We start from the raw sequence: 230,686 nt of genomic DNA, 5'->3' as shown, positions 1-230,686 counted from the left end.
TGATGGCCGCGGTCGGCCGGCCGGCCACCATCGCGCACCTGGAGGACTCCGAGGTGCTGGCCCGGCTGCGGGTGGTCCGCGGTCTCGGCATGTCCGACTCGGACCGGCCCGGCCTCGCCGTCGAGGCGTTGGCCGCGGTGCTCCCCTCCTGGCTGCGGGCGCTCGGCGCGGCCGCCGTGCTGCTGGCGTTCCACCCGGCGCTGGGTCTGCTGTGGTTGGTGGTCTGGCCGATCGTCGTCTACGTCATGCAACGCGAGTACCTCCGGGTGGGACAGGTCGGGTTCGGGCAGAGCGACGCCCTGCGCCGCGCCGAGTACCTGCGGGACCTCGCCATCACCGCACCGGCCGCGAAGGAGATCCGGATCTGGGGGATGCTGGACTGGCTGCTCGGGCGGTACCGGTCCACCTGGCGTGCGGCGATCGAGCCGATCTGGCGCCAGCGGCGGCCCCGGCGCGGCGCGGTCTTCGGCACCACCGGCACGATCGTCGCGGTCAACGCCCTCTCCTACGGCCTGCTGGTCTGGGCCGCGATCCGGGGGGATCTGGGCCTGGCCGCCCTCGCCGTCTACACCCAGGCGCTGGCCATGGCCAACAGCTACACCGCGTTCGACGACCACAACGCGATCCTGTCGTTCGCCGCGATCACCGTGCCGAAGGTGCTCGACCTGGACGACCGCCTCACCCCCGCGCCCGCCGCCGACCCGGATCCGGTGCGGACCGTGCCGGCGGAGTTCCCCGCCCGCGAGATCCGCGCGAGCGGCGTCCGGTTCCGCTACCCGGGCGCGACCGAGGAGGCGGTACGCGACCTCGACCTCACCATCGACGTGGGCCGGTCGCTCGCCATCGTCGGTGAGAACGGGGCCGGCAAGACCTCGTTGGTGAAGCTCCTCTGCGGGCTCTACCGGCCCACCGCGGGCACGATCAGCGCCGACGGTCACGACCTGGCCGACCTCGCCCCGGCGGCGTGGCGCAGCCGGGTCTCCGTCCTCTTCCAGGACTTCACCCGGTATCACCTCAGCGCCGCCGACAACATCGGCATGGGCGCACCCGAGCTGGCCGCCGACCGCGCCCGGCTGCGCGCGGCCGCCGAGCGGGCGGGCGCGCTGCCGCTGATCGAGGGACTTCCGCAGGGCTGGGACACCATCCTGTCGCCGGAGTACTCCGGCGGCGTCGACCTGTCCGGCGGGCAGTGGCAGCGGATCGCGATGGCCCGGGCGTTCTTCGCGGTCGAGGCCGGCGCCCGGGTGCTGATCCTGGACGAGCCGACGGCCGCGCTGGACGTGCGGGCCGAGGCCGAACTCTACGAGCGCTTCCTCGAACTCACCGCCGGGCTGACCACGATCCTGGTCTCGCACCGGTTCTCCACCGTGCGCCGGGCGGACCGCATCATCGTGCTCGACCGGGGCACGGTCGTCGAGGACGGCACGCATTCCGACCTGCTGGCCCTGGACGGGCGGTACGCGACCATGTTCCGGCTGCAGGCAGCCCGGTTCGTCGACGACCCGGCGCCGGGCCGGCCGGACGAGCGGTCGGCCGCGCTCAGTACAGCGGGACCGAAGATGAGTGACACCGGAGCGGGGAGCGGACATGCGTGAGACGATTCGGGCCTACGCGTCCCTGATGGGCATCGGGTTCCGAGCTGCCCCCTGGCACGCCACCGGGCAGCTCCTCACCGGCGTGGTGTTCGCGGTCGCGGTGCCGGTCGCCGCCTGGAGCGTCAAGCTGATCGTGGACGCTGCGATCGCCCGCGACCTGGAGCGCGGCCTGATCGCGGCCGGGCTGCTGGCGCTGATCTCCGGCGGCGCCCTGACCTGCGTCTTCTACTACGTGGACTGCCTGTTCACGGTGATGGAACGCGCCGGCGCGCTGGCCAGCCAGCGGCTGATGACGCTGATGGGCGGCACCGACGGGCTGGCGCACCACGAGCGTCCCGAGTACCTGGACCAGGCCCACCGGGTCCGCGAGGAGCAGGGCCGGCTGGCCGGGATGGTGAACGCGACGGCCGGCCTGCTGCGGGTCGGCGCGGCTCTCACCGTCAGCGCCGCGCTGCTCCTGACCATCCATCCGCTGCTCCTGCTGCTGCCGGTGCTCTCGGTGCTCTCGTTCTGGCTGGGCAAGGTGAGCCGCGACCTCAAGGTGGCTGCCCAGGAGGCCACCAGCGAACCGGAACGCCTCCGCCGACACCTGTTCGAGCTGGGTACCTCCGCCGCGACCGGCAAGGAGCTGCGGGTATTCGACCTGGTCGAGGTCGTCCGCACCCGCCACCACCGCAGCGCGGCGGCCGTGTTGCGGCAACGCAACCGCGCGGACTGGCGCGGCGCCGGCCTGCAGACCGTCGACGGCGTGGTCACCGCCCTGGGGTACCTGGGAGCGATCGGGCTGGTGCTGTTCCTCGCGACCAGCGGGCGCGCCACGCCCGGCGATGTGGCGCTGGTGGTCGGCCTGGCCGCGCAGCTGTCCGGCACGGTCGGGTTGGCGGTGCAGTACGGCACGGAGTTCCTCTTCGTCCTGGCGGTGGCCCGCCGGTTCCGGTGGCTGGAGGCGGAGGCGGTCCGGGCGCGGCGTCCGATCAGCTCGCCCGCCCCGGTGCCGGCAGCCGTGCGGGACGCCATCGAGCTGCGCGGGGTCAGCTTCGCGTACCCCCGGGCCGAGGGGGGCCGCGAGGTACTCTCCGACATCTCGCTGCGGCTGCCCGCCGGCACGGTCGTCGCGCTCGTCGGCGACAACGGCGCCGGCAAGACCACCCTGGTCAAGCTCCTGTGCGGCTTCTACTCGCCGACCCGCGGCGAGATCGCCGTCGACGACGTCGATGTCGCCCGCTTCCCCGGCGACCAGTGGCGGGCCCGGGTGTCGGCCGCGTTCCAGGACTTCGCGTCGTTCGAGTTTCTGGCCGCCGAGACGGTCGGGGTCGGCGACCTGTCCAGGCTGGCGGATCCGGCCGCCGTCCGGGCGGCGGTGGAGCGCGGCGGGGCGACGGGTGTCATCACCGCGCTCCCCGCCGAGCTGGAGACCCAGCTGGGCGCCCGGTGGCCGGACGGCGTCGATCTGTCCGGCGGGCAGTGGCAGAAGCTGGCGCTGGCCCGCGGCCTGATGGACACCGATCCGCTGCTCGTCGTCTTCGACGAGCCCACCGCGGCGCTCGACGCGCACACCGAGCACGCCCTGTTCGAGCGGTTCGCCGAGACCGCCCGCGCCGGGCGGGACTCGGGAGCGGTCACCGTGCTCGTGTCGCACCGGTTCTCCACCGTCCGGATGGCGGACCTGATCGTGGTGCTGGACAAGGGACGAATCCGCGAGCAGGGCAGCCACGAGGAGCTCATCGCCGCCGGCGGACTCTATGCCGAGCTGTACGGACTCCAGTCCCGCGCCTACCGGTGAACCAGCCGGACCGGTCCGGACCGGGCGGTGTGCAACCGTCCGGTCCGGACGGTTGCCCGGGCGGCGTCAGATGTCGATCTGGTCCAGTCGCGACGGAAGCGTCCCGTCGGCGGCGGCCCGCAGCAACCGCAGGTAACCGTCGGCCAGCCGGCGGGCGGTGTCGGCGGTGAACAACGAGGTGTTGTACTTGAGTTTCAGCTCGGCCCGGCCGATCGGGGCGTGCCGGAGCACCTGCAACGTCAGGTCGAACTGACCCAGCTGCTGCGGCACGTCGAACTGCGACACGGTCAGACCGGCCCGCTCGACGCGGTGGCCCGGCACCACGATGCCGAAGAACGGATCCGCCGGATCGTCCGCTCCCATCACGAACAACGTCGAGATCAGCCCGGCCCGGCTGGGGTCGCGTCGCACCTCGACCAGGCGTGGCATCAGGGCGAACGGGTAGTCGCGGTGGATCAGTCCGGGCCACAGCCGCTCCTTCGTGCGGCGCAGCAGCGCGCCGAACGACCCCTGCGGCTCCACCCGGGCGGGCATCGGCAGCGTGTTGACGAAGTAGCCGACGGCCTCCCGGAACCGCCGGCCCGGCCGGACCGACACGTTGTAACCGACCACGAAGTCGGTCTCCCCACTGACCGTGTGGAGCAGCAGCTGGAACACCGACAGCAGGTAGGCGAAGGGGGTGACGTTCCGGGCCGCGCAGGCTGCCTCCACGCGCGCCAGCAGGTCCGCCGGGAACGCGCCCCCGATCTCGGCGCCGACGAAGCGGTACACCGCGGGCCTCGGCAGGTCGACCGGGACACCGATGCCCCGCCCCACACCGGTCAGTTCGCGGCGCCAGTGGGCGCTGGCCGCGGCCGCCCGCGCCGAGCCGAGAAACTCCCGCTCCCGCCGCACGAACAGGTCGAAGTCCGCGCCGGTGTCCACGACGGGGCGGTCGGTTCCCGCGACCCGGGCCGCGTACTGGTCGAGGATCTCGCGCATGATCAACAGCTGGGAGGCGTTGTCCATCGCGATGTGGTGGCCGGCCATCAGCAACAGGTCGGGGGTGGCGCCGTCGCGGCGCAGCAGCGCGACCCGGATCGGTGGTTGCCGGTCGAGCTGGAACGGCCGCTGCGCCCAGGACCGGGCGAAGTCCCGCACCGCGCCGTCGTCGCCGGGCAGCTCATGGACCTGCAGCGTGGTCCCGGCACCGCCGGGGCAGCGGCGCGGGTCCCCGGCGACGGTCCGGATCACGGAGTTCAACAGGCTGTTTCCGGCCACCGTGCGGGACACCGCCGCGCTGAGCGCGGCCAGGTCGACCGGAAAATGCAGATTCGCCGCCGCTGACACGTTGTAGGCGCTGCTCTCCGGTGCCAGCTGGTAGAGGAACCACAGCGCCTCCTGCCCGACGCTGAGCTCGCGGCCGTCCACTGCCGAAACGGCGGCTGCCGCCGATGAAGGACGCATGATTCCGTCTCACACCCTCCCGTCGGCTACAGATCCGCATCCAGTAGGGCACGTCGGAGCGCCGCGTACCAGGTTGTCCGGGCGGCAATTCCGCTGCCGGTCAATTGCCGGTTCGTGGAGTTCGCGGCAACCGGCGAAGCTGCCGCCTTCTTGCCTGTCGCGGCTCGCCGGCCCCGCCTATGCTTGCCTACATTGATCACGGAACGAAGATCGCCGGTTGGAATCACTGGCGGGGATCGCCATGAGTCGTGCGGCCTTGAATCGACATTTATCGGGGTTGACATCGGTGATATATGAGCATGCGTACGAGATAATCCTGGACGATGTCTTCCTGCATCTCACCGGAGTGGCGGAGCACCTCGACCTGTATCTCAAGGTCGAGGGCCTGAACCCGGCCGGGTCGATAAAACTGAAGACGGCCCTGAACATGGTGACCGACGCCGAGCAGCGGGGAATTCTGCGGCCCGGTGGCCGGCTGGTGGAATCGTCCTCCGGCAGCCTGGGCGTGGCGCTGGCCCAGGTGTCGGCCGAGAAGGGGTACCGGTTCCTCTGCGTCACCGACCCGAACACGTCCGCGCAGTGCGTGGCGGTGATGCGCGCCCTGGGCGCCGACGTCGTCGGGGTGGACCGGCTGGACGCGAGTGGCGGCTACCTCGGCAGTCGCATCTCCTACATCGAGCAACTGCTCACCGAGGACCCGGACCTGGTGTGGCTCAACCAGTACGCCAACCCCGCGAACTGGTTCGTGCACGACCAGTGCACGGCAGCCGCGATCACGGCCCAGTTCCCCGACCTCGACTTCCTCTTCGTCGGCGCCGGCACCTCCGGCACGCTGATGGGCTGCGTCAGCCACTTCCGCACCGCCTCGCCGGGCACCCGGATCGTCGCGGTGGACGCGGTCGGTTCGGTCAACTTCGGATTCCCGGCGGGTCCGCGGTACATCCCGGGGATCGGTGCCAGCCGCCGGCCGGAGATCTTCCGCCCGGAGGTGGTGGACGATCTGGTACTGGTGTCCGAGCCGGACACCGTCCGGACCTGCCGCTGGCTCGCGCGCCAGCACGGACTCTTCGTCGGCGGCTCGACGGGTTCGGTCGTCTCGGCGATCCTGCAACGTGCACCCGACCTGCCGGCGGGCTCGCGCGTGGTGGGCATCTCCCCCGACCTCGGCGACCGGTACGTACGCACGATCTACGACGACGCCTGGGTGACCGAGCGGTTCGGCGAGGCCTGCCTGGTGCCGGTCACCGACGACCAGCCGGCGTTGTCGCCGCTGAGGAGCTGACCGCCGTGTTCCCCTTCCACCTGATGGGCGGCGCCCACATCCGCGCCGTCGTCGAGGAGTCCCGACCGCAGATCGTCGACCGGGTACGTGAGACGTACCTGGCGCATCACCGGGGCGAGACGGTCAATCCGAACAGCTACTTCCTGCGGTTCCCGGAGAAGCCGAACGCCCGGATCATCGCCCTGCCCGCGTTTCTACGCGGCGAACCCGGCGTGGCGGGCATCAAGTGGATCGCCAGCTTCCCCGACAACGTCGCCCGCAACGTCCCGCGCGCCTCGGCCGTGTTGGTCCTCAACGACTTCGCGACCGGCTACCCCTTCGCCTGTCTCGAGGCGGCGCAGATCAGCGCCGCCCGGACGGCGGCCTCGGCCGCCCTGGCCGCGGAGCGGATCCACGGCTCCCGCACGGCGGCCCGGGTCGCCGTGATCGGCGCCGGGATCATCGCCCGCAACATCCTGGAGTTCCTGGCTGCGCTGCACTGGTCGATCGGGCACGTCGTGGTCCACGACACCGTCGCGGCCTACGCCCGGCGGTACGCCGACCACGCCGAGTCCCTGGGCTACCCGGCGACGGTGGCCGAGCCGTTGGCCGACGCGGTGACGGCCGCCGACATCGTCCTGCTGGCCACCACCGCGACCGAGCCGTACCTGCTCGACGCGGGACTCTTCGGCGCGGGACAGACGGTCCTCAACATCTCCCTGCGCGACCTCGGCCCCGACGTCGTCGCCGCCGCGCACAACGTCGTCGACGACGTGGACCACTGCCTGACCGCCGGCACCTCGCCGCACCTGGCGGAGCAGCAGCTCGGCCACCGCGACTTCATCGACGCGACGCTGGCCCAGCTCCTGCTCGACGAGGTGACGCTGGGGCGCGACAAACCCCGCGTCTTCTCGCCGTTCGGGCTCGGCGTACTCGATCTCGCGGTGGGCCTGGAGATCTTCACCACCGGTCGCGACCGCGGCCAGGTCACGGCGGTGCCGGACTTCTTCGGGGAGGTCGAGCGATGGTAGGACGCACCTGGTCAGCCGGTTCGGAAGGCGGTGAGCCCGATGGCGAACGGCGGTGACCGGCGGCACCTGATCTCTCTGGACGACCTGACCGACGGGGCGCTGCGGGACATCGTCGCGCGGGGCGCCGAGATCGCCCGGCGGTCCGGCGATCCGGCGGGCACCGCGGGCGCCACCCTCGCCGGTGCGGTCGTGGGCATCTACTTCCGCCGGACCTCGACGCGTACCCGAACCGCCTTCACCTCCGGGGCGCTCCGGCTCGGCGCCGGGGTGATCTCGTACGGGCCGGGCGACCTCCAGCTCAACACCGGCGAGAGCAGCGAGGACACCGGACGGGTCCTCGCCGGGATGCTGGACGTGCTGGTGGCCCGGACCGCCGACGATCCGGCCGAGATGCGAACCTGGGCCACGCAGCACCGGATGGCGGTGGTCAACGCGATGAGCGCCGACGAACACCCGACCCAGGCACTCGCCGACCTGACCACCCTCACCCTGCGGTTCGGCTCCGTCGACGGTCTGCGCGTGCTGTACCTCGGCGAGGGCAACAACACGGCGGCGGCGCTCGCCCGCGGGCTCAGCCGCTACCCGGGGGTGCGGCTGGAGCTGCGCACCCCGCCGGGGTACGGCCTCACCCCCGAGGTCCACCACCGCGCGGCCACCACGGCGGCCCGGGGTGCCGTCGTGCACGAACGCCACGACCTGGCCGAACTGCCACGCGACGTCGACGTGGTCTACACCACCCGTTGGCAGACGACCGGCACCAGCAAACCCGACGCCGACTGGCGCGCGGTGTTCGCGCCGTTCCAGGTCACCTCGGAGCTGATGGCGGTCGCCCCGAAGGCGGTGTTCATGCATGACCTGCCGGCCCACCGGGGCGAGGAGGTGACCGCCGAGGTCCTCGACGGCCCGGCCGCCATCGCCTTCGACCAGGCCGAGAACAAGATGTACAGCGCGATGGCGGTCCTGGAGTGGTGCCGTGGCAGTTACTGACGCGGCCGGACTGCACCTGCGCACCGTGGTGCCGTACGTCTCCGGCGAAAGCATCGCCGTCACCGACCTCGGCGACCGGATCGGGCTCAGCCGGGGCGAAGTCGTCCTGCTCACCCGGTTCCTGGGACTCGACCGGGTAGCCACCGCCGGCCAGCTGACCACGCCGGACATGCTGCTCGACTGCGGCGAACGGGCGCTGGCCGGAGTGGACCGGTCCCGGGTCCGCTACCTCATCCACGGGCACACCATGAGCCATGTCGTGCCGGCCGGGCTACGCCCGGTCGACCAGCTGCGCCGCAAGCTTGGCCTGGATCAGGCCCGCGCGTTCACCATGTCCCACCTGGACTGTGTGACCGGCCTGTTCGCGCTGCGGGTGGTGGAACGCCTGCTGCGGGCCGAGCCGGCGGACGCCACGGCACTCATCCTGCTCGGCGAGAAGGTGCTGACCGGGTCGTTTCAGCACCTGCCCGGGACCACCCTGCTCGGCGACGCCGCTGCGGCCGCCCTGGTCGGACTGGGCGGCCCCGGCGACGCGTTGGTGGGGCTGGCCCGGCGCACCCTGGGCGGGTATCACCAGGGCTCCGACATGCCGGCCGAGCTGCGCCACCGCTACCACCGGAGCTACGTACCCACCCTGGCCGCGGTGATGCGCGACGCCCTCGACGACGCGGGCCTGCGCCTCGACGACGTCTCCCTCGTGCTGCCGCACAACGTCAACCGGTTCTCCTGGCACACCACCGCGAAGGACCTCGGATTGCCCACCGACCGCATCTTCCTGGCGAACGTGCCGAAGCTGGCGCACTGCTTCGGCGCCGATCCGTTCCTGAACCTGGCCACCGCCCGCGCCGCCGGCGCGGTCCGTCCCGGTGACACCCTGCTGCTGGTCTCCGCCGGTCAGAGCGGCATGTTCTGCGCGGTCGTCGTCCGCGCCGGAGAGGACGGCTGACGTGGCCGCGGACACCTTCACCACCAGGCTCAAGACGGCGCTGGTCGGCGATGCCGGCGCCCGCTTCGTCTACCTGAACAACTTCGAGGTGGAACGGGCCTGGGCGCGGGGCGAGCCACGGCTGCCCGGCACCGGCCTCTCCTTCGCGCTGGCCACGGTGAACCGGATGGAGGAGGTGGGCGTCCTGCTCGCCGAGGACGTCGACGCCGTCGTACTCAAGGCCCCGGTGGACCCGGGGTACGCGGCGTACCTGGAATCGCTCGGGCTGGCGGCGGGGGCCCGGCTGGTGGCCGACCAGCCCGATCCGGACCGGTGCGTGACGGCCGACGCGTTGGCCTCGCCCCGGTTGCTGGCGCAGCTGCGCGCGCTGGCCGACGGGCGCACCTACCTGCTGCCGCTGGGGGTCTCCCCCGACGAGGAGCGGCTGGCCGAGGCGGTGGGCCTCCCACTGGCCGCGCCGAGCGCGGCCGTCTGCAAGCGGGTCAACGGAAAGATCTTCAGTCGGGAACTCGTCGACGCGGCGGGCCTGACCCCGGTGCCCGGCGCGGTGTGCCGCACCCTGGACGAGTTGGCGGCCGCCCTCGACACGCACCTCACCCGGGGGAACCGGGTCGTGGTCAAGGAGTCGCTCGGCGTCTCCGGCCGCGGCATGGTGGTGCTGGACGACCCCGGCCGGGGCGAGCGGTTGCTGCGCATGCTGACTCGACGCGGTGGCACCGGCGCCGTCTCGGTGGTGGTGGAACGGTGGCTGGAGAAGGAGGCCGACCTCAACTACCAGTTCATCCTCGACCGGAGCGGGCAGGTGCGGTTCGAGACCGTGAAGACCGCCCTCACCGCCAACGGCGTGCACCGCGGCCACCTCTTCCCCCCACCGCTGCGTCCCGACCAGATCACCCGACTGGCGGAGGCGGCCGAGGTGATCGGCAAGGCGCTGGCCGGCGAGGGGTATTTCGGGCTGGTCGGCGTCGACGCGATCCTGGCCGTCGACGGCACGCTCTACCCCTGCCTGGAGATCAACGCCAGATTCAACATGGCGACCTACCAGAACCGGGTCGCCGAGCGCTACGTCACCGCCGGCCGGTACGCGCTCGCCACCGCCTTCGAGCTGCGGCCCGGCCGCGCCCACAGCTTCGACGAGGTGCGCACCGCCCTCGGCGGCCTGCTGTACGAGTCCGGCCCGGCCGCCCGCGGTACCGGCGTACTCATCAACAACTTCGCGACGCTGAACGCCGCGCTGCTGGCCGGCCGGGAGCCGTACGGGCGGATCTACGCGATCTGCATCGGTGCCGACGCCGAGGACGTGCAACGGTTGCGCACGGCGGCGGAGTCGGCGTTGCAGAGGATGGTGGCCCAGCCGTGACGCCGCAGATCGACTGGACCGACCTCGCCGAACGGTACGGCACTCCGACATACGTCTACGACGGTGACCAACTCGCGGCGCGAGTGGCCACGCTGCGTACGGTGCTGCACCCCCGGCTGGAGGTCTTCTACTCGCTCAAGTCGAACCCGAACCGGGGGGTCTACGACGTCCTGCACACCGCCGGCGCCCGCGCCGAGGTCTCCTCCCTCGCCGAGCTGCGGACCGTCCTCGCGGCCGGCACCGACCCCGCGGACGTCATCTTCCTCGGACCGGGCAAGAGCCCGGCGGAGATCACCGCGTGCGTCGAGGCCGGCGTGTACGCGGTGGTCTGCGAGTCGCTTGCCGAACTCGCGGAGCTCGACCGGACCGCGGCGCGGCTGGGCGTCCGGCAACGTGTGCTGATCCGGGTCAATCCGGCGTTCTCGGTCGCCGGGTCGCGGTTGACAATGGGCGGCAAACCGCGCCAGTTCGGCATCGACGAGGCCACGGTGCTCGCGGCCGGCGCGGAGCTGACCCGCTGGCGGCACGCCGACGTGGCGGGCATCCACGTGTACCTCGGCACCCGCATCCTCGACCCGCAGGTGGTGGTCAGCAACACCGCCTACGTCCTGGACCTCGCCGAGCGCGTCGCGCGGGCGACCGGGATCCGCCTCGACGCGGTGGACATCGGCGGCGGCCTCGGCGTCGCCTACTTCGACGGCGAGGACGACCTGGACGACGCCGCGCTCGCCAAGGAACTCAACCCGATGCTGGACCGGTTCGCGGCGGCACATCCGCAGACCCGGCTCATCCTGGAGTCCGGGCGCTATCTGACCGCCCACAGTGGCACGTACCTGATGCGCGTCCGCTACGTCAAAGAGTCGATGGGCGAGCGGTTCGCGGTCACCGACGGCGGTACGCACCACCACATGGCGGCGGTCGGGATCGGCTCGTTCGTCAAACGCAACTTCCCCATCGAGCTGCTGTCCCGACCCGGCACCGGGGCCGAGGGAGGCGAGCCGGCCGGCCGCTGGACCATCGCCGGGCCGCTCTGCACCCCGAACGACACCGTCGCTAAGGCCGTCCTGCTGCCGGACCTGGCACCGGGGGACCTGCTCGGCGTACGCCGCTCCGGGGCGTACGGGCCGTCGGCCTCGCCGGGGCTGTTCCTCAGCCACGGCTACCCGGCCGAGGTGCTGCTGCTGCGCGGCCGCTCCTACCTGGTCCGCGGCCGCGACACCGTCGACGACGTGCTGGCCAAGCAGTCGACCCATCCCGACCTGAGCCGTCCCCTGTCGCCTGAGCCGCCGGCCGGGGCTCCGGGCGGGTCCGCGTAGTCACGAAGGAGTTCCCACCATGTCCGACGCCGACGAAGCCGAGATCCGTACCGCGCTGAGGACGGCCCTCGGCGATGTCCTGGACCGCGACCTTCCCGAGTTCACCGACGACACCAGGCTCTTCGGCGACCTCGGCCTCGACTCCACGAGCGTCATCGAGTTGTTGATGGCGCTGGAGGACTCGGTGGGCGTGCAGCTCGACCCGGACGAGTTGACCGCGGAGGTGTTCGACACGGTCGGCTCGCTGACCAGCTACCTGAGCGCCTGCCGGGCGACGCCCGAGCCGGCGAACTGACGATGCCGACGTCGACGCTGGCGGGCGCGCTGCGTACGCCCGGCACCGACGCGCAGCGGGCTCCGGGGGTCGATGGCCCGCTGCGGCTGGGCCGCCCGGCGGTGCGCACCTTCGGGCGCCGCCGGCGGCCGGAGCCGACCGCGAAGGAGCTGGTGTTCCTCTCCGATCTCCTGGCCGAGTTCGGCATGGAGGTCGACCTGGAGCGGTACGCCCGCGGCGGCGGGAACACGTTCATCGACATGTGCGCGGAGCTGCTGGACGGCCTCGACCGGGCGCTGCCGCCGCTGGAGACCGTGCTGCTCGCCTTCCACCTACCCGACCTGAGTGTCGTCGAGGTCGCCGGGAGCTACCTCGCCGGCCGCTGCTCCGGCGACCCCGCGGTCTTCTCGGTCGCCGGGCAGGGGGCCGGCGCGCCCTTCACCGCGCTGCGGATCCTCGACTGCATGCGGCCGGCGGGCGACGCGGCCGGGGCGGTGCTGACGCTGGACCAGTCGACGGTGCCGTACCGGGATCCCGACCCGGAGTGCGACCCGGTCCAGGACTGCGCGGTCCTGCTCTGCACGGACCCGGCGGGCGGGCCGGACGCGGTGACGCTCGACGTCCTGGACGAGCGGCGGGTGGCGGATCCGGCCGACCTCGCCGACGCGCTCGCGATCCGGACCGCGCCCGCCCGGCTCGTGGTCGGTCCGGCACTCGCCCGCCGGCTCGATCCCGCCACCCGCGCCCGGTACGACGTCGTCGCGGGTCCACCCGGGCAGCTCTGCACCAGCGCCTGGGCGGCGTTGGCCACGCACTGGCCACCCGACCGGTACACTGTCGTCGCCGACTACGACCCGCACGCCGAGCGCCTCTTCCAGGCCGGCCTCCGCCCCGGGGCTGTCAGCGGGCGCAGCGCAGCGGAGCCCGCGATCAAACAGCCCCGCCAAACCAACACAGGCGCTGTCAGCGGGCGCAGCGCAGCGGAGCCCGCGCGGTGACCGGCGGGCTGGCCGGTTACCGGGACCTCGGCCGTGATCACGGGCTGGCCGCGGGGCTGGCCGCCGTACTCGATGGGCTTGATCCGGTGGTGGTTGCGCCGCAGCGGGTCGCGGTGCTCCCGGCGGACGAGCTGCCCGCCGGCGCCCAGGTGTTGCCTCATCCGCTCGCGGCCCGCGACGGTCTGGCCCTGGTCCGGTTCCCGGCGGCCGCCGGCCGCGACCGGACGTCCGGGACGGGGTTGCGCGGCCGGCCCGCCCTCGCGCTCGCCGCGGTGCGGATCGGCGTGCTCAGCGGACTGCTGCACCTGGCGGTGCAGCGGCTGGCCGGACGCGCCTTCCGCGGGGTGCCCCTGATCGACCAGCAGCTGGTCGTCGGTGCGGTCGCCGACGTGGTGGCCGAGCTGGAGTTCTCCGCCGCGGCCCTCGACGACAGCGCTGGCCCGAGCGCCGGCGAAGGTGGTGACCCGCGACCGTCGGTGGAGGTCGCGGCCGGTTGGCACGAACGCCTGACCGAGGCGGGCTGGAACGTGTCCCGGCTCCTCGGTGCCGAGGGGTACCTCGCCACCCATCCGGCCCGGAGCCTGTTCGTCTCCGCGCTGGTCGCGGATGTCTGGCTGCCCCGGCCGACGGTGGCCGGCGGATGACCGGCTTCGAGCTTGACGATCGGCTCCGCGCGCTGCGCGGCGCCGGCGCCGACCTGGCCGGGCAACTGCGCGCGCACGCGATGGCGGTCGATGCGGACCCGTACCGGATGGCGCCGTACCTGGATCTCGCCGCCTACCGGATGATGCGCCGGTCGGTGACGCCGCTGCGGTACACCGACGGTCCGCTGCGGGTGGGCCGCTTCCGCTACCCGCCCGGATCCTGCCTGGACCAGGCGGTGTGGGGGGTTGAGCTCGGGTACGGCGATGCCGGCATGGTGCTGGCCTGCCCAGGGCCGAGCCTCGCCGGCGTCCTGGTCGACGAGCTGGCCGACGACGCTCAGCGGGACCGCTTCTACGAGGCGTTGGCCGACGGGACGACCTGGTCCTTCTTCGCCCTGACCGAGCCGGCGCACGGCAGCGACGCCGGGGCGCTGGAGACCGCACTGCGCCGCGATTCCCCGGAGCACTACCGGATGTACGGCACGAAACGCTACATCGGCAACGGTTCGCGGGGCCGCGTCGGCGTGGTCTTCGCGCGGACCGGCGACGGTCCGTTGGCCATCCGGGCCGCGCTCGTCACCGCTGGTCCACCGGGCTTTCGCGCGACCGCCCTCGACATGGTCGGCCTGCGGGGCGCCGCCCTGGGCGAGATCCGGCTCGACGGGGTGCCGGTGGCGGCCGAGTCTCTGCTCGGCCGGCACCTCTCCCCCACCCGGCAGGGCCTCTGGGGCGCGGTGCGGGTCTTCAACATGATGCGGGTGCAGGTGGCCGCCCTCGCGGTCGGCACCGGACTGGCGCTTGTCGACCTGGTGCGCGCCGATCGCCCGGCCGCGCCGGGCGCCCAGACGATGGCGGCCCGGCTGGCGGCCTGCCGGCGGATGGTCTACGCCGCAGCGGCGGAGGTGGACCGCGACCGCGGCGCCGGTCAGCCGTCGAGTCTGGCGAAGCTCACCGCCACCCGGCTCGCCCGCGAGGCCGCCCGCTGGGCGGTCGGGTCGCTCGGTCCGGCGGCGCTGGTCGAGCGCCCACTGCTGGAGAAGTGGAGCCGGGACGTCTGCGCCTTCGAGTTCATGGAGGGTACGAGCGACATCCAACGCCAACACGTCGTCAGGTCCTACCTGAAGGGCCTGGTCCGACGCGGGGCCACCGCCGGACCGCAGGAGGCGTCCTGACCGGCCGGTTCCGCGGGACGGAGGGGGTGGCCAACCTCAGAACAGCACGGCGCCGTTGCCGGTGCGGCGGCTTCGGGTGCGGCGGTTGTCCAGATGCACGAAGACCCGGTGCAGCCACCGGTCGTTGCCGTCGTAGCGGGGCCGGAACGCGACCCGCCCGTGCACGACCAGCCGGTTGTCCAGGAAGACCATGTCACCGGGGCGGAGCACCAGGTCGCAGCGGACCTCGGTGAGCGCCGCGCGGAGCGCGGCCAGGGCCTGGTCGGCCTTGTCGTCGAGCGCCGAGGTGGCGTGGAAGTCGACGCAGATGTCCGGGTCGTCCTCGCCGCCGAGCAGCACCGGATGCGGCTCGGACTCGCTCGCCGACCGGAACGACGGCGGCGTGGCGGTAACGAACCGCGCCTCGCGGAGCACCGTCCGGCTTCCCTCGTCGAGCAGTGGGTAGGCCCGCCGTACGGAGGCGACCTGGGTCCCGACCCGGTCCTCGTGGGCGGGGCGCAGGCAGAGCAGCCCGACATAGTGCGGGCGGTCGGGGTGGAAGGCGTTCTCGGTGTGGAACTCCAGCTGCACCGAGCCGCCGTTGCTCTGCGAGGTCGCCAACGACGGCACCGGAACCACGTTCTGCACCATCGCCCCGTGCTTCTCCTCGCGGTACGCGATGACCTCGCCGAGCTGCAGCCCGACGAGCATCGCGAGCGTCGCGGGGGTGGTGGCCGTCCGTTCGACCGACTCCGGCACGGTCGGGGTGGGCGGCAGCGTCTCGGCCCCGATGGGCAGGTTGGTGATGGTCAGCCGTCCGTCGACACCGGCGTCGTGCCGGAAGGCGCGGATCGCCTCCTGCAGCCGGGTCGGCAGGTGGCAGCTGCGCAGGCGGGCACTCGCCTGCCAGGCCGCGTCGTCGACGGCGGCCGACGCGGTACGCGCCAGACCAGCCACCACCTCCGACAGCGCGGACCGCTCGTCCTCGGTGAGCGCCAGATCGCGCAGCTCGGCGAATTCATCTGTCCTGGAAGTCAATGTGATTCTCCATTCCCTCGGACCGGCGAGGGCGCACCTCAGGGAGGGGTCGCGGAAGAAGCAGGGAAATCACGCCGCCGCGACAGCACGACAATTCTGGCAACCGCCGACCGGCTCCTTCCAGGCATCCGACCGGCAATTCGCTGGCCGGAACTTGCCGGCCGGATGCCTGGTACCGCCGCGGCGCGCGGACCAGTCTTCCCCTGTGGGCCGAGGTGAACAATCAACCGAGTTGATTCCCGAGTCCTTTCTGGAACAGGTCCGGCAGCGTCCGCTGGCGCCCGCCGTCCGCCAGGACGGCACCGTGGTCACGTACCAGGAACTGGCCGGCGCGGCGTGGGGGGTCGCCCGCGGGCTCGCGGCCCGGGGGGTGCGGGCCGAGTCGCCGGTCGGGGTGCTGGTCTCCCCCGGTCCGCACCTGGTCGCCGCGTTGTTGGGGATCTGGCTGGCCGGTGGTGCCTACGTGCCGCTGGATCCGCTCGCGCCGGCCCGGCGCCGGCGCGAGGTGCTCGCCCAGGCCGGTGCCCGGATCGTCCTCACCGACGGATCCGACGAGCCCGATGAACCCCCCGCTACCGAGGCGGCGCAGTTCCCGCCGGGCACCCGCAGCTGTGGCGTCGGGCGCCTGATCGGCGCGGGCGATGGCATCGAGCTGCCGGGGCGGGTGACCGGGCCCCGCCAGGCCGCGTACCTGATTTTCACCTCGGGTTCGACGGGCACGCCCAAGGGCGTCGTCGTCGAGCACGCGGCGATCGCCAACCGGGTGCACTGGGGCATCCGGGCCCTGAAACTCTCCCCGGACGACCGGGTGCTGCAGAAGACCCCGCTGACCTTCGACGCGGCCGGCTGGGAGATCTTCGCGCCGCTGCTCTGCGGCGCCGCGGTGACGTTCGGCCGGCCCGAGGCCGGCCGGGACGCCCGGGAGCTGGTCCGGTCCGTCCGGGAGCAGCGGGCCACCGTCCTGCAGGTCGTGCCCTCCCTGCTGAGGCTACTCGCGGTCGAACCGGACCTGGGCCGCTGCGACAGCCTGCGGCTGGTCTGCTGCGCCGGGGAGGCCCTGCACGCGGAGCTGTGCCAGCGGGTCCGGGACCGGATCGACGTCGAGATCGTCAACACCTACGGACCCACCGAGTGCGCCATCGACGCCCTGGCCGGCCCCTTCGACCCCGCCCAGGAACACGGACCGGTGCCGATCGGGCGCCCGATCGACAACCTGCGCCAGCTGCTGCTGCCGCCCCCGGCCGGGACCGGTGCCGACGAGTCGGTACGGGAGCTCTACCTCTGCGGCGCCGGCGTCGGCCGCGGCTATCACGGCGACGCCGCGCAGACCGCGGAGCGGTTCCTGCCGGATCCCGACGGTCCGCCCGGGTCGCGGATGTACCGGACCGGAGACCTGGTGCGGGTACGCCCGGACGGCGCCCTCGAATTCGTCGGCCGGATCGACGCCCAGGTGAAGATCAACGGCGTACGGATCGAGCCGGGCGAGGTCGAGGCGGTCCTCGAAACGCACCCCGACGTGATCGAGGCCGCGGTCCGCGCGGTCACCGACCCGCACGGCACCCGCCGGCTGGCCGCCTGGGTGGTCACCTCCCACGAGGTCGCGGTCGACGGGCTCCTCGACCAGCTGCGCGACCGGCTGCCGCCCAGCGCGGTACCGGCGTACCTGAGCCGGCTCGCCACCCTGCCCCGCACGGCGAGCGGCAAGACGGACCGGTCCCGACTGCCCGATCCGGACTGGGCGGGCCCGGCGCCACGGTCGGCGGACCCGCCGAAGCCCGACGGCGCGGCGGAGCAGATCGTCGTCGCGGCGTGGCGACGCCTGCTCGACGTGGACGAGGTCGGCCCGGCCGACGACTTCTACCGCCTCGGCGGACATTCGCTGCTGATGACCCGGCTGCTGGCGACGCTGCGTGACCTCTCCGGGCTGGACCTGGACTTCCGGGAGCTGAACCTCGCCACCACCGTGCGGGAGCAGGCGGACCTGCTGCGCCGGGCGCAGCGGGCGCAGCCCATCGAGCGGCTGCCGGCGAACGCGCGCCTACCGCTGTCGTACGCACAGGAGCGCTTCTGGGTGCTCGACCGGATGCACCCCGGCAGCCCGGAGTACCTGCATCCGATGCTGGTCCGGCTGGCCGGCGACACCGGCCCGGCGGTGGTGCGGGCGGCGCTGGCCCACCTGATGGCCCGCCACGACGTGCTGCGCACCGGCTACCGGATGGACGCCGACGGGCTGCGGGCGGTCATCGAACCCGCGCCGGAGGTGCCGCTGCGGACCGTCCAGACCACCCCCGCCGAGATCGGTGCGGTCGTCGCCACGGAACTGGGCACCGGCTTCGACCTGACGACGGCGCCGCTGTTCCGGGCGACCCTGGTCCGCGACGGCGGGACGCAGCAGCTGCTCCTGCTGGTCTACCACCACATCGTCTGCGACGGCTGGTCGACCCGGATCCTCGCCGACGAGCTGCGCGAGACGATCGCCGCGCTCGGGCAGGGGCGGCCCGCGGACCTGCCCGAGCTGCCGATCCGCTACTGCGACGCCGTTGGCTGGCTCCGGTCGCGGCTGACCGAGGAGACGCTCGCCGAGCAGATCGGATACTGGCGGCGGACGCTCGCCGGCCTGCCCCCGCTCGACCTGCCCATCAGCGGCGAGCGCCCCCGGCAGCGCAGCATCTCCGGCGGCGCGGTGCGCCTCGAGATCCCGGCCACCGACGTCCGCGCGTTGCTGGAGATCGGCCGGCAGGCCGGGGCCACCCCGTACGTCGTCTGCCTGACCCTGTGGATCGTCCTGCTCGGCAACGCCGGCGGCGGATGGGATTTCGGCGTGGGCGCCCCGCACTCCGGACGGACCCGACCGGAGCTGCACGACCTGGTCGGGTTGTTCATCGATGTGGTGGTGATCCGCGCCCGGCTGACCCCCGAGCTGAGCTTCGTCGAGGCGCTGACCCGGGTCGAGCGGACCTGCCGGGAAGGGCTGGCCCACCAGGCGGCACCGTTCGAGGCCGTCGCCGACGCCCTGGTCCAGCCTCGGGATCCGGGGCGTACACCACTGTTCCAGACCATGGTCTCCATGGCCGGGGACGGCCTGGTGGGGCAGCGCTGGCAGCCGGCGGATCTCGACCTGCTGGCGCAGGCGTGGACGGTTGCCCGCACCGATCTGGCGCTCACCGTCTGGCCCCAGCCCGACGGGCGCTACCTGGGCGCCATCGAGTACGCCTCGGCGCTCTACGACCGGGCGACGGCCGCCACGCTGGCCGACCGGCTGGGCGAGCTCGCCGGCCGGTTCGCCGCCGACCCGGCGCTCCCGGTGGGTGCGGCGGGCCCCGTCGCGGCGGCGCCGGCGGCGTCCGCCGGCCACCCTGACCGGGCCGCCGTCGCGGCCCCGGCACCGCCGCTGGCGCCGCACCAGGAGAAGATCCTCGGGTTCATCCGGGAACTACTCGGACGCGACGACATCGGCGCCGACGACGACATCCTGCGGCACGGCGGCAACTCCCTGCTGGCCGCCCGGCTGCTCTGGAACATTCAGAGCGTCTTCGGGGTCGAGCTGCCCATGCGGGCGTTCTTCGACCGGCCGACGGCCGCCGGTCTCGGCGCCGAGGTCGAACGCCTGATCCACGCCGAATTCGACAGCACCGGGTACGACAGCGAGGGCTGAATATCACACTTCCGAAGTCGAGTGCCGCATCGACCGACTGACAACGTACGACATTATCGTCTTTTCTGGATGTACGGGCGGTCCGGTACGTCGCATTTTCCCTGTGCCCTTTAGCTGAATGGCTTCTCAGCTGCCCGCGGCATGCTTGTCGGTCCACAACACACCTTCTAGTCTCCAAGCTGGATGCCTCCGGGCGGGCGGCACCGGACATCTGGGAGACGTGAATGACCATGGGCGCCGCGGATGAGCTGCTGCGCCAGTACTGTCAGGACCTGCACACGCTCTGGCGACAGGCGGGCGGGCCGAGCCTGCGGACCCTGGGTGGATCGGTCCGGCTGAGCAAGAGCCAGGTCGGCGCCATCCTCAGCGGCCAGATCCGTCGCCCACCCGACTGGGACGTGGTGAAGTCCCTGGTCAGCGCATTCCACCAGTACGCCATGGAGCACGACCGGCTGCGGCACGTCTCGCTGCGGATGGGGGTCGAGGAGTTCTGGCGACCCCGGCACGCCATCATCGAGCAGGCGTTTCGACATCGCCGACCGGCGGTTCCGGCGGTGGCCACCGTCGACGTGGGCGGTCCGCGGCCGGAACGGTCGGCCGTTGCCGGGTCGACCGCGACCGCGGTGCCGACCGCGGTCCCGGCGCCGACCGCAGCCCGGCGGCAGGTGCCGCGGCAGCTGCCGCCGGCGGTTCGCTACTTCACCGGCCGGGAGACCGAGTTGCGCGCCCTGGCCGGGCTGCTGGAGCAGCCCGCCGACGACGTCAACGCCGTGGTGATCACGTCCATCAGCGGCACGGCCGGCGTCGGCAAGACCGCTCTCGCGGTGCACTGGGCACACCAGGTCGCCGACCGGTTCCCGGACGGACAGCTCTACGTGAACCTGCGCGGGTACCATCCCGAGCAGCCGATGGACGCCGACGAGGCGTTGACCGGCTTCCTGACGGCGCTGGGGGTGCCCGACCAGGAACTGCCCCGGGACCTCGAAGGGCGTTCCGCCCGCTTCCGGACCGAGCTCGCCGGGCGGCGGACGCTCATCGTGCTGGACAACGCCTCCTCGGTCGAGCAGGTTCGCCCGCTGCTTCCCGGCACCGGCCAGTGCCTGGTCGTGATCACCAGCCGGGACAGCCTGGGCGGTCTGGTGGCCGTGGACGGGGCGCAGCGCCTCGACCTCGCGACCCTCCCGCTCACCGACGCGGCCGCGCTGTTGCGCCGCCTGATCGGCCGGCGGGCCGAGGTCGAGATCGACGCGGTGCAGGCCCTCGCCCGGCGCTGCGCGCACCTGCCGCTGGCGTTGCGGGTCGCCGCCGAACTGGCCGGCCGCCGGGCAGAGGCGCCGCTGGCCGAGCTGGTCGCGGAGCTCGCCGACGGGCAGCGGCGGCTCGACCTGCTGGCCGCCGGAGGCGACCCGCACGCCGCCGTCACGGCCGTCTTCTCCTGGTCGATGCAGCACCTGCCGACCGCGGCGGCCCGCACCTTCCGCCTGCTCGGCCTGCACCCCGGTGCCGACGTCGACAGCTACGCGGTCGCCGCACTCACCGGCACCGGCCTGACCGCCGCCCGGGACGCGCTCGACCTGCTCGCCCGTGCCCATCTGGTGCACCACACCGGGACCGGGCGGTACGGACTGCACGACCTGCTGCGCGCGTACGCGGCCAGTCTGACGACCGCGTTGGACGACGACCGCGACCAGCGGGCGGCCCGGGACCGATTGTTCGACTACTACCTCGCGGCCACCGCCGAGGCCGTCGCTGGCCTGTATCCGGCTGAGGTCACCGCCCGGCCCAGCGTGGCCCCGGCCACGACGCCCAGCCCGGAGCTCGCCGAGCCGCACGCGGCCAAACAGTGGCTGAACACCGAGCGGTCCACCCTGGCCGCGGTCGCCCGGTACACCGCGTCGCACGGCTGGCCCAACCACACGATCCGGCTCTCGGTGCTGCTCTACCGGTACCTCGACTGCGGGCACTACATCGACGGGCTGGTCGTCCACCAGCACGCGCTGCGCGCCGCCCGGCAGGCCGGTGACCTCGTCGGGCAGGCCCACGCGTTGGCCGGGATCGGCAACACCGAGCAACGGGTGGGCCGGCACGAGTCGGCCACCGAGCACCTGCGGCAGGCGATCGAGCTGTTCCGCCGCTCAGGGGACGTGGCCGGCGAAGCCAACGCCCAGAACAGCCTCGGCTTCCTCCACTTCGAGCTCGCCCGGTACGACGCCGCCGAGGACTGCTTCGCGCGGGCGCTGAACCTGTTCCGACAGACCGCCAACCTGACCGGGGAAGCCCTGGTCCGCAACAATTTCGGCCTCCTGTACCGGCGGTTGGGTCGGCACGAGGCCGCCGCCGATGACCACCGGCGGGCCCTGGAGCTGGCCCGACGGACCGAGGACTGGACCGCGGAGGCCCTGGCGCTGGACTGTCTCGGCCTCGTCGAACAGCAGTTGGACCGGCACCGCGCCGCCGCCGACCACCACCACCAGGCGCTGGTCCTGACCCGGCGGTACGGCAGCCGGCGCGGTGAGGCACACGTACTCGACAATCTCGGCACCGCCCACATCGGACTCGGCGACCCGGGGCTGGCCCAGCGGTACTTTGAGCAGTCCCTCGCGATCTTCACCGAGATCGGCGAGCACGGTGGCCGGGCCTCGGCGCTCAACGGCCTCGGCGAGGCCGCGCACGCCGCCGGCCGCACCACCACCGCCCTGGCCCACTTCGCCGCCGCCCTCAACGCCGCCACCGTCGCCGGTGCCCGCTACCAGCAGGCCCGCGCGCACACCGGACTCGGGCACGCCCACCACACCCGCGGCGAACCCGGCCGGGCCCGGTACCACTACGAGTACGTCGTCACCCACGCCACCGACCTCGACCTCGCCGAGGCGGAGCGCATCCGCTCCCACGTCGCCGCGCTCGCCGACCACGGACCGGTCAACCGGACGGCCTGACGCTCGACCGGCGGCCCGGTCTCACCGGCTCGGGAGCAGGCCACGCCTGACCAGATGGGCCCGCAACGTCTCGACATCGTCGGCGGACATCAACCGGCGAGGGATGACGGTCGCCGGCATCCGGCCGACGTACACGATCCAGAACTCGGGGGTGTCGCGTACCTGGGAGACCCCGTCCCAGGCGATGCCGCTGGACTCCGTGCCGCTGCGCATCATGATGTTGTCATCGGTGATCTCGTAGGCGCCGTCGACGGCGAACCGGCCGGAGCGGCGCCGGGCGCGCAACCGCACCCACGGCCCGAACAGCATCGACAGCACACCAGCGGTGACCATCGACATCCACACCGGCGCCAGCTGTTCGCCCCACCCGGACCCTCGCGAGGCGACGTAACCGATCACCCCGGTCCCCGCCAGCACCGCCCCGACATAGCCGAATCCACGCAGCCGCTCGCGGCTGAGCGCGGCCGCGACCCGGCCCGGGTAGGCCGGATCGGCGGGGACGTCGAAACGGATGCGCACGCCGAAACGATAGTCGGCCCCGTGAGGACCGACGGCCGCGGCGGCTCCGTTTCCCGGGCCGGGTCAGCTCAGCGCGGGCGACCACTCCCCTTGGCCCGGGAAATCAGCCGCCGGAGCTTCTCCTGGTTGCCCGGCTTCGCCAGCTCCCGCCGGCCCCGGTCGACGACCTGGCGGCCCTGCGGGCTGTTCAGGAAGGACTTGATTCGCTGCACGAGGGATGCCATCTGCACAGCCTACGCCGGGTAGCGGCGACCGGCCCGGAATCGTCCGGATGTGCGCCGGTCCCGGCCACCCGGTCCGCGACCTGACGCCGGCGGTCGGCTACCCCGGCCCCAACGCCCGGAGACCGGCGGCGAGCAGCGCCGGGACGGCCTGCTCGGCGCGGGTCGCGGTCGGGTCGGCCGCGGCGCCCTGCCGGGCCCGGTAGCTGATCCCCTGGGCGATGACGGCCAGCTTGAAGTTGGCGAGCGCCAGGTAGAAGGGCCAGTGGTCGAGGTCCACGCCGCGCCGCCGGGCGTACGCCTCGGCGATGGCGTCGCCGTCCGGCAGCCGGTCACTCGCCCACGCCGCGTCGAGCCCGAGGATGGGGTCCAGCTGCGGCTGACGGTAGACGCACATCAGCGCGACGTCGGTGAACACGTCGCCGACCGTGGCCAGCTCCCAGTCGACCACGGCGAGCACCTTGCTGATGTCGGCGCTGTCGAGAAGCGTGTTGTCGATCCGGTAGTCACCGTGCACCACACCGATCTGCGCCGAGCCCGTCGGCAGGGTGGCGACCAGGCGCAGGTGCAGATCCGTCGCGTCGGCGAGGTCGTGCGTCTTGACCTCGTTCCACTGCCGCCACCAGAGCCGGACCTGGCGCTCCAGGAACCCGTCCGGCCGGCCCAGGCCGCTCAGGCCGACCTCGCGGACGTCGACGGTGTGCAGGTCGGCCAGCACCCGGACCAGCTCCCCGACGCAGGACTCCAGCTCCCGTGCGGAGTAGCCGTCGAGCTGCGCGCGGGTGCGGACCACCTGGCCGGCGATGAAGGCGGTCACCGCGAACGGTGCGCCGATGACGGCCGGGTCCTCGCAGAGGGCCACGGCTGGCGGTACGGGTACCGCGCTGAACTGGAGGGCCTGGATGACCCGCCATTCCCGCGCCACGTCGTGCGCGGACGGGGTGAGGCCGGACAGCGGTGGGCGCCGCACCACCCAGCGGTGGGTGCCGTCGGTGACGACGTACGTGAGGTTGGACTTTCCGCCGCTCACCAGTTCGCTGGTGAGCGGCCCGGTCACCGGGACGCGGCGGCTTTCGAGGAAGGTCCGCACCCCCCGCACGTCGAGCACCGGTGGAACGGCCGTCATGCCTGATATCCCCTGGTCCCGGCGCGGCTGATCACGATCTCGTTGATCACGCTGCGCGGTGACATGTCGACGAGTGCGGTCACCGCCGTGACGACGTCGTCGATCGGGATCATCGTCTCCGGCGGTACCGCGTCGCGGACCCACGCGGTCATGTCGGTGTCGACATACCCGGGAGCGATCGCCGTCGCGGTCACACCCTCCGCCGATTCCTCGGCGTTGAGCCCCCGGCACAGGGCCAGCAGCGCGGCCTTGGTGGCACCGTAGACGGCGAGGGACGGCTCGGTGTAGACCCCGACGATCGAGGCCAGGGCGATCACCCGCGCTCCCCGGGACGGGCGCCGCCGGGCCGCGGCCCGCAGCAGCGGCAGGGCCTGGCTGACAAGTACGAACGGGGCGCGGGTGTTGATCGCGAACAGCTTGTCGTACCGCGCGGTCGGGTAGCCGTGCAGCGACCCGGCCGAGCCCACCCCCGCCGCCAGGACGAGGGCGTCCATGCCGTCGTGTCCGGCGGCGTGTGCCGCGACGGCGGCGGCCGGCGCGTCGGGCGCGGCCAGGTCGACCGCGACCGTCTCGACCTGCGCCGCCCCGGCCGCCGACAGCTCGGCCGCCGCGGCGGCCAGCCGGGCCGGGTCGCGGGCCACCAGGGTCAGGCGCCAGCCCCGCTCGGCCAGTGCGAGCGCGATACCGCGCCCGATGCCGCGGGACGCGCCGGTGACCAGGGCGGACCGGGTCGGCTCGTGGTCGCTCGCCGGCGACCGCCCGGCCCGGCTGGCGGGCTCCGTGGTCATCGCGGCGTTCCAGGGGTGGTCTGGTCGCTGATGCCGACGATCGAACGCGCGATGGTCAGGTAGCGGTCGAGGAGGGCGTCGACCGGGAGCGTTCCGTCCGGCCGGTACCACGACGCGACCCCCACGCAGAGCGAGGCGATGGCCCGGCTCGCGTCCTTCGGGTAGGCCGTGGTGAAGACCCCGTCCCGTACGCCGTCGAGGATCACCCGGTCGAGCATGCGCTGCTGCTCGTCGCGTTTGGCCACGTAGCGTTCCCGGTTGCCGGTCTCCAGGCTGCGCAGCTCCGCCGTCGACACCATGGCGCCGGTGCGCCGGTACATGTGGAACCGCAGCAGCGATTCGACCAACGCGTCGAACTGCGAGCGGGGATCGGGGGGTGCGGTCGCCAGCGCCTGCCGGCTGCGGATCAGCAGCTCATCGATGATGGACGTCATCAGGTCGAAGAGGATGTCCTGCTTGGACGGGTAGTAGTGGTAGACGCCGGGCACGGAGAAGCCGGACCGGCGGGCCAGGTCGCGGGTCGTCGTGCCGTGGTATCCGTGCTCGTAGAAGGCGTGCAGGGCGGCGTCGAGGATGCGGGAGAATTCGAGCGGCCCGTACTCCCGCCAGTCGGACTCGGCAGACATCGGCTGGGTCGTCACCTCTCTCGTCGTGGGCCCGGCGGGGTGGCGCGGGGTTGGTCGGCTCACGGCGCACCCCGCCTGGTGCGGACCGCCAGGATCAGCGCGTCGAGGGCCGCCGGGTCGTCGATGGCTCCCCGGTCGATCACCCGGCCGGGATCGGCGCCCTGCAGGATGCGTTTGACCGGGACCTCGAGCCGCTTGCCGGTCTTCGTGTGGGGCAGCCGAGCAACGACTATCACGTCGTCCGGCACGTGTCGGGGCGACGTCCGCTCGGCGATGCGCCGCCGGACCAGGGCGCCCAGGTCAGCCGGTCTCCCGGCCCCGTTCGGGACCACGAACAGCGGCAGCCAGTATCCGCCGTCCGGCTCCTCGACGCCGACCACGAGGGCGTCCGCCACCTGTGGCAGGTCGCTGAGGGCCGCGTAGATCTCCGCGGAGCCCAGCCGGACACCGTGCCGGTTGATTGTCGCGTCCGAACGCCCGAGGATCACGAGGGTGCCACGCTCCGTCATCATGGTCAGATCCCCGTGTCGCCACACGCCGGGAAACATATCGAAGTAGGTCTCCCGAAGTTTCCGGCTGTCGGGGTCGTCCCAGAAGCGCAGCGGCATCGACGGCATCGGCTCGGTGATCACCATCTCCCCCGGCACGCCGACCGGCGCCGCCGACCCGTCAGCGTTCCAGACCCCGACCGCCGCGCCCAACGCGGGGGCGCTGATCTCACCGTCGTACACCGGGGTGGTGGGGGCGCTGCCGACGAAGATCCCGACGATGTCGGTACCCCCGCTCATCGAGCCGAGTTGGACCCGGGCGCTGACCCGCTCCCGGAACCATTCGTTCGTGCTGGCCGGCAGCACCGATCCGGTCACGCCGACCAGCCGCAGCGCCGACAGGTCCAGGTCCCGGCCCGGTTCCAGGCCGGCCCGCTGGGAGGCTTCGAGATACCCCGGGCTGGTGCCGAACACCCCGACCCCGAGTTCGGCGACCAGCCGCCACAGCGCGTCGGTCCCCGGCGATGTCGGCCGGCCGTCGTAGAGGACGATGGTCGCGCCGTGCAGCAGCCCGCAGACCTGGGCGTTCCACATCATCCAGTTCGGGGTGGTGAACCAGAAGAAAACCTCCCCGGTACGCAGGTCCAGATGCAGGCCCGGGGAGACCAACTGCTCCAGCAGCGCTCCCCCGTGCCCGTGGACGATGCCCTTGGGCTTGCCCGTCGTACCGGAGGTGAACAGCACCCAGAGCGGGTGGTCGAAGCTCACGGCGGCACCGTCCGGGTGGGGTTCGGCGGCGAGCGCGTCCGCCCAGGTGCTGGTGTCCGGTCCGGTCGCCGGATTGGCCAGCCCCGCGGTCTCGACGGTGATGGTGTGACGCAGCCCGGGCAGCAGGTCGCGCAGCTCCCGCGCCGCGGCCCGGCGGTCGTGCACCTTCCCGCCGAACCGGTAGCCCGAACCGGCGATCAGCACCCGGGGTGACAGCTGCGCCATCCGGTCCGCGGCCGAGGGCGCCGCGTAGTCGAGGCCGGTCTGCGCCCACACCGCGCCGACCAGGGCGGTCGCCGCGAAGGCCACCACCCCTTCGACGCAGTTGGGCAGATAGGCGGCGACCCGGTCACCGGGTTCGACCCCGAGTGCCCGCAGTCGCCCGGCGACGGCGGCAGCCCGGGCACGCAGCGCGGCGTAGCTGAGCGACGACCGTTCGCCCGTCTCCGCGACCAGGATCACCGCGTCCTGGTCGTCGTCGCCGGCGCGCAGCAGGTGCCGGCCGAAGTTGAGGGTGCCGCCCGGGAACCAGACCGCGCCGGGCATCCGGCGTTCGGGGAGCGCGCCGCGCGGCGGGGTGTCCCAGTCCACCTCGAAGAAGTCGGCGACCGCGGCCCAGAATTCCCCGGGCGACGCCACGGACCAGGCGTGCAGGGCGCGGTAGTCGGTCACGTCGTCGAGCCGCGCCCGGCCCTGCGCGACGAGCCACGCCGCGAACCGGACGATCCGGCTCTGCCGGACGTGGGCCGGATCCGGCCGCCAGCTCGGCTCGACGGTGGTCATCGCCGCCCCGGCAGGAGGGAGCCGCGGGTGAGGACCACGTCGACGGCGACGGCGATGATGAGTACCGCCCCGGTAGCGAAGAACTGCACCTCCGTCGAGAGCCCCAGCAGCTGCACGCCGTTGCTGATCGAGCCAATGACCAGTGCGCCGAGCAACGCCGACCAGATCGAACCGCGGCCGCCGAAGAGGCTGGTGCCGCCGACGACGGCCGCCGCGATCGCGTTCAACATCAGCGGACCGGAGCCGGAGGTGACCGAGACGCCGAGTTGGCGGGAGGCGTCGACCATGCCCGCGACCGCCGCGCACGCGCCGAGGATGAGGAAGGAGTAGAGCACCATCCGCCGGACCGGGATGCCGGCCCGCTGGGCCGCCTCGCGATCGCCGCCGACCGCGTACAGGTGGATGCCGTAGCGGGTCTGGGTGGTGACGTACCAGGCGACCAGCAGCATGACCGCGAGGATCAGCACCGGCATCGGCAGGCCCCGCTGCCGGGTCAGCGTGTAGACCCCGCCGAACAGCACGACGGCGACCAGCCCGGCGGGTACGGCGACCGTGGCCAGCGAGGTGAGCGAGCCCGTCGACAGCCGCTCCCGGTGCTGGAACAGCCGGTACGCCGCGAACGCCAGGGTCGCCACCGCCGCCAGCGCGTAGCTCGTGCCCGCCGGGACCGCCGTGCTCGCGATCTTCGCGAACGGGGTGCCCGCCACGCTGATCGTGAACTCCGGCGGGAGCACGACGAGGATAAGGCCCTGGAGGATCACCATGCCGCCCAGCGTGACGATCAGCGAGGGTACGCCGAACATGATCACCTGGGCCTCGACGAACGTCACGGCCATCCCCGCCACCACCGCCGCCGCGATGCCGACGGGCAGCGGCAGACCGCTGTTGACGGTCAGCCCGGCGGCCACCGCCGCGCAGACCCCGGACAGCACGGCCGAGGAGAGGTCGATCTCGCCGACCAGCAGCACGAAGACCACCCCCAGGGCGAGGATCGCCGTCGTCACGATCTGCAGCGTGAGATTCGTGATGTTCTGGAAGCTGAGGTACGCCGAGCTCTGGCTGTAGAAGAAGGTCCAGATGACCGCCAGCACGACCAGCACGGGGATGCTCCGGTGTCCCCGCGCCGCCGTCTCGATCGCCCGGCTGGCCCGGGTACGGTGCACGGTCGGCGCGCCGGCCGGCGGTGATGTCGAGATGCTCACAGCTCTTCCGTCCTCAATCGTCGCCGGACTCGTGCGCACCGGTCATCGCGCTGACCAGGTCCGACGGCGTGTAGCCGCCGCGGTGGAACTCGGCGACCCTGGTGCCGAGCCGCAGCACCACGACCCGGTCGGCGATCTGCCGCACGTCCCGCATGTCGTGTGAGATCACCACCACGCCCCGCCCCTGCTCGCGGAGCCGGCGGATCAGGTCCAGTACCTCGCCGCGCTGGGAGACGCCGAGGGCCGCGGTCGGTTCGTCGAGGATCACCACCGCCGGGTCGCTGATCAGCGCGCGGCAGATCGCGATGCCCTGCCGCTGGCCGCCGGAGAGGGTGACCACCGGAGCGGTGAGCGAGCGGAGCTTCACCGACAGCGAATCCAGCACCCGGCGGGCCTGCTCCTCCATCAGGTGGCGGCGAACCCGGCGGCCGGACCAGGCCGAGCCGCACCGCTCCTGCCCCAGGAAGAGGTTCTGCACGGCGTCGAGGTTGTCGCAGAGTGACAGGTCCTGGAAGACGGTCCGGATACCCGCCTCGGCGGCGGCCCGCGGTGAGTCCAGCCGGGCGGCCGTGCCGCGTACCCGGATCTCGCCGGTGTCCGGCGACTCCACCCCGGACACGATCTTGACAAGGGTGGACTTGCCCGCGCCGTTGTCGCCGATGAGCGCGACCACCTCACCCTGGTCCACCGAGAGGTCGACCTCGTGCAACGCCCGCACCCCGCCGAAGTGCTTCGAGATGCTCGTGAGCGCGAGCAGGGGGGTGGGTCCCGGCCCGCCGGGCGGATCGGGAAGCTGCGGTTCACTGTCCACGGTCATGGCGTCCTCCGCGCGGGCGGTCGGCGACTGCCGACCGCCCGCCGCCGTTGGGTCGGGTCACTTGTTCCTGGTCTGGCAGGGTTACTTGTTCCTGGTCTGGCAGGTTTCGGTGTCCGCTGCCGGACCCGTGCAGATCTGCGCCCAGGTGAACATGCCGAGGTCGACGGCCTGCTGGACCGCGTCGCCGGGGTCCTTGCCTTCTTCGAGGTGGATGAGCGTCGCGTCGAGCTTGGCCGTGGGCACCTGCATCGCCCCGTTGTCGATCGTGTCCTTGACCAGGTCGGCCGGGGGCTGCTGGCCGCCGATCGCGGCGACCGCGATCTTCGCCGCCGCCTCCGCCTGCACCGAGAACGCCTTGAGCACGTTGTCCTGCTGGTCACCGGTGAGCATGTACTGCAGGCCGGTCAGCTCGGGGTTCTGGCCGCCGTACACCGGGATGTCAAGGTTCTTGCCCTTGAGCGCCGCAATGATGCCCGCCGTGATGCCGTCGTAGAACCCGAGGAACCCGGCGACGCCGTTCTGCGTCCTGGTGAGACACTGCTCGGTTGCTCTGGTCGCGTTGTCCGGTGCCCAGTCCTTGATGTAGTCCTCACAGACCACCTCGATGTCGCCGCTGCGGATGAGCGGGTCGAGCACCTTGTTCTGCCCGGCGAGCATCTGGGTGGTGTAGACGTCGCCCTTGTTGCCGTACTGCCGGGCGATCTTGACCGGCTTGGCGCCGAGCGCCCCGCTGGCCACCTGCTCGGCGAAGTAGGTGGCCTGTTGGGTACCGACCTTCTCCGGATCGAAGATCACCTGAGCGTAGAGGGTGCCCTGCACCGGCGGGTTCTCGTACCCGATCACGGGAACCTCCGCCTGCTCGGCGGCCTGGAGCAGACCCGCGCTGGTGTTCGGATCGGCCGCGACCACGACAAGCGCGTCGGCACCGGCGGCGATCGCGGCGTTGGCCTGCGCGAGCTGCTGGTTGGAGTCGCCGCCGGCGTTGACGAACTTGACCTCGACGCTCGGGTCCAGCGCCTTGATCGCCTTCTCGAACGCCGGGCCGTCCTGCTGGATGTACCGGGTGGGGGTCGTGTTGGGGGCCATGAAGTAGACGAGCTTCGCATCGGCACCGGTACCGGCGTCCGGGTCGTCGCCGCCACAGGCCGAGATCAGAAGAACACTGGCGGAGGCGCCGGCGACGAGCGCGCGACGGACGGCGCCATGGGGATGACGTTTCACTTGGAGACTCCTCTGCTGGACTTTCCACGCCTGACGGGGGAAGGAGGCGCTACTCCGGCGCCGCACCCGGCCGGGGCAGCGCGATGCCCGCCTGCTTCGCGGTGATCTGTAGGGCCAGGTGCTTGGAGTAGATGCGGACCCACGCCAGCGGCCCGCCCATGTACCAGAACGCCGGATGCCCGGTACGCCGGTACAGTCCACCGAGTTCGCCGTCCTCGCCGACGCCGAGGACGAGCGGAAGCCGGTCGGCGACCACGTCGCCGAAGAGCCGGCGAGCCGTCTCGCGCATGTTCCGGTATCCGGTCGCGAGCACGACGAGGTCGGCCGCCAGGGTCCGGCCGTCCTCCAGACGGATGCCGTCGGGGGTGAACTCCGCCAGCCCGGATCCCTGGGCGAGCTTGATCTTCCCGTCGGCGATGAGCCGCGAACAGCCCACGTCGATGTAGTAGCCGCCGCCGTACGCCAACGCGTAGCCCATCAGTCCCGTACCGTCGGGGCCGTCGTTGCGCTTGAACCCGACCGCGTCGAGCGCGGCGAGCAGGTCGGCGTCCTTCCTGGCGGTCTCCCGCACGCCCTCCTTGGCCAGCTCGAGCACCAGCGGCCACGGCGTACCGCTGGCCAGCAGGTCGGCGTAGCTGGTCGGCGGGCCGCCCTCGACGAAGTTGCTGCCGAAGATGGCCGGGATGCCGTGCTCCTGGCTGATGATGTGCGTCGACGAGCGTTGGACGAGCGTGACGTCCGCGCCCGCCTCGTAGAGGTCCTGGGCGATGTCGTGGCCGCTGTTGCAGGCGCCGACCACGACGGCCTTCCGGCCGGCCCAGCGGGTGGCCGAGCCGTGCTGGCTGGAGTGGTAGCTGGTGCCGGTGAAGCGCTCGCGCCCCGGCACGGCCGGAATGTTCGGCTCCCCGGCGGCGCCGGTGGCGAGGATGACGTCGCGCGGACGCAGTTCCCGCTCGCCGTCGGGCGTGCGCACCCGCAGGGTCCACCGCCCGCTCGCCTCGTCGTAGTCGCTGGCGGTCAGCTCCGCCGACGTCCAGACGTTGAGCTCCATCGCCGAGGCGTACGACTCGAACCAGTCGGCGATCTTGTCCTTCGGGCAGTAGACCGGCCACGACTCGGGGTAGGGCAGGTACGGAAGGTGATCGGCCCAGACCGGGTCGTGCAGGACCAGTGAGTGGTAGCGCTTGCGCCACCCGTCGCCGACCCGCTCGCTCTTCTCCAGGATCAGCGTGTCGACGCCCATCAGGCCGAGATTGGCGGCGACCGACAGACCGCCCTGCCCGGCGCCGATGACGACCACGTCCGGATCGGTGTCGGCGTACCGCAGCTTCTCCTGCCGCTCGTCCCGCCAGTTGCGGCCGCCGGCGGCCGGGGTGTGCCGGGGCCCCTTCGACCGGTGGGGTCCGATCGCCCGCTCGTGCCCGCGCAGGTCGTCGAGTTCGGTGAGCACGGTCCAGGCGACCCAGTCGCCGTCCTGCCGGCGGAGCCGGACGGCGCCCCGCCCGTATCCGGTCGGGGTCTGGAAGGTGACGAAGCCTTCGATCAGCTCGTCGGCGTCGCCCTGGAACCGCGGCCCGAACTCGGTGACCATCCGGATGCCGGTGCAGGATCCGGGCGCCAGGTGCTCGCCCAGCATCGCCGCGACCCGGTCCCGGCCGTGGTAGGTGCCGAGGTCCCCGGTGAGCGCGAGCAGGTCGCGCCACCAGCAGTCGGTGGCCAGCAGCGCGGCGGTTGCCGCCGCGTCGGCGGCCTCGATCGCCGGCGCGAGCCGATCCAGCCAGGCGGCGAAGGTGGCCGCCGCCGTGGCCTCGGCCGCGATGGCCTGATGCGTCTGGGTCGCCATTGACGCGCCCTCCCGTCCGTACCATCCTGTGACAGTCCGAGCGCTCGCTCGGTAGCCAAGAGTGTGGACCTCGAACCGGGTGACGAGCAACACTCCCGCGAAACTTTTTCGCAACGAGATCGTCACAAGCTCGCCGACCCGATTCGCCGGAAGCGAGGGGCCATGACCAGCCAGATCGACGACCTGGTGGCGCGTACGCGCGCCTTCATCGAGACACATGTGAACCCGGTCGAGGACGAGTTCGACGGGGACGTCGCCGCCGCCGGCGGCGAGCGGCTGCGCATCGACCTCCAGGAGAAGGCGCGCGCGGCGGGCGTCTTCGCGCCGCACGCGCCACCCGGGTACGGCGGCCTCGGCCTCGGCATGGAGCAGCGCGCCCCGGTCTTCGAGGCGGCCGGACGTTCCCTGTTCGGCCCGCTGGCGCTCAACATCAACGCACCCGACGAGGGCAACCTCCATCTGCTCGACCGGGTGGCATCCGAACGGCAGCGGGAGCGCTACCTCGCGCCCCTGGCCCGCGGGGACCAGCGCTCGGCCTTCGCGATGACCGAGCCGCCACCCGGCGCCGGCTCGGATCCCGGCGCACTGCGCACGACCGCCCGCCGCGACGGCGACGGGTGGTTGGTCAACGGTCGCAAGAAGTTCATCACCGGCGCCGACGGCGCCGGCTTCCTCATCGTGATGGCCCGGACCAGCGGCGAGCCGGACTCCACCGGCGGCGCCACCATGTTCCTGGTGCCGGCGGACCGGCCCGGGATCCGGGTGGTCCGACATGTGGCCACAATGGACAGGTCAATGCTGGGCGGTCACTGTGAACTCGACCTTGTCGACGTCAGGGTCGGGCCGGACGACGTACTCGGTGCCGTCGACAGGGGATTCCAGCACGCCCAGGTCCGGCTCGGGCCGGCCCGCCTGACCCACGTGATGCGGTGGCTCGGCGCGGCCCAGCGGGCCCACGAGACCGCGGTGCTCTACGCCAGCGAGCGGTCCATCTTCGGCGGACCGCTCGCCCGGCAGGGGATGGTCGAGCTCATGATCGCGGACAACGAGATCGACCTCGCCGCGACCCGCTCCCTGCTGCTCACCGCGTGCCGGGTCCTGGACGCCGGCGGTGCCGGTCGCGAGGAGACCTCGCTGGCCAAGGTCTTCGGGGCCGAGGCGCTGCACCGCGTCGCCGACCGCGCCGTCCAGATCTGCGGCGGAGCCGGTGTCTCAGCCGATCTGCCGGTCGCCCGGATCGCCCGCGAGATCAGGCCGTTCCGGATCTATGACGGCCCGTCGGAGGTCCACCGCATGTCACTGGCCCGGCGGGCCGTGCGCCGGTACGGCCGGCCGGACAGGCGGCCGCCGGCATCCGCGCCGGGTTGAGCAGCGGAACTCCCGGCCCGCCTCGGCGAGTGGGCGGGCCCGGCGTCCTGCCGGGCCCGCCCGTTTCGTCCGGTCGGTCTCAGGTGGGTCGGATCTCGCCTGTGGTGCTCGGATCCGTACACCCTCGATCGAGGTTGGGCATCAGCTGCGCATGATCATCGTGCGGCGAGGTTGAATCGCTGATTGGTCTGTCCATGGCAGTCGTAGAGCTGGACCTGCGCCCCGTTGGAGGTGCTCCAGACATCCAGGCAGCGCCCGGACTGCACGTTGCTGATCGTGCCGTTGGAGTTGACGTTCCACTGCTGGTTGGTCTGGCCGTGACAGCTGTAGATCTGGACTGCCGCGCCGTTGCCCGAACCGGCCGCGTCCAGACACATGTTGCCGTACACCTGCAGTTGTCTGTTCGAGGTATACGTCCAGGACTGGTTGGTCTGCCCGTGGCAGTCGTAGAGCTGCACCCGGGTGCCGTTGTTGCGCGACGAGTTGGGCACGTCGATGCACCGGTTCGACTGCGTGTGGACGATCTGACCGGCCGAGCCCGGAGGACTCGTCGGCGGAGGTGTCGTCGGCGGCGGCGTGGTGGGCGGGGTCGTCGGAGTGGCCGTGGGCGTCGGCGTCGGCGGGGTGGGCGGTGTGGTTGGGGTGGTGCGGTCGAGGCCGAAGAACCCGATGGCGGCGCGGGCCATGCCGGTGGAGGGCAGGCTGTGTCCGGCGCCTTGGATGGCGTATGCCTCGACCTGGGTGCCGAAGCGGCGGCGGTTCCAGTTGGCCTGGGGTGTGTCGGTGGAGGTGGGGGTCTGGCTCAGGCCGTGGACGTTGGTCCACTGCTCGACGGATTCCTGCAGCAGGGAGTACGGGACGAGGGTGTCGTTGGTGCCGTGCCAGAGTTGGATGGGTGGCCGGCGGCCGGTGTAGCCGGGGTAGGCCTGGCGGACGAGGTCGCCCCACTGCTGGGGGGTGCGGTTCATGCTGCCGTTGGTGCAGGAGCCGCCGGGTGGGTAGTCGGCGGCGCTGGCGAAGCAGTTGAACGGCACGCCCATGAAGGAGGCGCCGGCCTGGAACAGGTCGGGGTAGACGGCGAGCATGTGTTGGGTCATCATGCCGCCGGATGAGCTGCCGGTGGCGTAGACGCGGTTGATGTCGCCGTTGTGTTGCTGCCGCGCGTAGTTGATCATGGATTCGATCGAGACCGGGTCACTACCCCCACCCCGACGCTTCGACGCGGCCGACCAGGTGTCGAAGCACCTGCCGAAACCGGCCTCCTGCATCGCGGACGGGTAGATGACGATGAACCCGTACTGGTTGGACAGCGACGCGAACTCACTACCGGAGTAGAAACCGGGACCCGAACCGCCGCAGCCGTGCATCGCCACCACGATCGCCGGGCTGGCGGGGCGGTTGTCCGGCACGTAGATGTGCATCCGCATGCCGCCCGGATTGTTACCGAAGTTCGTCACCTCGACCAGCGACGCCGCCGACGCCGGCGACGACAGGGCAATGCCGCCGACCGCGAGGAACAGGGCACTGACCAACCCGGCCAGCACCGCTCTGGTTCTTCTCACGAGCACCCTCCATCGATAGTTGTTTATTTTTACACTAGACACTCCCCTGACGACCGTCAATCCGATGTCGAATGTTCGCGCGCCGCGAGAAGCGGCTCAGGCAGGACGAGCCCGGTCCGGCTCGGGGCTGCCGAGCCGGACCGGGCGGAGCCTCATCGCGCGACGAGGTTGAACCGTTGGTTGGGCTGACCGTGGCAGTCGTAGAGCTGGACCTGCGCCCCGTTCGACGTGCTCCAGACATCCAGGCAGCGCCCGGACTGCACACCACTGATCGTCCCGTTGGAGTTCAGGTTCCACTGCTGGTTGGTCTGGCTGTGGCAGCTGTAGATCTGCACCGCCGCGCCGTTACCCGAACCCGCCGCGTCCAGACACATGTTGCCGTACACCTGCAGTTGCCTGTTCGCGGTGTACGTCCAGGACTGGTTCGCCTGCCCGTGGCAGTCATACAGCTGCACCCGGGTCCCGTTGCTACTGGACGAGTTCGGCACGTCGACGCACCGGTTCGACTGCGCGTTCACGAGCTGACCAGCCGAACCGGGCGGACTCGTCGGCGGCGGAGTCGTCGGCGGTGGGGTCGTCGGCGGTGGGGTGGTCGGCGGCGTGGTCGGAGTGGCGGTGGGGCCGGGCGTCGTGGTCGGCGGCGTGGTGGGCAGCAGGGGGCAGGTGCTGCGGTAGGTGACCACGCCGGAGTTGTCGAGCAGGGGGCAGAGGAACTGGCTGTAGCGGGTGTCGTTGTCGATGAACATCTTGACGAACGGGAGCATGGTGCGGATCAGGACGGGGTTGGAGCGGCCGACCATGAAGCCGTGGTCGCCACCGGCTACTTCGAGGTAGGCGCTTTCGGTGGTGGCCGGGAGGCTGTTGTAGAGGTTGAGGGCGTAGGAGGGGGTGACGACGGTGTCGGCCTGCCCGGAGATGATCATGGTGGGTACGCGGTCGTTGGCGAGGTTCTGCGACGGGGAGTAGGGGGTGATGCCGACGGCCGCCTTGAGGGAGGTGCGGCGGATGGCGGCGCTGAGTGCGCCGCCGCCGCCCATGGAGTGGCCGGAGACGGCCAGGCGGGTGGGGTCGACGCGGTCGCGGACGGGGCTCTGTTGGGTGAGGTAGTCCAGGGCGGCGAGGAGTTGGGTGCCGCGGGCGGTGTCGAAGTCGTTGCGGCTGTTGGTTTCGATGCCGATGACGACGAAGCCGTGGGAGGCCAGCCAGGGTCCCATCCAGGCCAGTTCGGCGGAGAACAGGGCGGTGTAGCCGGGTGAGATGGCGATGGCGCCGAAGGTGCCCTGGCTGGTGTCGGTGGGGTAGTAGATCCGGCCGCCGTTGAAGCCGTACCCGGTCGGGACGCTGACCGAGGTGTTGGCGAACGGGCCCCGTTCGGCGGCGACGCTGGTCCGGGTGGGGTCCGGACCCCGCTGGTACGGGTTGTCCGCGGCCGATGCCGACCCGGTGGTGGTGACCACCAGGGCGAACAGCCCGACGGCGGTCGCCATCCCGGCCGCGGCGAGCTTGATCAGCCGTCCCCGAGCGCCCGCGGGCGCTCGGTCGGCAGGGGCACCCCCCGAGGGTGGTGGTTGGTGTGGGTGTTCTCGCACTGTCGGTACCTCCTGGTGGTGGTGGTGGCGTGTGAGGAGCGGACGGGCTCCCGCGTTGTGCCGACCCGGCCCGTCCCGGCCTTGGTCGATCGTCAGTGCCGATGAGCAGCCCCACCCGTGACCCGTCCGCCACGAGATCGTGTTACCGCTCACACTCATCGATGGATCTCAGGCTACAGAAACCTGCCGGTATGGCAAGCGGTAGTTTCGGTGAATGACCGATAGTTTCGGTCTCGGCGGCCGAGAGCGTTTCGGGTACAGGTTCGGCGGGTGGATGTGGCCGCCGCCTGCCGGGCCTTCCTCGCCGTCAGCGGCCACGGCAGCTTCACCTCCGGGGCGGCCGCGGCGGGCATCCCCGAGTCGGTGGCCCGTCGCCGGGTCGCCGGCAGGACGCCCGGGAGCAACTGCGCATCGCGTACGATCCGGTGACCGGCATGGGTGCCGATGCCTTCGCCGCGCGGGCCGCCCGAGAGCTGCGCGCCACCGGCGAGCACCCGTGCAGCCGGACCGCGCAACCGACCGATGCGCTCACCGCCCAGGAACTCCCCATCGCGCGCCTGACTGGCCGTCCCGCCCCGGGGGACCAGATGGCCCGAAAGGCTGGCCCGAGACCTCGGGCCAGCCTTTCGATCTGCGGCTCTGCCGGCTGGACCGCTCGATCAGCCGGCGACGATGATGGCGTACCTCTTGGTCGTCATGCTCTTGCCCACCGCTGGTTGGCGGCGCCGTGACAGCTCCACACGATCACGGCGGAACCGTTGGCGGTGCCGGCACCGTTGACGTCCAGGCACAAGCCGGTCTGGGCGTTGCTGATCGTGCCGTTGCCGTTGAAGACCCATTGCTGGTTCGCGCCGCCACTGCAGTCCCAGATCTGCAGCTGGGTACCCGCGGCGGCATTGGGGGGAGCGTCCAGGCACTTGCCCAGCACCTGCAGCGCCCGTCCGTTCTGGACGAACTGCTGGTTGGCGTTGCTGTGGCAGTCCCAGATGATCATCTGTCCGCCATTTGTTGAGCTGGCACCATTGACGTCCAGGCACCGGCCGGACCCCTCGTTGCGCAGCCGGTTCCCGGTCGGGCTCGGGGTCGACCCGCCGTTGAGGGCGTTGAGGGTGGTGTCGTAGGCGGGTTTCTTGTTGCCGTTGCAGTCGAAGAGCAGGGCGTTGTCGGAGCCGCGCCAGGAGTCGCAGTCGCGTACGCCCCAGACGGTGATGCCGGTGCAGCGGGTGACGTTCATGCAGGCGCGGGTGACGGCGGCGTAGATGTTGGCCTGGTTGCCGCCCTGCATGACGTCGAGTTCGGTGATCTGGACGTCGACGCCGAGGTCGGCGAAGCGTTGCAGGTTGGCCTGGTAGTCGCTGGCCAGGGTGGTGCCGAGGTGGGACTGGAAGCCGACGCAGTCGATCGGCACGCCGCGGGCTTTGAAGTCGCGGACCATGTTGTAGATGCCGGTGGACTTGGCGTTGATGCCGTCGGTGTTGTAGTCGTTGTAACACAGTTTGGCGGCGGGGTCGGCGGTGCGGGCGGCGCGGAACGCGGCTTCGATCCAGTCGTTGCCGGTGCGTTGCAGGTTGGAGTCGCGTCGGCCGCCGCTGCCGCCGTCGGCGAAGGCTTCGTTGACCACGTCCCAGGAGTGGATCTGGCCGCGGAAGTGGGTGGCGACCTGGGTGACGTGGTTGATGGCGGCGTTGCGTAGGTCGGTGCCGGACAGTCCTTCGGCCCAGCGGGGTTGTTGGGCGTGCCAGAGCAGGGCGTGGCCGCGGACGGTCATGCCGTTGGCGCGGGCGTGGTTGACGATGCGGTCACCGCCGCTGTAGTTGAACACCCCGCGTTGGGGTTCGGTCGCGTCCCATTTCATCTCGTTCTCGGCCACGAGACTGTTGAACTCGCGGTTCAGGATGGTCAGGTAGGTGCTGTTGGAGAACTTCCCGGTCGCCACCGCCGCACCGAAGTAACGACCCTTCTCCGCCGCGGCCGCCCGCAGGGTCGTACCCGCACTGGCCGTACCGGGGAACGCCAGCGACGTGGCGACCACCAGCATTCCGGCAACGACCACGGTCCGCATTGCTCTGGTCCGCGGCCACCCCCGGGAAGAACCGCTCAATTGGGTGAAGACTTTCATGGATGCACACCTCTCGAAGTCGAGCCGACTCGCTGCGTTAGCGCTAACATCACCAGCCGCATGGGATGTCCGCCCGCACGAGCCCGGGACGGAGAACGCTGAACATTGACCCACATGACATTGCCATATCGTTACCGCGTTCTCAAGCGAGAAACATCGATACCGAGCCCGGCCGCCGCATGATCTCTGGCCCGCATGACTATCAATGCCCGCACTTCTCCATCGCATTCCCGGCAGCTGACCAGAAACGCGGAAGAGGCCCGACAGATTCTATTGTCGACCATGACCAGGCACCGTGTTAAACCACCACCTCCATCATTTTCGGCGCAAGCGTTGCCAACGGGATCGGAGTTCGACACGGAGAGCGGGCCATACCGCGGGGTATCGGACGCCACCCGCGGTTCGGACTCCGCCGGTGCGGGGCGCCGGGCGATCGGCGCACCAACCGAGGTTGAACCGGAGCCCATCCCCCTCGACTCGGAGGCGTCAGTACATATGACGTATCATGTCTATCTGAGGAACTCTAGAGCGAGTTCGGTCTTCCCGTCAAGCGAGGATCGTCGATCTATGCTGGTTCGACTCACAGCTCGATCGCATGCTCACGCCGATGACGACGCCCGTCTCGGACGACGGGGACGCGCAGACAGAGGACCTGGAGCAGGTCGACACTCCGGCGGGCCCGCGGACGAGGACACCACCGGTCAGACGCTCATCGACGCCGTGGCTCCACCTACACCTTCGCGCGGATCGACGTGCTCACCCCGGCCCGCAGGCACTGAGACGGACTTCGACGCAGGCCCTAACCCGCATAATCAAGGCGCGAGCTGCGCAGGGCGTCCGTGATGACGCCGGCAACCTCCGCGCGGCAATCGTCGATGAAGAAGTGTCCGCCGGGGAACACCCTCAGCGTGAACCCACCGGTGGTGAACGCCGCCCACTCCTGTGCCTCCGACACGGTCACCTTGGGGTCGTCCTTCCCGGTGAGCACCGTCATCGGGCAGGTCAGCGGCGGCCCGGCGGTGATGGAGTAGGTCTCCACGGCGCGGTAGTCACTGCGCACGGCGGACAGCATCAGGGTGAGCAGGTCAGGATCCTCGATCAGGCGCCGGTCGGTGCCGCCGACGGTGAGCATCTCCCGCACCAGCCCGGCGTCGTCCTCCAGGTGAATCCACTCGTCCCGGTGTGTGGACGGGGCGCGACGGCCGGACACGCACACCCAGGACGGCCGCGCGTTGCCATCCGACTCGCAGCGCCGCGCGACCTCGAAGGCAAGCAACCCTCCCATGCTGTGGCCGAACAGGGCGAAGGGACGGTCCAGGAGGGGCAACAGCGCCTCGTGAATGCGATCGGCGAGCAGCGGGATGCTCTCGATACACGGTTCGCGGTACCGGTCCTGCCGACCCGGATACTGAACCCCGAGCACCCCGATCTCGGACGGCAGGATTCGGGCCAGGGGGAAGAAGCAGCTCGCCCCGGCTCCGGCGTGCGGGAAGCAGACGAGCCGGACGGCATCCCGCTCGCCGCGTGGGTCCTCCTGCCGGTAGCGTCGCACCCAGCCGCCGAAGTCCATCGGGCCCCTCACACGCGTCTCCCTTCCATCCCTACCCTCAGCCAGCCTGAAACAGATTGATCTGGTCGAGCTTGCGGGCCCTCAGCTCGTGGTCGCGCACGCCCATCCCGGTCTGACCGGCGAGGCACAGCACGCCGACCTTGCCGTGGTGCAGATTGCGGGACACGTCGTGGGTGGCATCGCCGGTGGCGTCGAGGGGATAGGTCCGTGAGAGCACAGGGTGGACGTTGCCGCGTACGACCAGATCATTGGCGGCCCATGCCTCCCGGTAGTTCGCCATGTGCGACCCGATGATGCGCTTGACATGCATCCACAGGAAGCGGTTGTCGTAGGTGTGCTCGTAACCGGTGGTGGAGGCACAGGTGACAACGCGTCCGCCGCGGGCGACCACCATGACGCTGACGCCGAAGGTGTCCCGGCCGGGGTGCTCGATGACAATGTCCGGGTCGTCCCCGACCAGGTTGCGGATGGCGCTGCGGAAGCGACCCCATTCGCCGAGGCGCGGACGGTTCTGGTCGTCCCAGAAGGTGTAGTTGTCCGCGGAGCGGTCGATGACGAACTCCGCCCCCATCCGCCGGCACAGCTCGGCCTTGGCCGCGGATGACACGACGCAGATGGGAATCGCCCCGCCGTTGACCGCCAGCTGGGTCACGAACGCTCCCAGGCCACCGGCGGCGCCCCAGATCAGGACACGCTCACCCTGCTTCATGTTCGCACCGTGGTGCGACACCAACTGACGGTACGCGGTGGACAGGCACACTCCCAGGCAGGCCGCCTCCTCCCAGGTGAGGTGGGCCGGTTTCGGCATCAGCTGATTCGCCTTGACCAGCGATATCTCGGCCAGGCCGCCGAAGTTCGTCTCATACCCCCACACCCGCTGGCCGGGGTCGAGCAGGGTGTCGTCATGTCCGCCCGGGGTCTGCAGGTCCGGCTGCAGGCAGTGCACGACCACCTCGTCACCGGGCTTCCACTCCCGTACGCCCGGTCCGGTGCGCAGCACCACTCCGGACAGGTCGGAGCCGAGCACATGGTACGGCAGGTCGTGCCGCGCCCCTTCCGGCGAGAGCCGGCCGAGCGTACGCAGGAACCGAAACGTGGGGACGGGCTCGAACAGCGCCGACCACACGGTGTTGTAGTTGATCGAGCTGGCCATTACCGCGATGAGGACTTCGCCGTGCTCCAGCGCCGGCGTCGGCACCTCCTGCACGTGCACCGTCTTGCGGGGGTCACGCTGGTCGACCGGCGTGCCGGCCAGGGCCCGCTGTTCCTCCGCGAGGGTGACCGCGGCGCGGAAGGTCTCCGGAACCTCGCACCCGGCGATGGCCTTCGGGTCGTCGGTGGTCGCGGCGTCGCGCAGTTGGCTCATCGGCTGTTCCTTGTCGTCGGATGACCCTTGGCGGTGGGAGAGAGCGTGATGACCGGTCCTGCCTCGTCGGATTTCGGACCCACCACGGCGTGGTCACCTCCGGCGTACACCGCACGGAGCACGGCGAGGACGCCGTCGGCACCGAGGAAGGTCATCCCCTGCAGGCCGCTTCCGATCGGGGAGGTGTGCGGCGGGTGGGGCGTGGTGGACCAGGTCGAGGTGAGGCGGGCCAGGGGGTCGAGACCGTGTGCCAGCGCCACGGACTCCCGGCTCAGCGCCATCAGGAAGGCGCCCTCCGCGACTCGCTCCGGGTCGACGCCGATCAGGCTGGCGAAATCAGGTCTGCTCGTGGGGCTGACGCCGAGCACCAGCGCCATGTCCAGCTCCTGCCACGCCAGTAACCGCACAGCGGTGTGCACGGCGGTGAGTCCGCTGGTGCTGCCGGTGTCCGTCAGCATCGTGCCGCCACCCAGGTCGTGCCGATTGGCGATCCGGGCCGCGATGATGTTCGGCAGCAGTCCGGGCAGCGTGTCCTTGGTGGTCGGCGGGGTGGTGGACCGCAACTCGTTGAGGAATTCGTCGAACGCCGTGCGGTCGGCGCCGTCGAGCAGGTCGGCGACCTCGGCGGCGTAGCACCGTACGAGGTTGTCCGCTCCGGACACCGGCGGCCCGGAGGTGGCGGCGACGACTCCGGTCGAGGCACGCATTGAGGACCACAGCTCGCCGTGCTCGGCGATGAAGAGCGCCATCGTGCGCAGTGCCATCAACTGCGCCGGGTCGGTGGCGCGCACCGTGGGCGGGGGAAGCCGCATGTCCTCGAACGGCGGGGCGGGATAACTTGCGCCGAAAGTACGTGGGCCCGGAACCGGACCACCGCGGACGAACCGTGCCAGTTCCTCGGTGTCCGGGTCTCCGGGCAGATGAGCGGTCCAGGCGAGGAGCACCACCGGGTCGCTGTCCCCGATCACGGCAGACCGGGCGGAGCCGGCCGGGGCCCGGTCGCCAATCAACAGGTGGGCGTTGGTTCCACCGAAGCCGAACGCGGAAACACCCCCTATCCTGGACCGCCGGTCGTCGCGGGGCCAGGGGGTTTCGACCACGGGCACGCACACGCCCCTGCCGGACTCCGCGGCGGGGGCGGGCTCGGCGAAACGGTGCTGCGCGGGGATTTTCTCCTGCCGGAGCGCCATCAGCAGCTCGATCACCGACACGGCTCCCGAACTCCACGCGCTGTGGCCGAACAGGGATTTGTGGGAGCTGCACCGGAGAGTCACCGGCCGCGACGCGTCCGCGAGCGTCCGCAACTCCACCGCATCGCCGACCGTGGTGCCCGTCCCGTGCGCGACCACCCAGTCGATGTCGTCCGCGGTCACACCGGCGTCCCGCCAGGCGAGGTCGAGACAGCGACGCTGGCCGTTCGGATTGGGGGCGTAGATCGCGGTGCCCCGTCCGTCCGCCGAGCCGCCGAAGCCCAGCAGGACGCCGAGCACCGGGTCCGCGTCAGCGAGGGCCCGGTCCAGACGCTTGAGCGCCACAACGGCGGCTCCGTCGGAGAACAGGGTCCCGTCCGCGTCCCGGTCGAAAACACGGACGTCGCCGCTGCGGGTCAGCCCGCGCAGCTTGGCGAAGGTGATGTTGTAGCGCGGCGAGACGCCCGACACCCCGCCGCAGTAGGCGATGTCGCAGTCGCCGGCGAGAAGGCTCCTGGCGCCGAGCGCGATCGTGTACAGCGAGGAGGAGCAGGCCGCGTCGACGACGGCGAACTCGCAGTCGTCGGGCAGGAGCCCGGTCGCCGCGGTACGGGCGACGCGGTGCGGCAGGGTGTCCATCGGGGTCGCGCCGCCGTGCCCGTAGTGCCGTTGCAGCAGACCGCGCAGCCTCTCCCGGTCCGTCCCGTTCTGGCCGGCGGGGCCGACGCCAGGCCGGTGCTCGGCGGTATGCAGGGCGACGGACTCGATCAGGGCCGCCTCGTCGGTGCGTTGTCCGGCAAGGGTGCTGCTGCCCACGTAGTACGCGTACCGGTCGGTCCCCCGGGCGGTGCAGGTGTCACCCGCCTGCAAGAGGCAGTGGCGCAGCCAGACGGGGTTCTGCTCCCCGGTGTCGAAGGTGCCGGCAGCGATCTCCCGCGCCAGCCGCGGATGCGGCCGGAAGTTGTGCAGGAACCCCGAGACCCGGCTGTAGCTGCGGTCCTGGGCATCCGCATCGGCCGACCAGAAATTCTCCAGCGCATAACGTTGTCGCGGTTCGTCGAACACCGGACTGCCGCCGCACACCAGCTTCCAGAACTCTTCCGGGTCGCTCGCCCCCGGCACGGCGATGCCCATTCCGACCACGGCCACGCCGTCACCGTGTGCTGGGATGGCTGCCGGACCCGGAGAACTCATGCCGGAGTCACCGTTGTCCCGCCGTGGTGGCGACGCGCTCCCGGACCAGACCAGCGACGAACGCGGCGAGTTCGGCGACCGTGGAGTATCCTGCCGGATCGCCCTCGTGGAATCGGTCCTCCAGGCCGTACCGTTGAAGCGAACGTTCGAGCAACTCGCTCAGGGTCAGGGAGTCGGCGCCGAGGTCGGCAGTGAAGTCCGCGGTGTCGGTGATCACCTCCACCGGATACTCGAGGAGTTCGGCGCAGACGGTCCGTACCGTTTCGAGGATCTCCGCATCGGTGTGGGTTACGGACCTCGTGTCGGCCTTCTCCTGGGCGGGGCCGGCGTCGCCGGCGGCCTGCGGCAGCAGGGGCCCGAGCAGGGAGGTCAGCTCGGCCGCGGTCAGCACCTGGCGCAGCGGTGCCACGGTGATCGCTGTCGGCAGGATCACGGGCACGATTCTGTTCAGAATATCCAGCGGACCGCACTCCACGAACGTCGTCACGCCGTCGTCGTGCAGAGCACGCACGGCCTCGTGGAAGCGCACCGGCCGGATCATGTCCCGCACCATGAGGTCGACGATGTCGTCCGCCGCGGTCAGGTAACGGCCCAGACCGTGTGAGAAGAAGACGCGCTCGCGGGGTGCGGACCTCGGTATGGTGCGTAGTGCCGCAGCATACAATTCGCTCGCGTCGGTCAATTGCGGGACGTGGAAGGAACTCGCGACGCGCAGCCGGGATCTGCGAATACCCGCCTTTTCCGCCGCGTTCTGCACCTTTGCCAGGTCAATTTCGTCGCCGCTGACCACCGTCTGTTCCGGCGAGTTGTGTGCCGAGACGGCAACTGCCCGTGCACCCGCGGAGGCGATCAGTTCCTTGGCCTGCACGGGACCGACGTTGACGGCCAACATGCCACCCGGCGGCGGCGGCGCCTTGCGCAGTGCGGCGTGGCGCTCGCAGACAGCCCTGGTCGCGGCGGCCGGCGTGAGGACTCCGGCGACGGCGAGTGCCGCGAACTCGCCGAGGCTGTGTCCCATGACGTGGTCGGGCCGGATCTCCCACTTCTCCTCGAGAAGCTGCGCGAAGGCGATCGAGGTCGCGAGCGTCGCCACGTCGAGGCGCTCGTGGTCGGAGCGCAACAGCGACCCCAGCGCGGGCGCGTCAGACGAGAAGAGCAGGGGTTCGACGGGCTTGTACCCGAAGTCTTCGGCGGCGGCGTCTATCTCGGCCACACAGTTCATGATCCGTCCGGAGTCCACCCCCAGGCGAGCGAAGACCCCCGGCAGATATGCCCCTTGGCCGGGGAAAAGGAACACCACCCGATCGCTCATGTCATCGCCCTTTCACTGGGATGCCAGGCCGTTCTACCACAAAGCGATTCGAGTCTATGAGCGCGGCACTCATCGCGTCAGCCCCTAGCAAATGGGCGCGCGCCCCTAATCGCCGGCGTGTTGATTTAGGGGGCGGCTCAGCCGTTGTCGATGATGGCGAATATCTCCTCGTCCGATGCCGATTCGATCGCTGGAGCTGCGGAGGCCGCCTCGGGCCGCGCCACTTCCACCGGCTCGGGCGGGGACATCGTCTTGCCGCCGGCCAGCCGCCCCCTGAGGTAGCGGGACAGGGCGAGCGGGGTCGGATGGTCGAAGATGATGGTCGTGGTGAGATGCAGGCCGGTGGCGGTGCTCAGCCGGTTCTTGAGTTCGAGCCCGGCGACGGATTCGAGCCCCGCCTCGCGGAAGGACCGGTCCGGGTCGACGGCTCCGTCGTCGGCGTGGCGGAGCACAGCGGCCACCTCGGCGCGTACCAGTTCGAGAAGCGCCGCCTCCTGGCGCGGCGCAGGTAGCTCCGCGAGCCGTCGAAGCAGCTCCGGTCGTCGGTCGGCGGACTCGTCCGGGTCGTCACCCGGGATCGCCGGCCGCGCCACCTCACTGATCAGCGGCCGCGGCCGGGCTGCAACGTAGACCTCCCCGAACCGGGCCCAGTCCATGTCAGCAACCACGGTAACGGTCTCGTCCCGGTCGATCGTGCGCTGCATTGCGGCGACAGCCTGCCCTGGCTCCATCAGTCGCATTCCGCTGCCGCCCAGCCAGGCGATGCCCTCCTCGTCGTCGAGCATCCCGCCACCTCCCCATGCGCCCCAGGCGATCGACGTGGCGGGCAGGGAACGCGCCCGGCGGTGCTGGGCGAGCGCGTCGAGGTAGGCGTTGGCCGCCGCGTAGGCGGCCTGCCCGGCGCTGCCCCACACCCCGGCAGCGGAGGAGAACAGCAGGAACATTTCGATCGGCCGGTGCTCGATGATCTCATGCAGATGCCGCGCACCGCTCGCCTTGGCCGCCATGACCCTGGCGAGCCGCGGCAGCGGGTCTGTCGCGGTCTCCATCGGCACGCCGTCGTCGAGGACGCCTGCCGTGTGTACGACGGTGGTCAGTGGCTGGTCGGCCGGGATCCGGTCGATCACGGCGGCCAGCGCGTCGCGGTCGGTGACGTCACAGGCGGCGAAGACGACCTCGGCCCCCGTCCCCTCCAGTTCGGCACGCAGTTCATCGGCATTCGCCGCCTCGGGGCCCTGGCGGGACAGCAGGACGAGCCGGGAGACGCCGTTGCCGGCGAGCCAACGTGCCGTGTGCGCCGCCAGGGCGCCGCTGCCGCCGGTGATCAGCGCGGTGCCCGACGGTTCCCATTTCCGGCTCGGGGCGCCGGACACCCGAGGGATACGCACCAGCCTGGGAACCATGACGCCGGCCGAACGGACCGCGAACTGGGTCTCGCCGCCGGGGCTCGCGATCGCAGCGGCGAGCCGGGCGCGGTCGCGGGAGGAGAGCGACTCGGGGATGTCGACGTGGTACAGCGGACGGGCCCGCTCCAGGTCGACGACGCGCAGGAGGCCGGCGAGCGCGCCCTGATGAGGGCTGGTCAGGATGTCGCCCGGCCCGGTGTCGACCGCGCCCGAGGTGACGCACCACACGGGGGCCTCCGCCTCGGCCGCGTGCAAGGCTTGCAGAAGCAGCACCGTAGCGGCGACTCCGGCGGTGAGTTCCGGGTGATCAGGCTGTGGCATCTCGTCGAGCGCCAGCAGCGACACGATTCCGGCCACGTTCCGGATCTGCGCGCCGAGCTGTTCGGCCATCCCCTGGACGTCAGGGACAGTGGTGTTGACGGACAGGACCCGGACGTTCGCGCCGACCTTGCTGAGGGCCGGCTCCAGGTCGGCGGCGGTGGATCCGGTGTGGCCCGCCGGAACCAGGAGGAGCCAGGTGCCCGCGAGTACGGGAGCGTCGCCGATCGTGGCCCTGGTCCAGGAGACCCGGTAGCGCCAGTCGTCGACCATGTTCTGACGGCGTCGCCGGTCCCGCCACGCGCGGAGGGCGGGCAGCATCGAGATCATGGACTCCTTGTCGTCTGTGTCCCGCAACTCCAGACGAACGGCGAGTTCGTCTGGGTCTCCGCGCTCCACGACGCTCCAGAAGTCGGCGTCCTCGGTGTCGTGCGGACCGTCGCTTCCGGGATGCGGGGTGAACCAGTAGCGCTTGTGGTCGAAGGCGTAGGTGGGCAGCTCCGCGGCCGGAGTCTCGTCGCCGTGCACGGCGGTCCAGTCGACGGCCGTGCCGTGGGTCCACGCCTCGGCGACAGAGGTGTGGAAGCGGTGGAGGTCACCCTGGTCGCGATGCAGGGTCGGTACGGTGTAAGCGCGCACACCGCTGGTCTGGATCCGGTCCTCGACAGCCGGGGTCAACACGGGATGCCCGCTGATCTCGACGAACGTCTGGAACCCCTCATCCAGGAGCCCGGAGATGGCCTCGTCGAACCGGACCGGGCTGCGCAGATTCGTGTACCAGTACTCGGCGTCCATCAACCGCCCATCCGCCAACTGAGACCCGGTCACGGTCGACCACAACGGCACCCGACCCCCACCAGGACGCAACCCCACCAACCGATCCAGAATCGACTCCCGAACCTCCTCCACATGCGGCGAATGAGACGCATAATCCACATCAATACGCCGCGCCCGCACACCACGCCCCACACAAAACTCCACCAACCGCCCCACCACATCCGGATCCCCCGCCACCACCGTCGCCAACGGCCCATTCACCGCCGCCACCCACAACCGACCCTCACCCACCTCCTGCAACCAACCCTCAACATCCCCCACCCCCGCACCCACCGACGCCATCGCCCCCCGACCCGCCAACGCCGAAATCGCCGCCGACCGACCCACCACCACCCGCACCGCATCCTCCAACGACAACACCCCCGCCACACACGCCGCCGCGATCTCACCCTGCGAATGACCCACCACCGCCGCCGGCGACACCCCCACCGACTCCCACAACCGCGCCAACCCCACCATCACCGCAAAACACACCGGCTGCACCACATCCACCCGCTCCCATCCCGGAGCACCCACCACCCCACCCAACACATCAACAACCGACCACCCCGCCTCCCGCTCCACCAACCCCGACACCTCACCCACCACCCCCGCGAACACCGCCGACTGCCCAAGCAACTCCCGCCCCATCCCCACCCAATGCCAACCCTGACCCGGAAACACCCACACCACACCACCACCGGCACCAACCGACCCCCGCACCACCTCAGCCATCGGCCGACCCACCGAAAACGCCTCCAGACCGGTCAGCAGCTCCTCCCGACCAGCACCCACCACCGCCAACCGATGCCGCAACCCCGCACGCCCCGCCAAACCCCGCGCCACCCCCACCACATCCACATCCACCCCACCCACCAACCACGACCGCAACCGCTCCACCTGACCCCGCAAACCCCCCACCGACTCACCCGACACCACCCACACCACCGGACCACCCGACACCGACACCGAACCCGCAACCCCCACCCCATCACCCTCCTCCAACACCACATGCGCATTCGTCCCACTCACCCCGAACGACGACACCCCCGCCCGCCGCACCCGACCCTCCACCCGAGGCCACTCCACCGCCTCCGTCAACAACCGCACCCGACCCGCCGACCAATCCACCAACCCCGACGGCCGATCCACATGCAACGTCCGCGGCAACACACCCCCACCCAACGCCAACACCATCTTGATCACACCAGCCACCCCCGCAGCCGCCTGCGCATGACCAATATTCGACTTCACCGACCCCAACCACACCGGCCGCTCACGACCCTGCCCATACGTCGCCAACAACGCCTGCGCCTCAATCGGATCCCCCAACCGCGTCCCCGTCCCATGCGCCTCCACCACATCCACATCACCCGCCACCAAACCCGCACCCGCCAACGCCGCCTGAATCACCCGCTGCTGCGAAGGCCCATTCGGCGCCGTCAAACCAGAACTCGCCCCATCCTGATTAACCGCCGAACCCCGCAACACCGCCAACACCCGACGACCACTCCGCCGCGCATCCGACAACCGCTCCAACAACACCAAACCCACACCCTCAGCAATACCGAAACCATCCGCCGCATCAGAAAACGCCTTGCACCGACCATCCGCCGACAGAGCCCGCTGCCGGGCGAACTCCAACAGGCCCGCGGGGTTGGTGACCACCTGCACGCCGCCGGCCAGGGCCAGCGAGCACTCCCCCTGCCGCAACGCCTGCGCCGCCAGATGCAACGCCACCAACGAGGACGAACACGCGGTGTCGATGGTGACCGTCGGGCCCTCCAGGCCGAAGGTGTAAGCCAGACGGCCGGACAGGACACTGCTGAGGTTGCCGGTCATGGCAAATCCGCTGAGTTCCTCCGGAGTCCGGGCGAGATCCGGTACGTAGCCCGACACCCCGCCGCCGACGAAAACGCCGGTCGCACTGCCCCGCAACGACCGCGGATCACCCACCCCCCGCTCCAACAACTCCCACGACGTCTCCAACAACAACCGCTGCTGCGGATCCATCGCCAACGCCTCACGCGGCGAAATCCCAAACAACTCAGCATCAAATCCCGCCACATCATCCAGAAACCCACCACCCCGCACATACGTCTTCCCCGACCGGTCCGGATCCGGATCATAAAGATCCTCCTCCCACCCCCGATCCGTCGGAAAACCCGAAACCGCATCCCCCTCCGCCAACACCAAATCCCACAAATCCTCCGGACACGACACACCACCCGGATAACGACACGCCATCGCCACGATCGCGACGGGCTCGCGCGCCGCGGCGAGCAGTTCCCGGTTCTGCCGCTTCAGCCTCGCGTTATCCTTGAGTGCGGTACGCAGGGCGGCGACGACATCCTCATTGTGCGTGGTCATTTCGTCCTGCTCCCGGCCTCGTGGGGTCATGATTCCTCGTCCTGCACCAGCTGGAGCAGTTCGGCGACGTCCATGTCGTCGATCGCCTGCTCCTCGGTCTGCTCAACCTTCCCGTTCGCGGGTTCCGGGCCGAGCCCGGCAAGTTCCAGCAGCCGGTCCATGAGACCGGCGTTCCGCAACCTGGGCAACGGAATCGCCGCCAGGGCGCGGCGCACCTCGTCCTCCGGCAGGTCACTCGCGGAGCTCGTGCCGCCGCCGATCTTCGTGGCGAGTTGCTGCCTGAGGTTTTCGGCGAGTCGGTGCGGAGTGGGGTGGTCGAAGATGGTGGTAGGTGCCAGCTGGAGGCCCACCGCCGTGGAGAGACGATTGCGGAGTTCGACGGCGGTCAGGGAGTCCACGCCCATGTCGGTGAACCCGCGGTGGGGTCCGATGTCCTGAGGGCTGGTCGCCAGCACGGTGGCAGCCTGCGAACGGACGAGTTGCAGCAGTGTGCGGTGCCGCTCGTCGTCGCCCTGCGACGTCAGAGCACGGATGAGTGACGACTCACTGGGTACGTCGGCAACGGTGCGGCGCCGGAACCCGATCAGCTGGGTCCAGATGGGCATCGGCGGAAGCGCCTGGGTGTCGAGCCCGCTCGCCAGCACCAGCGAATCGGGCGTGGCGACAGCGGTGTCCAGCAGACGCAGGGCGTCCGACGTCGCCAAAGGCAGGAGGCCGCCGCGGTTGCGCTGACTCTCACGCAGGTGACCGGTCATGCCGCTCGCTTCGGCCCACAGGCCCCAGGCGATGCTGGTTGCGGGCCCGGCGGTGGACCGGCGGTACGCCGCCAGGGCGTCCAGGAAGGTGTTTGCCGCCGCGTAGTTGGCCTGACCGGGTCCGCCCAGCAGGCCGCTGGCCGAGGAGAACAACACGAAGGCGCCGAGTTCCAGCTCGCGGGTCAGGTCGTACAGGTGGGCGGCACTGTCCACCTTGGTGTGCAGCACCCGGTGCAGTTGGTCCGGGGTGAGCGTGGTCAACGTGGCATCGTCGAGGGCTCCCGTCGCGTGCACGACGGCGGTGAGCCGATGCTCGTCGGGGATTCCGGCGAGCGCGGCGGCCAACGCGGCGCGGTCGGCGACGTCGCAGGCCTCGATGGTGACGCGGGCACCCAGCTGCTCAAGGTCGACCCGCAACTCTTCGGCGCCTGCCGCTTCCGGCCCGGACCGGGAGAGCAGGAGCAGGTGCTTCAGCCCGTGGGCCGACGTCAGGTGCCGGGCCACCTGCCCGCCGAGGGTGCCCGTGCCACCGGTGATGAGCACCGTGCCCTCGGTGTCCACCGGGGGCGGAATGCGCAGCACGTTCTTGCCGATGTGGCGGGCCTGGCTCATGTGCCGCAGCGCCTGGCCGATGTCGGCCAAGTCCCAGTCCGTACGCGGCGGCGGCCGCAGTCGCCCGTCGGCGAACAGGTCCATCAGTTCGGCGAAGATCTGCTCCACACGCTCTGCCGTCGCTTCGCCGACGTCGAATGCCCGGTATCGCACACCCGGATGCGCGGCAGCCACCTTTCCGGCGTCGCGTACGTCGGTCTTGCCCATCTCCAGGTACCGGCCGCCGCGCGGCAACAGCCCGAGGGTCGCGTCGACGATGTCGCCAGCGAGTGAGCCGAGCGTCACGTCCATACCCGCGCCCTCCGTCACGGCCAGGAACTTCGTGGCGAAGTCGGTGGAGCGTGAGGAGGCGACGTGCGAGGCGTCGATGCCCCAGTCGCGGAGCACCTGCTGCTTGGCCGGTGAAGCGGTCGCGAAGACCTCCGCTCCCAGTAGGCGGGCCAGTTGGACAGCGGCCAGGCCGACGCCACCGGTGGCGGCGTGGATCAGCACCCGGTCTCCCGGCGCTACTTCCGCGAGGTCGACCAGCGCGTAATAGGCCGTCAGGAACACCGCGGGCACCGTAGCGGCCTCTTCGAACGACCAGTCGTCGGGGATTCGGACGAGCTGCCGGTGATCGGCGACCGCGGTGGGTCCGAAGGCACCCATGATCGAGCCGGCCACGCGGTCGCCGGACCGCAGCCCGGTCACCCCGGCGCCGACCTCCAGGACGACGCCGGCGCCCTCCGTACCGAAGCCGTCGTTGTCAATCATGCCGAGCGCCACCACGACGTCGTGGAAGTTGAGCCCGGCGGCCCGCACCCGCACCCGCACCTGGCCCGGTTCGAGGGCGTCGAGCGCCTCGGGGCAGGCGACGACTCCGATGTCGTCCAACGACCCGTTGCCGAGCGGGTTCATCCGCCATGCGGCGCCCCCGCTCCAGCCGCCCAGGCGCTGCGGGGTGCCACGTTTGGCGTCGGCACGGCGCAGTCGTGCCGCAAGCAGCTGGCTGTCCCGGACCACCAGCTGTGGTTCGACGCCCGCGGTGGCCAGCAGGGTCGGCCAGTCATGGTCCGACGGTCTGTCGCCGGTGGCGGGATCGAGGTCGAGCAGGGTGAACCGACCCGGGTTTTCCGACTGGGCGCTACGGACCATCCCCCACAGCACCGACGCCGGCAGGTCCGTGACGGGGCCCGCCGTCGCCGCGCCCCGGGTCGTCACGATGAGTCGGGTGCCGGCGAGCCGTTCGTCCGCGAGCCATCCCTGAAGGGTGAGCAGCAGATCCTCGGCCATCCGGTGGGCGGCTGCGGCCGGGTCCGGCGCCGCGTCGTCCGGAGTACGGCACAGCAGCATCGCCACCGACGGCGGTTCCTCGGGTCGGTCCAGCGCGGCGCGGAACTCCGCGACGTCGGCATAGCGGCGAGCGTCGACGCCGGCCGACGTCAGCGCGTCGGCGAGGACGGCACCGCTGGACCCGATCACGGCGGTCCCAGCCCGCCCGCGCTCCGGCTCAGCGGCCGGCGCGGGCACCCATTCCAGGCGGTAGAGGCCCTCGAGATCACTGCTTCCGGGGGGTGCGATCAGGGCGGCCAGGCTGTCCGGGGTGAGTTCGCGCATGACGAGTGCGTCGATCGCCGCCACGGGCTCACCTGCGGCATCGGCCACCAGGACACTGACCGCGTCGGAACCGGTCCAGCCGATACGGACCCGCAGCCGGCTAGCACCGGTCGCGTAAACGGACACCCCTCGCCACACGAACGGCAGCCAGATCCCGTCGGTGGAGAAGAAGTCCCCCAGACCGATGGCGTGCGCGGCGGCGTCCAGCAGCGCCGGATGCAGGGTGAAGCGCTGGGCGCCTTCCTTCACCGGCTCGGGCAGCTCAACCTCGGCGAAGACCTCACCGCCACGTCGCCAGGCCGCCACGAGACCACGGAAGGCAGGACCGTACTCGTAGCCACGCGCCGCCAGTTCCTCGTACCGTCCCTCGAGTGGCACGGACCGGCCGCCGGTCGGGGGCCAGGCGGTCAGTCCGACCTCCTGGGCGGGACCACCGGAGGCAACGACCGCCTCGGCATGCCGGGTCCAGCCACTCGTGGCGTCCTGCGGGCGGGCGTGGACCACGATCGTACGGCGACCCACCTCGTCCGGAGCTCCGGCCCGGACCTGGATCTCCACGCCGCCGCGGTCGGGCACCACCAGCGGGGCGTGCACCAGCAGTTCCTCGACGCGACGGCAGCCCACCTCGTCGCTGAGCCGTGTCACAAGTTCGAGAAACGCCGTTCCCGGCAGCAGTACCCGGCCGCCCACCCGGTGGTCCGCAAGCCACCCGTGCGAGGCGAGGGACAACCGGCCGGTCAGCACGCGGCCATCATCGTCGCCGAGTTCGATCGACGCCCCCAGAAATCCGTGTTCCACCGACTCCAGACCGACACTGGACAGGTCGCCGCCGTCCGACTCAGAGCTGAGCCAGTAGCGCTTGTGGTCGAAGGCGTAGGTGGGCAGCGAAACCGGAGTGGCGGGTTCCTGGTCGTGCAGTTGGAGCCAGTCGACGGCCGTGCCGTGGGTCCACGCCTCGGCGACAGAGGTGTGGAAGCGGTGGAGGTCACCCTGGTCGCGATGCAGGGTCGGTACGGTGTAAGCGCGCACACCGCTGGTCTGGATCCGGTCCTCGACAGCCGGGGTCAACACGGGATGCCCGCTGATCTCGACGAACGTCTGGAACCCCTCATCCAGGAGCCCGGAGATGGCCTCGTCGAACCGGACCGGGCTGCGCAGATTCGTGTACCAGTACTCGGCGTCCATCAACCGCCCATCCGCCAACTGAGACCCGGTCACGGTCGACCACAACGGCACCCGACCCCCACCAGGACGCAACCCCACCAACCGATCCAGAATCGACTCCCGAACCTCCTCCACATGCGGCGAATGAGACGCATAATCCACATCAATACGCCGCGCCCGCACACCACGCCCCACACAAAACTCCACCAACCGCCCCACCACATCCGGATCCCCCGCCACCACCGTCGCCAACGGCCCATTCACCGCCGCCACCCACAACCGACCCTCACCCACCTCCTGCAACCAACCCTCAACATCCCCCACCCCCGCACCCACCGACGCCATCGCCCCCCGACCCGCCAACGCCGAAATCGCCGCCGACCGACCCACCACCACCCGCACCGCATCCTCCAACGACAACACCCCCGCCACACACGCCGCCGCGATCTCACCCTGCGAATGACCCACCACCGCCGCCGGCGACACCCCCACCGACTCCCACAACCGCGCCAACCCCACCATCACCGCAAAACACACCGGCTGCACCACATCCACCCGCTCCCATCCCGGAGCACCCACCACCCCACCCAACACATCAACAACCGACCACCCCGCCTCCCGCTCCACCAACCCCGACACCTCACCCACCACCCCCGCGAACACCGCCGACTGCCCAAGCAACTCCCGCCCCATCCCCACCCAATGCCAACCCTGACCCGGAAACACCCACACCACACCACCACCGGAGTCCACGACGCCGCTCACCACGTTCGGCGGTGTAGCGGTCGTGGTGTCGGATGCGAGGAACGAGGTCAGCCCCGCCAGTAGGTCGGCGTGCTCGGATGCCGTTGCCACCATCCGGTGACGCAGGGTCGCGCGGTGGCTCAACGCGCGCGCCACTGCGACCGTATGCTCCATCGACGACGGGCCATCAGCCACGGAACCCAGCAGACGCTCGACCTGCCGCCGCAGTCCGTGCTCCGTCGCGGCGGAAACCACCCAGGACACCGCACGTCCGGTCTCCGGTCTGTCCGCCGGGACGACCTCAGCCGGCTCCGTCTCGGCCGGGACGATGTCCGCAGGCTCCTCGATGATGACGTGTGCGTTGGTCCCACTCACCCCGAACGACGACACCCCCGCCCGCCGCACCCGACCCTCCACCCGAGGCCACTCCACCGCCTCCGTCAACAACCGCACCCGACCCGCCGACCAATCCACCAACCCCGACGGCCGATCCACATGCAACGTCCGCGGCAACACACCCCCACCCAACGCCAGCACCATCTTGATCACACCAGCCACCCCCGCAGCCGCCTGCGCATGACCAATATTCGACTTCACCGACCCCAACCACACCGGCCGCTCACGACCCTGCCCATACGTCGCCAACAACGCCTGCGCCTCAATCGGATCCCCCAACCGCGTCCCCGTCCCATGCGCCTCCACCACATCCACATCACCCGCCACCAAACCCGCACCCGCCAACGCCGCCTGAATCACCCGCTGCTGCGAAGGCCCATTCGGCGCCGTCAAACCAGAACTCGCCCCATCCTGATTAACCGCCGAACCCCGCAACACCGCCAACACCCGACGACCACTCCGCCGCGCATCCGACAACCGCTCCAACAACACCAAACCCACACCCTCAGCAATACCGAAACCATCCGCCGCATCAGAAAACGCCTTGCACCGACCATCCGCCGACAGAGCCCGCTGCCGGGCGAAGGCGAGGAAGGGGGCGGGTTTGGAGATGGTGTACACGCCGCCGGCCAGGGCCAGCGAGCACTCCCCCTGCCGCAACGCCTGCGCCGCCAGATGCAACGCCACCAACGAGGACGAACACGCGGTGTCCACACTCACCGCCGGACCCTCCAGACCGAAGGTGTAGGAAACCCGGCCCGATATGACGCTCAGTCCGTTACCGATGTAGGCGTGGCCCTCGGCCTGGGTGCCGGAGCGACCGAGGTCGACGTACTGCGAGGGGAGGGATCCGACGAAAACGCCGGTCGCACTGCCCCGCAACGACCGCGGATCACCCACCCCCCGCTCCAACAACTCCCACGACGTCTCCAACAACAACCGCTGCTGCGGATCCATCGCCAACGCCTCACGCGGCGAAATCCCAAACAACTCAGCATCAAACCCCGCCACATCATCCAGAAACCCACCACCCCGCACATACGTCTTCCCCGACCGGTCCGGATCCGGATCATAAAGATCCTCCTCCCACCCCCGATCCGTCGGAAAACCCGAAACCGCATCCCCCTCCGCCAACACCAAATCCCACAACTCCTCCGGACACGACACACCACCCGGATAACGACACGCCATCGCCACGATCGCGACGGGATCGTCGTCGGTTGCCGAAACGACCGGCCCGGCCGGGGCATTGACGACTGCCCGACCGGAGAATTCGGCAGCCAGGTGCCGGGCGAGCTCGCTAGGCGTCGGATAGTCGAAGATGATCGTCGAGGGAAGCCTTAGTCCGGTCGCGGCGGCGAGACGGTTGCGCAGTTGGACGCCGGTCAGCGAGGTCAGACCCAGATCGACGAGCCCTCGTTCCAGATCGACGACCTCGGAGTTGCGGTGGCCGAGCACGGCGGCGACGTGCTCGCGCACGAGGTTGGTCACTGCCTGGAACCGCTCGCCGGCTGTCAGGCCCGTCAGGCGCCGTGCGAGGTCGGAACCGGGATCGGCCCCGGTGGCGGTCCGGCGTGTCGCCGACACCGGGACGAGCTTCCACCACATCGACGGCAGCGCCTCTCCGGACGCGGCGCGCGAGTGCAGGGCGGGCAGGTCGACCTGGACGTTGAGCACGGCGGGCAGGTCGGCTCCGCAGATGGCGTCGACCAGTTGGTCGCCGTCCTCTCGGCCGGAGCCCCAGGCGAGAGAGACGGCGGGGCTGCCCTGGCCCCGGCGACGATGCGCCAGAGCGTCGAGGACGCCGGCGGTCGCTGAACGGCGCGCCGACTCGCTCCCGCCACCGCCCAGCAGGTCCGGTGCGCGGGAGACGGTGACGAAGGCCGCCAGGCTGTGCTGGGCGGTGAGTTCGTGCAGGTTGGCGGCGGCCGCCAGGTGGTACCGCGCCGCGGCGGCGGCGTCGCTGCCGCTCGTACCCCCGGCCAGGGCCGGATCCAGGTGCACGATGGCGGTCAGCCGGCCCTGGGTCGCGACACGAGCGAGCGCATCGGTGAGAGCTGCCCGGTCGACGGCGTCGCAGGCGAAGACGGCGAGTTCGGTGTCAAGATCCATCAAGGCCGCGCGGAGTGCGGCCACGTCCGCCGCTTCCGGTCCCCGTGGGCTGAGGATCGTCACGCGTCGGGTGCCGTGTGCCTGGGCGAGCCGCCGGGCCACCATTACCGCGGCCGCGCCGCCACCGTCATTGATCAGAACGCTGTCCCAGGTGCCGGGGGCGCTGTCGTCCCGCCCGCCAGGAGACGCCGGCGCCTGCTCGAGACGGGCAACGAGCAGCTCCCCGGTACGCACCGCGAGCTGTGACTCGCCCATCGCAGCGACGGCCAGCGTCGCCTGCAGGTCCACGGCGGCGCTGACCGGATCGGCTGCCGGGTCGAGGTCCAGCAGCACGATCCGCCCCGGACGCTCCTGTTGGAGTGCCCGGACCGCGCCCCACACCCCGGCGCCCGGCAGGCTGACGCCGGCACTTCCGGCGGGTTCGGTGCCGGTTACCACCGCGCCACAGGTGACCAAGACCAGGGTGGAGGAGGCAAGGCGTTCATCGGCGAGCCACTGCCGAACCATCGTCAGCACGTGGTCCACGCGCTCATCCGCCGCCGTGAACGGATCGCCCTGGTCCACGCGGTACGGGGCGAGAGCGAAGCCGGGAGCCGACGCGCCGCCGTCGAGGGCGGCGGTGAGCGCCGACAGGTCCTCGTACCTCCGGTTGGCGGCCACATCCGGCTCGACGGTCAGGGGGTCGGGGCCGAGCAGCACGAGGTCCGGGATGTCCCCGGCGGGCGGGTGCCACGCGTCGCTGGTCCCAGGTGCGGGCATCCAGGCCAGGTGGAACAGGTTCCCGGCGCCACGGACGGCCAACTGCTCCTGGCTCACCGGGCGGAAGAGGATCGATCCGACGGCCGCGACCGGTTCTCCGGCGGCGTCGGCCACCAGCACCTCGACGGTGTCCCGACCGGTGACCTGGACGTGCACGCGGGCGTGCGTCACCCCGGTGGCGAACAGCGAGACGTTGCTCCAGGTGTACGGCAGCCAGATACCCTCGCCGGCGAAGACCTCGGCCACCGCCATCACCTGGACGGCGGCGTCCAGCAGTGCCGGATGAATGCCGTAGCGGGAGGTGTCCTCTTGCGCCGTCTGCGGTAGTTCGATGTCGGCGTAGACATCGCTGCCGCGTCGCCAGACCGCGGTCACGCCCTGGAAGGTGGGCCCGTAGTGGTGCCCGCGCTCGGCCAGATCCGCATACCAGCCCTCAAGCGACACCGGTTGCACGCCGGTCGGCGGCCACGTCCGGGCCCATCCGTCGGGCGGCGCGGGCGCGGGCGACCGGGTGATCGTGGCCTGGGCGTGGCGGGTCCAACTCGTCGCATGGCGGGTGCGGGCGTAGACGGTGACGCCGCGGCGTTCCTCCGTGTCCGGGCCGTCGACAACGATCTGGATGTCGGCTGGGTCGCGGTCACGGACGGCCAGCGGGGCCTGGACGATCAGCTCCTCGATCTGGCTGTATCCGACCTCGTCAGCGGCACGTGTCACCAGTTCCACGTAGGCGGTGCCGGGCAGGATGACGGTGCCGGCGACACGATGGTCGCTGAGCCACTCCTGGGCATCCAGGGAAAGGCGGCCGGTGAGCAGCGTGGGGGCGCCGCCAGCGAGGTGCAGCGACGCGGTGAGCAGTCCGTGGGACAGCGCGATCGCCCCGCTGGACGGCTGGTGGCGGTCGCGGCCGGGTTCGCGCAGCCAGTAGGCGCGGTGGTCGAAGGCGTAGGTGGGCAGATCGGCGGGGACACCGGGCGGAAGGATCTGCTGCCATTCCACCGGAACGCCCTGCGCCCACAGCAGACCGGCGGTGGTCAGGGCGGAGGACACCTCGGGGCGGTCCTTTTGCAGGATGCCGACCTGCAGTACGTCGCGCCCATCGTCGTCGTGCCGGGGCTCGGCCACGTCGAGGCACTCGGCCACGGCCGGCGTCAGCGGGCTGGTCGGACCCACCTCGAGGAACGTGTTGATGCCCACGTCCACCAGGTGACGGACCCCGGCCAGGAACTGCACGGGCCGACGGATGTGTCGGACCCAGTATTCGGGTGAGGACGCCTCATCAACGGAGAGTGGTTCCCCGGTCACGTTGGAGATGATCGGAATACGCGGTGGGTGGAAGGTGACATCCGCCGCGACGGCCCGGAACTCGTCAAGCATCGGATCCATGAGCGGGGAATGGAAGGCGTGTGAGACCTTGAGCCACCTGACCGAGCGCCTCTCCGCCGTCCAGTGCTCGGCCAGCGCGGCGACGGCATCCCGCTGCCCGGAGATCACCGTGGAGGCCGGGCCGTTCACCGCGGCTATGTCGACGAGCCCTTCGTACGGCCCCAGCGATGACGCGATCTCCTCCCGTGAGGCGCGCACCGACACCATTGCTCCGCCCGGGGGCAACGCCTGCATCAGCCGTCCCCGTGCGGCCACCAGCCGGCAGGCGTCCGGCAGGCTGAGCACTCCGGACAGGTGGGCGGCCGCAAGCTCGCCGACCGAGTGACCCAGCAGGGCCTCCGGGACGACTCCCCAGGACTGCATCAACTCACTCAGCGCCACCTCGAACGCGAACAACGCCGGCTGCGCGTAGCCGGTCCGGTCCAGCGTGCGCTCCGGGGTTCCGCCGTCCTCCGGTCCGGCGGCTTCGTCGTCCGACGCGAACATCAGCTCGCGTAGCGACCGGCCCACCTCCCGGTCCAGGTGCTCGCACACGGCGTCGAGGGCCTGCGCGAACACCGGGAAGGTCGCGTAAAGTTCCCGCCCCATCCCCGGACGCTGCGCTCCCTGGCCGGAGAGCAGGAACGCGACCTTCGACCGCGGCCGTACGTTCCCCACCGCCGCGCCCGACCACTCGTCACCTGTGGTCACGCCGGTCGCGTACCGCTGCAGACCGGTCAGCAGCTCCTCCCGACCAGCACCCACCACCGCCAACCGATGCCGCAACCCCGCACGCCCCGCCAAACCCCGCGCCACCCCCACCACATCCACATCCACCCCACCCACCAACCACGACCGCAACCGCTCCACCTGACCCCGCAAACCCCCCACCGACTCACCCGACACCACCCACACCACCGGACCACCCGACACCGACACCGAACCCGCAACCCCCACCCCATCACCCTCCTCCAACACCACATGCGCATTCGTCCCACTCACCCCGAACGACGACACCCCCGCCCGCCGCACCCGACCCTCCACCCGAGGCCACTCCACCGCCTCCGTCAACAACCGCACCCGACCCGCCGACCAATCCACCAACCCCGACGGCCGATCCACATGCAACGTCCGCGGCAACACACCCCCACCCAACGCCAACACCATCTTGATCACACCAGCCACCCCCGCAGCCGCCTGCGCATGACCAATATTCGACTTCACCGACCCCAACCACACCGGCCGCTCACGACCCTGCCCATACGTCGCCAACAACGCCTGCGCCTCAATCGGATCCCCCAACCGCGTCCCCGTCCCATGCGCCTCCACCACATCCACATCACCCGCCACCAAACCCGCACCCGCCAACGCCGCCTGAATCACCCGCTGCTGCGAAGGCCCATTCGGCGCCGTCAAACCAGAACTCGCCCCATCCTGATTAACCGCCGAACCCCGCAACACCGCCAACACCCGACGACCACTCCGCCGCGCATCCGACAACCGCTCCAACAACACCAAACCCACACCCTCAGCCCAGCCGGTGCCGTCAGCCGAGTCAGCGAAGGCCTTGCACCGGCCATCCGGCGCCAACCCCCGTTGGCGGGCGAACTCCACCAGGCCGGAGGGGTCCGCCATCACCGTCACGCCGCCGGCCAGGGCCAGCGAGCACTCCCCCTGCCGCAACGCCTGCGCCGCCAGATGCAACGCCACCAACGAGGACGAACACGCGGTGTCCACACTCACCGCCGGACCCTCCAGACCGAAGGTGTAGGAAACCCGTCCGCTCAGCACACTGGCCTGGTTGCCGGTGAGGGCGTACCCCTCGACCTCCTCGGGTGCCCTGGCCTTGTCGGGCAGGTATCCGGAGTCGGACGATCCGACGAAGACGCCGGTCGCACTGCCCCGCAACGACCGCGGATCACCCACCCCCCGCTCCAACAACTCCCACGACGTCTCCAACAACAACCGCTGCTGCGGATCCATCGCCAACGCCTCACGCGGCGAAATCCCAAACAACTCAGCATCAAACCCCGCCACATCATCCAGAAACCCACCACCCCGGGCGTACGTCTTCCCCGACCGGTCCGGATCCGGGTCGTAGAGATCGTCGTCCCAGCCCCGGTCGGTGGGCAGGGAATCGCTGATGGCGTCGCCCCCGGTGACCAGGAGTTCCCACAGGTCCTCCGGCGACCTGACGTCGCCGGGATAGCGGCATGCCATCGCCACGATCGCGACCGGCTCCTGCCGGCCCGACTCGACGTCGCGCAGGCGCTGACGCGTCCGGTGAAGGTCCGCGGTCACCCGCTTCAGGTAATCGAGGATTTTCTTGTCGTCCGCCATCGAAAGCCTCCGCCATCTGCAACCGTGTGCCACGGCCCGTGAGAGAAAACCGCGTGCGCCCGAGTGCAACGCTCGGGTACGCCCGCACGCCCATCAACCCCTGTGCCACCCCTGGTACCGGGCCGGGTGAGCTAGGGGGCGCGTAGCAGCGGGTCAGCCCCGCCCGGGTTTGCTCAGACCCATCATCGCGGCGATTCGGTTCCGCTGGATGTCGCTCGTTCCGGAATAGATCAGGCCCGCCAAGGCGCCGCGCACGTCGTGTTCGATCCCGGATTCCGTCATGTACCCGTACCCGCCGAACGTCTCGACGGCAGCCGTCGCCGTGGCCAGGTTCCCCTCGCTCGCGAGCAGTTTGGCGATCGCGACGTCCTCGGTGGCATGCTCGTCGCGCATGACCCGTGATGCGGCGTCGTACAGGGCGCGCCGTGCGGTCTCCACCGCGATCCGCATGTTGACGATGCGGTGGGCGACCGCCTGGAACGTGCCGATGTGGCTGCCGAACTGCCGGCGGGTTCTGGCGTATTCCACGACCCGATCGAGGCGGTGCTGCATCTCACCGACGTTGACGATGAAGGAACACAGCACTTCCCACTTCATCACGTGGTCGAAAACCAGGAACCCCGAGCCGAGCCCGCCGATCACGTTCTCGGTCGGAACCCGGCAGTCGTCGAGGAACAACTCGGAGAGCGGGGAGGTGCGCAAGCCCATCTTCGACATCGGCCGCCCCACAGAGAGGCCGGGCCGGTCGCTCTCCACGAGGATGGCGGAGGTGCCGAACGGTCCACCCTCGGGATCGGTTCTGGCATATACGACGATCAGGTCAGCCACTGGTCCGTTCGTGACGAACGCCTTGCTGCCGTTGAGGACCAGGCTGTCACCGTCGATCCGGGCACTGGTGCGCAGCGCCAACATGTCCGAGCCTGCTTCGGGTTCCGTGATCGCGTGCGCGCCGATCAGCTCGCCGGCACAGACCGCCGGCAGAAACCGGCCCTGGAGCTCCGGCGAGCCGAAGTGCTGCAGTGGTATGCCGGTGCTCACCATATGTGTGGTCAAGGAGAAGCTGAGCCCGCCGTCGCGGCAGGTGTACCCGAGGCCCTCCAGAACGTACATTGTGGTCACCAGGTCCCGGCCCAGACCACCCCACTGCTTGTCGAACGGCAGCGCCAGCAGCCCGGACTGCTGGGCCAGCCTCCACCCGTCACGCGCGAACTCGGCCGAGGCATCACGTTCGAGGTGGCCTGCGCTCAGCGATTCACCGAGCCGATGCGCGGCACCGCGGAGTTCCCGCTGGTCATCGTCCCACTCGATCAAGGTCTACCCTTTCCGCCGATCACGACCGGCCGTACGGACTGCCGTGCGCTGAAGGGGACCTCTCAGTACTCCGAGAATCCCGCACCGTCGAGGCTGTGCACCTCGTCGCCCCGCAGCGCCGGGCTGAAGACACTGATCAGGAGCAGGTCCTCCCGATCGTCGGCGATCAGGAAGTGCGCGTCGTGCTGGTCGAGCGCGTACAGCACACCGGGTCTGAGTTCGTACCGCACCGAGCCGTCCGCAGTGGTGACCTGTCCACGACCGCCGATGCAGTAGCAGGCCTCCAGGTGCCGGCGATACTGCAGTCGTGACTTGCTTCCCGCGTGCACCACGGTTTCGGCGACGGTGAATCCCATACCGTCGGCACCGACGAGGAACCGGTAGCTGAGGCCGTTGCCCCATTCCACGGCGGTGATGTTCTCTTTGGTCCGAATGAACAACGCTCTGCTCCTTGTTCTACGAATGGTCGTGGTGAACAGTTCGCGCGTCGGCCGCAGCCCTATTCGCTGGCCCGGGCCAACGCGGCGCGGTCGATTTTCCCGGTCGAGCCTCGGGGCAGTGGATCGTCGGTGATCTGCACCTGCGACGGAATGGCAGCCCTGGTGAGTCTGCTGGCACAGTGCCGACGCAGGGCGATGGTGCCCAACGGGGAGCCGGGGGCGCGCCGCACGACAGCGGACAGCCGGTGTCCGGCCGCCTCGTCGGGCAGTGCGAGCACCGCCGCCTCCCGGACATCGGGATGGGAGAGCAGGACCTGCTCGACTTCCTCGGTGTTGACGCGCGTGCCGCGCACCTTGACCTGGAAGTCGCAACGCCCGACCAGGGTCAGGGTGCCGTCCGGGTGCCGTCGCAGCAGGTCGCCGCTGCGGAAGTAGGTGTGCGGCCCATCGTCGTCGTGACGTGTGACGAAGGCGGGCCGGCCCGGTGCGGCGCCGACGTATCCGGGCGCCTGGAACGGCGTACACACGACAAGTTCGCCGACGCCACAGCCGGTCAGCGGCTGCCCCTCCGGGTCCTCCAGGCGGGCCCGAACGCCGGGAATCGGTTGTCCGATGGGCATCACCGACGCTTCGTCCCAGCCGGCGAGGTCCGTGTCGTGGATGAAGCTGTCGTTGGTTTCGGTGCAGCCGTAGACGTTCGCGAACGTTGCGGCGGGAAACAGCGTCGGCAGTCGTCTGATCAGCGTAGACGGCATGGCGGCGCCGGTGAACAACACGTGCCGTGGGGTCTTCAGTGCCTCGTCGTCCCGTCCGCCGTCGCACAACTGGCGATACATCAGCGGAACGCCCTGCACGAGATGGATTTCGTGCCGGTCGATCAGCTCCCTCAGGTGGGCGCCGTCGGTCGCCCGGTCCGGTGGGACCAGAACCGCGCAACCGCCGCTGCCCAAGGTGGTCCAGACCTCGAGCAGGCTCAGGTCGAAGTTGAGTGGCGCGTAGCTCAGCACGGACCGGCCGGGACCTATGCCGAATCGGTCGGCTGCCCATTTCACGAATGCGTCGACACCTGCCGCCGGCAACGGCACCACCTTGGGCAGGCCGGTGGTGCCGGATGTGGTGAGGAGCAGCCGGACACCGCGTGGCAGCTCGGACGCGTCGGATCGCGGTGTCACGGCGTCAACGGCGACGTCGCCGGTAGCTGCCCGGTTCAGCACGCGATCGGCGCCGACCCGGGCCACGACCTCGTGCAGGGAGTCCACGCCGAGCTCCGGTGGGGCCAGCAGGACCGGCCGCCCCTCCGTCAGACAGGCGAGGATCAGGGCGACCGTCGCTGGCGACCTGCTCGCCTGGACGGCGACGGGGCGATGCCTGCCGGGCGCCATCTCCCGCAGTTGTCCCCGCATGTCCGCGACGTCGGCGCCGAGGCGGCCGTACGGGACGATGTCGTCGTCCCAGACGAGCGCGGCGGCTTCGGGCGACCGCTTCACTTGCTCGTGGAACCCGGTGATCAGTGAGCCGGAGAGCATGTCACCCTTCTCCTTCCGACACCCGAACCGCCACGCGTCAGCCGCTGCGGTACGTCCCCTGTGTGAAGACCAGCGGGCGCGCGTGGTTTAGTACGCCCGCACCGACCACGCGTCCCAGTACCACGTGGTGGTCGCCCGCCTCGATGACCTGGTCCAGCGTGCAGTCGACGTACCCGGCCGCGGTGGCCAGGATCGGCGCGCCCGTGACGGCGGTGCGCAGATCCTGGCCCACGAACCTGTCCACCCCCGAGGCGCAGAAGCGACGAGCGACCTGCTCCTGCTCCTCGGTCAGGAAGCTGACCGCGAACCGCTGAGTCGCCTCGATGGCCGGCCAGCTCCGCGACTCGCGGCCGATGCAGAACAGCACCAGGGGCGGGTTCAGGGACACCGAGGTGAACGAGTTGATCGCGACCCCCACTGGCCCTTGCTGCGAATCGGTGGCCACGACCGTCACGCCCGTGGCGAGTTGGCGCATCACCGTACGCAGCGTCACCGGCTCGACCTTTGCCGCCGGCAGGGCATCACCGCGTAGGACGTCCGAACGTGCCACTGGCCCGCCTCCCGGTCGGATCGTGGTGAACGCTGCGTCAGCGCATCAGCGGCAGGGACTCCTCGACGAACATCCTCAGGCTGCGGGACATCGTCGCGTAGTCCTGGCCACCGAAGTCGAGCTGCCAGAGGATCACGTCAAGCGGCAGCGCGTCCTCGAGCTCGCGGGTCTTGCGCGCCACCGTCGCCGGGGAGCCGTGCATCGTCCCGGCGATCATGCGGTCCTCGTCCATGGTGAGGTAGCGCTCGATCATCTTGGCGTAGCCCGCGTAGTCGGGCGCGTCCACGGACTTCAGCGTCTGGGATGCCTCGCCCCACACCTCGAAGTACCCGCGCTGGTGGCGGCGTGCGGCAGCGTCCGCCTCCGCGTCGGTGGGGGCGACCATGAGCGGCACGCCGGCCGCCACCTGCGGCACCCGACCGGAAGCACCGTGGTGCTCCTGGAAGACGTCCCTGTACATCTCGATCATCTTGCGCACCTGGTCGAATGCCTCGGGCTGCGGCGTCGCAGTGATCATGAGGTTGTGACCGCGTTCGCCGGCGTACCGGAAGCTCGCCTCCGACATCGCCACGCAGATCCACACCGGCGGGTGCGGCCGCTGCACGGTGGGCGGGAAGTTGGTGGCGTCGGCATAGGTGAAGTACGGGGTACGCTCGCTGACCTTGTCCTCCGTCCAGAGCCGCACGACGGCGTCCACGGTCGCCTGGAACCTGGCCCTGCTACCCGTCATGTCGACCTCGAAGGCCTCGAAGTCGTGGGGAAGGAAGGCACGGACGAAGCCGACCTCCAGCCGGCCGTGGCTCATCGCGTCCACCTGCGCGGCGTGGGCGGCGATCTGAATGGGGTGATGGAAGGACGCCTGAATGCCGCCGGTCAGCAGCCGGATGCGCTTGGTGCGAGCGGCGACGGCGGCGAGGTAAGTGAGAGGGCTCGGGCAGTAACCTCCGGCACGGTGCAGGTAGTGCTCCGTCATCTTGACGTAGTGGAGACCGAGTTGCTCACCCAACTCCGCCAGTCGAAGCACGTCCTCGAAATACGTCACGGCCGGACGTGTGTCGGGACTGCAATCGGGCAGCAGAGAAATACCGTACTTCATTTTTCCTCCGGGAGATCGCACGCACGAACATTCCGCCGCCTTCCCGAGCCGGATGCATCCCGGGTGGCCTTTGGTGAGGTTATGGATCGACGTGCTGCCGCGTCAGCCCCTAGAAATGGAAATAGTCGCCCCTCAAGGAAGTAGGGGCCGGTTAGCACGTCGCATCCGCCCGACGGGCGCGAAAGGCCTACGACGCGCCCAGCGCGGAACGGGGGGTCCGCGGGGCGCGCCGTAGGAGATCCCGGCTGGCCGGTTGGCTACTCGATGGAGGACGTACGTTCGCCGGCGCCCGACAGGACGTTCACCGGGGCAGGGGACCCCCTCGTCTCCAGCGGTACACGCTTACCCTCGATGTCGGTGTCCGGCAGGATCCGGTCCAGCCAGCGCGGCAGCCACCACACCTTCCGGCCCAGGAGCGCCATGGCCGCAGGCATGAGGGTCATGCGCACCAGGAAGGCGTCGAACAGCACGGCCGCCGCCAGTGTGAATCCGAACAGCTTCAGCGCCAGGTCCTCGGAGAGGAAGAATCCGAGGAAGACGCTGATCATGATGATCGCGGCTGCGGTCACCACCCGTGCGCTGTGCCGGAAGCCACGCACGATCGCGTCCGTGGGCGCCGCCCCATGGGCGTACTCCTCCCGCATGCGGCTGACGAGGAAGACCTGATAGTCCATGGCCAGGCCGAACGACATGCCGACGAGCAGAATCGGCAGCAGGCTGTAGATCGGTGCCCGGTCATCGATGCCGGTGATGTCGGACAACCAGCCCCATTGGAAGATCGCGACGACCGCACCGAACGTCGCTGCGACCGTGAGGAGGTAGCCGATCGCGGCCTTGATCGGGATGAGCACCGATCGGAAGGCGAGCAGCAGGAGGACGAGCGCCAGTCCGACGATGATCGACAGGTACGGGACCAGGGCGTCGCCCATCCGGTCGGACGAGTCGATGTTCATGGCGGTCTGGCCGGTGATGTGGACCGTGGCGCCGGTGCTCGCCTCGACCGACTCGGTCTGCTCGCGGATGGTCGCGACGAGCGTCTCGGTGGCCTCGCTCGCCGGGCCGCTGCCGGGCACGATCTGCAGCAGCGCCGTGTCCCCGAGCCCGTTGACCGCTGGTGGCGAAACGTCGGCGACGTCGGGTAGCCCGAGAATCACGTTCCTGGCCTGCTCCGCAGCGCGCTGTGTCTCCCCGGTCCCGGCCGCGTCCACCACCGCGATGAGCGGACCGTTGACGCCGGGTCCGAAGTTCTCGGCGATCAGGTCGTAAGCCTTGCGCTGGGTGCTGTGCTCGGCGGCTGTGCTGTCATCGGGGATGCCCAGCCGGAGGTCCGCGGCCGGCACAGCGATCACCCCGAGCATGACCACAGCGAGCAGCAGCATCGCCACGGGTCGACGGGTCACGAGTTCGGCCCACCGCTGTCCGACGGTCCGGGCGGATCCGCCGGCGCTGTCCGGCCCCCGGAAGATGCCGAGCACGCGGCGTCCGCGTCCCAGTACCCGTCGACCGGCGAAGCCGAGGAGCGCGGGCATCAGAGTCAGCGCCACGAGCACGACGACAGCGATGGCGCCCGCCGCTGCGACGCCGTCCTCGGTCAGAAGGGGGATGCCGAGCACCGCCAAACCGGCCAGGGCGATGATCACTGTCAGGCCGGCGAAGACCACCGCCGACCCGGCGGTGCCCGTCGCACGCCCGGCGGCATCCTCCGGCTCACGGCCGGCGACCAGCTCGTTGCGGTAGCGCATGACGATGAAGAGCGCATAGTCGATGGAGACCGCCAGACCCAGCATGAGAGCCAGCACGGCGGCGTCACGGTTCAGGCTGATGAGACCACCGACCGCAGTGATCGTGAGCAGGCTGATCCCGACTCCCACCAGGGCGGTCAGCAGCGGAAGCCCGGCCGCGATCAGCGAGCCCAGCGCGACGATCAGCACGAGGCCGGCGACGACCACCCCGACGATCTCCAGAAGGCCCGCCTCGGGCTGCGGCTCGAGCGCGTCGCCGACGACCTCGACCTGCAATCCGGCAGCCCGGCCCTGGTCCGCCGCCCGGGTAAGGGCGACCCGCGCCTCGTCCGTCACCTTGTCGCCTGAGACGCCGTAGGTGACCTCGGAGTAGGCCACCCGGCCGTCCTGGGACAGCACGCCGGCCTCGACGGGATCAACGACGTTCGCCACCTGCGGCGCCCCGCGCAGGCTCCCGATCACCTGCTGGAGCGCCGTGGCCGGGCCCTCGTCCTGCAAGGTGCTGCCATGCGGGGCGACGAATACCACCCGGGCGCTCGCGCCGTCCACGGGCTGATCGGGGAAGCGCTCCTTGACCAGGTCGAGCGCCTCCTGCGACTCGGTGCCCGGCAGCACGGACGAACCGACCGCGGTGGAGTCCTCGGCCAGGGCGGCGGCAGCCGCGCCCGCCGCGAACAGCAGGACCACCCACAGCGACACGACGAGTCCGCGTCGCCGGAACGACCAGCGGCCCACTCGGTACAGCAGCGTAGCCACAACGACCTCCGATCAGATGTGCCTCTCGAGCGCAGCCGCTCGACGAGCAACAGTCTACTCGCTTTGGTTAGTGGATATCAAATGACAGTCGGGTATCGTTTTTTCGAACCGGACCGAGCGGGCCACCGTCTGGTTCCCGTGGCCCGCTGCCTTCCCGCTTCCGGCTCCCGCGTCAGGACGGCGTGCACAATTGGTTCATGAAAGAGCAGTCCGAGGGTGCTCGACCGGTCACGCCCCTCCGGGAGCGGAAGAAGCTGAAGACCAAGGCGACGATCCGGCGTCAGGCGCTCCGTCTCTTCCGCGAGCAGGGGTTCGACGCCACCAGCGTCGAGCAGGTCGCCGAGGCGGCGGAAGTCTCCGTGAGCACGGTCTTCCGCTACTTCCCCACCAAGGAGGACCTGGTCGTAGCCGACGACTACGACCCGCTGTTCATCGAGGCGTTTCAGGCCCAGCCCGCCGAGCTGAGCCCGCTCAAGGCGCTGCGCACCGCCATCCACACCACCCTGGGCGGCACCAGCCGGGCCGAACTGGACGAGAACCGGACGCGGGAATCCCTGATGCTGACCGTTCCGGCGCTGTGGGCGGCCAGCCTACGGAACATCACGGCCTCACTGAACATGATGGGCGACCTGGTCGCCAAGCGGGTCGGTCGCGAGCCCGACGACCCGGCGGTCCGCTCGTTCACCGGCGCGGTCATGGGCACCGTGCTGGTCGTCTGGCTGGACTGGGCCAACAACCCGGAGATGGACGTCGTCACCGCTTTGGACGACGCGCTGGCACATCTGGACGCCGGGCTGCCACTGTGAGACGCCGTCGGGGTCTGCCGTCGCCGCAAGCGGCTGTGGCAGACCCCGACGGCGCGTCACCCTGACGGGGAGAGGCGGTAGATGTAGGTGCCCACATTGGCCCAGTGGGAGCGAGGGCCGTCGGGAACGTAGGCGTTCGCCATCCAGACGGCGTCGCCGTCGGCCACAGCGGCCGTGTAGTCGCCCCACCGGCTCGTACCCGGGGGGACACCGTTACCGGTGAACGCGGAGTATCCGGTGAAACCGTCCTGTGGCGCGGCGCCCGCGGCGGCGATGTGCACAGGGCCACGAGCGCCGTTCCGGTCGATCCGGACGTACGCGGCGCTCGGGTGATGATCGGGGCCGCTCAGAGTGAACGTCATCCCCCCCTGGCCGTCCGAGCCCACGGCGATCGCCGGATCGAAGACGTGCTGTCCCTCGACGGCGAGGTAACCCTGCCGGACGATCCGCGGCGGGCGTCCGGCGTCCGCGTCCGCCGCGTCGACCACGAAGTAGGCGATGCCCAGCCGGTTCCCGTCCGGTTGACCGTCCGGGGCCGCGACCAGCGTGTTCAGTGCGCCGAACAGAAACCCGTCGTGCTCGGCCACCTGCGTCATCCACGGCGCCTTTCCGTCGAGCTTCGGCAGCGGATCACCGTTGCCGAGTGCGTCCCGCAGCGGCGCCGGACCGTCCTTCTGAGTCACTCCGTACAGGAACGGAGCGCCCAGCGCCTGGGCGACCAGCACCTCGTGGTGGAGCGACAGCTTCGGCTCCGGTTCGTTGAGCGTCTCCGTGCCGGTCAGCGACCAGACCACGATGCGGTTGTCCAGCGGCCGGGGGATGCCCTTCTCGTTCAGCGGGCTCCCGCACAGGAAGAACTGCGTGCCGCTGCGGGGGCGCGGGCACGCCGCCGGCTGCAGCCAGCCCCAGTAGGGGAACTCCGGGTCTGCGGTGGGCACGGTCGCGGTGTTGAAGTAGGCGTACCGCGGTGCGTCACCGTCCTCCGCCTCCGCCAGGGCCTGCCGGCTCAGAACGTACAACTGCGCCCCCTTGTACGGCGGGGCCGGCTCCACGTTCTCGGCGAGGTTCAGACTGAGCACGATGGCGTCCTGGTTGCCGCCGAGCAGCGGGTGGAAGCTGTAGCAGGCATTCTGCGCCAGGTGGGGGGTGCCGTATCTGCCGTCGCTGGTGGTGTCGACGGAGAACACCTTCCAGTCACCGGTCGGGTCCGCAGTGGCGCTGACCGCCAGCAGGACGTAGCAGCGCGCGCTTCGACTGCCGGGCCCGGGCGACTCGATCTTGAGCACGGAGTGGAAGAAGCGCTGCCCGACCGGGTCGAAGTAGCACTTCGGATCGGCCAGCATGTCGCCCGAGGCGTGCGGCCACGCCCGCTCCTCGTCGTCCGGCAGGCTGGCGGGCAGCTGTCGGTAGAACTGGTTGAGGGAGTTGGGGAGCGTCAGCCGGTTGCCGTCGCTGTCGTAGACGGCGAGGGCGCAGTTGATGCTCTCCACGACGTAGCCGTTGCCCACCGCCAGGGCCGGGTCGGCAGGCTCCCAGCGGATCTGCCGGTCGGCGTGGCTGCCGGTGCCGGCCTCATACGAGTCGTGGAACCTCAACCCGTCGAAGCCCACGGCGCCCCCGGGGGTGGCGGAGACGGGCGTGCTCGGCACAGCCGGCACCGCGAGCCCCTCACGAGCCTGGGGCGAGGTCGAGTGCTGGTACACCTTCTTCGTCGACTCGACCTGTTCGAAGGTCTTCTGCTCGGCCCCACCGGGACGGCGGGCGGCGAGGTCCTCCTCCCGCTGCTCCGAGGCGTCCCTCAGCAGCCGTGTCAATCCCAGGAAGACCGCCGTGCCGTACCCGTAAGCGGGTTCCGCCTCCGGCCGCGCGGGTCCGCTGCCAGCCAGTTCCATCGCACTTCCTTCCTCATCGCTCGATTCGTCGGGCTCGCCGGAGACCGTTGTCCTCCGGTTCAGGCAAGTTCGGCGGCGATGGCCGCCAGGAGCCGGCCCGGGTCCTGCCGCGGGAAGAAGTGGTCGCCAGGCAGCATCCGCAGCTCGCACCCCGTGCCGGAATGCTCTGCCCAGGCGGCGAGTTCACCGACGCTGACGCCGTCGTCGGACTCTCCGCCGTACACCGTGACCGGCAGGTCGAGCGCCGGCCCCGGCCGGTGGCGATACGTCCGCAGGACCTCGATGTCCGCCCGCAGGGTGGGAAGGAAGGCGGCGAAGGCCGGAGACTCCCGGATCTGCCGGGGAACGCTACCCGACTGCTCCAGGTAGGACACCAGATCGTCGTCCGACGGGCCCAGGCTCGCGAAGCGCCGCTCCACCAGGTGCGGCGCGGGGTGACAGGCCACGATGAGACGCGATGGCGACATCAGGCCGGCGCTCACGGTCATCCGGCACGCCTCGAACGCCAGGAGCGCGCCCATGCTGTGACCGAACCAGGCATGCGGCGCCGCGAGCCAGGGACCGAGCCCGTCCACGAGTTTGGGTACGACGTCGTCGATGCGGGTCAGTGGCGCCTCGCCGAACCGGGTCTCCCGTCCGGGCAGCCGGACGGCGATCACCTCCACGTCCGGCGCCAAGGCGTCCCCCCAGGACCGGAACATCGCTGCCCCGGTGCCGGCGGGCGGCACACACAGTAGCCGGATCCGGGCGGCGGGTGCGGGTCGCCACCGTACGCCCCACGCGCTCACCGCGGTCGTCGGCTCTCTCCCGTTGCTCCGCACCGGGTTCACCGCCCACCACTGTCCCGCAGCGCACCGGCGAGCGCGGCGACGGTGGGATTCTCGAAGATCCACCGAAGGAGGTCTTCGCTGGCGGCGGTGATGCCGAGCTCGTCACGGATGGCACCAAGGATGAGCACGGCGTTCACGGAGTCCCCGCCGAGTTCGTAGAAGTTGTCCTCGATCCCGAAGTCGTCGCGGCCGAGCGCCCGGCTCCACACGCCGAACAGCCCTCGTTCCAGGTCGTCGCGGGGCGCGAGTCGTTCCCGCCGCACCTCGAACTCGTCCCAGGGTGTCGGAAGCGCCGCGCGGTCGACCTTGCCGTTCGAGCTCTTCGGCAACTGGTCCAGCACCAGATAGTGATGGGGAACCATGTACTCGGGCAACGCCTCCTCCAGGGCGACGCGCAAGGTGGCGGGCTCTGGCGCTGCGCCCGCCGCGGGCACGATGTAGGCGACCAGGTGACGACGGCCGGTCATCGGGTTGGTGTCCACCCCGGCAATCGCCTCGTTCACCTCGGGCCGGCGCAGCAGTACCGCCTCAATCTCGCCCAGTTCGATGCGGTAGCCGTTGATCTTGACCTGAAAGTCGTTGCGCCCGAGGAACTCGATGTCGCCGCCCGGCAGATAGCGACCGAGATCACCGGTGCGGTAGAGGCGCTCGCCTGTGCGCGGATGGATTATGAAGCGCTCCGCCGTCAGCTGCGGGTCACCCCAGTACTCCTTGGCGACACCGATGCCGCCGATGTAGATCTCCCCCACCGTCCACACCGGGCAAGGCTGCAGTTGGTTGTCGTAGACGTGCAGGGTCTGCCGGGCGAGTGGTTTGCCGTAGGGGATCCGTACCCATTCCGGGGGAACCTTGCCGATGGGGTACGCCACCGACCAGATGGACGCTTCGGTGGCCCCGCCCAGACTGATCACCTCGAGGTCGGAAAGCCAGCCACGGACCGCGTCCGGCAGCGTCACCGGGATCCAGTCGCCGCTCAGCATGGCGAGCCGCAGCCGACTTTCGGTGGGCGCGCCCCGGTGTCCGCGGTCGTCGATCCACGTCTGGAGGAGTGCCGGCACCGAGTTCCAGACAGTGACGCCGTGCCGGGCCACCAGGTCGCTCCAGTGCGCGGGATCGTGCACGAGCCGCGGCGACGGTACGACCACGGCGCCGCCTGCGGCCAGCGTGCCGAAGACGTCGTAGACGGACAGGTCGAAGCTGAGCGCGGACAGTGCCAGTACCCGGTCCGAGGGCCCGACCCGGAACCGGGCGTTGATGTCCTGCACCGTGTTGGCCGCGCCACGGTGATCGATCACGACGCCCTTCGGCTGCCCGGTCGAACCGGATGTGAAGATCACGTACGCGAGGTCCTGCGGTCTGGGTGTCGTCTCCAACGGTCCGGCTTCCGCCGCCCGGACCTCCTCGTCCGCGAGGGTCACAACGGTGACACCGGTGGGCCAGGTGAGCTCCGCGCGCAGCGTCTGCGTGGTGACCACCATCCGTACCCCGCACCGTTCGAGCAGGGAGTCCCGCCGCGCCTCCGGCCAGCCGGGATCGATCGGGACGTAGGCGGCACCGGAGCAGGCGACGCCGAGTACGGCCGCGATCTGCTCGCGCCCCTTCTCCAGAACCACCCCGACGAGAGTGCCGGTGACCGCGCCGAGCGCGACGAGCCGGCGGGCCAGGCGGTGCGCCTCCGCCATGAGCTGCGCGTACGTGAACTGCCCGTCGTCGGCGATGACGGCTACCGCGTCGGGACTGCGGACGGCCTGCTCCGCGACGATCTCGCTGAGCGTCCGCTCGGGAATCGGGGCGACGGTGTCGTTGACCGCGGCGCGTTCCGCCAACTGCCACCCGGGGATCGGCACCGCCGCGCCCGCCACGTCCCAGGCGGCCTCGTCCGCCGCCAGCCGTTCCAGCAGTCCACGGTAGGCGTCGAACATGTCGTCCAGCAGCCTGTCCGGGAACAGATCCTCGACGGCGTCCCAGTTCAGCAGGAGCTCCCCCCGTTCCTCGGCGACGGTGTGATCGAGCCACACCTGCGGTGTCTGGGAGATGGCGTGCACCAGTTCGCCGAGCACCTCGTCGCGGGTGGCGACGGCATCCGCGGCCGGGGACGCGCCCAGCCGGCTGGTGAACACGACCGGCATGATCGCCCCCGGCCTGCCACCCAGCCTGCGGGCCCGTTCCCGCAGCACCTGCACGCCGGTGTAGGAGAGGTGGTCGAGATCCAGCAGCAGCTGCCGGTGCAGCCGCTGCGCGCGGGCGCCGAACGAGTCCTCGGCCGCACCGTCGACCGCCAGCATCGTCAGCGAGGTGAAGTCGCCGACCACCTCGTCGATCCGCGGGTGCAGCCGCGGTCGGTTGAACAGCGTCAGGTTGAGCGTCACGGCGGGCTGCCCGGACCATCGCCGGAGCACGTCGCCAAACGCCGTCATCAACACCGCGGAGGGTGTCAGACCGCGGCTGCCGGCGATCCGCTTCAGCGCGGCCCAGCGCTCGCCCGGCAGGCGCGCGTCCCGGCGGTGGAACCGGGGCGAGGTGATCTGGGCGGGCTGGGTCGCCAGGGGCAGCGCGGGCGGGGGCGGCAACTCGTCCAACCGGCCGAGCCAGTACTCCCGGGCGCGCGCGTACGCGGCGTCCGCGCGCCGCGCCCGCTCGGCCAGCACGCAGTCGCGGTAGGAGATCGGCAACGGTTCCGGCGCCCAGTCGGGGTCCTGATGGAATCGGCGCCAGTCCTGGTACACGGACTCCAGGCTGCGTCCGTCCACGATCAGCATGTCGAACCGCATATGCAGCCGCAGCCGCCGGTCCGTCAGCCGCGTGGCACGCACCTCGAAGAGGGGCCAGCAGTCGGCCCCGTGGGCGTCCCGGCGTACCTCCTCGCGGATCCGGGCGAGTTCCGCCTCCTGGGTCACGGGGTCGAGCCCACGCAGATCGGTAACGGCGATCTCGTACGGGGGAACCTCGGGCAGGACCCGCTGCGTGCCGTCCGGCTGGACGACGGCGCGCAGCATCTCGTGCCGGTCGATGACCTTGCGCAGGCTGGTGGTCAACCGTCCGACGTCCAGATCGTCGCGCTCGGACTCGGCGTAGAAGTGCGTGGAGATGCCGCCCAGTTCGACCGAGGTGTTGCGACCCATCCAGTACGCGTGCTGGACGTCGGTCAGCGGAAAGGGGTCGAACCGTGCCTCCGGCCGGGCCACCAGGGGCGTCGGACCGTCGGCTGCCGCGCGGCCGAGCAGGACGACCAGCTCATCCCGGTACTCTCGCAGCCGGTCCCGCAGTTCCGCGGTGAGCGAGCCGGGCGGAGCCAGTACGTCCAGGCGACCGTCGGCCAGCCGCAGCCTGATCCCGCGCCGGTGCAGTTCCGGAAGCAGATCCTGCGCCATCGTCGGCGTCCTCCTGTCGTTCGCTGCCGGTCCCCCGGCCCGTGCCTGCCGGTTGCGCGCCGATCCGTTCACAGGGTCAACACCTCGAACCCCGTCTCCTCGGCCGTCTCTCCCGCCGTCGCGACGAGCCCCCGGGCGGCGAGTTGGGCGCACACCAGGTCGACCACCTCCCCGGCCGTCGCGCCACCAAGGAGCCGGTCGAGGGGTACGTCGCTGCGTAGATCGGTCTGTAACCAATCCCGCAGTCGGACGGCCATCAGTGAGTCGAGGCCGATCTCGTTCAACCGCACAGCACCGAATGTCGGGCGGCGGTCATCGCGTTCCTCGTCGGCGAGACCGAGCAGGGCCGTCGTGGTGGCGAACAGTTCGGCCAGCAGGGCCTGCCGGGCGGCCGGTGGATCGGTCAGCGCCAACCTGGCGACGTCATCGGCGAAACCGGGCGCCACCGACCCGAGCCCGGCGAGCGGGACGCGCACACTCCCGGCGCCGACATCCGGGCCGGCCGCCGGGATTCCGGGGTCCAGCCAGTAGCGCCGGTGTTCAAACGCATACGTGGGCAGGTCGGTGGGGCGGGCTCCGGTACCGGCGAAGGCCGGCCGCCAGTCGACGGAGGTTCCCTGGACGTGCGCCTCGGCCAGGAGGCGGAGGAACCCCACAGGCTGGGGGACGTCAGCACGCAGAGCCGCGACATGCCACGTCGTGTCGGGCCGGGGCGGGCCCAGCGCGTCGGCGACCTCGCCCTCCGCGCCCAGGCCCAGGCACCGGGCCACGCCCCGCGCCCGCAGCGGGTCGCCGAGTGGCTGGGCCGGGTACGGCGCGCCGGCCCAGTGGTCGGGTGAGCGGAGCCGCTCGTCGGCCACCGTCGTGCCCGTCCGGCCGGAGACGACGGGGAGCGCCGCGAACGCGAACGCGACTTTCCCGGCTGTGTCCCGCATGTCCTCCTCCCGCAGGTAGGTCACGACCAGCGCACAGGCGTCGGGAAGTGACAGCACTCCGGCGGCGTGCGCGGCGGCGATCTCGCCGATGCCGGTCCCGGCCACCTGATCGGGGACGATCCCGAACGACCCGAGGAGCTGGAACAGGGCCGTCTGCAGCGCGAACCGGGCGGCCTCGCCCAGGCGGGGATGACCGGCCGCCGGGCCGGCGTCGTCGCCATCCAGCAGCAGTGACCGCAACGGCCGCCCGGCGCGGTTGTCGAGGCGAACGTCGAGCTCGGCGCAGACCTCGGTCAGCGAGTCGCCGAACCTCGGGAAAGCCGCGCTCAGATCACGCCAGCCACCACCTCCCGGGACGCCCGGGTCGGAGTTGCCGGGAAAGAGCACAGCCGTCGCACCGCTGAGCCGGGCGCCGGTGAACACCTGGTCGGTCGGGTCGTCAGCCATGACGGCGTCGAGCCCGGCCCGGAACTCGACGGTCGAACCGGCGAGCAGGACGGCACGGTGTCTGAACAGTGAGCGGGTGGTGGCAAGGGAGAACCCGACGTCGGCGGGGGTCAGGCCGGGTTCGGAGTCGAGTAGCGCGGCCAGCCTGCCCGCCTGCGTCCGCAGCGCCGGGGCGCTGCGGGCCGACAGCACCCAGGGCAGGACCGAAGGGACGGTCGCGGAGGTGTCCGGCGCCGGGCCGGGGAGAGTCTCCTCGGGCGGCGCCTGCTCGAGAATGACGTGCGCGTTGGTGCCGCTCGCCCCGATCGCGGTGACGCCCGCGCGACGCGGACGACCGGTCTCCGGCCACGGCCTGGATTCGGTCAGCAGGGCAACCGCACCCTCGGACCAGTTGATGAGCGGCGACGGCTGGTCGACGTGCAGCGTCCTTGGCAGCCGGCCGTGGCACATGGCCATCACCATCTTGATGACTCCGCCCACCCCGGCGGCGGCCGCCGCGTGACCCACGTTGGACTTGTAGGAGCCCAGCCACAGCGGCTCGTCGGTGGACCGGTCCTGACCGTAGGTGCCGATCAGCGCCTCGGCCTCTACCGGGTCCCCGAACACCGAACCGCTGCCATGGGCCTCCACCGCGTCCACCTGATCGGCGGACAGGCCGGCGTCCGCAAGCGCCCGGCGGATGACCTCCTGCTGGGCCACGCCGTTCGGTGCGGCCATGCCATTGGTCGCGCCGTCCTGGTTGATCGCCGAGCCGCGCACCAGCGCCAGCACCCGGTGGCCGTTGCGCCTGGCGTCCGAGAGCCGCTCCACCAGCAGCACGCCCACGCCCTCGGCGAATCCCATACCGTCGGCCGCCGCCGCGAACGACCTGCAGCGACCGTCCCGGGCCAAGGCCTGCCGCCGGTGGAACTCGACGAAGACCGACGGGGTGGACATGAAGGCCACGCCGCCGGCCAGCGCCAAGGTGCACTCCTGCCGCCTCAGCGCCTGGCAGGCCAGGTGCAGCGCGACGAGCGAGGACGAGCACGCGGTGTCGACGGTGAGGGCGGGACCCTTGAGGTCCAACACGTAGGCCACCCGTCCGGAGGCTATGTTGCTGACACTGCCGGTCGGTAAATAGTCCTCCAGACCTGCGGGCGGACTCTCGTACGCGCCCGGCGCGTAGGGACTGTGGGTGAGGCCCAGGTACACGCCCGTCGACGTGCCGGCCAGGGTGGTCGGGTCGACGCGGGCGTGCTCGACGGCCTCCCACGCCACCTCCAGCATCAGCCGTTGCTGAGGGTCCATGGCCAACGCCTCGCGAGGGCCGATGCCGAAGAACGCGGCGTCGAAGCCGGCGCCGTCCCGGAGGAACCCACCTTGACGGGACATCGCGTCCGCCGGCGAAGAACCGAGCAGGCGGTTCACAGGCCAGCCGCGGTCGTCGGGGAAGGCAGCGATGGCGTCGCGCTCCTCGGCCACCAGTCGCCACAGGTCGTCCGGCGACGATACGTCGCCCGGGAAGCGGCAGCTCATGCCGACGATCGCGAGCGGCTCCCCGGCACCCGACTCCAGCTCCCGTAACCGACGGCGGGCCTCCTGCAGTTCGATGGTCGCCCTTTTCAGGTAGCCCCGTAGGATCTCTTCATCCGCCATCGGACGATCAGCCTCCATCCCCGTTTGTCAGCGCTTCGCCCGGATGTCTCGGGAAACCGCTCGACGGTTCCCCGAGACGCATCGCCGTACCATTTGCCTCAGTCGAGTGCCCGGTCGAGCACCCAATGGACCGCTTCGCCCATCGCCCTGTACCCGGCGTCGTTGGGATGCAGGTGGTCGCCGCTGTCGTACGCGGGGTTGAGCTGGTCGATGTCCTGGGGATCCGCCAGGACGGCGCCGAAGTCGACGACGGCGTCGAATTCACCCGAGGAGCGTATCCAGGCGTTCACCTCCTCCCGGATCGCCTCTCCCTCCGCCCGGTAATAGGCCGCCCCTTTGTACGGCAACAGGGTTCCCCCGATCACGGTGAGACCATGCGCGCGTGCCTGCCGGATGACGTCGCGGTGTCCCTCGATCAGGTCCTGCGCGGTGATGATCGGCACCTCACCGATGCACGGCAGGGTGCCTCTTGAACCGATGTCGTTGATGCCGTGCTGAACCACCACGGCCCGCAGTCCCGGTTTCGTGAGCACGTCCCGGGCGAACCGCCCCACTCCGCTCTCCCCGAGGCACGGGCTGTCACTGAGCAGCCGGTTGCCACTGATCCCGAGATTCAGCACGCCGAGCGACCGGCGTAGTTCGGCCAACTCGTCCGGGTAGCGGTTGTTCGCGTCGGGCGTCGAGGCGTATCCGTCCGTGATCGAATCGCCGAAGGTCGCCACCGTGCCGGCGTGCCGTGACGTCGACAGCGCATCCACCCCGGCGAGGTAGTACCAGCTCTGTGTGGTCTCGGTGAAGGCGTCACCGGGTACGGCGGTGCGGTGATCACCGGGGGCGCGGTAACTGGTCGCACCCGCCCAGGAGTGATACGTGGCCGGCCCGGTCCGTTCCGGCAGATAGGCCGTCACGGTCAGGGATTCCAGATTCCGTACCGGCATCCGGACCGCGTCGCTCACGAGCTCGCCGCCGGCCGGCACGCTGGCCGCCCTCGCCCCGTCGAACGTCACGTGGTGCAGCGTCCCGGGCAGCACCCGCGCTCCCCCACCACTCAGCGCGACAGTCACACCCGCCAGCCTCAGCGGTGTCGCCCCGAAATAGTTCGACAGGGTCAGCCGGACGGCCTTCCCGCCGGCGCTGATCCGGACGACCTGGCGCAGCGTCTGCGCCTCGAAACCCTCCTCCGCCCAACTGGGTACGAGTCCGGGATTCGGTCGGGTCAGCGCCGTCGCCCAGGTGCCGATCCACCGCTGTGACGATTCCGCTGCCACGGCAGGTCCGCCCGTCGGCAGTGTCAGCAGGGCGGCAACCGCCGCCGCCAGGAGCAGGCGGCTCGTGCGGCGAATTCCGGCCCCGCGTCCCGCATCGCCGTGCGGCCGCGGCGCCGACCTCCTGTTGACGAGATCCGAACCCATATTCTTCTCCTCAACCCGGCACGCTGCGCACCGTCACGACGTCGGCTTTTCCCGGCACATCTTCGTGCGCCATAATCGGACAACGCTCCGACACCGTTCAACCCCTAGCTGGCCCCACCGCCGAAGACGTGCACTAGGGGCCTGCATTTAGGGGCGGACAGGGGCTGACGCGACTTCTCAGTGCCGTAGGATTCATGCTTTGAAAGCACGCGGCACGTCCAATCCGCGCTCCCGGTCATCTTCTTCGTCCGTGACTCAATCACTGCGGTTCCCTCGCCCGATTCACCGTGGAAACGATCGGAGTTGCACAGCAGATGAACCCTGATTCTGCCCGGGAATCATCCGGCACCGCGAACTCCAACTCCGTTCCGATCGCGGTGGTCGGACTGGGATGTCGTTTCCCCGGAGGCGTGCGGGATCTGGCATCCCTCGGCGCCTTGCTCACCTCGGGCACGGACGCGATCGGCGAGGTGCCCCCGGACCGTTGGGGCAGCGAGTTCCACGACCGGGATGCCGGGGCGGGGACCATGGTCAACCGTCGCGGCGCATTCCTGGAGGACGTCGACCGCTTCGATGCCGCCTATTTCGGCATCTCACCCCGTGAGGCGCGCCACGTCGACCCTCAACATCGCCTCCTGTTGGAGGTGGCCAGCGAGGCGATGGCCGACGCGGGATATCCGCGTGCCGCCTGGCGCGGTTCGCGCACCGCGGTCTTCATCGGGATGCTCAACAACGACTACAGCCTGCTGCACACCAAGACGTTGGGCACGAAGGGGATCGGCAACCACTACGCCGTCGGCGTCGAGCCCAGCTTCGCGGCCGGCCGCCTGGCGTACGCGTTCGACCTGCACGGGCCGACCGTGACACTGCACGCCGCGTGCTCGTCGTCGCTGCTCGCCGTGCACCAGGCGTGTCAGAGCCTGCGGTCCGGAGAGTGCGACTCCGCCCTCGCCGGTGGCGTCAACCTCCTGCTCGCTCCGGACATCAGTGTCTTCATGAGCGGCATCGGTGCGATGTCCCCGTCCGGGCGGTGCCGCCCCTTTGACCGGGACGCCGACGGCTTCGTACGCGGCGAGGGGTGCGGGGTGGTCGTCCTGAAGCGCCTCTCCGACGCCGTGGCGACGGGCGACCGGGTCTACTGCGTCATCCGCGGCTCGGCGGTCAACAACAATGGCAGCAGCCTCGGCCTCACGTTTCCCAACGCGAGGGCCCAGGAGGCGTTGTTGCACACGGCGTTGCGCCAGGCGGCCCTCCGGGCGGACGAGGTGGACTACGTCGAGGCGCACGGCACCGCGACCCAGCTTGGTGACATGATCGAGCTGCAAACGCTCAGGGAGGTCTACGGCGCCGCCCGCCGGGACTCTCCCCCGCTGCACGTCGGCTCCCACAAAGCGGTCTTCGGCCACATGGATGCGGCCGCGGGGATCGCGGGACTGATGAAGACGGCCTGGATCGTGGGCTCCGGACGGGCGCCCGGTCAGCCTAACCTGGAGGTTCTCAACCCGACGGTGGACTGGCGCGACGGTGGCATCACCGTGACGACCAGCGGCGTCGACCTGCCTATCGCGGACCGGCCGGTCCGGGCAGGGGTGAGCGCCTTCGGACTCAGCGGAACGAACGTCCACATGATCGTGGAGGCGGCCGCGCCGACGGAGGCGTCGCCCGCGGACCCGGCGTTCACCGGACCCCGGATTCTGCTCGCCTCGGCCTTCCACGGGAGCGGGCTCGCCGAACAGGTGAGCCGATACCGGACGCGCGTGGTCGAGGCGGAGGAGGACGGCTCCCTCGACGACCTGCTCGCCTCGGCGGCGGTTCGGCGCACGCACGAGCACCACCGCTACGCGGCTGTCGCCGACGGTCCATCGGAGCTGCTGACCGCACTCGGCGATCCCGCCGACCCGCCGGACGGTGCGTACGTGGGAACGGTACGCGACCTCACCAGCGTGCCGCCCGTGGTCTTCGTCTACTCCGGCGTCGGCAGCCAGTGGCCCGGGATGGCGGCCGACCTCGGCGACGCCGACCCGACGGTCCGGGACACGCTCGACGAGTGCGACGCGCTGATCCGGGCCGAGACGTCCTGGTCGCTGATGGACGAGCTGCGGCGCCCGGCGGACGACAGCCGACTCAACCGGATCGACATCCTCCAACCCGCAGTCTTCGCCGTGCAGGTGGCGCTCAGCCGCTGGCTCGGCGATCGCGGTGTCACCCCTGCGGCGATCGTCGGACACAGCCTCGGGGAGGTAGCGGCCGCCCAGGTGGCCGGCTGCCTGTCCCTGCCGGAGGCGGTACAGCTGGTGGTCCGCCGGGCGGCGTTCATCGCGGACACCTCGGGCACCGGCGGCATGTACGCCGTGGACGCCGGCCGGGACACGGTCGAACGGACGTTGGCGGCGCTGGAATCGCCGGTGTGCGTCGCCGCCGTGAACGGCCCCGCCTCAGTGGTGGTGAGCGGACTCACCGCCGACCTTGAGGAGGCGGTACGCGCGCTGACCACGGCGGGGCACCGATGCAAGCGGGTGCGCGTCGACCTGCCGCTGCACAGCACCGCCATGGCGCCCGGTGCCGCCCGGCTGCGCGCCTCGATCGCGGACCTCGAACCGGCCGAGCCCGCCATCCGCCTGCTGTCCACCGTGGATCCGGAGCACGAGACCTTCCCTCGTGACGCGGCGTACTGGGAACGCAACCTCACGGAGACCGTGCTGCTGTGGCCCGCGGTCGACCGGCTGCTCGCCGAGGAAGACGCCGCGCTGGTGGAGATCAGTCCGCATCCGTTGCTGCTCCCGTCGCTCGGCGAGGCGATGCGCCGGCACGACCGGCAGGGTCCGGTGCTGGGCGTACTGCGGCGCGACACCTCCGGGCCGGTGGCCGCGCACCGGGCACTGGCCCGGCTGCACGTCGCCGGCGTGGCGGTGGACTGGGCGAAGGTGACCGGACGCCCACGGCGGTACCGCGCCCTGCCGGTGCCGTCCTGGGGCGGCGACCGCCACTGGCTGCCCGGGGTGGCACGAGGACAGCAGACGACGGTCGGCAGCGCCGACCAGCGCCCGACGAACCCGCCGCCGGCCCGCATCCGGCTCAGTCTCCTCGATGCGGACGGGCGGGTCACCGCCGAGATGATGGCCGGGCCCACGGACGCGGCATCGGATGGCGGCGTCGCGACAGGTGCCCCGACCGGGTTGGCCACCAGGGGGTACGCCCTGCCCGCACCCGCCGCGCAGCCGGCCGCCGCGCCGCCGGTGCGGCCGAACGGACTCGCGGACCACATCGAAGCCCTCGTCCGGGACGTGTTGGGGCTGCCCGACAGCCAATCGATCGCCCGTCGGCGCGGACTGTTCGAACAGGGTCTGGACTCCGCCTCGGCGGCGGCGCTGAGGGCCCGCCTCGAATCAGAGTTCGGCGTGGAACTGCCGGCGACGATCGTATTCGAACAGCCGACGGTCGTCGCGCTCGCCGAATACCTGGCCGACGCCGGAGCCACCTCCGGCACGCCGGGTCCTGCTGCCCGCCCGCCGGTGGTGGTCAGTGGCGAATCGGGTACGGACGCGGTCGCGGTCATCGGCATCGCCTGCCGGTTCCCACGCGCGTCCTCCCCCGATGCGTTCTGGTCGCTGCTGCTCGACGGACGCGACGCGGTGAGCGGTCCGCCGGCCGGCCGACGCAGCGACCCGGTCTGGCAGGAGGCCGGTCCGTCTTTCCCCGTCAACGGCTGCTACCTGGACGATGTCTCCGGCTTCGACGCCGCTTTCTTCCGCATCTCCCCACGCGAGGCGAAGTCCCTCGATCCGCAACAGCGGCTCTTTCTCGAGGTGTGCTGGGAGGCGCTGGAGGACGCGGGCTGCCACGCGGACCGGTTGAAGGACCGCCCGGTGGGCGTCTACGCGGCCCTGACCGACGCAGATTACCGGCAGCTCCTGGCCCGGGACCTGGACAACGTCGACGTCTACTACGGGACCGGCACGTCCTTCTCCACCATGGCTGGACGCCTGTCGTACTTCCTGGGGCTGACCGGGCCCAGCCTGGTCGTCGACACGGCCTGCTCGTCATCCCTGACCGCGGTACATCTGGCCTGCCAGGCGCTCAGATCCGGCGACTGTGAGGTGGCCGTGGTCGGCGGCGCCAGCACGATCACGGCACCGAACCCTCTGCTCGCCTCTATGAGCATCGACGGCGGCCTCTCATCGGATGGCCACAGCAGGGCCTTCGACGAGAACGGCGACGGCTTCGGATTCGGCGAGGGCACCGCCGCCGTGATCCTCAAGCCCCTGGACGCGGCGCTGCGCGACGGAGACCGGATCTATGCCACCATCCGTGGCAGCGCGCTCAACCAGGACGGCGCCAGCGGTGGGCTGACCGTACCCAACGGCGCCTCCCAGACCGCCGTCGTGCGCCAGGCCCTGGAACGGGCCGGATGGGCACCGCACGAGGTGGACTACGTCGAGGCACACGGCACCGGTACCCCGCTGGGCGATCCCATCGAGGCACGCGCACTGGCCGCCGCGCTCGGCCCCGGACGCGCGGAGCGGCAGCCGTTGCTCATCGGATCGGTGAAGGCGAACATCGGTCACCTCGGCGCCGCGGCGGGACTGGCCGGTCTGCTCAAGGTGGTTCTCTCGCTGCGGCACCGGGAGCTGCCGCCGCACCGCGTCGAGCGTCCCTCCTCCCGGATCGACTGGGACCGGATGCCGCTCGCACTGGTCCGGGAGCGGCAGGCATGGCCGGAGAACGGGCGCCCACGCCGGGCGGGGGTGAGCGCCTTCGGCTTCAGCGGCACCAACGCCCACATCCTGGTTGAGGAGTTCACGCCGGCCGGCTCCGCAACGCCGGATTCGGCAGCGGCGCCCCACGTCCTGCCGCTGTCCGCCGCCACGCCGACCGCATTGCGGACCGTGGCCCGGCGACTGGCGGCGTTGCTGCGCGACCGGCCGAACGAGGTGGCCGACGTGGTCTACACCGCCACCCACCGGCGGGCGTGGCTCGAGCATCGGCTGGTCGTGGTGGGGTCCGACGCCGCCGAGCTGGCTTCGGCGCTGGAGGAGGTCGCCAGAGGTGGCAGGCCGCCGGGCGTACATGTCGGCAGCGTCCCGACCGGTGAGACCCGGACGGTCGCCTTCTGGTTCGGGACCGAGCCGCCTGCAGCGGAGGTCCGGGAGCGCCTGACCGCGACCGGAAGCGGGTACGAACAGTCCCTAGAGAACTGTACCCGCGAGGTGTACCGGCACACGGGGCTGACGCTCGACCTGTCCGGCGACCCGCCGGCGGGTTGGGAGGAGCTGTTCACCTTCTGCCACCAGGTGGCGGCCACGAGGGCGTGGGCAGCGGCCGGGATCCGGCCGCAGGCCGTGATCGGCCAGGGCAGTGCCGTGGCGGCCCGGTGGGCGGCAGGGCGCCTCACCCTCGCGGAGGCGTTGCGGGCGCTGGTCGGAGCCAGCGGAGAGACCGAATCCGCCGACCGACCCGGCGACATCCCGCTGTACCAGGCGAGCGATGGCGCCGGCCGGATCGCCGAGGAGGTCGCCGCGGCCGGACTACAGACGGTGGTCGATGTTCTGCTCGGGGTGCACCCCCTCGACGGCCGGTTCGCGATCACACCCGGCGCCGGAGGAGAGCGCGGCGACCTCGCCGACGCGTTGGCCGCGCTGTTCGCCGTGGGCTGCCGGCCCCTCGCGCCGGAGTCCGCGGTGCGCCGTCCCATCGCACTTCCCGCCTACCCGTGGGAGCACCGCTCCTACTGGTACCGCTCCCCTGCCGTGACGGACGGCCCGGTGGCCTGGTTGGTGTCCGCTGATTCGGCGGCGGGTCTGCGGGGTCAGGTGGAGCGGTTGCGGTCGTGGTTGGTGGGTGGGGTGGATGTGGATGTGGTGGGGGTGGCGCGGGGTTTGGCGGGGCGTGCGGGGTTGCGGCATCGGTTGGCGGTGGTGGGTGCTGGTCGGGAGGAGCTGCTGACCGGTCTGGAGGCGTTTTCGGTGGGTCGGCCGATGGCTGAGGTGGTGCGGGGGTCGGTTGGTGCCGGTGGTGGTGTGGTGTGGGTGTTTCCGGGTCAGGGTTGGCATTGGGTGGGGATGGGGCGGGAGTTGCTTGGGCAGTCGGCGGTGTTCGCGGGGGTGGTGGGTGAGGTGTCGGGGTTGGTGGAGCGGGAGGCGGGGTGGTCGGTTGTTGATGTGTTGGGTGGGGTGGTGGGTGCTCCGGGATGGGAGCGGGTGGATGTGGTGCAGCCGGTGTGTTTTGCGGTGATGGTGGGGTTGGCGCGGTTGTGGGAGTCGGTGGGGGTGTCGCCGGCGGCGGTGGTGGGTCATTCGCAGGGTGAGATCGCGGCGGCGTGTGTGGCGGGGGTGTTGTCGTTGGAGGATGCGGTGCGGGTGGTGGTGAGCCGGTCCACCGCGGTACGCCGGATCTCCGGCCAGGGCACGGCCGTCTCCGTGACCGCGCCGGCCGACCAGGTCGCCGAATGGCTGAAGCGGTGGGAGGGTCGGCTGTCGGTGGCCGCGGTCAACGGGCCGACGGCCACCACCGTCACCGGCGATCCGCAGGCCGTCGACGAGCTCCTGGTGCACTGCCGGGAGCAGCGGGTGCGCGCCTGGCAACTCGAGGCGCAGTACGCGGGCCATGGCCCGCAGGTCGACCAGATTCGCCAGACACTCCTCGACGGCCTACAGCACCTGTCCCCCACCACGGGACGGACCCCGCTGTGGTCCACCGTCACCGGTAGCCGGCTGGCGGACGGGCGGTCGCTCGACGCCGACTACTGGTACGCGAACCTGCGCCACCCGGTCCTGTTCGACCAGGCCGTACGAGATCTTCTCGACCAGGGCTTCAGCACCTTCATCGAAGTCAGCGGCCACCCGGTGTTGACCCCGGCCATCGAGGACCGCATCCAGGCGGCCGGTGCCGACGCACACACCGTGTCGACTCTTCTGCGCAAGCACGGCGGTAGCCGCCGCTTCCACATCGCTGCCGCCCGGGCCTGGACCCACGGGGTACCTGTCGACTGGACGCGCCTGCATCCGTCGGGCCCCGCCGTCGAGCCACCCGCGGTCCCGCCCGCGCCGGAGGCCGGTGAGGACGCGCTGACCGGCCGGTTCTGGGATGCGGTCACCGGGGAGGACGTCGACGAGGTGGCTGCCGTACTCGATCTGGCGGGCGACGACCAGGCCAGGATGTCACTGCGCACGATCCTGCCGGCGCTGTCCGCGTGGCGTCGTCGGCAGCGGCAGATCGCCGCCGAGGCGGCCTGGCGTTATGAACTCGTCTGGAAGCCGGCGGTCGGCAACCCGCCGGCGACCCTGCGGGGCTCCTGGCTGGTGCTGACCCCCGCGGAGGCGGCACCGGGCACACCGGTCCGGGAGGCGGCCGATCTCGTGTTGCGCGCCCTCGCCGAACACGGCGCCACGCCGCGGGAGATCCGCTGCGACCCGACCGAACTGCTGCCGGATCTCCCGGTCGGACGGGAGTCCTCGGGCATTGTCTCGCTGCTGGCGATGGACGAGCGTCCGCACCCGCGGCACCCGGACGTGCCCGTGGGGTTGATGGCGACCGGGCAGCTCGTGCAGGACGTACACGAGCGGTGTCCCGAAGTACCGCTGTGGGTCGCGACCACGGGCGCCGTCACCACGGATCCCGCCGCCGAACCGCTCACCCGTCCGCTCCAGGCCCTGGTGACGGGGCTGCTCCGCGCCGCGCGGCTGGAGCTACGACAACCCGTGGCGCACCTCGATCTGCCGAGCGGCCCGGCCAACCCGACCCTCGCCGCCCGGTTGATCGCCGCGCTGGCGCACCACGCCGACGAGGCCCACATCGCCGTCCGGGCCGGCGGGATCTTCCTGGCGCGTCTGGCCCGTTGTCCCGCCCCCACACCGCAGGTCGCCGGGTCCGCGGGCTGGAGACCCACCGGCACGACGTTGATCACCGGCGGCAGCGGTACCGTGGCCGCCCACACCGCCCGCTGGCTGGCCCGGCGGGGTGCCCCCCACCTCCTGCTGCTCTCCCGCTCCGGCGCCGACGCGCCCAACGCCGACGCGCTCAGTGCCGAACTCAAGCTGCTGGGCACCCAGGTCACCATCGCCGCCTGCGACATCACCGACGCCGACGAACTCGCCGACGCCCTGACCCTGATACCGGAGGACCAGCCCCTCACCGCGGTCTTCCACACCGCCTGCGTCATCGACGACGGCCTCCTGAGCGGCATGCCTCCCGAGCAGATGGAACGAGTACTGCGACCGAAGGTGCGGGGCACGCTCAATCTGCACCACGCCACGCAGGGCACGAATCTGTCGGCCTTCGTCCTCTTCTCGTCGGGGGCGAACCTGCTGCCCAGCATCGGCCAGAGCGCATATGCCGCCTCGAACGCCTACCTGGACGCATTCGCCCACCATCGCCGGGCTGCCGGCCTGCCGGCCACCTCGATCGCCTGGGGCGCCTGGGGCGGCGGCGGAGGCGCCCGGACCGACAATCCCAGCACCTGGTTGAACCGCAACGGCATCCAGGCGATGAGCCCGGAAACGGCGATCACCGTGATGGAGCAGGTGCTGGTCCGAGACGAGACCTTCGTGATGGTCGCGAACGTGGACTGGGCGCAGTTCGTCGCGGCGTCCGGCGCGGACAGGCCGACCCGTCTGGTCGCCGACATCGCCGAGGTGGTCGCCGGCCGCGGCATGGTCGGCAACGGCGCCACCGGCCCGGATGCACCGGAATCCGCCCTGCTGCAACGGCTGCAGGCCCTGCCCGAGGAACGGCGGGAGACCGAGCTGCTGGACCTGGTCTGCTCCCACGCGGCCAAGGTGCTCGGTCATCCGGACACCACGGGCATCACCCCCGGTCGGCCCTTCCGCGATCTGGGCTTCGACTCCGTCACCGGCCTGGAGTTCCGGAACCATCTCGTCCCGCTCCTCGGGGTACGGCTGCCACCGACCCTGGTCTTCGACCACCCCACCCCCGAGCGGCTCACGACGTGGCTCCTGACCCAACTGGGTGCCGCCCTCGCCGATGGTGGCACTGACGGCGCTGACGGCACTGGGGAGAAGAGCCGGCTCGACGACATGGGCGTCGAGGAACTGCTGCGGATCGTCCGGGGACAACGATCGTGAACACGACTTCTGGAAGTGGGAAGAACACGGTGAGCGCTGCATCGAACGAGGAGATCGTCGAGGCCCTGCGAGCGTCCCTGAAGGAGAACGAACGACTGCGGCGGACGAACGACGAGCTCACCGCCTCGGCTCGCGAACCGATCGCGATCGTCTCCATGGCCTGCCGCTATCCCGGCGGAGTGGATTCCGCCGAGGACCTCTGGAACCTGGTGGCGTCCGGCGGCGACGCGATCGGCCCGTTCCCGCAGGACCGGGGCTGGGACGAGGATCTGTACGACCCGGATCCGGAGCGCCCGGGGAAGACCCATGTCCGGGGCGGCGGTTTCCTCGACGACATCGCAGGATTCGACGCCGAACTGTTCGGCATCTCGCCCCGCGAGGCGCTCGGTATGGATCCGCAGCAGAGACTGGTGCTCGAGGTCTGCTGGGAACTCATCGAGCGCGCCGGCCTCAACCCCCACGATCTACGCGGCAGCACCACCGGCACCTACATCGGCGCGACGAACTCCGGGTACGTCTCCGACCTGTCCAAGCCCCCGGAACGGATCGACGGTCACGCGGTGGTGGGCAATCTGACCAGCGTGGTGTCGGGGCGCGCGGCCTACGCCTTCGGCTGGGAGGGGCCGGCGGTGAGCGTCGACACGGCGTGCTCATCGTCGCTGGTGGCCACCCACCTCGCGGTGCGGGCGCTACGGCACCGTGAGTGCTCACTGGCCGTGGCCGGTGGCGTCATGCTGATGTCGAACCCGGCCCTGTTCGTGGAGTTCTCCAAGCAGCGCGCGCTGTCGCCGGACGGCCGGTGCAAGGCGTTCTCGGCCGAAGCCGACGGCTTCGGCGCCGCTGAAGGGGTGGGGCTGCTGTTGTTGGAACGCCTGGCGGACGCCCGGCGCAACGGCCACCGGGTGCTGGCCGTGATCCGGGGCTCGGCCGTCAACCAGGACGGCGCGAGCAACGGACTGACCGCCCCGAACGGCCCGTCGCAGCAACGCGTGATCCGCGAGGCGCTGGCCGACGCCGGGCTGACCCCGGACGACGTCGACCTGGTGGAAGCGCACGGTACGGGGACCCGGCTCGGCGATCCCATCGAGGTGCAGGCGCTGCAGGACGCCTACGGGCGGGACCGTCGCCGACCGCTCTGGCTGGGCACGGTCAAGTCGAACATCGGCCACACCCAGGCGGCGGCGGGCGCCGCCGGCATCATCAAGACCGTGATGGCGATGCGTCAGGAGACCCTGCCGAAAACGCTGCACGTCCGGAATCCGTCTCCGCTGGTGGAGTGGTCCACCGGAAACCTCGCGCTGCTCCGCGATCCGGTGCCGTGGCGGCCGGCCGCGGGACGGGTTCGCCGGGCCGGCGTCTCCTCCTTCGGGATCAGCGGCACCAACGCACACGTCATAGTGGAGGAGACCCCGCCGGAGGACGAAGCGTCGGACCCGGCCCCCGTCGAGGACGCGGATCCCGCCATTGCCGACGCCATGCCCTGGGTTGTGTCGGGCGGCAGCGCGCAGGGCCTGCGGGGGCAGTCGGAACGACTCCGCGCGTTCCTGGCCCGGTCGCCCGAGGCCGGCGTGGCGGAGGTGGCCCGGGGACTTGCCCGCCAGGCCAGCCTCCCGCACCGGCTGGTGCTCACCGGACCTGGCCGGACCGAGCTGACGGCCGGGCTGGAGTCGTTTCTGGACGGCGGGAACGCTGACGGTACATCACCCAGCTGGGACGTGGCCCGGGGCAGCGTCCGGTCCCGATCCAAGTTGGCGTACCTCTTCTCCGGCCAGGGAGCTCAACGGGTCGGGGCAGGCAGGGAACTGTACGCCGCCTTCCCGGTCTTCGCACGGGCGCTCGACACCGTGTTCGCACAGATGGACAAGCATCTGGAGTACCCGCTGCGCGAGGTGATGTTCGGCTCCGTCGGGCCCGACGGCGAAGGGCTGCTCGATCAGACCCTGTACACGCAGACCGCACTGTTCGCGCTCGAGGTGGCGATCTTCGAGCTGCTCGGGTCCTGGGGTGTGAAGCCGGACTTCCTCATCGGCCACTCGATCGGTGAGCTGGCCGCCGCACACCTGTCCGGCGTGCTGAGCCTGCCCGATGCCTGCGCACTGGTGGCCGCGCGCGGGCGGTTGATGCAGGAGCTGCCGGCCGGTGGCGCGATGGTGTCCGTACGGGCCTCGCGGGACGAGGTACTGCCGAGTCTGCGGCCGTACGAGGGGCTCGCCGAAATCGCCGCGGTCAACGGCCCGGCCGCCACCGTGATCTCCGGCGACGAGAAGGCGATCGGCGAACTCGCCGATGGCTGGTCCGCCCGGGGCCGTTCGGTACGGCGGCTCCGGGTCACGCACGCGTTCCACTCAGCCCGAATGGACCCGGTGGTCGAGGAGTTCCGCCGGACGGCGTCCGCATTCACGTTCCACCCCCCGCGCATTCCGATCGTCTCCAATGTGACCGGGACCGTGCTCACCGCCGAGCAGGCGTGTTCGCCGGCGTACTGGGCCCAGCACATCCGGCAGCCGGTGGAGTTCATGGCGGGAGTACGTCACCTGATCGAAGCGGGCGTGAACAGCTTCCTCGAGCTGGGCCCCACGGGCAGTCTGACGGCGCTGGCGGCCGAGTGTCTCGCTGTCGGCACGGGCGAGGCGACGGATCAGGACGGCGTGGTCCAGGCGACCACGCTGCACCCGGACCGGCCCGAGGCTCAGTCCGTGGTCGCCGCCGCCGGTCAGCTCTGGGCCCGTGGCGTTCCGGTGGACTGGCGCCGAATCACCGGCGACGGCAGGGCGGCCGAACTTCCCACGTACGCCTTCGACCACCAGCGGTTCTGGCTGCGGGAGCGGGCCCGGGGTGGGGACGCGTCCGGTGCAGGCATGAAACCAGTGGCACATGGAGTGTTGGCGGCATCCCTGGAGATCGCCGCTGACGGCCCGGTGATCCTCTCCGGCCGGCTGTCGCTGGCCACCCAGGAGTGGCTGGCCGATCACCGGGTCGCGGGTCAGGTACTCCTGGCGGGGACGGCCTTCCTGGAGATCGTGCTGCGGGCCGGGGACGAGGTCGGGTGCGGCCGGGTCGAGGAGTTGGTGGTGCAGACGCCGCTGGTCGTGCCCGATCGGGAGGCGGTGTGGATCCAGGTGGTGGTCGAGGTCCCCGACGGGGAGGGGCGCCGCCAGATCGGTGTCTTCTCCCGCCCGGCCACCGGTGCGGGAGGATGGACGCGGCACGCCCGTGCCGTCGTCGCCGTCGACGACGGCGCAACCCCGCCGCCGCCGGACAGCGACGCGTTCGAGAGCTTCGCATCGTGGCCGCCCGCCGACGCGGTGGCGGTGCCCGTGGACGGGTGGTACGAGGAACTGGCCGGCAAGGGCTACGTGTTCGGACCGTCCTTCCGGGGACTGAGCGCGGTCTGGCGCCGCGACGGGGAGCTCTTCGTCGAGGTCGGGCTACCGCCGACAGCGCGCGACGACGTCGCGCGGTTCGGCATCCACCCCGGGCTGCTCGACATGCCCAACCATGCGATGTCACTCGGTGGCTTCTTCTCCGGCGACGGCGTCTTTCTGCCTTTTGCCTGGCGGGGCGTGTCGCTGTTGGCCACCGGGGCAATGCGGGCGAGGGTGCGCATCACGTCGGCGGGCGAGAACACGGTACGACTGGCGATCGCCGACGCCACGGGGCAGCCCGTCGCGCTGATCGACTCACTGACCGTCCTCCCGGTGGATCCCGGGCAGATCGCCGCGGCCGGACGCCGGTCGGACAGCGCGGTCGAGGAGGCGGGGCTGTACCGGTTGGACTGGGTACCCGCCGACCCGCCCGGGTCCGGACCTGGGCCGACCCTGCCGTCGCAGGTGCTCCTGACCGGCCCGGACCGCTTGGGCGTGGGCAGCCTGCTGGACGCCACCGGTGTGGCGGTGCGGCGATGTGCGGGAATCGACGAGATCGCCGCCATCGTCGCCGCCGGCGACCGGGGTGGCCCGGAAACCGGCCCGTCCCCTGCGCCGGTGGTCATGCTCAGCTGTGCGGGGCACTCCGACGCCGGCGGACCGGAGGCGGTCGCCGCCGCCGCGCACACGGTGGCGGAGGAGGTGCTGCGGGTGCTCCAGGCGTGGGTTGCCGACGCCCGCCTGACCGCGGCGCGCCTGGTGGTGCTCACCCGGGGAGCGGTCGGCACCCACGCCGCCCCCGATCCCGCGCGCGACGTGACCGACCTGGCGGCAGCCGCGGCCTGGGGAATGGTCCGTTCCGCCCAGGCCGAGCATCCTGGTCAATTCATCCTCCTGGACCTCGACCCCGCGCCGGAGCCCGTTCCCGCAGTCGGGGGCGGGCACGACGACCCACCCGCCACGAGCCCCGGCAGCGACCTGACGCGGATCCTGGCGACTCTGGTCCAGAGTGACGATCCGCAGTGGGCGGTCCGCGGCGGACAGCTGCTCGTGGGACGGCTGCACCGGGCGGACGGCCAGGATCTGCGGGTGCGGGGTCTGGGGACAGGCTCCGCCTGGCGGCTGGCGCCGCTGGGATCCGGCGAGCTCGACGCGATCGGCGTGGTGGACTGCCCGGAGGTCATGGAGCCGCTGGCACCGTGGCAGGTGCGCCTGCGGGTACGGGCGGCCGGGCTCAACTTCCACGACGTCGTGGTGGGTCTGGGCATGCTGCCGGCCGAGGACGGCTTCGGCACCGAAGGGGCTGGCGAGGTTCTGGACGTCGGGGAGGGGGTGCACGGGCTGCGCCGGGGCGACCGGGTGATGGGCATGTTCGAGGGGTCGTTCGGGCCGACCGCGGTCGCCGATCATCGCACCCTGGTCCGGATACCCGACGAGTGGTCGTTCGAAGAGGCCGCCTCGGTGCCCACGGTGTTCCTGACCGCGTACTACGCCCTCTCCGACATCGCCGGTGTCCGGGCGGGTCAGCGCGTGTTGATCCACTCGGCCACCGGCGGGGTGGGACAGGCCGCCCTGCAACTGGCGCGGCACTGGCAGGCCGAGGTCTACACCACCGCCTCCCCCGCCAAGCACGACGCCCTCCGCCGACTCGGCGTTCCCGCCGACCGCATCGCCGGATCCCGTACGACGGACTTCGTGGACGAGTTTCTCGCCGTCACCGAAGGGGAGGGCATGGACATCACGTTGGGCTCCCTTGCCGGCGAGATGGTCGACGCGACGTTGCGCGTGCTTCCCCGGGGCGGTCACTACCTGGAGATGGGCCGCACCGACATCCGCGACCCGGAGCAGGTCGGCGCCGACCATCCGGGCGTCACCTATCGGACCGTTCTCCCCTCCGACGCGGGCCCGGAGCGCATCGGGAAGATCCTCGCCGAGATCCTCGACCTGTTCCGTCAGGGGACGCTGAGCATGCCTCCGCTGACCACGTGGGACCTCGCCGACGCCCCCGGGGCGCTGCGGCACATGAGTCAGGCGCGTCACCTCGGCAAGAACGTGTTGCGGGTACCGGCCCCAGTCGAGCCCGAGGGAACCGTCCTGATCACCGGCGGTACCGGTACCCTGGGCGGGCTCGTCGCCCGCGACCTGGCCGCCAACGGCCAGGCCGGACACCTGCTGTTGCTCTCCCGGTCGGGACCTGACGCACCCGGCGCCGAGCAGCTGCGCGCCGATGTCGAACGCCACGGCGCCACCTGCACCATCATCGCGTGCGACGTCAGCGATCGGGCCGCCCTCGCGGAGGCGATCGCGGCCATTCCCCCCGAGTATCCCCTCACCGCGGTGGTGCACGCCGCCGGCATCGTCCGCGACGCCATCCTGACGGCCCAGACGACCGCGGATCTGCATCCGGTGCTCGCCACGAAGATCGACGCCGCGCTGCACCTGGAGGACCTCACGTCTGAGCACAGGCTCGGGGCGTTCATCCTCTTCTCCGCCGGCAGCGGCCTGCTCGGCGGTCCGGGCCAGGCCAACTACGCCGCGGCGAACAGCTTCCTCGACGCATTCGCCACGCGGCTGGCTGGCCGACACCGACCGGCCACGGCCCTGGCCTGGGGAAGGTGGGCGGAAGCCAGCGGCATGACCTCCCACCTGTCCGAGCAGCAGCTCGCCCGGGTGAACCGGCAGGGCATCAACGCCCTGGCCACCCCGGACGCCCTTCGGCTGATGCGGACCGCGACACAGCTCCGCCACCCGTTGCATCTCGCCGCGCGGATAACTCCGCCGAGCTCGCCGCCCAGCCCCGCGTGGCGGCATCTCGCCGTCGTGCCCACTCGCCGCACCGCCAGCGACGTTCCGCACGCCGACGACTATCGGCACCGGCTCGCCGCCATGCCGTCGGCCCAACAACGCCAGGCCCTCCTGGAACTCGTCCGCGAGCACACCGCCACGGTGCTGTCCGCTCCCGCCCACACCATCGACCCCCATCGCGGCTTCCGCGATCTCGGCCTGGACTCCCTCACCGCCATCGAGTTGCGCAACCGTCTCGTCCCCGCCACCGGGCTGCGCCTGCCCCCGACCGCCACCTTCGACCATCCCAGTCCGCAACTGCTCGCCGTGCATCTGCACGGCCTGCTCTTCCCGGACAGTATGGACGGCGTCGCGGGAGGTTCGGCGCTCCTGGCCGAGCTCGACCGGCTGGACGATCTGCTGGTCACGACCGAGCTGGACAACGTGACACGTTCGGGCATACGGCGCCGGGTCCACGCGTTTCTGTCGCGCCTCGACGAGGCAGGGTCCGCAACCGAGGAGATCCCGCTGAACCTCCGTCTGGAGTCGGCGTCCACGGACGAGGTGTTCGAGCTGATCGACCGGGAGTTCAGCTGACGAGCGACCGGTGGTGGGGTTGGCGGCCGTCCCTTGCGGCGGCACTGCGAACCTGGCCAGCTGACGCGCCACCATGGCTCTCCAACGCACAGGCCACGGCCGATCCCGCCGAGGGATCAACGCACGGGACCTCCCTGGTAGGGAGTGCCTGCCCGGCACGGTCTCGACGGGTCCCCCGGGCCGCCGGCCGCGCGGCCGTGTGCTGCGCCCGTTCACACAGGCCACACAGTCGCTGGTCGGTTTGCGGCCCCGATCGGCCGCGGTGCCGGTGTTCCGGTCGGTCCGAGTGGACAGGGCGGGGCCAGGCATGCGCAGCAGGCCCACCTACTCGAAGTGCGAGCAGGTGGGCCTGTGCCAACCTCAGCCGGGATGCGGGAGTCCCCGGGGCGACGCCACCGGAGCCGGGTCGGTCAGATCGTCGGGGCGGAGGCCCGGAGGCTGCCCAGGTAGGGATGCCAGAGATGGTTGGGGTCGTTTTCCACGGTGGTCACGAACTCACGCATCTCCTGGAGCACCGCCGGATCCGCGTCCCACATGTCGCCCTGCAGCAGCTTGAGGACGTCGAGCCGGTAGCGGGGGTCCTGCACGAATGCGACGAAGAGGATGTTGAGGCGGTAGTAGATGGAGATGAAGTTGTACCAGTTCCTGGCGCCGCGACGCTGCGCCTGCTCGTAATTGCGGAATCGGTCGTGTGAGAAATCCCCGGTCTTGAACGCGTCGAGGATGTCGTACGAAGCCAGGCGCGCCGTGTTCAGGGCGATGCTCACACCGCTGGAGAAGATCGGGTCGACGAAACGGGCCGCGTCCCCGATCATCACAAAGCGGTCACCGCAGATCTGCCGCATCGAGTAGCTGTAGTCGCCCTCGGACTTATAGGGGCGTACGCGGGTGCACAACTTGAGTTGCTCGTGCAGGTCGGGCCGGGTCTGCACCAGCTCCCAGAAGAACTTCTCGCGATCGGTGTTCGACTCACGGAACCGATGCTTCTGCGTCACCACACCGATGCTCGTGATCGTGTCCGTGATCGGGATCTGCCACACCCAGGTATCGTTCACCGGCAGGAAGTGGACGTAGATGTGGTCCACCTCCTCGGGATTGGCGGCGAGCGCCTTCCGGTCGAGACCCTCGAACCAGGTGTGTACGGCGTACTGGTCGAAGACCGGATCCGGGTCCTTCACGCGGAGCTGCCGTCCGAGCAGTGTCTGCCGACCCGAGGCGTCGACCAGCATGCGGCCGGAGACCTGAGTCTCTTTCGATCCCATTCGACAGGTCAGGCTGACGCCGTCAGGGTCGTCGAAGTCCGCCTGGGAGACACGGACGCCCTGGAACACTTTGGCGCCGAGACTCTCCGCGTGCTTCAGCAGTATCAGGTCGAACTGTCCCCGGTCGACGTGGAAGGTGTACTCCCGGTCGACGCCGGGCTGTTGCCGCTCACCGAACTTGACCTGGGCGGTCCAGTCGTACGACATCCCGGTGAACCCGTTCTGCGGGATCTCGCGTTCCTCGGCGGTCGTCCAGGCCGCGCCGTACTTTCGTGGAAAGCCCGCTTGCTCGACCTTCTCCATGGCCCCCGTGTCCAGCAGGACCGGTGTGGTGGCCGGGACGAGCGACTCCCCCACGTGGGGGCGGGGAAAGTTCTCACTCTCGAAGACGGCCACGGAGAGGCCCGCCTTGGCGAGGTAGGCGGCGGCCGTGGAACCGGCGGGCCCACCACCGACGATCAGGACATCGAAATCCGCTTTCATGAATCCTGCTTCCATTCCAGGTCAGACGGCACCGGAGCCCGCGGTTTCACAAACCAACGACGTGATGGCGCGAATGTTCTTGAAATTGTCGGCGTTGATCTCCCTTGGGGGCACCACAACCCCGAGCTCGTCGCGTATGAAACCGATCAACAGGATGGTGTTGAGGGAATCGAGAATGCCCAGTTCGATAATCGGAGTGACCTCGGTGAGCTCATCACCGTCCCGCCCCAGATACTTGTCCCTGATGAAGGCCGCAATACGGGCCGAGACCTCCTCGCTGGACATCGTCATCTTCCTCCCGTCCCGCAATTCGTGTACGAGTACGCCGCCAAGTCCGGCCGATCAACAGCCTATGAACATCGTTTCGTCCCGTCATCCCCTAAGCGCGTCGCCGCCTCCCCCCTAGCATCACGTTCCGTAACGTTAGGGGACGGCAGGGGGATGACCGACGGCGCCGACGTTCCCGGCACGGGGCGGCGGCGGACCGGGAAGGATCAGCGGCACAGCCGCCACCTCCGCGCCCGCATCGTCAGGGTTCCATTAGTCACACCCAAATGCTACTGTGACTCACTATGCGATCGGTAGCGTCGGTCCACCCTGGTAAACCTGACGCTACAGAGCGTGGTCATTAGCTGGCGGTAGAGTACTTCACGTCATGCGACTACGGGGAATGGCTACTGACATGGGGATTTCTCGCGCAGACCAAAGATCTCAGTCGATTGAGCACGGCGCTGGCGGCTCCACGCATCGGACAGCCATGCCGCATAGCCGATGCGCGGCCGACCCACCAGGCGGGTCCAACGTCCTGAATGTGGACAACTAGGACCCGCGGGGGTGTACCGATGCAGCATACAAAACGCACTCCAGCGCGCGCTGAACACGGAGCAAGACTCGATCAACTCAACCAGATGCTCAAGCGATGTAGCAGCGGAAATTTCTCGACGGTGCTGGTCAGCGGACCATTATCCAGTGGAAAAACCACCCTTCTGCACGCTTTCTCCGAATACGCCGTGACATTCGGCGCCCAGGTGCTCAGTGCCTATGCGTCACACGCTGAAGAGACGTTTCCATTCGGCGTGCTCGAACAGGTGTTCCAGAACTGTGGAGCGTGCCTGCCGCACATCCAGGAGGCCATCGCGTCCTGGATGGACGAGCAAACGGGCGATCCAGAAGCATCGACTGAGCGTGACCGTCGGGAGCAGTTGGCCCGCGCACTCGGCCGCACCATACTGCAGTCGCTGCAGGACCTGGCCGACCAGCAGCCGGTCGTCATCGTGATCGACGACGCGCACTACTCGGACCAGCTCTCGCTGCAGTGCCTGCTCCACGTCATGCGGCGGCTGAAGACGGCTCGGGTGCTGCTCGTCCTCGCCGAAGGCGATCATCTCGCCCAACTCCCCCGGACATTCCGCACCGAGCTCCTCCGGCACCGCAACTGCCAGCGCGTCTTCACCGAACTGCTCTCCCCGGCCGAGGTCTTCGCCCTCCTCGCGGCGGCGTTCTCACCGGCCACCGCGGAGCGGCTGTCAGAGCCCTTCTACCAAATCAGTGGGGGGAATCCGCTGCTGATGCATGGTCTCATCGACGACGCACGAACCGATCCGCCCCCTGCGGACGGCCAGTTCCATCCGGGGGCCGCCTACGAACGCGCCGTTCTCGATCTCCTGTACCGCAGCTCGTACCCGCTGCTGGAGAATCTCACCAAGGCGGTGGCGATACTCGACCGCTCCGCGACGGTGCCCCTACTTGGCCAACTGATCGGGGCGGACCTCGGATCCACCGCGCAGGCCATGGCCGCGCTGCGCTCCGCGGGTGTGCTGGAGGACAGCCACTTTCGCCACTGGGCGATGCGCGCCGCGGTCCTCAACAGCATGTGCGCCGACGAGGTCGCGAAGCTGCACTCCGAGGCGGCTCATCTACTCAAGGACGCCGGCGAGGGCGCCGCGCTCATCGCCCCGCACCTGGTCGACCCCGAGGAGACCCAGCCGTGGGGCATCGCCATCCTGCGCAAGGCTGCGGAGGAGGCACTTGGCGAGGGTGAGTTGAAGACCGCAATCTGCTACCTGCGTCGCGCACACGAGGCATGTACGGACGATCGGCAGCGCGCCACCCTCGCCTCGCTGCTGATAAGCACGGAGTGGCGTTCGGATCCGGCCGGGGCGGCCGAGCGTTACCTCCCGGAGCTCGTCTCCGCCGTACACCGTGGCCTCCTCAACGGGATCTCCGCCATCCGGACCTCCAGCCACCTGCTCTGGACGGGTCAGGTCGCCGAGGCGATGGACATCCTGCGGTCACTTCCGCAAGACGACGGCGCGGTGTTCACCGGGGACACGCCCACCGCCGACGGCGTCCGCCGCTGGCTCCCCTACCTCTTCCCCGGTCTGTCGGCCCACTCCGCACCTTCCCTGGCGGACCCGGGGCCACTGCCCGCGCAGGAAAGTCCGAGCGCTTCCGCGTGGGCTCCCCAGCACCGGGCGGTAGCCGTGCTCGACACGGTGCTGCGCAGCGGGTTCTCGGAACAGGTACTCGACATGTCCGAACAGCTCCTTCGCGGCACACGTCTGGACGACAAGACTCTGGTTCCGTTGACCATCGCGCTCAACGCTCTGGTGTGGGGTGACCGGCTGCACATCGCCGAGTCCTTCTGCGAGTCGCTTCTCAAGGCCGCGCCGCACGACCAGGCGCCGATGTGGCACGCCCTCTTCGCCGTCGCCAAGGCCAATATCCACTTCCGCCGTGGCGAGCTGTTCGAGGCCGAACGATCGGCTCAGACGTCCCTGCGGCTGGTCTCCTCGGAGGGTTGGGGTGTCGCCATCGGCATGCCACTCTCCGTGTTGATCCGCACGGCCGTCGCAATGGGCAGGTACGAGAAGGCCGCCGCGTATCTCACCACCCCGGTGCCGGCGGCGATCCAACAGACACTGTTCGGAGCTCACTACCTGTTCGCCCGGGGCTATTACCACATGGCCACGGGTGAGTGCGAAGCGGCACTGCGTGCCTTCCGGGCCACCGGGGAGCTGGTTGCCGCCTGGCAGTTCGACAACCCCACCATCGTGCCCTGGCGCAGCAGCGCCGCGCAGGTCCACCTGTGCATGGGCGAGCAGGAGGAGGCGAACGCACTCATCCTCGAACAGCTGTCCCTGCTCCGGCCGGAACAGCACCGAGCCCGGGCGGTCACCCTCCGCGCCCAGGCCGCCACCGAGCCGCGGCACCTCGCCATACCACTCCTGGAGGAGGCGGTCGACCTGTTCACTCGCGTCGGCGACCGACTCGAGCTGGCGCAGACCCTGGCCGACCTCAGTCACACCCAGCGCATGCTCCATCAGCGGGACGCCGCGGAAGTCGTCGCCGACAAGGCGCTCAAGCTGGCGAGCGCCTGCGGCGCCGACCCCCTCAAAGCGATCCTCATCCCGATGACCAACGGGGATGTCCGCCCAGCGGGTTTCTCGCCACATTCGCCACACCCGCTGGCGGCGCTGAGCCGAGCGGAGCAGCGCGTAGCTGATCTCGCGGCCCAGGGCTATACGAACCGGCAGATCTCAAGCATGCTGCACATCACGGTCAGCACCGTCGAACAGCATCTGACGAGGATCTACCGCAAGTTGTCGGTGAACCGGCGTTCCGACATCGGATCCCAACTTCAACTCGTGAACTCCGGCGCCTACTGAGGCTGACCGGTCCTACCCGGATGGCTCGTCCTGGTCCCAGCCGGCGGCCGGCAGCCCGGCCGGGACGACGGACGCGACCCCGCCCCCTCCGTCCGCCGACCTCGATCCGCATCGTAAGCCGCCTCCTCGCCCGAGGCGCGCCAGCCGGCCGCGAACGGCGCCGCGCCAACAGCAGCGGCGGCAGCCGCACGGCCCTCTCGGATCCCCCAGTTGGACCGCCCCCGACCAGAAAGGCCTGACGGGCGATTGCGGGCCGCAATTGTCAAAATTTCCAACAACTGATTCTTGTCGGCTGCATCGACGGTTCGACCCCAGTCGGCGGCCGACGCTGAGATCCGGCCCGATTTCGGACAGCCCTCCCCAAAAATCGTCCGTCGATCATCGGTGATAAACGCCCGGCGTCGAACGGCGCGAGCCATCGATACAGTTAGGGGGACGTTAGGGGTTATGCCCGGTCAACGTCCTGCGCCACTCTTTAGTAGTGCCACAGCTCGGGCTGACCGATCGGTCACGGTGCTCACAAGTCCTCCGATTCAACGCTCACAAGGCAACGATTCTCTGCCCAAAAGGCAATTCCTATCCGGTTCGGCCACTACTGCGGCCGCAGCTGCCGGCCGGATCCGCGAGTCGCCGTCCGCCTGGGCACCCCCAGGCGGACGGTCGCTCACCGGCTGACACGGCTGGTCCCGGGCCGGCCCGCACATCCGCGGGACACCCCGGCACCGCCGGGTAAGCGTCCTCCCGTTCGGCGACGCGGACGATGCGCACCGGTCACCGGCGAGCGGGTACCTCTGGGGGCAACATGCGCCCGGACGACGTCGGGCGTGATCCGTCATGACCCGAACGGCACCGGTGAACGCCGGCTGCCGCCTGACCTCACCCCCTGCCGTGTCCTGTCCGGCACCGGCGGTCGGCCGCGCAGTTCGCCGCGTACCGCTGAGTTCCCACGACCCGGCTGTCGACGCCCACCGCGCGTGTCTCGAGGACCGGCCCGAAGCCGGAGCCGTCGCGCCACCGCGCCCGTCAACCGATGGTGCGCAGGGGCGCCGCGCCGAGGTGACCCGACAACGGCACGCCGGGATACCCGTGCCGCACGTCAGGGGCGTCGGCACCACCGCAATCGGCAACGCGTTGAACCTCGACAGCAAGACCGTGCGCGGTCACCTCCGCGCGGCGACGGCCGACCGGCTGCTCACCAGGGCCGTCCCCCGGGCACGTGAACTCGACCAACGCCTCGCCCAGCTCGCCGAGCGTCTCCGCCAGAGCTGGCGGATCGTCCCGTACGCCAGCGTCAGCACCCTCGTCGGGCACAATGTGCGACCGTCGGAACACCGACGCGGGCAGCGCGCCGTCCAGGCCGTCGCCGAGTCGTTCTTCGTCACCCAGCGAGACCGATCTGGCGCACCGCCAAGTCCGGTCCGTGGGCACCGGCGTCCGCCAGGGCGGTATTCACCTGGGGGTGAAGCTGGTACAACATGCTCCTACCACGCCACCGGACCTCAACCGTTAACCAGCCGCAAGGTAGCGTGAGATCACCATAACGGGTCAAGCCCACATTGTCGGATCGAGCACCACGACGGCCTCAAGTGGCGGGTCCACCCCTCGTCGGTCGTCGCCCCCGAAACGGTGCGGAGGAAGGGATCTCTCGTCATGACATCACAGGCACCCTTGGCACCCAAACCGGGTTTGCGCGAGCGGAAGAAGGCGAAGACCCGGGCGACCATCCGAGAACACGCGATTCGCCTCTTCCTGACGCAGGGATACCATGCCACCACCATCGGTCAGATCTCCGAGGCCGCGGAAATCTCCCATACGACGTTCTTCAGATATTTCCCCACCAAGGAGGACGTCGTCCTGCACGACGACCTGGCGCCGCTATTCATTCACGCCCTGCGCAGCCAGCCGGAGGGGGCGACCTCGATCGGCGCGCTCCGTGAGGCGCTGAAGTCCCTGTACGAAGAGGATCAGGACGAGGAGCAGCGGGATTCGTCGCGCGCAATTGCCCTGGCCCGGGAACGGCACGCGCTGATCCTCTCCGTTCCCGAACTACGGGCCCGAGTACTCGACGACTTCGCCGAGGCGTTCGACGCCATCACCGAGGTCCTCGCGGAACGCGTCGGACGCGACAAGAACGACATCACCGTACGGACGCTGGTAGGAGCGGTCATGGGTCTGGTGACCAGTTCTTATCTGACCGCGACCGACAACCCGCAGGAAGACTTTCCGAGCGTGTTGGACGCCACCCTGGCGCAGCTCGAGGCCAGCAGCAACTTCGACCTGTAGCGGCCTTGACCGCGCCGGCGAGGCCATGTGGAGCAAGTCGGCGCCTCCGGCCCTGGCCCGTGCCGCCGGCCGTACGAGGATCCGAACCCGAGCCACCGTCCGCACACCCCATCCGGGCGGCGGATGGGGGTGATCCGGCACGCCGTCCTCCGGCCAGCGGCGGAGTCCGCCACGGTCCGCCCTCGACGAGCAGTAGCGACGGCCGGCTCTGCCGGGCGACGCTCAGTCCGGCAGCGGCACCTCTCGCACGTCATGGAGAACGACCAACTGGGTCTCCGCCAGCACCCGCCCGAGCAGGTCCGGCGCTGACTCGTCGTAGCCGCAGGTGGTCCACTGGAGGCTGACGCCCGGCGTGTGCAGAAGTCCGGCGACGCCCCAGCGGACGACCTCGCCCACCATGAGGGCTACGGCGCCCTCGACGCGCAGGTGGGGGCAGTGCTCGACAGCAGTCGTCCAACAGGGGCGACAGGTGGGCGGAGTTCCGGTGGTGTGCAGACGCTTCGGGCGCGAGCCGTACTCTCGCGCGGGCAACAGCCAAGGGAGGCGGCCGCCGTCGGGCTCGATCCGCTCGCCGCAGATCTGGCACAGGGACGATCGCATGCACTGGCGCTGGCGTCGGGAGTGGGTCTGCGAGAACAGGGGACGACCGTGTCCCCGGCGGCCGATGTGCCGCATCCACAGCACCCCGTGCTCGTCGCGGTCCGTCCGCTCCTCCCGCGTGTACCGCAGGAAGCCGCTCTCCGGATCACAGCGAACCGGCTCGAGGCGGGACTCGCCCTCCCAGAGGGCTACCCAGGGCACCGTGGCCGCCCCGCCGGTGGGGCTGGTCGGACTTGGCATGACGTGATCCCCCTGCGGTTAGTTGACGGACGCCGCTGGCCGGACCGCCGCGGACGGCAGGCTCCGCTGCGCATCCGGGGACTCCCGGACCGGCTCGGGCCGGTACGCCTCGGCCTGAAGGTTGTAGAGCTCGGCGTACAGGCCGCCCGCCGCCATCAGCTGGTCGTGCGTCCCGCTCGCGGTCACCCGGCCGTCGGCCAGCACATAGATGCGGTCGGCGTAGCGGACGTTGGCGAGCCGGTGGGTGATGAGGACGACCGTGCGGCCCGCGGCATGGTCGCCGATCGCCCGGAACAACTCGTGCTCCGCGCGTGCGTCGAGCGCCGCGCTGGGCTCGTCGCAGATGAGCAGCTGGGCGTCGCGGTAGAAGCCACGGGCCGCGGCGAGCCGCTGCCACTGCCCGCCGGAGAGTTCCCGACCGCTCTCGAAGCGCTTGTCGAGAAGTGTGTCGTAGCCGTTCGGCAGCCGTTCCACGAACGTGGCCGCGCCCGCTGCCGCGGCCGCCCGGCGCAGCCGGGGGTCGTCTCCGGCGTCGCCCATGGCGATGTTCTCCCGCGCGGTCAGCGGCCAGTTCGTGGGGTTCTGCGCGACCACCGCGATGTTCGCCCACAGCGCGTGACGGTCGGCGTCGGCGAGTGAGGCGCCGTCCCAGCGCACCGCGCCGCTGTCCGGCGTGTAGAGGCCAGCGAGGATCTTGGCCAGCGTGGTCTTGCCGGAGCCGTTCTCACCGACGAGGGCGACGACCTCGCCCTGGTCGATATCGATCGATACCTCGGTCAGGGCTGGGACGGCGGCACCCGGATAGCGGAACGTGACGTCCCGGACGCTGATCCGGCTCAGCAACGCCGGCGCGGTGCCTGACGGCGCCAGGGTGAGAATCCGTTCCGCCTCAGCGCAGAAGTCGAGGTAGTCACAGAAGTAGAGCCCTTCCGTGTAGAGCCGGTTCATTGCCTGCACCAACTGGTGCAGTGACTCCTTGCCGCTGCGGATCGCCAGCACCGCGGTCCCGGCGACCTCCAGTGCGATGGCGCCCGCGCCGAGCAGCAGGCCGAGTGCCGCGTACGTCACCCCCGTGGCTGCACCGCTCAGGGCGTCACCCGCCAGCCGGACGCCGGTCTCCCGGTGGGCGAGGGCGATCTGCACGTCGCGCTCGACGGTGGCCACCCGGTCGTACTGCCGCTGGAGAAAGTCGCGCATGGTGAACGAGCGGACGTCGGCGGCCGAGCGGCGGTCCGTCATCAGTTCCAACATGATCCATTTGCGTCGACGGCTCGAGATCAGGTCCCACATTGCCCGGTAGCGCATCCGCGCGGAACGCACCGCCGCCCACCAGTCCGGCGCGGCGGTCAGAATCAACAGCGGCAGAAGCACGGGGTGCAGCACGCCGAGGGTCACGGCCACGGCCACGAGCCCGACCATCTGACTGAACACCTCGATGGCGGCCCGCACCGTGACGGGGGCGTTCGCCGTGCCACGCTCGCGGGCCCGCTGCAGGCCGTCGTGGAACCGCTCGTCGTCGTACGAGGCAAGGTCGACCCGGGTGGTCAACCCGATCAGCCGCAGCTCGACAGCACGCTCGATCCGGGGCAGGAGACGCGCCTGCGCCCACGAGGCAGCGGCCTGGCAACTGGCCCTGAGCGCCAGGACGACTGCCACCAACAGCAGCGACGGCAGGGCCGCACGCACCCGGTCCGGTGTCGCCCCTGCGGCGAACAGCGACTGCATCACCTCGGTCGTGGCGAGCAGGCCGACGGAGAGGAACCCGCCGGAGACCGCGTTGAGGACGATGGCCGCTGTGGTGTCGGTCCGGCTGGTCCGCCAGGCGAGCCGAAGGGCATGGCTCATCAGCGCGGGCATGCCGCGCGCCATCGCCCAGAATCCAGCCGAGAAGAGGTTGGCCTCGTTCATCTCCCACGGTTCCTTGGCCAACTCCGGACCGGCGGTGGCCGGCGTCTCCCGCAGGTCGCTCCGCCGACGTCGCAGCCCGATCCGCATGGGTCTCCTTCCGGTGCTAGGACCGCGGTACGGCGAGGCCGTCCCGCATGCCGCCCAGCCAGGCGTCGACGAGTTCCCGCTCCCGTTCCGTCGGCAGCGGGCCGGGCCCGCCGGCGTCGTGCCGGGGCCCGTCCCTCAGCTCCGCCCAGGTGTCGTCGACCGTCTCCACCAGCGGGCGGCAGCTGAGCCCCGCGGCATGCGCCGCCCCGGCATCCACCATCCAGCGGTTCGCGTGGCCCGGTGCAGAGGACGGCTCCCACAGTGGAAGATCAACCCAGGCGCGCACCCCGCTGCCGACGAGGAACTCGTCGTCGGCCCAGACCAGCCGCCCATCCGACCCGGTGGCCGCGACACATGCCCCGAGGAGAGCACCCATCGTCATCGCGCCCCGCGGGCTCGTGGCGTTACGGGTGCCCGTCCTGCCATGCCTCGCACAAGCGAGCAGCCAGGACGCCAGGTCGCGGCAGTCGAGTAGCTGGACCGGGCCGGCGGGTTCGCCGCCCGCGAGGATCCGGCCCCCGCGGGCGGCCCTCCGCAGCCACCGGCCGACCGGCCCGTGTGCGTCGCCCGGTCCGCTGATCAGCCCGGGCCGCACGATGAAGAACCGATCTCCGAGAGCTGCGACCAGGGCTCGCTCGCAGCCAGCCTTCAGGGTGCCGTACCCGGTGTCCGCCACGGACGCGGTCGGCGGGCAGTCACGTGGCGGCAGATCGTCGGTGGCGGGAGTCCCGGGCCAGGAAAGGGCGGCGAGCGACGAGACGAACAGGTACGTCCCGGCCCGGTCTGCGAGCAGACGCGCCGAGCGCTCCACCGACGACGGGACCAGACCGCTGGTGTCGAGCACCGCGTCCCAGCTGCCGGAGCGCAGGGCGGCCAGCCCTCCCGCGGCGTCCCGGTCGCCACGCAGAGCCTTGATCGTCGCGTGGTCGGGGCCGGTCAGACCCCGGTTGAACGTGGTGACGTCCCAGCCTTCGAGCACGGCGCCCTCGACCAGTGGGCGGCCGAGCAGTCCCGTCCCGCCCAGGATCAGCAGCCGCACGCCTGACTCAACCGTGCGCCGCGCGGGATACCGGACCGCCTGACGTCCCATACTCGGGATCATCCGGATTCCCTATCATGTGCAGCTCCCGCATCCGCGCGATGACCGGCGCCATCCGCGGGTTGTCCCGCGCCTGCCGCATCCACTCCCTGTCGTAGCGGGGGTAGGCGGTGGTGTCGTACGGGGCATCGGGGTCGACCGAACCCGCGCTGTGGAAGAAGCGGCTGAAGACGTCCTCCTCCTCAGCCGTGGTGGGCTCGTTGGCATAGCTCACCGACCACTGCAGCCGGTCGACGCCGTTGATGCTGGCGTGCCAGATCTGCCAGTCGAACACGATCACGTCGCCCCGCCGGGTCTCGGCGACCGTCAAGGGCAGATCGGACACCTGCTGGCGTACGGCCTTCTCGCCCCACTCCTCCGCCCAGATGCCGTACTTCTTCTTCCAACCCTCCGAGGCCGCGGAGAAGTCGGCGTGATGCGAGCCGGCCAGGAAGCGCAGCGCACCGGTGTCCGCGGTGAGCGGCTCCAGATAGACCGCGAAGGTGACACCGTGCATGCCGGGCATGCAGTCGCGGTGCAGCGGCGTCTGGGTGAACAGCAGGATGCTCTCCGCGAAGGTGGGCAGCGCCCGGGCCCGGACAAGTTCGTTGGCGACGCCGAAAAACCGGCGGTCCTCGAGGAGTTCGAGGCTGAACGGGGTGCGCTCCGTGCTCATCATCGGCAGCAGGTACGAGGGCAGGCCCTGCCCCTCAGGCCGCGCCCCGTTGAGGTAGCCGTAGGCATCGGTGTGGCTGCGCTCGACCTCCTCGGTCAATCGGGTCATCTCGTCGGCCGTCAGCAACTGTGGCAGCACGAGAAAGCCGAAGGTATGGAAGTGGTCGACCTGTTCCTGGGTCAGATACCGCTGGAAGTCGTGGCTCGTGGAGCCGCTGGTCGTCATGTCGTTCGTCATCACCGAGAGACCCTCCCTCGCGCCTGCACCACCTGGGCACGCGCCTCGCTGGTTCCTGCCGTCTGCTCGTCGTCGGTCCGCCGCCACTCCTGCCACGCGGCGTGCTCCGGCACTGTGAAGCCCGCGTTCTGCCGTACGTTGAACATCTCGTCCTCGCCGAAGAGACGTTGCGTCCTCCGGTCCCCGGTCCGACGCGCGGTCCTGAGTAGCGCCTGAACGTTCGGCCCGGCGAAGGACTCGTCGTGGCGCATCGCCGAGGTGTTGTAGCCGATACCCAGGAACTGCCGCCTGCCCCGGCTCACGCTGTGCGTGCCGGAGTGCAGCAGGTTGTGGTGGATGACCACGACGTCACCGGGAGAGGTGTGCAGCAGCAACTCGTCCTCGTACGGCTCCTCCAGACGGTCCTCGGGGATGCTCACCGGCTCCCGGTGCGAACCGGGGACGACCCGCAGCGGGCCGTATTCGAGAGACATCTCCTGGAGGTACGCGAAGCAGATGATCAGACGGGGCGCGACGTACCCTCCGTTCGGGAAGTAGCCGAACCGGTCCCGGTGCCAGTGCACCGGCCGGCCCTCGGCCTCCGGCTCCTCCGCGTCAGCGCTGAACAGCACGGTGCTGTCCAGTTGCACGGCCGGACCCATCAGCGCCTCGGCCAGACCCAGCAGGTCTGGATGGGTCACCGCAGGCAGGACGGTGCGCGGGCTGCGCTCGACAAGGTTGCCGACGATCAGCGGCGGGTCCTCCCGACCGTGAACGAACATCCAGTCGGCCGCGCCCTCGTCGTACAGGCGCCGGAACGAGGCGATCTCGTCGGCCGTGAAGACCCCGCGCAGCCACAGATAACCCGACTCCTGGAACTCTCGTGCCCTCGCGGCCAGAACGTCCTCACTCATCGTGATGTCACCTCCGTACGGTCGGGACGCTGCTCCAGAGCGTCGAGTGCCTTGCGCCAGAACCCGTAGACCTTCCGCTCGCGGCTCGCCCCGATGCCGCAGGCCCGGTTGACGTGCATGTGCACCAGACTGGCGAGGATCTGCTCGGGGGCCTGCCAGAGTGCACCCTCCCGGTGCAGATCCCTGACAGCGGCGGCGGTCTCGCCGAGGCGTTCGGCGTACGGGCTGGTCACAGCGAGCAGCACCTGCCGCTCCGGTAGGTCGGCGGGGCGCCGCCAGGGCCGCAGCAGTTCGCAGAGCTCGGTCCGGTGCGGTTCGAACGCCTCGCTGAACTCGTCCTTGTCCGAGCGGGCACGGATGAAGGCGAGCCGCTCGTCGAAGCCGAGTCCCCAGGCCTCGAGGAGCCGGTCGAGGCAGAAGGCCGTGGTCACGGCCGGGTCCGGGCCCAGCACACCGGCGTGCCGCGCGGCGACGACGGCCTGCGAGACGTCGCTGTCGGTGCCGAAGGCTCGCTCCACCGCGGTCATCGCGACCGGGCCGCCGTACCGCCACACCTCCGGGAAGTAGGTGTCGAAGCTGAACTTCCAGGCGAGTCCGGAGCGCACCACGTCTCGTGCCCACGCGGCCGTACGCGTCAGCAACGCCTCACCGGTCCGCTCACCGGGCACCGCCAGCAGCCGCACGCGCAGGTGCGGTTCGGGGTCGGCGTAGCGCATGAAGAACCAGTCAGCGAGCAGATTCTGTGCCCGCAGCTCCGCCTGGAGCTGCGCGACCGGGCGGGCCACGGCTTCGTCCTGGCGCCGGCTGGGCGTGTACAGCTTGAGGTACACCCACTCCTCGCCGGGAAGCCTGCCGATGTCGGCGAGGGCGGGCGGACGGGCCGGATAGCGGGACAACCGGGTCGGCAGTGGCTCGTCCGCGCCCGGTCCGCGCGGTGGCTCGGTCCGCGTGCGGCGCCACACCGGCACGACCACCTCCGACGCGTACGCCCTGCCCTCACTGTCGCACAGCCAGTGATCGTCGGTGTCGGGCAGTGCCTCCTGCACGGCGAGGCGCCCGGGCGCCGCCGTCCTGGCCAGTGCCGTGAGCAGTTCGGCGACGCATGCCGGATGCTGCAGATCGAGCAGCAGGCGACTCTCCAACTCCACAAGGTGGACGTGACGCGGCACGCTCCACCGCTCCCGCCACTGCTGGACGGCCCGGTACGCGCGAGCGCTCTGCGGCCCGGCGCCGGTCGGCCGTACCGTGTCGTGCTGGAGAACCCACTGCGCCGGACTGACGACGACCTTGCCACGGACGAGCCGGGGCAGAAACGGGGCGCTCTTGTACGGCCCCCAGTGAAAGGCCGCGAGCAGCGGGTGCCGGTCCTGTGCGATCTCCAGGAGGAAGCGGCAGGCGTTCGGGGCCTGCAGGTCGGTCAGCAGGTGGCTCTGTCCGACCACGACCTCCTTGCGAAGGCGCTGGGACCGTACGTAGAAGTGCCCATCGAGGACGCCCACCACGAGATCGGACAGGCTGATGGTGTGCTCGTCGGGCACCGAGGCCGCGGAGTTCACCACGATCTCGTAGTCGCGCAGCCCCGGGTGGACCACGACGTTCGCGGCCCGCCGCACCAGCGGCAGATAGCTGAGCTCGGCGAAGATGGCTTCGGGCTTCGCCGCCTCCTCGCGCCGCGCGCACTCCCGCAGCGCACCGGTGACCGAGGCCGGGAGCACCTCCGTGAACCGGCCGAAGGTCCTGCCGCCGTCGGCCAGGGGTGCGGGCGACAGAACGGCCCGCCAGTTCCCGGTTTCCAGCGCTTCCGGGGACGCGGCGTGCAGCTCGAGAAAGACGTCGAGGACCTCGGGCGCCGGCTGACCCGTGCCGGGCCGCCACTGCGTGAGCCTGTGCAACAGGTCGTCGGTCAGCTCCACCTCCCGCGCACCGCTGCGCAGGGCCTCGGAGACCAGTGTGGACAGGGCGACGTCACGGATCGGCGTGCTCGGGGAGGGCGGCGCCGACCGTGGCGGGTCGGAGGCCGGCTCGGTGTAGGTTGCGGGTGGCCCCAGTCCGGCCTCCGCGCTGAGCAGTTCGAGCAGTGGCACCTCCGCGTCCTCGCCGTAGCGCTGCGCGAACTCGTCGTGGTATGCGCGCAGATGTTGGAAGCCCGAGGGAAAGAGTCCGAGCCGCAGGAGTACCTCAGCGGCGTCCGCGGCGGCGTCCCCGACTCCCTGCGGCAGGTAGCCGCCGGCGGTGTTCAGTGCCATGTCGACCTGGAAGGGCGGGGAGCCGGCGTCGTGGATCTCCGTCTGGTGACGGTGGAGCCGCGCGAAGAGACGCTCCCGCTCGGCCGGCTCGGCGGCTCGTGTCCGCTCGGCAAGTGCGAGGGTGGCCACCAGCGCGTTGCGCAACGGGGTGGTGTGCGGTCCGTCAGGAAGCCGGCCCGCCAGAGTAGCGGCGGCCCCGGTGTCGTTCAGGGCGGGTCGCAGGTCACTCATCAGGAAGCCGTGGGACCACAACGTCCGCAACAGGGCGCTGATCCTTCCGTTGTCGGCCTGGGGCAGGTCACGAATCAGGCCCCGCCGCAGATCGGCGTAGTCCACCGGGCGGGCGGCCCGACGCAGCACCTCGAGGACAACTCCGGTGGCCCGCAGGGTGATGGAGCGGGTGTCCCGGGTGCCGTAGATGTCGGCGACCGGCAGGACCAGTCGGTCACCCGCGACATGCGCCGTCGGGTTGGCGACCACACCCAGGTACTCCAGCGCGGCCTCGTCACGCTCGACCCGTTCCACGAGCCCCATGAGCCAGTTCATGTCGGGCCTGGTGTGGACGGTGCCGGTCACCGGGAGTTCGAGACGGATCGGCGTCCCGCGCGCGTCGTCGTCCGCCCGGCCGCTCAAACGTCCGGCGGCAACCCCTGCGAAGAGGCCGAAGGGCGTGGCCCGGGTGCTCATCCGAATCAGATAACGCAGCAGGCTCCGGTAGATGCGGTCGTTGCGGCGCGCCGGGGTGCCCTCGGCGTCGAGAACGTCCACCGCCTCGGTCAGCGACGGGCTCGCGGCCCGCAGCGCCTGCCTGATCTCCGGCCGGGCTGCTGCCGCGCGCAGCAGGTCCCGGGTCCGCGTCTCCACCTCGCCCAGCGCCGAGGCAAGGTCATCGCCGGGACCGAGGCAGGCCGTGTCCGCCGGGGCCATCAACTGGTGGTAGACAGCGATCGGCAGTACCGGCGCGCGCAGTAGGAAGAAGCCCGCAGATTCGTAGACGCCAGTCTCTCCGGTGGAAGGTGAGTCCCTGTCGACCTGGCTCATGAGTACCTGCTTCCTACCTCAGGGCTTTCTGGATCGCCGTGGTCAGGTCGCTGGTCAGGACAGCAGGAGAACCCTGTCCCAGTCCGGCGGGACGTCGCCGGCCGCAGCCAGCAGGGCGAGTACCACGCCCGCGGCGCCGGTGAGGAAGCCGGGATCATCGACGAACACACCCGGCTGCTCCTCGTCGCGGTAGCCGAGGGGCGCCGCGGCGTTGTAACCGTCCAGAATCTGTTCGGTCAGAACCGGGATCGCGGCTTCGATCTGAGACCCGGGGGCGGCCGGCGCCAAGCGCAGACACACCATGAGCAGGCCGCCCACGCCGTGGCAGAGGGTGGGTGAGGGGATGTGCCGGGCAGCCGGCGGGCGGCGCAACACGCTCTCCACGGCCTCGATCGCGAGGGTCGTCAGTTCGAGGGCTTCCAGGGCCCGTCCCGCATGCCACAGGGCCATCGCGATGCCGAGCGCCCCGTAACACCACCCGGCGCGGGACGGTGGCCGATCGACCGGGGCGCCCCGGGCTGGCATGGTGTGCCGACCCACGTGGTTGGGCCAGTTGACGCCCCACGGGTCCCGGACCCGGCGGTCCACCATCCAGTCGGCCAGGTGACGGATCGCCTCAAGCTGGCCGGGACGCCGGTGTCCCGCCAGCCAGGCGAGCGCCAGGGCGGCGAGCGGGCCCGCGCAGCCGTGTGCCAGCCCAAGGTCGAAGTAGCCGTCCGGGCACTCCTCCAGGAGCGCCCGGTCGGGAGAGTCGGCCGGTGAGAGCAGACGACGAGCACCGTCGCCTTCCGCGATCTGGATCAGGTAGCGGATCAGATGTCCCACTGAAATCCGCGCCGCCGGGTCCGAGCCGCCGTTGGCGATGACCGCGCGCAGCACACCGGAGGCGCCGGTTACGACGTCGTACGCCTGGTCCTGGTTGAACTCCCCCCGGTGTCCCCGGGCGGTCTCCGGACGCCACGGACCGTCGGCGATGTGCTGGAAGAAGGCGGCTCTGACCCTGCCCGCCGTCGGCGCGTACCGCGGCTCCGTCTCGGCCGCCTGGGCGAGGACGAGAGCGAAGCCGCCGGTGCCTCCGTAGAGACTCGGGGCCAGCAGCGGGCTCTGGGTGGTAGAACGCGCGGAGAGACTCAGACAGGTGTGCAACTGCCGCTCCCAACCTTCGTCCGGCAGCACCCGCGTCAACTGGATGAGTGCCATGGCCAGGCTGGGAAAACCACAGGCGAGACTCGGGCCGGCGAATTCGAACCGGCTCGACCGCCGGCCGGCCCCGTGGATGGCCGCCGCGACCCGCTCCGGGTCACCGAGCCGTCGACCGACCGACCGCGCGCAGTCGAGTGCACGCTCCCGCAGTACGCCGGACAGCGTGGGCCGCCAGGCGGGTGCGGCACCTGGAGGTGGCAAGGTCTGCTGCTGGACGACAGGCGAGGGTACGCGGGACGACGATGCCATGGGCGGGTCCTAACCTGAGCAGCCTTGGGGCGGCGCGGGCAAGGCCACGCCGCCCGGCGGCATTGCTAGTTCCAGTACTCGGTGGGAACGCTCTGCGCGAATTCCCCCGAGCAGCATTTCGTCCACCGGCAGCTGTAGCGGTGCGTGCACCACCACGCCATCGGGTCGTTGTCCGTGGCTCCAGCCTCCGGAGCCTCGACCCGAATGTCCAGGTCGAACTCGTCCAGCGGGATGTCGAGCGTTTGAGCTGTCATGCAGGCCTCCAAGTCGCTTGACGTCGGCGAACATCGACGATATCCATTTGATTTCTCGGGCATAACCCCTACTCGGATAACCCGACGTCCCCTATTGCTGAAACGGCGTCGACCCCTATCCGAACGACGGCCCGCGGAGGGTTCGATTGGGGTAGCCACCCTGGGCCAGGGCTGCCATCGTCATCACCATGCGTCGATTCCGGTTTTCCTTCAACATGTGCCAGGCAGAGTCCAGACAGGACTTCACCAAGGTGTGCCGGAGGAGTGAGGAGTACGGCTATGACGTCGCCCTGACCGCCGATCACCTGGGCATGCTGGCGCCCTTCCCCGCCCTCGTGGCGGCGGCGGACGCCACGGAACGACTGCGGGTCGGCACGCTGGTGCTGAACACCTCGTTCTGGAATCCGGCGCTGCTGGCCCGGGAGATCCTCAGCACCGACCTGCTCACCGACGGCCGCCTCGAGGTCGGCCTCGGCGCCAGTCACATGCGCTGGCAGTTCGACGAGGCGGGGATCGCCTGGGAACCGATCGCGACGCGCGCCGGTCGGCTGGAGAGCACCATCAACGAGCTGGTGCGGCACTTCACGACGGAGGTCGGCGCCCCACCGGAGGCGCCACGTGAGTCACGGGCCGTACAGCGCAGCGGCTTCCACGACGCGGGTCCGCCGCTGCTCGTCGGGGGCGTTGGTGACCGTGTGCTGAGAATTGCTGCGGAGCACGCCGACATCGTGAGCATCTCCGGGGTGCACCAGATTCCCGGCAAGCCGCCCGGGATGTGCCGACTGGGCTCCGCAGCCGAGGCGGCCGACCGGGTGCGCTTCGTCCGGGAACACGCTGGCGGCCGGCTCCCCGATCTCGAATGGCACATGTTGGCGCACGCCGTCGAGGTGACCGACAACCGGCGGGCCGCCGCCGAGAAGCTGCTGAAGCAGCTCGGCATGGGCATCAGCGTCCAGGACGCCCTTGAGACTCCCTATCTGCTGATCGGGACCGTCGACGAGATCGCGGAACAGCTCGTCGCCAACCGGGAGACGTATGGGTTCTCCTACATCACCGTGCATCAGCCGTACATCGAGACCTTCGCGCCGGTCATCGAGAAGCTCCACGGAATTTGACCGGTGATCAGGGCGGACCGGATCGGGGTTGATTAGGGGTTCAACCGCATCCGCTCCGCTGCCTAGTTTGAAACAGCATCTCCGCCACCAGGGAAGGATCACCATGACGGTAGCCTTCACCGCGTCGCCTCGCGGACATACCGAACCGGACAATCCGCAGGGCACGAGGCTCGGGATGCTTTTGGATCAGGACAGCCTGCATCCGCTGCACCCTACGGACGACAGCGGAGTCCAGGCGGTTCGCGGCCGGATCCACGGATTCCCGGTCGTCGCCTACTGCACCAACCCGAGCCGCATGGGAGGTGCACTTGGCGCGGCCGGTGCCGAACACGTCGTCGCGGCGATCCAGTTGGCCCTGTGGAAGCACTGGCCGGTGATCGGGGTGTGGCATTCCGGTGGTGCCCGGTTGACCGAGGGCGTCGACTCGCTGGACGGCGCGGGCCGAATGTTCGCCGTGATGACCAAGGCGTCCGGACGCATCCCGCAGATCTCGGTCGTCCTGGGCCCTGCCGCCGGAGCCGCCGCCTACGGTCCCGCGCTCACCGATCTGGTGATCATGTCGGACGCCGCGCGCGTCTTCGTCACCGGCCCGCAGGTCGTCCGGGACGTAACCGGGGAACAGGTTGACATGGCGACCCTCGGCGGTCCGAAGGTGCATGCCCAGCGCTCCGGCGTGGCGCACGTGACGGCCGGATCCGAGACCGCTGCGCTGGCCCGGGCCCGGCGCACCACCGAATTGTTGGCCCGCCCGGGACACGTCTACCTCGGCGCGGCCACCGGCGCCAGTGACCTGCGCGCGCTGCTGCCCGCCTCCCCACGGCGGGCCTACGACATACGACCCCTGGTACGACGCCTCCTTGATCCACATCCCGATGAGCCGTCGTTCGAGGAGTTGCAACCTGAGTGGGCCCGCAACATGGTGACCGGGCTGGGTCGGCTAGCCGGCCAGACGGTCGGCGTGCTCGCGAACAACCCGCTGTACAAGGGCGGCTGCCTCGATTCGGACAGTGCGGAGAAGGCGGCGCGGTTCGTCCGCATGTGCGACTCATTCGGCGTTCCGTTGCTGGTGCTGGTCGACGCCCCCGGATACCTGCCCGGCCTCGGGCAGGAGTGGACCGGCCTGGTCCGACGAGGAGCCAAACTCCTGCACGCATTCGCCGAGGCGCGAACACCCCGGATCACCCTGATCACCCGCAAGGCCTACGGAGGCGCCTACATCGCCATGAATTCCCGGTCGCTCGGCGCCACCACCGTCTTCGCCTGGCCCGAAGCGGAGATCGGGGTGATGGGCGCCGAGGCGGCCGTAGGCGTGCTGCACCGTAGGACATTGGCGGCGGCTCCTCCGGACACCGTCGACGACCTGCGGACGCGGTTGGTCGCGGAGCACCGGAGGGAGGTCGCCGGGGTGCGCCGTGCCCTCGCTCTCGGAGTGATCGACGAAATCATCGAGCCGGCCGCAACCCGGCGTCGACTCGCCGCCGCGCTCGCCGAGTGCCGGCCCCGGCGTGGCAGGCACGGGAACATCCCCCTCTGATTGTCGAACCTGGAAATCATCGAGCAGCCACTCACCGGACCACAATGCGAAGCCCTCAACAGATTCGAGGTGTTTTTCATGCCTGACCGGCAACTCCGGGAAATGCCGTCGTCCGCGCAGGTCGGCGACATCGAGGCAATCCTGGAGGAAGGACCTGCCGACCTCCCTACCGAGCTACGGCGGCGGACAGTCGCGGCCGACAGCATGAAGATCAAGGTGCCTCACCTCAACGGATACGAACACTTCGAGCGGGTGCCGAAGCCCGGCGACACCACGAGCGCGGTCTTCCGGTGGACGACGCGGACCCGGATCGCCGAGTAGACCTGTCCCGGCACCTGGGTGCCACTCCGCCTTGATCGTGGAACACCGACGTGAGCCGCATTCCCGCGGAAGTCGCGCCTGGGAGATGCGGTCGCCACCACAGGGGACCACACCGACCCAACGAGACGCGATAGCGCCCCCACAGGGGCTTGCCACGCCGCTGAGGGACCATGGAGGAGTGCATGCCGGCCCATCTCGCCCTGGCGCCACCCGCACCGATGCCCGCGCACCAGTTTCTGCTCTTTCTGCTGCAGGTCGGTTTGCTTCTGGCAACGGCGTTTCTCCTGGGCCGGCTGGCGATACGGATCGGACTGCCGGCCATCGTCGGCGAACTGTGTGCCGGAGTGTTGTGGGGGCCATCGATTCTGGAATCTCTGCTACCCACCGTCTCCCATTGGCTGCTGCCGAACACACCGGAGCAATTCCACCTGCTCGATGCGGTGGGGCAGGTGGGTGTACTCCTGCTGATCGGCATCACCGGTATGCACATGGATCTCGGCCTGATCCGCCGACGTGGTCTCACCGCCGCCCGGATCAGCATCGCCGGGATCGCCGTGCCGCTCGGCTTCGGCATCGGTATCGGTCTCCTGCTGCCCACGTCGCTGATGGCGACCGACGACCGTGGCACCTTCGCGCTGTTCCTGGGCGTGGCGATGGGAGTCAGCGCGATCCCGGTCATCGCCAAGACACTGATGGAGCTGCGGCTGCTGCACCGGAACATCGGTCAGCTCACGCTGAGCGCCGTCATGGTCGACGACATCCTCGGTTGGATCCTGCTCTCCGTGGTCTCCGCGATGGCCACGACCGGCGTCCGTGGCGCTGACCTGACCATGTCACTCGTCTACCTGGTCGTGGTGCTCCTGTCGGCCCGGCTCATCCGGCCCCTGGTCCGGCGGCTGCTTCAGCGGGTCGACCGGAATCCGGACCGCGGCCCCACCATCGCCGTGGTGTGCTTCCTCGTGCTCCTGGCCGCGGCCGCCACGCACGCCACCGGGCTGGAGGCGGTGCTCGGCGCTTTTGTGATCGGCATTGTGATCAGCAGCACCGGCGCACTCAAGCCGGCACGACTGGCACCCTTGCAAACCACCGTCACGTCGGTCCTCGCACCGTTGTTCTTCGCCACGGCGGGGCTGAGGATGGACCTCACCGGACTCGCCGACCCGCAGGTGCTGCTCGCCGCCGTCATCGTGCTGGCGGTTGCGATCACCGGAAAGTTCGCCGGCGCCTACCTCGGCGCGCGGCTGAGCAGACTGAGCCACTGGGAGGGACTCTCACTCGGTGCGGCCATGAACGCGCGTGGTGTCATCGAAGTCATCATCGCCATGGTCGGGCTGCGCCTCGGCGTGCTGACGACTGAGATGTACACCATCATCATCCTCGTCGCGATCGTGACGTCGCTGATGGCGCCGCCGCTGCTCACGAGGTTCATCGCCCGGGTCGAGCAGACCGCGGAGGAACAGCTGCGCCAGGATATGTTCGACGCCGAGGACCCGGAGCGACGACCGTCCGTCTAGCCACCTTCGACCCGGCCGCGGAGCCGGTGCGGGCGTAACGGAAGTCGATCCGGTAGCCGCCGTCGCCGCGCCGGGCGATCCGTTCGACGGTGCCGTCGAGCACCGCGTTCCGCGACTTGAGCTGGTATGTGTCCAGGAAGTTGTTGTTCACCGCGCGCAGGTGCCCGACATAGTGTGACTGCCAGGCCAGCTTGATCGCGTGTGGGCCGGCGACGTGGATGACCGCGGCGGTCTCGATCAGGGCGTCGGCGGTCTCGAAGGCCGAGTTGCCCTTGTCGGGGAAGTAGCGCCGGCTGTAGTTCTTGAAGAGCAGGGCCGGGTCGTCGGTGAGCAACGAGTTCCAGCACCAGATAGTCACGACCGTCGCGATCCAGCAGGGCGGCGAGCTGGAGCCCAGCCGGCCCGGCACCGATAATCAGGTAATCGAGCGTCGCACGGCGCACCGTAACGACCCGATCTCAAAGCGTTCTGAGATTCCATCTCTAGGGTGCGGTCACATGACGACAGAGGTAGACCTCGCGGTCCCGCTGCGGATCGCCGACCTGACCGCCGCGCGCGACCCGGTCAAGGTCGTGGTCGGGCCGGAGGTCCGGGACCGGGTCGCGACCGCCCGCACGTTCCTGTCCGACGTGCTCGGCGACGACCGCGCGGTGTACGGCGCCACCACCGGCTTCGGTCCCCTGGTGGGGTATCCGGGACGGGCCGAGCTGCGCGACCAGGCCGACAACACGCTCGCTCACCTCGGTGCCGGTCAGGGCCCGGACCTCGGACCGGAGGTCGTCCGCGCGACCATGCTGATCCGGGCCCGGTCGCTGGCCCAGGGCGCCTCGGGGGTGTCCCCGCACGTCATCGACGCCCTCACGGCGATGCTCGCGACCACGTTCGTCCCCGCGGTGCCCCGGCTGGGTTCGGTCGGGGCCAGCGGTGACCTGATCCCGCTCGGCGCCGCCGCCCAGGCGTTACGTGGCCGCGGATACGCCTATCTCGACGGGGTACGGCTGCCCGCGGCTGAGGCGTTGGAGAAGGCGGGTCTCGAACCGCTGCCGCTGGACGGCCGGGACGCCCTGGCACTTGTCAACGGCACGTCGCTTACCACCGCGGCGGCGGCACTCGCGCTGGACTCGGTACGCGCCTCGCACCGCGCGGTCCAGACGCTCACCTGCCTGCTCGCCGATCTGCTCGGCAGCGACCCGCAGTTTCTCGATGCCCGGCTCCTGCGGGCGTACGGCCATCCGGGCGCGATCGCGGTGGGCGCGCAGATGCGCCGGATCAGCGCCGGGCTCACCCCCTCCGGCAAGCGTCCGCTGCAGGAGCCGTACAGCATCCGCTGTGCACCGCAACTGCTCGGCGCGGCCGAGGACGCCCTGCGCTACGTCGACTCCGTCGTCAGGGCCGACCTCGACAGCGTCAGCGACAACCCGCTGTTCTTTCCGGACGAGGACCTCGTCGTGCACGGCGGCAACTTCTTCGGGCAGCCGGCCGCGTTCGCCGCCGACCTGCTGTCGATGGTCGTGGCCCAGGTTGGCAACCTCGCCGAACGTCAGCTCGACCTGCTCGTCGACCCGAACCGCAATGGCGGCCTGCCACCGATGCTGGCCGCCGGACCGGGACAGCAGCACGGGCTGCAGGGCGTACAACTGGCGGCGACCGCGCTGGTCGCCGAGATCCGCCGCGACGCCGTACCGGCGAGCATGCAGAGCCTACCCACCAACCTGCACAATCAGGATGTCATTCCGCTCGGCACCCAGGCCGCACTGCGGGCGCTGGACCAGGCCCGGCTGCTGCACATCCTCGTCGGATCGCTCGCGGTGGGACTGCGCCAGGCCGCGTACGTCGGTACGCGTCAGCCGACCGCGCCCGGCTGTGCCGAGGTACTGGCCGCGGTGGCCGCCGCCGTACCGCCCGTCGACCCGGACCGGCCGTTGGACGGTGACGTACGGCGCGCCGCCGATGTCATCGCGACGTTGAACCTCCCTGCGGATCTCATCCCGGCGCCCCTACCGGCGCGCGATCCACGCGGCGATCTGCGCGCGGGAGCCGGCGCCGAGCTTGGTGAGGATGCTGCGGATGTGGCTGTCGACGGTGTGTTCGGAGATCAGTAGGCGGGTGCCGATCTGCTTGTTGGTCAGGCCGTCGGCGACCAGCCGGGCGACCTCGGCCTCGCGTTTGCCCAGGGTCGGCGTTTCGACCGGCGCCGGCTGCTCATCGGGGCGGTCGGGCTCGCCGAGCGCGAACCGGATGGCGGCCGCCCGACTGAGCTGGGTGCCGGCCTCGAACTCGGTCTGGAACCCCTGCTCGCCAATCGTTTGACGCGCCGTCGCCGCCGCCTCGGCGACCAGCGGCCCAAGGTACGGCAGGACGCTCGCGCCGACGCCCGCCCGCACGCTCCGCGCCGCCCCCAGGAGCCGCGCGGCACGTCTCGGCTCGCCGGTGCCCGCCGCCTGACAGCCCAGGATATCGAGCAGGCAGAACTGGGCAACCCGGTCATCTATCTGGCGGGCGATCGACAACGCCTCGACGCACATCGGTTTCGTCTCGGCCAGTTCGCCGGCGTGCAACGCGGCGCAGGCGAGGTTGACGAGCATCATCTCGAGGCCGTACTGGTCACCCACCTCCCGGCTGCCACGGACACCCTCCGACGCTGCCTGCCGCACCTGTTCGAGGTCGCCCGTGAACAGGCCGCCGAGCGCGCGTGCCTGGAGTACGGCGATCGCCGCTGGGTGGTCGCCGGGGCCGGTCGCCACGGCCTGTGCCGCCTGGAGCAGGCGCAGCGCGCGGGTGCGGTCGCCGGCGGTGTTCGCGGCGACCGACGCCATCGACAGGGCCTGTGCCTCGAAGCTGGCGAGCCCGGCCGCGCGCGCCGCCGTCACCGCCTGATCCAGAACCGGGCGGGCCGCCGCCGTGTCGAACTGCAACACGGACAGGAAACCCCGCAGGAACAGCGCGACGGGGTTGCCGGACGTTCCCAGGCTCTCGAACCACCGAATGCCCTCGCTGGTCGCCCTGGTGATCCAGTACCAGGCGAGGGAGGCGGTGAGCTCGAGTCCGTGTTCGCGATCGTCGCGCGCCACACAGCGCCGCAGGACCGCGCGAACATTGTCGATCTCGAGGTCCATCCAGCCGAGCCACTCGGCAAGGCGGTACCGGACCTGCGGAGTCCACTCAAGACAGGCCAGTCGGTAGTGCTCGGCGCAGCGCGCCTCGACCGCGTCCTCCTCACCGGACTCGCGAAGCCTGCGGCGGGCGTACTCGCGCATCGTCTCATGGAGCCGGTAGCACGCCACGCCCCGAGCCTCCTGCTTCACGACCATCGACTTGTCGACCAGGGATGAGAGCGGGTCGAGCGCCTGGTCGCCGGTGACCGCCTCGACGTCGGCGAGCGTGAACGGGCCCGCGAACACGCACAACCGCCGTAGCAGCGTCTGTTCGCCGGGGGTCAGCAGGTCGTGACTCCAGTCGATGGCGGTACGCAGCGTCTGGTGGCGCGGCAACCCCGGACCGCCCCCGGTGAGCAGGCCGAACCGGTCGGCGAGGCGGCCGACGATCTGTTCGACGGTGAGGACCCGCGTCCGTACCGCCGCCAGCTCGATCGCCAGGGGCAGCCCGTCGAGCCGCCGGCAGATCTCCACCACGGCCGCCTGGTTGGCGGCGGTCACCTCGAAGCCGCCGGATCCAGCCGCGGCCCGCTCGGTGAACAGCATGACCGCCTCGTTGTGCGACACCTGACGCTCGGTCGAGTCGGCCGGCGGCACCGGCAGCGGCGGCACCGGCGCCACGTGCTCCCCCGCCACCGACAGCGGCTCGCGGCTGGTGGCGAGCACCCGCACACCGGGAGCGGTACGGAGGAGATCGGTCACCAGCAAGGCGACCGCTTCGCCCAGGTGCTCGCAGTTGTCCAGCACCAGCAGCAGCTTCCGGTCACGCAGGTGCGCAAGCAACAGCTCCCGTGGCTCGGACGCGACCTGATCCCGCAGGTCCAGCGCGGCCAGGACGGCATTGCTCACCAACGCTGGTTCGCGCACCTCCGCCAGCTCCACCCACCAGGCGCCGTCGGTGAAGCCACGGCCGAGAGTGGTCGCCGCCCGGACCGCCAGCCGGGTCTTGCCGACACCGCCGGGTCCGGTGAGGGTGACCAGGCGGGCCCTGGCGAGCTTTCCGCGTACCTCGGCAAGCTCACGTTCACGGCCGACGAAGCTGGTCGCTTCGGCCGGCACGTTGCCTGGGCGGCGGGCGGGTCTGGCCATCCTGGCCAGCAGAGTACCCACGAATTCGCGTGATGTCCGCACGGTCCGCCGCCAACCTAGCCTGACCTGATGAATGACGCCGTACGCCCCGCTCTCCTCGCCCGGATCGCCGGGCTCTGCTATCTCCTGGTCATCGCCGGTGGGTTGTTCGCCGAGATGGCGGTACGAGGCACGCTGGTCGTCCCCGGGGACCCGGCGGCGACCGTCGAGGCGATCGCGGAGAACGAGACGCTGTGGCGCTGGGGGCTGGCGGTCCACCTGCTCTACCTGCTGCCCGCCCTGGTGGTCAACGTTCTGGTCAGCGAGCTGTTCAAGTCGGTACAGGCGACCCTCGCGCGACTCGCGCTCGCCTGCGCCGTCACGTCCGTGGCGATCGAGGCGATGAGCCTGCTGCAGATGTACGTGCCGGCCGCGATGCTGCGGGAACGCGATGCGCTCGGCGGGCCGGACGAGGCGCTGGCATACCTGGCCGTCCGGCTGTTCTCGGCCGGATTCGGCATCGCGCTCGTCCTGTTCGCCGGGTTCTGCGTGCTGGTCGGCGTGCTGATCCTCGGAAGCCGGCGCGTGCCACGGATCATCGGATGGCTGATGGTCGCGGCGGGGATCGCCTACGTCGTGAACACGTTGACCTTCGTGGTCGCACCCGGGGTGCAGGAACGGCTGGTTCCGCTGATCCTGCTTCCGAGCCTGGTGGGGGAGCTGTCGCTGGCGCTGTGGTTCCTCCTCCGGGGCGACCGGCTCAACGACCGCCACGACTCACCGGAAGTCCTGACCTCGATCGCCCGGTGACGGTCAGCACCGCCCTCCCCGGCGACCCCTGCCAGCGTCGCCGGGCCGCCGGAGTCTGCTGCCGACAGCCGCAGCGGTCGGCCCCGGCCAGAACGGCCGCAGCGAGGCTCCGGGGGCGTGCCGTAGTTCGGCGCGCCCCCGGAGCCTCGCTGCGGGATGGTGGCGTCCGCGCGCCGCGTCACCCGGTAGGCGGAAGCTGGCGCCTCACGACCAGGCGGTCAGCACCCACCGCTGGTCGAAATTGGTGCTGCACTGCCACTGGATCGCCTGCACGTTGGCCATGCTGCTGGCCGGGATCGCCAGGCACTTGTCGCTGTTCCGATTCTTGATCTGGTAGATGCCGAGGGTGCCGCCGTAGAAACCCCAGACCTGGTCCGCGAGACCCGGCCGGTGATCCCACTGAATCGCCGGGTCACCATTGCTCCGACCGGAGCGGCTGATGCCCATGGCCTTCCAGGAAGACGTGTATGCGTTGCGGACGTACACCCAACCGGTGCCGTATTCGTTCGCGGGGGTGAACGTCCACGCCTGTGCCTGATCGCCCCGCCGCTGCTCCCACTGAACGACCGGAGCGCCGCTGGCACTGCTGCGCACCGTCAGCACCTTGCCGCTGTTCAGATTCGAGATGTAGTGCCACTCCGCGGCCGCGGCGGAGGTGCCCCCCGACACCTGCGCCCGCAGTTCGGCCAGGCTCACCGGATCCCCCGACAGCGCGGGCGCGGACTCCGCACGCGCGGGAGCCCCCACCCCGAGGACCGCGGCGACGGCTGCCACGAGCACTACTGCCAGTTGCCGGCGGCTGGTTCCGGCGAGTTGGCGATGAATTCTTCGCACGACATCCCCCTCGTGTCCCGGCGGGCGGCCCGGTGGCCGACGTCGTCCGCCGAACCCTACGAGGGCGAAGATTAAGGGCGGTCCCTACCGCCGGACTCTCGGTCTCCTCTCGCCCGCCGAGAGGGCGGACCGACCACGATGCGAGCGGGGTCGATAGGTTGCCTCGCATGAGGTATCGGATCCTCGGTGGACTCGCCGTCCGGGACACGGAGGTCACCGCCGGCCGCGACCGGGTGGTGCTGGCCATGCTGTTGCTGCATTCCGGCCGCGGCGTCGGCGTCGACGCCCTCGTCGACGCGGTCTGGCAGGAACGGCCGCCGGCCACCGCCCGGGCGCAGCTGCACACCTGCGTGTCCCGGCTGCGTCGGGCGCTGCCCGCCGACAACATCCGGACCGTCCCGGCCGGTTACCGCCTCGACGTCGCCGACGACGACCTGGATGCCCTGGTGTACCACCGGTTGGTCGCCGCCGCCCGGGCCGAACCCGACCCGGACAGCGCGGCCGCCCTGCTGCGCCAGGGTCTCGACCTGTGGCGCGGCCCGGCGCTCGGCGACATCGACAGCCCCGCGGTCCACCGGCTGGCCGCCGCACTGGACCAGCACTACGCCACCGCGGTGGAGGACTGGGTCGAGTTGGAGCTCACCGTCGGCGGTGAGCGGGTCCCGCCGGCCGACCTGCATCGCCTGGTCGAGCGGTTCCCGACCCGGGAGCGCCTGCGCGGCCAGCTGATCCGCTCGCTGTACGCCGGCGGGCGCCGGGCCGACGCGCTGGCCGAGTACCGGCGGACCCGGGCGGCGCTCGTTGACGAGCTGGGCATCGAACCGGGCCCGGAGCTGCAGGCGCTGCACCGGCAGATGCTGGCCGGCGAGCTGCCCGCCGCGCCGGTGCCCGCGGGTGCCGCGCCGATCCGCTGCCTGCCCCGGGCGGTCGGCGACTTCACCGGCCGGACGGCCCTGCTCGACCGGTTCCGCACCCAGGTGGACACCGCGCCGCCCGGCCCGTCGGTCCACGTCTTCGACGGCATGGCCGGCGTCGGCAAGACCACGCTGGCGATCCGGCTCGCCGAACTCGCGGTCGACCGCTATCCGGACGCACACCTGTTCATCGACCTGCACGGGCACAGCGACCGGGAGGCGGTCGATCACGGCGCGGCCCTGAGTACCCTGCTGCGGCAGCTCGGCGTTGCGGCCAACCGGATCGCCGGGCCGATCGACCAACGGACCGCCCAGTGGCGCAGCGAGCTGGCCCGGCGCCGTACCGTGCTGGTCCTCGACAACGCGGCCACCAGCGCGCAGGTCCTGCCGCTGCTGCCGGGCTGCGGCGACCACCTGACGCTGGTGACCAGCCGGCACCGGCTCACCGGCCTGGACGGCGTCCGGACGCAACCGCTGGCGGTGCTGACCGAAGCGGAGGCGGCCGACCTGTTCATTCGGATCGTCGGCGAGCGCGCCGTAGCCGAGCCGGTGGCGGTGAGAGAGGTGGTGCGCCGCTGTGGACTGCTGCCGCTCGCCGTACGGTTGGCCGCGGCCCGGCTGTCCCGCCGCCGCCGCTGGCGGGTCGCCGACCTGCTGGACCGCCTCGGCGACACCGCGCTGGCCGAGTTGACCGCCGAGGACCGCACCGTGGCGGCGGCGTTCGCGCTGTCGTACAACCAGCTGGCGACGCCGCTGCAACGGCTGTTTCGGCTGCTCGGCCTCTACCCCGGCGAACGGTTCGACGCGCCGGTCGCGGCAGCCCTGGCGGATCTGCCGCGCGACGACGCCGAGGACCTGCTGGCCGAGCTCGCGGATGTCAACCTGGTCGAGGAGCAGGACTTCGCGACGTACCGGCTGCACGACCTGATCCGGCAGTACGCCGCCACGCTGGCCGCGGCGGACCAACCGGAGCGGCAGGCCGCCCTACGGCGGCTGTTCGACCACGCCACGCACGCCGCCGCGACGGTGGCCCGACCGTTGGAGTCCCCGTACAGCCTGCGGACGATGGAGCTGGACCCGCCACTGCGGCCGGATCTGCTGCCCGGCGGGGAGCTGGACCAGCGCCGGTGGCTCGACCGCAACCGGTGCGACCATCTCTCGATCGTGCGACTGGCGGACGCGACCGGTGCCACCCGGTGCGTGTGGCAACTGGCCCGCGCGGCGTGGCGGATGTGGTACCTGGCCGCCGAGTACGACGAGCTGATCGAGGCGCACCGGCTGGGCCTGGCGGCCGCACGCCGGGACGGCGACCTCCGGATGACCGCCGTGATGGCGAACTACCTGGCATCGGGTCTGTTCCGCACCGGCCGGGCGCGGAAGGCGGTCGACCTGGTGCAGACCGCCTATGAGAACTTCAGCCGGCTCGGTGACGTGAACTCCGCCAACACCTGTCTGGCAAACCTCGCCACGCTGCGGTACCTGCTCGGCGACATCGAGGGCGGTTACCGGGCGGCCCGGCGGGTGCTCGACCACGCCCGCGCCTGCGCCGAACCGGAGGACATGACCAATCCGCTGAACACGCTCGGCCTGGCGGCGGCCCGGCGGGGCGACCTCGCGGAGAGCCTCGACTGGTTCCGAAGGGCGATGTTCCTCGCCGGCGTCGCCGGGGTCGACGCCGAGCGGTACAACACCTTCGGCAACGTGGCCGCCACCCGGATGCGGATGGGCCACCGGCCGGCCGAGCGGATGCTGCGCCTGGCGCTCAGCCTCAACCTGCGGAACGGCTACAAGCCGGCCGCGGCGGAGGCGGCCGGTGCGCTCGGTGTCCTGTACCGCCGGCAGGGCCGGTTCGCCGACGCCATCGCCCGGCACCGGACGGCCATCGAGGTGATCGACGGCCTGCACGACCGCCAGTTGGCCGCCCAGGTGCACCTGGAATACGGCGAAACCCTCCTCGCGGCCGGCCGGCGGGACGCCGCGGCGGAGCTGTTCCGCCGCGCCGCGGCGCACGCCGCCGCCGCGGAGGCCGGGCACGAGCAGGCCCGCTCCCACGCCGGGCTACGGGCGCTGACCGAGTATCCCAATGGCCGGTGAATGCGCCCGGACCAGCGGCTGCTGCACCAGCCCGGTCAGATTAAGCAGATCGACTGGGCGCGGGCGTGGTTGACGCCAGCGGCCGGACAGCATGCATCAGTCGTGGGGGCGTACGACGCCTGGCTGGACGTGGATCCCGTCGGCGAACTCGACGATGTCCTGCTGGGTCCACCCACGGGCGTCCCAGATCTGCACCAGCATCCAGACGCCGTCGGGCTGCTTGACCCACAGGTTCTTGCCGCCGTACTGGCCTTCAGCGGCATTGAGCACGCCGGGCTTGCCGCCGACATCGAGCTGCGTACCGGTCGGGGTGGAGTGGTCGCTCTTCGGCTGCAGAGTGATGAGGATCTTGTCGACGTAGACGTTTGGGCTCTTGTTCGCCGCGTTCTCTGGCGCGATCGTCAGATTGGCGGCGTCGCCGCCTTGGATCTCCCAGCCCGCTGGGACTTTGTCGATCGTGAAGCCTTGTGGCTGTTTGCCCTCGTAGGCCACGAGGCGGGTAGCGAAGACTTGGGCCGGTGCGTTGTTCGCAGTGGTGGTCGGGCCGGTCTGGGTGCCGATGGTGACGGCGGCGGCCAGCGCGGCGACCGCGAAGGCCGAGGCACCGAGCGTGCGGACGGACCGGCGACGGCGCAGCGCCCGGCGGCCCCGGGCCAGGTCGGCGTCGGCCTCGGCGGCCGACGGCTCGGCGGCCGGGCCGGCGATCCGGGCAAGCCGGTCGTGCAGATCCATCATCGGGTGACTCCTATCGGGGAAAACTCGTCAAGGGCGGCCCGCAACCGGTCCAGGGCGCGGGCGGTCTGGCTCTTCACCGTTCCCTCGGAGCAGCCGAGGGCGTCGGCGGTGTCGGCTACGGAAAGGTCATAGAAGTAGCGGAAAACCACCGCGGCGCGCATCTTTGGTGGCAGGTCGCGAAGGGCCGCGCGCAGGCCGTCGTCGAGGTCGCCGCCGCCGCCCGGTTCGGCGCGGGGCCGGTCCGGAAGTTCCGCTACCGAACGTTCGTGGCGGCGCCACCACCGACGGCGTTCGTCGGTGAACGCGTTGACGAGGGTTCGGCGCAGGTAGCCCTCGACGTTGTCCGCCCGCCGGAACGCCGGCCAGGCGAGGTACAGCTTGGTCAGGGTGGACTGAACCAGATCCTCGGCCAGATGCGCGTCACCCGCGGTCAGCAGCGTCGCCGTGCGTACCAGCCCGGCGCGATGACTGAGCACGAAGTTGTGGAACTGCTCGTCACGGTCAGATTTCACACCCGCCCTCCTTCACTCTCACAGCCCCATGACGATTCGCAAGCAAGCGGGGTTGCATGGCGGAGAACGAACACCCCCTGGCACCGCCGTCATCTTCCGCGACCGCGACCTCGGGCGTGGGCAGGTGCGAGGACGCCCGGACGTGGCCGATGAGCGGATGCTCTCTGGCTTGGCAGGATTGGCGCGGGAGGTCAGGGTTTCAGGATGATCTTTCCTGTGGTACGGCCGGCCTGGCCGATCTCGTGGGCCTCGGCGGCCTGTTCGAGGGGCAGTACTGTGTGCACCTCCACGCGGAGCTGTCCTACGGCGACGAGGTGAGCGAGGGATGTGAGCCCGGCGCGGTCCGGCTCGACGATCATGAATCGGGCGCGTCTGCCGTGCCGCGCTGCCTCCTTCTCCAGGTACGTCTCGGCCGGTGAGGCAAGGGCGACCAGGATGCCGCCTGGGCGCAGGGTCCGCAGTGAGCGCGGCCCGTACTCTCCGCCGATCGGGTCGATGACCACGTCGAGGTCGTGGAGGCGTTCGGTGAAGTCCGTCGTGGTGTAGTCGATGACCTCGTCGGCACCCAACCCGCCGACGAAGGTGTGTTTGGCGGCGGTCGCGGTGCCGATCACGTACGCGCCGCGCGCCTTGGCCACCTGCACGGCGAGGTGGCCGACGCCGCCCGCGGCCGCGTGAACCAGTACGCGCTGGCCCGGTCGGACGTCAGCGACGTCGACGAGGGCCTGCCAGGCGGTGAGCCCGGCGAGTCCCAAACCGGCCGCCTCGACGTGGGACAGCACGCCGGGTTTGCGGGCGAGGTGGCGCGACGGCGCCGTGACGTACTCGGCGTAGGTACCGGCCGCCTGCGGTAGCCGTGGCACTCCGAAGACCTCGTCACCAGGCCGGTACAACGCGGCACCGGCACCGGTGGCCTCGACCACGCCGGACAGGTCCCAGCCCAGCCGCACCGGCCGGCCGAGCAGGCCGCCGGTCGCCCGGTGCCAATAGTCGGTCGGGTTGACCCCGACCGCGTGGACGCGGACCAGTACCTCCGCCGGTCCGGGCTCGGGAGGTTCGACCTCCACCAGCTTGAGGACCTCGGGCCCGCCGAGCCGGTCCTGTTCGATCGCACGCATCGCAAGCCCCTCTGTAGGTCCTCAGCTGTGTGCGATCCAGCCTGTCGGCACGGTGGTCGCGGTTCGAGTGGCCGGATCGCCAATATGTGAAAGGATCTGGCCATGCATCGCGTGGTCGTCCTGGCGCTCGACGGCGTGTACCCGTTCGAGCTGAGCATTCCGGTCCGTATCTTCGGTACCGCTGCCGGCCCCGACGACGAACCCCTGTACCAGGTCGTCACCTGCAGCATCGACGGCGGACCAGTCGCCACCAGCGCGGACTTCACCGTGGCCGTCCAACACGGCCCCGAGGCGATCGACACGGCCGACACACTGGTGCTACCGCCCTTCGTGTGCGATCCGGTCGACGACCAGGACTGGCTACCCGAGCCCGTCGCGGCGGCGCTGCGCCGGCTGCGGCCGGGTACCCGCATCGTGTCGATCTGCACAGCCTCGTACGTGCTGGCCGCCGCCGGCCTGCTCGACGGCCGACCGGCGACGACACACTGGAACAACGCCGAACACTTCCAGCGGACCTTCCCGGACGTACAGGTCGATGCCGATGTGCTCTTCACCGACGACGGGGAGGTGCTCACCGCGGCCGGCGTCGCCTCCGGCGTCGATCTGTGTCTGCACCTCGTACGCCGCGACCACGGCAGCGCCGCCGCCAACCGGGTGGCCCGGCTGTGCGTCGTGCCGCCGTGGCGCGAGGGCGGCCAGGCACAGTTCATCGACCGTCCGGTGCCCGAACCGGCAACCACGACCACGTCCGAGACCCGGCAGTGGGCGCTCGGCCAGCTACACCGGCCGATCACCCTCACCGAATTCGCCCGGCACGCCCGCATGAGCGTCCGCACGTTCTCGCGACGCTTCCGCGCCGAGGTCGGCATGACACCGGTGCAGTGGCTCGCACGGCAACGGGTCGAACACGCCCGCCGGCTGCTGGAGACGACCGACCTACCGGTCGACCGGGTCGCCACCGAAGCCGGCTTCGGCACCGCCGCCTCCCTCCGCCAGCACCTGACCGGCGCGATCGGGGTCTCACCAACGGTGTACCGGCAGACGTTCCGCACCACGGTATCGACGGCCCGCGCGCCGTGACATCCGCTGAAGAACGCACGCAACGGGCCGGGAGCGCGGGTGGCGGACCAGGCGGCTTCGACCAGGACGCCGCGCACGTGCACCCGTCCGGCCATGCTGATCCGGCCGTGCACCGGTGCCGAGTCGGACTGGCGCACCTTCGGGTTGAGCCCGACACATTGGTGACGAGCTTCTCCGCGTCACGGAAATCGACACACCCCGCTCGCGCCGACCGACCCGCAAACCATGCTTCAAGAGGCGCCATGGGGCGTGGAATTATGGCCCGCTGTGGATGAACGGGGCCCAGAGGTCGGGGCGGTCTGGGTTCGTCGCGCGTAGGTGGCGGGTTACCTGGTGCAGGACCGCGGCGGCGTCGTCTGCAGCGGGTGAGTCGGGCAGCCCGCGGTAGAAGGCGCGGGCGGCTTTGAGGGCGGTGCTGTCGTCGAGTGGCCATAGGCATGCCACCACGTGCCGGAAGCCGGCGAGTTGGAAGGCGGATACCGGGTGCAGCACTTCGTCGGCGTATCGGATGCCGTGGTTGGCGGTGGAGCAGGCGGACAGGTAGGCGAGTTCCGCTTCGGGTAGCTGGAGGCTGCCGATCTCGGGTAGGCGCAGTGTCCGGTCGAACAGTCGCAGGCCACTGTCGGTCTGGGAGATTGGGTCGAGGACGTTGTGGCAGGCGAAGTGTGCCCATGTGGCGGCCTTGATGGCTGGCACTACTCGGTCGGCGGTGGCCTGTTCGCCGGTGAGTACGGTGCTGCCAAGCGCGGCGGCCTCGCGGGAGGCTGCGGGTAGGTCGGGAAGACCGGGTGTGTGCGGTAGTGCCACGGTGAGGCGTAGGCGCTGGGTGGCGGGTGGCCGTGTACGGGTTGCTCGCAGGGCGCGCAGGGACGGTGTGTAGGAGGAGACGAGCAGGTCGGGGGCGGTGCCGGCCGCGTGTAGCGGGAGTAGACCGAGCGGGCCGGTCGGAAGCCACCACACCCGGCACGGTGCCGCCTCCGTGACGGTCAGCGCGGCGACAACCGGGTCCACGACGACCTCGGCTAGCCAGGCCAGGATCTCGCGTACGACTCCGCTGCGGCGCCGTGCGGTCGCCGGCGACGGCTGGCCTTCGAAAGCGTCGAGGAGTCTTGATACGCGAGCGTTGACGTCGGACAGTCGTAGGGCGGGCAGTTCGACCAGTGACGGCGGGGTGTCCGGTTGGATGATGACCGCGTCGCTGCGGTGCCGGCTCGCGTTGACCAGTACCGCGCGGCCACCCGTTACGGCAAGGCGTAGGTCCGTGTGGCGCGGTGCGGCCAGGAACCTCTCCAGACGGGGCAGTTGCCGGATTTCGGCGAGCAGCGCGTCGTAGTCGGCCCACCACCGCCGTCGCTCGTCGACGGGGAAGTCCGGCGTGTTGAGTCTTTCGCACACCCAACCGAACCGGTCCGCGAGGCGTGGGTTGTGTTCGGCCAGCTCCACCAAGTCGACGCGGGTGTTCGCCTGACTCGCGAGTAGCACGCCTCGACCTAGCTCGGCGACCTCGACCGCCCCGCTGGGGTCGCCGGCCGCGCAGTGTGCGGCCACGGCGTCGCCGACGAGCCCTGCGAGCCGGCCGTACCGGTGCTGCTGGTCGGCCCATCCGGCTTCCCGTGGCGCCACGGACGGTAGCAGCGCGACCGCCTGGTCGAGTAGCTTGACGGCCAGCGGTGCGTCGCCGGTCGCGAGCGCGAGTGAGCCGGCGGCATGGTGGGCGGTCGTGCGGTCGAGAGGTGCCGCGCCCAGTGTCTCGACGACCCGGGCGGAGAGGTCGCGGAGCTGGCCCGGATCCAGCGCGGTGACCCCGCGTTCGAGGTGGGCGGCGCAGGTGGTGGCAAGGAACCGTGAGCGGCCGGGGTGGTTGGCCGGAACGCTTGCCAGTGCCCGTTCACTCAGGTCGATCGCCGCGTCCGCGTCGCCGGTCACGCCGGCGAGCCGGTAGCGGTCAAGTCGCATCTCGGCGAGCAGCGCTTGCCGACCGGGCAGCTGCGCGTGGTCGGCGGGAGTACCGGACAGGGCTCGCGCGGCCAGTTCGACCGCCCGGTCCAGATCTCTCTCGCGGTTCGCACTGCGGTGGCGGCACCAGTACGCGGTTGCGAGTCGCACCTGCCGCGCGGCTAGCCCGATGTCGGTGCCGGTCGTCGCCCGCTCGCCGATCGCGACCGCCTGGTCGAGGTCGGTGATGTCGCCGGTGACGAGGTAACGCTGCTGGTAGGCCTCGCCCAGTGTGGACAGCCACGGCGGTGGCCCATCGGGCGTGAGTGCCCTCTTAGCCAGGTCGATGGCCTGAGCCAGGTCGGCGAGTACGCCGGTGTGCGTGTGCCGGGTGAGGTGGACGGCCGCCAGGTCCATGGTCACGGCGGCCCGTTCGGGGTGAACAGGCGAGATCGCGGCGAGCACCCAACGGGCCAGCGTCACGGCCCGATCCAGGTCGGTGCTGTCGCCGGTGGTGAGGTGACGCTGGTGGAGCGCCCTGGCGAGGCCCCGCAGGAGCGACGGGCGGGCTCGGTCGTCGTCGGCCAGTGTCGCCAGCGCCTGCTCGTAAAGATCGACTGCGCGGTGTATGTCCTCCGTCGACCGGCTTCGCTCGTGCCGCTTGAGGAGGACGGACGCCGCGACCGCGAGGTGGGCGCCGCGGTCGGGGTCGTCCCGGGGCAGCCCGGACACGGCCCGTTCGCTGAGGGTGGTTGCGCGCCGCAGGTCCGACCGGGCACCGGTGCGCTCGTACCTCAGCAGTAGAGCGCCGCTGAGATTGAGCAGCAGTGCGGGGCTTGCCTGGTCGCCGGCGTGCGTGACTGCCTGGTCGGTCAGCGTCACCGCCCGATCGACATGCGTGGGGTCTCCGGTCTGCTCGTACCGCTGTCGATAGGCCTCGCCCAGCTCGCCCAGCGCGGCCACGTCGGCCCCGGTGACTGCTAGCCGCCGTTCCAACAGGCCGACGGCACGCCGCAGGTCGCCGGATCTGCCGCGAAGACGGTAGCGGCACCGGTAGGCGGCGGCCAGATGCGTCCACACCGCCGGGGCCGCCTCGCCGCGCCCGTCGGCGATCTCGGCCGCCTCCTCGCCGGCGACGACTGCGGCGTCGAGGTCGGCCTCGGCGCCGTTGCGCTCGAACCGGCGCCGTAGGGCGAGGCAGAGGTGGGAAAGCCGCACGCCGCGGCGGCAGTCCCGCCGCGGCGACGCCTTCGCGGCTGGGGTCATCAGCAGGATCGCCGCGTCGAGCAGGGCTGGATCGGGCAGCCGCGCTGAAGCCGCCAGCAGCGCCTGCGCCGCCTCTGCCTGGGCATCCGGGTCGGTGAACCGCCCGACCAGCGGGTGCAGCTCGGCCGGCACGGCATGATGGTCGTCCGCGACGGCGTCCAGACACACCAGGGCCCGGGCCAACTCGGCATGGCGTCTATCGTCGGCCGACTCTCCGTGCCGCCTGTAGTGCAGCCAGCCCAGCGCGCTGCATGCCATGAGAAACAGTGCCTCCAGCGACGCCGAGGCGGAGTCCAGGTCGACGCCGCGCACCGCCCGCCACAGCGCCGCCGCGTCCCGGTTGGCGGTGGCGTCGAGAATCGCGGCCGGATCACCGGAGCTGTGGTAGTCCTCGACCCAGGCGGTCACCCGCCCTATGAGCTCCTCCATTGTCATCGGCCGCTACCCTCGCGGGCTCAACCGCAGGACGCGGGCCGGCGTGTCGCCCTCCCGCCCGGTGGCCAGCAGCAGCGCACCGTCTGGCTGGGCCACCAGGTCGACCGGCTTACGCCAACCTTCGACCGTGTGGTGCACCTCAGCAAGCGGAGCGCCCGATTCAGTGTCCCAGACCTGGGTCTGCCGGCCGCCGGTCACGGCGACGGCCACGCGCAGGTCGGGCAGCACAGCCAGCGAGACATAGCCGTCACACGGCCCGGGCGCGGCGAACGTCCGCACCACTTCGCCGGTGTGGCCGTCCCAAATCCGCACCACACCACCTACGGCGGCCGCCACCCGCAACGAGCGGTCGGCGAGCGTTGCCACCGCCACCTGCGGCACCCGTATCCCCGACTCGGCGCGCTCGAAAACGAACTTGTGCATGACGGTGCCGGCGGTCGCGTCCCAGACGTACACGGTGCTGGAGTCGTGCCCGCCGTCGACGCCCGCGACAACACAGACGTGGCCGTCGGACCGGACGGCGGCGGCTATCGACCACACGATGTCGACGCTGGGTTTGCCGACCTCGAAGACGGCCCGGGTCTCCTCGGCTACCAGGTCCCACACCCGTACGGTCGCGTCGTCGCCGCCCGTGACCAGCCATGGTACGTCGCCAGGCGGAGCGGCCCAGGCGACGGCGTTGACCGGCCCGCGGTGCCCTGAAAGCACGGCGACCGGCTCGCTTTCCCTCGTGGTCCAGACGCGGGCCTCGCGGTCCTGCCCGCCGGTGGCTAGCACCACCTCGCCGTCGGCGAGCACGGTGAGCGCGACGGACAGGACCCGCTCGATGTGCCCGGAGACAGTGCAGATCCGATGGCCATTCCTGGTCCCCAGGACATGGGCCGCGGCGTCGTCGGCCGAGGCGAGCAGATACCGCCCGTCGGGCAGGGCGGCCAGGGCCAGGTCGTTGGGCGGTGGGTCGATCGCGTCTCGCCATATCTGCGGAGTGACGTCCTGGACATGCACCTCCTTCGGCCCCCAGCTCCTCGGCCCGGCCGTCATGCCGCGCACCGGGCGTGGCCCGTCGGCCGCCGGAGGCGTCCGCGGCCAGCTGATGCGCGGCGGCAGCAACCCCAGGTACTTCAGATCCGAGGTCTCGCCAATCTCCCCGGACGGCGAGATACTCAGGCCCTCCGGCTGCCTCGACCGGCGGCTGACCGGCACGTCGATGATGTCGCTCGACCGGTAGGGCAGCTCCTCATCGGCGTTCTTCCACACCTCGTGCTCGTACCGTGCGTCGGCCGCAGCGCGATCGCGGTAGTCGACCACCCGCCAGTCCACGCCCGTCTCGACGGCCACGGAGACCGCGTACCGCTGCGTCCCGTCGAGCGGGTCGCGATACTCGATCAGCTCGATGGTGCCACCGAGTAGTGCATGTGTTTCGGTGTTCCGTAGCGTTTCGCCCGCGTTCAGCGCCGCCAGGTAGGCATCCCAATGCTCGTCCCGGCGAGTGCCCCAGCAGGCGTGGAGGGTCTCGTCATCGTGGGTGTCGTAGAGGATCCGTGAGCCATCCGCGCGGCACAACAGACGAAACGGGTTGGAGTCCACATCGGTACGCTCCCAGCGGTCGTCGTGCTGCCTCATCAGCCCGCGAACCGCCTGCCAGGCGGCCGTCTTGTCGGCAAAGCGCCGGTCACCGAACCCTTGGTGACGCACATACCAGCCGCCGTTGACCGTACCGACCTGGATCCGCACCACCATTTCCACAGGACCATGCTCGCGCAGCTCCCACTGCGCGACGGCCCCGTGCACCTCGTTCTCGAGATCGATCATCGTGCCCCGGTCCATCTCCACGGGCCGCATCCTAGCCAGTCCACGCGACTGGCGTTTCCCACGAACGTGCCGATAACATTTCCGATCTGCGAGGGCGAGGCCGCAGCTTTGGCCGAGCGTCAGAAGCTGGGTGCCAGGTAAGGGAGCAACGTGATGAGTAAGAGTTCCTCGACTTCGCCCGCTGCGGCGAGCGAGGAAGATCATTGGCCGACGTTCGACATCACACCTAAGGCCTACGAGGAAGCAGTGACGGCGATCGCTAGGTCGATGAGCCTTGAACTGCTCGGCTGGGAGGTCAAGCACCTCGATCCACTCGAAGGCCTGGACGGAACCTACATCGTGGATGTCACGGCGCGTTTCCAACTGGCGGGCATGGACTTCCTCATCCTGTTCGAGTGCAAGCGCCACAAGGACCCCGTCAAACGGTCCGACGTCCAGGTGCTGCTCGCCAAGCTTCAGTCCACAGGTGCGCAAAAGGGTGTCGTGGTGGCCGCCACAGGTTTCCAACGTGGTGCCCTGGAGTTCGCGAAGGCCCACGGCATCGCTTGCGTCCGCCTGGTCGACAACGCGTGGACGTACGTCACCCGCGATACCACAGCCGCCACCCTGCCTGTCCCCACCGGAGCGTACTCCGGATACGCGATGACACTCGACGGCGACGGGGATTACGAATTCACCCTACTCGACGGGAGTCCCGGTATCACGCGGTCAACTTTCATCACCCCGGCTTAACCGGCCCCACGGGTGCCCCACGCGATGGCTCTCGCCAAGCGCATCGATCACCGCTTGGCGTTCGATCAGCTTCGCGGGGTCCATTGCTGGTTGGTGCCGCCGTTGCAGGCCCAGAGGATGAGTTTTGTGCCGTTCGCGGTCGCGGCACCGTTCGCGTCGAGGCAGAGCCCGGACTGCCCGCCGGTGATGGTGCCGTTGGGGTTGACGTGCCACTGCTGGTTGGTGCCGCCGTGGCAGTCCCAGATGATGGTCGGGGTACCGTTGCTGGTGCCCGATCCGCTCGCATCGAGGCATTTGTTGCCGTAGACCTGCAGCTGCCTGGCGGCGGTGTAGGTCCAGCGTTGGGCAGTGCTGTTGCTGATGCAGTCCCACAGTTGTACCTGGGTACCGTTGCCGGTGCTGGCGTTAGGCACGTCGACGCAGCGGCCGGACTGGCCGCCCACAAATTGGACGTTCTGCTGAGGATTGCCCCCGCCGGCCGGCGCGTACGCGGCGGCGTTGATGTTGGCTTGGACGGCGTTCTCAGTGGCGGCCGTGGGATAGCCGGAGGTCAGCACGCCCTCGAAGAAGGTGCCGCGACCGGTGATGCTGTTGTCGCCGCCGATGCCGAGCAGGATGGCCCCCTCCTTCTTCATAGGGTGGTATCCGGCGGGGCGCGGACCGTCGAAGTAGGTTGTCAGGCTGCCGGACTGCGCGTTGCCGCCCCGGATGGCCCAGTGGTTCGGCTCACCCTTCACCATGGCGGTGACGAACCGGTGGTTGATGGACGCGATGTTGTTGTAGCCCGCGTTCACCCCGGAGAAAAGCCCCCACTCGAGATCCGCCATGATCCACGGACCGTTGCCCGCTCCGTAGCCCCACTGCTTGTTTGCGCCGAAGTAGACGGTCTCCATGATGGCGCGCTCGTCGGCCAGGTTGTTCGTCTGCGCGTTGCCGTAGTCGAAGCAGCACCACTGGTTGTAGTGCGTGCCGTCGACGACCGCGTAGATCCCCTCCGGTTGGTCGCCGGTCGCGACGCCGTTGGTGTTGTTGTTGCGGTAGCCGGTGCCGGGCGCGATGTAAACGCCGTACGCCTTCTGGCCGCCGACGGTGACCGGTGCCGCCTTCGCGTCGGCGAGGTTGTCCCAGCCGCCGGGGGCGGGGCCGATGAAGTGACCGGGCGGCGCCTGCGTGAGGCGGTTGTTGCGGCCAGACTGGTCATAGATGACGGTGATGACGCAGTTGGCGTTGGCGCAGAACGAATCCTGAACGGCGGAGTTCGCGTAACCACCGACGCTCAGCACTCCGATATCCTGGGTTGCATTGTCCGAGGAGCGCCGGACCTGGTACAGGGGGCCGTTGTACGCGCCGTACAGCGCCCGCGTGGTGCTGTGCGCCGCCACGCAGGGCGTACCACCCGACGCGTAGATGTCACAGGGGCCCGACCCGGCCGCTATCGCCGCTGGCGCGGCGGAGATGACTCCGACTCCGGCACCCAGGAGGGTCAACGAGACCCCGGCGCCCACGAGACGGCGCACCCTTCTCTTCACGTTCATCCATCCCTCCGGCGGTCGAGTCCGGCGAACTCCGCGCCCAGTGACCCGCGCTGACGTGAGACGTCATACGTTAGATCACTGATAGGAGGACGTCAATCGAGCGAGCTTGTGAAGATCCAGTAGCGGCACGGCAACCTGCCCGAGTCAAGGAGTCCATACCAAGCTATGGAAAGAGGGCGCCCGCAAGTCTCTGACCTGCGGAAACCCTCTCGCCGTCGAACCGACGACCCCATATCGCCGACCGTAACTACCCTAACCTTGTCATTGACTGTCGAAATGGCCACTGAGCTGCACAGACACGGCAAGTGATGATCACTTATTGTCACTGATTGTCAACTTCAGGCGGGTTTTCGGGAGGTAGAAGAGGGCAGGCCTACCGCCCGTCGCCAGTTCCACCGCCTCGCTTCCCCAACGGGCGAGCGGTCGGCCCCCCGCGGTGATCGACCTGCTCGACGAGGTGTACCGCCAGCTGTCGCCGCCGAACCTGCACACCGCCTACAGCCACGTACAGCCGGCGCGAAGGTCACCGCCGCAAGCTGGTCCTCCCTGACCAAACGGGAGGCAGCACATGAATCCCGTCTCAGCTCCTGGACGTGAGAGTTATGAATCCCCCACCTCTGCCGGACGGCGTCGCGTGGACGGCCGTCCTGGTTGCCGCCCAGCGGGCCGCCGAGTCGCTGTCGGCCGCGCCCGCCTTCCGGGACCCGCTGGCCGAGGCGACCCTCGTCCACCTCGGACTCGCCCAACCCGGGCAGGCACCTCGCCTCCACGAGATGCCCGGCGAGATGGCGGGCCTGACCCGAATGATGGGCGACATGGTCACCGTGCGGACCCTACATCACGACCGGCTGTTGACCGCCCTACCCGTCGAACAGATCGTGCTGCTGGGCGCGGGGCTGGACGGTCGTGCGTATCGGCTGCCTTGGGCGGGGCGGCGCGTCTTCGAGCTGGACCGGCCCGCCATCCTGGCGCTGAAGAAGGACGTGGCCCGCGTCGCGGGCCTGGAGCCGACGGCCGAGCGTACGCCGGTTGCGATCGACCTGGCCCACGATTGGCCGGCCGCCTTGACCGCCGCGGGTTTCGACCCGTCCCGGCCGACCGGTTGGCTGGCCGAAGGGCTCACGATCTACCTGAACCGCGCCGAGCTCGACCTGATGCTGCGGCGGATCGGTGAACTCTCCGCGCCGGGCAGCCACCTCGGCATCGAGGTGGCCACGTCGCTGCGGGCAGGCCTCCACGATGAGGAAATCGCCAATGACGGCGTCGACCGCGTACTCGGCCTGTTCCGCAGCGGACCGCCGACCCCGCCGCACGACTGGCTGGCCGGTCACGGATGGCGCCTCGCGGAGCATACCTTCGCCGAGCTCGCCGACCAGCACGGGCGGCAGGTCCCCCGGTGGTTCGACCCGTCCCGCGGTGGAGCGACCGTCTGGTACTTCGACTGTGCCCGCTGAGCGTGGTCAGGCGTTCCGGCGGCATCCGGAGGAGTGGCAATGGATCGCTTGACGGATGAGGACCTCGTCCGGGACCTCGCCGACCGGATGGACGTAGCGGCCGTGGCCAATCGGTACGCTCTGGCGCTGGACAGCCGCGATTGGGCCGCGATCGGCCAGTTGTTCACCGACGACGCCCGCATCGAGGTCGCTGGCGTCGGGACCGGCGAGGGCCCGGACGGGATCACCGAGCTCGTCCGCGCCATACTCCAGCCCCTGGACGCCAGCCAGCACGTGAACGGCAACCATCTGGTCGCCGTACACGGTGATCAGGCGACACACTCCAGCTACACGATCGCCCAGCATGTGCGGCACGGCCTGCCCGACGGGGACCTGTGCCTGATCGGCGCCCGCTACGAGGACCGGTTGCTTCGCACCCCGGACGGCTGGCGGTTCACGAACAGGCACGTCACGGTCCTGTGGATGCAGGGCAACCCATCGGTTGTCGGCAGAAGCTAGTGGCCACCTGTTCCCCGCATCCCGTAGCAGTCGGCGCCCGTGCACAGGTTCATCAGGGAGGTAACCGTGGTGATGCAGAAGTCCGACGAAACGAGGCCGCGGTCACCAGCCGCAGGTCCGGTGTCTGCCCCGGGCGGATGGCCCGTTGTCGGGCACGCCCCCGCCCTGCTGACCCGACGCCTGGAATTCCTGTCCTCCCTCGCGGCGGTCAGTGAGGTGGTACGGATCCGGCTCGGGCCGGTACCCGCCTATGTGGTCACCCACCCGGCACTCGTTCGACGGCTGCTTGTGCCGGGGGACCAGCACTACGATCGCGGGCTGCTGATGGAGAAGGCGGGCACCTGGTTCGGCGACTCCCTTCTCACCTCATACGGCGAGTCCCACCAACGCCAACGAAGGGCGCTGCGATCGGCCTTCACCAACCAGCACATCGCCGCGCATGTCAGGCGTGTCCGTGACGAGACCGAGAAGGTGGTCGACTCATGGACGCCGGGCCGAGCGTTCGCCCTCGACGAGCACATGAACGACCTCGCGTTGACCAGCGCTGCCCGGAGCCTGTTCTCAACCGGTCTCACCAACGACAAGCTGGCGAGCATCCGGCACAACATGCCGGTGCTGTTCCGGGGCGTGCTGGCCCGCACGGCGATGCCGAACGGATGGGACCGGCTGCCCACGCCCGGGAACATCCGCTTCCGCACGTCCATGCGAGCGATGGATGCCCTGGTGAACGACATCATCACCGCCCGTCGCGCGGAGGACCGAGGGCCGACGGCCCCCGACGACCTACTCACCTCGCTCCTCGCCGTCCGGGACGACAACGGTGACGCGCTGTCGGTCCGGGCGATCCGCGACCAGGTGATGACCCTGCTCGTGGCCGGCAGTGAGACCACTGGTGCTGTGCTGGCCTGGGCGCTGTACGAGATCTTCCGCAACCCGCGGATCGAGGACACCGTCCGCCGGGAACTTGACGAGGTGCTCGGAAACCAGGAGCTCACACTCGAGCGCCTGTCGTCGCTGACCTACCTCGAGAGGGTGATCAGCGAGACTCTGCGCCGCTACCCCGTTCCCTTCATCATGCGCCGGACGATACGACCGGTCCGGCTGGGCGAGGTCGACCTGCCGGCGCACGCCGAGATCGTTTTCAGCCCGTACATCCTGCACCACGACCGCCGCTGGTTCCCGCAGCCGCGGCAGTTCGACCCCGACCGCTGGTTACCCGGCAGGGCGGATTCGTCGGCCAAGGACGCGTACATCCCGTTCGGCGCGGGAGCGCACGTCTGCATCGGAAAGAGGATGGCCCTCGCCGCGGTCGCGACCAGCCTCGCCGTGATCTGCTTCCGCCAACGGCTGGAACCGGCCGTGGACCGACCGATCCGCGAAGTGGCGACGGGGACCGTACACCCGGACCGGATGCCGATGATCCCCCGGCCGCTGTCATCGGCGCACGAGGGGACGGCATGACGGTAACCAGCGGTCTACCGCGCCTGGAGCTGACCTTCGACAACGGTCGATACCCCTCGGAGGATCTCGTCCGAGCCCGAGCCCGCACGATCTACAGCCGGTTGGAAGCCCACGGACTGACAAGCGTCGTACCGGGCGAGGACGTCATGGTGGACCTGATCTGCCGGATTTCGCCCCAGGCCTCTGCCGACAACATCTTTCCGGCCGCCGAGTGGGTGCTGTGGATCTTTCCGCTGGACGACCTCCTCGAGGATGTCTTCGCCGCCCGAGAGGTCGGCGACCTGACTTCCATCGGCTCGCCCGCCTTCGCCGACCCCGCGCTGGCGAGCGCGCTCCCCGAGGTCGTCGTCGCCGGGGTGCGGGAATGGTACGACGACGTCGTACGGCACATGAGCCACGGCTGGGTCGCCCAGTTCCGCCAGCATCTGGACAGCTTCGTGCTCCACGCGGTCCGGTACGCGGGCTCGTCGACGGCGGCCCGGGTGACCACCTTCGAGGAGTTCGTGCGCCTGCGCCGGGAGGAAGGGGCGGCCAAGCCAACCATCGATCTGATCGAGGTCGCCGCACGTGCCGACCTGCCGCGCGAGTTCCGCGACGCACCGCCGTGGCGAGAGCTCCGGGACATCTGCGCGGATGTGCTCACCTGGACGAACGACATCTACTCCTACCGCAAGGAGCGCAGCGAGGGCAGACACTTCAACCTCGTCGAGGTGCTCTCCCGGTGCCTGGACCTGTCGGAGGATGCGGCCAAGGCACGTGCAGTCGCGATGACCAACGACAAGGCTCAGGAGTTCATCGCCAGGGCGGCCGAGTTGAGTCGCGGCCCTGAGCTCGCGCGCCTCCCGGCGGACGTGCGAGCGGGCGTGCTCCGGTGCGTCAGGGGAATGGAGAGTTGGATGCAGGGCCAGTACGAGTGGTTCACGATCACCATGCCGGCTCGATACCACGTCGCAGCCATGGCTGAGGGCCACGATGTCTGACGCGGGGACGTCCACTTCCACAACGCACTCCCGGATTCCGGGTGCGCTGCCCGTGCTCGGCCACCTTCCGTGGCTGCGGTGGCGACCGCTGGAATTCGTGGAGCGGCAGCGAGCCTTGGGCGCGGTGACCAGCTTCACGCTGCGTCGCCACCCGGCGTACCTGGTCAACGAGCCGGACCTGGTGTGGCGGCTTCTCACCGAACTCTCCGGCGAGGTCGGACGTGGCCGGGACGGTGACAAGACCCGCGCCTTGACCGGCAATGGCCTGGGAAGCTCGGACGGCGACTTCCACCGACAGCAACGGCGGCTGATCCAGCCGGTGTTCCACCGTGAGCGGGTCGCGTCCTACGTTCCGGCTTTTCGGCGAGCGGCGGAGGTACAAGCCGCACGGTGGACCGAGGGGGAATCTGTCGACTTCGTCCAGCAGATGCTGGCCGTCGCCGCCACCGGCGTGCTCGCGACCCTGTTCGGTGTGCCGTCACCCGGGGCCATGGCGTACGAGGTGGCTGCCGCGCTGCCCACCTGCCTTGACATCGCCTCACGACGCGCGTTCGCCTCGATGAGGCTTCCGACCACGAGCGGCCGGCGGTATGCCGTCGCGCTTGGGAGCCTGCACGCGATCGCCGGCGCACTCGGCAGGCGTTTCCCCTCCCACGGATCCGTTGAGGCGCGCCCCTACTTCCTGAGCCAGCTCTGGGACGCCCAGGACCTGGGACTGCCGGGGTTGGACGACGAGCAGGTCCACGACGAGATCATGACGATGCTGGTGGCCGGGGTCGAGACGGTTGCGACCACGGTGTGTTGGACGTTCCACCTGTTGGACCGCCATCCCGACACCGCCGTACGCGTGGCGGACGAGATCGGGCACGTGCTGCGGGGGCGGCCGGTCGAAGCGGAGGACCTGACCCAACTGAGGTATCTGAACAGGGTCGTTCGGGAGGCCTTGCGGCTGTTCCCCCCGGTGTGGCTGGTGCGGCGACGGGCAGCGGTACCCCTGCACCTGGGCGGCCAGGAGGTCGGCGTCGGCGCGTCCGTGTACTTCAGTCCTTACGGCCTGCACCGGGATCCCCGCTGGTACACCGATCCCGAGCGTTTCGATCCCGACCGGTGGCTTCCGGACAGGCAGCGAGAGTTGCCGCGTGGCGCCTACCTGCCCTTCGGCGCAGGAATGCACCGGTGTGTCGGTGAGGCCTTCGGCGTGAGTGAGGTCATGACGATCCTAGCGAGCCTCATCGCACGCTGGCGAGTGCTGCCTGCTTCGGCCCGTGTCCGACCGAAGGCGGTTGTCACGCTACGGCCGGATCGGATGCCGGTCACCGTCCAACGCCGTCAATGAGTCGATCAATCCAGAACTGGTGAATCCCCTTCATGCGACCCTTGCACCGCCACAGCGATTCATGGCACTCCTCGTCCTTTCCCGGGTCGCTGGAGGGTGCGACAGCTCGGCTGACCGAGTACGTCACCACGCACATCGACTCCGAGGGAGCCGTACGGGCGCCGTGCCGCGGCCGGCCATTGGAGACCGCCCTTCTGGTACGCCTGATGCAACGCCTCGGGCTGCCGGCGACCAAGCAGATCACCTACCTGCGGTCTCTTCCGGCGGACTCCGATCCGTTCGACTCGGCCATCGCCCAGACTGCCCTCCGTCAGGGTGGGGGGCTCAGTGAGGAAGTCCGCTCCCGAATCATCGAGCGCTCCCCCACCTTCACCGGACCGCGCAAACGTGCGCTGGTTGACGGCGTAGTCACCGCCCTCGGCGGATCTGCCGAGCACGCTCCCAGTTCCTACCAGCACGTCCTGCAACGCAACGGTCTGCATTCCTGGGCACAGGTACAGGTGACGGCGTTGAAGGGCCTGCTCTGCGAGACGTTCGACGACGAGGACGTCCGCGTTCTGCTGGCCACCCAACGGCTCCCTGAAGTCTGGGAGGGCAACCTCCTCATCCACCTCTTCGCCCTGCACGCGCTACAGCGGCTCCCCGGTACGGAATCGGTCGTCGCGGACGGAGTCCGCAAAGCGCTACAGCACGTGCGGTCCGACGGGAGTGCTCCGTTCGTCACAGACACCGACACGTGGTGCACGGTGACCGCCGGCGTCGCACTCGCAGCCGCCGGCGCCCCGCAGCGGGTACTGGACCGGGTCGCCGACCGCCTGGTGCGTTGCCAGCAACCCGCGGGTGGATGGTCGTACACGGACGTCGCCTTGCAGACTGACGTGGACGACACCTCCGTCGCCCTGCAATTTCTCCGGACCCGCGGGAGCCGCTCCGCCGCGTGTGCGGTCAATCGCGGACTGGCCTCGCTGTCCGCGGTCAGGCACCCGCAGGGCGGCTTCCCTACGTACGTCCGCGGTTCCGCGCCCGAAGCGTGTATGACGGCCGCCGCACTCGACGCGTTCACGTTCGACATCCCGCAACACCAGGCGGTTCTCACCGACGGATTGCGATTCCTCGCGGATCAGCAGCTCGAAGACGGCACCTTCCCACCGGACTGGAGCAGCAGTCAACTCCACACCGTTTTTCGCGCGGTGCTGATGGCTTCGCGGATTCCGTGCCGGTTCCCCGGCCCGGCGAGGACTGTCGCGCAGCGGGCACTGCGTTTCGTGCGGGAGAGCCAGAACGCGGACGGTGGATGGGGACAGCGGGCAGGCGGTCCCAGCGACCCGATCAGCACCTCCTACGCCGTCATGGCCCTCTGCACGCAGAAGGATCCGCGACCGGCGTCCAAGGGGGTCCGATTCCTGCTGCGGCGACAACGCGGGGACGGCAGCATCCCGTCGGTCAGCGACTCCATCGGCCCGCGGCCGTTCACCTTCCACGTACCGCTGCTGGCGGACATCTTCGCGCTCATGGCCCTTGGTCATGTGAACAGCCGGATCAGGGCGCACACGGCGGCTGTGCGTCCCATACCGAGCTGCTGACCCCGGCTGCGCGACCCGAGCCGCATGGCGGCGGCCGGACACGTGACAGTGCTGCGGCTGGACGTACGCGACCAGTCCTCGGGCGACGCCTGGTGCGCATCCCCCCTCGACCGCCGGCGCCGCACCCGTAGCCTCAGCGGTACCTTTCGCTGCCGTCCCGGGTCGTTGTTGGTAGCCTCGCCGCCGTGGCCGGGGTCAGCGTTGCGGAGGCAGGTTTCGGTTTTGGCGTTCTGGGTCCGCTGGAGGTCCGGTTCGCCGGCGCGCGGGTCTCGATCGGCGGGCCCCGGCACCGTGCGCTGCTGACCGCGCTACTGATCCGGCCGAATGCGGTCGTGTCCATCGACCACCTGGTCGAAGCGCTGTGGGAAGACCCGCCGGTGCGGGCCACGGAGCTGTTGTACGGCCGGGTCGCCGAGGTGCGCCGGGCGATGCGGTCGGTCGCCGGCCGGCCGGTGCCGGACCTGGAGACGCACGAGGGCGGCTATCTGCTGCGGGTGGCGGACGGTGCGCTGGACGCGCAGCGTTTCGAGCGGTTGGTCGAGGCCGGATCGCGGGCGGCGCAGGCGGGCGATCACCGTCGGGCGGCCGGGCTGCAGCGCGAGGCCCTCGCCCTGTGGCGCGGACCGGCGCTGGCCGACGTGGCCGACCTGCCCGGCGCCGAAGCCGAAATCGCCCGGTTGCAGGAGCTGCGGATACGTGCGGTGGAGGCGCGTGTCGACGCCGACCTTGCCCAGGGCCGACACCACGAGCTGATCGCCGAACTGGTCGCGCTGGTCGCCGAGTATCCGCTCAACGAGCGGCTGTGGGGTCAGCTGATGCTCGCCCGGCACCGGTCCGGCCGGCTCGGCGAGGCCCTGGCCACGTTCGATGCTGCGCGCCGCGAGCTGGTGGAACGGTTGGGCACCGAACCCGGGGAACATCTGCGAGGGTTGCACCGGCAGTTGCTGCGCCCGGACCTGGAGTCGAGCCCGGATGTACCGGTACCGGTCGTGGTGCTGCCCCGGCCGCTGACCACCTTCATCGGCCGCGACAGCGAGGTCGCGACCGTCCGGCGCCTGCTTCGGACGCATCGGCTGGTGACCGTGACGGGAGTGGGCGGGGCCGGCAAGAGCCGGCTCGCCCTGGAGGCCGCTGCTGGACGGGCTGCATGGCTGGTCGAACTCGCCGCGTTGACGCAGCCGGACCTGCTGCCGGACGCGGTGGCTGACGCGCTGGGTCTGCCGCCGCACAGCACCCGGCCCCGGCTGGACTCCGTTGTCGAGCACCTGCGCGGCGTCGATGGCCTGCTGATCCTGGACAACTGCGAGCACCTGCTGGGCTCCGCCGCCGGGCTGGCCGAGCGAATCCTGGCAGGGTGCCCCGGGTTGCGGGTCCTGGCCACCAGCCGGGAACGGCTCGGCGTCACCGGCGAGGTACTGCTCCCGCTGCTCGGCCTGGCCATGCCCGAAGCCGGCGCCGCCACGGCGGAGTCGGCCGGCCGGTCATCCGCCGTCCGGTTGTTCGTGGAACGGGCAACCGCCGTTAGCCCCGGCTTCGCGCTGACCGACCGGAACGCCACGGCGGTCGCCGCGATCTGCCGGGAACTCGACGGTCTGCCCCTGGCCATCGAGCTGGCCGCAGCCCGCGCCAACGCCTTCACCATCGCTGAACTCGCAGCCCGGCTCGGCGATCGCTTCGGCCTGCTCCGGGGCGGCCGCACAGCCGAGCCGCGGCACCGTACCCTGCACGCTGTCATGGACTGGAGCTACCGGCTCCTGGACGACGACGAACGCCGCCTGTTCGCCCGGCTGAGCGTCTTCGCCGGCCGGTTCGAGCTCAGCTGGGCGGAGCAACTGGCCGCCGACCTCCACCCACCCGCCACGACCGCGGGCATCGTCGCCGCGCTGGTCGACAAGTCCCTGCTGAGCCACGAATCCGGCCGCTACCGGATGCTGGAAACGCTGCGGGCGTACGGGGCCGAGCAGCTGGCCGAGCACGGCGACCTTGATCACACCCGGGACCGGCACGCCGCGCTCGTGGTGGCGATCGCCGACGATCCGCACCAGCAGTTCGAAGGCGACGGCACGGCTGCGCAGCTGGTGGGCGCCACGATCGAGCAGTTCCGCACAGCGATGGACTGGTCCGCCGACCGGGGCGACGCGCAGACCGCGCAGCGCATCGCCGAGGCGCTGACCCTGCACTGGCACGAGCCCGGCCAGCACGCGGTGGACCGCCGATGGTTGCAGTCGACGCTGCACCGCGGCGAGCACATCTCCCCGACCGTGCGCGCCCGGGCGCTGAGCGGGTTGACCCTGCTGGCGGCTCATCAGGGCGATCTCGACGCGGCCACCGTCGCAGGCGAAGAGGCCGCCGCCCTGTTCCAGGAGGCCGGCGACATGGACCGCTATGCGATAGTGCTGCGCCGACTCGCCTTCGCGGAGATCTTCTGCGGCAGCCTGAACCGGGCCGACGCCCTGCTGAACCGCGCCCAGCAGGCCACCGCGAACCCGAAGCCGGGAGTTGGGGCAGCGGTACTCACCGAACGTGCCCTGACGGCTCTGCTGCTCACCGACTTCGACCGGGCCGCCCAGCTCAGCGACGACGTACACAAGATCCTGCGGGACGTCGACAATCCTGACCTGCTCACCTACACGACCCTGATCCGTGCCGAGGCGACCCGCAACCTCTCCGGCCCGGCCGCGGGCGCCGAATGGCTGTGTGCCGCGCTCCGCCGCATCGACGGCACGGGATGGCTGTGGAACACCGCCCTAGGACTACAGGTCGCGTCACGGTTCTTCGACGACCTCGGACTGCCCCGGCAGGAGGTCATCGTGCTGTCCGCCGTCCACGAACTACTTCAACAGCCCGGCGGCGCGTTGCTGCGCTGGGCCGAGCGACACAACCACAAACGGCTCGCGTCGCTGCGGGAAACCCTGGGTACCGAGCGGTTCGAAGCACTCGTGTGGGAGGGGCGGACCCGGCCCGTCATCGATCTGCTCGACGAGGCCCACCGCCAACTGTCACCGCCGAACCTGCACATCGCCCACGAACATGTGCAGACGGCACGAAGGTCACCGCCGGAAACTGGCCCTGCCTGACTCACAGGGAGGCAGCATCCCGGAGGGATCGATTGACGATAACTGCTGCGGCGGCTGCGCACGATCGGCATCGTCGACGAACATGGCGGCACGTTCGGCGTCACACGCCTGCACCGGCGCCTCGTCCCCGGTGACCCGCTGCAGACAGTGCCACCGGTGCTCGTACGCGGCCTGGCCGACGTTGACGGAACCGGTGGTGGTACGGTCAGCGGCCGGCTGGCCATCCCGGACCGTACGGCGGACCGGCGCAGTGCAGCAGGTGGTCGCTCAGCCAATCGAGGACTTCCTGCGGCAGGAGGGACGGATCCGTGAGCAGGGTCGCGCTGAGGTCGCCGTTGGCGGTGATCTGCCGGAGTTCTTCGAGCGCCTGATGCCCACGACGGTCATCGCGCCACTGTGGATGGCCCGGATCGGCGAGTAGGACGCCGATGCGATGCACGATGACCGGCCAGCTCGGCATCCCCTTGTGGTCACGGCCGTACAGGAGCGCTCTCGGGATGAGGTACGTTTCGAGTGGCGCTGGCACGCAGGTGTGATCCGCGAGTGCCATCAGGGCGTTGATCCGGTCCTTGACATGCCGGCGGTAGTCGCCGAGGAACCCGTAGCCGGGATCTGGCAAAGTTCGACCGCCGGTGCCGGCCCAGGAACGCTCCCGATCGAGTAGGTGTTCCTCGAAGTCGATCAGCCCAGCGTCGCGGTTGTGCGCGGTCAGCGACCCACCCGGTGCGCCGGCTTAGCCGGGCGAAGGCTGGTTGAACAACTGCGGCGATTCGAAGATCGCTGTGGCGGCCGCCCGATACTCGGCGTAGACGTCGTTGGACCCCACGACGATCCGGTCCTCGTGCGCATGATCATCCAGTAGGTCGGCTATTCGGTGGGTGCTGGCACGTGTGTCGCGGTGTGCCCAGGATCCGGTGGTTTCGTCGAACCGGTACAGCGGGACCATGCGCCATCCGTGCGTGGCCACCAGGTCGACCGCCGCGATGAGGTAGTCGGTGGCTTCCTCGGAAAGATCGAATCCGAACGTCACGCGGGTCCAGCCAGGACGCGCACCGAGCCGTCCGACGGCAACCAGGTCGGCGTATCTCCGTGACTGCTCTTGGGTGATGTGGAGCAGCTCATGACCGTACGAGGAGGCACACGAGCAGCCGCCTCGGCTCTGAATGCCGAAGAGATCATTGAGCAGGGCTACGACCAGATGATGGTGTACCAATTTTCCGTCTGGCCTTCGTACGAGGAACGACACGATCGGAAGCCGGTCCTTGTCGAGGTCGCCAAGGATCTCGATTGCCGGATTGCGTCGCCAGGCCGCGATAGCCCGGCGTACGCGATGCGTCTCCCGACCGCGGATCACGTCGAAGCCGATCTCGTGGGCTAGCTGGAAGACCATCCCGGCGCGGATGGACTCTATGATGGCGGGAGTGCCGCCTTCCTCGCGTTGCGCGGCGTCCTGGGTGTACAGCCGGACGGTGGGGCCTACGAAGTCGACAGTGCCGCCTCCCGGCATGGTCGGCACGTCGTTGTTGATCAGCTCGCGGCGGATCACCAGGATTCCTGGTGTGCCCGGGCCGCCGAGGAACTTGTGCGGCGATAGGAACACCGCGTCATGGTACGAGGCTGGTCGTCCGGGTGCACCGGTCATGGTGACGCCGCGGTGCGGTGCGGTCGCCGCATAGTCCCAGCAGGCGAGAGCGCCGTGGCGGTGCAACAGCTCAGATGCCGCGTTGACGTCGGCCAGCGCACCGGTGACGTTGGATCCCGCTGAGAAGGCACCGATGCGCAGCCTGCGATCCGCGTACCGCACCAGCTCGTCGCGTAGCTGGGCGAGGTCGAGGTCGCCCTGAGCGTCCTCGCCGATGCGCACCACGTCGGCGACCGACTCGCGCCAGGGGAGCTCGTTGGAATGATGCTCGTGGGGTCCGACGAAGATCACCGGCACCTCGGTGCGGGGCGAGGCCGTCAGCCCGAGCCGCCGGTCCAGGTCCGATACGACGTGCAGTCCCAGGATCCGCATGAACTTGTCGACAGCGGCGGTAGCTCCCGAACCTGTGAAGATCACCGCATGTTCGTCGGTACCACCCACGACGTCGCGAATGATGCGACGTGCGTCCTCGCGCAAGGCAGTAGTGCGACGGCCCGTTTCCGACGTATCGCTGTGCGTATTTCCATACCAGGGAAGGACCCGCTCACGGACAACATCCTCGATAAGCGCGAGGGACCGCCCGGACGCGGTGTTATCGGCGTAGGTGATTCGGCGGGGCCCGAACGGTCCGAACATCACACTGTCGTCACCAAAAGTGACGAGCCTCTTGCTCGTCTGGTCTGAGCCGTGCGGCCCTTCCGCGGGTAACTCCACAGGCGCGTCGGACGTACGGCTAGCGGTCGGCGGGGCCCTCCGGTCAACCCGGCCCGGACGCTCTGGGGATGCTGCGCTCCCATGGTGGCGCTCCTCGCTGTTGCGTATCCCGTTGAGGCATGAATCGTCAGCCCGGCCAGATTGAGGGCCAAGCGGTTCCATGCCAGAAATCAGTGACTTTTTCCACAAGCAGACAGATCAGCCGTTGCGAAACCACACAATCTCGCCGTAGCGCTCAATGGTCACGTTCTGGTTTGCAACACCGTCCGGAACGGCATCTGCGCCCCCAAGGCGGGTGGGAAGGTCTAGTCGCGCACCTCTGCAAGTCCGTTTGGCCCAGGTGTGTGGAGAGTGACTCAGTCCGGAAATCGCACCACTACGAGGACGCCGTACGCCTGCCGAGCATGCGCCGCAGAAAATTCCAGTCGGCGGATCCGCTGCATAGCGGTGGCCAAGTCGTCGGCAGTTTGCGCGGGCAAGGCGATCGCTCCTGCACGTGGCGTCAGGGGGTGCTCACCACCCTCGGACCCGGCAGCTAGCCGGATGTACGTATCGCCGTTACGCAAGTGCGGTACCGGCGTCAGTCGCGATGGCGGCCGGACTCCAGGTGCCACCGCAGATTCCCGCTGATCCACCCCGTCAGATCCGCCATGAACCGGCTCAGCGTCGGGCCGCCCTCAGTTTTGACGTTCTCGACGAGTGCCAGGTACTCCGTGGCGATCTCGTTGTGGATGGCCACGCCGGCCTGGGCGGCCTCGGCGTGGTCGCACGACCTCTCCCTCATAAGGATCGTGACGACGTCAGCGCTGCCAGGCGCTGAGGTGCGCTCCCCCTTCGTGGAGTAGAGGTCGTTCACTATGAGGATCTGGGCGTTGGCCAGGTCGATTGCCCTGGCCACATCAGGGTGGTAGTACGCGTCGGGCGGAACTTCGTAGCCACCTACGACGTCGATGATCGACAGACACGGCTTCCCGCTGTTCGCTTGACGATGGGACAGGTACTCCCATAACGGCAGGTCGTCCCGGGCGTAGCGCCACATCGCCTCGGCTGACATTCCCATGAACATCGCGATGGTGGCGTGCTCGTAGCGGCCCATCTGTGCCGGCGTCGCACGGCCGGCGAGTTCCGAGCGTGTTTCCCGGAGAGCACGAAGGATGGGGTCTTTTCTCGTTTCCTCGGCCAGCAACGCCTCGAATCGGTGCAAAGTGCTGGGCGGATCCACGATGCTCAGTGCCCGCGACAGCCTGGGGGCTGTCCGCAGCGGGTCGGCCCCCAACGCCTCGTCGTCACAGTAGTAGTCGTCGCAGGCCACGAGCGTTGCGATATTCTTCGCTGCCAGCAACAGGAGGTCGACGTTCAACGCCGACGGATGCGTCAGCAGTGCGAACAAGCCGAACCGTGTGTCGTGCACATCGGTACGACCGGCGAAGATGCCAACGGACTCGATCCAGTCCTCGATCTGCCTGTCGAGCTCACGCGCCAGTGCGGCGTCGGTCGGCGGGATCGCGCGGTGCACCAGCTTGTCGACCAGGTCCTGGCGGGACTGGACTGCGTGAGACGTCGGTGTCATGGACAAGGTCCGTTCCTTTGCCAGTCGGAAATCTGGAAAACGAAATCTCCACCACGCGACTTTCGCCTCCGGACCTGCACACCGGCTACACGCGCATACAGCCAGCGTGAGGGTCACCGCTGTTTGCTTGTCCTCCCAACGCACGGAGTCAGCACCACACCCACACCCAACTGAGCGGCGTTGGCCCTAGCCGAGACCGAGGAAGGTGCGGGCGTTTCCGGCCAGGAGCGCGTCCCGTTCATCGGCGACGAGCAGCGGGTTCTCCCGGATGACCTGCCCGGCCGGGTGCTCGCCGAGCGGGTACGGATAGTCGGAGCCGAGCATCACCCGGTCGACACCGACGACGTCCACCAGGAGCCGCAGCGCGTGATGGTCGAAGACCACGCTGTCGACGTAGAAGCGGTCCAGGTACTCCGACGGTGGACGCGACGAGGTGCCCACCACGTCCGGTCGACGGTGCCAGGCGTTCTCCATCCGGCCGAGCCAGAACGCGAAGGACCCGCCGCCGTGGGCGAAACAGATCCGCAGCGACGGGGGCAGCCGGTCGAAGGCGCCGCCCAGGATCATCGCCAGGATCGACAGGTGGGTCTCGGCCGGCATTCCGGTCAGCCACTGTGCCATCCACCGCCCCAACCGGGGCGAGGTCGGCATGTCCCACGGGTGTACGAAGACCGGGACGTCCCGCTCGGCGCAGTGCTGGAGGAACGCCACGATCCCGTCGTCGTCGAGGTCGCGGTCCCCGACGTGGTTGCCGATCTCGACCCCCCGGTGCCCGGCCGCCAGGCAGCGGTCGAGTTCGGCGCGGGCGGCGTCCGGGTCCTGGAGGGGAACCTGGCAAAACGGCAGCAACCGGGACGGATCGGCCGCGCAGATCTCAAGCGCGAGGTCGTTGAAGATCCGCGCGACCCGTACCGCCTGCTCCGGGGGGCGGTCATAACAGAAGAAGACCGGGGTCGGCGAGACCACCTGGATCGCGACACCGGTCCGGTCCATCTCGGCCAGTCGCAGCTCACCGGACCAGCAGTCGGCACCGATCCGACGAAACTCCTCGGACCCGACCATGATCATGGCATCGCGTTCGGAGGTGACCCGCAGCCACGGCCACCTGTCCCCGCCCCCGGCCGCCGTCCCGAGATCGGGCCAGCCGCGCGGCACGTAGTGGGTGTGGACGTCGATCGCCCCCGTCACCGGCGTCAGCCCTTGCCCGGGTGCAGTTCGCCGCAGGCCCCACAGGTACGGGCCTCGGTGTCCTCGTAGAACGCGGTGAAGACCGGGGGCAGGTCCTGGACGATGTCCCGCACCTGCAACTCGACCTCGTGCACCAGGGCCGCGCAGTTCAGGCAGTACCACTGGAACCGTTCCAGGGTGCCCTCCTCCCGGACCCGCTCGATCACCAGCCCGATCGAACCCTCCTCCGGCCGTTGCGGAGAGTGCGGGACGTCGCGAGGCAGCAGCCAGACCTCACCCTCGCGGATGTGCACCGTCTTCGGGCCGTCCTCGGTGATCAGGTTGACGTGCATGTTCCCTTTTAGCTGGTAGAACCACTCCTCGTACGGGTCGACGTGGAAGTCAGTACGCTGGTTGGGCCCGCCGACCACCTGGACGATGAAGTCCTGGCCGGTTGCCATCGCCCGGTTGTTGACCGGTGGCCTGAGCAGGTGCCCGTGCTCCCTGACCCAGCTGTCGAAGTTCTCGGTCGCGGTGATGTCGGTCATCTCAACTCCTCGGTCGGTGGCCCGTCGGCGCGTACGCGACGGCCTGGATCTCGATCAGCAGATGCGGGTGCGGCAGTTGGTGCACCGCCACGGTGGTCCGGGCCGGCCCCGACTCGTCGAAGAACTCGGCGTACACCTCGTTGTAGCCACCGAAGTCGTTCATCGAGACCAGGTAGGTCGTGACCTGGACGACGTCGGCGAGTGAGGCACCGGCGGCGGCCAGGATCGCCGACATGTTGGTGAGGACCGCCCGGGTCTGTTCCCGGATGTCGAGGCTCGCCGTGCCGAGGGCATCGGCGCTCGCCCCGGCAATGCTGTTGTCCGGGCGGCGGGCGCTGGTGCCGGAGACGAAGACGAACCCGCCGGCCGCCCGGGCGTGCGGGAACCGGCCCCGTGGCACGGCGAGGTCGGCGACCAGGTGGGCGCCGCCGGCCTTCGCCACCGTGGATGCAGCGGCGACGGGGGTCTCCGGGTGGGACGGGACGTCAGGCATGGCGGATCCCACGGACGCCGGCCCGGCCGAGTCCGGCGATGGCGCATTCCGCCGGGCCGGGCGCCAGCGGCGCGGCGGAGGTCGCCGCCCCGGCGAGGATCACCTGGCCGGCCCGGAGCGGGACCCCCAACGACCGGGCGAGTCCGACCAGTTTGCGCAGCGCCCGGGTCGGGTGCCCGAGGATGGCGGCGGTGGAGCCGATCTCGACGGTCCGGCCGGCCACGTCGAGCCGTACGGCGAGGTTGCCGACGTCGCGGTCGGGCGCGGTCCAGGGGCCGAGCACGTACCGGGCCGAGGAGGCGTTGTCGGCGACGACGTCGGGCAGGGTGAACGAGAAGTCCCGGTACCGAGAGTCGATGATCTCCAGGGCCGGGGCGACGGCGGCAATGGCCGACGGCGCCGGGCCACCCGGATCGACGCCGTCGATCTCCTCGGCCAGCAGGTAGGCGATCTCGGGCTCGATCCGGGGGTGGATCAGGCCATCAAGGTCGACCTCGGCGCCGTCGTCGATCCGCATCTCCTCGGTGAGCCGGCCGACGATGATCTCGGAGATGCCCATCTGGGCCATCTTCGCGCGGCTGGTGAAGCCGAGTTTGACGCCGGAGGCCCGCTCGCCCCGGTCGAGCCGGAGCTGGTACGCCGCCGCCTGGATCTCGTACGCCCGCGCCACGTCCAGCTCACCGGCGGCGGTGAGCTGGGTGACGGCGGTGGCGCCCCGTTGGGCGTCGTCGAGGTGCCGGGCCGCCCAGGCCACGTCGATCGGCGTTTTCACCTGGCCACCTCCGGCTCGGCGCGGGCGGCGGAGAGCAGGTCCAGCGCCACGTCCACGATCATGTCCTCCTGACCTCCGACCAGCCCTCGGCGGCCGATCTCCACGAGAATCTCCCGGGTGTCCAGGCCGTACCGGGTCGCCGCGCGTTCGGCGTGCAGCAGGAAGCTGCTGTAGACACCGGCATACCCGAGGGTGAGGGTTTCCCGGTCGACCTGCACCGGGCGGGTCCGCAGGGGTCGGACGAGTTCCTCGGCCGCGTCCTGGAGCGCGAAGAGGTCGCAGCCGTGTTCCCAACCGAGCAGGTCGGCGACGGCGACGAACGGCTCGGCCGGGCAGTTGCCGGCGCCGGCGCCCTGCCCGGCGAGTGCGACGTCGACCCGGTAGGCGCCGTGTTCGACGGCGGCCAGGCTGTTCGCGACCGAGAGGGAGAGGTTCTCGTGGGCGTGGATGCCGACCTCGGTCTCGGCGTCGAGCACCTGCCGGTACGCGTCCACCCGGTCGGCGACGTCGCGGGTGGTCAGCCGGCCACCGGAGTCGGTGACGTAGACGCAGTGCGCGCCGTACGTCTCCATCAGCCGGGCCTGCGCCGCCAACTCGGCCGGCGGGCTCAGGTGGCTCATCATCAGGAACCCGGCGACGTCCATGCCGTGCTCACGCGCCCAGGCGATGTGTTGGGCGGAGATGTCGGCCTCGGTGCAGTGGGTGGCGATCCGGACGCTGGTGACCCCGAGGGCGCGGGCGCGGGCCAGGTCCCGGATCGTGCCGATGCCGGGCAGCAGCAGGGTGGTGAGCCGGGCCCGGGAGATCTCCTCCGCCGCGGCGGTGAGCCATGCCTCGTCGGTGTGCGCGCCGAAACCGTAGGTCGCGCTCGACCCGCCGAGACCGTCGCCGTGGGCAACTTCGATCGCGGCCACGCCCGCCGCGTCGAGAGCCGCCACGATCCGGCGTACGGCGGCGACCGGATACTGGTGTCCGATGGCGTGCATCCCATCGCGGAGCGTCACATCCTGTATGTATGTCCTCATCCGGTCACCCACCCGCGCAGCTCGCTCATCCGCTCGGCCGCGCGGACGGCGGCGGAGGTCATGATGTCGAGGTTCCCGGCGTACGCCGGGAGGTAGTGCCCGGCGCCGGTCACCTCCAGGAAGACGCTGACCCGTAGGCCACGGAACGGCCCGTCCAGCGCCGGCAGGTACGGGATGTCGACCGGGTCGAACTGCACCGCCTGCTTGAGCCGGTAGCCCGGCACGTACCCGTGGACGTCGCCGACCATCGCCTCGATCGACCGGCGGATCGCCTCCCGAAGGGCGAGGTCGGTGGAATCGGCGACGAAGCAGTAGACGGTGTCCCGCATGACGATCGGTGGTTCGGCGGGGTTCAGCACGATCACGGCCTTGCCGTGCCGCGCCCCGCCGACCGTCTCGATCGCCCGCGCCGTGGTCTCGGTGAACTCGTCGATGTTCGCCCGGGTGCCGGGCCCGGCCGAGCGCGACGCGATCGAGGCGACGATCTCCGCGTACGCCACCGGGGTGACCCGGGAAACGGCCGCCACCACCGGGATCGTGGCCTGTCCGCCGCAGGTGACCATGTTCAGGTTGGTGGCGTCGCGGTGCTGGTCCAGGTTGACCGGGGGGACGACGTGCGGGCCGATCGCGGCCGGGGTCAGGTCGATCATCAGCTTGTCGTGCTTGGCGGCGACCTCCGCGTGCCGGGCGTGCGCCCCGGCGGAGGTTGCGTCGAGCAGCACCCGGGCCGGGCCGAACTCGGGGAGGGCGAGCAGGCCGTCGATGCCGTCGGCGGTGGTGGCCAGGCCGAGCCGGCGGGCTCGGCCCAGGCCGTCGGAGTTCGGGTCCACCCCCACCATCGCGATGGCGGTGAGGGTCGAGGAGTGTCGCTTGATCTTGAAGAGGAGGTCGGTTCCGATGTTGCCCGACCCGAGGATGGCGACCGGTACCCGACTCACGGCGTCTCCCCCGCGATGATTGCTTCCACGGATCCGAGTCCGGCGAGGTGGGCCCGGTAGCGGCCGGGCGCGGTGACCGGCACCATCGGGCCGAGCGCCCCGGAGAGGACGATCTCGCCGGCCCGCAGCGGTGTGCCCCGGCGGCTCAACTCCCGCGCCAGCCAGACCACCGCCGTCACCGGGCTGCCGAGGCAGGCCGAGCCGGCGCCGGTCGAGGCGGGTTCGCCGTCCACCTCCAGCACCATGCCGATCTCGGCCAGGTCAAGACCGGCGAGCGGGTACGGGGTGGTGCCGAGCACCACCGCGCCGCTTGAGGCGTTGTCCGCGACGGTGTCGGTGATCCTGATGTCCCAGTCCCGGATCCGGGAGTCGACGATCTCGATCGCGGCGAGGACGAAGTCGGTGGCCCGCAGCACGTCCGCCACCGAGGGCTGTTCGACGGTGATGTCGGTGCCGAGGACGAAGGCGACCTCGGCCTCCACCCGGGGCTGCAGGAACGCCGGGAGCGGCACCGGTTGGGCGTGGCTGTGCACCATGTCGTCGAGCAGGGTGCCGAAGTCCGGCTGGTAGACGCCGAACTGGCGCTGCACGGCCGGCGAGGTGAGGCCGATCTTGCGGCCGACGATCCGGGCGCCGGCGGCGACCCGGTCGTCGATCAGGGCGGACTGCACCGCGTACGCGGCGTCCAGATCGGTCTCGCCGATGAGGGTCCGGACCGGCTCGCAGGGGGCCCCGGTGGCGGCGGCGCCCGCGAGCGCGGTCACCGCCCGGGCGGTCAGATCTGTACGCATACGTTGGTCAGCTCCGTGTAGAAGTCGGCGGAGAACTCGCCACCCTCCCGGCCGATGCCGGAGAGTCCCCGGCCACCGAACGGCGAGCGCAGGTCGCGCAGGAACCAGGTGTTGACCCAGGAGATGCCGACCCGCATCCGCTGCGCCACCCGGTGCCCACGGCTCAGGTCGGTGGTCCAGACGGCGGCGGCGAGGCCGTACTCGGTGTCGTTGGCGAGCGCCACCGCCTCCTGCTCGGTGTCGAACGGGATCAGCGCGGCGACCGGCCCGAAGATCTCCTCCCGGACCGGACGGTCGGCGTTGGTCAGCCCGCTCCAGAGGGTCGGCTCGATCCACCACCCACTGTCCAGTTCGGACCCGAGGGCGGGTACCCCACCACCGGCGAGCAGGGTGGCGCCGGAGTCGGCGGCGGCCCGGTAGTAGGAAAGCACCTTGTCCCGGTGCCCGGCCGAGATCAGCGGGCCGGTGGTGGTCCGCGGGTCCTGCGGGCGGCCGAGCCGCAGCCCCCGGGCGGCGTCGGCGAGCCGGCCGGCGACCTCGTCGAAGATCGGCCGTTGCACGTAGACCCGCTCGGTGCAGAGGCAGACCTGACCCGTGTTGGCGAAGACCGAACGGGTCAGCCCGGCGATGGTGAGGTCGAGGTCGGCGTCGGCGAAGACCAGGGCCGCGTTCTTGCCGCCCAGCTCGAACGAGACCGGCCGGACCCGGGGCGCCACGTCCCGCATGATCGCGGAGCCGGTCGCCGACGAGCCGGTGAAGGTGACGCCGTCGACGCCGGGGTGGCGGACCAGGAACTCGCCGGCCGAACCGACCCCGAAACCGTGCACCACGTTGTACGCGCCGGACGGCAGCCCGCACTCGGCCAGCACCTCCGCCAGCAGCGTCGCGGTCGACGGCGTCTCCTCGCTGGGCTTGACGACGACGGCGTTGCCGCAGCCGAGCGCCGGGGCGACCTTCCAGGTCAGCAGGAGCAGTGGCAGGTTCCACGGCACGATCACCGCGACGACGCCGAGCGGGGAGCGGACGGCGTAGTTGAGAGCCTGCCGGCCGTCGGGCAGGTCGGTCAGGAACGACGGCTGCCCGGCCTCGGTCGCGATCCCGGCGAAGGTCCGGAAGTTCGCGACCGCGCGGGCCACGTCCAGCCGGCGGGCCTCGTCGACCGGCTTGCCGGTGTCGGCCACCTCCGCGGCGACGAACTCCTCGGCCCGTTCCTCGATCCGGTCGGCGACCCGGCGCAGCAACTCGGCGCGGGCCGCCGGCCGCCAACCGCCCCAGCCGCCGTCGAGTGCCGCGCGGGCCGCCGAGACCGCCCGGTCGACCAGGTCGGCGTCGGCCTCGTGCACCCGGGCGAAGACCCGGCCGTCGACCGGGTCGACGGCGTCGAAGGCGCGCTCGTCGGGTTCGACGAGTTCCCCGCCGACGGCGTTGCGGATCCACCGGTCGGTCACGCCGCCCCCAGCCCGGCGGAGGCGAGGATCGCCTCGTGTGCGGTGGCGGCCTGCTCCCGCAGTCGAGCCAGGTCCACTCCGACCAGCCGGCCGGCCCGCTTGCGCGGCACTCCGGCGACCAGGACGGTGTCCACGTCCGCCCGGTCGGCGCAGGAGACCACGATCCCGGCCGGGTCACGCAACGGCAGGGTGCGGATCGTGTCGGCCCGGACCAGCACGATGTCCGCCGCCTTGCCCGGGGTAAGGCTCCCGGTCCGGGAGTCCAGGCCGCATGCGGCGGCGCCGTCGATGGTGGCGAGCCGGAGCACATCGCGGTGGGTCAGCGTCGGTGTGAAGGCACCCTCCGGGTCCGCCGGCAGCGCCTCGGCCCGGCCGAGGGCGAGCGCGGTCCGCAGCTGGGTGAACATGTCACCGGGCGAGGTGGTCACCGTGTCGACGCTCAACGTCGGGGGCACGCCGTGGGCGAGCATCGCCGTGATCCGGGGCAGGCCGTGCCCCATCACCATCTCGACGTACGGGGCGATGGAGACCGATCCGCCAGAGTCGGCGATCATCGCGATCTCCTCGTCCGATGTGGTGGTGCAGTGGATGAAGGTGGTGTTCGGGCCGAGCAGGCCGAGCCGGTGCAGTTCCCGGATCGGGCTGCCGGTGGCGCCGCCGGAGCGCATCGCGGTGTGCACCGAGACGCGGACCCCCAGCTCCCGGGAGAGGTTCCAGTCGTGGGTGGCAACCGCGTCCACCACGTTGCCCGGCTGACGCAGGGCGAGGGCCATGGTGAGCAGCGAGTCGTCGCTGGCGAAGTGCTCGGCCCGGATCCGGCGGGCGTCGGCCGGATGGTTCAGCTCACTGCGGTACCACCACTGGCCACCGGCCGGCATGCCGTGCGCGTACATGGCCCGGATGCCGGCCGACCGGAGGCCCTCGATGGCGCCGTCGGCGTGCTCCGGAGTCTCGCTCGGCGACCAGTCGACCATCGTGGTGATGCCGGAGTCGAGCGCGTCGAGGGCACCGAGATGATTGCCGAGCCGCATGAACTCCGGGGTGTAGGCGGGGGCGACGCTGTTGAAGATGGTGCCCATGAACTCGCCGAGGGTGCAGCTCGGCAGCAGCGCCCGGACCAGCGACTGGTAGGTGTGCCGGTGGGTGTCGACGAAACCGGGGATGACCACCGTTCCGGCGGCGTCGACGACCTCGGCGTCGTCGGCGGGCAGCTCCGGCCCGATCGCGGCGATCCGGTCGTCGACCACGAGGATGTCGGCCCGGGGCAGGTCGCCCAGGTCCGGGTCCATGGTCACCAGGTGGCCACCCTGGATCAGCAGTCTGCGGCTCATCGGCTCTCCTCCGAAGTCGGATCGGCGGCCAGCGGGCCGGCCGCGAAGTCGCCGGACAGGTGGACCGGGCGGCCGCCGAGCAGGGTCAGTTCGGACTCCAACGTCGGAATCCGGTCCACGTCGACGGTGAGGTAGTCGTCGGAGAGGACCGCCAGATCGGCCCGGAAGCCCGGCAACAGGGCGCCGATCTCGTGCTCGGCGAAGCAGTTCCAGGCGCTGCCCCGGGTGTAGAGGCGCAGCGCCTCGGTCCGGTTCAGCAGGTTCTCGGGGGCGACGATCCGGTCGCCCCCGATCGTCTGACCGGTGAGATAGAAGTGCAGCGAGGTGAAGGGGTCGTAGGAGGCGCCGCGCATCGCGTCGGTGCCGGCGCTGACCGGCACCCCGGCGTCGAGCAGTGCCCGCAGCGGTGGTGCCGACCGGACCCGGTCCGCCCCGAAGGCGCTGATCATCTGGTCGCCGAGGAACCGCAGCAGGCTCTGGGTGAGTACGCCGAGACCAACCGCCCGGATCCGGCCCACCTGGCCGGCGTCGATCATCTCGCCGTGCACGATGCCCCAGCGCAGCGGCGCCAGCGGCACCCGCGCGTTCACCGTCTCGCAGGCGGCGATGATCGTCTCGATCACCTCGGGGCGGTGGGCGTGCATCTGGACCGGCCAGCCCCCGGTCGCCAGGGCGGTGAAGAGCTCGGTGAGTTCCGCCCGGTCCGCGTCGGTGACGTCCACCCGGGTGTGCACCCGGTCATGCAGTCCATAGAGGACAACCTCACCGAATCCCAGCAGGCGCAACGTTTCGCTGCCGTGCCGGCGCCGCCCGTACCGCAGGTAGCCGGCGATCTCCTCCCGCTCCCGGCCGCGCGCCGAGGCGTGCACGGTCAGGAAGGTGCGTACGGTCAGTTCGCCCCGGCGGTCCGCCTCGTACACGGCGTCGTAGACATCGGGACCGGTGTTCACCCCGCCGCCGTCGATCAGGGCGGTCACCGCGAACCGGTTCAGGTCCCGGGAGAGCCGGGCGGTCGAGGCGACCTGCTGCTCGGGGGTCTGTTCCGGCAGCCGGGCGTAGAGCCACTTGCAGCCCGGCATGCCGAGCACCCGGCCGGTCAGCCGGCCGTCGCCGTCCCACTCGAAGAGGTGCGCCCCGGCCCGGTGCGCCTCCTCGACGGTGATCCCCGCCGCCCGCATCCCGGCCGTGTTGACCTGCGCCCAGTCGTACATCATCTGGACCAGGACCGGATGCTCCGGCGCCACCCGGTCAAGTTCGGCCCGGGTCGGGCCGCGGCCCTCCGGGAACTGGCGTTCGTTCCAGCCACCGATGACTAGGACCCACTCGTCACGGGGGCCCGACCTCGCCGCCTCGGCGATCGTGTCGAGCCCGGCGGCCAGGCTGGGGCAACGTTCCCAACGCAGCTCGGCGTTCCAGGTCAGGCCGGCCCGGACGAAGTGGATGTGATTGTCCACCAGGCCGGGGATCACGCACCGCCCACCCAGGTCGACGACCCGGGTGGCGGCGCCGGCGTACCGCCGGACGTCAACGTCGGAGCCGACCGCGAGGACCCGTCCCGCGCGCACCGCGAGCCCGGACACCCGATCGGGTACGGCCGCCGGTGCGCCACCGGCCCCCGGCGTCGCCTCGGCCGTCGTGGTGATCTCGCCGTTGACCAGGATCAGGTCGGCGGTGTGACCGGTCTCGGCGCGGGGACCGCTCATCGTGACGACCGGTCCAGGGTCAGCGCGTCCGGGCGCGGGTCGCCGAGCAGCGGGCTGGTCAGCAGGTACATGCCGGAGTTGGTGAAGGCCCAGACCAGCCGCCGGTCCCACTCGACGAAGATGCTCTCGGTCGGCACCAGGTAGGACCGCGGGTTGTCGAGGTCGTCGGTCATCCGGGGCACGAAGTACCCGACCCGCTCCGGGGACCGCAGGTCGGTCAGGTCGAACATCTGCACCCCGGCGTTGCCGAACGAGTAGAGCGTCAGGTTCGGGTCCGGGGTGCCCGGGTGGGCGTTGGACCCGAACCGTTTCGGGCCGAACTTGCCCCGCCGGAAGACGAAGTCCGGGTACGGCGCCTCCGGCGGCGGCAGCGGCCGGGGCAGGGTCGAGATGATCCGGGGCGCCGTCGGATCGGCGACGTCGACGACGTACACCTCCTTGTACGGTTCGTACCCGTCCTCGTTCATCGGACCACCGTTGATCAGCACGACGCCCCGGGACCCGATCCGGCCGGTGTCCACCACGTCACCCTCGATGCCGGCCCAGCTCTCCGGGAGTTCCAGGTGGCCGGTGACGACCGGTCGGGCCGGATCGGCGAGGTCGAGGATGTACAGACCGAGGCCGCCCATCACCGCGTAGCCGTACCGGCCGCCCCGGTCCAGTGGGACCGGCACCGAGGTGGGCACCCGGGCACCGATCCACGAGTTCCGGTTGCCGTGCCGGCTCCACGCCCGGTACGCCTCGACCTCGTCGGCCCGCTGCCCGGGCACCCACCAGGTGGAGACGAGCTGCGGGTTGGCCGGGTCGGCGACGTCGTAGATCAGCTGCGCCGGCGTGTACGGGTAGGTGGCGAACTCCTGGTTGATGAAGCTGTCGTCGGGTGCGGCCGAAATGTAGAGGTACCGCCCGCCGTCGTAGCCGGGGGTGTCGACGCCACCGGAGCCCTGGTGGATGCCGGTGACCGGATCGACCGGCCCGGTCGGCACCTCGGCGAGCAGCTTCCACTCGGTGGGGCTGGTCAGCTCGTAGACCCGGAACCCCCGGAAGCCAGGGACCGACATGAGCCGGGACAGCACCGCCGGGTCGGCGTACTTGTTGGAGTCCTGCCCGTAGGTGCGGGGCACCTCGAAGCACTGGATCAGAATCCAGGCACCGAGCCGTTCGTTGTAGCCGATGGCGGCGGCACCGAATTCACCCTCCTCCGGGGCGTACCGCTTCTCCAGGATCAGGTCCCGCCCGGTCGGATCGGTGATGTCGTAGATGTTCAGCGCGTGCCGGTAGTAGTGGAACATGTAACGCCGGCCGCCCATGTCGACCACGTTCTGCCAGGTGTGGGTCAGCCGGACGACGGTCGGCCAGCGTCCCTCGACGGTCATCCCCGAGGCGTACTCGCGCTCCTCCAGGTAGTCCAGGCTCTGCGGCAGCGGGCGGGGTCCGCTGACGTAGGGGGTGCTCCCCGGATGGACGAAGATCCCGCGCTCGCCGTCCCAGCCGTAATCGGACGCTGCCATCTCGACCTCACTCGCCTTTCTGTCCTGTTCCCGAAGCGGTCCCTCGTTCACGCGGTGGTGCCCTCACCGCCGACGCTCATCAGCGTCCGCACCCGGTCCCGGTCGGCGCGGAACCCGCCGGGGGTGGTCCGCCAGGCGATCTCGCCCTTGACCATGACCGCGACGTGGTCAGCGAGATCCAGCGCGAGGCGGACGTTCTGTTCGACCAGCAGCACGGTGATGCCGTCGGCCCGCAACGCCCGGATCACGTCGGCCACCTGTTGTACGACCATCGGGGAGAGTCCGTCGGAGGGCTCGTCCAGCAGCAGCAGCCGTGGATTGGTGAGCAGCGCCCGGCCGATCGCCAGCATCTGCTGTTCTCCGCCCGAGAGCTGGTTGCCCCGGTTGCCACGCCGCTCGCGCAGGCGGGGCAGCAGGTCGTAGACCCGGTCCAGGGTCCACGCCCCGGGCCGCTGGCGCCGGATGGCGACCCGCAGGTTCTCCTCGACCGAGAGTGGGCTGAAGACCCGTCGGCCCTGCGGGACCAGGGCGATGCCGGCCGCCGCGATGACGTCGGTCCGGCTCCCGGCGAGGTCCCGGCCGGCGAAGCCGACGCTGCCCCCGTAGGTCTGGACCAGGCCCATCAGGGACATCACCAGGGTGGACTTGCCCACCCCGTTGCGCCCGAGGATGGCGAGCACCGAACCTTCGTCGATGGCGACGTCGACCCCGTGCAGCACCACGCTGCCCGCGTATCCGGCACGCAGGCCGCGTACGTCCAGCAGTGCGCTCACGACCGCTCCCCCTTCGACGCCTCGTCGACCGGATCGGCGTCGGGGTCGTCCTCCGCTGCCGACCAGGAGAGGTACGCCTCCTGGACGGCCGGGTTCGCCGACACCTCGTCCGGGCCGCCGGTGGCGAGGAGTTGGCCGTGGTGCAGGACGCTGATCTGGGTCGCCAGGCTGAAGACCACGTCCAGGTCGTGTTCGACGACGATCACCGTCAGCTCCGGCGGCAGGCCCTTGACGAGGGTCACGAAGTCGGCCGACTCGGAGGCGGACATCCCGGCGGTCGGCTCGTCCAGCAGCAGTACCCGCGGGCGTGACGCCAGGGCGAGGGCGAGTTCGAGCTGACGCCGTTCGCCGTGCGACAGTGATGCGGCGAGGTCGTCGGCGCGCTGTTCCAGCCCCACCGCGGCGAGGTTCTCCTCGGCCCAGGTGGTCCGCTCGGTGTAGCGACGGGCGGCGCGCCACCAGACGGTCCCGATGCCCTGCACCCGCTGCGCGGCCAGCGCCACGTTCTCCCGCACGGTCAGCGGCATGAAGACGCTGGAGTGCTGGTAGGTCTGGGCGATCCGCATCCGGACCCGGCGGGGCTGGGCGTAGCCGGTGATGTCGGTACCGAAGTAGCGGATCCGCCCGGAGCTGGGGCGGACCTCGCCGGAGAGGAGCTTGAACATCGTCGACTTGCCGGCCCCGTTCGGGCCGATCAGGGCATGCCGCGCCCCGGCGTCCACGGTGAGGCTGACGCTGTCGACGGCCCGCAGCGCCCCGTACGCCCGGGTCAGATCGTCGATCTCGAATGCCGCCGTGGTCATGTCCGCTCCGTTCCACCGCGTCGCGCCGCCGGTCCGCCACCACGGCGCCGATTGATCAGCGCGGCGAGGTCGGACCGCCAGGTGGCCAGGCCCGAGATGCCGTCCGGCAGCAGGTAGACGACGAGGATCAGGACCGCTCCCAGCACCACCGGGCCGAGACCCTGCAGGGAGATCGGCAGCATGTTCTGCACGACGATGATCAGGGCCGAGCCGGCGACCGCGCCCCAGAGGCTCTGCGCGCCGCCGACGATCAGGGCGAGCAGCGCCAGCGCCGAGGCGTGGAAGCTCATGTCCGCTGGCGCGATGAAGAGCGTCTGGGTGACCCAGAGGGAACCCGCCATGCCGGCGAAGCCGCCGCTGACACAGAACGCCGCGTACTTGTAGCGGGCGGTGCTGTAGCCGAGCGCGCGCATCCGGGGCTCGTTGTCCCGGATGCCCCGCAGGGCGGCGCCGAACGGCGACCTGATCAGCAGGGCGATCAGCGCGGCCAGGATCAGCACCGCGCCGACGATGTACCAGTAGACGACGGCTACGTGGCGCAGCTCCACCCCGGGTACGAGGGTCAGGGTGGGGATGTTGGCCAGGCCGTCCGAGCCGCCGGTGAGCGTGACCCGGGCGATCGCCGCCAGAGCCAGCAGTTCACCGATGGCGAGGGTCAGCATCAGCAGGTAGGTGCCCCGGACCCGGACCAGGAGCCAACCGGTGAGCGCGGCGACGGCCATCCCGGCCACGGCCGAGATCAGCAGCAGTAGCGGCGAGTTGGTGGTGAGTCGGCTGGCAAGCAGGCCGGTGGCGTAGCCGCCGACCCCGAAGAAGCCGGCCTGTCCGATGGTCGGCATGCCGGCCACCCCCATCAGCAGCACCATGCTCATGACCATCAGCGAGAAGGCCAGAACCTGGGTCAGGGTCGAGATGGCGTACGGCCCGGTCAGGAAGGGCGGTGCGACGGCGGCCACGACGAGCAGCGGTGGGGCGAGCAGTCGCAGCGGGGAGCCTGCCCACGGAGTGCTTCCGGTCACCGACGAGCCGGCCCGGGTGGCGTTGCCGGTCACGTCGTCGCCCCCGCCCGGCCGAGCAGCCCGTGCGGCCGGACCACGAGAATCAGCGCCATCGCGCCGAAGATGAGGAAGGGCGCGATGGCCGGGGCGAGCGCGGTGCCGAGGGTCTGTACCTGTCCGATCAGCAGGCCGCCGATGAGCGCGCCGCGGGCCGAGCCGAGGCCGCCGACCACGACCACGACCAGGGCGATGAGCAACACGTGTCCGTCCAGCCCGGGTCCGGCGCCGAGCACCGGTCCGCCGATCACGCCGGCGACGACCGCCAGGGCCGACCCGGCGGCGAGCACCCCGTAGACGATCCGTCGGGTGTCAACGCCCAGGGCGCGGACCATGTCGGCGTCCGCGACGATGGCTCGCACGGTGGCTCCCATCATCGTTCGTTCGAGGATGACCTCGGCGAGGATCGCGACCAGGAGGCCGAAGCCGATGAGGACGAGACGGTAGCTGGGGTAGGGGTTGCCGAAGATCTCGATGCTGCCCTGCAGTCCGGCGGGGGCGGGCACCGAACGGACGTCCGCACCGAAGACCCAGAGCAGGAGACTGCCGCCGGCCAGTGAGACGCCGAGCGTCAGCAACGCCTCGGCCATGTGGCCACGCTTGGCCAGCGGCCTGGTGATCATCCCGAGGCCGAGTCCGGCGACGGCGCCGACGACCAGGGCGATGGTCAGGGCCAGCAGCCAGGACAGCCAGGCGCCGTCGGGTGCCACCATCGCCGCCGCCACGTACGCCCCGCCGAGGAAGAGCGTGCCGTGTGCCAGGTTCAGCAGGTTGAGCATGCCGAAGACGAGCGAAAGGCCGACGGCGAGGGTGTAGAGCAGCAGCCCGTAGGCCAGCCCATTGATCATGGTAATGAGGTTGGCGTCGAACCAGTGCGTCACTGCGGGTACCTCCTTCCTCGGTCGTGGAACCGTTGGCCGGCCGCGGGGCGTTGTCCCGGGGCGAACACCGCCCCGCGGTCGAGGTCAGGAGGACTGTCCCTCGCTTGTGTAGACGCCGAGTTCGGCGATCACCTCGTTGGTCATCACCCCACCGGTCTCGGTGGCCCGGCGCAGGTAGATGGTCTGGGTTGGCGCCTGAGCGGCATCGAAGCGCCAGGTGCCACGCGGCGTCTCGATGTCGCCGATGTCGGGCAGGGCGCCGTTGATCGCCTCACCGGTGACGGCGCCGTCGCCGATCGCGGCGATTGCCTTGTCGAGCACCGCCGCAGAGGCGTACTGGGCCTCGGAGTAGACCGACGGTTGGGCGTCGAACTTGGCGACGTAGGCGTCCACGAACGCCTTGTTGACCGGCGAGTCGATCTGCGGGGTGTAGATCGAGTTGGTCAGTACTCCACTAGCTGCCGTGCCCTGGGCGGAGAGCGTCCCCTCGGTCAGTGCCTGGTTGCCGTAGAGCGTGGCCTCTCCGCTGAGTCCGAACTGCGAGTACTGGGTGACGAACGAGGCGGCCTCGGCGCCGGCGTAGAAGGCGTAGACCGAGTCCGCGCCGGAGTTGCGGATCTCGGAGAGGTACGGCTGGAAGTCCTGGGTCGTGCCGAAGGGGGTGAACGCCTCGCCGGCGATCTCGACCCCGCCGGCTTCGAGCCCGCCCTTGACCGCCTCGATGATGTCGTGGCCCTGCTTGTAGTCGGCCCCGATCAGGTAGACGCTCTTGTCCTTCTCCTCACGGACCAGGTAGTCGACGATCGAGGTGTTCATCATCGGGTTGGTCCAGCCGACCCGCCACCAGTACGGGTTCTCGGTGACCTGGGCGGTGGAGATGACCGGGACCTTGGCGTCGGAGAAGACGGTGGCGACGCCGACCGCGGTGGCGCTGTTGACGATGCCGGTGACGGCCGCCACCTGCTCCTGCTGGACGAGGCGGCGGGCGGCGGCGGTGCCGGTCTGCGGTGTGCTGCCCTCGTCGATGACGACCATCTCGACCTCGCGGCCACCGAGCTGGTTCTCGTGCTCCTCCAGGTAGACCTGCATGGCCCGCTCAAGATCGGTCCCGATGGAGGCGTACACGCCGGACTTCGGCACCAGGAAGCCGATCTTCACGGGGCCACCGTCGGCGCCCGTGTCGGAGTTGTCGTTCCCGGTGACCGCGCTGCCGCCGCAGCCCGCCAGGGCGATGGTGAGCGCACCCGCCACCGCGATCACCGATCTTCTGTATCCCATACCGCACTCCTCGTCATCGGGGGCATCGCCGGTGCCGCAACTACGGACAGCCGTCGATTAGAATGTCAGACTTGTCAGAAATACTTCTTATGCCTGATGGCGCTCCGGCGACGAGATGTCGGGGCCGGAACCTGTCGTGGTGCCCTTGTCCGGCATCCGCTCCGCGGCTTCTGGGATCGGGCTCGATCGTTCCGTTGACGTTTAACTGCCCTAGTGGCTATCTGGCTTAGCCAATTTCAAGAGAATCATGTGATGGATCACCTGTCAAGGTCCGTCGGGTGCCGTGATCAAGCCGTGGCCGGGTCCCGGTCCAGGCACCCCTACCAGGCAACCGCCACGTACTTCGGCTCCATGAACTCCTCGATGCCGGCATGGCCGCCCTCGCGCCCGAGCCCGCTCTGCTTCACCCCGCCGAAGGGCGCCGCCGGCTCGGAGACCAGCCCCTGGTTGAGGCCGACCATCCCGGTCTCCAGCGCCTCCGCCAGCCGCAGCCCGCGCGACAGGTTCCCCGTGTAGAGGTAGGCCACCAGGCCGTACTCGGTGGCGTTGGCGAGCGCGATCGCCTCCTCCTCCGTCTCGACCGCCACCACCGGCGCCACCGGGCCGAATATCTCCTCGGCCAGCACCGGCGCGCCACCCGGCACGTCGGCCAGGACAGTCGCCGGATAGAAGAAACCGTCGCCGCCCGGTGCCCGTCCGCCGGCCCGCAGCCGGGCCCCCGCGTCGACCGTCGCCTCGACCAGCTCGCCGACCTTCTCCCTGGCCGACGAGTTGATCAACGGGCCGAGGGCGACCTCGGGATCGAGCCCCGAGCCCATCCGTAGCCGACCCATCGCGGTGCTCAACCGGGACACGAACTCGTCCGCCACCGCCCGCTGCACGTAGAACCGGTTCGCGGCCGTACATGCCTGCCCACCGTTGCGCATCTTCGCCAGCATGGCGCCATCGACCGCCGCGTCCAGGTCGGCATCGTCGAAGACCAGGAACGGGGCGTTCCCGCCCAGCTCCATCGAGCAGCTCACGATCTGCTCGGCCGCCTCCCGCAGCAGCAACCTTCCCACCTCGGTCGAGCCGGTGAAGGAGAGCTTGCGCACCCGTGGGTCGCGCAACGCCGCCGACGACACCGCGCCGGCCCGCCGGCTGGGCACGACGTTGACCACCCCGTCCGGGACGCCGGCCGCCCGGAGCAGCTCACCGATGGCCAGCGCCGTCAGCGGCGTGTCACTGGCCGGCTTGAGCACCACCGAGCAGCCCGCCGCGAGCGCCGGACCGATCTTGCGGGTGGCCATCGCGGCCGGGAAGTTCCAGGGTGTGACGAGCAACGACACCCCGATCGGCTGGTGCGTGACCAGAATCCGGTTGCCGCTCGACGGCGCCCGCCCCAGGCTGCCGTCGAGCCGGACGGCCTCTTCGGCATACCAGCGGAAGAACTCGGCGGCGTAGGCGACCTCGGCACGGGCGTCGGCGATGGTCTTGCCGTTCTCCAGCACGATCAACCGGGCCACGTCGTCGGCGGCCTCGACCATCAACTCGTACGCCCGGCGCAGCGCCTCCGAGCGGTGCCGCGGGGTGGTGGCCGCCCAGTCCGGCCCGCTGGCCGCCGCCGCGTCGACCGCCATGATCATGTCGGCCGGGGAGCCGCTCGCGACCTCGGCGAGCACCGCGCCGGTCGCCGGATCGATCACCGGGAACCTGTCGGCCGCGGCGACCCGGTCGCCACCGATCAGCAGTTCGGTGGGGATCGGCCGGCCACCGACCCGGGGCAGCTCCGGCCCGCTCACTCGACACCACCTCCGCCCGCACCGGATCCGCCCGTACCCGATCCGGTACGGGCGGATCCGGCCGGGCCGGCGGCACCCGAACCATCCGGGTCGAGGCCGGCAGCGGCAGCCTGCACGTCGTACATCGCCAGGAAGTCCCGGTCCCGGAAACCGCGCCCGATCGCGACCTGGATGAGCTGGTGCACCAGGCTTCCCACCGGCATCGGCACCTCGTTGGCGCGGGCCGCGCCCAGGCCGAGATCGAAGTCCTTACGCAGCAGGGCCGTGGTGAAGGTCGGATTCCAGTCCCGGGAGATCAGGTCCGGGGTGCGCTTGCGGACCCAGTCGGAGGCGAGCACGGTGCCGTTGAGGAACTCCAGGAAGGCGGCCCGGTCCACACCCCCCTTCTCGGCCAGCGTGACCACCTCGACCAGCGACTCGACCACCATGCCGAGATAGAGGTTGTGGCAGAGCTTCACCAGTCGGCTCTGCTCGTCGGGACCGGCGTACACGACGGTTCGGCCGATCGCCGCCAGAAACGGCTCGGCCCGGTCGAAGGTCGCCCGCCCACCGGAGGCGACCAGGCTGGCACCACCCTCCGCGACGACGTGCGGGTTCCCACTCACCGGGGCGGCGAGGAACTCGACGCCGAGTTCGGCCGCCGCGGCGCGGACCTCCGCCGACACCTCCGCCGAGACCGTCGAGCAGTCCACGACGGTGCCGGGTCGGCCGCTGTCCCGGGAGAGCAGACCGGACCCGCCGAGCAGCACCTCCCGCAGGTCGTCAGGGGTGGAGACCATGACGAAGACAATGTCCCGGTCGACCAAATCGGTGATCTGGTCGACGACCGTGGCGCCCCGCCCGGCGAGCGGTTCGGCCTTGGCCCGGGTCCGGTTCCAGACCGCCACCGGGTGGCCGGCGTCCAACAGCCGGCCGGCCATCGCGGCGCCCATCCGGCCGGTCCCGAGCCAGCCCAGGGTCGGTGTGCTGCTGGTCATCACATCTCTCCTCGTCGAACGATTCCGATGCCGGCCCGATCCGGCGAAAGGCTGATCGGTGTCACCGCAGCAGGTCCACGCCGGCGGTGTACCGGATCCCCGTCACGTACAACTGGTCGGCGGGGAACCGGGTCAACAACTGGCAGCCGTCGGCGGTGACCACGACCTCCTCCTCGATCCGGGCGGCGGCGCTGCCGTCCGGCGTGGGCCAGTACGTCTCGATCGCGAAGACCATCCCCTGCTCCAGGGTCACCGGGTGCTCGAACGAGTGGTAACGGCTCATCAACGGCCGCTCCCAGTTCGACAACCCGAGCCCGTGGCAGTACTGCAGCCCGAACGCCTCCTCCTCGGAGGCGTAGCCGAACTCCTCGGCGGCGGGGAAGTGCCGCACCACGTCCGCCGAGGTCGCGCCGGGCCGGATCTCCGCGATGGCGTTGTCCATGAACTCCCGGGCCCGCTTGTACGCCTCGACCTGCGCCCGGTTGGCACCACCGACGTTGAAGGTCCGGTAGTAGCAGGTCCGGTAACCGTTGAAGGAGTGGATGATGTCGAAGTAGGCGGTGTCACCGGGCCGGATCAGCCGGTCCGAGAAGACGTGCGGGTGCGGGCTGCACCGCCCACCGGAGATCGAGTTGACCGCCTCGACCTCCTCCGAGCCCCGTTCGTAGAGGTAGCGGTTGACCAGGGCCACGCAGTCGTTCTCCCGTACGCCGGGCCGCAGTGCGCGGAACAGTTCCTCGTACGCCCCGTCGACCAGGCCGGCGGAGTGGTCGAGCAGGGCGATCTCGTCGGCGGTCTTCACCGCCCGCACGTCCTGCATGAAGCTGTGCCCATCGACGATCGAGAGCCCTTCGCGCTCCAGCGCCCGCAGTACCGGTAGTTCCACGACATCGACGCCGATCGGCTCGTCGGCGAGGCCGTGCTCGCGGAGGATCTGGGCCGCCCGGGCGGCGTTGCCGCGCTCGATACCGACCTCTTCCGGGATCGACCCCCGCCAGCTCGAGATCCCGGCCCGCCAGCTCTCCTTGCCGAACCAGGGCGCGAACTGCTGGTGGGTCCGGGCGGCCGAGCCGATGTCCCAGAGGATCGGCTCCTGCCCACGCATCACCAGCGCGCACCGGAAGAGCTTGTCCCGGGCCCAGTTCCCGATGTGGGTCCCGGTGGTGTAACGGATGTTGTTCATGTCGAAGAGGATCAGCGCGCCGAGGTCGGAGCGTTCGAAGGCGGCCTGGACCTTCGCGAACCGCTCATCCCGGAGCCGGGCGAAGTCGACCCGGTTCTCCCAGTCGACCCCCATGGTGGCGCCGAGTGAGGCGATCGGGCTGGTCTCGGCGGACGGTGCGTAGAAGCTGGTCATGATTCTCTCCGGATCAGACGGGCGAGTACTCGCCGGCGACGGGTCGCCCGGACGGCGCCTCGGGGGCGGGTCCGGTTCGGTCCAGGGCCGACCAGGCGGCGTCGACGATGGACTGGGTACGCAGGTGGTATGCCTCGAAGAGGTGGTGGGCGGTGAGCGCGCCCTCGGCGAAGGTGTCGCGTAACCCGACGCGGCGCAGCCGGGAGCCGAGTCCGGCCTCGGCCATGGCCTCGGCCACGGCCGAGCCGAGACCGCCGATGATGGTGTGGTTCTCGGCGGTGACGACCGCCCGGGTGCCGACGACGGCGGCGACGACGGTCGCGGTGTCCAGTGGTTTGACGACCGGCACGTGCACCAGGGCGCAGTCGACTCCGGCCGCGACGAGCAGGTCGGTGGCGGCGATGGCGGCGGGGAGCATCATGCCGTTGGCGATGACGACGGCCTCGGCGCCCTCGCGCAACCGGGTCGCCCGGTCCAGCCGGAACTCGTACTCCGAGTCGAAGATGACCGGGATCTCGCCCCGCTTGAGTCGCAGGTAGACGGGACCGGGGTGGTCCACGATCGCGGGCACCACCTGCCGGATCTCGGTGGCGTCGGCGGCGTCGATCACGGTCAGGTTCGGCAGCGCCCGCATCAGCGCCACGTCCTCGATCGCCTGGTGGCTGGGGCCGCCGGGGCTGGAGACCCCGGGCATGAAGCCGACGATGCGTACCGGCAGGTTCGGGTAGGCGATCGCGTTGACGATCTGGTCAAAGGGGCGCCGGGTAGCGAAGACGCCGAAGGTGTGCGCGAAGGGGACGAGTCCCTCGCGGGCGAGGGCGCCGGCGATCCCCATCATGTTCGCCTCGGCCATGCCGACGTTGACGAACCGCTCGGGCAGTTCGTCGCGGAAGAGGTCGACCTCACACTGGCGGGTGAGGTCGCCGGAGAGGCAGACGATCCGCTCGTCGGACCTGGCCAGTTCGAGCAGGGTCGAGCCGTACGGCTTGAGCACGGTGGGGTACGGCGGCCTACGCATAACTGGCCTCCAGTTCGGTGGTCGCCCGCGTAACGAGTTCCGGCGGCAGCTTGATGAAGTGCCCGTCGGTTCCCGCCGGCAGGCAGTTGAGGCCGTGCCGGGTGGAGGTACGGGCGACCACCACCGCGGGTCGGTCGACGGCGACCGCGCTGGCGAGCGCGCGGTCGAGCGCCACGGGGTCGTGTCCGTCGACGTCCTGTGCGTCCCAGCCGAACGAGCGCCACTTGTCGGCGATCGGGTCGATCGTGGTGATCCCGTCTACGGCCCCATCGACCTGCGAGTTGTTTGCGTCCAGCAGGACGACGACGTCGCGCAGCCGGTGGTGGCCGGCGAACATCGCCGCCTCCCAGACCTGCCCCTCCTCCAGCTCGCCATCGCTAAGCAGCGCGAACGTGCGGGCACCAGTTCGGGTCCGGATCTGGTCGGCGAGCGCGAAGCCGACCGCGGCTGAGAGGCCCTGCCCGAGCGAACCGCAGGTGAGGTCGACGGCCGGGGAGCGTTCGGTGCCGATCGCCTCCAGCCGGGACCCGTCGTGGCCGTACGTGCGCAGGTCGGCCTCGTCGAGCAGGCCGCGTTCCACAGCCGCGGCGAAGGCCGCGATCACGTAGTGTCCAGGCGAGATCACGATCCGGTCTGTGTCGGGACGGTAGACGCGGCCGTAGAGCACGGCGAAGACTTCGGCGGCGGAGAGTGCCTGGCCGAGATAGCCCAGCCCGTGCATGGCAACCATACGTACGGCGTGCAGCCGGATCCGGGCGGCCAGCCGGGGTAGCTCCTCGGCGGCCAGCGGCCAGGACATTTCAGGGCGGGACGGTGGTGACTCGGATGAGAGATTCATGCTAACCTCTACTGGTAAAGTGGCTAAGCCGCTTTAGTAAATACACAGGTCACAAGTCACGTCAACCCGCAGTCGGATCGACGTTCCGGAAGACTGCCGGGGGTGCTCGCGCGACTCGGCCGGCATGCGTAGGCTGGCTCCGCCGGTGGCGGCCGGCACCGAGACCAGCGACATGTCAGGCCGCGCGAGGCACCGGGTGAGCGCGGCGCAGCGCCAGGAAGGACCGAGATGACATCGACGGACGCCGCGTCAGCGGGCCGCGGGACCCGACCACGCAACGTGGTTGCGCTCGGCGCCGTCCGGCAGGTGACCAGCAACCGGCTCGCCGATGACGTGGCCGAACAGATCCGGCAACTGATCATCAGCAAGGATCTCGCCGAGGGCTCCCGACTCCCGTCCGAGCGGCACCTCGCATCGATGTTCGGCGCCAGCCGACCCATCGTCAGCCAGGCTCTGCGCTCGCTGTCGCTGATGGGGCTGGTCGAGATCAAACAGGGTTCTGGTGCGTACATCATGCGCCGACCCGAGTCGGCGATCGCCGCATCGGTGAACCTGATGCTCGACCTCGACCGACAGTCCCTGTCCCACCTGGTCGACCTGCGGCTCTGGCTGGAGACGCTTGGCGCCACCGAGGGGATCCGGCAATCCGGCGCCGACCTCGACCACGTCCGCACCGCGCTGCACCGGCTCAACGACAGCATGGCCGGTGGCACCTCCGCCTGGATCGCGGCCGACACCGTCTTCCACGCGGCGGTCGTACGGACCTCCGGAAACCCGTTCCTCACCTCGATCTACGAGGCGATCCACACCGCCGTCATCTCCTACGAGTACGAGGACTGGGTGAGCCGGGACCGGGTCCCCGAATGGCTGCTTCCCAGCAACGCCGACGCCCAGATGGCGATCCACAAGCCAATCCTCGACGCGATGGCGGACCGTGACGACGCCGCCGTACGCCGGGCGATCCGCCACCACCACGACGTGATGCTCCAGCACATCGAACGCAGCCGCGAGTCGCGCTGACACCGACCCGGCGAGCTTCTCGCGACAACAGCTCCGGCGCGAGGGGTTTGACGTCCGCGGGCATCTTGTTCGGCGCGTACCGGGGCATGCGTAATCCTCTCGGGCAAGATTCGCAACGACCGATAGGAACCGCCCCGGATCGAGGGGCCGGTTCTGTCAGCTGCTGCAGCAGCCCGCCCTCGCCAGTGAGCTGCAGACCCGCCGCACGGGCCTGTTCCACCACTCGGGGCGACGAGCTGATCGTCGGCCCCGTCTGCCACCGGCCGCGCCGGTCCACGCTTCGCCGCCTGGCCAGTATCGACCTCAGTGATCACGACCTTCGTCATCAGGTGTTACACCTTCGTCTTACAGTCCCGGGCCGTCCCGAACTCGATCTCGGGACGGCCCAGTTGATGCCGTGGTGCTGCGATGCGGGGACTGATCAGACGCTGATCCGGCCGGCCCCGGCGCCCGCCGTTACGACGGCCTTCACATTGCAGGCGGCGTCCATCTGGTACGAGTACGGGATGTTGGCGACGCTGCCGCCGGCCTGCCCGCCACCCGAGTTGACGAAGCAGTTGTTGCGGGCGACCAGGGCGCCGGGGCCGGACGAGCCCTCGCCCCGGTGGTACGGGTCGGCCGTGTTCTCGAAGTAGTTGCCCTCGACGAGCACTCCGGCGTTCATCGTCGACGCGACGCCGTAGCCACCGACGTTGCTGTACAGGTTGTTGTAGACGTGCACCGGATTGCCGAAGCGGACCCGCGGGTGGCGCTGGTTGGAGCCGTCGAACCAGTTGTGGTGGTAGGTGACCCGCAGGTGCCCGGTGTCCTGGCTGGCGTTGCTGTCGCTGTGGCCGAGCAGCATCGACTTGTCGTGGCCGTAGACCCGGTTCCAGGAGATGGTGACGAAGTCGGAGCCGCGCTTGACGTCGACGGCGCCGTCGTACCCGTTGGTGAAGCTGTTGTGGTCGACCCAGATGTTGGTCGCCGACTGTTCGACGTTAATCGCGTCGTCGTCCCAGTTTCGGAAGTTCAGGTTGCGGATGATGACGTTGCGATCCCCGTTGATGGTGAACCCGCAGCCGGAGATCGTCGCGCCGGCATTGCCGAGGATCGTCTTGTTGGAGCGGACCCGCAGCATGCCGGAGCAGGAGATCGTGCCGGACACCCGGATGACCGCGGCATTGGCCGAGCCGAGCGCGCTGGAGAGAGCGGACGCGCTGCTCACAGTGGTGGTCGCGGCGTTACCGCCGCCGCTGGTCCCACCGTTCTGGGTGGCCCAGCCGACCAGGCCCGTCTGGGGTGGTCCAGGATCTCCACCGCCGATGGGGACCAGTTGCCACTGCTGGTTGGCGCCGTCGAGGTCGGCGTACTGGGAGATTCGTCCGCCGTCGGCGGTCGACCACTCCCAGACCTCCAGGGCCTTGGCGGAGTGCCGGTTCACCAGACGGACGTAACCGCCGTCGGAGTCGAGGACCTGGAACTGCTGGTTGGTGGCGTTGAGGTCGGGCCACTGCCGGTACTCGGCGCCGTCAGCGGTGTTCCATTCCCACAGGTCGACCACCTTGCCGCTGTTCCGGTTCTGCAGCCGGTAGTAGCCGCTGCCGGAGGAGACGAAGCGGAACTGCTGCCAGGCGCCGTCGTTGCGGCTCCACTGCTGGATGGGTGCACCGTCGGCAGTCGAGGTGTCGGTGACATCGAGAACCTTGCCGCTGTGTCGATTGACCAGTACGTAGTAGGCATTGGTGTCGATGACCGCAGCCTGCGCCGGGGTCAGTGCGACTACCGCGCCGACCGTGCCGACGACCAGTGCGCCGACGGTGGCGATCGCGACCCGCCAGCGGCGCCGCGGTCGTTCTTGAGGAGGACTGGTAAGAGCGCTTGTCACAAGAGCCTGCCTATCGGTCGAGGTAATGGACGGCTGTGCCCTCGGCAGGGCACCGGTCCCCGCGTCGGGCCGCGCGGCCGCGGCCCGACGCGGAGCCGGTCAACACCAGGTCAGTGCCGAGTTGACCCGGGTGACGTTGCTGATCGTGTTGTTCGCCCCGCCGCAGGGGTTCTGGGTGATGTTGGTATTGGTGACGGTCAGGTTCTGGAACCGGATGCCCGAGGAGATCGGAAACTCCGTCCGCGACGAGATCCGCACCTCGCCGCCGCCCGTCACCGTGCCGGAGACTCCGGCGATGGTGACGTTGTAGCAGTTCTCCACGAGGATCGCGTTGTTCCCGGTGTTCGAGATCGTCACCCGGTCGATGACCGCGCCACCGGACTCCGAGACACAGAAGATTCCCCGCCCGCCGCCGGACGCGATCACGTTCCCCACCCGGATGTTGGTCGGGTACGAGCTACCCACCCGACCGTTACGGTTGGCCATCCGGAACGCCGCGTACCCGGTCCCGGTCCCGGCACCCTGCGCGTCGACCGTCCCCACGGTGGCGTTGATGGTGTCGTTGAGCAGCAGACCCGAATAGCCGGTGTTGCGCGCGGTGACCGTGCCGACGGTCAGACCGTCCACGCCGTACGTCTCCACCCCGTGGGCGCCGGTCCCGGAGACGTAGACGGTGTCGATTCGCACGTTGCGCACCTTGACCGCCCGGTCGCCGCCGTGGTTGTCGACCCGGACTCCCAGGCCGCCCGAGAGCCGCATGTCGATCTGCCCGAGGGTCAGGTTGTTCACGTTGCGCATGAAGATCCCGTACAGCGGCGATCCGGTGAGGGTCAGGTTCTGCACCTCGACGTCGGTGGTTCCGCGGGAGTAGACCGGTGCGTAGTCACCCGATCCTGAACCGGTCACGTTGATCGTGCCGCACACCGCCAGCGTGGTGTACGACGGCAGCGACAGCCGCGATCCCGCGCTCATCGAACCGGAGCCCCGCACCACCACCCGCTGCTTGGCGGTTCGTCCAGCTGACAGCGAGTTCACCGCGGCCTGCATCGCGGACAGCATGTTCGAACCGGAGTACACGGTCGACGATCCGTTGCGGGACGTCCAGGTGCTTCCGTTCAGCACGGCCTCGGCCTGGAACGAGCCGCTGCCGCAACCGGTGCCCGGGGGCGGGGTGGTCGGCGGGCCACCGGCGCCCACCCGGACCATCTGCCACTGCTGGTTGGCGCCATTGAGGTCGGCGTACTGGCTGATTCGGGCGCCGTCGGCGGTCGACCACTCCCAGACCTCCAGGGCCTTGGCGGAGTGCCGGTTGATCAGCCGGATGTAGCCCCCGTCGGAGTCGAGGACCTGGAACTGCTGGTTGGTGGCGTCGAGGTCGGGCCACTGCCGGTACTCCGCACCGTCCGCGACGTTCCACTCCCAGAGGTCGACGACCTTGCCGCTGTGGCGAGCCTTCAGGCGGTAGTAACCGCTGCCGGAGGAGACGAACTGGAACTGTTGCCACTCACCGTCGTTGCGTGTCCACTGTTGGATCGCCGCGCCGTCGTCGACCGCGGTGTCCCGGACGTCGAGGGCCTTGCCGCTGTTGCGGTTGATCAGCACGTAGTAGGCACTGGTGTCGATGGTGGCCGCCTGCGCCGACGGCGCGACCACCACAGCCACCCCGACCGCGCCGGCGAGCGCTGCCACCAGGGTCAGCACCAGACCTGCTCGTCGGACCCGGCGACCTGGCCGGCCTGGTGGTGATGTCACTGCGGGGTTGAACATCGTTGGACCTCCGGAATGGTGACGAAAGGTGGTGGGAGGGGTGTGGACATCCCGGTGGGCAGGCTGTGCCCGCCCACCGGGGCGGTCGAATCAGTACACGTAGGGCCAGGCGGCGGCGTCGTAGCCGATGCGGTTGATGCCGAGCAGCGACCGACCGTTGTCGGCGTAGTAGTGGTAGAACAGGTAGTCGCCGTCGGTGTCGGCGAGGAACGCCTGGTGCCCCGGACCGTGGATGCTGCCGTGCGAGGCCAGGACCTGGGTGCCGCCCCCGGAGAGCATGTCCCGGCCGGCGCGGTCGATGAACGGCCCGGTCGGGCTCGCCGACCGGCCGACCATGATCCGGTACGTGCTACTGGCGCCCTGGCAGCAGCGATCGAACGAGACGTACAGGTAGTACCACGAGCCCCGCTTGACCAGGATCGGCGCTTCGATGCCGGGGCCGTAGTTGGCGAGGCTGTGCATGGTGGTGCCGAGCCGGCGGCCGGTGGCCGGGTCGATCTGGATCATCTTGATGCCGGACCAGAACGAGCCGAAGCTCAACCACCAGCGGCCCTGGTCGTCAACGGTCAGATTCGGGTCGATGGCGTTGAAGTTGTCCGAGGTCCGCGATTCGATGACCAGCCCGTCGTTGGTCCAGCTCCCGGAGGTCCCGGTGGTGCTGGTGGCCAGGAAGATCGCCGAGCGGTTGGAGCCGAAGGTCGACGCCGAGTAGTACAGGTAGTAACGGCCGTTGCGGTAGCTCAGGTCCGGCGCCCAGAGGTTACGCGCGCCCCCGGTGTACGTGGTGGTCCACGGCGCGCCCCCGGGGAAGGCGGCGCCCGCGTTGCGGTAGGTGACCCGGTCGGTGGAGGTCTTCAATGCGACGTTGTCACCGGTGTGCGCGACGAGATAGGTGCCGTCGGGTCGTTTGACCACGGTCGGGTCGTGAACCCCGGTGTCCCCGGCGACCCTGCCGGGTTGCGGGTAGGCCGGGGGCGGGGTGCCCGTCGGTGGGGATGGCGTGCCGGTCGGTGGGGGCGGGGTGGTGGAGCCGGGTGGGGTGGTCGGTGTGCCGCCGCCCAGCCGGACCAACTGCCACTGCTGGTTGGCACCGTCGGTGTCGGAATAGCCAGCCAACCGGCCCCCATCAACCGTCGACCACTCCCACACATCGATGACCTTGCCCGACTGCCGGTTCACGAACCGCACGAACCCACCCGCGGAATCCTGCAACCGGAACTGCTGCGTCGCCGACGACCGATCACTGCTCTGCACCAACTGGGTACCATCGCTGCCGTTCGGCAACTCCAGCACCTTCCCACTGTGCCGCGACCGCACCTTGTAGAACCCACCACCGGCATCCACAAACTGCCACTGCTGCACCGCGAGATCGTTACGCGCCCACTGGTTCACCGGCGCGTTCTCCGCCGTCGACCAGTCGAACAGATCCATCGCCTTACCACTGTGCCGGTTCACGAACACATACGACGCCGAGGTGTCCACCGTCGCCGCCGAAGCCGACGGCAACCCGTACACCACCCCCGTACCAAGCAACAACGCCGCCACACCCACGGCCGCCCCCACCCGCCAACCCCGCCACCGCGACCCCACCCGCGGCACCCGATCCATCCCTATCATCGATATCTCCTTTGTGGTGAAATGGCGCACGGTTCAGTAGCCGACCTGGAAGGTGGCATCCGCCCGGTCAGCGGCGCTCGAGGAGGCGCCGAGCGGATCGATGCGCAGAACGTAGTTCGCGTGTCGGATGTAGTAACTGGTGAAGTTGTGTGAGCGGAACGAGGCCCATCCGCCGTCGGCGAGGCCGGCGGTCCGATGGAAGGTGGCGTCGCCGGCGAATCCGGAGGAGCCGTCGTTGGCCGCCAGGACGAGGACGTAGTTGCTGTGCCGCAGGTACTGGCCGGGGTAGTTGACCGACTCGAACGACACACCCGACGAGTTCGCCAGGCCCGGACGCAGGCGCCACTGGGCATCGGCGTAGGGATCGAACGGGTAGGGGTCGATCCGGGCGGCGTTGCTGGCGTGGCGGATCAGGTGGTCGGGGAAGTTGTACGACTTGAACCGGTTCCAGGACGGCGCCCCCCACCGGGACAGCATCGCCGCGTGTTCGGCGGCGGTGATCGGTGCGATGGTGGGATGCTTGGCGTTGAGCGGCTGGGTGTAGCGCTCCTTACCCAGCGGGCTCCAGCCGTTGCTGTTGATGTCGCCGCTGCGCCACACGTACAGCTCACCGTTGTTCGGGGAGAACGAGTCGCCCCAGAGGAACCATTCGTTCCGGTCGTTGGCCTTGACCACGATCGGTGCCTCGATGCCACCGTTGACCACGCCGCTGGTGTACGTGCCCCGGTCGAAGCTGCGGGGGGCGAGGCTGCTCGACCGGGCGCCGTAGAGCCGGCCGTCGGCGAAGCTCTTGTAGTACAGGTAGTTCGCCCCGCTGCCGACGTGCATGGTGGCGTCCAGCACGTCGAATCCCGGGTCGAAGTAGAGCTGATGGGCGCTGACCGTCCGGAAGTCGGTGGTGTAGTTGACGTAGAAGGCATCCCGATTGCCGCTGCGCGCGGAGTACAGGATTCCGTACTGGCTCCGCGAGGCGTCCCAGAACGCCTCCGGCGCCCAGGTGTGGGTCGGCATCGTGTGCATCCGCACCCGGCGGTAGCCGGTGAAGCTGCGCAGATCCGGCGAGTCCCAGATGTGGATGTACTGGTTCTGCTGGGTGAAGTCGGTGCCCCGCAGGTCGGTGGCGACCACGACGAAGGTGTTGTCCTGCTTGCGCATGATGAACGGATCACGCAGACCGCCGGTGCCGGCGGTGGGGGTGACGACCGGGTTGTTCTGGTTCAGCGGGGTCCAGTTGAGGCCGTCGGTGCTGATGGCCAGGTGCAGACCGTAGTTGTTGGCCACCGAGTTCGGTGACTCGGTGAAGTAGCCCATGACGTAACCGCCGTAGGCGGGAGCTGCCAGGGCGGGCGCGGCGCGGAACAGCAGGCCGGTGCCGGCTGCCATCGTCGCCGACGCGCCGGCGGACAGTAGGGTGCGTCGGGAGACCATCGGAGTTCTCATTTCCGGCCCGACGATGCGGGCCTGGTACGTGTCTGCCGTGCGGAACGGCGACGCGGGTTCATTCGCCGGCGGGAGCGGTGAGGGCTACCCCGAGCCGGACGGGTGTGCCGAAGTTCGGGGTGCCGTCCGCGTTCCAGGTGAACTTCTGGGCCCGGGTCGAACGGTTCATGTCGCAGCCGCCGCCGGCCGAGTCGTTGGCGTGGTAGACGATCCAGCTCTCGGTGCCGTCGGGTGAGGTGAAGAACCCGTTGTGACCCGGCGCGTAGACGCCGTTGGCGTCGTTGCGTTGGAAGACCGGGTTCGGCGCCTTGGTCCAGTGCGCCGGGTTGAGCGGGTCACTACCGGTGAAGGTGAGCAGGCCGAGCTTGTAGTCCGGCCCCCAACAGGCGCTCGCCGAGTAGACGATCATCGTGCGTCCGTTGCGGTAGAGCGGCTCCGGGCCTTCGTTGACGGGGTGGGTCTGCCGCTCCCAGGACAGGGTCGGGGTACTCAGCCGGACCCGGTTGCCCGACAGCGTCCAGGGGTTGCTCATCGGGGTGATGAACAGGCTCTGCCCGTAGCTGCCACCGGCGTTGTACGTCCCCATGAGGTAGAGCCGGTTGTTGACGGTGAGGATGCTCGCGTCGAGCTGCCAGTCGTTGCCGAGGTCGGCTCGGAACGTGTACGGACCCATCGGGTCGGTTCCGGCGCTCTCCAGCACGTGCAACCGCTGGGTCGGGTTGAAGTCGCTCACGTTCTGCCCGGCGGTGTAGTAGAAGTACCACCGTGGCCCGTTCGGACCGTTGATCAGGTGGAACTCCGGCGCCCACATGTTGCAGCAGCCGTTGGGCCGCCCGGACAGGTTGAAGATCACCTGATCCTGGGCGGTGGCCAGCCCGGCGAGGGTGGTGGAGCGGCGCATGGTGATCGTCGAGTTCCACGTCGTCGTGGCGAGGTAGTAGACACCGTTGTGCACCTGGAGCCAGGGGTCGGGGCCGTTACGCTTGATCGGGTTGGTGAAGGTCCGACTGCCGCCGGGTGGGGTGGTCGGGGTGCCGCCGCCCAGCCGGACCAACTGCCACTGCTGATTGGCACCGTCGGTGTCGGAATAGCCAGCCAACCGGCCCCCGTCAGCCGTCGACCACTCCCACACATCGATGACCTTGCCCGACTGCCGGTTCACGAACCGCACGAACCCACCCGCGGAATCCTGCAACCGGAACTGCTGCGTCGCCGACGACCGATCACTGCTCTGCACCAACTGGGTACCATCGCTGCCGTTCGGCAACTCCAGCACCTTCCCACTGTGCCGCGACCGCACCTTGTAGAACCCACCACCGGCATCCACAAACTGCCACTGCTGCACCGCAAGATCGTTACGCGCCCACTGATTCACCGGCGCGTTCTCCGCCGTCGACCAGTCGAACAGATCCATCGCCTTACCACTGTGCCGGTTCACGAACACATACGACGCCGAGGTATCCACCGTCGCCGCCGACGCCGACGGCAACCCCGACACCACCCCCGCACCAAGCAACAACGCCGCCACACCCACAGCCGCCCCCGCCCGCCAACCCCGCCACCGCGACCTCACCCGCGGCACCTGATCCATCCCTGTCATCAAAGACCTCCTGCGATTGGTCATATCCGACTCGCGACATACGAGCCGTTAGCCCGGCGATCCGCATTCCCTAAAGGACGCACGTCTGCCTGCCCCCGCGGCTCGGACGGTTGCGGCGCATGCCTGATAGGCGGAGGCGAACGCGAGCCGTACAACCATGGCAGCGACGTTACATCCGAGTTACACGTCAATGTTTGCGCTAACATCGGCGTCCGTCAAGCTATCTCGAGCATTGAAAACTGTCGAAATATTTCCGGTAATTGCCTGCGCTTGACAAGGATGCAGCCCACCACCGAAAGGGTTTCACGGGAGGGCGGCTGAAGCCCCGGATACGCAAGCAGAAATGACGCCCGGTATCCACGGCGAACGCCGGGCGTCATTTCCGCTCAAGCCGGCGGGGCCGGCAGGGTAGCGATCGTCGGGACGACTCAGTCCGTAGTTCCCGCGGACAGGCGCAGGGCCGTCCATGACACGGGCGGCAGCACGATCCGCGCGCTACCGTCCCGGACCGAAAGCTGCCGGTTGGCTCGCAACACCACCCGATCCGGGTGTTCCACGGTGTTGGTCAGGCGGATGTCATCGTCGTACAGGCTCGACGCGCCCCCCTGCCAGGCCACCGGACCGAAGCGGCCCAGATCGACAGTGAGCTCCACCGGCTGGGCGAGGTCACGGTTCACCACAAAGACCGCCACGTCGCCCGATGCCGAATCATGGGTGGCGACCGCGTCGACGACCGACGCCTCGCCGTAGCGATCGGTCTGGTACCCCGGAGCATCGACCACCGTACGCAGCACGTCGCCGCGGGCCAGCGCCGCCGTCCGGGCGAACGGGTGGAAGATGCTCTGTCGCCAGGCCGGTCCGCCCGGTTCGGCGCGGATCGGAGCGATCACGTTGACCAGTTGAGCCTGGCAGGCGGCGGTGACCCGGTCACTGTGACGCAACAGCGAGATGAGCAGGTTGCCGACGACGACCGCGTCGGCGACGTTGTACTCGTCCTCGATCACCCGTGGGCCGACCTGCCACTCGTCCACGGGTGGCTGGTTCTGGAAGCGGGAGAGATACCAGACGTTCCACTCGTCGAAGGAGAGCTGGATCTTCTTCTTGCTGCGCAGCCGGGCACCGATGCTGTCGGCGGTGGCCACGATGCTGTCCACGAAATGATCCATGTCGGTGGCGCAGGCGAGGAAGGAGCCGAGGTCGCCGTCGTACTCCTCGTAGTAGGCGTGGCAGGAGAGGTAGTCCACCAGGTCGTAGGTGTGCTCCAGGACGGTGGCCTCCCACGCGCCGAAGGTCGGCATGGCGGATCCGGAACTACCGCAGGCGATCAGCTCCAGGCCCGGCTCGGCCGCGCGCAGCGCCCGGGCGGTGGCGGCGGCGAGCTGCCCGTACGCCTCGGCGTTCTTGTGCCCGAGTTGCCACGGGCCGTCGAGCTCGTTGCCCAGGCACCACATCCGGATGCCGTAGGGCTTCTCGGCGCCGTTGGCCCGGCGCAGCTCGGCCAGGTGCGTGCCGGCGGGATGGTTGACGTACTCGTGGACGTCGAGTGCCTCCTGGACGCCCCTGGTGCCGAGGTTCACCGCGTACATGATCTCGACGTCGGCCTTGGCTGCCCACCGGGCGAACTCGTCGATGCCGACCTCGTTGGTCTCCACGCTGTGCCAGGCCAGGTCACGGCGGTGGGGGCGGCGGTCCCTGGGCCCGATCCCGTCCTCCCAGCGGTACCCGGAGACGAAGTTGCCGCCCGGGTAGCGGACCGTCGTCACCCCGAGTTCACGGGTCAGCGCCAGGACGTCGGCGCGGAACCCGTCCTCGTCGGCCGACGGGTGACCTGGCTCGTACAGGCCGGTGTAGACGCAGCGGCCCATGTGCTCGACGAAGGTGCCGAAGGTACGGCGGCTCACCGGGGCCACGACGGCGGTGGGATCAAGCGTGACGTGAGCGATGCGCATCTGCCGTCCTTCACGACGAGGTGGTCGGCCGCCGGTGCTCCCGGACCGATCGGTCATTTCAGGGCACCGATGGTCAGGCCGCCGCGCCAGTGCCGCTGCAGCAGGAGGAAGGCCGCGATCAGGGGGAGGATCGCCACCAGCGAGCCGATGACGACGACGTTGAACAGGGCGGGACCACCGTTGCCCAGAGTGGCCGACTGATACCACGAACGTAGACCGACGGTGAGCGGGTAGAGGTTCTGGTCGCTGAGCATCACCAGTGGCAGGAAGAAGTTGTTCCAGGTCGCCACCATGGAGAAGAGCCCGACCGTGACAAGCGCCGGGCGCATGGTGGGCAGCGCCACGCTACGGAAGACCCGAAACTCCCCCGCACCGTCTACGCGGGCGGCCTCGAGCATCTCGTCAGGCACCGAGTCGTGGGCGTAGACCCGCAACAGGTACACCCCGAACGGGTTGAGCAACGACGGCAGGATCACCGCCCACACCGAATCGATGAGCCCGGCCTCGGCCATCAGCAGGTACGTCGGCAGGACCAGAGCCGTCGCCGGCACCATGATGAGGCCGAGCAGCAATCCGAACAGCGCGTTGCGCCCGGGGAAGCGCAACTTGGCGAAGGCATAACCGGCCAGGGCGGCGATCGCGGTGGCTCCGACGCCGCTGACGACGGCGTACAGCGCCGAATTGCCGAGCCACCTGAGGTAGAGGCCGTCGTCCTGAGTGAACAGGAGTCGGAGGTTGTCGACGAGATGCAGGTCGCTGAACCAGAGTGGAGCCGAGCCGAACAATCCGTCGTTGTCCTTGGTTGCCGCGACAAGCAACCACCAGAACGGCAGCAGAAAGTAGACGACGAAGAGCGCCATCACCGCGCGCGCGAGAATGACGCCGCCACTGGACGCCCCCGAATTGGTCCGGGTAGCCGGAGCGGTCATCGCAGCGAACTCCTCTTCCTCATGGCGAACAGGAAGATGTACGAACCGACGAAGACCACTGCGCCGAGCAGAAAGGATATCGCGGCGGCGTAGTTGTACTGCTGGTAGGAGAATGCCTGGTTGTAGGCGTAGACATTTGGCGTGTAGCTCGTGGTGATCGCGCCAGGATTGAGCGGCTGCAGGACGAGCGGTTCGGTGAAGAACTGGAGCGTGCCGACTATCGTGAAGACGGTGCAGAGCACCAGGGCGGCCGAGATCATCGGCGTCTTGATCCGCAGCGCGATCTGCACCGCCCCCGCGCCGTCGATCCTGGCGGACTCGTAGACCTCCCTCGGCACGCCCTGGAGCGCGGCGTACAGCACGATCATGTTGTAACCGGCCCACTGCCAGGTGACGAGGTTGCCCAGCGAGGCCAGGACGGTGTCGCCGGCCACGAAGTCCAATCCGGTGAACCGGAACGGACCGGTGTTCTGGCTGTAGAGGAAACCCCACATCAGAGTGCCGATGACCACCGGTACCGCGTACGGGACGAATGCCGCCAGTCGCAGGGTCCGGGCCAGGCGCGAGCCGGCGCCGTCCACCAGCAGGGCGAGCAGGAGGGCGATGCCGATCATCACCGGTGTCTGCACGAGCCCGAAGACGATCACGCGCAGCACGCCCGAGCGGAATTCGGGGTCACCGAGGGCCTGCCGGTAGTTGTCGGCCGCCGCGAACACCTCCCCCTCCAGGAGAGTGGAGCGGTACAGGCTGAGCTTCGCCGCGTACCCCATGGGCAGCAGCAGGAACACGACCAGCAGCACCACGAACGGGGCGACGAAAAGCCATCCGACAGCCGCCTGCCGGTCGAGCCTGCGCCTCCTGACGACGGGCCGCCGGCTGCCCGAAGGGCCGACGGGCCCCGCGGCTGCCGGCCTGGCAGCCGCGGGAAGTTGTCGGATCCGGGTCATGGGGAGACCTTGAAGCCCTGCTTCGACGCGTACGTCGTGACGCCCTGCTGGACGACGTCGAGTGCGTCCGGCCAGGCCGTCTTCCCCTCCACCGCCTGTCCCATCGCGGTGGTCAGCTCGTTGAAGCTGAAGCTGTTGAAGGGGCTCCAGTCGAACTCCTCGATGCCGTTGTACGCCGGCACGAACACCTCGTTGACCTTCTGCCCGCCAAAGAACTCGTACTCCTTGGTCCGGAAGTAGTCCCAGTCCAGGATCGGCGCGGCGGTGGGGAAGAGGAACGCCTCGTCGATGCCGATCTTCCAGGCGTCCTTGTTCGCTCCGAAGATCTCCATGGCCACCCTGGTGGCCTGCTCCGGGTGCTTCGTCTGATCGGTCACGGCGAACGAGGAGCCACCCCAGTCACCCTGCGCGTTCTCCCCCGCGTTCCACTGGGGCAGGGGTGCCGCGCGCCACTTGCCGGCCGTCGTCTTCGCCACGCTCGCCAGGTAGCCGGGTCCCCACCCCGCAGCCAGGTAGGTCGCGTACTTCCCGCTGGCCAGCCCGTTGTAGAAGTCCGTCGTCCCGTAGGCGGTGGTGTCGGCAAGACCGGCGTCGACCATCTCCTCCCAGTAGGCCATCACCTTCTTGGCCGGCTCACTGTTGATGTTCACATCGATGTTCTCGGGGTCCGCGATGTCGTAGCTGAACGGCCTGGCTCCGGCCTGCCACATCAACCCCGTCATGAAGCCGCCGTCGTTCGCCCCGAAGTCGGTCATGAAGCTGTCCGGCGCCGCGGCCTTCAACTTCTGCGCCTGCTCCCGGAACTCGGCCCAGGTCTTCGGCACGCTCAGCCCGTGCTGGTCGAAGATGTCCTGCCGGTACAGCATTGCCATCGGTCCGGCGTCCACCGGGATGGCGTAGACGGCGTCGCCGTTGCTGACCTGCTTCCACGCCCAGTCGACGTAGTCTCCCCTGATGTCGTTGGCACCGTACTTGCCCATGTCGACGAGGTGCCTGGTGAGCTGGAAGGTCGGCAGTTCCTGGAACTCGAGCATCACCACGTCCGGCGCACCCTTGCCCGCCTTGAGCGCCGTCTGCAACTTCGTGTACTGGTCCTGACCGGTACCCGCGTTGGTCCACTCGATCCTGATGTCGGTGTGCGTGCGGTTGAACAGGTCGACCACGCCCTGGAAGGCCGGATACCACGCCCACACCTTGATCGTCACCGGACCGTCGTCCTGCCTGCCACCACTGTCGGAACTGCACGCCGCCAACAGCAGGACGGCGACGGCCATCACCGCCGCGGCCAGCGGCTTTCGTCTTGAACTGAAAACTCTGGCGCTCACTCGGTTCCTCCATCGGGGATCGGCTGCGCCCGCAGCCGCAGGTATCTGTCACGTAGGCCGGTCAAGGCGCGAACGCACAACGATCGACCGCCGGGGCAGCGGTTGCCTCGGGCCGCGCCGCACCTACCCCTGGCATCTACTACTATCTTTGCAGCGCTGCAAAGACAGCATGCCCGGGACATCGATGGACGGCAAGGGGTAACCTTCCGGAAACTTGGTGGGCCTCCGGCGGGGAAAGGGAGACCACAAATGCGACGAGATGTCACCTTACGTGAGGTTGCCGAACTGGCCGGGGTCTCCAGCCGGACGGTGTCCAATGTCGTCAACGGGTACGCGAACGTCACCGAACGCACTCGCGCCCGGGTCGTCGAGGCCGTCGAGCAGCTCGGCTATCGGCCAAATGTCCTGGCCCGCAACCTCGCCCAGGGCCGCTCCGGGCAGATCGCCTTCGTCGCCCCCTACCTCGACACGCCGTACTTCTCCGAGCTGCTGCAGGGCATCATCCGGGCCGCCCGCGCCGAGGGGTACAACGTGCTCATCGACCAGACCGACGGCGACCCCGAACACGAGCGGATGCTCATCAGCCACGGCCGCAGCAGGCTGCTCTTCGACGGCGTCATCTTCAGCCCGCTCGGCCTCGACCAGCGGGCCCTTACCGATCACCATCCCGATCTCCCGCTGGTGATCCTGGGTGAACGGGTCAGCCAGGAGACGTTCGACCATGTCGGCATCGACGACATCGCGGCGTCCCGACAGGCCACCGAGCACCTGCTCGACCTCGGTCGCCGGCGCATCGCCGCGATCGGTGACCAGCCGTACCCCACCGGTGAGGCCGCCCAGCTGCGCACCCGCGGCTTCCGCGAGGCGCACGAGGGGCGTGGCGTGGCCGTGAACGAGGAACTGATCATCTCGACCCCACGGTTCAACCGCGCCGACGGCGCCGGCGCGATGCACCACCTGCTTGACCTGCCGGAGCCTCCCGACGCCGTGTTCTGCTACAGCGACCTCGTCGCGCTCGGCGCGATGCACGTCCTCGCCGCACGCGGCCTCCGGGTGCCCGAAGACATCGCGGTGATCGGCTACGACGACATTGAGGACGGCGCGTACTCGAACCCACCGGTGAGCACGATCTCTCCCGACAAGGAGATGATCGCGAAGACGGCCGTCGAACGCGTACTACTGCGCATCGCCAGCCGGACGCCGCCGCCCGGCCTGGAACTACGCGCCCCACACCGGCTCGTCGTACGGGAGAGCACCATCGGACGCGTCGTGGCGGACTGAGCTTCCCCCGTTCCCGGACATCTGGGGTGAGGTGGCCGGCGGCTTCCGGGAAGGATGTCGTCCATGCCTGCACACACCCTGCAGAGTTTCGGCAGCGGGCCGTCTCGCTGGCGCGTACCGGGGAGAAACCGATCGCCGTGGTGGCGAAAGGAACTGCAGATCTCCGACCAGTAGCGGCATGGCAACCTGCCGAGTCAAGGAGTCCAACAGCGGCGTGCTAGACCGGGCATTCATGCGAAGCGATGAAAAGAGGGCTCCCGCAAGTCTCTGACCTGCGGAAACCCTCTCGCTGTCGGGACGGCCGGATTCGAACCGACGACCCCTTGACCCCCAGGACGACTCCTGAGTTCGGTCATTCGGTTAGTGCCTGAGGTGCGCTGGTGGTGAGGGCGTCGATGTTGGTCTGCCGGTCGGGGTTGATCTGGGGTGGGAAGGTGTGGGTGGCGTTGTTGATCGCGAGGGTCGCGGATCGCAGCGGTCGTAGTTGACGCAGGACGTTGCGGATCGCGAGTCCGGTGCGGGTTTGGACTTCGCGGGTGACGGCCAGGGCGGTGAAGACGATGGTCAGGTGCGCCTCGATGGCGTCCTTGGTGTGGTGGAACATGGGTCGGGCGGCGAGGTCGGTCTTGGACATGCGGAAGGACTGCTCGACGTGCCACAGGTCGTGGTAGTTGGAGGTCACCTCGCTCGGGTTCATCACCTGGTGGCCGATGTTGGTGACGTAGCCTTTGAGCCCGACGAGCTTGCGTGCTCTGGCCAGCGACGCTTCGTCGAGGGTGCGGGCGTCGCCTTTGACGGTGACGAACCTCGGGGTCCGGGGTGTCTTCTCCCCGGCGACGACGGCCCGCGCTTTGGCCTCTTGGGCGTTGAGGGTTTTGTTGTCCCGGGCGGCGCGGGTGGCCGAGTATGCCCACACCGCTCGCCATGAGGACGGGTGCGTTCGCGGGTTCCACACCGGTTCGGCCTTGAGGGCGGGGTCGTTGTCGCGGTTGGCGCCGGTGCGGGGGGTGATCGTGTCGATGAGCTGCCCGTCGGTGAAGTAGGTCCCGTGCCAGCGGTAGTGGGACTCCAGGTCGATCGGCGCCTTGGTGGTGCGTGAACCGACGATGAAGCCGAGGCCGGCGTCGTCGAGCTCGCGCAGGTTGGTCGCCGAGAGCATGCCGGCGTCGGCGACGATGACCATGCCCTCGATCTGGTGGCGATCCTGGAACTGGCGAATGATGGGCAGCAACGTCAACGTCTCGGCCTTGTTGCCTTCGAAGCAGCCGATCTCCAACGGGAACCCGTACCGGTCGACGAGCAGCCCGACGACGATCTGCGGGTCCACCCGCCGTTCCTTGGAGTACCCGACCCTACGCAGGTCGTCCTCCTTGTCCGCCTCGAAGTACAAGGTGGTCACGTCGTACAAACACAGGCTGACGTCGCCGCTGCCCGAGGCGTGGGCGAAGCACAACTTTGCGATCTGGTCGCGGTATTCGCCCGTGTGCGCGCGGGTCAGGGTGCGGCGCATCGTCTTCTCACTGGCCGGCTTACACCCCAGATCGGTCAGCACCCGACCGGTGTCGCGGATCGAGGTCGGCTCCACGATCCGCGCGATCACCAGGTCCCGGAAAACCCTGTCGCCCACAGCGTCGAACCCCAGCGACGTGAACACCGAGGCCAGCACCTCGTACAACACCCGCGATGCCGTCGACACCACCCGCGGCGCGGCGACCGCCGCCGGCCCACGCCCCACCGACCCGTCGAGGTCGAACAGCGCCGCGTCACCGGCCGGGCCGACCAGCCTCGCCCTCGCAGCGACCGGCTCGACGCCAAGCTCCAACTCGCCCTGCCCCGGATCAGCGAGCAGCTCACGGGCCCGCGAGACCAGCAGCCCCAACTCAGCCTCGGTACGCGCCGAACCCAGATGAGCAACGATCCGCCGACGCCCGCCAACAGACTCGGCGATCTGCACCGCCGTCGCGCCCGAAGCCGTCCGCACCCGCCGAATCCACGCCACGAACCCGAGCGTAGGGGACCAATTAGTGCCTCAGAAACACCCCACCAACACCCAACACCCCAGGTCAGCGCACTGCCCACCGTCACGCCGCGAGCCAGTGACCAAACTCAGGTGCTAGACCGGGCATTCATGCGAAGCGATGAAAAGAGGGCTCCCGCAAGTCTCTGACCTGCGGAAACCCTCTCGCTGTCGGGACGGCCGGATTCGAACCGACGACCCCTTGACCCCCAGGACGACTCGCCACACGTCCACGCACGTCACGCTCGCTATCCCCAACATCAGGCCGTGCAGTCGACGGCAGGCCAGCCACCATCGCCTACGACGTGTGGTCCCCACATGGTCCCCGTGCGTCTACAAGCCTTGCCTAGCTCGACGGCGCGATTAGCCCACGACATGGGCTGCTTTGATTTCGCACAAAAGCACCTCGCACTGACGTGATCTCAGCAAGGATGCGGTAGGTATCGGTATTCGAAGTGTGTGAGGTGGATAGCGGCGCGGACGATATCGCCGAGGCTTCGTGGGCTGGCGGTGGTGTGACGAAGCGTCCGCCAGCGGCCGGTCAGGATTGCGAAGCCGCGTTCTCCGAGGCACCGCAGGGATCGAAGGATCGCGTTGTGGGTTCGGTTGCCGACGGCGAGGCGGTGGCTGTCGGTGGGTTGCTTGTATGGGGTGTGGATGCCCTGGCCAGCGCCTTCGTAGCCGGAGTCGGCCAGGGTCGGCAGGTCCAGGGTTGACGCGGCCCAGTAGAGCGCGCCGGTGATGTCCAGGTCCTGGGCGCAGGTCAGGTCGTGCAGGTGCGCGGGCATCGCCTCGGACGTCCAGATCGGTAGCCCGTCGGGCCGCATGATCGCTTGGATGTTCGCGCCGAAGCCACGGTGTTTCCCGGAGTACCAGGCATCGATCGTTTCGCCTTTGACACTGGTGGTGGTCTCGCCGAGCCGGTCGGTGTCGAACAGTTTCCCGTCCAGGATCACGTGCGACCAGCCGTCCGCGGCCACCCGGGCGAGGGCGTCGTGCAGGGTTGGTGTCTGCGCCGCGAGGACCCGCACGGCCTCGGCGACATACCGGTACGCGGTGGCCCGTGACACCCCGAACCCGGCCCCGAGGGTGGTCTTGTCCTCACCCTTGCGGAACCACACCAACACCAGCAGCGCCTGGTAGAAGCACGTCAACGCCCTCGTGCGGCGGCGGGTACCCACCGCCGCACGCTCGGCGCGAAGCAGACCCGCCACGTGACGCACGAGTTCCCTGGGCACGTCAAGCCTGGCAGAATAGGTGATCACGTGGAGCCCTCTCGGAGACCGATTCCGTCGCAAGAACCTGTCTACCGATGGCTCCACGTCCATATCCCAGCATGTCCGCTACGGGCGCTACGTCCGTGTCATCCCGAACCGCTCCCGAATCCTTGCTGAGATCACCTCACTGGTCTAACCACCAAGGGCGGCACCCCGATCCGGGGGCCGCCCTTTTGCTTCTTCGCTCGCGCAGAAGGCAGCATGAACCTCCAGCCGTCTTGGTGGTGGACGTCGCCGTTCTCGCGATCAACCTGCCGCGATGGGCGCGCGCTTTAGCGATCCGTCAGGAGGAATGTCCCCAAGACCTGGTTCATAGCAGTAAACCGTGCTGCCATTGTTTAGGAGGTAGGCATCTGACACCCAGCCCTGGTAGTTGCCCCACCGGACGTTGCTCCAACTATTGTGCCCGTTGATGACATCGCCATAGTCCCAGCAGCGGAGGTCTACCCAGCCGGTGATGCGACGAATGAGGCCGCACGACGTGTGCGGTCCTTGACGCAGGGCCAGCCCGGTCGATCCCGCGTCGACAATGAGGTCCGATCCGTTGTCGTGGTTGTAGCTGACGTGTGAAGTGCAGTTCGCGCTTGCCGGAGTCCCGCCGGCAGTAACCACTCCGAGGGTTGCGAGAACTGCGGCCACCATAAGCGCAGCGACGAACCGGATACGGAAGAACGGCATGCTCATAAGCGCCACCTCCTGTGTCAATTGATTTACAAGTGACCGTAACCAAGAGGGTGACGTTGGTCAATGGTTTGTCAGGAAGTTGATTGATCAAAGACTTTGACCGCCATTGATCAAACTTGAGCCACGGTCGACTGATCTTTGCGATCGGTAGGGCCTTGACCAGGGATGTCGTGTCGGGAAGTACGCACTAAACGGGTCGGGCTCTATCGTGCAGGGGCCGTGGCGCGTACGGACGGATGAAGACGGATCCGGGGCTCGGGCGGTGCAGATCGCGCACTCTCAACTTTGTGGATCGCGCACGTGAGTGGCTGGTGGGCCTACAGTTTGGAGCCATGATCCAAGAATTTTTCCATGTCCGATATTCGGATCACCTGACCAGGTCCGATGAATCGTCGCGCGACCAGCAGTCCCGCCTCGTGCGCTTCAGTGCCAGCATGGCTCGCTGAGGCGTCCGCGATCAGCCAAGGCGTGAAATCGTGCTCAAACGCGTCTACAGCACCCTTTAAGACACAGCTTTCGGTAGCTATACCGCAAAAATAAAACTCTTTCCACCCGCGCTTCTTGAATAGTGCTACACCCTCAGGAGTAAAAGGGCTATTGACTCTCTTGTCAAGCAATATGCCTTGATTTACGTACTGGTCCAACTCCGGCACAAGATCGATGTCAGGCGAGGATTAAAGCCTTTGCCAGCCAAAGAAGCGCTCGAAGGGACTGCCTGGATAGTTCAGGTACCGGGTGAAGAGCGTGTCACCGCCCGCCAACTGCCAGCGGCGTAGCAAGTCGGCAACGACAGGAACTATGTGCGCCGACTGCTCTCGCACAAAGCCGTTTTGCATTTCGGTTACGACAAGCACCGTGCGACCCGATGTCATTGGCTCAACCTCGATCCGTATCGCGGAGGGTTTCGATGGCTTGGTCTAAGGCCGGCATGAGGTCACATGTCCGCAAAATGGCTCGGCGCATCGCCTGATGCTGTCCAGGCTCCCGTAGGCGGGAGATAGTGAGTCGGGAGCGCACCCCCCGAAGGTAACGCCATCCGTACTCGGACGGCACCTGCGGGTCTAGCCCTTGCTCTACCTGCCGGGCGATAGCGTCGCTATACGCCCACATGGATTGGATCGCCAACTCGCAGGAAACTACCTCAGCCTCCGCCAAGGAACGCTCGGTTGAGATTGGATGGTAGACAACTCCGGACCATGAGGCGTAGCCCACCGAAATACCCTGCAAGCCGAACGACTCGATGCCTACATGGTCGTATGCCTCGGATAGCAACGACTGCTCGATGAGTTCGGCGTGCGCCAGGTGTTCGTCATCCATGGGGCGGTCGCGGTGTAGCAACACCTTTGGCGTCGACATGATACGTAAGGCAGTTCTTAGCAACTCTGCCGGCCATGCTGGCTCAACGACCCAGTGAGCACCAAGGACATACACCGCAGATTCTTCCTCGACAGGCGCAACGGGTGCGAGGTACTCGACTGCCCATTTGATGTTGTCGCCATACGACACCACCCGCCACGCGGCCAGCGCCGCAATCGTGGACAACTGCACTGGCTCGACAAGGTGAAAGACAACGGAGCCGCACGGCCAAACGTACAGGGTGCAGTCGCCTTCCGGATGCTCGACGGGTGCGGAGTAGCAGGTATGCCACTCCCCCACGGCTGGCGCGCAGCCTGCGACCTCCCGCAGTCGGGCAGCGCCATCAGCGCCGACGAACGCCGTCAGACCCCCTTTGCGGAGATGACCCCTCGGAGTCTCCGCCCATCTCCGCAAGCATTCGCCCAGCTCACAGCCATGTTTGCGGAGATGCGGAGATGCGGAGATGGTTCAGCCCTCCCACGCACAGCACACACCGACCAACCGCCACCGACCCGACCACCACCGCCGCTGACAGCCACCCACCGGCCACACCCATAGCCCCGAACACCCGCCGCCCCGAAATCTTGGCTCTACGGCGCTCTCAGCGGCTCGCCCTACACCAATCTGCCGTAAACCTGCCCGCACTCTGCACACCGACCCTCATGGACCGAAAGGCGCTCACAGTGCGACTCGTGCCGCGAACTGCCTCACCAGACACGACCGTCGCCCCGGAGTGGGGCGGCATCACCCGACTCTCACCCAAGCCGTTCATCTCCACCGAGGAGCTTGCCGACCTGCTCGACGTCGACCCGTCCACCATCCGCCGCTGGCGTGCTCTCCAGCCGTTGCAGGGTCCGCCGTTCATCCCGATCTCTGACCGGGTCGTGAAGTACGCGACGGCCGACGTTGAACGGTGACTGTCCGCGCGCCGGGTCGTCCCGAGGGCGGCTTGATGGCCGTTCCCCAGCAACCACCGATCGGCGTGCCCCTCGGCTCTGATGTGGAGTTCCGGGCAGGCCGTGACCGCCCCTACCGAGCGCGTGTCCGGTGGGTCGACCCGTCGACCAAGCGGCGGCTGTCCAAGTCCACGACCGTCGCCACGCCCGAGGAGGCACAAGCGTGGATCGACGGAATCGTCAGCGCCGCACAGGGTGGCGTCGACCCGATCGCCGCGACGAAACGCCTGACGGAGTACGGCGAAAGCGTGATGCCCCTGGCGCTCCGAGGGCTGGAAAGCAAGACCCTCGATCCGTACCTGGCCGGGTGGCGCAAGCGGGTGATGCCCGCCCTCGGGCACATCCCGGTCCGAATGATTACAAACGGCGCGGTTGACCGGGCCGTTCACGGCTGGATTGCCGACGAATGCAGCCGATCGACGGTCAAGAACAGCCTTGCCGTTCTGGTCCGCGTCATGGAGCAGGCCGTACGGGACGGCGTCATTGCGCGGAATCCCGCGCAGGTGACAGGATGGCAGCGTTCCTACCAGCGGGCCGAAGACGAGTTGGACGACCCGCGCACGCTCGCCCTGCCGGACTGGGAATCGCTGACCACGCTCGCCGCCGCGCTGGTGCAACGGTCGGCGGACACGTTTTCCGGCTGGGGAGAGGTGGTCATCTTCGCCGCGTGCACAGCGGCCCGGATCGGCGAGGTGTCCGGAGTCCGCGCCGAGGACATCGACCGGGAATCGTGGATGTGGATGTGGACGGTACGCCGACAGACCACACCCGGTCCCGGTGGCCTGATCGACAAGGGCACCAAGGGCAAGCGGGCACGAATGGTCCCACTGATCGAAGAAGTGCGACCGATCGTGAGCCACCGCCTGGACTCGGTCAGCGAGCCGCACTCCCGACTGTTCACCGGGCCGCGCGGTGGCCGGATCAGCACAGCGGTTCTTCGGGACGCTACGCATTGGGACGAGGTGGTGACGAAGCTCGGCTACGAACACCTACGCCGGCACGACCTGCGGCACACCGGCCTGACGTGGATGGCTGACGCAGGGGTGCCGGTGCACGTGCTCCGGAAGATTGCCGGGCACGGGTCGCTGACGACGACGCAGCGGTACCTGCACCCCGACCGGCAGACCATCACCGACGCCGGGACGGCGCTCAGCGCGCACTTGAAGGCCCGCCGGTCCCCAGGTGGTCCCCAGCTACGCGCCGTCTAGATCCGGAATCTCCTACTGCCCCAGAATGAGTTAGAGGCCGTTGACCAGGGCGTAAGCTCCGGTCGACGGCCTCTTTCGTTCTGTCGGGACGGCCGGATTCGAACCGACGACCCCTTGACCCCCAGTCAAGTGCGCTACCAAGCTGCGCCACGTCCCGCCACCGCTCATGCCCGTACCGGGCGCGGCAGCCGGTACAGCGTAGCGCAGTCCCCCTTACCCGGCGCCTCCGGGTTTCCCACCCGATCGACAGTCCGTCGCGATGGTGTCGACCAGCCCCACACCCCGTAGGCCGTCCTAGGAAGATAGGTCGAAAGCTCGGATCAGGTTGAAGAGGGGCAGACAGGCGGTGGGTCAGCCGTGGGCTTTGCCGCGGCCGCCGGGGCCCAGCTTCTTGCGGGGACGGACCGAGACCTCCACCGGACTGCCCTCGAAGCCGAACTCCTCGCGCAGTTTGCGCTCCACGAAGCGCTGGTAGCCGGCGTCCAGCGGACCGGTGGTGAAGAGCACGAACCGGGGCGGACGGGTGCCCGCCTGGGTGGCGAAGAGGATCCGGGGCGCCCGGCCACCGCGTACCGGATGCGGGGTGGCCTGGACCAGCGCGGTGAGCCACTGGTTGAGTTGCCCGGTCGGCACCCGCTGCTCCCAGCTGCGCAGCGCGGAACGCAGCGCCGGCGCCAGCCGGTCCACCGCCCGGCCGGTCCGGGCCGAGACGTTCACCCGCACCGCCCACGGGATGCGTCGCAGTTCCCGGTCGATCTCCTTGTCCAGGTAGTACCGGCGGTCGGCGTCGACCAGGTCCCACTTGTTAAAGGCGATCACCAGCGCCCGGCCGGCCTCGGTCACCATGGACAGGATCCGCTGGTCCTGTTCGCTGATCGGCTCGCTGGCGTCCAGCAGCACCACGGCCACCTCGGCCGCCTCGATCGCCCCGGCGGTGCGCAGGCTGGCGTAGTACTCCGTACCGCTGGCCTTACCCACCCGCTTGCGTAGCCCGGCGGTGTCGACGAGTTGCCACACCTCCCCGCCGATCTCCACCAGGCTGTCGACCGGATCGACGGTGGTTCCGGCGACCGCGTCCACCACCGCCCGGTCCTCGCGAGCCAGCCGGTTGAGCAGGCTCGACTTGCCGACGTTCGGCCGGCCTACCAGGGCCACCCGGCGCGGGCCGCGCGGGCCCGGCTCGCCGACCGGCGGCGGCTCCGGCAACGCCGCCAGCACCGCGTCGAGCAGGTCACCCGAACCGCGCCCGTGCAGGGCGGAGACCGCGTGCGGCTCCCCCAGGCCGAGCGACCAGAGCGAGGTCGCCTCCACCTCGGTGGCGGCGTTGTCCGCCTTGTTCGCCACCAGCAGCACCGGCTTGGCGCTGCGCCGCAGCATCCGTACCGCCGCCTCGTCGACATCGGTGGCGCCGACCACCGCGTCCACCACGAACAGCACCACGTCGGCGGTGGCCACGGCGATCTCGGCCTGGGCGGCGATCGCCGCGGCGCGGTCCCGGGCGTCGGGCTCCCAGCCGCCGGTGTCGACCACCGTGAACTGACGGCCCGACCACTGGGCGTCGTAGGGCACCCGGTCCCGGGTCACCCCGGGGGTGTCCTCGACGACCGCCTGCCGCCGACCGATGATCCGATTGACCAGTGTGGACTTGCCGACATTGGGTCGGCCGACCACGGCGACCACCGGCACCGGCCCGGTCGGCTCCTCCTCCGCCAGGTCCGGTTCCCGCAACTCCACCCAACCGTCGTTGGCGTTCATCGGCAGAGCCGGCCTTCCAGTAGTGCCCGCAGCCGGCCGACGACCTCGTCGATCCCCAGCGCCGTGGTGTCCAGCACCACCGCGTCGGGAGCCTGCTGGAGCGGGTTCGTCGCCCGGGTGGAGTCGAGCCGGTCCCGCCGGGCCAGGTCGGCGGCGGTGGCCGAGAGGTCGGCCGCGTACTCGGCGCTGCGCCGCTGGGCGCGGGCGTCGGCCGACGCGGTCAGGTACACCTTCAGGTCCGCGTCAGGGGCGACCACCTGCCCGATGTCGCGGCCCTCCACCACGATCCGGTCGGCCGCCGCGATGATGTCGCGCTGCAGCGCCACCATCAGCTCACGGACCGCGGGTACGGCGGCCACGGCGGAGACCGATCCGGTCACCTCCGGACCCCGAATCTCCTGGTCCACCGCCACCCCGTCGGCACTGATCCGGGGTGCCACCGGGTCCACCCCGATCTCCAGGTCGACCTCGCCCGCCACCTTGGCGACCGAGTCGGCGTCCTGCGGGTCGACCCCCGAGCGCAGCACCGCCCAGGTGATCGCCCGGTACATCGCGCCGGTGTCGAGGTAACGGGCGTCGAGTTCGCCGGCCAGCCGCCGGGACACGGTGGACTTGCCCGAACCGGACGGCCCGTCGACAGCGACCACACATCGCCCGGTCCGTACCATTTCTGCCACCGTTCCTCCTCCACCACTCGGGGTGTTCCCCACCACCCGGGGTCCTCCCCCGGACCCGCGGGATGTTTCCAGATCGACATGGTGCCCACCGGGACCGGTTGGCGCCGCCGGCGCACCGTTGTGCCGCTCGTCCGGTCTGTCGCGGTCCATCATGCCCCCCGGGCCGGTCCGGGCCGCGCCCGCCATCGGCCGGGGCGACCCGCGCCACGCCGGCGCCGGCAACGGCGACGCGGTCCTCAGTCGCCGACCGCCTTGAACAGGGCCGCGATCTCCGCGTTCGTCAGCCGCCGGGTCCGCCCGGCGCGCAGGTCGCCCAGCCGGATCGGCCCGATCGACGTCCGCACCAGCCGGGAGACCGGATGGCCGACCTCGTCCAGCAGCCGCCGGACGATGTGTTTGCGACCCTCGTGCAGGGTCAGCTCCACCTGGGCGGTCCGTCCGAGGGTGTCCACCACCCGGAACTCGTCGACCCGGGCCGGCCCGTCCTCCAACTCGACCCCGGCCTTGAGGATCCGCCCCACGTTGCGCTTCACCGGCCCGGCCACCTCGCACAGATAGGTCTTCGGCACCCCGTACGACGGGTGGGTCAACCGGTGCGCGAGGGTGCCGTCGTTGGTCAGCAGCAGCAGGCCCTCGCTGTCCGCATCGAGCCGGCCGACGTGGTAGACCCGCTCCTCGACCCGGCCGAGGAAGTCGGCCAGCGCGGTCCGGCCCTTCTCGTCGGCCATGGTGGAGACGACCCCGCGTGGTTTGTTCATCGCCAGATAGACCAGCCGGGTATCGGTGACCAGCCGTTCGCCGTCGACGTGGATGACCGCCGAGGCCGGGTCGACCTTGTCTCCCAGCTGCGCCACCCGCCCGTCGACGGTGACCCGGCGGCGGAAGATGAGGTCCTCGCAGGCCCGGCGGGAGCCGACCCCGGCGGCCGCGAGGACCTTCTGCAGGCGTTCCCCGCCGGCGGTCCGGGGCTCGGCGGTACGGCTGTCATCGCGGGGCATCGGTCATCTCTTCCAGGTCATCGGGGAGGAACGGGGCCAGCGGCGGAAGCTCGTCGACCGTGTCGAGGCCGAGCTTCTCCAGGAACAGGATCGTCGTGCGGTAGAGGTGGGCGCCGCTGTCCGGCTCGGTGCCGCACTCCTCGACCAACCCACGGGAGATCAGGGTACGGATCACGCCATCGCAGTTGACGCCTCGGATGGCCGAGATCCGCGACCTGGTCACCGGCTGCTTGTACGCCACCACCGCCAACGTCTCCAGCGCCGCCTGGGTCAGCCGGACCGACTGCCCGTCAAGCACGAACCGTTCCACGTAGCCGGCGTATTCCGGCCGGGTGTAGAGCCGCCACCCGCCGGCCGCCCGGCGCAGCTCGAAACCATGTCCCGCCTCGGTGTATCCCTGGGCGATCCGCAGCAGGGCGGCGCCGACCCGGTCGACCGGCTGCTCCAGCACCTGGGCGAGGACGGTTTCGGCGACGGGTTCGTCGACCACCAGCAGGATCGCCTCCAACGCCCCGTGCAGCTCGTCCTCGTCAAGGAGCGCCGGTGCGGCGCCGACCACGGATTGCCGCCCTGATCCAGGAGCAACCACCGCCGCCGGCCCGGCGGGCTCGTCGCGATCGGACCCGCCATCGGCCAGGAGCCTCGGGGCCCGCACCGCCTCGGGATCGGAGAAACCGCCGGGCTCCGCGACGACCTCGGGCTCCGCGACGACCTCGGGCACCGCAACAGCGTCGGGCTCCGCGACAACCTCGCGGTCCGCCACGGCCTCGCCGCCGTCAAGAGTCTCCGGTACGACGACCCCAGGCTCATCGACCGCGGTCTGCGGCTGCGCGGGTTCGGCCTCGGCAGGCCGAGACTCGGCGGGCCAGATCTCAGCGGACTCACCGGCCTCAACCGGCCGACCGGCCTCAATCGGCTCACCGGCCTCAAGCTCCGCGGACTCGGCCCCAGCGTGCGCAACCTCAGCGGGCTGGGGCTCCGCGGCGGGGTCGGGCTCGGAGGACTCGGCCGGTTGCCGCTCCCGGGCCCATGGCGGGACCCAGGCCGCGGCCTGGTCGGCCAGCGAGTCCCGACGCTCGTGGCTGGTCAACTCGGCTGCTCCTCGATCGTCGCCGCCGGCTGGTCTCCCGCCGGCTCACCACCATCTGACGCCCGGCCGTCGACCGGACCGCCGTCCGCCGGACCGGCCGTCGTCGGCGCGGCCGGGGACCCGGCGTACTCGTCGACCTGCAGTTCGGCGCCGCCGTCGGCCGGACCGGTCCACCGCACCGTCAGCTCACCGAGCGCCTGGACCTGGGCGAAGCCGACCAGACCCTCCCGGTACAGCTCCAGCAGGGCCAGGAACCGGGCGACCACCTCCAGGGTGGACTCGCAGTCGGCGCAGAGCACCCGGAAGGTGGCGGTGCCGACCCGGCGGAGCCGGTCGCGCAGCAGCGCGGCGTGTTCCCGGACGCTGACCCGCACCTGGTGCACGTGGTCGATCGACACCACCGGCACCGGACGCGGCGTCATCGCCCGGACCGCCAGTGCCGCCAGCCGCGCCGGCCCGATCCCCAGCACCAGATCCGGCAACGCCTCGGCGTACCTGGGCTCCAGGGTGACCGCCCGCGGGTACCGGCGCGACCCGACCGCCTCCATCGCCGCGATGTGCGCGGCCGCCTCCTTGAACGCCTTGTACTGCAGCAGCCGCGCGAAGAGCAGGTCGCGGGCCTCCAGCAGGGCCAGGTCCTCCTCGTCCTCGACCTCGGCGGCGGGCAGCAGCCGGGCCGCCTTGAGGTCGAGCAGCGTCGCGGCGACCACCAGGAACTCGCTGGCCTCGTCGAGGTCCCAGTCGTCACCCATCGCCCGGATGTAGGCGATGAACTCGTCGGTGACCTGGTGCAGCGCCACCTCGGTGACGTCGAGCTTGTGCTTGCCGATCAGCTGCAGCAGCAGGTCGAACGGTCCGGTGAAGTTCGCCAGCCGCACGGTGAACTTGCCGGATTCGACGGTGTCCACCGCCGGGCCGGACGAGGAGTCGACCGCGTCGGCCGGAACACCCTCGGCCGGAACACCTTCGGCCGCACCGCCCGACGGGGCGTCGTCCCCGCCCACGGGCGGGGCGAGGTCGTCGACGGGGGGCACGGTCACCCGATGACCGTAGTCCACGGCGACCGCGAGGCCCCAGCCACCGGCTTCCCGGCGCACCGCCGGCTAACGCTCGGCCTGCGCGGCGATCACCTCGCGGGCGAGCTGCCGATAGTTGCGGGCGCCCGACGAGGCCGGGTCCAGCGACGTGATCGGCGCGCCGGCGACGGTCGACTCCGGGAACTTGACGGTCTTGGTGATCACCGTCTGGTAGACCTTGTCGCCGAACGCCTCCACCACCCGCTGCAGCACCTGCCGGCAGTGCGTGGTGCGGGAGTCGTACATGGTGGCGAGGATGCCTTCCAGCTCCAGGTCGAAGTTGAGCCGCTCGCGCACCTTGTCGATGGTGTCCAGCAGCAGCGCCACCCCGCGCAGGCTGAAGAACTCGCACTCCAGCGGGATAAGCACGCCGTGCGAGACGGTCAGCGCGTTGATCGCCAGCAGGCCGAGCGACGGCTGACAGTCGATCAGGATGAAGTCGTACTCCTTGCGGATCGACCGCAGCACCCGGGCCAGCGCCATCTCCCGCGCGACCTCGTTGACCAGCTGGATCTCGGCGGCCGACAGGTCGATGTTGGCCGGCAGCAGGTGCAGCCCGGCCACGTCGGTCTTGATCAGCACGTCCTCGGCGGTGACGTCGTCCTGCATCAACAGGTTGTAGACCGACAGGTCCAGGTTGTGCGGGTTGACCCCCAGCCCGACCGAGAGCGCGCCCTGCGGGTCGAAGTCGACGAGCAGCACCTTGCGGCCGTACTCGGCCAGCGCGGCGCCCAGGTTGATGGTCGAGGTGGTCTTCCCCACCCCGCCCTTCTGGTTGGCCAGCGCGATGATCCGGGCCGGGCCGTGCCGGTCGGTCGGCATCGGCTCGGGGATCGGCTTGCGGATCGTGTAGGCGGCCGGGTCGGCCGGACCCAGCTCCGCGCCGAGGTCGAACGCGGACTGCTGCTCGCGGAGCGCCGAGGTCCACGCCTCGGCACGATCACCGTTGTCAGCCATGTCCTGGTCCGCCCCCCTCCCGACGACTGCCGGCGTCGGGGCCGACTGGCGTCCGTCTTCCGATCCGGCCTGGCCCTCCGACCGGAAGCCGCGGTGCCGTCGCGACCCCCGGGTGCCGTGCCACAGGCCCGCGCCGATGCCGACTGTACGCCACCGGCCAGCAGGGCCGGGAACACCGTGTCGGCGTGTCGACACGGCAGGTGCGACGGTCGTGCGGCAGCGGTCAGCTCAGCGCCCGCGGGTGCGAGGTGGCGTAGACCTCCCGCAGTCGGTCCACCGTCACCAACGTGTACACCTGGGTGGTTGTCACCGAGGCGTGCCCGAGCAGTTCCTGCACCACCCGCACGTCGGCACCGCCGTCGAGCAGGTGGGTGGCGTAGGAGTGGCGCAGGGTGTGCGGGGAGACGGCGGCGGCGCCGTCGACCGGCAGTCCGGCCCGCTCGGCGGCCCGCCGCAGGATGCTCCAGGCGCTCTGCCGGGACAGCCGGCCGCCGCGGGCGTTGAGGAACACCGCCGGCCCGCCGCGCCCCGCGCCGACCAGGTCCGGCCGGCCCCGCGCCAGGTACGCCCGCAGCGCCTCGGTGGCGTACCCGCCGATCGGGACCAGCCGGTTCCGGCCGCCCTTGCCGCGCAGCAGCGCCACCCCGTCGGTCAGGTCCAGGTCGTCCACGGCGGCGCCGACCGCCTCGGAGATCCGCGACCCGGTGCCGTACAGGAACTCCAGCAGCGCCCGGTCGCGCAGCCCCAGCGGGCCGGCCGGGTCGCCCGGCCCGGCCGCGGTCTCCAGCAGGCGCAGCACCTCGGTGACGGCCAGCGCCCGGGGCAGCCGCCGCGGCGGGACCGGCGGGCGGACGTCCCGGCTCGCGTCCCGGCCGACCACCCCCTCCCGGGCGGCGAACCGGTGCAGGCCGCGTACCGCGCTGGCGGCCCGGGCCGCGGACGCGGCCGCCAGCGGCGGATGCGCCTCGTCCCCCTCCCGCAGCCGGGCCACGTGCTCGGTGACCTCGGCCGGCCCGACCGCGGCCAGGTCCTCGATCCCGGCCGCGGCCAGCGTCGTCAGGTAGCGCTCCAGGTCGCGCCGGTACGACGACAGCGTGTTGGCCGACAGCCCGCGCTCGACCGTCAGGTGGTCCAGGTAGCCCCGGACCACCCGACGCAGCGCGGCCGACGGCTGGGCCGGCGCCGCCGGCTCAGCCGGCCCCACCGGCCGGTCCCGGGGCGGCGATCGCCTCGGCGACGGAGACGCTGCCCATCCCGTGCGCCTCGGCCACCGGCCCGTAGGTGACCCGCCCGTCGTGGGTGTTCAGACCGGCCGCCAGCGCCGGGTCACGGCGCATCGCCTCCCGCCAGCCCAGGTTCGCCAGCTCCAGCGCGTACGGCAGGGTGACGTTGGTCAGCGCGTAGGTGCTGGTGTGCGGCACGGCGCCCGGCATGTTCGCCACGCAGTAGAAGAGCGAGTTGTGCACCGGATAGACCGGGTCGTCGTGGGTGGTGGGTCGGGAGTCCTCGAAGCAGCCGCCCTGGTCGATCGAGATGTCCACCAGCACGCTGCCGGGCTTCATCCGGGAGACCAGCTCGTTGGAGATCAGCGTCGGCGCCTTCGCGCCGGGCACCAGCACCGCGCCGATGACCAGGTCGGCGTCGAGGACCGCCCGCTCCACCTCGTAGGTGTTCGAGGCCACGGTCTGCAGGTGGCCGCGGTAGATCGCGTCGGCCTGCCGCAACCGGTTGATGTTGCGGTCCAGCAGCAGCACTTCCGCCTGCAGACCGAGCGCGATCGCGGCGGCGTTCATGCCGGAGACACCGGCGCCGATGACCACGGTCTTCGCGGCGTACACCCCGGAGACGCCGCCCATCAGCACGCCGCGGCCACCGCCGGAGCGCATCAGGTGGTACGCGCCCACCTGCGGGGCCAGCCGGCCGGCCACCTCCGACATCGGGGCGAGCAGCGGCAGCACCCGGTCGGCGGTCTCCACCGTCTCGTACGCGATGCCGGTCACCCGCCGGTCCAGCAGCGCGTCGGTGCACGCCTTGGACGCCGCCAGGTGCAGGTAGGTGAAGAGCACCTGGCCGGGGCGCAGCCGCGGGTACTCCTCGGCGATCGGCTCCTTGACCTTGAGCACCAGCTCGGCGGTGCCCCAGACCTCGTCGGCGCCGGCCAGGATCGTCGCGCCCGCCGCGGCGAACTCCGCGTCGGTGATCGACGAGCCGGCTCCGGCGCCGGCCTCGATGAACACCTCGTGCCCGCTGCGGACGAACTCGTGCACACCGGCGGGCGTGATCGCCACCCGGTACTCGTGGTTCTTGACCTCGCGGGGAATCCCGACCTTCACGATGCAGACACCTCTCTCCGGGGATGCCACCCCCGGCTGTCCGGCGCCGACGGCTCCGTTGCCGCCGGCGTCGCGCGAAGTCTAGAACCGGCTCGGCACCGGCTGGCAGATCCCCTGGTCACCGCCGTGATCGGCGACCGGCGGCGGGGCCGGCCGGCGCACCGGCGTGGCGGCGGGCCGCAGCGGCGCCCAGTCGGCGTCGCGGGCCCGGGCGGCGGCCAGCAGCCCGGCGACGCAGGCGGCGTTGGTGATCTCGCCGGCCAGCACCATCGCCACCGCCTCGTCGAGATCCACCCGGCGGACCAGCATGTCGGCCTCCTCGTCGTGGCGCTCGTACCGCTGGTCGGCGGGGACGTCGGCCAGGTCGCGGGCGAGGTAGATCCGGATCAGCTCGTTCGAGCAGCCGGGCGAGGTGTGCAGGTCCACCAGCAGGTCGATCCGGTCGGCGGTGAGGTCGGCCTCCTCCGCCAGCTCGCGCAGCGCGGCCGCCGGCAGGTCCTCCCCGGCGACGTCGATCAGGCCGGCGGGCAGTTCCCAGATCGACCCGCCGAGCGGGTGCCGGTACTGGCGGACCAGCACCACCCGGTCCCGGTCGTCGAGGGCGACCACCCCGACCGCGCCGACGTGCAGCAGGTAGTCGCGGGCCGCCTCCCGGCCGCCGGGCATGGTGACCCGGTCGGTGAAGACGGAGAACATCGCGCCGTCGAAGCGCCGGGTCCGGGACAGCACCCGGTACCCGTCATCCGGGTTTCCGGTCATGACGGCGAGTTCGCCTTCGCCTGCCGGGCGGCGCCGTTGCGGCCGGCCCGCCGCGCGGGTTCCTCGTCCGGCACCACGAACGGTTGTTCCAGGGCGGCCCGCTCCGCCGACCCGTCCGGCGTCGCGACCGGCGGTCCCAGCTCCACCGGCAGCTGGTCCGCGGCGGCGTAACCGACCACCGCCCGCACGAACGCGGCGAACAGCGGGTGCGGCCGGGTCGGCCGGCTCTTCAGCTCCGGGTGGGCCTGGGTGGCCACGAAGAACGGGTGGACCGACCGGTCCAGCTCGATGAACTCGACCAACCGGCCGTCCGGGGAGGTGCCGGAGATCCGCAGGCCGGCCTTTTCCAGCACGTCCCGGTAGGCGTTGTTCACCTCGTACCGGTGCCGGTGCCGCTCGCTGACCTCCGTCGTCCCGTACGCATCGGCGACCAGCGAGTCGTCCGCCAGCCGGGCCGGGTAGGCGCCCAGCCGCATGGTGCCGCCCAGGTCGCCCCGGCCGGCCACGATCTCCTCCTGGTCGGCCATGGTGGCGATGACGGGGTGGCTCGCGGTCTCGTCGAACTCCAGCGAGTTGGCGCCGTCCAGGCCGGCCAGGTTGCGGGCCACCTCGATGGTCATGCACTGCAGGCCGAGGCAGAGCCCGAGGGTGGGGATGCCGTTCTCCCGGCCGTACCGGGCGGCGCCGATCTTGCCTTCGATGCCGCGTACCCCGAACCCGCCGGGCAGCACGATCCCGTCCACCCCGGCGAGCGCGGCCGCCGCACCGGCCGCGGTCACGCACTCGTCGCTGGGCACCCAGACCAGCTGCACCCGGGCCCGGTGGCCGAAGCCGGCGGCCCGGATCGCCTCGCTCACCGACAGGTACGCGTCCGGCAGGTCGACGTACTTGCCGACCAGGGCCACCCGCACGGTGTGGTGCGGGTGGTGCACCCGCTCCAGCAGGTCGTCCCAGCGGGTCCAGTCCACGTCCCGGAAGGACAACCCCAACCGGCGTACGACGTACGCGTCCAGCCCTTCGCGGTGCAGCACCTTCGGGATGTCGTAGATGCTCGGCGCGTCCGGGGCGGCGATCACGGCCTCCCGGTCGACGTCGCAGTAGAGCGACAGCTTGTGCTTGAGCTTGTCCGGGATCTCCCGGTCGGACCGGCAGACGATCGCGTCGGGCTGGATGCCGATGCTGCGCAGCGCGGCCACCGAGTGCTGGGTCGGCTTGGTCTTCAACTCGCCCGACGGGGCCAGGTACGGCACCAGCGACACGTGCAGGTAGAAGCAGTTGTCCCGGCCGAGGTCGTGGCGGACCTGCCGGATCGCCTCCAGGAACGGCAGCGACTCGATGTCGCCGACGGTGCCGCCGACCTCGGTGATCACCACGTCCGGCGGGCCGGCGCCCGGGTCGGCCGGGTCGGGGTCGGCCATCGCCCGGATCCGGGACTTGATCTCGTTGGTGATGTGCGGGATCACCTGGACGGTGTCGCCGAGGTACTCGCCGCGCCGCTCCTTGGCGATCACCTCCGAGTAGATCTGCCCGGTGGTGACGTTCGCCTTGCCGGACAGCGCCCGGTCCAGGAACCGCTCGTAGTGGCCGACGTCCAGGTCGGTCTCGGCGCCGTCGTCGGTGACGAACACCTCGCCGTGCTGGAACGGGTTCATCGTGCCGGGGTCGACGTTCAGGTAGGGGTCCAGCTTTTGCATCACGACCCGCAGGCCGCGCGCTGTCAGCAGGTTTCCGAGGCTGGAGGCGGTCAGGCCCTTACCCAGCGAGGAGGCGACGCCTCCGGTGACGAAAATGTGCCTGGTCGTCCGTGCTGAAGGGGCCAACGCCTGCTCCCGTGGTCGTCCGTTGCGGTCGTGCAGACCGACGTGCTGATCAGGAAAGTGATCACTCGATCCACGGGACTCCACGGTAACACCTCACCTGGCCAGCCCACCCGCCGCACCCGGTGGTGCCGCCCGGGCCGGCCCGGCGGGCCGCTCCGGGGCCGACCCGGCGGCCGACCCGGAGCCGGCCGTGGCGGGCTCGGCGGCCGACCCGGAGCCGGCCGTGGCGGGCTCGGCCGCCGACCCGGAGCCGGCCGGGACGGGACGGGACGGCCCGGCGTCGGACGCAACGGGGTCGGGCGGGACGGGGCCGTCCACGGCCCGGGTCGCCGGTTGGGTGCGGTCGGCGGCGTGGGCCAGCACCCGCAGGGCGGCCAACGCGGCCATCGGCACGGTCAGGGCGGCCGCCGCCCCGGCGACGTTGAGCGCCGACCCGCCGAGCAGGCCGCCGATCACCGTCGCGACCGCCGTGCCGCCCATCCCCGCGCGGACCGCCGGATAGATGCCGAAGAGCCGCTTGAGGCCACCCCAGGGGCGCAACAGCGCGAACCAGATCAGCACCGCGCCCACCAGCGCGAGCACGGTCAGCGGGCTGCCGGCCAGGGCGTCCAGGTTGGCGGCGCTGGACCGGTGCACCGTCAACCCGCTGGTGCCGTCACCCAGGGCGCTGAGGAACCGGCCGAGGCTGCCCCGCTCCTCCGGGGGGCGGCGCAGGTCGAGCACCGCGAATCCCACCGTCACCGCGATCCCGGCCATCGACGCCCACGCCAGCCGGCCCAGGGTCAGCCAGCCTCCGGTGCTGATCGCCGCCGCGATGGCCACCCCGGCGGTCAGCGCGACCGCGCCGACCGGGTCCGCGCCCAGGTAGGGGCTGCCGACCACCACCACGCCGAGCCCGCCGACCAGCACCACCACCGCCGGCCGCCAGGTCCGCCGGACCTGCTGGGCCAGGCAGCCGGCGACCAGCAGGACACCGGCGATGAAGACGCCCAGCCCCACGGTGCCCAGGCCGGAGTACCGGCCCCCCTCCAACGCCGAGTAGCCGGTCACGCCGTTGAGCTGCAGCCGGGCGCCGGTCACCACGTCCGCGCCGACGACGACCGCCGCCAGACCGGCCACGCCGGCCATCGGGCCCAGGGTCCACCGGTACGCGGGCACCAGCCGGACGGCGGCGGTCGCCGCGCCGAGGGCGAGGGCGATCACGGCGCCGAAGTAGATGCCCGCGTGGGCGCTGCGCCACCACGGCACCGCGTCCGCGACCAGGGCCGCCGGGATGGCCATCGCCGCGGCGATGAGCAGCACTTCGACGGCCGTCACCACCCACCGGGGTGCCGGCGCCGGGCCGACCGGTCCGGCCGGCCGGCGGGCCCGCCGCAGCAGCGGTACCACCGCGACGGCGAGCAGGCACTGCAGGGCGGCGAGCAGACCGAAGAACCAGCTCGCCACCCGCTGCTGGGCACCCGCCTCGCGGTCGGCGTCGGCCGGCATGGCGATGGCGGTCGGCAGGTCGTCGGGGCGCCCCTCGACCACCGAGGCGGGCCGGCCGATGAACAGGCGCTCGGGCATCGGGCGGCCCAGCGCGGCCAGTGCGGTCGGCGCCAGGTCCACCAGCTGCACGTAGCCGTCGCGGCCGGTGCTCGGTGAGGTCAGCCAGCCCTTCTCCCAGCCGGGGCCGTCGGCGACCGCGACGTGCAGCCGGGACGACTGGTCGGTGTCGGAGATCCCGGCGACCAGCACCAGGGACCGCTCCGGCCGGGCGGCCAGCAGGCGTTCCAGCGCCGCGTCGGCCCGCCGGGCGGCGGCGGCCCGGACCACCGGGTCCTCGCCGGCCACCACGCCGAGGTCCACGATGCTCAGCACGCAGGAGGCGAGCAGGTCCGCCGGGCGCGCGGGCAGCTCCTCGGCGTACCGGTCGACCCGGCCGAACGGCCGGGCGGCGGCCACCGCGGCACCCGGTCCGACCGCGACGGTGCACCGCACCGACTCGGCCAGCGCGCCCGGGATCGCCCCCCAGCGCAGCGTCTCCCGGTTGTAGAGCACCGCGCTGCGCTGGTCGGGCAGGTTCGCACCGATCCCGTCCGGTTGCTCGACCACCACATCCAGGTCGGGGCACCGGTCGGGAACCTGACCGGGCTCCCACCCGGCGAAGTTGCCGGCGCCCAGGGTCAACCAGCCGTCCACCGGGCAGGTCGGCTGGTGGGCCGACCGCACCGACAGCGAGCCGATCGAGCCACGCTCGGCCATCCGCCACAGCGTCGGGGTGCTGGTCGGATCGACATCCTCCCAGCGCAGCCCGGCGACGCCGGCCACGACGACGTAGTCCACGGTCTGCTGGGGCGCGCCGGCGGCCGGGCGGACCACCAGCGCCGCCACCGCGAGCGCGACCACCACGGCGGTCATCAGAACCGGCGCGAGCCGGCGCACCAGCTGTTCCGGTGTTCCCAGCCGGCGCAACGCCGGCACCCGCGCCACCAGCCGGCGCACCGGCACCCGCGCCACCAGCCGGCGCACCGGCACCCGCGCCGTGGGCCAGCCCGGCCGCCCCCGGGCCAGCAGCCGGCGCGCGGTCGTTGCCGATCGGCTGAGGCGCATCAGCCCCACCCCGCGTCGGCGCCGCCGGCGCACCGGTGCGGCGTCAGCTCCGCGTAGACCGCGAGGACGCCGTCGAGGGTGTCCTGCTCGGCCGGCCAACCGGCGGCCCGGGCGGCGCCCCGGCGCCCCAGCTCGGACCGCCGGTCCTCGTCGTCGAGCAGCTCCCGCACCGCCCGGTCGACCGCTGCCGGATCGCCCGGTGGCACCAGCACGGCCGCGTCGCCGACCAGGTCCGGCAGCCCGCCGACGGCGGTGGCCACCAGCGGCAGCCCGGCGCGTAACGCCTCCTGGGCGAAGAGCTGACGGGCCTCCCAGTCGCTGGTCACCACCGCCAGGTCCGCGCCCCGCAGCAGGTCCGCCACGTCGGTCCGGTGCCCGAGCAGGGTCACCGGCGCCCGGGCTGCCGAGATCCGGGCCGCCAGGGGCAGATAGCTCGGCCCGCTCCCGGCGATCACCACCACCGGTGGCGGTCGCCGGTCGCGCCAGCCCGCGGCGGCGTCGACAAGCACGTCGTAGCGCTTCTGCGGATGCAGCCGGCCGACCGAGAGCACCAGCGGCTGGTCGGGGCCGACGCCGAACTCGGCGCGCACCGCGGCCCGGGACCGGCCGGCGGGCGGCAGGTCGGGCGCGGCCACCGGGGCGAGCCGGGCGTCGGCCGCACCGAGGGCGGCCGCCCGGTCGACCAGGTCGGCGGAGGCGCCCAGCACGACCCGGGCCCGCCGGGCCACGAGCTGTTCGGCGAGCCGGCCGAGCCGGCCGCGTACGCCGCCGGCGAGCACCGCGTTGTGCCAGGTCACCACGAGCGGCTGGGCGGGTCGGGCCAGGGCGGCGACCAGGCCGGCGCGCAACCCGTGGGCGTGCACCACGTCCACCGGGTCGGCGAGGACCCGCCGCAGGGCGGCCACCGCCCGCGCGTCGGCGGGTGTCGGACTGGCCGGGATCTCGATCGGCACGAACGCGGCGCCGACGGCGGTGAAGTCGAACTGGGCCGCGGTCGCGGCCGGGCCGCAGACGGTGACCGTGACGCCGGCCGCCACCAGGCCCCGGGCCAGCGCGCGGACGTGCTGGCCGACCCCGCCGGTGCTGGAGGCCAGGACGAGGGCCACCGCGCCCGTCCACGGCCGGGCCGATGCCGGCGAACTCATCGCGACCCCCCGTCGCGGAGTTTCCGGCTCTTCGGTCCGCTGCGTGGGCTCACCCGCCCGCACCCCCGTCCTTCCGATCCGCGTCGGCCCGTTCCCCGCGGGCCACCCGCCCATCGACCCGCTGCGCTCCCGACCGACTCGCTCCGTCACCACCGACACCGCCGCCGGTGCCACCACCGGTACGGTCGCTGCCGACGTCACCAGCGCTGCCGGTGCTGTCCCGGCCAGCCCGGTTGCGGCCGGCCAGCCCGGTGAGCCGGCGGCCGACGGTGGCCAGCATCGGTCGTACGTCGTGCCGGTCCAGCGGGTAGGCCACCGCGAGAAACACGACCGCGACGACGGCTCCGGACAGCATGCCCTGTAGGAGGGCGTCCGGTTTCGTCGGGGTCCCGGAGCCCAGCACCACCAGCCACCGGGCGGTCAGTGCACCGGCCACCGCCGCCACGGTAGCGGCCAGGGCGCCGACCAGGCCGGAGCGGGTCAGCCCGGCCAGTGCGGCCCGACCGGCCCGGCGCGCCACCACGACGACAAGCACCCCGCCGAGCACCAGCATGCCGGCCGAGTTCGCCGCGGTGAGCGCGAACACCCGGTCGGCGGCGGGCAGCGCGTCGGCCAGCAGGATGGCGGCCAACGGTACGGCCAACCAGCCGGCGCCCGTCGCGACGGTGGCCGCCCGGGTCTCGCCCCGGGCGTAGAGGGCCCGGGACAGCAGCGCGAACAGCCCGTACCCGAGCAGACCAGGACCGAAGCCGGCGATGCCGGCCGCGACGGCGGCCGACCCGCTGACGCCGGGGAAGAACCGGGCCACCGGCCCGGCGGTGGCGATCAGCGCCGCCGCGCCCAGGCAGCTGAAGAGCAGCACCCGGCGGGCGGTGGGGGCCAGCGTGCGCCGGTAGCCGTCCTCGTCGCCGGCGGCGTGCGCCCCGGCCAGCGACGGGTACGCCGCCACGGCCAGCGGCACGGCCAGCACCGCCCACGGCAGCAGGTAGATCGTCTGGGCCAGGTTCCAGACCACCACCGTGCCGTCGGGTCCGCCGGCGGCGAGGCGGAGGGTGACCAGCAGCGCGATCTGCTGACCGGCGACGGTGACCCCGCCGGCCAGGGCGAGACCGGCGACCCGGGACCGGGCGTCGGCCGGCAGGGCGTACCCGGGGCGTAGCCGCAGCCGGAGCCGGCGCAGCGGGATGAGCAGCGACAGCGACAGCACCACCACGCCGAGGGTGGTGCCGACCGACAGGATCAGTTCGCCGGTCCGGTCGACCTGTGCGACGGTCAGTTCCCGGCCCTGGGTGGCGGCGAAGGTCAGGTAGACGCCGATGACGGTGACGCTGGACAGCAGCGGGGCGAGGACCGGCCAGGCGAACCGCCGGTGCGCCTGGAGCACCCCGGTGAGCACGATGCCCACCCCGTACAGCGGCAGTTGCGGGGCGAAGACCCGCAGCATCCGGACGCCGGCCGCGGCCTGCGCCGGCGGCAGGTCACCGCCGAGCGCCGCGATGATGGGTCCGGCCAGCAGCGCCACCGCCACCGCCAGCGGCGTCAGCAGGGTCACCGTCCAGGTCAACAGCGCCGCGGTGGTCGCCGACACCGCGGCCCGGTCGCCCGCCACGACGGCGCCGGCCAGCAGCGGTACGACCAGACTGGCCAGGGCGCCGCCGGCCACCAGCTCGAAGATGATGTTGGGGACGGTGTTGGCGATCAGGTAGATGTCGCCGAGGTCGCTGCGGTCGCCGACCACCCAGGTGAAGACGGCGGTCCGGCCGAAGCCGGCCAGTCGGCTCAGCACGGTCAGCGCGGCGATCAGCGCCGCGGCCCCGGCCACCCGTCCGGCGCCGGCGAGGGGTGCCGGTGTCGTCACGTCAGGAGGGTCGCCGGCCCAGCGCGTCCAGTTCGCGCAGCCCCCGGGTGTGCTGGATCACCTGGGTGAAGCTGACCCGCTCGCTGGCCGCGGTGAGGCCCGCGACGACCGCCAGGATGCCGGCCCGCCCGACCGGTCCGGTGCGGGCGGCCAGCGCCACCCCGAGCAGCGCGCCGAGCGCGTTCGCGCCGCTGTCGCCGACCATCACCTGCTCGTCCAGGTCGGCGGGGAGCAGCGCGGCGGCGGCTCCGACCGGGCCGGCGGCCAGCCCACCGGCCGGCCCCGGCAGCAGCGGGGCGCCGAGCAGCGTGCCTGCCTTCAACGCCCGACCGGGCCGCAGGTCGAAGAGGTTGACCAGGTTTGCCGTGCCGGCGATGACCCCGGCGGCAAGCAGCAGGTCGGCGGCGCGTCCGGCGGGGCCGAGCCGGCGGCGCCCGGGGTGGGTCCGGACCCCCGGATCGGCCGCGAGCAGGGCGGCGGCAGCCAGCCCCGCCGCCCCGACCCCAGCTATCTTGACCAGGCCGCTGGTCACCCGGCCCTGCCGCAGCGCGGCCAGGTGCCCGGCGAAGCCCTTCGCGGTCCGTTGCTCCGGGCGGGCGCCGACCACGTCGTCGTAGAGTCCGACCGCGCCGGAGCCGAGGCCGGCGACCAGCGCCGCCCCGGCGGCCGGCGCGCTGGGCGCGCCGACGGCCGCCCCGGTCGCGGCGGCCACGGCGAGCGCCGGACCGCCGGCGAGGCTGACCTCACGGCCCCGGAAGTTGGTCCGTCGCAGGGCCGGTGCGGCCGGGCCGGCCAGCACGGCGCGCAGGACCGCGCGGGCGGTCAGGGCGGCGGCGCCGGCGGCGCGGACCCGCCGGCGGGAGGCGGCTGGGGCGCTCACTCGGCGGGCGGCGGCAGCAGCGACGGGGTGTCCAGGCCGTACTGTCCGGCCCGGTTGGTGTCGAGCTGTTCGATGGTCGCCAAGGTGGCGCTCACCTGTCCCATCGGGGTGTTGGCGTTGTCGACGGTGGAGATGGTCCGCGACAGCGCGGGGTCGCCCCGGACAGCGGCGACCAGGTTACCGGCGTTCGATCCGCTGCCGGCCACGACGGTCACCCCGGCCTTGTCGAACTGTTCGACGACCCGGACCACCGAGCTGTCCTTCTTGGCCGCGTCCCGGTCGACGTAGGGCTGGCCGCTGACCACCACCACCGCCTCGGCCGAGCCGGTGAGGTCCTCGCTGGCGGTCAGGTACCCGGCGTCCTGGTACGCCTCCAGCAGCTCGGTCCGGTCGGCGGCCGTCACCGTCGTACCGTCGGTGCGGTCCAGCAGCACGCCGGCCAGCAGCGCGCTGGAGGTCTCGACGCCGTCGCTGTTGCCCGGTACGCCGTTGGCCGGCGGGGTGGGCGGTGCCGCCCGCGCGGCGAGGCTGAGCAGGTCGACGCTGTTGTCCGGGTTGACGAACTTGTCCTGGATGTCGATCCGGCCGGTGACCGTCGCTCCAGCCGTGGCGAGCATCTCGGTGACGCCGTCGACGTGTTCCTGGCCGCTCGGCAGGGCCAGGATGACGATCCGGCGCCCCTCCAGCCGCCCGCCGACCATTATCGGCGCGGCCTCGATGACGAACTCCTCCTCGCGCTGGACCTGCGCCTCCAGGCTGTTGACCGTCTCCCGCAGCTGCTCGTTGTTCTTCCGGAGCGCGTTGACGTTGTCGCTGAGCGAGTCGGCCACCGGACCGTTGAGCGCGGCGGTGCCCACCACCAGGCCGATGGCCAGGGCGAGGAAGACCGCGGTGAGCGATACCACGTGGTACCGAAAGTTGATCACGACAGAAGCCTCTTGATCAATTGTGGGCCTAGAAGAGCTGGCCGAGCTGGAACACGAAATTGTCCCACCACTCCGAGACCACGCCGAGATAGGCCTTACCGACGGTGGAGACCGCCACGGCGGACGCCATGGCGGCCACGGCGGAGAGCACCAGCAACAGCAGCGAGGAGCCGGAGATGCTCTGCCGGTACAGCCGGCTGACCCCCTTGGCGTCCACCAGCTTGCCGCCGACCTTGAGCCGGGTCAGGAACGTCGAGGCCATCCCGCCGCGCCCCTTGTCCAGGAACTCGACCAGGGTGGCGTGGGTACCGACGGCCACGATCAGCGACGCGCCCTTGCCGTCGGCGAGCAGCATCGCCAGATCCTCGCTGGTGGCCGCCGCCGGGAAGGTCTGGGCGGAGACACCCAACTGGTTGACCCGCTCCAGCCCCGGCGCCCGGCCGTCGGGGTAGGCGTGCACGATCACCTCGGCCCCGCAGCGCAGCACGTCGTCGGTGACCGAGTCCATGTCGCCGATGATCATGTCCGGGGTGTAGCCGGCCTCCACCAGCGCGTCCGCGCCGCCGTCCACCCCGATCAGCACCGGCTTGAACTCCCGGATGTACGGGCGCAGCACGTCCAGGTCGGCCTTGTAGTCGTACCCCCGGACCACGATCAGGCAGTGCCGGCCCCGGATGTGGGTCGCGACGTCGGGTACGCCGACCCCGTCCAGCAGCAGCTCCCGCTCCTGCTTGAGGTACTCCATGGTGTTGGCCGCGAACGCCTCCAGCTGGACGGAGAGCCCTTCCCGCGCGTCGGCCATCGCCTTGGCGACGCTCTCCTGGTCCTGCCGGATGCCGTGCGCCACCGCGTCGTCGTCCAGCAGCAGGGTGTTGCCGTCGATCCGGACCGTGTCGCCCTCCCGGACGTGCTGGAACACCCCCTCACCGAGGTCGTCCAGCAGCGGAATGCCGGCCTTGACCAGCACCTCCGGGCCGAGGTTGGGATACCGCCCGGAGACCGAGGGCTTGGCGTTGAGCACCGCGGCTACGCCCACCGCCACCAGCGAGTCGGCCGCCACCCGGTCCAGGTCGACATGGTCGATCACGGCGATGTCGCCCGGCCGCAGCCGACCGACCAGGCGCTTGGTCCGGCGGTCGAGGCGTGCGGTGCCGACGACGACGCCCGGTTCTGCGCTCCGGGCCCGGCGAAACGTGGGAAGACGCATCGTGACCATCCTGGCATGTGAGGCAGAGCTTTCTGTCGCGACATGCCTGAGCAGAGCCGCCATACCAAGGGAAGCACATCAGGCGCGACCCAGGCGTGACACCCGTCACACTACCCGATTCAGGGCCGTCGTTCCCGGGCCGCCACCGCCAACAACTCCTCCGCGTGCGCGATGCCCAGATCCGAGTCGGGCAGCCCGGCCAGCATCCGGGCCAGCTCCCGGGCCCGGTCGGTGTCCTCGACCACCCGCACCCCGCTGGTGGTCACCGCCCCGCCGGTGTCCTTCGCCACCACCAGGTGCCGGTCCGCGAAAGCGGCCACCTGCGGCAGGTGGGTGACGACCAGCACCTGGTGGCTGCGGGCCAACCGGGCCAGCCGGCGCCCGATCTCGACCGCGGCCTGCCCGCCCACCCCGGCGTCCACCTCGTCGAAGACCAACGTCGGCGGCCCGCCCGAACCGGCGAACACCACCTCGATGGCGAGCATCACCCGGGACAGCTCACCGCCGGAGGCACCCCGCTGCAACGGCAGCGACGGCGCCCCCGGGTGCGCCATCAGCCGCAGCTCCACCTCGTCGGCGCCGTCCGGCCCGACGGCGGTCTCCACCCCGTCGACGGTGACCGTCGGCTCGCCCCGGCCGGCCGGACGGGGCAGCACCGCCAACTCGATCCGGGCGTGCGGCATGGCCAGTCCCGCCAGCTCCACCGTGACCTGGTCGGCGAACCGACCGGCCGCCTCCCGACGGGCCGCCGACAGTCGGGCGGCCAGCTCGGCGACCTGACCGGCCAGCCGCTGCCGTTCCCGGTCCAGTTCGTCCAGCAGCTCGTCGGAGGTGTCCAGGTCGGACAGCCGGGTCCGGGCCCGGTCCGCCCAGGCGATCACCCCGTCGACGTCGTCGGCGTACTTGCGGGTCAACGCCCGCAGCGCGGCCCGCCGCTCGTAGACGGTCTGCAACCGCGCCGGGTCCGCGTCCAACCCCGCCAGGTACGCCGACAGCTCGGCGGCCACGTCCCCGACCAGGGTCGCCGCCTCCTCCAGCCGGGCCGACAGGTCACCGAGGACCCGGTCCACCCCGGCCTGCGCCTCCAGGGTCCGCCGGGCCAGGCCCAGCAGCGCGGTGGCGTCCGGTGTCTCGTCGGTCGGCTCGGCCCCGCCCGCGACGCACTGCTGTGCGGTCTGCGCCGCCGTCCGCAACCCCTCGGCGTGCTCCAGCCGCTGGGCCTCGGCCTTCAGCTCCTCATCCTCGCCCGGCTGCGGGTCGACCCGGGTGATCTCGTCCAGGCCCAGTCGCAGCAGGTCCGCCTCCTGGTTGCGTTCCCGCGCGTTGCGGCGCCGGTCGGCCAGGTCGTCACAGACCCGGCGCCACTGCGCGTACGCCTCCCGCAGGGTCTCCAGCAGCTTCTCGTGTTCCGGCCCGGCGAAACGGTCCAGCGCGGCCCGCTGCTCGGCCGGGCGCAGCAGTCGCAACTGGTCGGACTGGCCGTGCACGGCCACCACCTGGTCACCGACCTCGCTGAGCATGGCGATCGGCATACTCCGCCCGCCGACGTGCGCGCGGGACCGGCCCTCCGCGGTGACCGCGCGGCTGAGCAGCACGGATCCGTCGTCGTCGACCTCACCGCCGGCGTCGGCGATCCGGGTGTGCACCGCGGTGGCGGCCGGCTCGACCAGCCGCAGCCGGCCCTCCACCACCGCCCGGCCCGGATCGGCCCGGACCCGGCCGGCGTCCGCCCGGCCGCCGAAGAGCAGCCCCAGCCCGGTCACCACCATGGTCTTGCCGGCCCCGGTCTCGCCGGTGATGACATTCATCCCGGCGCTCAGCGGCAGGATGGTGTCCTCGATGACGCCCAGTCCGGTGATGCGCAGCTCTTCCAGCACAGCAACCGACAGTAGTAGCGCGCCCCGACAGTTGACCACCCGGCACGCGCCCCGGATGTCAGCGGCGGCTGCCCCGCCAGCCGTGTACCGGCAGTCCGAACTTCGCCACCAGCCGGTCGGTGAACTCCCGCGCCCGCAGCCGGACCACCCGTACCGGCAGGGCGCCCCGCTGCACCGTGACCCGGGCCCCCGGCGGCAGGTCGTACACCCGCCGTCCGTCGCAGGTCAGCACCGCCAACGCGGTGAACGGGTCGACCGTGATCGACAGCGTCGAGGTGGGTGCGGTCACCACCGGCCGGCTGAACAGGGCGTGCGCGCTGATCGGGACCAGCAGCAGCGCCTCCACCTCGGGCCAGACCACCGGCCCGCCGGCCGAGAACGCGTACGCCGTCGACCCGGTGGGGGTGGCGCAGACCACACCGTCGCAGCCGTACCGGGACAGCGGGCGGCCGTCGACGTCGACGAGCAGTTCGAGCATCTGCGCCCGGCTGCCCTTCTCCACACTCACCTCGTTGAGCGCCCACGACTCGATCGTCGGTCCCCCGTCGAACTCGGCGCGTACGTCGAGGGTGAGGCGCTCATCCACTGTGTAGTTGCGCCGGACGATGTCGCCCACCGCGCGGTCGAGGTCGTCGATCTCCGCCTCGGCGAGAAAGCCCACCTTGCCGAGGTTGATGCCGAGCAGCGGCGCCTTCGCCGGCCGGGCCAGCTCGGCGGCGCGCAGGAAGGTCCCGTCCCCACCCAACGCGAAGACGATCTCGGCGCCCTCGGCCGCGGCGGCCGTCCCGTCGACCGGCACCACACCCGGCAGGTGCAGGTCGCCGGCCTCCTCCGCCATGACCCGGACCTCGAAACCCGCCGCGATCAGGTCCGCCGCGACGGTCCGGGCATGCTCGGTGCTGCGCCGCCGACCGGTGTGCGTCACGAGCAGTGCCGTCCGACTCATCAGTCCCCCTCCCCGACCGGCGTCGCCGGCCCGGTGGCCACGATGGCGCGTACCCGCGACTCGTCCGCCGGCGGCGCACCCCTACGCAGCCATACGAAGAACTCGACATTTCCGCTCGGACCCGGCAGTGGGCTTGTTGTCACACCGGCCACGCCCAGGCCGAGTTCCGCGGCGGTCGCCGCGACCGCGAGGACCGCGTCGGCCCGGTGCTCCGGATCGCGCACCACCCCGCCCGCCCCGACCCGGTCCCGGCCCACCTCGAACTGCGGCTTGACCATCAGTGCCAGGTCGCCGTCGGCGACCGTGCAGGCGGCCAGCGCCGGCAGCACCAGCCGCAGCGAGATGAAGGAGAGATCAGCCACGGTCAACTCCACCGGCCCGCCGATCGTCACCGGTTCCAGGGTGCGCACATTGGTCCGCTCGAAGACCCGGACCCGGGGATCGCCGCGCAACGCCCAGGCCAGCTGCCCGTAGCCGACGTCGACCGCGACCACCTCGGCCGCGCCGGAGCGCAACAGCACGTCGGTGAAGCCACCGGTGGAGGCACCGGCGTCCAGGCACCGGCGGCCGCTCACCAGCAGGCCCACCGGCCCGAACGCGGCCAGCGCACCGGCGAGCTTGTGGCCGCCCCGCGACACGTACTCCTGGCCGGGGTCGCCGCCGGTGACCAGGACCGGTTCGGCCGGGTCGACCATCGCCGCGACCTTGTGCGCGGGCACCCCGCGGACCCGGACCCGGCCCGCCGCCACCAGCGCGGCGGCCTGCTCGCGGGACCGGGCCAGGCCACGGCGGACGAGTTCGGCGTCGAGGCGGGTACGACGTGCCATGAGCTGGCTCTCCGAGGGACTGGGCTCACGCCTGGTCGATGGTGGCAAGGGTTTCCTGCAGCGTCCGCAGCGCCGCCTCGTACTGCGCGATCTGGTCCGCCGGTGGCAGGTCCGCCGCGTTCGCGATCGCCTGCAGCGCCGCGTCGACGGCCGCGTGTCCGGAACCGCCGTCGTCGGCCGCGGCGTCCCCGCGCCGATCCCAAGATCCGGGTACGGCCACCGGCCCGCCTGGTCCCGGCACCGTCCCGGCCGGCACCGTCCCGGCGGGTGGCGCTCCGACCGGCGGCGCCGACGGCACGCCGGGGCCTCGGGGCGGGAACGGTCGGGGCACCGGCCCGGAGGTCACGGCGCGATCCGGGGATCGGCCGGCGGCGGACTCGCCGTGGCCGCCCGGCCGGTCTGGTCGGTGCTGGTCACGGTCGCGCCGGTCCGCTTGGCCACGGCCTTCTTCGCGACCGCCTTCTTCGCGACCGCCTTCTTGGCCACGGCCTTCTTGGCCACCGCCTTCGTCGCCGTGGCCTTCGTCGCCGCGGCTGGTCCGGCGGTCGCCTCCTTGGCCGCGGCTGGTCCGGCTGCCGCCTTCTTCGCCGCCTTCTTCGCGGCCTTCTTCGCCACGGCGTTGGTGGCCGGGATCGGCGCGATCTGCGCCGCGCCGCCGGCCGGACCGGCCGTCGACCGGGTCGCCGATCCGGTACCGGCCGTCGATTCGGCGGCTCGCAGCTGCCGCTCCAGCCGGGCCACCCGGTCGGTGAGCGCCGCCACCTCCTCGGCGGTGGCGAGCCCGACGGCCGCCAGTGCCCGGTCCACCTCGACCCCGACGATCCTGGTCAGCGCCTCCCGGTTGGCCACTCCGGCGGCGAGCAGATCCTCAGCCAGCCCCTGCAGCTGCGCCGCGGTGGCCCCGCTCTGGCCGACCAGCTTCCTGGCCACGTTCTGGGCGCGCTTGCGCGAGGCCTCGGTGAGCCCGAGGGCCAGCTCCAGATAGGCCCGCCATGCGTCCTGCATGCCCGAATCCTTCCACGGTGCCAACTGTTCCGCTGCCACGCTACCGGGCGCCGGTTACCGTTCCGTGCGGTACCGTGCCGGAGGAATGCGCGTGGCGTACCGCGAGGGGGAATCGAGTGGCCAGCGTTGACGAGTGCCGGCAGGCGTTGACCGAGTTGGCGGCCAAGATGGCCGCCAACGCCGACCAGGTCCGTAACCGGGTGAACCTCGACCGGACCCTGGCCTGCCGGATCACCGATCTCGGGGCGGCGTTCCACGGCCGGATCGCCGACGGCCGGCTGGTCGACCTCGCCGACGGCGACGACCCGAAGGCGAAGATCGCTCTCAACACGTCAAGCGACGACCTGCTCCGGCTGGTTCGCGGCGAGCTCGACCTACCCAAGGCGCTCGCTGCCCGCCGGGTGTCCCTGCAGGCCAACCCCCTGGACCTGCTCAAGCTGCGCAAGCTCCTCTGACTATCCCCGGCAGCCGCGGCTCTCCCCTGGCTGGGACTGTCCGCACGGCGCTGGGCCGCCGGCATGTCGGCCCGATCAGTCGGCCAGGCCCAGGGCGCGCAGCGCGTCACCGGCCGGCGCCGAGCCGGGCCTGATCCACGACCCGTTCCGCCGGTCGCGCTCCGCCCCGGCGTGGGCGCCGGTCCACGCCGCCGCACAGAGCGCCCGGACCGCCCCGAGCGCCGTCCCGGCACCGGTCAGCAGGAGGCCTGCGTCCGAGTCGGTGACCGACCAGCTTTCGCCGCCGGCACCCGCCCCGGGCGGCTCGTCGACGTCCCGGCCCGCCGACCCCGGACCGCCCGGCAGCCGGATCACCGCGTCCGGGTCCACCAGACCGGTCAGGTCCGCCGCCACGTAGGTGGGTCGTGCGGTGGAGGGCGCGGTCAACAACTCGGCCACCGTGCTCACTCCGGTCAGGACGAGCAGGCTGTCCATCTCGGCCCGGACGGCGCCCTCGATGTCGGTGTCGAGCCGGTCACCCACCACCAGTGGGCGGCCCGCGCCGCTGCGCTCGGCGGCGGTCCGGAACAGGCCGGGTTCCGGCTTTCCGATCACCAGGTCCGGACCTCGGCCGAGGGCGGTACGCAGCGCGGCGATCAAGGAGCCGTTGCCCGGTAGCGGTCCGCGCGGGCTCGGCAGGGTGCGGTCGGCGTTCGTCGCGACCCAGGTCGCCCCCGCCCGGATGGCCACGGCCGCCTCGGCCAGGTCGGACCAGCCGACCCCCGGCCCGTACCCCTGGACCACCGCCACCGGCGCCGAACCGGCGTCGGCGACCACCCGCAGGCCAACGGCCTGGATCTCCTCCCGGAGCGCGTCCGCGCCGACCACCAGCACCGGTGCGTCCGCGGCCAGCCGGCCCGCCAGCTCGGCAGCGGCCGCGGCGGCCGAGGTCAGCACCTCATCGGCCACCGCCTCCACACCCATCCCGCTCAACAGGCCGGCCACCTCGGCCGAACGCCGCGAGGCGTTGTTGGTGACGAACGCCAACTGTCGCGATTCGGCCCGCAGCTGGCGTACCACCTCAACCGCGACCGGGATGGGCCGGTCGATCAGGTAGAGGACCCCGTCCAGATCGAGCTGGACCAGGTCGTACCCGTCCACCAACCGGCCACCGCCGCCTTCGGTCACATCGCCCTCGTTCACGGTGCCCTCGGTCATGGTGCCGGCGGGCCGGGCTGCCTGGCCCCGGTGCCGTCCGGCAGCGCCTCGGCGGGCACCTGAGCGGCCGGTTGCTCGCCCTCCAGGGTGCCGCCGACGCCATCTGGTCGTGCCTCCGCCGGCTCGGGCCCGCCTTCCCCGCCCGTATCCCCGGCACGCTCGCCGACGGTGTCCACATCGTCGTGAGGGTCGCTGGCTACCCGGTCGTCGGACTCCTCGGCCTCGTCGTCGTCGAACTCTCCGACGGCCTGCTCGGCCAGGTCCTCGGGCTCGTCGTCACCTTCGATGACCACGCCGTCGAGTTCGAGCAGCCGCTCGGCCGCGTCGGTCTCGGCGTCGGGATCCGCGTCGGCGGCGCGGGCGAACCACTCGCGCGCCTCGTCCCGTCGGCCGACCGACAACAGCGAATCCGCGTACGCGTACCGCAACCGCGCGGCCCACGGCTCGGTGGAGTCGCCCGACAGCTCGCGGACCTGCAGCATCGCCACCGCCGCGTCGCCCTGGCCCAGGTCAGCGCGGGCGCCGGCGGCGACGATCAGCAACTCGATCGCGCCGGCCTGGTCCAGCAGATCCCGGTTCGCGCCCCGGAACAGGTCGATGGCCCGCTCCGGCCGCCCCAGCGCCCGCTCGCAGTCGGCCAGCACCGCCAGGTGGGTCTGCAAACCGGACATCCGGTGGTACGTGCGCAGCTCCGCGATCGCCGGCTGCCACTCACCCGCCCGGTAGGCCGCCAGGCCGACGGCCTCGCGTACCGCCGCGATCCGGGACGCGAGCCGTCGCGCCGCCAGCGCGTGCGCGAGCGCCTCGGTGGGATCGTCCTCGATCAGCCGGCCGGCCGCGACCAGGTGCCGGGCCACCGTCTCGGCGACCGGCTTGGCCAGCGAGAGCAGCTCGGCCCGGACCGTCTTGTCCAGGTCCGACGCCTCGATGTCATCGGGCAGGGCAGGTCCCCGGGCGGCGTCGATCGGCGGACCGACCCGATCCGCCCGCTCGACCCCGTCGCCGTAACCGTGCCGGTCGGGGCGACCACCGCGGTCATCCCGACCATCTCGATCGTCCCGGGGCCGTCGATCGTCCCGGGGCCGTCGATCGTCCCGGTGGCGGCGATCCTCGTAGGGCCGGTCCCCGCCCCGGTAACGGTCCCGCGGAGAGCCCGGATCCCCGCCACTGGTCCCGGGTCGGAACCCGCGTGGGCCGCCGCCGTCGCGTCGATCCGAGGTTCGGTGGTCCTGCCGGGGCCCGGAACGGTAGCCACCGGCCGGCCGCCCGCCACCCCGGCTGTCGCCGTCACGCGGACCGGACCGGAAGCCCTCGCCCCGGCTGTCACTGTCCCTCGGACCGGACCGGAAGCCCTCGGTTCGCCGGCTGTCGCCGCCACGATTGCCGGAGGCGGGTCCACTGCGGTCCCGAGAGTCGAAGGTACGAGGTCCGTCCCGGAAGCCGCCCTCGCGCCGTTGGTATCCGCCCGCGTCGCGGTCCCGGGAATACCCGCCGCTGGTCGGCCCACCAGCCGCGCGGTCACGTCGGGCCCGGTCCCCGTCGTCGCCCCGGTTCCATCCGGGGCCGTCGCCCTGACGGCTCCTGTCATACCCGCCCGGGCCAACCCGGTCATCGTCCCGGCCGCCCTGGTAGCCGCCCCGACCAGCGCGGTCGCCGTCCCGGCCGCCTCGGTAACCGCCGCGCCCGTCCTGGTAGCCGCCGCCGTCACGACGGCCGTCGCCGTCGCGCTGGTCACCCCGGAATCCGCCGGACCGGAAACCGCCGTCCCGCGAACCGCCGCGGGTGTCCCGAGGACCATCGTCCCGACGCCCGCCGGAAGCGAATCCGCTTCGAGCCTCACCGGGACCGCGGTACTCGCCGCCGCGTGGGTAGCCACCCTCGCGGGCGCCACCGCCGGCGCGATAGCCCTCGGTCCGGTGGCCGTCGCCGCGACCTCCGCCGGCCCGCGGCGGGCCTCCCCGGCCCTGGCGGCTGTCGCCATCCCGCCGGGCGTCCGGGTCCCTCCCGAGGTCGCGATCACCTCGGCCAGCGCTGTCGCGCCGCGGCCCAGCGCCGTCGCGAGGGCGGAAACCGCCGCCCCGGCGTTCGCCGTCGCGGCCCTGGCCGCCGCGGAAGCCCGCCCCTGAGTCCCGGGAATCGCGGAAATCCCGACGGCGATCGTCCGAACCGCGGTAGCCGCGATCAGGGCGCTGCTCGCCACCGTAGCCACCGCTGCCCTGGTAGCCGCCGGAACGGTAACCGCCGTCGCGGCCGGAGCCCGGGGAACCGCCTCGGTCCGACCTGCCGTCGCGGCCGGAGGAGTAGCCGCCGGAGCGCCGGTCGCCGGACCCGCCGACGCCACCACGCTGACCGTCGCGGCGGGGACCGCCACCGAAGCCGCCCCGATCGGACGAACCCGCGCGCGAGTCGCGATCACCACGGTACGGCGGGCGACCGCCGTCGCGCGCCGACCCGTCGCGCCGACCATCACCGCCGCGGCGGTCGTCCTGGCCGCGCTGACGGTCTCCGTCATGCGCTCCTGAGCTCACAGGTTCATCCTTCCCTATGGCGCCGGCCGGCCTACCTGGCCCCTGGCACCTGCAACACAGTCAAGGGCCACCCTGTTGGGTGGCCCTTGACCGGAAGTGTGTCCGGCGGTGTCCTACTCTCCCACACCCTCCCGGGTGCAGTACCATCGGCGCTGGAGGGCTTAGCTTCCGGGTTCGGAATGTTGCCGGGCGTTTCCCCTCCGCCATGACCGCCGTAACCTTATCGACTTATCAAACACACCCGCACCCGACACGTCGGGGGTCGTGTTCGCTTGTCGTGAGTTGCACAGTGGACGCGTAGCAGCTTTGTAGGTCAAGTCCTCGGCCTATTAGTACCGGTCAACTGAACCCGTTACCGGGCTTACATTTCCGGCCTATCAACCCAGTCGTCTAGCTGGGGGCCTTACCCCTGTCACCAGGGTGGGATACCTCATCTTGAAGCGAGCTTCCCGCTTAGATGCTTTCAGCGGTTATCCCTTCCGAACGTAGCCAACCAGCCGTGCCCCTGGCGGGACAACTGGCACACCAGAGGTTCGTCCGTCCCGGTCCTCTCGTACTAGGGACAGCCCTTCTCAAGTATCCTACGCGCACGGCGGATAGGGACCGAACTGTCTCACGACGTTCTAAACCCAGCTCGCGTACCGCTTTAATGGGCGAACAGCCCAACCCTTGGGACCTGCTACAGCCCCAGGATGCGACGAGCCGACATCGAGGTGCCAAACCATCCCGTCGATATGGACTCTTGGGGAAGATCAGCCTGTTATCCCCGGGGTACCTTTTATCCGTTGAGCGACACCGCTTCCACTCGCAAGTGCCGGATCACTAGTCCCGACTTTCGTCCCTGCTCGACCTGTCAGTCTCACAGTCAAGCTCCCTTGTGTACTTGCACTCAACACCTGATTGCCAACCAGGCTGAGGGAACCTTTGGGCGCCTCCGTTACATTTTGGGAGGCAACCGCCCCAGTTAAACTACCCACCAGACACTGTCCCTGAACCGGATCACGGTCCGAAGTTAGATACCCGAATTCAACAGAGTGGTATTTCAAGATTGCCTCCACCCGTACTGGCGTACGAGCTTCACCGGCTCCCACCTATCCTACACAATTCAATTCAGATACCAATGTCAAGCTATAGTAAAGGTCCCGGGGTCTTTCCGTCCTGCCGCGCGTAACGAGCATCTTTACTCGTAATGCAATTTCGCCGGGCCTGTGGTTGAGACAGTGGGGAAGTCGTTACGCCATTCGTGCAGGTCGGAACTTACCCGACAAGGAATTTCGCTACCTTAGGATGGTTATAGTTACCACCGCCGTTTACTGGCGCTTAAGTTCTCAGCTTCGCCCCCGAAAGAGCTAACCGGTCCCCTTAACGTTCCAGCACCGGGCAGGCGTCA

The 230,686-nt window shown here is 70.5% G+C and carries 152 protein-coding genes, 1 tRNA gene, 2 rRNA genes and 7 pseudogenes (2 of these 162 running past the window's edge); 43 read left to right on the top strand and 119 right to left on the bottom strand.

The genetic code is table 11. The features are described from left to right. Both O7627_RS15365 and O7627_RS15360 read left to right on the top strand, forming a co-directional pair. A protein-coding gene (locus O7627_RS15365) for an ATP-binding cassette domain-containing protein (protein ID WP_278094187.1) crosses the window boundary here: on the top strand, positions 1 to 1,595 show its 3' portion. It extends 334 nt beyond the left edge of the window; only the last 1,595 of its 1,929 coding nucleotides appear in the window; its start codon lies beyond the left edge, outside the window; the stop codon is at positions 1,593 to 1,595. Then, entirely contained in the window at positions 1,588 to 3,378 is a 1,791-nt protein-coding gene (locus O7627_RS15360; protein WP_278094186.1) for an ABC transporter ATP-binding protein, read from the top strand. The genes O7627_RS15365 and O7627_RS15360 overlap by 8 nt, the downstream gene beginning before the upstream one ends. A 66-nt stretch (positions 3,379 to 3,444) precedes the next feature. Here the strand turns inward: O7627_RS15360 and O7627_RS15355 are convergent, their stop codons facing one another. Next, positions 3,445 to 4,788, bottom strand: a complete 1,344-nt coding sequence (locus tag O7627_RS15355) for a condensation domain-containing protein (protein ID WP_278094185.1) — start codon at positions 4,786 to 4,788, stop codon at positions 3,445 to 3,447. 322 nt (positions 4,789 to 5,110) lie between these two features. Here O7627_RS15355 and sbnA point away from each other — a divergent pair, with 322 nt between their 5' ends. From sbnA to O7627_RS15305, 10 genes are read left to right on the top strand one after another with little or no spacing between them, the layout of a single operon-like run. Next, on the top strand, positions 5,111 to 6,106 hold the full coding sequence (gene sbnA, locus O7627_RS15350; RefSeq protein ID WP_278094184.1) for a 2,3-diaminopropionate biosynthesis protein SbnA: 996 nt from the start codon (positions 5,111 to 5,113) through the stop codon (positions 6,104 to 6,106). A gap of 5 nt (positions 6,107 to 6,111) precedes the next feature. Next, positions 6,112 to 7,116 (top strand): 2,3-diaminopropionate biosynthesis protein SbnB, encoded by a 1,005-nt coding sequence (sbnB, locus tag O7627_RS15345; protein WP_278094183.1) that lies wholly within the window; start codon positions 6,112 to 6,114, stop codon positions 7,114 to 7,116. A 39-nt stretch (positions 7,117 to 7,155) separates the two neighbouring features. Then, positions 7,156 to 8,103: an ornithine carbamoyltransferase gene (locus O7627_RS15340; RefSeq protein ID WP_278094182.1), complete on the top strand. Its 948-nt coding sequence runs from the start codon at positions 7,156 to 7,158 to the stop codon at positions 8,101 to 8,103. Next, positions 8,090 to 9,049: a 3-oxoacyl-[acyl-carrier-protein] synthase III C-terminal domain-containing protein gene (locus O7627_RS15335; protein WP_278094181.1), complete on the top strand. Its 960-nt coding sequence runs from the start codon at positions 8,090 to 8,092 to the stop codon at positions 9,047 to 9,049. Before O7627_RS15340 ends, O7627_RS15335 begins: the two co-directional genes overlap by 14 nt. A gap of 1 nt (position 9,050) precedes the next feature. Next, positions 9,051 to 10,409 (top strand): ATP-grasp domain-containing protein, encoded by a 1,359-nt coding sequence (locus O7627_RS15330; RefSeq protein WP_278094180.1) that lies wholly within the window; start codon positions 9,051 to 9,053, stop codon positions 10,407 to 10,409. Beyond that, the gene (locus O7627_RS15325; protein ID WP_278094179.1) at positions 10,406 to 11,725 is read left to right on the top strand and encodes a type III PLP-dependent enzyme; all 1,320 of its coding nucleotides are present in this window, start codon (positions 10,406 to 10,408) and stop codon (positions 11,723 to 11,725) included. The genes O7627_RS15330 and O7627_RS15325 overlap by 4 nt, the downstream gene beginning before the upstream one ends. 19 nt (positions 11,726 to 11,744) lie before the next feature. Beyond that, positions 11,745 to 12,020 (top strand): acyl carrier protein, encoded by a 276-nt coding sequence (locus tag O7627_RS15320; RefSeq protein WP_278094178.1) that lies wholly within the window; start codon positions 11,745 to 11,747, stop codon positions 12,018 to 12,020. Between the two features lie 2 nt (positions 12,021 to 12,022). Next, entirely contained in the window at positions 12,023 to 12,997 is a 975-nt protein-coding gene (locus tag O7627_RS15315) for a hypothetical protein (protein ID WP_278094177.1), read from the top strand. Then, a complete protein-coding gene (locus O7627_RS15310) occupies positions 12,994 to 13,641 on the top strand; it encodes an acyl-CoA dehydrogenase family protein (RefSeq protein WP_278094176.1) in 648 nt (215 codons plus the stop codon). The genes O7627_RS15315 and O7627_RS15310 overlap by 4 nt, the downstream gene beginning before the upstream one ends. Then, a complete protein-coding gene (locus tag O7627_RS15305; RefSeq protein ID WP_278094175.1) occupies positions 13,638 to 14,813 on the top strand; it encodes an acyl-CoA dehydrogenase in 1,176 nt (391 codons plus the stop codon). The genes O7627_RS15310 and O7627_RS15305 overlap by 4 nt, the downstream gene beginning before the upstream one ends. Positions 14,814 to 14,849: 36 nt before the next feature. On the opposite strand, the gene O7627_RS15300 is transcribed toward O7627_RS15305, so the two are convergent. Continuing rightward, positions 14,850 to 15,830, bottom strand: a complete 981-nt coding sequence (locus O7627_RS15300) for a TauD/TfdA family dioxygenase (protein ID WP_278094174.1) — start codon at positions 15,828 to 15,830, stop codon at positions 14,850 to 14,852. Positions 15,831 to 16,062: 232 nt separating this feature from the next. Between O7627_RS15300 and O7627_RS15295 the strand changes: the two genes are divergently transcribed. After that, complete coding sequence (locus tag O7627_RS15295) at positions 16,063 to 19,485, top strand: amino acid adenylation domain-containing protein (RefSeq protein ID WP_278094173.1); 3,423 nt, start codon at positions 16,063 to 16,065, stop codon at positions 19,483 to 19,485. A gap of 224 nt (positions 19,486 to 19,709) precedes the next feature. Continuing rightward, positions 19,710 to 22,421: a tetratricopeptide repeat protein gene (locus O7627_RS15290; RefSeq protein WP_278094172.1), complete on the top strand. Its 2,712-nt coding sequence runs from the start codon at positions 19,710 to 19,712 to the stop codon at positions 22,419 to 22,421. A 21-nt stretch (positions 22,422 to 22,442) separates the two neighbouring features. Here the strand turns inward: O7627_RS15290 and O7627_RS15285 are convergent, their stop codons facing one another. From O7627_RS15285 to O7627_RS15240, 10 genes are all read right to left on the bottom strand, one after another. Continuing rightward, entirely contained in the window at positions 22,443 to 22,940 is a 498-nt protein-coding gene (locus O7627_RS15285) for a YcxB family protein (protein ID WP_278094171.1), read from the bottom strand. A 68-nt stretch (positions 22,941 to 23,008) separates the two neighbouring features. Beyond that, positions 23,009 to 23,164, bottom strand: coding sequence for a hypothetical protein (locus O7627_RS15280; RefSeq protein WP_278094170.1), 156 nt, complete (start codon positions 23,162 to 23,164; stop codon positions 23,009 to 23,011). Positions 23,165 to 23,261: 97 nt separating this feature from the next. Then, positions 23,262 to 24,287: a phosphotransferase family protein gene (locus O7627_RS15275; protein ID WP_278094169.1), complete on the bottom strand. Its 1,026-nt coding sequence runs from the start codon at positions 24,285 to 24,287 to the stop codon at positions 23,262 to 23,264. Further along, positions 24,284 to 25,075, bottom strand: a complete 792-nt coding sequence (locus tag O7627_RS15270) for an SDR family oxidoreductase (protein ID WP_278094168.1) — start codon at positions 25,073 to 25,075, stop codon at positions 24,284 to 24,286. Before O7627_RS15270 ends, O7627_RS15275 begins: the two co-directional genes overlap by 4 nt. Then, the gene (locus O7627_RS15265) at positions 25,072 to 25,701 is read right to left on the bottom strand and encodes a TetR/AcrR family transcriptional regulator (RefSeq protein ID WP_278094167.1); all 630 of its coding nucleotides are present in this window, start codon (positions 25,699 to 25,701) and stop codon (positions 25,072 to 25,074) included. The genes O7627_RS15270 and O7627_RS15265 overlap by 4 nt, the downstream gene beginning before the upstream one ends. 59 nt (positions 25,702 to 25,760) lie before the next feature. After that, entirely contained in the window at positions 25,761 to 27,740 is a 1,980-nt protein-coding gene (locus O7627_RS15260; RefSeq protein WP_278094166.1) for an acetoacetate--CoA ligase, read from the bottom strand. Beyond that, a complete protein-coding gene (locus tag O7627_RS15255; RefSeq protein WP_278094165.1) occupies positions 27,737 to 28,942 on the bottom strand; it encodes an ABC transporter permease in 1,206 nt (401 codons plus the stop codon). The genes O7627_RS15260 and O7627_RS15255 overlap by 4 nt, the downstream gene beginning before the upstream one ends. Before the next feature lie 13 nt (positions 28,943 to 28,955). Continuing rightward, complete coding sequence (locus O7627_RS15250; RefSeq protein WP_278094164.1) at positions 28,956 to 29,759, bottom strand: ATP-binding cassette domain-containing protein; 804 nt, start codon at positions 29,757 to 29,759, stop codon at positions 28,956 to 28,958. Positions 29,760 to 29,840: 81 nt separating this feature from the next. Further along, a complete protein-coding gene (locus O7627_RS15245; protein WP_278094163.1) occupies positions 29,841 to 30,980 on the bottom strand; it encodes a substrate-binding domain-containing protein in 1,140 nt (379 codons plus the stop codon). A gap of 49 nt (positions 30,981 to 31,029) precedes the next feature. Then, complete coding sequence (locus O7627_RS15240; protein ID WP_278094162.1) at positions 31,030 to 32,823, bottom strand: NAD(P)/FAD-dependent oxidoreductase; 1,794 nt, start codon at positions 32,821 to 32,823, stop codon at positions 31,030 to 31,032. 162 nt (positions 32,824 to 32,985) lie between these two features. On the opposite strand from O7627_RS15240, the gene O7627_RS15235 reads away from it, so the two are divergent. After that, a complete protein-coding gene (locus O7627_RS15235; RefSeq protein ID WP_278094161.1) occupies positions 32,986 to 34,191 on the top strand; it encodes an acyl-CoA dehydrogenase family protein in 1,206 nt (401 codons plus the stop codon). A gap of 155 nt (positions 34,192 to 34,346) precedes the next feature. Here O7627_RS15235 and O7627_RS15230 read toward each other — a convergent pair whose 3' ends face one another. Continuing rightward, positions 34,347 to 35,753 carry a PHB depolymerase family esterase gene (locus O7627_RS15230; RefSeq protein ID WP_278094160.1) on the bottom strand — a complete coding sequence of 469 codons (1,407 nt, stop codon included), beginning with the start codon at positions 35,751 to 35,753 and terminating at the stop codon, positions 34,347 to 34,349. Positions 35,754 to 35,905: 152 nt separating this feature from the next. After that, the gene (locus O7627_RS15225) at positions 35,906 to 37,240 is read right to left on the bottom strand and encodes a ricin-type beta-trefoil lectin domain protein (protein WP_278094159.1); all 1,335 of its coding nucleotides are present in this window, start codon (positions 37,238 to 37,240) and stop codon (positions 35,906 to 35,908) included. Positions 37,241 to 37,612: 372 nt separating this feature from the next. On the opposite strand from O7627_RS15225, the pseudogene O7627_RS15220 reads away from it, so the two are divergent. Next, positions 37,613 to 37,726, top strand: a pseudogene (locus tag O7627_RS15220) (LysR family transcriptional regulator); the annotation flags it as partial. Between the two features lie 310 nt (positions 37,727 to 38,036). Here O7627_RS15220 and O7627_RS15215 read toward each other — a convergent pair. The 13 genes from O7627_RS15215 to O7627_RS15155 all read right to left on the bottom strand — a co-directional run bounded on the left by O7627_RS15215 (position 38,037) and on the right by O7627_RS15155 (position 70,264). Next, positions 38,037 to 39,404 carry an endo-1,4-beta-xylanase gene (locus tag O7627_RS15215; RefSeq protein WP_278094157.1) on the bottom strand — a complete coding sequence of 456 codons (1,368 nt, stop codon included), beginning with the start codon at positions 39,402 to 39,404 and terminating at the stop codon, positions 38,037 to 38,039. Positions 39,405 to 40,260: 856 nt separating this feature from the next. Next, entirely contained in the window at positions 40,261 to 41,043 is a 783-nt protein-coding gene (locus tag O7627_RS15210; protein ID WP_278094156.1) for an alpha/beta fold hydrolase, read from the bottom strand. A gap of 25 nt (positions 41,044 to 41,068) precedes the next feature. Then, the gene (gene ccrA / locus O7627_RS15205) at positions 41,069 to 42,397 is read right to left on the bottom strand and encodes a crotonyl-CoA carboxylase/reductase (protein ID WP_278094155.1); all 1,329 of its coding nucleotides are present in this window, start codon (positions 42,395 to 42,397) and stop codon (positions 41,069 to 41,071) included. Beyond that, positions 42,394 to 44,736: a beta-ketoacyl synthase N-terminal-like domain-containing protein gene (locus O7627_RS15200; RefSeq protein WP_278094154.1), complete on the bottom strand. Its 2,343-nt coding sequence runs from the start codon at positions 44,734 to 44,736 to the stop codon at positions 42,394 to 42,396. The genes ccrA and O7627_RS15200 overlap by 4 nt, the downstream gene beginning before the upstream one ends. 52 nt (positions 44,737 to 44,788) lie before the next feature. Then, positions 44,789 to 46,093 (bottom strand): acyltransferase domain-containing protein, encoded by a 1,305-nt coding sequence (locus O7627_RS15195; protein WP_278094153.1) that lies wholly within the window; start codon positions 46,091 to 46,093, stop codon positions 44,789 to 44,791. 137 nt (positions 46,094 to 46,230) lie between these two features. Next, positions 46,231 to 51,003: a type I polyketide synthase gene (locus O7627_RS15190; RefSeq protein WP_278094152.1), complete on the bottom strand. Its 4,773-nt coding sequence runs from the start codon at positions 51,001 to 51,003 to the stop codon at positions 46,231 to 46,233. A gap of 26 nt (positions 51,004 to 51,029) precedes the next feature. Then, on the bottom strand, positions 51,030 to 62,843 hold the full coding sequence (locus O7627_RS15185; protein ID WP_278094151.1) for a type I polyketide synthase: 11,814 nt from the start codon (positions 62,841 to 62,843) through the stop codon (positions 51,030 to 51,032). A gap of 153 nt (positions 62,844 to 62,996) precedes the next feature. Further along, positions 62,997 to 64,154 carry an acyl-CoA dehydrogenase family protein gene (locus O7627_RS15180; protein ID WP_278094150.1) on the bottom strand — a complete coding sequence of 386 codons (1,158 nt, stop codon included), beginning with the start codon at positions 64,152 to 64,154 and terminating at the stop codon, positions 62,997 to 62,999. A 62-nt stretch (positions 64,155 to 64,216) separates the two neighbouring features. Then, positions 64,217 to 64,594, bottom strand: a complete 378-nt coding sequence (locus tag O7627_RS15175; protein WP_278094149.1) for an ectoine synthase — start codon at positions 64,592 to 64,594, stop codon at positions 64,217 to 64,219. A gap of 59 nt (positions 64,595 to 64,653) precedes the next feature. Beyond that, on the bottom strand, positions 64,654 to 66,120 hold the full coding sequence (locus O7627_RS15170; protein ID WP_278094148.1) for an AMP-binding protein: 1,467 nt from the start codon (positions 66,118 to 66,120) through the stop codon (positions 64,654 to 64,656). A gap of 37 nt (positions 66,121 to 66,157) precedes the next feature. Beyond that, positions 66,158 to 66,670, bottom strand: a complete 513-nt coding sequence (locus O7627_RS15165) for a flavin reductase family protein (protein WP_278094147.1) — start codon at positions 66,668 to 66,670, stop codon at positions 66,158 to 66,160. A 37-nt stretch (positions 66,671 to 66,707) separates the two neighbouring features. After that, on the bottom strand, positions 66,708 to 67,766 hold the full coding sequence (locus tag O7627_RS15160) for an LLM class flavin-dependent oxidoreductase (RefSeq protein ID WP_278094146.1): 1,059 nt from the start codon (positions 67,764 to 67,766) through the stop codon (positions 66,708 to 66,710). Positions 67,767 to 68,023: 257 nt separating this feature from the next. Further along, positions 68,024 to 70,264, bottom strand: coding sequence for an MMPL family transporter (locus O7627_RS15155; RefSeq protein ID WP_278094145.1), 2,241 nt, complete (start codon positions 70,262 to 70,264; stop codon positions 68,024 to 68,026). Positions 70,265 to 70,461: 197 nt separating this feature from the next. On the opposite strand from O7627_RS15155, the gene O7627_RS15150 reads away from it, so the two are divergent. Next, positions 70,462 to 71,070 carry a TetR family transcriptional regulator gene (locus O7627_RS15150; protein ID WP_278094144.1) on the top strand — a complete coding sequence of 203 codons (609 nt, stop codon included), beginning with the start codon at positions 70,462 to 70,464 and terminating at the stop codon, positions 71,068 to 71,070. 56 nt (positions 71,071 to 71,126) lie between these two features. Here the strand turns inward: O7627_RS15150 and O7627_RS15145 are convergent, their stop codons facing one another. The 5 genes from O7627_RS15145 to O7627_RS15125 all read right to left on the bottom strand — a co-directional run bounded on the left by O7627_RS15145 (position 71,127) and on the right by O7627_RS15125 (position 81,448). Beyond that, positions 71,127 to 72,962 (bottom strand): hypothetical protein, encoded by a 1,836-nt coding sequence (locus tag O7627_RS15145; protein WP_278094143.1) that lies wholly within the window; start codon positions 72,960 to 72,962, stop codon positions 71,127 to 71,129. 59 nt (positions 72,963 to 73,021) lie between these two features. Beyond that, the gene (locus tag O7627_RS15140) at positions 73,022 to 73,783 is read right to left on the bottom strand and encodes an alpha/beta fold hydrolase (RefSeq protein WP_278094142.1); all 762 of its coding nucleotides are present in this window, start codon (positions 73,781 to 73,783) and stop codon (positions 73,022 to 73,024) included. Positions 73,784 to 73,788: 5 nt separating this feature from the next. Then, complete coding sequence (locus O7627_RS15135) at positions 73,789 to 77,163, bottom strand: amino acid adenylation domain-containing protein (RefSeq protein ID WP_278094141.1); 3,375 nt, start codon at positions 77,161 to 77,163, stop codon at positions 73,789 to 73,791. A 68-nt stretch (positions 77,164 to 77,231) separates the two neighbouring features. Next, the gene (locus O7627_RS15130) at positions 77,232 to 80,180 is read right to left on the bottom strand and encodes a type I polyketide synthase (protein WP_278094140.1); all 2,949 of its coding nucleotides are present in this window, start codon (positions 80,178 to 80,180) and stop codon (positions 77,232 to 77,234) included. A 98-nt stretch (positions 80,181 to 80,278) separates the two neighbouring features. Beyond that, positions 80,279 to 81,448, bottom strand: coding sequence for an SGNH/GDSL hydrolase family protein (locus O7627_RS15125; protein ID WP_278094139.1), 1,170 nt, complete (start codon positions 81,446 to 81,448; stop codon positions 80,279 to 80,281). A 458-nt stretch (positions 81,449 to 81,906) separates the two neighbouring features. Between O7627_RS15125 and O7627_RS15120 the strand changes: the two genes are divergently transcribed. Further along, on the top strand, positions 81,907 to 90,672 hold the full coding sequence (locus O7627_RS15120; protein ID WP_278094138.1) for a type I polyketide synthase: 8,766 nt from the start codon (positions 81,907 to 81,909) through the stop codon (positions 90,670 to 90,672). Between the two features lie 29 nt (positions 90,673 to 90,701). After that, positions 90,702 to 97,418: a type I polyketide synthase gene (locus O7627_RS15115; protein WP_278094137.1), complete on the top strand. Its 6,717-nt coding sequence runs from the start codon at positions 90,702 to 90,704 to the stop codon at positions 97,416 to 97,418. A gap of 410 nt (positions 97,419 to 97,828) precedes the next feature. Here the strand turns inward: O7627_RS15115 and O7627_RS15110 are convergent, their stop codons facing one another. After that, positions 97,829 to 99,178, bottom strand: coding sequence for an NAD(P)/FAD-dependent oxidoreductase (locus tag O7627_RS15110; RefSeq protein ID WP_278094136.1), 1,350 nt, complete (start codon positions 99,176 to 99,178; stop codon positions 97,829 to 97,831). Between the two features lie 6 nt (positions 99,179 to 99,184). Next, positions 99,185 to 99,448: an acyl carrier protein gene (locus O7627_RS15105; RefSeq protein WP_278094135.1), complete on the bottom strand. Its 264-nt coding sequence runs from the start codon at positions 99,446 to 99,448 to the stop codon at positions 99,185 to 99,187. A 524-nt stretch (positions 99,449 to 99,972) separates the two neighbouring features. Here O7627_RS15105 and O7627_RS15100 point away from each other — a divergent pair. Continuing rightward, the gene (locus O7627_RS15100; RefSeq protein WP_347404658.1) at positions 99,973 to 102,831 is read left to right on the top strand and encodes an AAA family ATPase; all 2,859 of its coding nucleotides are present in this window, start codon (positions 99,973 to 99,975) and stop codon (positions 102,829 to 102,831) included. Positions 102,832 to 103,854: 1,023 nt separating this feature from the next. Here O7627_RS15100 and O7627_RS15095 read toward each other — a convergent pair. After that, on the bottom strand, positions 103,855 to 104,259 hold the full coding sequence (locus O7627_RS15095; RefSeq protein WP_278094133.1) for a hypothetical protein: 405 nt from the start codon (positions 104,257 to 104,259) through the stop codon (positions 103,855 to 103,857). A gap of 222 nt (positions 104,260 to 104,481) precedes the next feature. Between O7627_RS15095 and O7627_RS15090 the strand changes: the two genes are divergently transcribed. Continuing rightward, a complete protein-coding gene (locus O7627_RS15090; RefSeq protein ID WP_278094132.1) occupies positions 104,482 to 105,114 on the top strand; it encodes a TetR family transcriptional regulator in 633 nt (210 codons plus the stop codon). 222 nt (positions 105,115 to 105,336) lie between these two features. Here the strand turns inward: O7627_RS15090 and O7627_RS15085 are convergent, their stop codons facing one another. The 8 genes from O7627_RS15085 to O7627_RS15050 form a co-directional block, all read right to left on the bottom strand. Further along, entirely contained in the window at positions 105,337 to 105,954 is a 618-nt protein-coding gene (locus tag O7627_RS15085) for a hypothetical protein (RefSeq protein WP_278094131.1), read from the bottom strand. 18 nt (positions 105,955 to 105,972) lie between these two features. Next, positions 105,973 to 107,949 carry an ATP-binding cassette domain-containing protein gene (locus O7627_RS15080; protein WP_278094130.1) on the bottom strand — a complete coding sequence of 659 codons (1,977 nt, stop codon included), beginning with the start codon at positions 107,947 to 107,949 and terminating at the stop codon, positions 105,973 to 105,975. Positions 107,950 to 107,965: 16 nt separating this feature from the next. Next, on the bottom strand, positions 107,966 to 108,988 hold the full coding sequence (locus O7627_RS15075) for an NAD-dependent epimerase/dehydratase family protein (RefSeq protein WP_278094129.1): 1,023 nt from the start codon (positions 108,986 to 108,988) through the stop codon (positions 107,966 to 107,968). Positions 108,989 to 108,995: 7 nt separating this feature from the next. Further along, positions 108,996 to 109,940, bottom strand: a complete 945-nt coding sequence (locus O7627_RS15070) for a phytanoyl-CoA dioxygenase family protein (RefSeq protein ID WP_278098292.1) — start codon at positions 109,938 to 109,940, stop codon at positions 108,996 to 108,998. Further along, positions 109,940 to 110,833 carry a phytanoyl-CoA dioxygenase family protein gene (locus O7627_RS15065; protein ID WP_278094128.1) on the bottom strand — a complete coding sequence of 298 codons (894 nt, stop codon included), beginning with the start codon at positions 110,831 to 110,833 and terminating at the stop codon, positions 109,940 to 109,942. The genes O7627_RS15070 and O7627_RS15065 overlap by 1 nt, the downstream gene beginning before the upstream one ends. After that, the gene (locus O7627_RS15060) at positions 110,830 to 114,006 is read right to left on the bottom strand and encodes a lantibiotic dehydratase (RefSeq protein ID WP_278094127.1); all 3,177 of its coding nucleotides are present in this window, start codon (positions 114,004 to 114,006) and stop codon (positions 110,830 to 110,832) included. The genes O7627_RS15065 and O7627_RS15060 overlap by 4 nt, the downstream gene beginning before the upstream one ends. 168 nt (positions 114,007 to 114,174) lie before the next feature. Then, entirely contained in the window at positions 114,175 to 115,524 is a 1,350-nt protein-coding gene (locus tag O7627_RS15055) for a lanthionine synthetase C family protein (RefSeq protein WP_278094126.1), read from the bottom strand. Positions 115,525 to 115,637: 113 nt separating this feature from the next. Continuing rightward, on the bottom strand, positions 115,638 to 115,826 hold the full coding sequence (locus O7627_RS15050) for an FDLD family class I lanthipeptide (protein ID WP_278094125.1): 189 nt from the start codon (positions 115,824 to 115,826) through the stop codon (positions 115,638 to 115,640). Positions 115,827 to 116,014: 188 nt separating this feature from the next. Here O7627_RS15050 and O7627_RS15045 point away from each other — a divergent pair, with 188 nt between their 5' ends. The 4 genes from O7627_RS15045 to O7627_RS15030 all read left to right on the top strand — a co-directional run bounded on the left by O7627_RS15045 (position 116,015) and on the right by O7627_RS15030 (position 120,310). After that, the gene (locus O7627_RS15045; protein ID WP_278094124.1) at positions 116,015 to 116,941 is read left to right on the top strand and encodes an LLM class F420-dependent oxidoreductase; all 927 of its coding nucleotides are present in this window, start codon (positions 116,015 to 116,017) and stop codon (positions 116,939 to 116,941) included. A gap of 175 nt (positions 116,942 to 117,116) precedes the next feature. Further along, positions 117,117 to 118,475 carry a carboxyl transferase domain-containing protein gene (locus tag O7627_RS15040; protein ID WP_278094123.1) on the top strand — a complete coding sequence of 453 codons (1,359 nt, stop codon included), beginning with the start codon at positions 117,117 to 117,119 and terminating at the stop codon, positions 118,473 to 118,475. A gap of 78 nt (positions 118,476 to 118,553) precedes the next feature. Then, entirely contained in the window at positions 118,554 to 118,796 is a 243-nt protein-coding gene (locus O7627_RS15035) for a DUF5988 family protein (RefSeq protein WP_278094122.1), read from the top strand. A gap of 182 nt (positions 118,797 to 118,978) precedes the next feature. Continuing rightward, positions 118,979 to 120,310, top strand: coding sequence for a cation:proton antiporter (locus tag O7627_RS15030; protein WP_278094121.1), 1,332 nt, complete (start codon positions 118,979 to 118,981; stop codon positions 120,308 to 120,310). Here the strand turns inward: O7627_RS15030 and O7627_RS15025 are convergent. Then, positions 120,222 to 120,668 (bottom strand): hypothetical protein, encoded by a 447-nt coding sequence (locus tag O7627_RS15025; RefSeq protein ID WP_278098567.1) that lies wholly within the window; start codon positions 120,666 to 120,668, stop codon positions 120,222 to 120,224. The genes O7627_RS15030 and O7627_RS15025 overlap by 89 nt on opposite strands. A gap of 10 nt (positions 120,669 to 120,678) precedes the next feature. Further along, positions 120,679 to 120,753: pseudogene (locus tag O7627_RS15020) on the bottom strand (hypothetical protein); the annotation flags it as partial. A 54-nt stretch (positions 120,754 to 120,807) separates the two neighbouring features. Between O7627_RS15020 and O7627_RS15015 the strand changes: the two are divergent. Then, a complete protein-coding gene (locus O7627_RS15015) occupies positions 120,808 to 122,412 on the top strand; it encodes an aromatic amino acid ammonia-lyase (RefSeq protein WP_278094120.1) in 1,605 nt (534 codons plus the stop codon). On the opposite strand, the gene O7627_RS15010 is transcribed toward O7627_RS15015, so the two are convergent. Beyond that, positions 122,308 to 124,554 carry a LuxR C-terminal-related transcriptional regulator gene (locus O7627_RS15010; protein ID WP_278094119.1) on the bottom strand — a complete coding sequence of 749 codons (2,247 nt, stop codon included), beginning with the start codon at positions 124,552 to 124,554 and terminating at the stop codon, positions 122,308 to 122,310. The genes O7627_RS15015 and O7627_RS15010 overlap by 105 nt on opposite strands. Before the next feature lie 69 nt (positions 124,555 to 124,623). On the opposite strand from O7627_RS15010, the gene O7627_RS15005 reads away from it, so the two are divergent. Further along, positions 124,624 to 125,343, top strand: a complete 720-nt coding sequence (locus O7627_RS15005; RefSeq protein WP_278094118.1) for a DUF4386 domain-containing protein — start codon at positions 124,624 to 124,626, stop codon at positions 125,341 to 125,343. A 204-nt stretch (positions 125,344 to 125,547) separates the two neighbouring features. On the opposite strand, the gene O7627_RS15000 is transcribed toward O7627_RS15005, so the two are convergent. Further along, positions 125,548 to 126,117 carry an RICIN domain-containing protein gene (locus O7627_RS15000; protein WP_278094117.1) on the bottom strand — a complete coding sequence of 190 codons (570 nt, stop codon included), beginning with the start codon at positions 126,115 to 126,117 and terminating at the stop codon, positions 125,548 to 125,550. 227 nt (positions 126,118 to 126,344) lie between these two features. On the opposite strand from O7627_RS15000, the gene O7627_RS14995 reads away from it, so the two are divergent. After that, complete coding sequence (locus tag O7627_RS14995) at positions 126,345 to 129,185, top strand: BTAD domain-containing putative transcriptional regulator (RefSeq protein ID WP_278094116.1); 2,841 nt, start codon at positions 126,345 to 126,347, stop codon at positions 129,183 to 129,185. Positions 129,186 to 129,281: 96 nt separating this feature from the next. Here the strand turns inward: O7627_RS14995 and O7627_RS14990 are convergent, their stop codons facing one another. The 3 genes from O7627_RS14990 to O7627_RS14980 all read right to left on the bottom strand — a co-directional run bounded on the left by O7627_RS14990 (position 129,282) and on the right by O7627_RS14980 (position 131,550). Next, positions 129,282 to 129,917: a hypothetical protein gene (locus tag O7627_RS14990; RefSeq protein ID WP_278094115.1), complete on the bottom strand. Its 636-nt coding sequence runs from the start codon at positions 129,915 to 129,917 to the stop codon at positions 129,282 to 129,284. After that, positions 129,917 to 130,432: a SigE family RNA polymerase sigma factor gene (locus O7627_RS14985; RefSeq protein WP_278094114.1), complete on the bottom strand. Its 516-nt coding sequence runs from the start codon at positions 130,430 to 130,432 to the stop codon at positions 129,917 to 129,919. Before O7627_RS14985 ends, O7627_RS14990 begins: the two co-directional genes overlap by 1 nt. A gap of 191 nt (positions 130,433 to 130,623) precedes the next feature. After that, entirely contained in the window at positions 130,624 to 131,550 is a 927-nt protein-coding gene (locus O7627_RS14980) for an NADP-dependent oxidoreductase (RefSeq protein ID WP_278094113.1), read from the bottom strand. A gap of 102 nt (positions 131,551 to 131,652) precedes the next feature. Here O7627_RS14980 and O7627_RS14975 point away from each other — a divergent pair, with 102 nt between their 5' ends. Then, a complete protein-coding gene (locus O7627_RS14975) occupies positions 131,653 to 132,630 on the top strand; it encodes a helix-turn-helix domain-containing protein (protein WP_278094112.1) in 978 nt (325 codons plus the stop codon). 8 nt (positions 132,631 to 132,638) lie between these two features. On the opposite strand, the pseudogene O7627_RS14970 reads toward O7627_RS14975, so the two are convergent. The 3 genes and pseudogenes from O7627_RS14970 to O7627_RS14960 all read right to left on the bottom strand — a co-directional run. Then, positions 132,639 to 132,782 (bottom strand): annotated as a pseudogene (locus O7627_RS14970) (transposase); the annotation flags it as partial. Positions 132,783 to 132,885: 103 nt separating this feature from the next. Next, positions 132,886 to 136,239 carry a CHAT domain-containing protein gene (locus O7627_RS14965; RefSeq protein WP_278094111.1) on the bottom strand — a complete coding sequence of 1,118 codons (3,354 nt, stop codon included), beginning with the start codon at positions 136,237 to 136,239 and terminating at the stop codon, positions 132,886 to 132,888. A gap of 33 nt (positions 136,240 to 136,272) precedes the next feature. Then, complete coding sequence (locus O7627_RS14960) at positions 136,273 to 138,093, bottom strand: hypothetical protein (protein WP_278098291.1); 1,821 nt, start codon at positions 138,091 to 138,093, stop codon at positions 136,273 to 136,275. A 138-nt stretch (positions 138,094 to 138,231) separates the two neighbouring features. Here O7627_RS14960 and O7627_RS14955 point away from each other — a divergent pair, with 138 nt between their 5' ends. After that, on the top strand, positions 138,232 to 138,810 hold the full coding sequence (locus O7627_RS14955; RefSeq protein ID WP_278094110.1) for a restriction endonuclease: 579 nt from the start codon (positions 138,232 to 138,234) through the stop codon (positions 138,808 to 138,810). A gap of 65 nt (positions 138,811 to 138,875) precedes the next feature. On the opposite strand, the gene O7627_RS14950 is transcribed toward O7627_RS14955, so the two are convergent. Further along, positions 138,876 to 140,345, bottom strand: coding sequence for an arabinofuranosidase catalytic domain-containing protein (locus tag O7627_RS14950; protein ID WP_278094109.1), 1,470 nt, complete (start codon positions 140,343 to 140,345; stop codon positions 138,876 to 138,878). A gap of 602 nt (positions 140,346 to 140,947) precedes the next feature. Here O7627_RS14950 and O7627_RS14945 point away from each other — a divergent pair. The 7 genes from O7627_RS14945 to O7627_RS14915 all read left to right on the top strand — a co-directional run bounded on the left by O7627_RS14945 (position 140,948) and on the right by O7627_RS14915 (position 150,734). Then, complete coding sequence (locus tag O7627_RS14945; RefSeq protein WP_278094108.1) at positions 140,948 to 141,799, top strand: SAM-dependent methyltransferase; 852 nt, start codon at positions 140,948 to 140,950, stop codon at positions 141,797 to 141,799. A gap of 39 nt (positions 141,800 to 141,838) precedes the next feature. After that, positions 141,839 to 142,297: a nuclear transport factor 2 family protein gene (locus O7627_RS14940; protein WP_278094107.1), complete on the top strand. Its 459-nt coding sequence runs from the start codon at positions 141,839 to 141,841 to the stop codon at positions 142,295 to 142,297. A 120-nt stretch (positions 142,298 to 142,417) separates the two neighbouring features. Continuing rightward, the gene (locus tag O7627_RS14935) at positions 142,418 to 143,758 is read left to right on the top strand and encodes a cytochrome P450 (protein WP_278094106.1); all 1,341 of its coding nucleotides are present in this window, start codon (positions 142,418 to 142,420) and stop codon (positions 143,756 to 143,758) included. Further along, on the top strand, positions 143,755 to 144,738 hold the full coding sequence (locus tag O7627_RS14930) for a terpene synthase family protein (RefSeq protein ID WP_278094105.1): 984 nt from the start codon (positions 143,755 to 143,757) through the stop codon (positions 144,736 to 144,738). Before O7627_RS14935 ends, O7627_RS14930 begins: the two co-directional genes overlap by 4 nt. Then, the gene (locus O7627_RS14925) at positions 144,731 to 146,074 is read left to right on the top strand and encodes a cytochrome P450 (RefSeq protein WP_278094104.1); all 1,344 of its coding nucleotides are present in this window, start codon (positions 144,731 to 144,733) and stop codon (positions 146,072 to 146,074) included. The genes O7627_RS14930 and O7627_RS14925 overlap by 8 nt, the downstream gene beginning before the upstream one ends. A 206-nt stretch (positions 146,075 to 146,280) precedes the next feature. Next, the gene (locus tag O7627_RS14920; protein WP_278094103.1) at positions 146,281 to 147,657 is read left to right on the top strand and encodes a prenyltransferase/squalene oxidase repeat-containing protein; all 1,377 of its coding nucleotides are present in this window, start codon (positions 146,281 to 146,283) and stop codon (positions 147,655 to 147,657) included. A gap of 185 nt (positions 147,658 to 147,842) precedes the next feature. After that, positions 147,843 to 150,734, top strand: a complete 2,892-nt coding sequence (locus O7627_RS14915; RefSeq protein ID WP_278094102.1) for a BTAD domain-containing putative transcriptional regulator — start codon at positions 147,843 to 147,845, stop codon at positions 150,732 to 150,734. Between the two features lie 205 nt (positions 150,735 to 150,939). Here the strand turns inward: O7627_RS14915 and O7627_RS14910 are convergent, their stop codons facing one another. The 25 genes and pseudogenes from O7627_RS14910 to O7627_RS14790 form a co-directional block, all read right to left on the bottom strand. Further along, the gene (locus O7627_RS14910) at positions 150,940 to 151,284 is read right to left on the bottom strand and encodes a hypothetical protein (protein ID WP_278094101.1); all 345 of its coding nucleotides are present in this window, start codon (positions 151,282 to 151,284) and stop codon (positions 150,940 to 150,942) included. 183 nt (positions 151,285 to 151,467) lie between these two features. Continuing rightward, positions 151,468 to 153,012, bottom strand: coding sequence for an aminotransferase class V-fold PLP-dependent enzyme (locus O7627_RS14905; protein WP_278094100.1), 1,545 nt, complete (start codon positions 153,010 to 153,012; stop codon positions 151,468 to 151,470). Positions 153,013 to 153,512: 500 nt separating this feature from the next. Then, positions 153,513 to 153,665, bottom strand: a pseudogene (locus tag O7627_RS14900) (IS5/IS1182 family transposase); the annotation flags it as partial. A 5-nt stretch (positions 153,666 to 153,670) separates the two neighbouring features. Continuing rightward, positions 153,671 to 154,660 (bottom strand): hypothetical protein, encoded by a 990-nt coding sequence (locus tag O7627_RS14895; protein ID WP_278098290.1) that lies wholly within the window; start codon positions 154,658 to 154,660, stop codon positions 153,671 to 153,673. 186 nt (positions 154,661 to 154,846) lie between these two features. Then, positions 154,847 to 155,884 (bottom strand): amidohydrolase family protein, encoded by a 1,038-nt coding sequence (locus O7627_RS14890; protein WP_278098289.1) that lies wholly within the window; start codon positions 155,882 to 155,884, stop codon positions 154,847 to 154,849. Further along, the gene (locus O7627_RS14885; RefSeq protein WP_278094099.1) at positions 155,854 to 156,375 is read right to left on the bottom strand and encodes a 3-hydroxyanthranilate 3,4-dioxygenase; all 522 of its coding nucleotides are present in this window, start codon (positions 156,373 to 156,375) and stop codon (positions 155,854 to 155,856) included. The genes O7627_RS14890 and O7627_RS14885 overlap by 31 nt, the downstream gene beginning before the upstream one ends. Before the next feature lies 1 nt (position 156,376). Then, positions 156,377 to 156,868: a RidA family protein gene (locus O7627_RS14880; protein ID WP_278094098.1), complete on the bottom strand. Its 492-nt coding sequence runs from the start codon at positions 156,866 to 156,868 to the stop codon at positions 156,377 to 156,379. Further along, positions 156,861 to 157,628: a fumarylacetoacetate hydrolase family protein gene (locus O7627_RS14875; protein WP_278098288.1), complete on the bottom strand. Its 768-nt coding sequence runs from the start codon at positions 157,626 to 157,628 to the stop codon at positions 156,861 to 156,863. The genes O7627_RS14880 and O7627_RS14875 overlap by 8 nt, the downstream gene beginning before the upstream one ends. 8 nt (positions 157,629 to 157,636) lie before the next feature. Next, positions 157,637 to 158,665, bottom strand: coding sequence for a 4-hydroxy-2-oxovalerate aldolase (dmpG, locus tag O7627_RS14870; protein WP_278094097.1), 1,029 nt, complete (start codon positions 158,663 to 158,665; stop codon positions 157,637 to 157,639). Next, positions 158,662 to 159,603, bottom strand: coding sequence for an acetaldehyde dehydrogenase (acetylating) (locus O7627_RS14865; protein ID WP_278094096.1), 942 nt, complete (start codon positions 159,601 to 159,603; stop codon positions 158,662 to 158,664). The genes dmpG and O7627_RS14865 overlap by 4 nt, the downstream gene beginning before the upstream one ends. Then, complete coding sequence (locus O7627_RS14860) at positions 159,600 to 160,394, bottom strand: fumarylacetoacetate hydrolase family protein (protein WP_278094095.1); 795 nt, start codon at positions 160,392 to 160,394, stop codon at positions 159,600 to 159,602. Before O7627_RS14860 ends, O7627_RS14865 begins: the two co-directional genes overlap by 4 nt. Beyond that, positions 160,379 to 161,842 carry a 2-hydroxymuconic semialdehyde dehydrogenase gene (locus O7627_RS14855; protein ID WP_278094094.1) on the bottom strand — a complete coding sequence of 488 codons (1,464 nt, stop codon included), beginning with the start codon at positions 161,840 to 161,842 and terminating at the stop codon, positions 160,379 to 160,381. The genes O7627_RS14860 and O7627_RS14855 overlap by 16 nt, the downstream gene beginning before the upstream one ends. Continuing rightward, a complete protein-coding gene (locus O7627_RS14850) occupies positions 161,839 to 163,173 on the bottom strand; it encodes an amidohydrolase family protein (protein ID WP_278094093.1) in 1,335 nt (444 codons plus the stop codon). The genes O7627_RS14855 and O7627_RS14850 overlap by 4 nt, the downstream gene beginning before the upstream one ends. Then, positions 163,170 to 164,876, bottom strand: a complete 1,707-nt coding sequence (locus O7627_RS14845) for an amidohydrolase (RefSeq protein WP_278094092.1) — start codon at positions 164,874 to 164,876, stop codon at positions 163,170 to 163,172. The genes O7627_RS14850 and O7627_RS14845 overlap by 4 nt, the downstream gene beginning before the upstream one ends. Beyond that, complete coding sequence (locus O7627_RS14840; RefSeq protein WP_278094091.1) at positions 164,873 to 166,387, bottom strand: hypothetical protein; 1,515 nt, start codon at positions 166,385 to 166,387, stop codon at positions 164,873 to 164,875. Before O7627_RS14840 ends, O7627_RS14845 begins: the two co-directional genes overlap by 4 nt. A 47-nt stretch (positions 166,388 to 166,434) precedes the next feature. Next, the gene (locus tag O7627_RS14835; protein WP_278094090.1) at positions 166,435 to 167,160 is read right to left on the bottom strand and encodes an ABC transporter ATP-binding protein; all 726 of its coding nucleotides are present in this window, start codon (positions 167,158 to 167,160) and stop codon (positions 166,435 to 166,437) included. Continuing rightward, a complete protein-coding gene (locus tag O7627_RS14830; RefSeq protein ID WP_278094089.1) occupies positions 167,157 to 167,963 on the bottom strand; it encodes an ABC transporter ATP-binding protein in 807 nt (268 codons plus the stop codon). Before O7627_RS14830 ends, O7627_RS14835 begins: the two co-directional genes overlap by 4 nt. Next, positions 167,960 to 169,015 (bottom strand): branched-chain amino acid ABC transporter permease, encoded by a 1,056-nt coding sequence (locus tag O7627_RS14825; protein ID WP_278094088.1) that lies wholly within the window; start codon positions 169,013 to 169,015, stop codon positions 167,960 to 167,962. The genes O7627_RS14830 and O7627_RS14825 overlap by 4 nt, the downstream gene beginning before the upstream one ends. After that, on the bottom strand, positions 169,012 to 169,899 hold the full coding sequence (locus tag O7627_RS14820; RefSeq protein ID WP_278094087.1) for a branched-chain amino acid ABC transporter permease: 888 nt from the start codon (positions 169,897 to 169,899) through the stop codon (positions 169,012 to 169,014). Before O7627_RS14820 ends, O7627_RS14825 begins: the two co-directional genes overlap by 4 nt. Positions 169,900 to 169,983: 84 nt before the next feature. Further along, positions 169,984 to 171,177: an ABC transporter substrate-binding protein gene (locus O7627_RS14815; protein ID WP_278094086.1), complete on the bottom strand. Its 1,194-nt coding sequence runs from the start codon at positions 171,175 to 171,177 to the stop codon at positions 169,984 to 169,986. A gap of 320 nt (positions 171,178 to 171,497) precedes the next feature. Then, positions 171,498 to 172,958 (bottom strand): NAD-dependent succinate-semialdehyde dehydrogenase, encoded by a 1,461-nt coding sequence (locus tag O7627_RS14810; RefSeq protein WP_278094085.1) that lies wholly within the window; start codon positions 172,956 to 172,958, stop codon positions 171,498 to 171,500. Then, positions 172,955 to 173,935: an NAD(P)-dependent oxidoreductase gene (locus tag O7627_RS14805; protein WP_278094084.1), complete on the bottom strand. Its 981-nt coding sequence runs from the start codon at positions 173,933 to 173,935 to the stop codon at positions 172,955 to 172,957. Before O7627_RS14805 ends, O7627_RS14810 begins: the two co-directional genes overlap by 4 nt. Before the next feature lie 61 nt (positions 173,936 to 173,996). Then, the gene (locus O7627_RS14800; RefSeq protein WP_278094083.1) at positions 173,997 to 175,292 is read right to left on the bottom strand and encodes a Xaa-Pro peptidase family protein; all 1,296 of its coding nucleotides are present in this window, start codon (positions 175,290 to 175,292) and stop codon (positions 173,997 to 173,999) included. 13 nt (positions 175,293 to 175,305) lie between these two features. Beyond that, the gene (locus O7627_RS14795; RefSeq protein ID WP_278094082.1) at positions 175,306 to 176,310 is read right to left on the bottom strand and encodes a transketolase C-terminal domain-containing protein; all 1,005 of its coding nucleotides are present in this window, start codon (positions 176,308 to 176,310) and stop codon (positions 175,306 to 175,308) included. Next, complete coding sequence (locus O7627_RS14790; RefSeq protein ID WP_278094081.1) at positions 176,303 to 177,109, bottom strand: 1-deoxy-D-xylulose-5-phosphate synthase N-terminal domain-containing protein; 807 nt, start codon at positions 177,107 to 177,109, stop codon at positions 176,303 to 176,305. Before O7627_RS14790 ends, O7627_RS14795 begins: the two co-directional genes overlap by 8 nt. A gap of 267 nt (positions 177,110 to 177,376) precedes the next feature. Here O7627_RS14790 and O7627_RS14785 point away from each other — a divergent pair, with 267 nt between their 5' ends. Beyond that, entirely contained in the window at positions 177,377 to 178,168 is a 792-nt protein-coding gene (locus tag O7627_RS14785) for a GntR family transcriptional regulator (RefSeq protein WP_278094080.1), read from the top strand. A gap of 421 nt (positions 178,169 to 178,589) precedes the next feature. On the opposite strand, the gene O7627_RS14780 is transcribed toward O7627_RS14785, so the two are convergent. From O7627_RS14780 to O7627_RS14740, 9 genes are all read right to left on the bottom strand, one after another. Then, positions 178,590 to 180,035: an RICIN domain-containing protein gene (locus O7627_RS14780; RefSeq protein ID WP_278094079.1), complete on the bottom strand. Its 1,446-nt coding sequence runs from the start codon at positions 180,033 to 180,035 to the stop codon at positions 178,590 to 178,592. 99 nt (positions 180,036 to 180,134) lie between these two features. Beyond that, a complete protein-coding gene (locus tag O7627_RS14775; RefSeq protein WP_278094078.1) occupies positions 180,135 to 181,802 on the bottom strand; it encodes an RICIN domain-containing protein in 1,668 nt (555 codons plus the stop codon). 90 nt (positions 181,803 to 181,892) lie between these two features. Beyond that, positions 181,893 to 183,419 carry a family 43 glycosylhydrolase gene (locus tag O7627_RS14770; protein ID WP_278094077.1) on the bottom strand — a complete coding sequence of 509 codons (1,527 nt, stop codon included), beginning with the start codon at positions 183,417 to 183,419 and terminating at the stop codon, positions 181,893 to 181,895. Between the two features lie 33 nt (positions 183,420 to 183,452). Then, a complete protein-coding gene (locus O7627_RS14765; protein WP_278094076.1) occupies positions 183,453 to 184,859 on the bottom strand; it encodes a glycoside hydrolase family 43 protein in 1,407 nt (468 codons plus the stop codon). 58 nt (positions 184,860 to 184,917) lie between these two features. Further along, positions 184,918 to 186,459 carry a family 43 glycosylhydrolase gene (locus O7627_RS14760; protein ID WP_278094075.1) on the bottom strand — a complete coding sequence of 514 codons (1,542 nt, stop codon included), beginning with the start codon at positions 186,457 to 186,459 and terminating at the stop codon, positions 184,918 to 184,920. A gap of 428 nt (positions 186,460 to 186,887) precedes the next feature. Then, positions 186,888 to 188,408, bottom strand: a complete 1,521-nt coding sequence (locus tag O7627_RS14755; protein ID WP_278094074.1) for an alpha-L-arabinofuranosidase C-terminal domain-containing protein — start codon at positions 188,406 to 188,408, stop codon at positions 186,888 to 186,890. 53 nt (positions 188,409 to 188,461) lie between these two features. Next, positions 188,462 to 189,337 (bottom strand): carbohydrate ABC transporter permease, encoded by an 876-nt coding sequence (locus tag O7627_RS14750; protein ID WP_278094073.1) that lies wholly within the window; start codon positions 189,335 to 189,337, stop codon positions 188,462 to 188,464. Continuing rightward, entirely contained in the window at positions 189,334 to 190,140 is an 807-nt protein-coding gene (locus O7627_RS14745) for a sugar ABC transporter permease (protein ID WP_278094072.1), read from the bottom strand. The genes O7627_RS14750 and O7627_RS14745 overlap by 4 nt, the downstream gene beginning before the upstream one ends. A 140-nt stretch (positions 190,141 to 190,280) precedes the next feature. Continuing rightward, complete coding sequence (locus tag O7627_RS14740) at positions 190,281 to 191,609, bottom strand: extracellular solute-binding protein (RefSeq protein WP_278094071.1); 1,329 nt, start codon at positions 191,607 to 191,609, stop codon at positions 190,281 to 190,283. Positions 191,610 to 191,858: 249 nt separating this feature from the next. Between O7627_RS14740 and O7627_RS14735 the strand changes: the two genes are divergently transcribed. Further along, positions 191,859 to 192,890 (top strand): LacI family DNA-binding transcriptional regulator, encoded by a 1,032-nt coding sequence (locus tag O7627_RS14735; RefSeq protein WP_278094070.1) that lies wholly within the window; start codon positions 191,859 to 191,861, stop codon positions 192,888 to 192,890. A 352-nt stretch (positions 192,891 to 193,242) separates the two neighbouring features. On the opposite strand, the gene O7627_RS14730 is transcribed toward O7627_RS14735, so the two are convergent. The 5 genes and pseudogenes from O7627_RS14730 to O7627_RS14710 form a co-directional block, all read right to left on the bottom strand. Then, the gene (locus tag O7627_RS14730) at positions 193,243 to 194,889 is read right to left on the bottom strand and encodes an IS1634 family transposase (RefSeq protein WP_278094069.1); all 1,647 of its coding nucleotides are present in this window, start codon (positions 194,887 to 194,889) and stop codon (positions 193,243 to 193,245) included. Positions 194,890 to 195,329: 440 nt separating this feature from the next. Continuing rightward, positions 195,330 to 196,088, bottom strand: a complete 759-nt coding sequence (locus O7627_RS14725; protein ID WP_278094068.1) for a transposase family protein — start codon at positions 196,086 to 196,088, stop codon at positions 195,330 to 195,332. Positions 196,089 to 196,430: 342 nt separating this feature from the next. Continuing rightward, a complete protein-coding gene (locus tag O7627_RS14720) occupies positions 196,431 to 196,868 on the bottom strand; it encodes a hypothetical protein (RefSeq protein WP_278094067.1) in 438 nt (145 codons plus the stop codon). Between the two features lie 317 nt (positions 196,869 to 197,185). Next, positions 197,186 to 197,740: pseudogene (locus O7627_RS14715) on the bottom strand (cysteine hydrolase). Positions 197,741 to 197,744: 4 nt separating this feature from the next. Beyond that, positions 197,745 to 198,410 (bottom strand): hypothetical protein, encoded by a 666-nt coding sequence (locus tag O7627_RS14710; protein ID WP_278094066.1) that lies wholly within the window; start codon positions 198,408 to 198,410, stop codon positions 197,745 to 197,747. A 584-nt stretch (positions 198,411 to 198,994) separates the two neighbouring features. Here O7627_RS14710 and O7627_RS14705 point away from each other — a divergent pair. Together O7627_RS14705 and O7627_RS14700 are read left to right on the top strand one after the other, a co-directional pair. Continuing rightward, positions 198,995 to 199,141, top strand: coding sequence for a helix-turn-helix domain-containing protein (locus O7627_RS14705; RefSeq protein ID WP_347404711.1), 147 nt, complete (start codon positions 198,995 to 198,997; stop codon positions 199,139 to 199,141). A gap of 35 nt (positions 199,142 to 199,176) precedes the next feature. After that, a complete protein-coding gene (locus O7627_RS14700) occupies positions 199,177 to 200,388 on the top strand; it encodes a site-specific integrase (protein WP_278094064.1) in 1,212 nt (403 codons plus the stop codon). 83 nt (positions 200,389 to 200,471) lie between these two features. Here the strand turns inward: O7627_RS14700 and O7627_RS14695 are convergent. From O7627_RS14695 to O7627_RS14590, 22 genes and pseudogenes are all read right to left on the bottom strand, one after another. Beyond that, positions 200,472 to 200,545 (bottom strand) — tRNA-Pro (locus O7627_RS14695). A 194-nt stretch (positions 200,546 to 200,739) separates the two neighbouring features. After that, entirely contained in the window at positions 200,740 to 202,143 is a 1,404-nt protein-coding gene (der, locus tag O7627_RS14690) for a ribosome biogenesis GTPase Der (protein ID WP_278094063.1), read from the bottom strand. After that, positions 202,140 to 202,820 carry a (d)CMP kinase gene (gene cmk / locus O7627_RS14685; protein WP_278094062.1) on the bottom strand — a complete coding sequence of 227 codons (681 nt, stop codon included), beginning with the start codon at positions 202,818 to 202,820 and terminating at the stop codon, positions 202,140 to 202,142. Before cmk ends, der begins: the two co-directional genes overlap by 4 nt. Before the next feature lie 236 nt (positions 202,821 to 203,056). Beyond that, entirely contained in the window at positions 203,057 to 203,818 is a 762-nt protein-coding gene (locus tag O7627_RS14680; RefSeq protein ID WP_278094061.1) for a pseudouridine synthase, read from the bottom strand. Then, a complete protein-coding gene (gene scpB / locus O7627_RS14675; RefSeq protein ID WP_278094060.1) occupies positions 203,805 to 204,908 on the bottom strand; it encodes an SMC-Scp complex subunit ScpB in 1,104 nt (367 codons plus the stop codon). The genes O7627_RS14680 and scpB overlap by 14 nt, the downstream gene beginning before the upstream one ends. Next, positions 204,905 to 205,948: a segregation/condensation protein A gene (locus O7627_RS14670; RefSeq protein ID WP_278094059.1), complete on the bottom strand. Its 1,044-nt coding sequence runs from the start codon at positions 205,946 to 205,948 to the stop codon at positions 204,905 to 204,907. The genes scpB and O7627_RS14670 overlap by 4 nt, the downstream gene beginning before the upstream one ends. 63 nt (positions 205,949 to 206,011) lie before the next feature. After that, positions 206,012 to 206,941 (bottom strand): ParA family protein, encoded by a 930-nt coding sequence (locus O7627_RS14665; RefSeq protein WP_278094058.1) that lies wholly within the window; start codon positions 206,939 to 206,941, stop codon positions 206,012 to 206,014. A gap of 223 nt (positions 206,942 to 207,164) precedes the next feature. Then, the gene (locus O7627_RS14660) at positions 207,165 to 208,145 is read right to left on the bottom strand and encodes a site-specific tyrosine recombinase XerD (protein WP_278094057.1); all 981 of its coding nucleotides are present in this window, start codon (positions 208,143 to 208,145) and stop codon (positions 207,165 to 207,167) included. After that, on the bottom strand, positions 208,132 to 209,274 hold the full coding sequence (ald, locus tag O7627_RS14655; RefSeq protein WP_278094056.1) for an alanine dehydrogenase: 1,143 nt from the start codon (positions 209,272 to 209,274) through the stop codon (positions 208,132 to 208,134). The genes O7627_RS14660 and ald overlap by 14 nt, the downstream gene beginning before the upstream one ends. A gap of 198 nt (positions 209,275 to 209,472) precedes the next feature. After that, positions 209,473 to 210,033, bottom strand: a pseudogene (locus O7627_RS14650) (NUDIX hydrolase); the annotation flags it as partial. Beyond that, positions 210,030 to 211,853, bottom strand: coding sequence for a CTP synthase (locus tag O7627_RS14645; protein WP_278094054.1), 1,824 nt, complete (start codon positions 211,851 to 211,853; stop codon positions 210,030 to 210,032). The gene O7627_RS14645 and the pseudogene O7627_RS14650, both read right to left, overlap by 4 nt. A 93-nt stretch (positions 211,854 to 211,946) precedes the next feature. Further along, on the bottom strand, positions 211,947 to 214,280 hold the full coding sequence (locus tag O7627_RS14640) for a hypothetical protein (RefSeq protein ID WP_278098287.1): 2,334 nt from the start codon (positions 214,278 to 214,280) through the stop codon (positions 211,947 to 211,949). A 164-nt stretch (positions 214,281 to 214,444) separates the two neighbouring features. Continuing rightward, positions 214,445 to 215,590 carry a glycosyltransferase family 4 protein gene (locus O7627_RS14635; protein WP_278094053.1) on the bottom strand — a complete coding sequence of 382 codons (1,146 nt, stop codon included), beginning with the start codon at positions 215,588 to 215,590 and terminating at the stop codon, positions 214,445 to 214,447. Positions 215,591 to 215,843: 253 nt separating this feature from the next. After that, positions 215,844 to 217,448: pseudogene (locus tag O7627_RS14630) on the bottom strand (lipid II flippase MurJ); the annotation flags it as partial. A gap of 1 nt (position 217,449) precedes the next feature. Beyond that, positions 217,450 to 218,328 (bottom strand): hypothetical protein, encoded by an 879-nt coding sequence (locus O7627_RS14625; RefSeq protein WP_278094052.1) that lies wholly within the window; start codon positions 218,326 to 218,328, stop codon positions 217,450 to 217,452. Further along, on the bottom strand, positions 218,325 to 219,254 hold the full coding sequence (locus O7627_RS14620; protein WP_278094051.1) for a copper transporter: 930 nt from the start codon (positions 219,252 to 219,254) through the stop codon (positions 218,325 to 218,327). Before O7627_RS14620 ends, O7627_RS14625 begins: the two co-directional genes overlap by 4 nt. Before the next feature lie 28 nt (positions 219,255 to 219,282). Then, a complete protein-coding gene (gene steA / locus O7627_RS14615) occupies positions 219,283 to 220,461 on the bottom strand; it encodes a putative cytokinetic ring protein SteA (protein WP_278094050.1) in 1,179 nt (392 codons plus the stop codon). A 119-nt stretch (positions 220,462 to 220,580) separates the two neighbouring features. Next, positions 220,581 to 222,338, bottom strand: coding sequence for a DNA repair protein RecN (gene recN / locus O7627_RS14610; protein ID WP_278094049.1), 1,758 nt, complete (start codon positions 222,336 to 222,338; stop codon positions 220,581 to 220,583). A gap of 58 nt (positions 222,339 to 222,396) precedes the next feature. Then, on the bottom strand, positions 222,397 to 223,284 hold the full coding sequence (locus O7627_RS14605) for an NAD kinase (protein WP_278094048.1): 888 nt from the start codon (positions 223,282 to 223,284) through the stop codon (positions 222,397 to 222,399). Then, complete coding sequence (locus O7627_RS14600) at positions 223,284 to 224,111, bottom strand: TlyA family RNA methyltransferase (protein WP_278094047.1); 828 nt, start codon at positions 224,109 to 224,111, stop codon at positions 223,284 to 223,286. The genes O7627_RS14605 and O7627_RS14600 overlap by 1 nt, the downstream gene beginning before the upstream one ends. Positions 224,112 to 224,136: 25 nt before the next feature. Next, positions 224,137 to 224,331: a hypothetical protein gene (locus O7627_RS37200; RefSeq protein ID WP_347404710.1), complete on the bottom strand. Its 195-nt coding sequence runs from the start codon at positions 224,329 to 224,331 to the stop codon at positions 224,137 to 224,139. Between the two features lie 122 nt (positions 224,332 to 224,453). Beyond that, on the bottom strand, positions 224,454 to 225,116 hold the full coding sequence (locus tag O7627_RS14590; RefSeq protein WP_278094045.1) for a hypothetical protein: 663 nt from the start codon (positions 225,114 to 225,116) through the stop codon (positions 224,454 to 224,456). 116 nt (positions 225,117 to 225,232) lie between these two features. On the opposite strand from O7627_RS14590, the gene O7627_RS14585 reads away from it, so the two are divergent. Continuing rightward, the gene (locus tag O7627_RS14585; RefSeq protein WP_278094044.1) at positions 225,233 to 225,571 is read left to right on the top strand and encodes an SCP2 sterol-binding domain-containing protein; all 339 of its coding nucleotides are present in this window, start codon (positions 225,233 to 225,235) and stop codon (positions 225,569 to 225,571) included. A 75-nt stretch (positions 225,572 to 225,646) separates the two neighbouring features. Here O7627_RS14585 and O7627_RS14580 read toward each other — a convergent pair whose 3' ends face one another. Continuing rightward, positions 225,647 to 226,738 carry an HAD-IIA family hydrolase gene (locus tag O7627_RS14580; protein ID WP_278098286.1) on the bottom strand — a complete coding sequence of 364 codons (1,092 nt, stop codon included), beginning with the start codon at positions 226,736 to 226,738 and terminating at the stop codon, positions 225,647 to 225,649. A gap of 26 nt (positions 226,739 to 226,764) precedes the next feature. Next, positions 226,765 to 227,625 (bottom strand): tetratricopeptide repeat protein, encoded by an 861-nt coding sequence (locus O7627_RS14575; RefSeq protein ID WP_278094043.1) that lies wholly within the window; start codon positions 227,623 to 227,625, stop codon positions 226,765 to 226,767. Positions 227,626 to 228,222: 597 nt separating this feature from the next. On the opposite strand from O7627_RS14575, the gene O7627_RS14570 reads away from it, so the two are divergent. Continuing rightward, the gene (locus tag O7627_RS14570; RefSeq protein ID WP_278094042.1) at positions 228,223 to 228,894 is read left to right on the top strand and encodes a hypothetical protein; all 672 of its coding nucleotides are present in this window, start codon (positions 228,223 to 228,225) and stop codon (positions 228,892 to 228,894) included. A gap of 502 nt (positions 228,895 to 229,396) precedes the next feature. Here the strand turns inward: O7627_RS14570 and rrf are convergent. Continuing rightward, positions 229,397 to 229,513, bottom strand: a 5S ribosomal RNA gene (rrf, locus tag O7627_RS14565). Between the two features lie 92 nt (positions 229,514 to 229,605). Beyond that, positions 229,606 to 230,686 (bottom strand): 23S ribosomal RNA (locus tag O7627_RS14560) (it continues 2,031 nt past the right edge of the window).

Origin of the sequence: Solwaraspora sp. WMMD1047 (assembly GCF_029626155.1) — a bacterium.
In the GTDB taxonomy this organism is placed as follows: Bacteria; Actinomycetota; Actinomycetes; order Mycobacteriales; family Micromonosporaceae; genus WMMD1047.
This window is presented reverse-complemented; position numbering and strand designations above follow the sequence as displayed.

Bases quoted from the DNA above. Each gene is read 5' to 3' on its own strand.
- O7627_RS15360 (WP_278094186.1), top strand. From the start codon at position 1,588: ATGCGTGAGACGATTCGGGCCTACGCGTCCCTGATGGGCATCGGGTTC.
- O7627_RS15340 (WP_278094182.1), top strand. From the start codon at position 7,156: ATGGCGAACGGCGGTGACCGGCGGCACCTGATCTCTCTGGACGACCTG.
- O7627_RS15320 (WP_278094178.1), top strand. From the start codon at position 11,745: ATGTCCGACGCCGACGAAGCCGAGATCCGTACCGCGCTGAGGACGGCC.
- O7627_RS15315 (WP_278094177.1), top strand. From the start codon at position 12,023: ATGCCGACGTCGACGCTGGCGGGCGCGCTGCGTACGCCCGGCACCGAC.
- O7627_RS15305 (WP_278094175.1), top strand. From the start codon at position 13,638: ATGACCGGCTTCGAGCTTGACGATCGGCTCCGCGCGCTGCGCGGCGCC.
- O7627_RS15290 (WP_278094172.1), top strand. From the start codon at position 19,710: ATGACCATGGGCGCCGCGGATGAGCTGCTGCGCCAGTACTGTCAGGAC.
- O7627_RS15280 (WP_278094170.1), bottom strand. From the start codon at position 23,164: ATGGCATCCCTCGTGCAGCGAATCAAGTCCTTCCTGAACAGCCCGCAG.
- O7627_RS15275 (WP_278094169.1), bottom strand. From the start codon at position 24,287: ATGACGGCCGTTCCACCGGTGCTCGACGTGCGGGGGGTGCGGACCTTC.
- O7627_RS15270 (WP_278094168.1), bottom strand. From the start codon at position 25,075: ATGACCACGGAGCCCGCCAGCCGGGCCGGGCGGTCGCCGGCGAGCGAC.
- O7627_RS15265 (WP_278094167.1), bottom strand. From the start codon at position 25,701: ATGTCTGCCGAGTCCGACTGGCGGGAGTACGGGCCGCTCGAATTCTCC.
- O7627_RS15260 (WP_278094166.1), bottom strand. From the start codon at position 27,740: ATGACCACCGTCGAGCCGAGCTGGCGGCCGGATCCGGCCCACGTCCGG.
- O7627_RS15250 (WP_278094164.1), bottom strand. From the start codon at position 29,759: ATGACCGTGGACAGTGAACCGCAGCTTCCCGATCCGCCCGGCGGGCCG.
- O7627_RS15240 (WP_278094162.1), bottom strand. From the start codon at position 32,823: ATGGCGACCCAGACGCATCAGGCCATCGCGGCCGAGGCCACGGCGGCG.
- O7627_RS15235 (WP_278094161.1), top strand. From the start codon at position 32,986: ATGACCAGCCAGATCGACGACCTGGTGGCGCGTACGCGCGCCTTCATC.
- O7627_RS15225 (WP_278094159.1), bottom strand. From the start codon at position 37,240: ATGGCGACCGCCGTCGGGCTGTTCGCCCTGGTGGTCACCACCACCGGG.
- O7627_RS15215 (WP_278094157.1), bottom strand. From the start codon at position 39,404: ATGCGGACCGTGGTCGTTGCCGGAATGCTGGTGGTCGCCACGTCGCTG.
- ccrA (WP_278094155.1), bottom strand. From the start codon at position 42,397: ATGAGCCAACTGCGCGACGCCGCGACCACCGACGACCCGAAGGCCATC.
- O7627_RS15195 (WP_278094153.1), bottom strand. From the start codon at position 46,093: ATGAGCGATCGGGTGGTGTTCCTTTTCCCCGGCCAAGGGGCATATCTG.
- O7627_RS15190 (WP_278094152.1), bottom strand. From the start codon at position 51,003: ATGACCACGCACAATGAGGATGTCGTCGCCGCCCTGCGTACCGCACTC.
- O7627_RS15185 (WP_278094151.1), bottom strand. From the start codon at position 62,843: ATGGCGGACGACAAGAAAATCCTCGATTACCTGAAGCGGGTGACCGCG.
- O7627_RS15170 (WP_278094148.1), bottom strand. From the start codon at position 66,120: ATGCTCTCCGGCTCACTGATCACCGGGTTCCACGAGCAAGTGAAGCGG.
- O7627_RS15160 (WP_278094146.1), bottom strand. From the start codon at position 67,766: ATGAAGTACGGTATTTCTCTGCTGCCCGATTGCAGTCCCGACACACGT.
- O7627_RS15150 (WP_278094144.1), top strand. From the start codon at position 70,462: ATGAAAGAGCAGTCCGAGGGTGCTCGACCGGTCACGCCCCTCCGGGAG.
- O7627_RS15145 (WP_278094143.1), bottom strand. From the start codon at position 72,962: ATGGAACTGGCTGGCAGCGGACCCGCGCGGCCGGAGGCGGAACCCGCT.
- O7627_RS15135 (WP_278094141.1), bottom strand. From the start codon at position 77,163: ATGGCGCAGGATCTGCTTCCGGAACTGCACCGGCGCGGGATCAGGCTG.
- O7627_RS15130 (WP_278094140.1), bottom strand. From the start codon at position 80,180: ATGGCGGATGAAGAGATCCTACGGGGCTACCTGAAAAGGGCGACCATC.
- O7627_RS15120 (WP_278094138.1), top strand. From the start codon at position 81,907: ATGAACCCTGATTCTGCCCGGGAATCATCCGGCACCGCGAACTCCAAC.
- O7627_RS15110 (WP_278094136.1), bottom strand. From the start codon at position 99,178: ATGGAAGCAGGATTCATGAAAGCGGATTTCGATGTCCTGATCGTCGGT.
- O7627_RS15105 (WP_278094135.1), bottom strand. From the start codon at position 99,448: ATGTCCAGCGAGGAGGTCTCGGCCCGTATTGCGGCCTTCATCAGGGAC.
- O7627_RS15100 (WP_347404658.1), top strand. From the start codon at position 99,973: ATGTGGACAACTAGGACCCGCGGGGGTGTACCGATGCAGCATACAAAA.
- O7627_RS15090 (WP_278094132.1), top strand. From the start codon at position 104,482: ATGACATCACAGGCACCCTTGGCACCCAAACCGGGTTTGCGCGAGCGG.
- O7627_RS15085 (WP_278094131.1), bottom strand. From the start codon at position 105,954: ATGCCAAGTCCGACCAGCCCCACCGGCGGGGCGGCCACGGTGCCCTGG.
- O7627_RS15080 (WP_278094130.1), bottom strand. From the start codon at position 107,949: ATGCGGATCGGGCTGCGACGTCGGCGGAGCGACCTGCGGGAGACGCCG.
- O7627_RS15070 (WP_278098292.1), bottom strand. From the start codon at position 109,940: ATGACGAACGACATGACGACCAGCGGCTCCACGAGCCACGACTTCCAG.
- O7627_RS15065 (WP_278094128.1), bottom strand. From the start codon at position 110,833: ATGAGTGAGGACGTTCTGGCCGCGAGGGCACGAGAGTTCCAGGAGTCG.
- O7627_RS15060 (WP_278094127.1), bottom strand. From the start codon at position 114,006: ATGGCCCCGGCGGACACGGCCTGCCTCGGTCCCGGCGATGACCTTGCC.
- O7627_RS15050 (WP_278094125.1), bottom strand. From the start codon at position 115,826: ATGACAGCTCAAACGCTCGACATCCCGCTGGACGAGTTCGACCTGGAC.
- O7627_RS15045 (WP_278094124.1), top strand. From the start codon at position 116,015: ATGCGTCGATTCCGGTTTTCCTTCAACATGTGCCAGGCAGAGTCCAGA.
- O7627_RS15040 (WP_278094123.1), top strand. From the start codon at position 117,117: ATGCTTTTGGATCAGGACAGCCTGCATCCGCTGCACCCTACGGACGAC.
- O7627_RS15035 (WP_278094122.1), top strand. From the start codon at position 118,554: ATGCCTGACCGGCAACTCCGGGAAATGCCGTCGTCCGCGCAGGTCGGC.
- O7627_RS15030 (WP_278094121.1), top strand. From the start codon at position 118,979: ATGCCGGCCCATCTCGCCCTGGCGCCACCCGCACCGATGCCCGCGCAC.
- O7627_RS15015 (WP_278094120.1), top strand. From the start codon at position 120,808: ATGACGACAGAGGTAGACCTCGCGGTCCCGCTGCGGATCGCCGACCTG.
- O7627_RS15010 (WP_278094119.1), bottom strand. From the start codon at position 124,554: ATGGCCAGACCCGCCCGCCGCCCAGGCAACGTGCCGGCCGAAGCGACC.
- O7627_RS15005 (WP_278094118.1), top strand. From the start codon at position 124,624: ATGAATGACGCCGTACGCCCCGCTCTCCTCGCCCGGATCGCCGGGCTC.
- O7627_RS14995 (WP_278094116.1), top strand. From the start codon at position 126,345: ATGAGGTATCGGATCCTCGGTGGACTCGCCGTCCGGGACACGGAGGTC.
- O7627_RS14990 (WP_278094115.1), bottom strand. From the start codon at position 129,917: ATGGATCTGCACGACCGGCTTGCCCGGATCGCCGGCCCGGCCGCCGAG.
- O7627_RS14980 (WP_278094113.1), bottom strand. From the start codon at position 131,550: ATGCGTGCGATCGAACAGGACCGGCTCGGCGGGCCCGAGGTCCTCAAG.
- O7627_RS14975 (WP_278094112.1), top strand. From the start codon at position 131,653: ATGCATCGCGTGGTCGTCCTGGCGCTCGACGGCGTGTACCCGTTCGAG.
- O7627_RS14960 (WP_278098291.1), bottom strand. From the start codon at position 138,093: ATGGACCGGGGCACGATGATCGATCTCGAGAACGAGGTGCACGGGGCC.
- O7627_RS14955 (WP_278094110.1), top strand. From the start codon at position 138,232: ATGAGTAAGAGTTCCTCGACTTCGCCCGCTGCGGCGAGCGAGGAAGAT.
- O7627_RS14950 (WP_278094109.1), bottom strand. From the start codon at position 140,345: ATGAACGTGAAGAGAAGGGTGCGCCGTCTCGTGGGCGCCGGGGTCTCG.
- O7627_RS14945 (WP_278094108.1), top strand. From the start codon at position 140,948: ATGAATCCCCCACCTCTGCCGGACGGCGTCGCGTGGACGGCCGTCCTG.
- O7627_RS14940 (WP_278094107.1), top strand. From the start codon at position 141,839: ATGGATCGCTTGACGGATGAGGACCTCGTCCGGGACCTCGCCGACCGG.
- O7627_RS14930 (WP_278094105.1), top strand. From the start codon at position 143,755: ATGACGGTAACCAGCGGTCTACCGCGCCTGGAGCTGACCTTCGACAAC.
- O7627_RS14925 (WP_278094104.1), top strand. From the start codon at position 144,731: ATGTCTGACGCGGGGACGTCCACTTCCACAACGCACTCCCGGATTCCG.
- O7627_RS14920 (WP_278094103.1), top strand. From the start codon at position 146,281: ATGCAACGCCTCGGGCTGCCGGCGACCAAGCAGATCACCTACCTGCGG.
- O7627_RS14910 (WP_278094101.1), bottom strand. From the start codon at position 151,284: ATGGCACTCGCGGATCACACCTGCGTGCCAGCGCCACTCGAAACGTAC.
- O7627_RS14905 (WP_278094100.1), bottom strand. From the start codon at position 153,012: ATGTTCGGACCGTTCGGGCCCCGCCGAATCACCTACGCCGATAACACC.
- O7627_RS14895 (WP_278098290.1), bottom strand. From the start codon at position 154,660: ATGACACCGACGTCTCACGCAGTCCAGTCCCGCCAGGACCTGGTCGAC.
- O7627_RS14885 (WP_278094099.1), bottom strand. From the start codon at position 156,375: ATGACCGACATCACCGCGACCGAGAACTTCGACAGCTGGGTCAGGGAG.
- O7627_RS14880 (WP_278094098.1), bottom strand. From the start codon at position 156,868: ATGCCTGACGTCCCGTCCCACCCGGAGACCCCCGTCGCCGCTGCATCC.
- dmpG (WP_278094097.1), bottom strand. From the start codon at position 158,665: ATGAGGACATACATACAGGATGTGACGCTCCGCGATGGGATGCACGCC.
- O7627_RS14860 (WP_278094095.1), bottom strand. From the start codon at position 160,394: ATGCGTACAGATCTGACCGCCCGGGCGGTGACCGCGCTCGCGGGCGCC.
- O7627_RS14850 (WP_278094093.1), bottom strand. From the start codon at position 163,173: ATGAGCCGCAGACTGCTGATCCAGGGTGGCCACCTGGTGACCATGGAC.
- O7627_RS14845 (WP_278094092.1), bottom strand. From the start codon at position 164,876: ATGAGCGGTCCCCGCGCCGAGACCGGTCACACCGCCGACCTGATCCTG.
- O7627_RS14840 (WP_278094091.1), bottom strand. From the start codon at position 166,387: ATGGCAGCGTCCGATTACGGCTGGGACGGCGAGCGCGGGATCTTCGTC.
- O7627_RS14830 (WP_278094089.1), bottom strand. From the start codon at position 167,963: ATGACCACGGCGGCATTCGAGATCGACGATCTGACCCGGGCGTACGGG.
- O7627_RS14815 (WP_278094086.1), bottom strand. From the start codon at position 171,177: ATGGGATACAGAAGATCGGTGATCGCGGTGGCGGGTGCGCTCACCATC.
- O7627_RS14805 (WP_278094084.1), bottom strand. From the start codon at position 173,935: ATGACCAGCAGCACACCGACCCTGGGCTGGCTCGGGACCGGCCGGATG.
- O7627_RS14800 (WP_278094083.1), bottom strand. From the start codon at position 175,292: ATGACCAGCTTCTACGCACCGTCCGCCGAGACCAGCCCGATCGCCTCA.
- O7627_RS14795 (WP_278094082.1), bottom strand. From the start codon at position 176,310: ATGCGTAGGCCGCCGTACCCCACCGTGCTCAAGCCGTACGGCTCGACC.
- O7627_RS14790 (WP_278094081.1), bottom strand. From the start codon at position 177,109: ATGTCCTGGCCGCTGGCCGCCGAGGAGCTACCCCGGCTGGCCGCCCGG.
- O7627_RS14785 (WP_278094080.1), top strand. From the start codon at position 177,377: ATGACATCGACGGACGCCGCGTCAGCGGGCCGCGGGACCCGACCACGC.
- O7627_RS14775 (WP_278094078.1), bottom strand. From the start codon at position 181,802: ATGTTCAACCCCGCAGTGACATCACCACCAGGCCGGCCAGGTCGCCGG.
- O7627_RS14770 (WP_278094077.1), bottom strand. From the start codon at position 183,419: ATGATAGGGATGGATCGGGTGCCGCGGGTGGGGTCGCGGTGGCGGGGT.
- O7627_RS14765 (WP_278094076.1), bottom strand. From the start codon at position 184,859: ATGAGAACTCCGATGGTCTCCCGACGCACCCTACTGTCCGCCGGCGCG.
- O7627_RS14760 (WP_278094075.1), bottom strand. From the start codon at position 186,459: ATGACAGGGATGGATCAGGTGCCGCGGGTGAGGTCGCGGTGGCGGGGT.
- O7627_RS14755 (WP_278094074.1), bottom strand. From the start codon at position 188,408: ATGCGCATCGCTCACGTCACGCTTGATCCCACCGCCGTCGTGGCCCCG.
- O7627_RS14750 (WP_278094073.1), bottom strand. From the start codon at position 189,337: ATGACCGCTCCGGCTACCCGGACCAATTCGGGGGCGTCCAGTGGCGGC.
- O7627_RS14735 (WP_278094070.1), top strand. From the start codon at position 191,859: ATGCGACGAGATGTCACCTTACGTGAGGTTGCCGAACTGGCCGGGGTC.
- O7627_RS14720 (WP_278094067.1), bottom strand. From the start codon at position 196,868: ATGAGCATGCCGTTCTTCCGTATCCGGTTCGTCGCTGCGCTTATGGTG.
- O7627_RS14700 (WP_278094064.1), top strand. From the start codon at position 199,177: ATGGCCGTTCCCCAGCAACCACCGATCGGCGTGCCCCTCGGCTCTGAT.
- der (WP_278094063.1), bottom strand. From the start codon at position 202,143: ATGAACGCCAACGACGGTTGGGTGGAGTTGCGGGAACCGGACCTGGCG.
- O7627_RS14680 (WP_278094061.1), bottom strand. From the start codon at position 203,818: ATGCCCCGCGATGACAGCCGTACCGCCGAGCCCCGGACCGCCGGCGGG.
- O7627_RS14665 (WP_278094058.1), bottom strand. From the start codon at position 206,941: ATGGCTGACAACGGTGATCGTGCCGAGGCGTGGACCTCGGCGCTCCGC.
- O7627_RS14635 (WP_278094053.1), bottom strand. From the start codon at position 215,590: ATGAGTTCGCCGGCATCGGCCCGGCCGTGGACGGGCGCGGTGGCCCTC.
- steA (WP_278094050.1), bottom strand. From the start codon at position 220,461: ATGCGTCTTCCCACGTTTCGCCGGGCCCGGAGCGCAGAACCGGGCGTC.
- O7627_RS14605 (WP_278094048.1), bottom strand. From the start codon at position 223,284: ATGAGTCGGACGGCACTGCTCGTGACGCACACCGGTCGGCGGCGCAGC.
- O7627_RS14600 (WP_278094047.1), bottom strand. From the start codon at position 224,111: ATGGCACGTCGTACCCGCCTCGACGCCGAACTCGTCCGCCGTGGCCTG.
- O7627_RS14590 (WP_278094045.1), bottom strand. From the start codon at position 225,116: ATGCAGGACGCATGGCGGGCCTATCTGGAGCTGGCCCTCGGGCTCACC.